Origin of the sequence: Mesorhizobium sp. BR1-1-4 (genome assembly GCF_020165375.1) — a bacterium.
In the GTDB taxonomy this organism is placed as follows: domain Bacteria; phylum Pseudomonadota; class Alphaproteobacteria; order Rhizobiales; family Rhizobiaceae; genus Mesorhizobium; species Mesorhizobium australicum.
The window spans coordinates 111,410-337,020 of record NZ_JAIUIB010000007.1 but is presented as its reverse complement, the minus strand read 5'-3'; the positions used below and the strand labels follow the sequence as shown (position 1 = coordinate 337,020).

Sequence of the window (225,611 nt, the reverse complement as noted above, 5' to 3'; positions counted from 1 at the left end):
CGACATCTTGGCGATCACCGCTTCGGTGCTGGGATCGACATAAAGCCACTGGCCATGGATGCCGATGCCGCAATAGGCGCCATTTTCGAAGCCGGTCTGATACCATTTGTTGCGGTAGCGGCCTTTCGGGAACAGCGGCAGCATGGCACCGCGCCGCCAAGCTTCCGAGCTGCCGCCGGTGCTGGTGGTGTCGCGCACCCAGGCCTCGGGCACGATGCGGCGGCCATTGGCGGTGCCGCCCTGCCGCATCATCTCGCCGAGGCGCGCCAGGTCACGCGGCGTCACCGAAATGCCGCCGGCGGTGCGTGCCGTGCCTTCCATGTCGACGGCGACAGAGGCCTCGCTGAGGGCGCCAAGCGGCAGCCATAGTTTCTCGCGCATGAGGTCGGTCAAGCGCTGGCCCGAGGCGCGCTCGAGCAGCAGGCCGAGCAGGTCGGAATTGGGCGAGCGGTAGCGGAAGGTCTGGCCATGCGGCTCGGCAAGCCGCTGCAGGGTAAGGATGAATTCACGCAGGCTTTCGGTGCCGCCGCCCGGATTCCACAGCGTCGCGCGGCGATAGCGGGCGAAGGCGCTTTCCGGATCGAGATAGGCCTCCTCGAAGTCGAGGCTGACGCTCATGTCGAGCACATGCCGAACGCTTGCATCGCCATAGGCCGAGCCGGCTGCTTCCGGGATATAGTCCGTCACCGGCGCTTCCGGATCGAACGCCCCCTCGCCTTCCAGTATGCCGGCGATGATCGCGGTCACCGATTTGCTGATCGAGAAGATGATGTGGCGCGCGCCAAACTCCATATGCGGCGCGAACCAGTCGCCAATGATCTTGCCGCCCTTCATCACCGTCAGGGCGTCGGTGCTGGAGCGCAGGAGGAATTCAGCCACCGTCTCCGGTGCAGTCGCGACCGTGACCTTTTCCCCGAGCAAGCCGTCCATGTCTCGCCGAGGGGCTTCTGCGGCGCCGGGCGCTGCCGCCACCCGGGCGGTCGGCACCAGTTCGCCGAGATTCTGGAACGACCACCGATTGAACGGGCTCACACGCCAGTTGCCGAGCAGCACCTCGTTGCGGCGGAATCCGTATCGAGTCTCGAACGCGGTCTTGCCGGTCATGGCGTTTCCTCCCAGTCCATTGGTCATGAAGCTCAGGCAAGCGCCGCGGCGATGGCGTGCACGGCCTTCAGCGTTGCCCTGGAATAGGCCATGTTGCTGAAATCCGGCCAGGTCGACAGCTTCACCACGACTATTCCTGTGTTCCAGTCGATATGGATCAACTGTCCGAACACGCCACGGCACATCAGTGCCCGCGAGCTGGGATTCTCGATCCAGAACTGGTTGCGATAGCTGCCCTCGGGCAGGCTGGCCGAGAAATCCGGACCATGCCTGCCGGTACGCGTCGCCTCGATCCAGTCCGCCGGCACGATGCCGCCGCCATTGTCGAGGATCAGCTGGCCAAAGCGGGCGTAGTCGCGCAGCGTCGCGTTGAAGCCGCCATCGGCCAGCGCATAGCCGGCGCTGTCGACGGTGAAGCAGGCGCTTTCGTCAGCCCCGAGCTTTTGCCAAAGTTCTTCCGAGACGAGTTGCGCCAGCCGCTTGCCGGTCACCCGTTCCATGATGAAGGCGAGCACGTCCGTCTCGATCGAGCGATATTCGAACGTGGCTCCATGCGGGCGAACCGTGTCCTTCAAGCCCAGGATCAGCTCGAACATGTGCGATGGCCAGCGGAAATCCGGATCGCTGCCCGGTGGCACCGGCTTCCAGCCGGTGGCGACATCGACCTGGCCGATGTCGGAATAGCGGTCGGTGTATTCCTCCGAAAACCGCACGCCGGTGGTCATATCAAGCACATGCTGGACGCTGGCGCCGGCCCACCCGGTCGCGCTCAGTTCCGGCAGGTAGTCCGTCACTGGCTTCGCCGGATCGATCAGGCCGCGCCCGGCCAATATCCCGAACACCGAGCCGGTGACCGACTTGGCCATCGACTGCGACAGGTGCAGCGTGCGCTCGTCCATGCCGTTGAAATAGCGCTCATAGGCTATCCTGCCGTCCTTGAGCACCAGGAAGCCGTCCGTATAGGTCTCGTCGAGCAGACCGGCGAGTGTCGAAGGCCTGCCCTCGCTGTCCTCGACCGCTAGCCCGTCGAGATCGACCTCGGCGCGTTCGAGACGGTGTCGATGGCCAGCGCCGCGCCAGACTTCCACGGTCGGCAGAATTTCCCGTATGTGCTGGAAAGCCCAGCGGTTCCAGGGCGGCCTGTCCCAGTCGAGCCTCGGCGGCAGCATGGCGGGCGGCGAGCCTTGCATGATAGGCGGCCGCGGATCGCTGTTGCGATAGGAACTCATGAAAGGCCATTCCCGGAAAGAAAAGGCCCGGCGGCAAGTGCCGCCGGGCCCCTTGGGTCTGTGACTACTTCTGCAGTTCGGTCCAGATCTTGGTGTAGAGTTCCTGCGTCTCCGGAGCGCACATCTGCTGCAGTTCGCCAAGCGGCTTGGCGTCGGCCGGAATGACCACCTCCGGCGCGTCCTTCATGTCGGCTGGCATGTACTTGTCCGAGCCGGTGATGGCGTTCGCGTATCGGTGGAAGGCCGAGAGACCCGCGGCGTTTTCCGGATCCATGATGAAGTTCTGGAACAGCTTGGCGTTTTCGACGTTCTTGGCCTCCTTGAGCACAACGACGTTGTCGCTCCACAGCCCATAACCTTCCTTCGGATAGTTGAAGTGGATGGCCGGGTTGGCCAGCCGCTGGCGCAGGGCCGAACCGTTCCAGTCGCTGGTTGCCTTGAAGTCGCCGGCGCCCATCTTCTCGATGGTGTTGTATTCCATGGCGATCCAGTTCGGCTTGGCTGCCACCAGGAGGTCGCGCACCTTCTTCAGCACCGCCTTGTCGTCGGTGCATTGCTGACCGCCGACATACTTGATCGCCGCGAACATCACGTCGCCCATCTCGGGCACGACGTTGACCTTGCCCTTCAACTCCTCGGGCGTGTTGAAGATGATGCCCCAGGTGTTCGCCGGGCCCTTGTAGGCGTCGGTATTGACGACGACGCCGATCGTGCCCCAGGCCCAAGGAACAGTGTATTTGCGGCCTGGGTCGAAGTCGGGGTTGGCCCATTCGGGCGCGATGTTCTTGGCGTTCTCCATCTTGCCGGGATCGGTCTCCTGGACGAGGCCTTCCTTGATCCAGATCGGCACATAGGTCTGCGAAGGCACCGCGATGTCGAAGCCGGTGCCGCCCTGGCGAACCTTGGCCAGAGCGGTGTCGTTCGAGTCATAGTCGGTGATCGTCACCTTGATGTTGTATTTCGCCTCGAACTTCTTGATCACGTCGGGGCTGGTGTAGTTTCCCCAATTGTAGATGTTGAGCACGCCTTCGGCCCGCGCGAGGCCCGTCGAGGCAAGCAACGCCAACCCCATGGCGGTCGCTGTTGTCTTCCAGTTCATGGTTTTAACTCCCATTGTCGGTTTCAGTCTCGTTTCCTGCTGACGAAGAAAAACAACGTGACGATCGCGACCGAAAGCAGCAGGAAGGCGGTCGATATCGCGTTGATCTCGGGTGTGATGCCGCGGCGGATCTGGCCGAGCATGTAAGTGGGCAGCGTGTCCTGACCGCCCGATTTGACGAACTCTGTGATGACCACGTCATCGAGCGAGATGACGAAGGCCAGCATCAGGCCGGCCAGGATACCAGGCCACAAAAGCGGCAGCGTGATGCGGCGGAAGGTCTTCCATGGCGTCGCGTAGAGATCGGCCGCGGCGCGCTCCAGCGTCAGATCCATATTCTCCAGCCGCGCCCGGATCGGCAGGTAGGCGAACGGAATGCAGAACGCCGTATGCGCGGCGACCAGGTAGCCGATGCCGGAATAACCGGTGAAGATCTTGATGCGCGAGAAGAAGATCAGCAGCGCCACGCCGGTGACGATCTCGGGCACCATCAGCGGCTGGTTGATCGCCGCGTATTTGAAGGTAAGGCCGGGATACGACGCCGTGCGCGTGGTGGCGAGTGCCGCCATGGTGGCAAAGACGGTCGACAGCACCGCCGCGATGGAGCCGATCTGGAAGGAACGCAGCGTCGCGTCGATGACCTGAGTGTTCTGGTATGCCGACTGGAACCATTTCAGCGAAAAGCCGCCCCATTCGGATGTCGAGCTCGCCGCGTTGAAGGCGTAGATAACCAGCACGATGATGGGCAGATAGAGGATAACGAAACAAGTCGCCGCGATCGCGGTGAAACCCGGCTGGTGCTTGATGGAAAAGTTGCTAGCCATGCCGCACCCCCGACTTCCCGGCATTGCGCACATAGGCAAGCAGCGCCACCATAACGATGATCATCACCGTGATCGACAGTGCCGAGCCGAGCGGCCAGTTGCGGCCCTGTCCGAACTGCAGTTCGATCAAATTGGACAGCATCATGTTCTTGCCGCCGCCGAGCACGCTCGGCGTCACATAAGCGCCGAGCGCCGGAATGAAGACCAGGATCGAGCCGGCGATGACGCCGGGTTTGACCAGCGGGAAAATGATCTTCCGCAGCACCTTGAAACGCGTCGCGTAAAGATCGTAGCCCGCCTCGACCAGCCGGAAATCGAGCTTCTCCATGCTGGCGTAGATCGGCAGCACCATCAGCGGCAGGTAGACATAGGCCATGCCGATCAGGATCGCCGTGTCGGTGTAGAGGATCTGGACCGGCGCCGAGACGATGCCGAGCTTGAGCAGGATCGTGTTGACGATGCCTTCGTTGCGGATGATCTGCAGCACGGCGAAAGTGCGGATCAACAGGTTGGTCCAGAACGGGATGGTGATCAGGAACAGCCAGAGATCCCTGGTCTTTTCACTGCGCGTCGCCATGAAGTAGGCCGTCGGGAAACCGAGCGCCAACGTGGCGAGTGTCGTCACAACCGCAAGCTTGATCGAGCGCCAGAAGATGGTGACATGCGCCGCCGCCAGCGACAGCGTGTCGTCGAAAATGTCGCGCTCCAGGAACACCGACGTCCAGGCATCGCCCGAGAACTGCCATTTCACGTCGCCATATGCGCCCGGCGTCAGGAGCGAATAGACCAACACGATCAGCAACGGGCCGGTCGCGGCGAACAGAATGACCAGCAGCGCCGGCGCTGACAGAAGCCAGCGGTCACGGACATCGCGCCGTTCCGCTGCCTTGGCGACTTCTTCCGCGGTCGCCATTAGTCCCTCAGCACTTGCGCGGCATCGTTGCCGATCATGATGCCGACCTTGTCGCCACGCTCGAAACCGCAGCCTGCGCTGCGCGTGTTCTGCTGGCGCACGGTGAAGGCCTCGCCGCTGTCGAGATGGACGTGGATATGCGTATCGGTGCCGAAATAGACGATGTTCTCGACCGTGCCCGACACATCGCCCTTGTCCTTCGTCAGCTTGGCGTGCTCGGGCCTTACCACCACGGTGGCGTTGTCCTTCGGCTGAAAACCTTCGGCAACGGTCGCCTCGATGGTCGCGCCGGATTTGAGCGTCGCGCGCGCCTTGCCGCTGCCGATGCCCGATATGGCGGCGGTGAGGAAGTTGGTTTCGCCGATGAAGTCGGCGACAAAGCGATCCGCCGGCTTGTCGTAGATATCCCAGGGCGAACCGACCTGAAGGATCTTGCCCGACGACATCACAGCGACGCGGTCCGACATGGTCAGCGCTTCTTCCTGGTCATGAGTGACGAAGATGAAGGTGATGCCGGTCTCGTGCTGCAGCCGCTTGAGCTCGATCTGCATCTCCTTGCGCAACTTGTAGTCGAGGGCTGAGAGCGGTTCGTCGAGCAACAGCACTTTCGGCTGCGGCGCCAATGCCCGGGCCAATGCCACGCGCTGTTGCTGGCCACCGGAAATCTGGGCTGTGCGGCGGCCGGCCAGCGCTTCCATCTTGACCAGCTTCAGCATCTCGGCGACGCGCGCCTTGATCTCGGCCCTGGGCTTGCCCAGCATCTCCAGGCCGAAGCCGATATTGTCGGCCACCGTCATATGCGGGAACAGCGCGTAGGACTGGAAGACGGTGTTGACCGGGCGCTTGAACGGCGGCAAGGGCGCGATATCCTGGCCGTAGAGCAGGATTTCCCCGGCGGTTGGAAAGTCGAAGCCGGCGATCAGCCGCAGCAAGGTGGTCTTGCCGCAGCCTGAGGGTCCCAGCAGCGTGAAGAACTCGTTTTCGCGAATGGAGACCGAAACCTTGTCGAGAGCAGCGACCTGCCCCTCACCCGATCCGAAAATTTTGCTGACGTTTACTACTTCAATCGCATTCCGATCCGGTTTGTCCGGCACGATTACGCCTCACTGTTGACCCCGCTCTTGCTGGCGGAGTTTGTCCCCTGTTGGATGTGACCACATGGCCGGTAGGTTGGCAAGCCCGGCATTGAATCACAGTTCAGTCAGTCTTTAGCCAGCAAGCCTCATGCCATTATCGGGCCTGATAGGTGACCTTGCCGCCGCAGATCGTCGTCACCGGCCGTACCTTGTGCAGATCGGCCGGCGCCGTCTTCTCGATATCGGCCGACAGCACCACCAGATCCGCCATGTAGCCGGATTTCAGCATGCCCTTGCGATGCTCGGCGAATTCCGCATAGGCGCCCTCGACCGTGTAGGCGGCGATCGATTCATGCAGCGAGAAGCTTTGGTCGGGATCGCTTTCTGCCCATGGCTTGCGCAGCACTGCCGCCTGAATGCCCAGGATCGGGTCGATCGGCGACACTGGCCAATCCGAGGCGAACACGACATGGGCGCCGGCGTCCTTCAAGGTGCGCCAGGCATAGCTCAGCGGCCAGCGGGCCTGCCCGATGCGCGACACGGTCGGCTCCAACGGGAAATCCATGGCGCCGGGCGGATGCGGCGGCTGCATCGAGGCGATGACCCCCAGTTCGGCAAAACGCGGCACATCCGATGGGGTAGTGACCTCGATATGTTCAACGCGATGCCGGCTGTCACGCTTGCCGTTGGCCTTTTGCGCCGCCTCGTAGCCGTCGAGCACGGCACGCACGGCGCCGTCGCCGATCGAGTGTACCGCGATCTGCAGCCCGCGCCTGTCGATGGCGACCGCCAGGTCGATGAACTGCCGTGGCGTGAACAGCGGCTCGCCGACCCAGTCGGGACGATCGGCATAGGGCTCGACCATGACAGCCGTCCACGAGTCCAGCACGCCGTCGTAGAACACCTTGACCATGCCCGAGGACAGCCATTCGCTGTCGTAGCGTTCGGCCATCACGGACGCCTTGTCGAGCATGTCGAGCGTCATGAAGTTCTTGTAGTGGAAGGGGATCTGCACGCGGCAGGGCAGGCCTTCCTCGGCCTCGATCTCGGCCAGCAGTTCGAGCTGGTAGAGATTGCCGTCCATGTTCTGGATCGAGGTGATGCCGTGGCGCGCGCACCAGGCAAGCCCGCGCCGCATGATGTCGCGGTCGGCGGCGCGTTCGGCGGCCGACGGCATCGGGTCCGGCTCACCGCCGGTCGCCAGGCCCAGCCGCACGCGGCCTTCGCCGGCAAGGTCGAGAACCGGGCCGAAGGCCTCGCCCTCGCGCAATTCGCCCGCTGCCAAGCCATCGTCGCCCATGACGATCTCATTGCCCGGACCAAGCATGCGTCCTTTGAGGATGCCGGCCAGTTCAAGCGCCTTTGTGTTGGCCCACATCGTATGGTGGTCGGGGGCGGCCATGACGAATGGCCGGTCCGGCAGGATCGCGTCGAGATGGTGTCGCGTCACCCGCTCGTCGTCGAGCACGGTGTAGTCGACGCTCTGCCCGACCAGCATCCGCGCATCGGGGTGCGCCGCTGCATAGTCGCGGATCGCCTTCCGCAGCGCCTCGAACCCATGCACGCCGGCCAGTTGCAGATGGGCAAGCTCGGCCGCGCCCGAAAACAGATGCATGTGGGCTTCGATGAAGCCGGGCAGGACCGATCCGCCATGCGCGTCGATCACCTCCGTGTCCGGTCCTTTAAGCTCTTCGATGGAGGTGCTGCTGCCAATGGCGATGATGGCGCCGTCCTTGACGGCAACGGCCTCGGCGGCGGGATTGTCACCGTCCATGGTCAGCACACGACCGTTGATGACAATCAGATCCGCACCATCACCCGCATCCGTGACCGACATCGCAACTCCGCGCTTTTGACGACTGAATGAGACGGGCAAAACTCCGCGTCCAACGACCCGCCACACCACGGAGCGGCGCTATCGGACAATGAATGGTGCCAGTACGCTGTCTTCGAAATTTCCCTTGTTATCCCAAGAGACAGTGTGGATAAAGAATGCGACTGATTATTCGCGTTTGTCAACATGCCGGATTTAGAATGTATTGTGGACAGCACGCCCCGCTTGTGTTGGGACCAGGCAGGGAACGAGGGCATCAAGCAGTGAAGCGCAGTCTCGACCGCAAAACCAAGATAACGCTCGAGCCGCGCAAGCAGCCGCGGCAACAACGGTCCAGCAAGGTGGTCGACAGGATCCTCGACGCTGCGCTGATCCTGACGCGGGAGCAAGGAACCAGGACACCGACGACGCTCGCCATCGCGCAGCGCGCGGGCCTGTCGGTCGGTTCGGTCTACCAGTACTTTCCCAACAAGGAAGCCATTCTTCTGGATCTCGCCCGGCGCTGGCTGTCATCCTTTCCCGAGGTGATCGCGAGGCGCATCAAGGTCGCCCCGCCCACCAACCGCGAAGAATTTCGGCGGGAAGTGCGCAAGCTGTTCATCGACACGTCGAAGCTCTACCTCGAAAACGCCACCCTGATGCCGGTGATCGAGGCCATTTCAGGCAATGCCGACCTGCGGCCGATCCAGAACGAATATGATGACCAGATCATCGCCCTCTATGCTGCATGGCTGCAGCATGTGAACCCCGCACTCGAAGGCAAGATCGCCAGCCGGCTCGGCGTGCTGATGATGGAGGTCGGGCACGTCTGCCGGCTCGTTGGGCTGAAGAAGGACCGCAGGACATTCGACCTCATCGAGGACGATGTGGAAACCATGTGGCTCGCCTTGGTGAGCCCCTACCTCAACCTTGACTGACCGGTTTCAAATGCAATTCCAGACGGAAAACCGCTTCACACTTTTCCTGGAATTGCCGTAGCTTCGCACTTCGAGAGGAATTTCATGAAGACTGTCTATTCGCCGCTTCACGCCGGTCATGCCGGGCAGATGGAACTGGTCACCTCGGCCATCGTGCCCGGCTTCGAAAAGCCCTCGCGGGCGGAGTTCATCAAGGCGCGGGTCGAAAGCGAGAAGCTCGGGCCGATCATCGCGCCGGTCGAGCACGACCTTGCCGCCGCCAAGCGCGTCCACCGGGCCGACTACATCGACTTCCTGCCGACCGTCTGGCCACAATGGATCGCCGAGGGCCATGCGGGCACGGCGATGCCCTTCACCTGGCCGACGCGCGGACTGCGCGGCGACGTGCCGCCCAAGCGCATCGACGCCCTGCTCGGCTACTATTCCTTCGACGGCGGCGCCACCTTCGTCGAGGGCACCTGGGCCGCGATCAAATCGTCCTTTGACGTCGCCCTGACCGCCGCCGGCCTGGTCAAGGACGGCGAGAGGTCGGCCTTCGCGCTCTGCCGTCCGCCCGGCCACCATGCCGGGGCCGGCTTCATGGGCGGCTATTGCTACATCAACAACGCGGCCGTCGCCGCGCAATGGTTCCGCGACCAGGGCGCCAAGCGTGTCTCGATCCTCGATGTCGACTATCACCACGGCAACGGCACGCAGGAGATCTTCTATGACCGCGCCGACGTGCAGGTTCTCAACCTGCACGGTGATCCCATGGTCGAGTACCCGTTCTTCCTCGGCCATGCCGATGAGCATGGCGCGGGGGCCGGCGAAGGCTTCAACATCAACTACCCCATGCCCTTCGGCACCGGCTGGGATGCCTGGAACGTGTCGCTGGAGGATGCCTGCGCCAGGCTCGCCGCCTACGCTCCCGACATCGTCGTCGTCTCGCTCGGCGTCGACACTTTCGAAAAGGACCCGATCAGCCAGTTCAAGCTGAAAAGCCTGGATTATCCGAAGATCGGCCAGCGCATCGCCAAGCTCGGCCTGCCGACGCTGTTCGTCCAGGAAGGCGGCTATGCCGTCGAGGAGATCGGCATCAATGCCGTCGGCGTGCTGACCGGGTTCGAGGATCGGTAGAGCGGTCGTCCAGAAAGCGCAGCGCCTGCGGGGAGGACGGACAAAGGAAGGGTGGCGGCAGCCGCCCTTTTTTGCATCCTGAGGCGCCGCGTAAGCCCATCGCAAAAATCATGGCCGGCCTGCGCGGCTCGATTTCCGTGCCCAGGAAATGCAGAGAAATTGGCCGCTGAGTCGCAGGCCGACTCCACCGGATTCGATTTTGTCAAATCGCGTTTGATGTCGGATTCATCTGCGGGTAGATTAGACCCGAATCAGCCGGTCCTCGGGGGGCGCGGCGACCACCCAAAGTCTCACGTTCCGGAATTTTTCCGGCGCCAGACGCGGATGTCTCGCGTTCCCTGAATGGATTCCGTCTGGTTGGGCGCGGCCCCGCGCCTCGTGTGTGTCTCGTAAAAGTAACGCGTTTTCGGGTTCGGCGGCTGGCACTCCAGCAGCCGGGCATCAGAATTGATTCCGACCAAAAAGCAGCAGATGAGCAGTCCCGCCGCGCCTCTTCAATCCGACACATTGGGCTCGCGCCTGACGTCGCGCGGTGATCTCACCTCCTTCTTCATGGAGCTGACCGCCGAGATCGGCGCCGACAGCTATATGCTGGTCGCCATTGTCCATGACCAGGACCGCAACGATGCGCGTATCGTGTCTTCGAACTGGATCTTCGACGCCATCGAGTTGATCGGCAAGCGGCTGATCGCCGGCCTTGCACAGGGCCCGCTCACCGCCGCACCCGGTATCCGTCCGACGCCGCTGGTGGCGGCCCAGGCGCCGGATGCCGGCGGGCTGGTCTCGGGCGAAGAGGCTCGGCTCCTCGACGTGCTCGGCCATGCCGAGGTCTATTCACTGCGGCTGAATGTCGGCCGTCAGCGCCTGTTCGCGTTGTTCTCGGCGGCCGCCGCCGGCCGGATCGACCAGCCGGCGCTGATGAAGGCGCAGCTGAAATGCTGCTACGCGCTTTCGCACATCCCGCAGTTGATCGCCGCCGCGGCGATGCAGGATCCGCTGTCGGACCGCGAGCGCGAATGCTTGTTCTGGGTCTCGGAAGGCAAGACCACCGACGAGGTGGCGGTGATCCTTGGCGTCTCCTCCAACACCGTCAACAGCTACATCACCCACGCCATCCAGAAATTCGCGGCCTCGAACCGTGCGATGGCCATCGCCACGGCGATCAGGAGTGGCATCATTTGAAACACGCCGACATCAAGGAGGCCGCGGAGGCCCTTTTCAACGAGCAGCGCAGCCCGTTCGGTGCCTTCTCGCTGGGATCCGACACACATCACGCCGTCACCATTCCCGATGCGGTGCGCCGCTGCCGCTGGATCTCAGTCGACATCAACGCCTCGGCCTTCGGCCTGTACTTCGTCAGCCCGTCGCCGGAGCGCGCGCGGCTGGTCCCGTGCTTTGATTCAGATTATCCAGGCGTCGCGGTGGCCACCAAGTTCATTTCAGGCGCCAATGGCGAGGACATCGTTCGCCATAGCCGGATTTCGACCGAGCCGCGCTGGTGGACGGATGATGGCGTGGCGGCCATGGCCGACATGTTCGGCAATCTCGCCTGGACCGGACAGATGGCGCCGCTGACACCCGGGTCGAGCGGCATTGCCTTCCCCGTCCATGCCGATCGCGGTCAATGCGGTCTTGTCGTCTTCCTGGGATCGGAGATCGCGCTGGCGCAGGATGCGCTCTACGAAATTCACGCTCGCTGCTTCTCGCTGTTCGCCGCCGTCGCGCGGATGCGTCCGGGAGACGTCGGCAGAATGCGCTCGATCTCCAAGCGCGAGCTTGAATGCCTGAAGCTGACCGCCAACGGCAACACCAGCGAGGAGATCGCGCGGCTCCTGAAACTGTCGGTGCACACCGCCAACCAGTACCTCACCCAGTCGACCCAAAAGCTCAATGCGGTCAACCGCAACCAAGCGGTCGCCAAGGCGTTACGGCTGGGGCTTATCGAGTAGCCGCTCTCGGCTGAAGGAAGCGCTTTAGAACGCCAGCGGTTCGACCTTGCGAATGCGGGCCTGTTCGATCACCGCCTCCAGCAGCGCCGTGTTGTGCCCGGGGTCTTCGCCCGGCTTTTCAAACGACACGTAATTGACCAGGACCGTGCTGCCGGTCTCGCTCAGCGTCAGCTGGAAATAGACGGTCACGCCGGGCGGCCTGAGTTCCAGATCGAGCACGATGCGCGGGCTGCCGCTCCAGTCGACATGTGCCTCGCCGCCATGACCGAGCCTAAGCGTACCCGGCATGAAGAACAGCTCCGCCGCTGAATCGACCAGATCCGACAGGCAGGCGAAATGCTCCAGCCGGATGAAGGCGATATAGTCGGCGACGTCGATCAGCCTGAGTTCCACCACCACCTGTTCGATGGCGCTGGCGACGATGATCTCGCGGGATTTTGCGTGCGGTTGCCGGTTCATGAAATCTGTCTGCGCTCAGCCTTTTTCGAGTAGACGATCCGCACCAGTTCGGCGACGGCCTGGTAGAATTGTGATGGGATCACATTATCGACCGAAACTTGCTTGTACATGGAGCGGGCGAGCGCCACGTCCTCGAAGATCGGGATGTTATGCTCCTTGGCGATTTCGCGGATTTTCAGCGCCACCAGATCCTGCCCTTTCGCTACGACCAGCGGCGCCGAATCTTCGTCGCGCACATATTTCAGCGCAATCGAGAAATGGGTCGGATTGGCGATAACGAGCGTCGCGCGCGGCACCGCGGTCATCATCCGCTTACGCGCCCGGTCGCGCGCCAACGAGCGCAGGCGCGACTTGACGATCGGGTCGCCTTCGGACTGCTTGAACTCGTCCTTGACCTCCTGCTTGCTCATGCGCAGGTCCTGCTTCCAGTGAAAGCGCGACCAGACGATGTCGATCGCCGCGATCAGTCCCATGACGAAGACGATCGCCACCAGTATGTCGACGGCGATGCCACGGATGACGAGGCCGAAAGCGACGGGATTGGTGATCATCCCGGCAAGCAGCTTGCGGTGGTCCTCCGACAGGGTGAAGGTGAGCACGGTGATGGCGAAACCGACCTTTGCGAGCGATTTCAAAAACTCGACCCACCCCTGGGCGCCGAACATCCGGTTCCAGCCCTTGGCGATCGATATGCGCGACATCTGCGGCCTGATCCGCTCGCCGACGAATTGCGGCATGTTCTGCAGCACCGAGGCGCCCATGCCGGCAACCGTCAGCAGCACCAGCAGGCTCACGACGGCGCGACCCACTTCGAACAAGACCTGCTTGTAAAGCGCGATGACATCGGTCTCGGTGTCCATCGGCCAGGCCTCGGGCTTCTCCAGGAACATCGACAGGAACGTGCTGAGATCGACGACGGCGTCCTTGGCATAGAAGACTGTGAACACCAGTATGGCGACGAACGAGGCGAGGAGCGCCGTTTCCCTCGAATGGGGCAGCTTGCCCTGTTCGATGGTATCGCGGATCTTCTTTTCCGTCGCCTCTTCGGTTTTCGAGTCCTTGTCGGTGGCGTCGGACATGCCTTAGGCGGCGTTCTGCGTCGAGGGAAGTTCGAAGGCCCCTTCGCGCGACAGGCGGATGGTGGTCGTCACGATCGTCTTGCGCGCGGCCATGATGTCGGCGGCCGGGACACCCTCCGAGCCTTGCCCGAGTTCGGCCTCGATCATGCGTCGCGAGCGCGCGCCGATCGCCGACAGCACCGCCTCGGCCAGTGCGGCCGACGTGCCGCGCAGCGCCAGCGTGACAAGCTCGGTCGACAGCCCGTCGAACAAAAGCACGCGCGCCTTCTGGGTGAGCAGCGGCAGGTCGTCGAAAGCGAACAGCCGGGCACGGACACCGTCGAGGTCGGGCGTGCCGGCGGCTTCGAGATCCTGCATGACCTCCTCAAGCAGGGGCTTTTCCAGCTCGTTGAGCACGCTGGCGACGCGCGCCTGCCCGGCCGAAGTGTCCTTGGTGGAGGTGTCCGACAGCACGCTGGAGCGCAGCCGGTTCTCGACGATCCTGGTGGCGGCGGCCGGAACGTTGGCCATCGTCACCATGCGCTTGATGATCTCGCCGCGCATCGGCTTCGTCAGTGTCAAAAGCACACTCGCCGCCGCCTGCGGCGCCAGTTTCGACAGCACCATGGCCGCCGTCTGCGGGTGTTCGCCCGCCAGGAAGGCGCCCAGCCGCGAGGGTTCGAGCTTTTCGAGATCGGGCCAGATCGGCGGCGGCCCTTCAGGCGCGACCTCGAATTTCTTGTCACCCATGATGGCACTCATCTCTTCGGGCGAGAGAGACTCGTTGAGAATGGTGTCCATCCTGTCGGCGGAATCGAGCAGGCCGGCGCCCTCGGTGAACTCGGCCTCGAATTCGGCGACGATGCGCTCGAGATCGCTCTGGGGAATGGTCCTGAGCAGCCGCGCGCCCTCGATCAGCGCCTTCAGCTCTTCCTGCTTGAAGAATTTCAACAGGCGGCTGGCGGACGGTTTGCCCATCGCCACCAATATGGCGGCCGCCTTCTGCGCGCGCGTCAGGGTCGTCAGCGGCGTCGTCATGCCTTTCGCCTCCGCTGCCACCGGCGAGCTCCGCGATCCACGTCTAGGCGCCCTTCGTGCCGGCGATGATTTCGGTCAGCCTGATGCCAAAGCGCGAAGGGTCGCTTTCGAGCACGGTGATCTCGCCGCGCGCGATCTTGCGGCCGTTCACCACGACATCGACCGGCTCGCCGATGCGGCGATTGAGCGCGACCGTCGACCCCTTCTGCAGCGCCATCAGATCGGCAACCGCCATCTCGGTGCTGCCGAGGATGATCTGGACATCGACGGGGATGTTCATGATGACGCTTGAATTGGCCCCCGCGGCAGCCCGGAACGCCGCATCGGGGCGCTGCTCTTCTTCGTGCAGGACCCCCCGCAATTCCTCGATGGCGCGATCGAGCTGCTCGTCCGGCTGGTCGAGCTCTGCTTCTACCTTGGTCTTGGCCATGCGTCGTCTCCAAAAGCTCAGGCGCGCCCGGCACCAGCCGGCATGAGCCCATCGATGAAATCCTGCCCGGCATCGAAAGGATGCCTGATTCGGACGGTGTAATTCTGCCCCAGTTTGCCGAACTCGCATACGAACAGCGTCTGGCCGCGCGCGCCGAGGCGAGCCCGCGATTGCGCCGTTTCTTCGAAGTCGATGACCTGGCCCACTTCGAGGTTGGCGAGGTCGCCCAGCGTCAGCCGCGCCAGCGGCATGGTGGCCTCGAGCGCTACGGTCGAGCGCATCACCTCTTCCGAAAAGCGTGCCCGCCAACTGGTGCCATGATCGTCCTCGTTGATGCTGGCCGTGGCATCGCGGCCCGCCAGCACGATGCGCTGCGGCATCGTCACGGTGATCGAGCCGCTGTCGACCGGCGTCGAGATGCCAAGGACGATGCGGATCGCGGCACCGTCGCGCAACACGTGCCGCCTGGCCTCGATCCCCGACATGGCGCGCGGTGCGGGCAGCCGAAGTTCGAGCGAGCGCCGCCCCGATCCGTTCAGCGCCTGCGCTACTTCCTGGAGCACCATGGTCGAGACATCGGCCTCGATCGACGACAGCTCGCGCTCGATCGGCGACACCGGCATATCCGGGTCGCCGCCGAACAGGGTGGAGACCATGATCGCGATTGCGGGAGCATCCATGACGAGTGTCATCGCGTCCGAGGACGCCGGCGAGCCGACGACGGTCATCGCGAAATTGTCGCCGGCGCGCGAGCGCGCCTCCGGGACGCGGCTGACCTCGACGGCCTTGAGGTCGACAATTACGGGAATGCCGAGCTCGCCCGAGAGTCCCTTCTGCAGCAGCGGCACGGCGCGTTCGGCCATGGCACGGCCGGCGTCGACGACCTGATCGGTCTCGCCGCTGTCGCCGACCAGACGCTCGATGATCAACGAACGCGCCTGCGAGGGGCTGCCCGGACTCGTCATGACCGTTTTGGCACCGATCTGTCGCGCATCGCTCAGGCGGCCTTCTTCTCGGCGCTGCCGGTGTTCATGGTGCTCTGCTCGACCGCGTCGATGGTCGGCCGTTCATAGGAGGAGATGGTCTTGCGGCCGAACTCGATCGCCACCTGCGGCAGCGCACCGTTCATGTAGGCGAGCAGCGTCTGCTTGACGATGATGTAGAGGCGGTTCTTCTTCTCGCGCACCGTCTTGATCTTGGTGGCGACAGGTCCGACCACCGCATAGGACAGGAAGATGCCGAGAAAGGTGCCGACCAGCGCCGCGCCGATCAGGCCGCCGAGGATTTCCGGCGACTGGTCAAGCGCCCCCATCGCCTTGACCACGCCGAGCACGGCGGCGACGATGCCGAGCGCCGGCAGGCCGTCGCCGACCGCGACCAGTGCGTGATAGGCCTTCATCTTGTCGGATTTGATGGTCTGGATTTCCTCGTCCATCAGCGCCTCGATCTCGTGTGAGCGGGCATTGCCGATGATGATGATGCGGCAGTAGTCGCAGATGAAATTCATCAAATCGTGGTTCTTGAGCACGGTCGGAAAGGCCTGGAAGATCGCCGACTCCTCCGGATTGTCGATATGCGCCTCGACCTCGCTGCGCGACTTGGAGCGCAACTCGCGCATCAGGCTGTGCAGCACGCCGAGCGTTTCCAGATAGTCCTGCTCCTTCGGCACCGCCTGCTTGAAGGCTTCCAGAATGCCCTTGCCGGTATCCTTGACAGTCTTCATCGGATTGGCGACCAGGAAGGTGCCGAGTGCGGCGCCGCAGATGACCACGGCTTCCCATGGCTGCACCAGCACGTGCAGATGCCCGCCCATGGCCATGAAGCCGCCAAGGACGCAGCCAAGCGTCACCACAAGTCCAATCAGAATGCCCACGACCGGTCCTTCCGCATTTCACGTCGGACAAGGGATAGTCCCCGTGCCTTGTGTGAGGCTTGAATCCGAGCCGCCATGGCACGAAAGTTGGCGATTCAGTTTCGCGCAAGGAAGTGAGCTTATTGTGCTGGCATAGCTTCGGCCGGAGGCGCGTCCTTGCTCAGTACCTATACCAGCTACCAGTTGATCACCAAAGACATCAACAAGTCGATCGACCGCATCGAGCAACAGCCGACAGTCGACCGCGATACCCAATATTATCTCGCCAACATCACCAAGGTGAAATCGATCGACGATTTCGTCAAAAATGACCGGCTGTTCAAATACGCCATGAAGGCCTACGGCCTTGAGAACATGGACTACGCCAAGGCCTTCATGGTGAAGGCGCTCAAGGAAGGCGTCTCCGATCCCAACAGTTTTGCCAACAAACTGACCGACAAGCGCTACGCCGCGTTCGTCAGCGCCTTCAATTTCGCCGCCAACGGCCCCAATGCGACGATCTACAACAAGGCGCAGCAACTGGTGACCAGCAACTATGCGCTGCAAGTCCAGATCGGCGCCTCGCAGGCAGGACTCTCCTACTACCAGAGTGAAACCGCCTACTACGTCACCAACATCTCCAAGGTGAAGTCGATCGACGACCTGATGGGCAACAGCCGCCTGCTGACATACGCGATGGCCGCATTCGGCCTCGACGCCGAGACCGAACCGGCCGCAACCGTCAGGGCCATGCTCGAAGGTGGCGTCAGCGACCCCAACAGCCCCGCCAACAAACTGACCGACAAGAGCTACGCCAATTTTGTCTCGGCCTTCGACTTCGCCCAGTATGGCGATCAGACAACCACGCGCGATGCTGCCCAGCAGGCGGTGCCGAAAGGCTATGTGGCCGGAACCGGACTGAAATTGGTCGAACCGAGCGCCCAGTATATCAAGGGCGAGGCGGACTATTACGCGGCAAACATCTCCAAGGTGAAGTCGATCGACGATCTCATGGCGGACAAGCGCCTGCTCACCTTCGCCATGGCTTCCTACGGACTGGATGCGTCGACCGAAAAGCCGCTGCAGATCAGCACGATGCTGGCGGGCGGCGTCAGCGATCCCAACAGCCCGGCAAACAAGCTGACGGACAAACGCTACGCCAACTTCGTCACGGCGTTCAACTTTGCCCAATATGGCGATCAGACAACGTCGCGCGACGAGGTGCTGAAAGACACGCCGAAGATCTACACCACGGGGTCGGCGCTTGGCCTGATCCCGCCGAACGCGGACTCCATAAAATCGGAGACCGCATACTACCTTGCCAACGTCACGACCGTGAAATCCATCGACGACCTGATGGCCAACAGCCGGTTGTACAACTATGCGCTCTCGGCTTACGGACTCGATCCGGCGACGGAAAGCAAGGATCTCATCCGCAGCGTGCTGACCGGGGGCATTCGCGACGCCGACAGCGTCGCCAACAAGATGACGAACAAGGCTTATGCCGGGCTCGCCGCCGCTTTCAACTTCGAGCAGTACGGCGAAGCAGCCACCACCATCAATCCGGCGCAGCAGCCGACCGTCGACAACTACATGCGCCAGACTCTCGAGGAGGACGCCGGCAAGACCAATGAGGGCGTGCGGCTGGCGCTCTATTTCGACCGCAAAGCATCAACCATCACCAGCTGGTACGACGTGCTGGCCGACACGGCGCTTGCCAGCGTGGTGCGCACCGCGCTGGGGCTGCCCGATTCTTTCGCCACCGCCGACATCGACAAGCAGGCGCAATTGTTCGGGCAGAAGCTCGACATCTCGGATTTCACGGACCCCGTGAAACTGAACAAGTTCCTGACCCGCTTCACCAGCATGTACGAGATCAACAATCCGACCTCGACGGCGGTGACGTCGGTCAGCGTGCTCTTTGCCAAACCGGTCACATCGGGCATCTCCACCGACCTGATGATGGCCATGCAGAAACTGAAGTTCTGATCATGCGAGACAGTCTCTACGTTGCCCTCTCCGCGCAGATAGCCCTCGAGCGCCGGCTCGACACGATCGCCGACAACGTCGCCAACGCCAGCACCGTCGGCTTTCGCGCCACCGGCGTGAAGTTCGAGGACGTGGTGTCTGGCGCAGGGCAGAAGTCGGTTTCGTTCGCCTCCTCCGGCAAGACCTTTCTGTCGGGGGCACACGGCGCCATGACGGAGACCGGCAACCCGTTCGATTTCGCCATCCAGGGCGACGCCTGGTTCGCCATCGACACGCCAGTTGGCACCGTCATGACCCGCGACGGCCGTTTCTCGATGAACGAGAATGGCGAGCTGATGTCGGTCGAGGGCCATCCGGTGCTCGACGCCGGCGGGGCGCCGATCCAGCTCGATCCCCGCAACGGTCCGCCCAAGGCCGGCGCCGACGGCTCGCTGCGCCAGAACGAACAGCTCGTCGGCTCCATCGGCCTCTACAATTTCGACCCGGGCGAGAATTTCGTGCGCTACGGCAATTCCGGCATTGTGCCGGCACGCACGCCCGAACCGGTCACCGACCGCTCCGACATCGGCGTCGCCCAGGGTTTCCTCGAGGAATCCAACGTCAATCCCGTGCTGGAAATGACCCGGCTGATCATGGTCCAGCGCGCCTTCGAGAACACTGCCGCGCTGATGCGGCAGACCGATTCCTCCGCCGAGGAGGCGATAAAGACGCTCGGCTCGAAGTCGTAGCATGTCGTCAGAGCAGCCAGCCCTCCGTGCACCCGAAAGACAGCTCCAGCCGGCGCCGCTGGATCGGCTTGCCGCTTTGGAGCGGATTATCAGGCGCTTTGGCGACAGCGACGGGCTGGTCAAGCGCGGCGGGCTCGTCACCGAAGTCACATCAACGCACTACAAGGTGCGCGGCCTTTCCGATTTCACCAGGCTGGGTGACATTGTCGAGCAGCACGGTCAGTCCGGCTCGCGCCGCGGCGAGATCGTCAAGATCAGCCGCGACGAGGTTGTGATCGCCCCCTTCGAACGCAGCGCCGACGCCGGCATCGGCGATGCCGTGTTCCGCAGGGGTCCGCTCGCGGTGGCGCCGCATGCCTCGTGGCGCGGCCGCGCCATCGACGCGCTCACCCGGACAATCGACGGTGGTCCGCCCTTGGTCAGGGGCGACGACATGTCGGCGGCCGCCGCGACACCCGGCGCCATGGCGCGGCAGCGCGTCGGTACCGCCTTCATGACCGGCGTCAAGGTCATCGACATCTTCACGCCGCTCTGCTTCGGCCAGCGCATGGGCGTCTTCGCCGGATCGGGCGTCGGCAAGTCGACGCTGCTTGCCATGCTCGCCGGCGCCGACGCGTTCGACACCGTCGTCGTGGCGCTCATCGGCGAACGCGGCCGCGAGGTCCGCGAATTCCTCGAGGATACGATCGGCGACAGCATGGCCAAGACCGTGGCCGTCGTCGCCACCAGCGACGAGAGCGCCATGATGCGCCGGCGCGCGCCAGACACCGCCATGCGCGTCGCCGAGCATTTTCGCGACCAGGGCCACCGTGTGCTGCTGGTGCTGGATTCGATCACCCGCTTCGCTCACGCCCTGCGCGAGGTGGCGACGGGAACCGGCGAGCCGCCGGTTGCCCGCGGCTATCCCGCCTCGGTCTTCACCGAACTGCCCAAGCTGCTCGAGCGCGCCGGGCCTGGAACCGAAGGCCCAGGATTGGAAGGCAAGGGATCGATCACGGCCATCATTTCCGTGCTGGTCGACGGCGATGATCACAACGATCCGGTCGCCGATTCGGTGCGCGGCATCCTCGACGGCCATGTCGTGCTCGACCGCGCGATCGCCGAACAGGGCCGCTATCCGCCCGTCAATCCGCTGTCGTCCATCTCGCGACTGGCCGGCAAGGCCTGGAGTGTCGAACAGCGAGCCCTGGTGACGCGGCTGAAGTCGATGATCTCCCGCTTCGAGGACACGCGCGACATCCGGCTGCTCGGCGCCTATCAGGGCGGCGTCGACGCTGAACTCGATATGGCCGTACGCCAGGTGCCCGTCATCTATGAGGCGCTGACGCAATCGCCCAGGGACCGTCCGTCCGCCGATCCGTTCTTCGATCTTGCCCGCCATCTCAAGGGAAAGCAGAATGCCGAACCAGGAGACTGAACGCCAGTACACCGAGCGACTCCTGAACGAGATGATCGCCGAAGCGAACGCCGCGGAGCAGGCTCGAGCGGAGGAGGCCAGGGTCGCCAGGGCAAACGCCGCCGCCGCCATGGCTGCCCGGACCGCGGTTGTTCTGGCCAAGGCCGTCAAATCGGCTCTCCCCAGATCCGAGCCTTTGCCGGCCCGGACTGCCGAGCCCCCTGTGAATTCCCTTCCCCGCGTCGAGGCTGCCGATATGGCTCAAGCCAGTCGCGAATCGCTGATCGATGGTCTGTTTGCCGCCAGCGAATGGCCGCAGCCGCCAAAGCCGCAATTCCCCAGACTGGGCAAGAAGAAGGCGGACCGTCGCAGCGACGTCGTCATCGCCGCGCTCGGCATCACGCTCGGCCTGACCTGCGCCCTGTTTCCCTGGTACATCTTCTTCAACCAGGACCAGTTCGGCGTGCAGGCGATCAAGTTCGGCGGCACCGGTACCAATTCGGGACGTGCGGGAGGTGGCGTGGTCGCCGAGCGCAGCGCGCCGCTGACCGCCAGGGACGTTCCCAACGCCGATGTAGATCTGCTTGCCACCGGCACGGTGCAGGACGATTCCAAAACGCAGCCGCCCGGCGAGCAACCCTTCCCCGCCGACATCGCGAAGTTCCGCATGGTCCATGTCGCCAATGGCCGCGCCATGATCGAGGACGACACCGGCCTGTGGATGGTCCAGCGCGGTTCGACGCTGCCGGATTCCAGCAAGGTATCGGCGATCGAGCAGCGCAACGGCAAATGGGTCATGCTCACCAGCGCCAACCAGGTGATCGAGCTTTCCAGATAAGCCGTCACGGTTTTGTGCCGAGGATGATTTCAGGTCGGATCGTCCTGAAATCATCCGTCTCCATTTCAAGGGATGGAGCATGATGTCGTCCGAAAACCGCTTCACCGTTTTCGCCTTCACGTTCTAGCGACCGATCGCAAGGTCCGCGCAAGACTGGCGTCCTAGTCTTTGGGCACATGCCCGGAGATTCCCATGGAGCCTGTTTCCCTTTTCGATCTCGCCGCCAAGCAAGCGCAGTGGCTGTCGGTACGTCAGTCGGCGGTCGCCGGCAACATCGCCAATGCCAACACGCCGGGCTACACGGCAAACGATGTCGAGCCGTTCGAGAAGGTGCTCGACCGCACCGCGGTGTCGCTCCAGATCACCGAGCCCGGCCATCTCGGCACTGCGGCGACCAATGCCGGCTTCTCCATCAAGCCGCAGGAAGACGACGGCGTGGTCATGCCCTCCAAGAACACGGTCGTGCTTGAAGACCAGCTTCTCAAGGCCGGCGAGGTGCGCCGCTCCTTCGAACTCAACACGGCCATCGTCAAGGCATTCCACTCAATGATGATGATGGCGGTGAAGAGCTGACCATGGACGCACTGACCGCAGCCCTCAAAGTCGCAGCATCAGGCCTCGGCGCCCAGTCCGAGCGCCTGCGCGTGGTTTCGGAGAACCTCGCCAACGCCCAGTCGACAGGAACCACGCCGGGCGCCGACCCGTATCGCCGCAAGACCATCAGCTTCGTCTCCGAACTCGACCGGGCCTCCGGCAGCTCGACGGTGGAGGTGAATTCGATCGACCGCGACCCGAGCAATTTTCCCGTCGAATTCCAGCCCGGCAACGAGGCCGCCGACGACAAGGGCTACGTCAAGATGCCCAATGTGAACGTGCTGATCGAGATGGCCGACATGACCGAGGCCAACCGCTCCTACGAGGCCAACCTGCAAGTCGTGAAGCAGGCGCGTGATCTCATTTCAATGACCATCGACCTGATGAGGAACCAATGATCGTCAACGGCATCGGCGCGCTTAACCTGAAGCCTGGGCTGGGCCATACAGCCACCGATCTGCTGCAGGGTGGCGTTGCGCCAGCGGCATCGGGCAACCTTGGCACCTCCTTCGCCGAAGCGGTGAGCCAGGCTGCCTCCAAGACCGTCAGCACCATGCAGAATGCCGAGCAGGTGTCGATGCAGGCGCTCAAGGGCGACGCCGACACCCGCCAGGTGGTCGATGCCGTGATGAGCGCCCAGCAGGCGCTGCAGACCGCCGTCGCCATCCGCGACAAGGTGGTCTCGGCCTATCTCGAAGTCAGTCGCATGGGCATCTGAGGAGCAGGCCATGAAAGCACTCGCCATCGCCGCCACCGGCATGAATGCCCAGCAGACCAATCTGGAAGTCATCGCCAACAACATCGCCAACATCAACACCACCGGCTACAAGCGCGCGCGCGCCGAATTCTCCGACCTGCTCTACCAGGTCGACCGCACGCAAGGCGTCCCCAACCGCTCCAATGCCTCGCTGGTGCCGGAAGGCGTTTCGATCGGTCTCGGCGTCAAGACGACCGCCGTGCGCAACGTCCACACCCAGGGTGAACTGACCAGCACCGGCAACAGCTTCGACATGGCGCTCACCGGCAGGGGCTGGTTCCAGATCGAAGGCGCCGATGGCGGTACGCTCTATACCCGCGCCGGCGCCTTCAACACCAACGCCACCGGCCAGCTGGTGACGGTGGACGGCGCCAGTGTCATTCCGGCCATCACCGTGCCGACTGATGCGGTCGAAGTCATCGTCAACAAGACCGGCCAGGTCTTCGCCCGCATCGACGGCCAGACCGACCTGCAGAACCTCGGCCAGCTCCAGATCGTCAACTTCGCCAACGAGGCGGGCCTCGCGCCGCTCGGCGACAATCTCTTCCAGGAGACAACGGCTTCCGGCCCGGCCAATGTCGGCGTGCCCGGCGATCCCGGCTTCGCCACCATCCAGCAAGGCTATCTCGAGGCCTCCAATGTCGACCCGGTCAAGGAGATCACGGAACTGATCTCGGCGCAGCGCGCCTATGAAATGAACTCCAAGGTCATCCAGGCCGCCGACGACATGGCCTCCGTCGTCTCCAAGAACATCAGGTAACGGATGATGGCCATGCCGATCTCCTGCTCCGCATTCCGTCGCGCCGCGCTCGCCCTTGCGCTGGTGGCCTGCGGCATGCCGGCTTTCGCCCAGGACTCGGCCAACCAGATCGTCAGCAACCAACCTGCTGGCGAGGTCGTGCTGATCCCCAACCGGGTCATCTATCCCGGCGAGACCATCGAACTCGCCGCCCTGAAGCAGGTCACCCTCATCCCCGGCAAGCACAAGCCCGATGCTGTTGCGACCCGTTCCGAGGAACTGCAGGGCAAGATCGCCAAGCGCACACTGCTGCCCGGCCGCTACATTCCTTCAGCCGCCGTCCGTGAGGCCTGGCTGGTCGAGCAGGGTGCCGCCGTGCAGGTCTTCTTCGTCGCCGGCGGGCTGACGATAACGGCCACCGCCGTGACCTTGCAGGCGGGTTCGGCGGGCGACTTCATCAAGGTACGCAACAGCGACAGCGGCAAGATTCTCTCCGGCACGGTGATGGCCGATGGCACCATCCAGGTCGGCGCTTCATGATGCGCCTGCTTGCCCTTCTGATTGCGGCCACGCTCGGTCTGCAGCCGGCACTAGCCGATGGCCTGACGCCCAAGGCCAAGCGCGAACTCGCCGCCAGGAATGGCGGTGTCTACGACGATCCCGAATATGATCCCGCCACCACCGCGCGCATGTTCCGCGTTTCGCCCGGACCAAGCTCGCTGCCGCCTGGCCAGGTCGCCTCGCGCATCAAGGATATCGCGCAGCTGCAGAGTTCGCGCGACAACCAGCTCGTCGGCTACGGCCTCGTCATCGGGCTCGCCGGATCCGGCGACAGCCTGCGCAACTCGCCGTTCACCGAACAGTCGATCCGCGCCATGCTCGAAAATCTCGGCATCGCCACGGAAGGCGGCAGCGCACGCGCCAAGAACGTCGCCGCCGTCATCGTCACCGCCAACATGCCGCCCTATGTGCAGTCCGGCGCCCGCATCGACATCGACGTCTCCTCGATGGGCGACGCTACCTCGCTTGCCGGCGGCACGCTGATCATGACGCCGCTGAAGGCGGCGGACGGGGAGATCTACGCCGTCGGCCAGGGCGCGGTCATCGTTTCCGGTTTCACCGCTCAAGGCCAGGCCGAGCAGTTGACGCAAGGCGTACCGACCGCCGGCCGCGTGCCGAACGGGGCCATAATCGAGCGGCAGGTGAAGGCCGAGTTCGATGACCAGTCGACGCTGACACTGCAATTGCGCAATCCCGATTTCTCCACCGCCATCCGCATCGCGGACGCGATCAACGACTACACCGCCCAGCGCTTCGGCATGCGCGTGGCGGCGGAGCGCGATTCCCGCACCGTGCAGATCAGGCGGCCGAAGAGCGTTTCGGCGGCCCGCTTCTATGCCGAGATCGAAAACCTGGTGGTCGAGTCCGACACGCCGGCCCGCGTCGTCATCGACGAGCGCACCGGTACCATCGTCATCGGCAACGACGTCAAGATCTCACGTGTCGCCATCAGCCACGGCACGCTGACGGTGCGCATTACGGAAGCGCCGCGCGTGGTGCAGCCCGAACCCTTCTCTAAGGGCGAAACCGCCGTCGAACCGTTCACAGCCATCGATGCCACCCGGCCCAACGCCCGCGTCGCCGTGCTCGACGGGCCCGACCTGCAAACTCTCGTTTCCGGCCTCAACCGTCTCGGCGTCAAGCCGGACGGCATCATTGCCATCCTGCAAGGCATCAAGTCGGCCGGCGCCTTGCAAGCCGATCTGGTTCTCCAATAGCGATGTCGATGATCACCTCCCTCTCATCCCATCAAGGACGCCCTCCCCGCGCAATCTTGTTCGCGGCCACGGTCCTCGCGGCCATGTCCGTTTCGAGCAGCGGCGCACGCGGCGAGGATGTCGTTCGTCAGATTCTGCCCGGAGCGCAGCCCGCGGTCGCACCGCAGCAACTGACACGAGAAAAGGCGCCGGACCAGAGCGAGATCGAGCGCTTCTGCTCCAACATCGCCGACGCCGCGCGCGACCGCCGCTATGCCTTGCAGGCGGAGGAGTTAAAACAGCTGCAGGCAGGCATCGACGAGCGCATGAAGGCGCTGGACGCAAAGAAAGCCGAATACGAAACCTGGTTGAAGCGGCGCGAGGTGTTTCTGGCCCGGGCCGAGGACGGCGTCGTCAAGATCTATGCCGGCATGAAGCCCGATGCGGCGGCCGAACGCCTGGCGATCGTCAATGCGGACCTCGCCGCGGCCATCCTGATGAAGCTCGATTCACGCAAGGCGGGTGTCATCCTCAACGAAATGGACCAGAAGGCGGCGGCGACGCTCACCGGCATCATGGCCAGCGCAGCCCGAAGGGTAGATCCGTCATGATCCGCAGAATGCTCATCCTGTGCGCGGCGGCAGCCTTGTCCGGCTGCGCAACCAATTTCAAGGAGATCGGTAGGGAACCATCGCTGTCGCCGGTCGGTTCGGGCATCGGCGGCGACGGGGCAGCACCCTACAGCTATCCTCAGCCGCCCGCCGCGCCGGTCAAGAAGTTCTCTTTGTGGGACGACCGCCAGAGCCGGCTGTTCACCGATCCCAGGGCGCTGCGCGAAGGCGACATCCTGACCGTCAGGATCAAGCTCAACGACAAGGCCAACTTCAAGAACCAGAACGACCGGAGCCGCACCGCCGCACGCAAGCTGGGTTATGACGTCACGCTCGGATGGGAAGGCAACAGCACCAGCGGCAAGGGCGACGCCGGCTTGAGTTCCAGCACCGAAACCAATGCCGACGGCGAAATCAAGCGCTCCGAAAACCTGGAGCTCAACGTCGCCGCCGTCGTCACCGAGGTCCTGCCCAACGGCAATTTGATGATCAGGGGTTCCCAGGAAGTGCGCGTCAACTACGAGCTCAGGGTGCTCACCATCGCCGGCATGGTGCGCCCGTCGGACATCGGCGCGGAAAACACCATCTCCTATGAACGCATCGCCGAGGCGCGCATCTCCTATGGCGGCCGTGGCCGCGTCAGCGAGGTCCAGCAGCCGGCTTATGGCCAGCAGGTCCTCGACCAGGTTCTTCCGTTCTAGGCATTGGAGAGCGCGGCACCATGGCCAATGTCGATCAGATTCAGCCTCGCAAGGGTCCTTCCCTTGCCGTGCAGGGCGCCATGCTGCTCGTGGTGACGGCCGCCGCCATCGGCATGGGCTGGATGTCGGGCGGTTATCTCAAGGGCGTCGGCGCACCATCGTCGGTGCCAGTCGCGCCTGAAAACGAGGGCAAGGTACCCCAGCCCGAAGCCGCTCAACAAGCTGGCGCGGGGCCGACGCTCGTCGCGCTGGCGCCGATCACCACCAACATCGCCTCGCCCGCGGACACTTGGATCAGGATGGAAGTGTCCGTGGTCTACGACGCCCCGCAGCCGCCGGCGATGGCGGAGGACGTCCAGCAGGATCTTCTGGCCTTCGTGCGTACCCTCAAGATGCACCAGATCGAAGGCGCCAGCGGCTACCAGCATCTGAAGGCCGATCTCGACGAACGCGCCTCGATCCGCAGTCAGGGGCACGTCAAACAGGTTCTCGTCAGGACATTGCTGCTCGAATGAGAAAATTCCTTCTTGCCGCGGCACTGATTGGCGCCGCCACCTCCGTCGCGGCGGCCCAGCAACTGGACCTTGGCGGCATCGGAAAGGCCGATGGCGCCACCGTCGGCTACATCATCCAGATGTTCGGCCTGCTCACCGTGCTGTCGGTGGCGCCGGGGCTGCTGATCATGGTGACCAGCTTCACCCGCTTCGTCATCGCCTTCTCTATCCTGCGTGCCGGCATTGGCCTGCAATCGACGCCGGCGAACCTCATCCTCATTTCGCTGTCGCTGTTCATGACCTTCTATGTCATGGCGCCGACCTTCGATCAGGCGTGGAACACCGGCGTCAAGCCGTTGATGGACAATCAGATCAGCCAGACAGAGGCCTTCGAGAAGATTTCCGATCCGTTCCGCACCTTCATGCTGCACAATGTGCGCGACAAGGATTTCGACCTTTTCGCGGACCTCGCCCGCGAACGTGGCCAGGTCGTTGCGAAGGAGACGGTCGACCTGCGCATCCTGGTGCCTGCCTTCATGATCTCCGAGATCCGGCGCGGCTTCGAGATCGGCTTCCTGATCGTGCTGCCATTCCTGGTCATCGACTTGATCGTGGCCACCATCACCATGGCGATGGGCATGATGATGCTGCCGCCCACGGTCGTGTCGTTGCCGTTCAAGATCCTGTTCTTTGTCCTGATCGACGGCTGGAACCTGCTCGTCGGCAGCCTGGTGCGCTCTTTCACCTGACCGTGCGTGCTCGACATCGGGTATGCCCTGCCTGCGGAATGAGGCAGCGCGCCGCGTCATCGAATTCCTCCGAATTATTTTCGATTAACCGTCCAGTTTAGTCGTTTGGTAGGGACTCGCCGCCATAGTCGCTCGCAGATGGCGGGTGACCCAAACGCAACGGTCATTGGCATGATGCCGCTCCGTCATACCGGACAAACCGGTATGCAAAAAACACCCTGTAAAACAAGGTACGAGTAGCCATGGCCAGTATCATGACCAACGCCTCGGCGTTGACCGCTCTGCAGAGCTTGAACGCCACCCAGAAGAACCTCGACACCACCCAGGCCCGCATCTCGACGGGTTATCGCGTCTCCCAGGCGTCGGACAACGCCGCCTACTGGTCGATCGCCACCACGATGCGCTCGGACAACTCGGCGATGTCCACCGTTTCGGACGCGCTCGGCCTCGGCGCCTCGAAGGTCGACACCGCCTACACCGGCATGGACAGCGCGATCACGACCATCAACCAGATCCAGCAGAAGCTGACCGCATCCTACGGCCAGACGGACGCTTCCAAGGAAAAGACCCAGGTCGAAATCGCCGCTCTTCAGAAGCAGTTGAAGGCCTATGCCGATGGCGCCACCTTCTCCGGCACCAACATGCTCTCGGTCAACAGCGGCGCCACCGCCACGACCGCGGCCGACGTCAAGATCGTTTCCGCCTTCAACCGCAGCGCAACCGGCGCGGTTTCGATCTCGACGATCGACGTCAACGTGGAAAGCATCAAGCTGTATGAAGCCGGCACTGCTGCCGGCGTGACGAAGGGTATCCTCGACGCCGACCGCCTCGGTACCGATGGCAGCGTCGCGGCCGCGGCCTCGAACCCGACCCTGGGCGCTGCCGCGGCGGCCACCGACACTTATTCGGTCGCCAGCCTGAAGATCTTCTCGGGCACCACCGCTGCGAGCGACACCCAGATCCAGGCTATGATGAACGTCGTCGATGCCGCGCTGAAGGGCATGACCAACGCTGCCACCAAGCTCGGCGCCGCCAAGAGCTCCATCGACCTGCAGAAGACCTTCACCTCGAGCCTGATGGACTCCATCGATCGCGGCGTCGGCCAGCTCGTCGATGCCGACATGAACAAGGAATCGACCCGCCTCCAGGCCCTGCAGGTTCAGCAGCAGCTCGGCGTCCAGGCGCTGTCGATCGCCAACGGCTCGTCGCAGTCGATCCTGTCGCTCTTCCGCGGCTGATCCCTCTCGACCGATCAAACCAGGCAAACGGGCCGCGCCAAAAGCGCGGCCCGTTTTGCGTTTGCTCCAGCCCCGCGCAACCCTCGTTTCTTAACCCTCGAAAGCTGGCTTTTAACAGGCCGTTAACCATAACGCGCTAGTCATGGTTAACCAATGACTTACAACGGATTGCCGAATCGGCCCGATCGGGTGACGGTAATCCACGAGCGGGTCGAGCGGCTCGCGAGGGCAACGCCGGTTTGAGAAAGACCGGTCTGGAAAAAGGAGCGAGTTTCTTGGCGAGCATCATGACGAACGCCGCGGCGTTGACCGCACTTCAAAGCCTTAACGCCACCAACAAGTCGCTCGAGCAAACGCAGTCCCGAATCTCGACGGGCTACAGGGTCTCCGAGGCCTCCGACAACGCCGCCTACTGGTCGATCGCCACGACGATGCGCTCCGACAACCAGGCGCTGTCGACAGTCCAGGACGCGCTCGGCCTGGGCGCCTCGAAAGTCGACACTGCCTATACCGGCATGAACAATGCGCTGGATACGATCGGCAAGATCAAGACCAAGTTGCTTTCGACCATTGGCCAGACGGGTGCCGCCAAGGCAAAGACGCAGACTGAAATCACCGCGCTCCAGGCGCAGATGAAGTCCTTTGCCGATGCCGCCACCTTTTCGGGCTCGAATTATCTTTCGGTGACATCGACGCAGGTCGCCGCCGCCAATGATGGCGTCCAGGCCGACGCCAAGATCGTGTCGTCCTTCAATCGCTCATCGTCGGGCGCCATCTCGCTCGGGACGATCGACATCGATGTCGAGAGCACCAAGCTGTTCGATTCCGGTCTCTCCACCGCCGTCAAGAACCAGGGCACGCTTGACCGCCAGACCTCGGTCTATTCCACGGCGGCGGCCCAGGACCTGTATGATACCGCTTATGCGGCCGCAATCGCCGGCGGCGGCACGGATATTGCCGCCAACACCGCCGGCCAGACCGCGGCCGGGGCGGTGGTTCCCAGGATCGACAATGTTTCCGCATACAACCTCGATATCACCGCGGCCGGCGTGACCGACGACATCATCACCCAGATGGTCGGCAAGATCGACAAGGTCATGAGCCAGTTGACCGACTCCGCCACCATTCTCGGTGCGGCCAAGAGCTCCATCGACCTGCAGAAGACCTTCACGCAGAGCCTGATGGACTCGATCGATCGCGGCGTCGGCCAGCTCGTCGATGCCGACATGAACAAGGAATCGACCCGCCTCCAGGCGCTCCAGGTTCAGCAGCAGCTCGGCATCCAGTCGCTGTCGATCGCCAACAGCTCCTCGCAGTCGATCCTGTCGCTGTTCAAGAACGGCTAACCTTGGCCTAGCTGACGGATACTTCGAAATTCACGGGCCGCGCCGCAAGCGCGGCCCGATTTCATTTTCGCACAAGCTTCGGGAGCTAGTGTTCCGGCGGACAGTCATGCTGGGAGTCGCTCAATCGTGCCGGAACAGATCCAGAGCATCATCTCGAATCTCCGCGGCTTTGGCGTCAGGCGCCTGGCCATGCTGGCGGGCATCGCCGTCCTGGTGATGGGCGTCATCGGCATTGCCTCGGTCTACCTCAACCGCCCGGCCTACGACACGCTCTATGTCGGGCTCGACCGCTCCGACGTGAACCAGATCGGCCTGGTGCTGGGCGAGGCCGGCATCGGCTTCGACGTCGGCGCCGACGGAACCTCCGTGCTGGTTCCGGCCGGCACCACGGCGCAGGCGCGCATGCTGCTTGCCGAAAAGGGCCTGCCGACCAGCGCCAATGCCGGCTACGAATTGTTCGACAATGTCGGCGCGATGGGCCTCACCTCCTTCATGCAGCAGATCACCCGGGTGCGCGCGCTTGAAGGCGAGATCGCCCGCACCATCCAGTCGATATCGGGTATCAAGGCGGCGCGCGTCCACATCGTCATGTCCGAGCGTGCCAATTTTCGTCGCGACGAACAGCAACCCTCCGCGTCGGTCGTCATCCGCTACGCCGGCATCGACGCGGAGAAGAGCGCCATGTCGATCCGCCATCTCGTCGCCGCCGCCGTCCCTGGCCTGTCGGCCGACAAGGTGACGGTGCTCGATTCCAACGGCAATCTGCTGGCCGCGGGCGATGATCCATCCAACACCAGTGCCGCTCGCACGCTCGGCGTCGAGCAAACCGTGGAGGCGCAGATCGGCGACAACATTCGCCGCGCGCTCACGCCCTATCTCGGGCCCGACAATTTCCGCGCCAGCGTCAAAGCTGATGTCAACACCGACACCCGCCAGACCGAAGAGACGATCTTCGATCCGGAGTCCCGTGTCGAGCGCTCGGTGCAATCGGTGCGCGCCAACGAGAACAGCAACCAGAAACAGGCCTCGACCCCGGCCAGCGTCGAGCAGAACCTGCCGGAGACCCAGGCGACCAGCACCGAGGGTCCGCAGACCTCCTCGGCCAACGACCGCAAGGAGGAGATCACCAACTACGAGATCAACTCCAAGAAGATCGCCACCGTCTCCAATGGCTACAGCGTCACCAAGATGTCGATCGCCGTCGTCGTCAACCAGGACCGGCTGAAGACGATCCTGGGCAAGGACGCCACACCGGACCAGATCGCCAAGCGCGTCGCCGAAATCCAGAAGATGGTAAGCTCCGCCACCGGCTTCGATGACAAGCGCGGCGACGTCATCGACGTCTCGGCCGTCGAGTTCATCGACGGGCTGGACGGCGAGGCGGTGCCACAGGCGGGAATGCTCGATTCCATCGGCCAGCATGCCGGCACGCTGATCAATGCCGGCGCCTTCATCGTGGTGGTGTTCCTGGTCGCCTTCTTCGGCCTGCGGCCGATGGCGGCCGCGCTGACGGCAAAGGCGACGCCCGCTATAGCAGGCCCCAATTTCGATGAGGTCCAGCGCTCCCTGCCCACCCCCGAGGCAGCCGCTTCCGCCGATGCGGGTGCCGCCATTGGCGCTCTGCCCGGCACGCGTGCCGGCGCCACCCCGCTCGACGATCTGCGCCAGAAGATCAGGCCGGCCCCGCAGGAGCGGCTTGCCCGCATGGTCGACATCAACGAGGAACGCACCGCGCAGATCCTGCGCAAATGGGCGGCCCAGGAAGTCGCGGCGTAGACCATGCCCTCCGCAGCCCTCTTTGATCTTCTCCCGGATTTCGGCACGCGCGTGCAACGCGCCAGCCAGCCGCAGGCCACCGCCGAGAATAAGCCCGAGGCGGCAGCACCGACGGCCGATATCGGCACGCTGATCGCCGAAGCCGTTGCCCAGGCGGAGGCGGCGCTCGGCGAACGGCTTGCCGCCGCCCATGAAGCAACGCTGCAAGCGGAACGCCAGGCAAATGCCGAGGAAGCAAAGGCCTTTCTCGACAGCTTCGGCGGCGATGTCGGCAAGGCGGTCTCGTCGCGCATCGACGCCATGGAAGCGCGCGTGACGGATCTTGTCGCCGCCACGGTCGCCCGCATCATCGGCGGCGTTGTCAGCGACGATCTGCGGAAGCGCTCGCTCGAAGCGCTCGCCGGCGCGATCCGCGAAGCCGTTGGCGATGGCGAAGCGGTGCGCATCGCCGTTCGCGGGCCGCTCTCGCTGTTCGAAACACTGAAGGCGTCGCTTGGGTCACGCGCCGCAAACCTCGACTTCATCGAGGCGCCCGGCTTCGACCTGATGGTCACCATCGAAGAGGCCGTGTTCGAGACGCGCATGGCCGAATGGTCGGTAACCCTGTCCGAGGTCCTGTCATGAGCGTCGCCGAAGCCGATCATGGCAGGCACGAGATCATAATCGTGCGGCGCGGCCATGACGACCACGACGAAGGTCATCATGGCGGCGTCTGGAAGATCGCCTTCGCCGACTTCATGACCGCGATGATGTGCTTCTTCCTGGTCATGTGGCTGATCAATGCCGCCAACGAACAGACCAAGACGGCCGTCGCCAGCTATTTCAACCCCGTCAAGCTGGTCGACCGCGAATCGAGCCGCAAGGGCCTTAAGGATCTCGGCAATGGACCGCGCACGGCCGGGCCGACGGCCGAAGACCCGCAGGAAGCGACCACCAAGGCTGGACAGGACGGCACCGGCGCCGCGGGCTCGTCCAATCGCAAACAGGACAAGCAGGAGCCGCAGCAGTCGCAACAGTCCGACGAGCATCTTTTCGCCGACCCCTATGCGGTGCTTTCGGAGATCGCCACGGATACCGGCGTCATGCAGAATGTCAGCCAGAAGGGCGATGGCGGCGCGCAGAATTCCGGCCCGGCGACGGGCGCCTCGGGTGGCGCGTCCTACCGCGATCCTTTCGAGCCGGACTTCTGGTCGCAGCAGGTCGCCGCGCCCGGCGCCGAGGCGAGTGCCCAGCGCCCCAGGGTCGAGGGCGATCCGCTCAAGCCCGGCGACAAGGCTGCCGAGACACAGATCGCTAAGGTCAAGGCCGTGCCGCCGGCGCCGCCGATCAAGGATGCGCCACTGGAGCCCCTGGCCGGGGACGGCAAGGACGCCGCGGCGACAATGGCCAAGACTGCTGATGCCAAGGCCAGGGATACCAAGGCCGAGGCTGGAGACAGCAAGGCCGCGGATGTGGCCAAGGCGGACACGGCCGCAGCGAAGCAGGAGGCCGCAAAATCCGAGACGGACAAGGCTCCGACCGCCGCCGCGCTGAAGGCCGCCGCCGACGTCAAGCAGCAGCTGGCCGATGCCTTCAAGCCCGGCGACAAGCTGCATGACGGCGTCTCGGTGGAAGCCACCGACAAGGGTGTCGTCATCTCCATCACCGATCAGCTCGACTTCGGCATGTTCGAGGTCGGCTCGGCGGTGCCGAGCCGCGAACTGGTGCTGGCGATGGAAAAGATCGGCCGCATCGTCAACGGCCAGAAAGGCACCATCAGCATCAACGGTCACACCGATGCGCGTCCCTTCCGCGGTGCCAGCTACGACAATTGGCGGCTGTCGACGGCGCGCGCGCACTCGGCCTATTACATGCTCGTGCGTGGCGGCGTCGATGAACGCCGCATCACCGAGGTTGCCGGCTTCGCCGATCGCCAGCCCAAGGATGCCGCTGATCCGCTGTCGGCGGCCAACCGCCGCATCGAGATCCTGATGGCGACCGGCGGATGAAACGGGCGGCGCTCACCAGCCGTATGACAGGCCTGTTGCTGCTGGCCACGGCTTGTCCCTCTGCGGGCCTCGCCCAGGACACGCTGCAGCCTTATCAGCTGGTCCGCTCGTTGCAGCTCGTTCAGGACCGCATCGCGGCCGGCGATCATGCCGCGATGCCGATGCAGGCCAAGCTGCTCGAGATGACCGATGCGCGGTTGCGTGCGGCGGACGCCGAGGATTTCAAGGATCCCAAGAATTTTCGGGCGTTGCTGGTCTACGGCATGAGCGGCGGCAATCCGGTGACCGTCGAGGCGGCCGTGTCGCGCGCCGCCTCCGATCCGCGGAACCTTGCCATGGCCAAAGGGGTGATCGACTATCTGAACGGCCGGCCAGGCGAGGCGATCGAAGCCCTGAGGCCGATCGACCCGATGACCCTGCCAGGCGACCTCGGCGCGTTCCTCGCTTTGGTCAAAGGCTCATTGCTTGCCACGGATCAGCCGGCGGCCGCACTCACGCTGCTCGATGAAGCCAAGCTGCTCAGCCCCGGCACTCTGGTCGAGGAAGCGGCCTTGCGGCGCTCGGTCGGCATTGCCGTGACGCAGGGCGACGCGGCGCGGTTCGCGCTTGCCTCCACCCAATATGTCGAGCGCTACCTCTATTCGCCTTACGCCAGCCAGTTCGCCGACTCCTTCGTCTCCGGCGTCATTGCACTGCATATGTCGATCAGCCAGGACAAGCTGGCCGACATCACCTCGATGATGGACCCCGAGCGCGAGAAGGTGATCTATCTGCGTATCGCACGCCGCGCCGCGATTGACGGCATGAGTGACTTGTCGGCCTTCGCCTCGGCGCGGGCCGAACAGGGTCGCGACGGCAACACCAATCAGGGCGATCCGCGCGCCCTGCTCTATTCCAGCCTGTCCACGGTGACCTCCGATACCATCGAGGACGTGCGCACCAAACTTGGCAAGATCGACCGCAGCAAATTATCGGACGGCGACCGGGCCTTGCTCGACGCGGCCCAGGCCATCGCCGGCGAAGTGGTGGCGCCGCCTGCTTCCCTTCCGGTCGCAAATCCGGCGCCCGCGCCGGTCGTACCATCGCCCGAACCCGAAATTGCGGCCGCATCGACCACGGATGCCGCCGGATTGCCACCCGTCGAGGGTGCCGTGTCCGAGAAGCCGGCCTTGGCGCCCCTGGCCGCTGCGCCCGCTGCGCCGAACACATCCGCGCCGGCAACCGACGCGGCAACCGTCCTGCCGGCATCGGCCCCGGCGGTCGCGGCCAGCGCCGACACGACAGACCCGACCGACGCCGCCATGACGAAAACCCGTCGACAGCTAGACCTGATCGACCAGATGCTTGGAGCCGCCCCGAAATGACCCCCAGCCTCGGCCCGGCCCTGCCCGGATTTACCGCCGCGCGCACGGCCGAGCAGCCGGCCGCGTCCGGAAAGAAGGACGACACCGGGTTCGGAGAGATGGTGCACGGCGGCGCAAGCCCTGCCCATTCGGAGAAGCAGCCACCGGCCGGGCCAGGCTCCCGCGATCCGCGGTGGAGCAAGCTTGCCGCGGAGCTTGCGGCAAAGGCAGGCGAGGACGAGCCTAGGCCGGCCGGCAAGGCAAGGACCACGCCGAGCGGATCGTCTGCCGCGAAATCCATGAAGGACGGCAAGGACGCCGGGACGGACAAGGATGCCGATGCCGACGCGCCGGCCGCCGAATCGGGCGCGACGCCGCTCGACGAGCATCTAGCGCTGCTGATGGCGTTTCATGACCTACGCCATTTCTCGACATCGGCCAAAACGGCCGACCAGAGCGCGGCCGGAACGGAACAGGACGCCGCGGTCTTTGGACAGCTTCCGCCGAAGGCCTATCGGCAGAAATCCGCCGCCGGACGTGACGGTCTCGAACCCATGGCCAAGCCCGAGCGGGTATCGCTGGTCGACGGACCGTTGACGAAACTCGACGGCCGGCTCATTCGCGATGCCGCCGGCACGCCGAAACATGACAGTACGATCGCGGCCGGCCCCTTGCCCGAGGCGCCTGCGGAGGTGCCGGGCGTGGAGACGAAGCAGGCAGCGCCGCAGCTGAAATCGATCGCCGATCTCCAGTCCTCGTTGCGGTCCGAGCCGGGAAAACAGCAGTCGGCGGCGGCGCGCATCGACGTCGTTTCCGAGCGCAGCTTCCCCGCCCCACCGCAAGCACCGATAAGCCAGGCAGCCCTCAACGTTATCGGCGCCATTTCAGCCGATGGCGGTCCGAACCAGGCGCTTTCCACGGCTTCCGCGACCGCTCAGCTGACAGGCTCTGTTGCCGTTCCGACACATGTGTTGAAGATCGAACTTCACCCGGCCGAACTGGGCATGGTCACGGCCCATCTTCGGCTCTCCGGAGAACAACTGTCGATTGAATTGAAGCCCGAAACACACGATGCCTATCGCCGGCTTTCCAGCGACAGCGAGGCGATCGTCAAGTCGCTGCGCGGGCTGGGCTTCGAGGTTGACAAGGTCACCATTCTGCAACCTTCGGTAGCAATTCCCTCTACAACCCGCACGGATGCAACCGCCTCGATGAGCGCTGCACCCGGCCGCGATCCGTCATCCTTCCAGCCCGGAAATTCCGGCGGCGGCAACAGTGGAACCGGCGGCCAGCAGTCAGGTCAGCAATCCGCAAGGGGTAATCATGATGAAGCGCAAGCACATGGCCGCGCCGCTTCGCCTTCTCGCGAGCGCGCTGGCGGCGGTGTTTTTATCTAGCCTCGCGAGCAGCGCAGGCGCCGCCACCAATCCTTGCGAACCCGAGATCCTGCGTGCCGCCGACCGCTATGGCGTGCCTGCCGGCATCCTCTATGCCGTCGGGTTGACGGAAACCGGAAACAAGGGCAGCCTTCAACCCAACGCCTTGAATATAGAAGGAAAAGCAGTCTTCCCGAGAAACCGGGACGAAGCGCTTGCCGCCTTCGCCAACGCCCAGCGCGAGGGCAAGACGCTGATCGATCTCGGCTGCATGCAGATCAACCATCACTACCATGCCTCGCATTTCCGCAGCGTCGAGGACATGCTCGACCCGCGCCAGAACGTCGACTACGCGGCACGGTTCCTGGCCAGCCTCCATGCCCGCCATGAGACCTGGTCCATGGCCGTCGCCCGCTATCATGCCGGACCCGACAACGACCCGGCGCAGAAGGTCTATGTCTGCAGGGTGATCGCCAACATGGTGGCCACCGGCTTCGGCAAATGGACCACGAACGCACGCGCCTTCTGCAACCCGTAAGCGCATTTTCCACTTCTAATACATCAGTCCCGTGGCTGCGAAGCGATCGATTCGACTTGGCCGAGACTTGGGCCCCCAAGCATATCTGGCTGCACGCTAATGCAACCGATACGATTCCGGACTCCCAAGAAACTAGTTACAAGAAATGACGGTTGTTCAGGATTCCCGCCAGCGGATACGCCTTTCCCCACGGGGCAAATGTGCTGATTCGGAGGCGGGGCCGATGATCGTTATCGTTGACGAGCGAGAGCTCGTGACAGAGGGCTACAATTCACTTTTCGACCGCGAGGGGATCGCCTGCGCCGGTTTCGCGCCGGGCGAGTTCGGCGAGTGGGTCAACTCGGCCGCCGACACCGATCTGCGATCGGTGCGGGCCTTCCTGATCGGCGACTGTCGCGACGGCGCGATCTCGCCGCGCCAGATCCGCGACCGCACCGGAGCTCCGGTCATTGCGCTCAGCGAGCAGCATTCGCTGGAAAACACGCTGCGGTTGTTCGAGAGCGGCGTCGATGACGTCATCCGCAAGCCGGTGCACATCCGCGAAATCCTGGCCCGCATCACCGCCATCCGCCGCCGCGCCAGCGAGGATGTCGCCTATACCGAGATCGGCGCCATGCGCATCTTCATGGACGGCCGCGATCCCGAGATCGACGGGCAGCCGCTGCCCTTACCGCGCCGCGAGCGCCGTATCCTGGAATATCTGGCGAGCAACCGTGGCCGCCGCGTCACCAAGACCCAGGTGTTCAATGCCATTTACGGCATCTTCGACGAAGAGGTCGAAGAGAACGTGGTTGAAAGCCACATCAGCAAGTTGCGCAAGAAACTGCGCGAGAAGCTGGGCACCGACCCGATCGATTCCAAGCGCTTCCTCGGCTACCGGCTCGTGTTCTGATGCGGCACCGCGCCAGCCTCGCGCAAGACAGGACGCGTAGCCTCGAAGCCAGTGGCATGGATATTGCGGAGACATCTCGATGAGCCTCTACGGAATGATGCGGACCGGCGTTTCGGGCATGAACGCCCAGGCGAACCGCCTGTCGACGACAGCCGACAACATCGCCAACTCCGATACCACCGGCTACAAGCGGTCCTCGGCCGAATTTTCGACATTGATCATGCCGTCGACCGGTGGCGCCTATAATTCCGGCGGCGTCACCACCACGATCCGCCAGGCGGTCAGCGATCCGGGCGTACTTCAATACACGACCTCGGTCTCCGACCTTGCCGTCAGCGGCGATGGTTTCTTCGTCGTCCAGGATCCAAGCGGCACGCCTTTCCTGACCCGCGCCGGCGCCTTCGTTCCCGACGCACAGGGCCGGCTGGTCAATGCCGCCGGTTTCCAGCTGATGGCCTACAGCTACGCCAATGGCACGCCGGCGGCCACGGTGAACGGCTTCGAAGGTCTCGAGCCGGTTGTCATCTCCGACCAGGGACTGACCGCGACGCCGAGCACCCAAGGCAATTTCAGCGGCAATCTGCCGGCAGGTGCGACACCGGTCGCTGCCATCAACCTGCCCAGCACGAACTCGGCGGGAGCGCAGTATACTTCGAAGTCGTCGATGGTCGCCTATGACAATCTCGGCAACAAGAAGTTGCTCGACGTCTATTTCACCAACACCGGCGCAGGCACCTGGGAGGTGGCGGTCTTCGACCAGTCGAAGGCGACAGCCGGAACTGGCTTCCCCTACGCTGCCGGCGGCGCCCTGGGCACGGCCAACCTGACCTTCGATACCACCACCGGCAAGCTCACCGGCACCCCGACCGGCATTTCATTCACCGTACCGGGCGGCGCCAGCCTTGCCCTCGACCTGTCAAAGCTGACCCAGCTCGGCACCGGCTTCACCGTCACCGACGCCCAGGTGAACGGCAACGCGCCGAGCACCATCGACAAGGTGCAGATCAGCAAGGACGGCACCATCTACGCCCAGTACAAGGATGGCACCTCCAAGCCGCTCTACAAAATTCCGCTGGCCGACGTGCAGAGCCCTGACCAGCTCAAGGCGCTGCCTGGCAATGTCTACGCGCAAGGCACCGACTCCGGTGCGATCCGTGTCGGCTTTGCCAACGAAGGCAAGGCCGGTTCGATCATCTCGGGCGCGCTCGAAAATTCCAACGTCGATATCGCGGAGGAATTGACCGACATGATCGCGGCCCAGCGCAGCTACACCGCCAATTCCAAAGTCTTCCAGACCGGTTCCGACCTGATGGACGTCCTTGTCAACCTGAAGAGATAAACCGGGCTTCGCCCGTGAAAGACCAGCATGTCGCTTTCCTCCGCACTGAGCATCGCCCAATCGGCGCTTCTGGCCACCTCGCGGCAGACAAGCGTCGTCACGCGCAACGTGGCAGACGCCGACAATCCGAACTATTCGCGCCGCATCGCGCTGGTCACCAGCACGACGCCCGGCGCGCGTTCGGTTGATGTCCAGCGTGCGGCCAACGACCTGCTGTTTCGCCAGAACCTCGGCGCTCTGTCCGCCTATGCCGGCCAGAGCGCGCTCTACAACGGCATGGATCAGCTCGACGTCTCGGTGAATGGCGTCGACAACGCCTCCTCGCCTTCGACAGCGATCGGCAATCTGCAGCAGGCGTTGCAGCTGTACGCCACCTCACCGTCCAACCAGAATCTTGGCTCGAGCGTCATCGACGCGGCCAAACAGGTCGTGCGGTCCCTGAATGAAGGCTCCAAGGCCATTCAGGATTTTCGTACCCAAACCGACGGCCAGATCGATACCGCCGTCAAGGATCTCAACTCGCTGCTCAACCAGTTCCAGGATGCCAACACCGCGGTCATGTCCGGAACCCGTTCAGGCACCGACGTTTCCGATGCGCTCGACCAACGCGACGCATTGTTGAAGAAGATCGCCAATTACATTCCGGTGTCGACCTTCACGCGTGGCGACAACGACATGGTCATCACCACGGGTGACGGCACGACATTGTTCGAGACGATCCCACGCACCGTCAGCTTCGCCCCGTCTTCGGGGTACGCCGCGGGTGCGGCCGGCAACACGGTCTATATCGACAACGTACCGGTCTCGGCGGGCAGCGGCGGCAACACCACCGCCAGCGGCACCATTGCCGGCCTGCTGCAATTGCGCGACGGCGTCGCCTCGACCATGCAGAGCCAGCTCGACGAAACCGCGCGCGGCCTGATCACCGCCTTTGCCGAAACGGCACCGTCGATGCCCAATGCGGCGGGCCTGTTCACCTGGTCGGGCGCACCGGCGGTGCCAGCCGCGGGCACGCTCGTCGACGGCCTTGCTGGAACGATCAAGATCAATGCCGCGATGGATCCCAGCACCGGCGGCAACCCGACATTGCTGCGCGATGGGGGGGCCAATGGCGTCGCCTACGTCGCCAACACCACTGGCGGGGCTTCATACTCCAACCTTCTGGTCGCCTATGGCGACCAGCTCGACAAGCCGATGACGTTCGATCCCTTGGCCGGGATTTCGGCAACCTCCAGCGTTGCCGACTACGCCGCCAATTCGATCGGCTGGTTGCAGGGCGTTCGTCAGCAGGCTTCGACCGCCGCCGACGCCAAGGAAGCCCTGGCACAGCGCAGTGCCGATGCCTTGTCCAACGCAACGGGCGTCAATGTCGATCAGGAAATGTCGCTGATGCTCGATCTCGAGCACACCTATCAGGCATCCGCCCGGATGATGAAGACCATCGACGACATGATGACGGCGCTGTTGAGCGCGGTGGGATAAGCCATGACCTTTGTCTCCTCTGCTGCCCTTACGAATGCCATGCGCTATCAGCAGATGCGCATGCAGGCCGATCTCGTCAAAGCCACGAAAGAGTCCTCGACCGGCAAGGTCGCCGATGTCGGTCTGGCACTTGGTGGACGTACCGCCCAGTCCGTCACCTTTTCGCGCGACCTCGACCGGCTCAACGTCGTTGTCGATTCCAACGGACTGGTGGCCGCCCGGCTCTCATCCACCCAGACCTCGCTCGGCCAGCTCTCCAGCGTCGCGCAGACTTTCCTGTCCAGCCTGACCACCGCGTCGTCGGGCGACAACTCCGACAGCCTGACCCAATCGACCGGCCAGACAACGATCCAGCAGCTTACGTCGATCCTCAACACCAGCGTCAACGGCGAATATCTGTTCGCTGGCACCAACACCGACGTCAAGCCGATCAACGATTTCACGGCCGCCGGCTCTCCCGCCAAGGCTGCCTTTGACGCCTCCTTCGTCGCCAAGTTCGGCTTCCCGCCCAGTGATCCGGCCGCGGCCAACATCACCGCGGCCCAGATGGACGATTTCATCACCAACGATGTCACGCCGCAGTTCCTCGGCGCGGGCTGGCAGACCAACATGTCGAACGCGACCGACCAGCAGATCGTCAGCCGCATCGCGCTCAACGAAACCACCGAGACCTCGACCGGGGCCAACAGCGACGGCATCAGGAAGCTCGCCATGGCGGCGGCCTTGGTCTCCAGCCTGATGTCCACCAACATCAGCCAGGCGGCGAAGGACACCATCATCGACCACTCGCAGAAATTGGTCGGCGAGGCGCTGAGCGGCATCGCCCAGGTCCAATCCCAGACCGGCATCGTGCAGAAGCGCGTCTCCGATGCCAGCGACCGCATGAAGACGCAGATCGACCTGTTCGAACGGCACATTCTGGATCTCGAGGCAGTCGATCCGGCGGAAGCGGCGACCCGCGTCGCCAATCTGACGCAGCATATCGAGACGTCTTTCGCCCTGACGGCGCGCCTGCAGCAGCTCAGCCTGTTGAATTACCTGACCTGACACCTCCAGCGGAACGGTAGAGCCACCGATGTACCAATTCTCCTACGCCGACGTTCAGAGCACCTCCGTCGCGGACGCCAAGGACCGCGAGCGGGACCTCCTGACCCGCTCGATCGACATGCTGTCGGCCGCCGCCGCGGCAGGCCAGCATTCGATGGAGGCGGTCGAGGCGCTGCATTTCACCAATCGCGTCTGGACCACCTTCGTCGAGGATCTCGGTTCCAGCGACAATGCGCTCCCCAAGGAGTTGCGCGCCAACCTGATCTCCATCGGCCTGTGGCTGCTGCGCGAGGCCGAGGACATCCGCCAGGGCCGCACCGACAATTTCGAGGGGCTGATCGAAGTATCCCAGATCATCCGCGACGGCATTCAATGACCAACACGTTGAAGTTATCGCTGAAGCCCAATGAGAAGATCTACATCAACGGCGCGGTCATCCGCGTCGACCGCAAGGTCACCATCGAGCTGATGAACGACGTGCAGTTCCTGCTCGAGAGCCATGTGATCCAAGCAGACGACGCGTCGACGCCATTGCGGCAGCTCTATTTCATCGTGCAGGTCATGCTGATAAACCCCGCTGGCGCCGACGAAGCGCGCGAGATGTTCCGCCGCTCGCTGCCACTGCTCATTGCAAGTTTCGAAGACGCCGAGATCGGCAGCGCGCTGAAACAGGTCGACCGCATGGTCGGCGAGGATCACATCTACGAGGCCTTGAAGGCGATCCGTTCGCTTTATCCTCTCGAACGCCGCGCGCTTGGCGGCAATGACGATGTTCCGGGCGCCGCGCGCCCGCTGGCCGTGGGAGCACGATACTGATGACCGTGGACATGACGACGACGGTGCCGGTTGGCGCCAACCAGGCCACCACGTCGACCTCGAAGACGGCGGTAGACTATCAGTCCTTCCTGAAGCTTCTGATCGCTGAGATGAAGAACCAGGATCCGACCAAACCGATGGATTCGACGGCGTATGTCGCCCAGCTCGCCACCTTCTCCCAGGTCGAGCAATCGGTGCAGACCAACACCAAGCTCGACCAGATCATGCAGTCCTCGGCGCTGTCGCAGGCCGACGCTCTCATAGGCCGCAACATCACCTCGGCCGATGGCAAGACAACGGGCACGGTGGCGTCGGTGACGCTTGGCAGCAACGGACTGATCGCGGTGTTGCAGGATGGCACCACGGTCCCTGTCGGCGCGGGCGTGTCGATCAAGCCGGCGAGCTAGGCCAACCGCCGACATGAATGAGGCCGACGCACTCGACATCGTCCAGTATGCGGTGTGGACGGTGCTGACCGCATCCGCTCCGGTGGTCCTGGTCGCCATGGCGGTCGGCATTGGCATCGCCTTGATCCAGGCGTTGACACAGGTCCAGGAAATCACCTTGACCTTCGTGCCCAAGATCGTCGCCATCATGCTGGTGGTGGCGCTTACGGGTCCCTTCATCGGCGGCCAGATATCGGCCTTCACCAATGTCATCTTCGAGCGCATCCAGAACGGTTTCTGAGCGATTTCCAGCAAGGGTGCTCGACGCTTCCGCCCAGATTTGCGCCGGGATGGAACGCAGCTAGCAGGCGTCCGGGTTGCGGCTAATGCATGTCGCCCGGAAGTGGTTCCCGGTTCCGGAACAACGACGTGCATAGAATCAGAAGCTTACAGCAGGTCGGGCGAATCCGGTTCGCCGCGACATGCTGTGGAGTGCCATTCAGGGCGCGACGGTTTGCGGTGGCGGCGCCAGCGTGTGGCCCTTCGCTATCCCCTTGTTGGACCATGATCTTCCCTGCAAGGCATTCGCCCTTTGCGCCGCGATGCCATAGTTTCGGCAAATCATGCGGGGAAACGGATTCCCGCAAGGATCAGCGCGCCGTGGCAGGAACCCATCCATGATTGACGAGAAGCCGGATAGCGAAAGCGTCTCGGCGCTGGCGCCGTTCCGGCATGGCATCTTCCGGGCCGTATGGGGCGCGAGCCTCGTCTCCAATTTCGGCGGCTTGATCCAGGGCGTCGGCGCCGCCTGGATGATGACCACCATCGCCACCTCGCCCTATCAGGTCGCCCTGGTCCAGGCCTCGACCACCTTGCCGATCATGCTGTTCGCGCTTGTCGCCGGCGCCATCGCCGATAGCTTCGACCGCCGCAAGGTGATGCTGGTCGCCCAGACCTTCATGCTGGTCGTTTCGGTGCTTTTGACCGCGTTCACCTATTTGGACCTGATCACGCCGTGGACGCTGCTGGCCTTTACCTTCCTGATCGACAGCGGCACGGCACTCAACAGCCCGTCATGGCAGGCCTCCGTCGGCGACATCGTTCCGCGCAACAAGGTGCCTGCCGCCGTGGCGCTGAATTCCATGGGCTTCAACCTGACACGCAGCGTCGGCCCGGCAATCGGTGGCATCATCGTCGCGGCCGCCGGCGCGGCCGCGGCCTTCGCGGCGAACGCGGTGAGCTATGTCGGGCTTATCGTCGTGCTGGCACGCTGGAAGCCGGATCTACCGGCCTCGACCTTGCCGCGCGAGTCATTGGGGGCCGCCATGGGCGCCGGCCTGCGCTACGTCGCCATGTCGCCGAATATCGGCAAGGTGCTGGTCAGGGGCGCCGCCTTTGGCTTCAGCGCCGGCGCGGTGCTGGCGCTGCTGCCGCTGGTGGCGCGCGATGTGGTCAAGGGCGATGCGCTGACCTACGGCATCATGCTGGGCGCCTTCGGCATCGGCGCCGTCGGCGGGGCGCTGATCAGCGTGCGGCTGCGGCAGCTGCTCTCCAGCGAGACGATGGTGCGCTGTGCCTTCGCCGGCTTTGCGGCCTGCGCCTTCAACGCCGCCGTCAGCCAGCATGCCTGGCAGACCTCGCTCGGCCTGCTGGTCGGCGGTGCCTGCTGGGTGATCGCGCTCTCGCATTTCAACGTCACCGTGCAGATGGCGACACCGCGCTGGGTGGTCGGCCGGGTTCTGTCGGTCTACCAGACCGCAACCTTCGGCGGCATAGCACTGGGCAGCTGGATCTGGGGTGTCGTCGCCGACGCGCATGGCGCCGAGACGGCGCTGATCGCCGCGGCCATCGCCATGCTGGCCGGGGGCGCCATCGGCCTCGTGCTGCCGCTGCCGCAACAGCAGGTGCTCAACCTCGACCCGCTCAACCGCTTCAAGGAGCCGCACCTGGCACTTGACCTGAAGCCGCGCAGCGGTCCGATCGCCATTATGATCGAATACATCATCCGGCACGAGGACGAGGCGGAATTCCTCGCCACCATGGCCGAGCGCGGCCGCATCCGCCGTCGCGACGGCGCCCGCAACTGGACACTGGCGCGCGATCTCGAAAATCCGTCGATCTGGATCGAGCACTACCACACGCCGACCTGGCTCGAATATGTCAGGCATAACGGTCGCATCACCCAAGCCGACGCCATGGTCGGCGAGCGCTTGCGGGCGCTGCACTCGGGCAACGAGCCGCCGCGCGTGCGCCGCGTCATCGAGCGCCCGACGACCGCCGGCACCGCGTTGGTGATGGCCAAGGGGCCGATCGAGCACTGACGAATTCAAAGGTTCGCGGCGCCTACCCCTCTCCCGACAGGTCCCGGCGGGCCTTTTCGAGTTCCTCGGCATAGCGCCGCATCAAATGGCCCTCGGTCAGCAGCCCGAGCACGATGTGGTCGGCGAAGTCCTCGACCACGGCCAGTTCCTCGGCGCCGGCGCGCTGGAAGGTCTCGGCGGCGGCCTGCACGTTCATGCTGGGCACCAGGACGGCATCCTTGTACTGGGCAAGGTCGCGCACCGGCACCTCGCCCCCGGAGGGATCGCTATGCAGTTCGGCCACGATCAGCACGCCGACATACTCATCCCCCGGGTCGACGGCGATCACGCGCTGGGCCGAACCCAGCGGGAATTCCTTGCGGAAGGCGGCCAGCGTCGTCGACGCATCGACGGTCTTGATGTCCTCGCGCATCATCGAGCCGACGGTCAGGCTGCGCATCCAGCCGACATCGTGGGCGCTGCGGATCGTCTCGCCGCGCAGGTGGAAGCGCCAGGTCGAGAACGAATAACCGAAGGTCTCGCGCACCAGGATCGCCGCCATGATCGAGGCGGCCAGCACCACGCCGGTGAGCGTCAGGTCGCGGGTCGATTCCAGCGCCAGGAAGGTCATGGTCAGAGGCCCGCCGACGACGCCGACGGCAAGCGACGTCATGCCGACAACGGCGGCGACGGAGGGGTCGATACCGGTCGCCGGCGACACGAGCGCCATGACACCGGCGAACGACTTGCCTAGTAGCGCACCAAGGAACAGCGAGGCGAAGAACAATCCGCCGCGAAAGCCCGAACCCAGTGAGATCGCCGACGCCGCCAGCTTCAGCACGAAGACGCTGGCCACCACCGCCAGCCCGTAATTCATGGCGAACTCGCGATGCAGCGCGCCGTGGCCGCTGGACAGGACCTGCGGCGTGATCAGGCCGAGGAGGCCGACCAGCACACCACCGATGACGGGGCGCAGCGAGGCGTCGACCGACAGGCGGTTGAACCCACGCTCGATCAACGTCACGAGTTGCATGATGGCGATCGAGGCAGCACCGCCAAGCAGGCCGAGCAACAGGAAAGGCACATATTGGCTGGCGGTGAGTTGCGGCAACCCTGAAAGCTCGAGCGGAAAGGGCACGCCGCCGAACACTTCCGCCGTCAGCGACGCCGAGATCGCGGCCGTCATGACAGGGGCGACATTGGCGACCGAGTAGATGCCGATGACCAGTTCGAAACCGTAGAAGGCGCCCGTCAGCGGCGCGTCGAAGGCGGCCGATATGGCGCCGGCGGCACCACAGCCAACCAGGATGCGGACGTCGTTGCGGCGCAACCGGAAAGCGCGCGCCAGCCGTGAGGCGACGCCTGAGCCGACCTGCGTGTAGCCCGCCTCCAGACCGACCGAAGCGCCGAAGCCGCTGGAAATCATCGTCTGCACGACGATGATGAAGGTATCGGTCAGAGACATGCGCCCGCCATAGAGCGCGTTGGCCTCGATCGGATCGACCGGCGTGCGGAATTTCCGGAGCCTCAGCCAGACCACCGATATCCCGAGCAGGATACCGCCGATCGCCGGGATCAGCGCCTGTATCGGATTGGCGAGCGAGAACATGCCAGACAGGCGCCCGCCGGGCTGGACGCCGAACAGCAGCCCGTGCAGGTCCTGTACGATCTGGCTCATCGCGGTGACCAGTATGCCAGCCATGACGCCGATAACGCCCGCCAGCATGACGACGGCGATACCGCGCGCCTCCAGCAGAGGGACTGACCTCAAAAGAACCGCGCGCAGCCGGCGGGCGTAGACTTGGGGTTGGTTTCTGGAAAGCACCGGGGCGGCTCGCCGATATCAAGGCAAAGGAAGACCCGCCTGATACGCCGGGCGGCACGTCGTGACAACCACAATGCCGACATCAAAGGCGCCATTATGGCCGCGAAACCGCCCGATCCGGCCTTTCCCGCTTTGGGCCGACGGGGCCGCCCGCCAGTTGCGAACTAACCGTGCCCTTTCAGCACAATGCGTCCACCGAGCCGGAGCGCGGCAAGGATCCGGGCGCCGGACCGCTCAGGTCGGCATGGCTTCGCCGGCCTCGTAGAGCACGAGATTGCGCTCGCCGATGCCGAGCCCCGGCCAGCTCGCGCGCCAGTCGGCAAGATGCGGCGAGCGGAAATGCGCATCCAGGGCCGGTCTGGCGCGCCACACCTCGGTGATCCGGATCAAACCGGGATCAAGCACATCCTGCGCATAGGAATATTCAAGGCAGCCGTCCTCGGCGCGGCTGGCGCGAACCATGCGCTCCATCACCGGCCTTGCCTCGTCGAGCCTGTCGGGCGGCAGGCGGATCGTACCGATGATCAGCAGCATGAGGTGTCCTTCGCGAGAGAGTCGATTCCGTCACTCTCCCACCCTCGCGCAAGCTTGGCCAGCTACCCTCGCCGGGCTGTCGCATGCTCGGCAGCCCAGGGTTTCGAGGACGAGAATGGCGATCAGCGAAAGCATCCAGCCCGGCGCGGTGGCCAAGAACGGCCGCGACGTCTTCTTCGCGCTCGGCATCGTCGTCATCCTGGCCGTGCTGTTCCTGCCGATCCCGGCCTTTCTCATCGACATCGGGCTTGCCTTCTCGATCGCGCTTTCGGTGCTGATCCTGATGGTGGCGCTGTGGATCCAGCGGCCGCTCGATTTCTCGTCCTTCCCGACCGTGCTGCTCATTGCCACCATGCTGCGCCTGTCGCTCAACATCGCCACCACGCGCATGATCCTGTCGCACGGCAATGAGGGCACGCACGCCGCCGGCTATGTCATCGCCGGCTTCTCCAAGCTGGTGATGGCCAGCGATTTCGTCATCGGCCTGATCGTCTTCATGATCCTGATCGTGGTGAACTTCATCGTCATCACCAAGGGCGCCACCCGTATCGCCGAGGTCGGTGCGCGCTTCACCCTCGACGCCATCCCCGGCAAGCAGATGTCGATCGACGCCGACCTCTCCGCCGGCATGATCGACGACAAGACCGCGCAACTGCGCCGCCGCGAACTGGAAGAGGAATCCTCCTTCTTCGGTTCGATGGACGGCGCCTCGAAATTCGTCCGCGGCGACGCCATCGCTGGCCTCATCATCACCGCCATCAACATCGTCGGCGGCATCGCCATCGGCTACATCAGGCACGGCATGGGCATGGGCGAGGCCGCCGACGTGTTCATCAAGCTGTCGGTCGGCGACGGTCTCGTCACTCAGATCCCGGCGCTCATCGTCTCGCTCGCCGCCGGCCTGCTGGTCTCCAAGGGCGGCACGCGCGGCTCGACCAACCAGGCCGTGTTCGGCCAGCTCGGCGCCCATCCGCGCGCGCTCTACGTTGCGGCCGCACTGCTGGTGCTGCTCGGCCTGATGCCCGGCCTGCCACTGTTCCCGTTCTTCGCGCTCGCCGCCGGCATGGCCGGCCTCGGCTATGTCATTCCAATGCGCCACAACCGGGCCGTCGCCGAGGCCGAGGCGCTGAAGAGCCAGGAAAAAGCGAGCAAGGCCGAGGAAGAAAAGAACTCGGTCAAGGCCTCGCTCGCCACCGCCGAGATCGAACTGCTGATCGGCAAGCAGCTTTCCACCCGGCTCCTGGTCTCGCATCAGGAACTGGTCTTCCGCATGTCCAAGATGCGCAAGAAATTCGCCCAGCAGTATGGCTTCGTCGTGCCGGAAGTGCGCGTCGCCGATGACTTCGCCATCCCACCGAAAAGCTATCAGATCAAGGTGCACGGCACCGTGGTCGCCGAATATTCGATGCGCGTCGGCGAGATCATGGTGCTGCTCGGCAACCGCGACATACCCGAAATCCCCGGCGAGGAGATTCGCGAGCCCGCCTTCGGCATGCGCGCCTACTCCGTCATGGAGACCTTCGCCGAGGATCTGAAGCGCGAGAACTTCACCTTCGCCGACAACATGTCGGTGCTGCTCACCCATCTCTCGGAAGTCATCCGCAACAACCTGCCGCAGCTCCTGTCCTACAAGGACATGAAGGCGCTGCTCGAACGCCAGGACCAGGAATACCGTAAGCTCGCCGACGAGATCTGCACCACCCACATCTCCTATCCCGGCCTGCAGGCGGTGCTCAAGCTGCTGCTTGCCGAACGCGTCTCGATCCGCAACCTGCATCTCATCATCGAAGCCATCGCCGAGATCGCGCCGCATGTGCGCCGCACCGAGCAGATCGTCGAACATGTGCGCATCCGCATGGCCCAGCAGATCTGCGGCGACCTCTCCGAAGGCGGCGTGCTCAAGGTGCTGCGCCTCGGCAACCGCTGGGACCTTGCCTTCCACCAGAGCCTCAAGCGCGACGCCAAGGGCGAGGTGCGCGAATTCGACATCGATCCGCGCCAGTTGGAGGAATTCGGCCAGGACGCCACCAAGGCGATCAAGAAACACCTCGAAGCCGGCGAGCGTTTTGTCCTCGTCACCGCGCCCGACGCCCGCCCCTATGTGCGCATGATCATCGAGCGCCTGTTCACCACGCTGCCGGTGCTCTCCCATGTCGAAATCGCCAAGGGCGTCGAGATCAGGGTGCTCGGGACCATATCGTGAGCGTTCTCTCGCAGGCCGTCGTCATCGCGGCGTTCCTCGCCTTCTGCCGCATCGGCGCCTGTTTCATGCTGATGCCTGGCCTGTCCAGCGCCCGCGTCCCGGTCCAGGTCAGGCTGTTCGTCGCGATCGCCGCCACCGGCGGCCTGCTTGCCTTCCTGTGGGACAAGATCTTTCCCTTCGTTGATCCGCGTCCGCAGATCCTGGTGCCGATGATCATCTCGGAGTTGCTGGTCGGCGGGCTGATCGGCGCCATGACCAGGCTCTACATGGAGGCGCTTCGCTTCATGGGCTCGGCCATCGCCATGCTGATCGGCTATGGCGGTTCCGGCGGACCGGCGATCGAGGAACCGGAGCCGCAGGCAGCCCTTGCCGCCATCATTTCGTTCTCGGCGCTGCTGATGCTGTTCGTCTTCGACTTCGATCACGAGATCGTCCGCGCCCTCGTGGCGTCCTACACGGTCGCGCCGGTCAACGTCTTCTTCAACCCGCAGGCGGCGCTGGTCGACATCACCGACACCGTGTCGGACACTTTCTTCCTGGTCATCCGCCTCGGCAGCCCGTTCGTCGCCTATGCCATTCTCGTCAATCTGACGATCGGCTTCGTCAACAAGCTGACGCCGCAGATCCCGATTTATTTCATCTCGCAGCCCTTCGTCATGGCCGGCGGCATGCTGATCTTCTATTTCGCCGCCGGCACCATGCTGTCGCTGTTCGTCGACGGCTTCGTCGACCTCACGCTGGCGAGGTGACATGAGCACGCGCAAGGATCGTCTGAGGAAACTGGTCAAGGTGCAGGGACAGCTGAAAGCCCTGCACGAAACCCGCCACGCCACCTTCGTCGCCGCGGCAAGCGCCGCCGAGACCGAGGCCCGCGAATTGATCGGCCATTTCGACCAGGACAATTCCCTCTCTAGCCTGTTCCCCGATCTCTATCATCGCCGCATCGCCCAGGCCGTCGTGCGCCAGGAGGAGAGCCTGGAAGGCGCGAGACAAGAAGCCGCCCTCATCGCCGCGGCAACCGCCCGCACGAACATGGTCGAGCGCGCCTACAGGGACCTGCGCAACCGCGACGAGCGCGAGAGATCAGACCGCGAGCGGCTGGACCTGATCGCGCAGAAGCGGAGACAGGAGTAATTGGCGGAGCCGGAACGTTGCCCGAACTCATCAATGTTGCGTAGAGAGTCCATCCGCCTGCCGGCTAACGTCCATGCTTACTTCCGTAACCAGCTTGCGGCGAAGGGCCATCACATAGTCACTCGGTCCCTTCGGCGTTATAACGAAGGCTTGGGAGCCGCCAATGACCGATTTGGCAAAATAGGATGCCAACGGTTGATCGGGATCCTCATCCTGCGTTGGAATGGCAATCGCGTTGATTGTATACCCCTTGGCAACGGCGTTCAGCCTGCTCGGCTGAACAGGAAGCCCATCATTATTCTCGCCGTTGGCTGAGATGTCGATTACTTTCTTTGCTGCCGTTCCCGGAAACTGGTCGAGCAGAAGGGCACCGACATCAATAGCCGACGATACGGACGTTCCGCTCCGCCCCCGACGGGCGAAGCCGGTATCTCCTTTCTTGCTGATCACCGATGCGGCCGCTCTGGCTTCTTCCAGCCCGCAGATGTTTGTCCACGGCAGCACGACGCGTGAGTGTCCGGGACTTGACCACTCAAAGTAGGCAACGCTGATGCAGCCGACGTAATTGCGCGCGATGGCGGCGATGATCTCTGGAGAAGTAAGTGCCGCAGCATGACCTTCGCGCTGTAGATCGGCGACCTTTGGATCGACCGAGGATGAGAAATCGACAGCGAATACTACGGCAACATCGACGTTGGCCGCCCAGGCCTGCGGCGCCCAAACCACCGAAGCTCCAAGTGTCCCTACCAGCGCCAAAAATAGGCCGGCACGCTTTGCTGGCCCTTCGGCTGACCGCTCTGTCCCCGATATCAGGGTACCCCTGCATATCGCGCACGCCTGCTCGCGAAAAGAGGCCGCTACGGACAGGGCACCTACGCCCCGATGCATACTACCCAACATGTCATTCTCCACCTCAAGACGGGCATTCTCAAACAGTTACTTTTCAACATGTGGAAATCTCGCGAAGAACCTTGCTCCGCGCGCCGAGCAGCAGCAGATCCGCCTTGGTCCATAGAAGGTAACAGCCCAGCAAACTCAGTTGCATGGCGAGCGCCGCGAAGGACTCGCCCAACCAGACCCGCGGGAAGGTCCCCCCGAGGGCTACGGTTGTCGCTAGCATTGCCGGCAACCGGCTGGCGAGCACTGCACTACGGAAGGGTTCGGGCCAGGCGAGGCCCCATATAGCGGCCGCCAACAGCAGCAGCAAATTGGCTCTGGTCTCAGACACCCGGCACCCCTCAAGCCAAGTTCTTGATGACTCGGCCCCCTAACTCGCCGGACCTAGACAATCCTGCATCACGGCAGCGCTTGAGGGTGGGCCGCTACTGTTTGCGAAGCGTTAGTTTTGAGTTAGAATTTCGTCAGGCGGGGAGAGCAAATGCAAAATGAAGATAAGGACGAGACAAATAGAATCTCACTCTTCGGTGGTTTCAGGATCGAAAATGCCATGGCGGATTCGCTCCGGCTGACAGGAAAACGAGGGCCTGCGATCATCGCTTATCTGTCCCGGTCTCCAGGCATGGCAGCGACACGGGAGAGGCTGGCTGATCTATTCTGGAGTGACAGCGATAGCGAACACTCCCGCAACAGTCTGAGGCAAACCCTCAGTATTCTGCGCCGGGATTTATCGCGGGCAGGCGTGAATCTTATCCATTCCCGCGGGGAATCGATTGGCCTCACGCCAGACGCGGTTCGGGTTGACGTGGACGAGTTCGAAGCAGGCCTCACGGCCCGTTCTGTGCCGGAACTCGAAAAGGCTCTGGCGAACTACAACGGGCCGTTCCTCGACGGGTTTTATCTGGGAAGCGATGGGTTCGATGGCTGGGTCACATCCGAACGCGACAGATTGCTGAGCCGCGCACTTGAAGCTTTCGAAAAATTGGCCCGTCTCGTTGACACGGAAACCGGAATCATACTGGTCGATCGCGTTCTCGTCATGGAACCGACGCGGGAAGAGTCCTATCGGCTCAAGATGGAATTACTGCTCGCGTCGGGTCAACGCGACAGGGCGATCAGGACATACGAAGTTTGCAGAAGCATGTTGAAGAAAGAGTTCGGGGTCGAGGTCGGCCCGGAAACGCGAGCGCTTTGGCAATCCATGCTGTCTACCGATACGGCGTCGAATACACAGTCGGCAAATACTGTTCCAGCCAACCAGCGCCACGGGCGCCCATCGATCAGCGTTGCCGACTTCATCAATCTGACCGGAAAGCAAGGCGACGACTTTTTCTCCAAGGGGCTCATGCAGGACATCACCACGGCTCTTTCCGAGGTGGCCGATTATGTCGTGCTCTCCGCACAGCCGCCTGCGGAGAAAAGTGGTGCCGAAGGAACCAAGATCCCGGGAACGCTCCGTGCGCGATACGTGCTTAGCGGCAGCGTCCAAAGATCGGGCAATGGGCTGAGGGTGAACATCCAGCTTGTCGATGCCGCTGGCGGCCACAACGTGTGGGCCCAGAAGTTCGACGGGCAGTCCGAGAATGCGCTCGAATTCCAGGACAGGATCGCACAGTCTGTTGTCTTGGCCGTGATCCTCGACCTTCAACTGACCAACTGGAAAGTCCGCGACAAGAGCCCGCCTGGTCCCCCCGAAGTGCGCAGGTTGGTGAACGAAGCTTTGATGAAGTATTTTGAGATGACCCGGGACTCGCTTTTGATCGGGCTAGAACTTGCCGAGAAAGCTGTCTCCATAGGCGCCGACAACGCGCGTGCGAAGCGGACGCTCTCGATCATAATTTCAATGGGCGTGGCGTTCGGCTCGTTACCCAGGGAGCCGGGCCAGATCGAGCGGGCGGTCGAGCTTGCGGCGGCGTCGGTACGGGCGGTGCCTGACGACGAAATTGCCCGCTGCATCCTGTCATTCGCGCTCGAAAGCTGTGGCCGCATCGACGAAGCGATCGCCGAATGCCAGCACGCGATCAGTCTCAATCCAAGCTATCCGACCGGCCACGGCGACATTTCGATGCTGTTGGCATTGCGCGGAGAGGTAAACGAAGCAGTGCGTGAGGCGAACGAGGCAATCCGGCTCGGAACGCATGACGTCATCGATTTCTGGCGTCATCATGGCTTGGTTGTCGCACTGTTTGCGGGCGGCGACGATCGGCGGGCGCTCGAAGTCGCCCGCAGGGTGGTCAGGACAAAGCCGGGATTTGTTCGCGGCGCCCTTTACTGGGCCGCGTCGGCGTCGGCGACCGGAAACAACGAAGAAGCCTCTAGGGCCATACACCATTGCCTGTCACAACTTCCTCATCTCAACCTGGGCAATGTCTGCCCCGGCTTTGTGCCTCGCTATGTGAAGGATCATCATCACGCGAGATTCCTCGAAATGCTGTCGAGAGCTGGCCTTCCTGCTTCCTGACGGAAGGTGGCTAGGCGGCTTGGACCCGGAGAAACCAGATCAAGCCCGCCTCCCCGCAAGCCTGCCACAAGCTTGTTGAGGCATGGTCCTGGCTAAGGAAACCCGGCAAAAGGCGGACCTTCTTGGCGATTTCTCCACCCAGCGACATCGTGATGGATGTCGTCCGAGCTGCCGATCCGATGGATATCGAGGCTGCCCGCGCCGCGCTGACCAAGCGCGCCGGCAGCGTCGCCGGCACGTTTTCGGTCGACACCGCGGCTTCGCTCGATGCCGGCTCGATCCTGTCGCGCGCGACGGCGGACAAGGCCGCCGCAACAGCCGACCCGACCAAGAAGTTCAAGAAGTTCGAGGCGATGGTCCTGCAGACCTTCATCCAGAACATGCTGCCCAAGGACACCGAGGGCGTCTATGGCACGGGTCTCGCAGGCGACATGTGGAAATCGCAGCTCGCCGAGCGTGTCGCCGACGTCATGGCTGACCGCGGCGGCATCGGCATCGCCAAGTCGCTGCTCGCCGACCACTACATGGACGGCAAGCGCAAGATTCCGATCGGCCCGGTCTCGAATGGGCCGGAAAAAACCGAGATCGATCAGCAGACCCGTCTGTCCACGTCGCTCGTCCAGGAGCTGCAGCGCAAAGCCGCCAAGTCGATGACCGGCGACGAGACAACCAAAAAAACAGACATCAAGATCTAGGACTGGGAAACACATGGCCGACTCTTCGGAATTCACCGCCAAGCTGCCCGCGCGCACCACCGCGTCGGACGCACCGACTCCTTTCGCGCGGCCTGGAAACCTTGCCGCCATCATCGGCCGCATCGAGGAGGTGGTCGAGGAAGAGACCGCCGGCATCCGCAGCGATACAAGCTATGACCTCAAGGCGTCGAACGCCCGCAAGAGCCGCTATCTCTACGAGCTGACCCGGGCCATGAAGGGCGGCAGCGAAGCCGAATTCCTCGAGCAGCACCGCGAGGGCCTGACCCGGCTGCGCCAGAAGCTGGCGAAGAACGAAGCCGCTATCCTGGCGCATCTGAGCGCCGTCAACGAGGTCGCCAGCCTGCTGCGCAGTGCCATCCAGCGCGCCGAGACCGACGGCACCTACTCCGCCGGCGAGTTCGGCAGGATGAAAGGTTAGAGCGCGGCAATGCCGAGCTCGCGTTCAAAATGATCAAGGTCATCGCCATAGCGGTCTGGATCTGCGCCGCCACGCTCGGCGCGGTGTTCTATTCGTTCCAGGCCGCCGGTGAACAGGGCGTCGGTGAGAAACCCAAGCCGATGCTGGGCGGGCTGGACTACGTCAAGACCGACATCATTTCGGTGCCGCTGATCCACGACTCCAAGATCGACGGCTATTTTCTGGCCAAGCTCGTCTACACCGTCGAGCCGGAGCAGATAAAGAAGCTGTCGATCCCGGCCGAGGCGCTCATCACCGACCAGGTCTACACCTACCTCTACGCCAACCCCCAGATCGACTTCACCAAGAAGGCGACGCTCGACCTCGATGCCTTTCGCGCCGCGATCCGCGACACGATCAACACCCGGGTCGGCGCAACCCTGGTCCATGAGGTCCTGATCGACCAGGTCAATTTCCTGAGCAAGGATGAGATCCGCGACAACTGGCTGCGTCGGCGGCAGGATGCCAGCACCCAGGCGACCGAGACTCCCAAGCCGGTCAGCGCGCACTAAGCCATCGGCCCGGTGCCGGTGGCCCTAGAGCAGCCGGCGTTGGGGCCAATCCCTGCAATTCGCGTTGACGTAAACGTCAATCCGAAGCTATATGCGGCAGCGATCATGATCGCCAGTGATGCCGCATGAACTTCGGCTGGACCGAAGTGCGTAGCGTGACAGATGCAACCAGACAGGGAGAACAGCGTGAGCGTTCAGGATATAGCCGAGAAGATCAAGTCGCGCGTGGCCAGCAGCGGCTTCGACCGTTCCGTGAAGTTCGACACCGGCAGCGACGGCGTCATCGTCATCGACGGCGCGGCCGTCTCGACCACGGACGCTCCCGCCGACTGCACCATCAAGCTGTCGCTCGACGATCTGGATTCGCTGATCGCGGGCGACCTGAACCCGACCATGGCGTTCATGACCGGCAAGATAAAGGTCGAAGGCGACATGACCGTCGCCATGGCGCTGAGCCAGTTGATCGGTTGACAGGCGCGGCCGCCAGAAGCGATTTCGAGGTAAACGAAACGCCGCCTTTTCAGGCGGCGTTTCGTTTGAAGGGCAGTCGCGCTTAAGGCCTCATGCGGCCAAGGTCGGCGCCTGTGCCTTGAGCTTGCGGCCGGACGCCTTCAGCGTGCCCCTGGCGCCGTCAAGCACGCCCTCCACCAGTTCCAAGGCCAGCAGACGGTGCCGTTCGTAAGGCCCCGGCATGGCGAGCGCCCCGGTCCTGGCGGCCGAAAAGCCGAAGCGGCCATAGTAAGGCTCGTCTCCAACCAGCAGGATCGCAGCGTGGCCGAGGCGCGCGGCTTCCGCGATGGCATGCCGCATCAGCGCCGAGCCGATGCCGGCACTCTCGAGCGACGGGTCGACGGCGAGCGGGCCAAGCAGCAGCGCTGGCGGACCGCCCTCGCCCAGCGTGACATCCCATAGCCGCACGGTGCCGGCCACGCCGCCCGAGGCATCGCGTGCGACGAAGGCAAGCCCCTCCGAGGGCCGGCGGCCGCGGCGCAGCTTCTCCGATGATTTGGTCTTGCGCTTCGGCCCCATGGCGCGATCGAGCAAGGCTTCGCGCGCCGCCACGTCGGCAGCGGTTTCGGCGACCATGGCGAAGGCCGGCGCATGAGCTACGAATTCGACTGACATTTCCATTTCCGCGATCCCTTCACGAGCGGAGATATGTTCCACAGGCGAGCCCAAGTGGGCGACGGGCGCCCACCTGGGATGATCTGAACAGCTCTAATGAGCCGTCAGATCACGTAGGATCGGAGAGGCTCGAAGCCGTTGAAGGCGACCGCCGAGTAGGTGGTCGTGTAGGCGCCGGTGCCTTCAATCAGCACCTCGTCGCCGATGGTCAGCGACAAGGGCAGCGGATAGGGCGTCTTCTCGTACATCACGTCGGCCGAATCGCAGGTCGGGCCGGCGAGCACGCAAGGCGCGGTCTCGCTGCCGTCATGGCGGGTGACGAGGGGATAGCGGATCGCCTCGTCCATCGTCTCGGCCAGACCACCGAACTTGCCGATGTCGAGGAACACCCAGCGCACATTGTCGTTGTCGGCCTTCTTCGAGATCAGCACGACTTCCGACTTGATGACGCCGGCATTGCCGACCATGCCGCGACCCGGCTCGATGATCGTCTCGGGAATGGCGTTGCCGAAGTGCTTGCGCAGCGCCGAGAAGATCGCCTGGCCATAGGCCTGGGCCGCCGGCACGTCACGCAAATAGCGCGTCGGGAAGCCGCCGCCCATATTGACCATCTTGAGCACGATGCCTTCTTCCGCGAGCGTCGCGAACACCTTCTTGGCGTCGGCCAGAGCACGGTCCCACGCGGTCAGGTCGGTCTGCTGCGAGCCGACATGGAACGACACGCCATGGGCGTCGAGGCCGAGGCCCCTGGCATGGCGCAGCACGTCGACGGCCATGTCGGGCACGCAGCCGAACTTGCGCGACAGCGGCCACTCGGCGCCCTCGCCATCGGTCAGCACGCGGCAGAACACGCGGGAGCCTGGAGCAGCGCGCGCGATCTTCTCGACTTCCTCGACGCAATCGACCGCGAACAGCCGGATGCCGAGCTGGTAGGCGCGTGCAATGTCACGCTCCTTCTTGATGGTGTTGCCGAAGGAGATGCGGTCCGCCGGCGCACCGGCGTCCATCGCCATCTCGACTTCGGCAACGGAAGCGGTGTCGAAGGACGAGCCCATCGCAGCAAGCAGGCGCAGGATTTCCGGCGCCGGGTTTGCTTTCACCGCATAGTAGATCCTGGAATCGGGCAGAGCCTTCTCGAAGGCGCGGAAATTGTCGCGCACGACGTCGAGGTCGACGACGAGGCAGGGGCCGGACGGACGTCGGGTGGCGAGGAAGTCGAGGATGCGCTGTGTGGCCATCGGGTTTCTCCATCGCGCCTTTCGGCGCGCACAAGGGTGCGGGCGCGGGCTGTCGGCCTCGCGAACACGCGGTCAAACAAAGGCGGGACGGAAAATCCATGGAACCAGCCGGTGGAGACCCCGGAACCATGAAACGCCGTCTCGCGGCGATGAACCTTAGCCTTGCCCGGCTTCGGTTCGCTTTGTCTGCCTTGGCTTGGATTGGGAGAACCCCGTTCCGCACTGCCGGCAATGAAGGTGTGCCTCTTCAGTAACCCCGGTCTTTGGACAACCGGCAGAGAACCAGAAAGGCCCGCACCGTCGTTGCTTCAAGGTGTCCTCGGTCTGGCGGTTGGCCGCTAAACCGACTGGAGGGGTTAGCTCCAGTTACCTTACCGATTTCCCTCACCATTCGAGGATCGGCGGACACCCACAGGCACGTGCGACTTTGGGCAAGCGCGATATAAGAGCGAAGCATTTCACAATCAATAAAAATCTTATCGCAGGTTGTAAAATTTCTGCCATCGAACAATGTTGGCCAACCGTATACGGATATCGAACGATGACAGGCACGCACGGCCCTTTCAACGCCTTTCTCGACCTTCGCCAGATGCCGGTGGCGCATGCCGAACTTGGACCCCTGGCCGGCCTGCGGCTGGCGGTCAAGGATATTTACGACGTTGCCGGCTACCGCACCGGTTGCGGCAATTTGCAGAAATTCGCCAATGGCCACGCCGCTTCGCGCACGGCGCCGGCCGTGCAGGCAATTCTCGACGCCGGTGCGCGCTTCATCGGCAAGACGCAGACCGACGAACTCGCCTTCGCTCTGTTCGGCCAGAACGCGCATTTTCCGTTTCCGGTGAACCCCGCGGCTCCCGACCGTGTCACCGGAGGCTCGTCGTCGGGGTCGGCGGCGGCGGTGGCGGGCAGATTGGCCGACATCGCCACGGGGTCAGACACCGGGGGTTCGATCCGCGCGCCGGCGAGTTTCTGCGGGCTGATCGGGCTGCGCACCACGCATGGCCGCATTTCCCTCGACGGCACCATGCAACTGGCGCCGAGTTTCGACACGTTCGGCTGGTTCGCCGACGACATCGAAACCTATGAGACTGTCGGCAAGCTGTTGCTTGGCCACGATCCGCACCAGCATTCCCTGGACCGCCCGCTGGCGCTCGGCTGGCTGGACGAGATGGTCGCCCGGCCGGCGGCCGCCGAATATGCCGGAATGAAGGCGCTGGTGGGCACGGTGTTCGGCACGCCGGCGACGCCAGCGACGCGCTTCAGCTCGTCCCCGGACGAACTCTACTGGTGCTTTCGCCGCCTGCAGGCCAAGGAGGCCTGGACAGTGCATGGCGAATGGATCACCAGCGGCGAGCGCGAGCTCGGGCCCGGCGTCGAGGAACGGTTCGGCTTTGGCCGTGCGGTCGACGACCGGACAGCACAGGCCGAGAAGGTGCGCCGGCTGACCTTTCGCGGCGAACTCAGCGCCTTGCTTGGCAAGGACGGCTTCCTTGTCCTGCCGACGGTGCCGGGTCCGGCACCCTATGTCGACAGCACACCGGAGCAATTCCAGGCCTACCGCGAACGCGCGCTCCATCTTCTATGCCTGGCCGGGCTCTCCGGCTTTCCGCAGATCACCTTGCCGATCGGCTCGGTCGCCGGCGCTCCGTTCGGCCTGTCGCTGCTTGGCCCTTCCGGCAGCGACATTGCCCTGATACGGCTCGGCCGAAAACTTCTCGACGCAGCACAAAGAGCCTGAACAATGGACACACTGACCCGCATGCGCGCCTTCATCGACGTCGTCGAGGCCGAAGGCTTTTCGGCGGCGGCGCGCAAGATCGGCCGCTCCAAGGCGCTGCTGTCGAAATATGTGCGCGAGCTGGAGGACGAGCTCGGCGCTCTGCTGCTGAACCGCACCACGCGCCAGTTCTCGATGACCGAGGCCGGCCACACCTACTACCGCCGCGCCTCGGAAATCGTGCGCGAGGTCGATAGCCTGGCCGACGCCGTGCGCGAGTCCTCCGGCGACGTGCGCGGCCGCATCAAGCTGTCGGCGCCGCGCACCTTCGCCGACGCGCCGATCGGCCAGTCGCTGATCGACTTCGCTAAGCAGTATCCCGACATCGTGCTCGACATCCAGCTCGACGACCGCTTTGTCGATCTGGTCGAGGAAGGCTTCGACCTTGCCGTGCGCATCTCGCGGCTGGAGAACTCGTCGCTGATCGCCAGGCGGCTGGCGCCGTTTTCGATCAAGCTCTGCGGCTCTCCAGAACTGATCGCCAAGCATGGCATGCCGACGCGACCGCAGGATCTCAGCCACATGCCCTGCATCGTCGACACCAATGGCCGCGGACTGAACAACTGGCCCTTCAAGGGCGACAATGGCGATCCGGTGAGCATCGCCGTCTCCGGCCCGATCGAGGTCAACAGCCCGATGGCGGCGCGCGCCGCGGCCTTGTCGGGGCTTGGATTTTGCATCCTGCCGGATTTCATCGCCGCCCCAGACCTCAAGAGCGGCCAATTGGTGGCGGTGCTCGACGACCGCATCCTGTCGGGCGGAGGCATCTTCGCCGTCTATCCGCATCGCCGTTACCTTCCGGCGAAGGTGCGCGTTTTCGTCGATTTCCTGGTGCAGTGGTTCAGGACGCGCGAGAGCGCCTGACCTGCCCCAGCAGCCCGGATACCGCACGCTTTTGAGCTCTCCTGCATGCGTGGCTCTATCCAAAGCCTCGCGCACTTTTGGGTGACATGCGCCCGCAGTCCCAATTTCGCCCCCTTTCTGGTAACCTTCGACCACGCTCTCGAAAGCCAAGGGAATCGCGACCGCGAATGCATCTGAAACGGCACGCAATCATGCTGGCCTCGGCCTTGGCGGCGATCTTTGCCGCGACAGGACCGGCCGAGGTGCATCCGCACGTCTTCGCCGAGGCGCGCCTCGACGTGGTCCTGTCCCCGGATCACCAAAGTGTGAAAGCGTTGCGTCATCTGTGGCGCTTCGACGATCTGTTTTCGAGCACGGTGATGATGGAGTTCGACAAGAACTCCGACCTGAAGCTTGACGACAAGGAGCTGAAGGAGGTCGCCGACACCGTCCATGCCTCGCTGGCCGAGTTCAATTATTTCCAGCTCGTCACGCAGGACGGCAAGGACGTGGCGATGACGCCGCCGCCGCATCTGATGGCCAATTTCGACAACGACCAGTTGATCATCCTGTTTGAATCCGAACCGAAGGCGCCGATCAAGCTGTCCGGCACGATCGACATCGGCGTCTACGATCCGACCTTCTACACGGCGATCGACTTCACCGAGGATTCCAACATCACCGTCGAGGGCCTGCCGTCGAACTGCACGAGCAAGGTCGTCCGGCCGGACCCGGACGAAGCGATCAAGGAAAACCAGAAGACCCTGACGGATGCCTTCTTCAACGATCCGACAGGCACCGACATGAGCAAGATCTTTGCCACCAAACTCGAACTGACCTGTCAGCCAGAAGGATAGATCCGGTGAACCCGATCGGGAACTGTTCGAAACCGTCCCTGCGTTTGGCAGTCGGCCTGTTGGCCCTTGCCTTTGCCATGATGCATTTCGCCAATGCCGCGCACGCCCAGAGTTCGCTCGGCATCGGCGTCAATGACGGCATGGCACCCACCACCGGTCCGTTCGCCCATATCCTGATGTGGATCAATCTGAGGCAGCAGGAATTCTACCGCGCGCTGGCGACCGCCATGAAGGCAATGCGCCAGGACAACAGCAAGATCTGGATACTCATCGGCCTGTCCTTCGCCTATGGCATTTTCCACGCCGCCGGCCCCGGCCACGGCAAGGCGGTGATCTCGTCTTATATGGTGGCCAACGAAGTGGCGCTGAAGCGCGGCATCCTATTGTCCTTCGTCTCGGCGCTGCTGCAGGGCCTGACGGCGATCCTGGTGATGCTGCTGGCCTATTTCGTCCTGCGCGGCACCACCATCTCGATGACCGATGCGGCCTGGTTCATGGAGATCATGAGCTTTGCCCTGGTCACCCTCTTTGGCGCCTGGCTTTTGTGGCGCAAGCTCGGCCCAGCCGTCCTGCGCCTGTTTGGCAAGGGCCCGGCCTACAGCCTGTCGGCGGCTCACGCCGGTCATTCCCATGCCGGCCATTCGCATGGCGCTCACAACCATGCGGCGCACGCTCATTCCCACGCACTGCACGCGCTTGACGATCACGACCATGGGCATGGCCATTCGCACGATCATCACGACCATGGCGCGCATGATCATGCGCATCACGACCACGCCAGCGGCGAGGTCTGCGACACCTGTGGCCACTCGCATGCACCTGATCCGGCGCTGCTGTCGGGTGACCGCTTCGATTGGCGCACCGCCTGGTCGGCGGTGGCCGCCGTCGGCATCCGCCCTTGCTCCGGTGCGTTGATCGTTCTCAGCTTCGCGCTGCTCAACGGGCTCTGGCTCGGCGGCCTGCTGTCGGTGCTGGCAATGTCGATCGGAACCGCGATCACCGTCTCGGCCCTGGCCACACTCGCGGTGACCGCCAAGAACTGGGCGGTGTATTTCGCCGGCGACGGCCGCATGGGCAACCGCATCCACTCGATCGTCGAGATCGGCGGCGCGGCCTTCGTCTTCCTGTTCGGACTGCTGCTGCTGTCCGCGAGCCTGACGGGCAGCGTTTAGACCCTACCATTCCGTTGGAATGGGATAGGCACCGTGCGCTACTGACCGGGAATCTTGCCGCCCAGCTCATCCTCGATATGCGCGCGGATGATCTCGTCAAAACTCTTTTCGGCACTGAAGCCAAGTTCCCTTGACCGCCGCGCCTCGAAGCGGGTCGGCCAGCCCTTGACGATTGCCCAGATCGTCTCGTCGGGCACCTCGCGGATCAGGCTTGTCGCCTGCGATCCAGCCACCCGTTCCAGCGCTTCGATCTGCTCGCCAACGGTGACGGCGACACCCGGCATCGTCAGGTTGCGGCGCGGTCCCACGGCTGCGCCGTCGATCTCCGCGCCATGGATCAGGAAACTCACCGCCGAGCGCGGGCTGGCATGGGTGTGCACGACCGAGCGCGGCACCGGCAGGATCGCCTCCTGCCCGCTCAAGGGTTCACGAATGATACCGGAGAAGAAGCCGGACGCCGCCTTGTTGGGCTTGCCGGGCCGCACGCAGATCGTCGGCAGCCGGATGCCGATGCCGTCGAAGAAGCCGCGCCTGGAATAGTCTGCCAGCAGCGCTTCGCTCATTTGCTTCTGCGTTCCGTAGGAGGTCAGCGGCGTCGGGTGGAATTCGTCCGGTATGACATCCGGGAACGGCGCGCCGAAAACGGCGATTGACGACGTGAAGACGACGCGCGGCGCAAACCCTGCCAGGCGGATGGCGTCGAACAGCGCACGCGTGCCGTCGAGGTTGACGCGGTAGCCGAGGTCGAAATTCGCTTCCGCCTCACCCGACACGATGCCGGCGAGGTGGAAGACGACATCGGGGCGCGACACAACCAGGCTTTCCGCGGCGCCTGCTACGGCAAGGTCACCCGTGTGCAGCGCGACGCTGACGCCGTCCATGGCTGGCGCCTGCGGCGGCACGATGTCGTGGAGGTCGAGCGCCGTGATCTTCTCGCCGCGCAGCGTGCCGTCCTTGGCCAGCCGGGCGATGAGCTTGCGGCCGACCATGCCCGCGGTGCCAGTGATCAGAATGCGCATGTCCGATATCCCTTACTTCCGATTTTTGCGCTGGGTGCGCGCGCGCAACCAGAACACCAGGAAAAACGCCAGCACGAAGACGGTGCCGAAGATACCCGCCAGCACGGTCGAATAACTGCCGAGTGCCAACATCACGGTCGGCAGGTAGAAAGCGGCAATGCCGAACAGAAGCATGATCCAGACCGCCGCAATGGCCGCATTGCGCGTGTCACGGTCCATCATGCCGCACCGGAACGGCGGTCGTTCATCGAGCTGAGTTGCAAAGCTGGAGGACTCCTGAGGCAGGTCCGATCAATGGTCATCGATCGATCCTAGTGATAGTGGCCGTGATGCGCGGCCGCATCGTGCTCATGCTCGTGATGATGGTCGTCGCCATCGTCGGCGCACCGGCCGAATTCCGGTTCCACGGTGGCATGGCTGATGCCGTGCTCGCTGGCAAGCCGCTTCTTGATGGCGCTGACCGCCTGATGGGCATCGACGCCCTCGTTGAGGCAGGCATGCAGCGTCGCCATGCTGCTCGACCCGTCGAGCGACCAGATGTGCATATGGTGCACCTCGCGCACGCCCTGGACCGTTGCCTGAATGTCCCCGGCGATCAGGTCGCGATCGAGGCTTGGCGGCACGCCTTCGAGCAGGACGTGGGCGGCGGCGCGCATCAGCGACCACGCGGTGGACAGGATCAGCAGCGATACCAGCACGGACAGGATCGGGTCGATCGGCGTCCAGCCGGTCGCCAGGATGACCAGTGCCGCGACGATCGCGGCTGCCGAGCCGAGCAGATCGCCGAGCACATGCAGGATGGCGCCGCGCATGTTGAGGTTGTCTCGATCGCCGCCATGCAGCACCAGGAAGGAGCCGATATTGACCAGCAGGCCGAGGATCGCCACCACCAGCATCGGCCCGCCCAGCACCGGCGCCGGTGTCAGCAGGCGATCCCACGCTTCGTAGACGATCCACAGAGCGATGACGAAAATGGCGATGCCATTGGTGTAGGCCACCAGCGTCTTGACGCGGCCGAAGCCGTAGGTGAGCTGGCCGGTTGCCGGCCGGCCCGCCAGATGGAAGGCATACCAGGCCAGGCCGAGCGCAATGGCGTCGGCGAGCATGTGGCCGGCATCGGCCAGCAGCGCCAGCGACCCGGTGAACAGGCCGCCGAGCGCCTCGGCCACCATGAAGCCGGCGGTCAGGCAGGCCGCGATCAGGACGCGCTTCTGGTCCGTCGACCCATGCACATGGCCGCCGCCGTGATCGTGCCCGCTGTGATCGTGGATATGCGCCAAATGGCAAACTCCCGTTAGGCGCCGAATTCCGCGCGAAAATCCTCGAGCCGGCGGTTCTGCTGGCCATTGGCGTCGAAGTTGGCCGGATCGAGCCAGGCTTCATAAGCCTTGCGCAGAGCCGGCCATTCCTTGTCGATGATCGAATACCACGCGGTGTCGCGGTTTTCACCCTTGACGATGAGATGCTGGCGGAAAATACCCTCGAACTTGAAGCCGAACCGTTCCGCCGCGCGCTTCGACGGCCCGTTGCGGTTGTTGCACTTCCATTCGTAGCGGCGATAGCCGAGTTCGTCGAAGATGTATTTCATGAACAGGAACTGTGCTTCCGTCGCCGCCGGCTTGCGCGAGATGAGGGGTCCCCAGTAGATGTTGCCGATCTCGATGACGCCATGGGTCGGATCGATGCGCATCAGCGTCTGGCGGCCGGCGACCTTGCCGCTTGCCTTGTCGACAATAGCGAAGAACAGCGGATCCTCGCTCGCCTCCACCTTGTCCAGCCAGGGCTGGAAGGCGGCGCGGGTTTCCGGCGGATAGTCGGGCAGCCAGGCGAAGCGGCCGTCGACGTCGGCCACGGAGGACGCCTCGTAGAGGCCGTCGCCATGTGTTGCGGCACTCAATGGCTCGAGCCTGACATAGCGGCCCTCCAGAACCTTGCGCTCCGGGCGCGGGCGCGGCTGCCAGTCTTTGAGATTTTCCGACACCGAAAACTCCAATCCGTTTGACTTTTGCGGGCGGACGCTCACAAAAACGCTCGCCAACAGTAAGAACCACAGGGACGGGAAAAATGCTCCACACGATTTCGGCCTTCGACCGTCTCGGCGAGGAAAACGCTTTTGCCGTGCTGGCCCGGGCAACGGCGCTGGCGAGCCAGGGCCGCGACATCGTCAATCTCGGCATCGGCCAGCCCGACTTCAAGACGCCGCAACACATCGTCGAGGCGGCGATCAAGGCGCTGCGTGACGGCCAACATGGCTACACGCCGGCCAATGGCCTGCTGGCGACCCGCGAGGCGGTGGTGCGGCGCACGCTGACGACCACCGGCGTCGAGGTCTCGCCGGAGGCGGTGATGATCCTGCCCGGCGGCAAGCCAACCATGTTCGCCGCCATCCTGATGTTCGGCGAGCCCGGCGCCGAGATCCTCTATCCCGACCCCGGCTTTCCCATCTACCGCTCGATGATCGAGTTCACCGGTGCAACCCCCATTCCCGTGCCGATGCGCGAGGAGAACGGCTTCGCCTTCTCGGCCGAAGAGACGCTGGGGCTGATCACGCCGAAGACCAGGCTCTTGATCCTCAACTCGCCGGCCAACCCGACCGGCGGCGTCACGCCGCGCGCCGAGATCGAGAAGCTGGTCAAGGGGCTTGAGAAGCATCCAGACGTGGCCGTTCTCTCCGACGAAATCTACGATGTCATGACTTATGACGGCGAGACGCATTGCTCGCTGCTTGGCTTTCCCGAGATCCGCGACCGGCTGATCGTGCTCAACGGCTGGTCCAAGACCTGGGCGATGACCGGCTGGCGCATGGGCTGGTCGATCTGGCCGAACGGCGACAAGGGCGCCCACCTCTACGACAAGGTGCGCAAGCTGGCGGTCAATTGCTGGTCCTGCGTCAACGCACCAAGCCAGTTCGCCGGCATCGCGGCGATCGACGGCCCGCAGGATGACGTCGACACTATGATGCGCGCCTTCGACAACCGCCGGAAAATCGTGGTCGAGGGCCTGAATGCCCTGCCAAACATCTCCTGCATCACGCCCAAGGGCGCGTTCTATGCCTTCCCCAATGTCTCGAAGACCGGCTGGAAGGCCAAGAAACTCGCCTCGGCCCTGCTCGACGAGGCTGGTGTGGCGCTGATCGGCGGCCCCGATTTCGGCATTCTCGGCGAAGGCTATGTCAGGCTCTCCTACGCCAATTCCGAGGAAAACATTTTGCGCGCGCTGGACAGGATCGGAACGTTCCTGGCCAAGTGAGGCTCAGCTCGTGCTGTCCAGGTAGGCTCTTGCGATCGATCGCAACTCGTTCTGGTCGATCGGTTCGCCATGCCCGCAATAGGCGCGGCTGAACTCGATCTGCAAGAGCTGCTGCATCGTCTTCCGGTAGGCCTGCACGTCCGAACCCGGAAGATCGTCGATCAGCCGGCCACGATAGACCGCATCGCCAGCGAAGAACTCCCCATGCCCCTCATCGAGAAGCCCGATCGATCCCGGCGAATGACCCGGAAAATGCAGGACGCGCAGTGACCTGTCGCCGGTCTCGATCTTGTCACCCTCCTCCAGGATCTGGGTGAGCGGCGCCGGCCTGACCTGGAAAGAGCGCGGGGACCATGCCCCATCGGGCGACCTGCGGACGGGCTCCGGTTGGGCGCGGAACAGATGCGCCAAAGTGTGTTCGTCCGCCATGTCCGCGAAGAAGGCAGCCTCTTCGCGGTGGCCGGCCCTGGTCTCGAACTCATTCAAGCCGCCGACATGATCGACATGGATGTGCGTGGCTACGGCCGCGACCGGCTTGGTGCCCGGCAGGTTCAGTATCGGCCTGAGGGGGACCAGGCCCATGCCGGCGTCGATGACGAGGTCGATATCACGCCCGCGAACATGAAAGATGTTGCTCCTGAAATAGGCATGGACGTACGGCTCCCATATCCGCGTGATATCCCGCCCAACGGTTTCGCGTGAAAACCAGTCGGAAGCGTCGTCGGTCGCCGGCATTAGCGATGGCCCCGCGCGAGCATGCGCTCGAGCTTAATCTGGAAGATGGTCAGAACCGAAACCATCGACATGTAGTAGATCAGCGCCGCGCCATACCATTCCAGGAAACGAAAGCTGGTGGCGATGGCGAACTGGGTGACGGTCATGAGCTCCTTCAAGGAGATGACCGTCGCCAGCGAGGTCGCCTTCAGCAGGGAAATGAACTCGTTGACCAGTGCCGGCAGCGCGACACGCAGGGCCTGAGGCAGGATGATCAGGAAGAAGATCTGGCCCCGGTGCAGACCAAGGGCCGCTGCACCCTCGGACTGCCCCTTGCCGATCGATGCGTAGGAACTGCGCAGGATCTCGGTCAGGTAGGCGATCTGGATCAGGGCCAAAGCGAGAAAGGCCGCCACGAACGGGCTGAACCAGTCCGAGCGGAACACCGCCGACATCTGCGGCAGCCCATTCCAGATGAACAACAGTACGAGCAGTGCCGGCGCACCGCGAAACAGCCAGACGAAGGCGGCGATCGACAGGCGGATCCAGCGCCGCTTAGACGTGGCAAGTGCTGCCGTTGCGAGCGATATCGCCAGGGCAACAGTCATCACCAGAACCGAAAGCACCAGGGTCAGCAAAGCCCCCTTGGCAAGGGGCCAGCCGAACAGCGCCGTCAGGAAGAGCTTGCTGTCGAACACGTTCAGCCTGCCCTTCAGTTGGTCGCGTGCTTGACGTCGGTGGCGGTCTCGGGAAGGTTCCACTTCTGCAGCAGCGCCTTCATCTCGCCGCTGGCCTGCAGGGTCTCGATGGCCTTGATCAGGGCCTCGCGGTTGTCGCCGCCCTTTCTCAGATAGATCCCGTAGGTTTCGCCGTCACCATAGTTGTAGGGCACCTGCAACCGGCCCGGCATCTGCTTGATGCGGAATGCAGCCGTCGTGTCCTGAGTGATCGTCGCCGCGGCCCGGCCGACCAGTATCTGCTCGATGACGCCGGAGGCGGACGGATAGGTCTGAATCTGCGCCGGAGCCTTGCCGGCTTTCGCCAGCTCGGCATTCAGGTCCGCTGCCGTCTTTTCGTAGGTGGTGCCTGCCTCAATCGCCAGCACTTTGCCGCTGAGGTCGAGCGGCGATCTGGTCTCGGCATCCGAGGCGGCAGTCACCATCACCACGTTCGAAACGAAGTAGGGAACGGCATCATAGGCCTTGAGGCGCTCCTTGGTCACCATGATGCCGCTCGCGACGAGATCGCAGCGCTCGGCACCGAGCGACGGCAGGAGCCCCTTGAAGTCGCCGACTACATATTTGGTGGTGCCGCCCCATTGCTTTGCGATGGCGTCGACGACGTCGACCTCGAAACCGACGAGCTTCTCGTCGCCCGGATTCTCATAATATTGCATGGGCGGAAAATCGCCGCCGGTGCAGACATTGAGCACGCCGTTGCGCATGAAGCCAACATCGCCGGCCTGCGCCACCGGCGCGGTGGCAGCAAGGGTCATGACAACCATTCCGCCGAAGGCGATTTTCACTGCGAAGGCGATGCGCGGATGAAGCATATCCAGTTCCCCATTTTTGTCTTTGCGGTGCCGATCTTGGGCGGCCAGAGGACCTTATGTTGCAATTATCGCGAGACAAGCTAAATCTTTAGCGGCAATATATGGCAGTTTTTCTAAACTAAGGTGCCGAGTGGGCGTTCCGTCTCTTCATTCCCTGCGAGCCTTCGAAAGCGTTTCGCGGCTGGGCAATGTCGCTGCCGCGGCCGCCGAGTTGCATGTGACACCGGGCGCCATCAGCCAACAACTGCGCGCCTTGCAGCTCTCGCTGGGCATCGAGCTGTTCAGGAAAAGCGGCCGTCGCCTCGCGCTGACGGAACGCGGCGCGACGCTGCAGAAGAGCGTCGGCATGGCGATGCATCAGATCGCCGATTCGATCCGCGACATTTCGGCCAATGCCTACGCCACGACCGCCAGGGCGGAACTGCGCGTATCGTCGCCTTCGGTCTTTGGAACGACCTGGCTGGCGGCGCGGATCTTTCAATTCCTGGATGCCAACCAGGACATTCGGCTGCGGATGCTGACAGCGGTGGCATTCGAGGAGGTGGACTGGCGAAAGGTCGATGTCGCCATCGTCTACGGCAATCCGCCCTGGCCTGGATTTTCGTGGCAGCTACTCCACAACGTGCACGCGGCGCCGGTCTGCAGCCCGCAATTGCTGCGCGGGCCGCACGGCATTCGCGAGCCGCGCGATGTCCTTCACCATCGCCTGCTGCATGAGGATGACGGTAGCCAGTGGCGGCAGTGGCTGATGCGGGCGCGCGTGCCGCATACGGTGCAGTCCGATATCTATTTCGACAATTTTGCCATGGTGCTTCAGGCAGCCCGCGACGGTCACGGCGTTGCCCTGACCAACGATATCATCTCCTTTCGCGATCTCGATGAAGGGCGCCTCGTGCAGCCGCTCACCCTGTTCACGCCGGCCGCCCGAAATTACTATTGCATATGCCACGAAGAGGGCCTTGCGAACCCTGTCATCGGGCGGTTTGTCGACTGGCTTGTCGATCAGGCGGCGAAACCGTCACGCTAGAGCATGATGCCGAAAAGTGGGATCCGGTTTTCGAGGAGGATCCTGATCCAGGATGGATCGGGATATTCCCTTGTTCATGTTCGCCCGACTTTCTACGGTCAGCCTGTTTGAATGACGTTTCGAAAGGGCGATGTCGCATGTTCTATGCAATCCTTGCCTATCACGTGGAAGATGCGATCGAGGCGCTGACGCCGCAGGAAGATGCGGCGCTGATGGCCGAGTTGCTCAAGATCAACACCAGGCTTCATGCGGAAGGCACGCTTGGGCCGTCGGCGCGTTTGGGCGCGACGGCGGATGCCTGCACCTTGCGCGGCCCGGGCGACGGTATGATCATCGATGGGCCCTTTGCCGAGACCAAGGAACAGTTGCTCGGCCTCTATGTCGTCGACTGCGTCACCGGGGATGACGCCATCGCGATCGCCCGCGATCTTCGTCGTGTCAATCCGACCGCCGTTTACGAGATCAGGCCCATTCTAACTCTTCAAGCCCGGCGTGCCGCTGGCGGAAAAATGAGGCCCGGGCGAAAGCGCCGCCAGCGCCCGCTGCTCACCCACGCCCCACGAACGGCATCTTGGTCGCCATCACGGTCATGAACAGCACGTTGGCGTCGAGCGGCAGGCTGGCCATGTGCACGACCGCGTCGGCGACGCGTTGGACATCCATCACCGCTTCGGCTGATATCGAGCCATTGGCCTGCGGCACGCCGACGGTCATCGGCTGCGCCATGTCGGTCAATGCATTGCCGATGTCGATCTGTCCGCAGGCGATGTCATAGGGGCGGCCATCGAGCGCCAGCGTCTTGGTCAGCCCGGTGATGGCGTGCTTGGTCGCCGTATAGGGCACCGAGCCCGGGCGCGGCGCATAGGCCGACACCGAACCATTGTTGATGATGCGGCCGCCCATCGGCTTCTGCTTGCGCATGGCGCCGAAGGCGGCACGCGCGCACAGGAACGAGCCGGTGAGATTGACGCCGACGATATCGTTCCAGACCTCGACCGGGATCTCGTCGATCGGCGTTGACTTGTAGCCCATGCCGGCATTGTTGAAGAGCAGGTCGACACGGCCGAAGGCTTCCGCCACCGTCTCGAACAGATCGTCGACTTCGCCGGCCTTGCTGATGTCGCAGGCAACCGCCAATGCACTGGCCTCGGTCGGCCCGATCTCGGCGATCGCGGCATCCAGCATCGGCTTGCGGCGCCCGCAGAACACCGTATTCCAGCCGGCCTTGAGCAATGCCGTGGCTACGCTCTTGCCGATCCCGGTGCCGGCCCCGGTGACGATGGCGGTCTTTTGCTCGGTCATGGCTGATGTCCTCCGGCAGCGATGTGCGTGCTCGCCTGATCTACAAATTTGGTTCGGGTGGAGAAGGCATCGCAAATGATGGCAGCGATGGCAAGCGCGGCCACTGGGACATGGCCTCGAAAAGTGAACCCATTTATTTGGAGGGCAGCCGGCGAGGACGGACAAAAAGGGCGGTCATTGGCGACCGCCCTGATCTGAACCGGGCTTGGGAGGAGGAAAAGCCGATCCGACTGTGTAGAATCATGCGCTTCCTGAGTTAACGAAAGGTTAACGCCTCCACGGCCTGTGTGCCAATCCGGGTTACCACTGCGGATTGGGTGGCGTACCCTCGGCCGTGGGCACTTTCGCCGCCGAAACCGTCGCCTCGACATGGTCGATCAGCGAGTCCGGCAGGCCGAGCCGCCCGGCAAGCAGGTCGAGGTAACCGCGCTCGGCGCGCGTGTCGGGGTCGATCGTGAGGCGCGACGCCGTGTAGAGTTCGAGCTTCTGCGCATCAGTATGAGCACCCGCCACCAGCGTGTCGAGGTCGAGTGGGCTCTCCAGTTCCGCCATCAGGAATTTTTCCGCATCGGTGCCGATCCCGGCGAGGCTGAGCTTGCCGGCGATCTTCCGCCGTTCTTCGTCGTCGACATGGCCGTCGGCCTTGGCCGCCGAGATCATCGCCCGCACCAAGGTCAGCGTGAACTCATCCTCGCCTTGCGGCGCCTGCGACGGGTGGAAGGCGGTGTCCTTGGGCGGCGGCAGCAATTCCGACTCGCCGGCGGCGGGCACCTGTTCCGGTGCGTTGCCGGCCTTGTAGTTCTGGTAGGCCTTGTAGGCGAGACCACCGATGGCGGCCAGTCCGCCGAGCTTCACCGCGGCACCCGTCACCTGCCGGCCGGCGCCGGTCCCAAGCAGCACGGCGGCCAGCGCACCGGCGGCCAGCGGATTGTCCTTGGCCATCTGCACCGCCTGGCCGGCCTTGTCGCGGACCGTGCCGCTAGCACCGGGAACTTGCGAGCCGAGCAGATCGTCGAGAAGCTTCTTGGGATCGAACATCGATGCCTCCAGGATTTGCCCAGCCGAACGGGCAGGTTTCGAACGCCGAAGACGTAGGTCCCGAAGTTTGACATTGCAATGACAGTGCCCAGGTTTGCCCGGCCCAGCGCCCTCGATCAGGACCCGATGTGCGGTCCCCTGCCCCGCGCTTGCGCGAGCTCGACCTGTCGCTGCCGCTCCGCGTAGCGCTTCCGGTCTTCGTCCGAGCGGGCGTCAAAACAATGCGGGCAAGAAACGCCGGCGGCATATCGAGGCGAAGCCAACTCGCTTGCCGTCAGCGGATGGCGGCAGGCACGGCAAAGCTCCGCATCACCCTCGGTGAGGCCGTGCGACACCGAAACCCGCTCGTCGAAGACGAAGCACTCGCCTTGCCACAGGCTCTGCTCCGCTGGAACCTCCTCAAGGTATTTGAGGATGCCCCCCTTGAGGTGGAACACGTCCTCGAAGCCGAGTGACTTCACATAGGCGGTCGCCTTTTCGCAGCGAATGCCGCCGGTGCAGAACATCGCCACCTTGCGTCCTTCGAGATCCGCCCGATGCGCTTCCACCCAGGCCGGGAATTCGCGAAAGCTCGCCGTCGCCGGGTCGACGGCGCCCTTGAAGCTGCCGATCGAGACCTCATAGGCGTTGCGCGTATCGATGACGATCGTGTCGGCTTGCGAGATCAGCGCATTCCAGTCGCCCGCCTCCACATAGGTGCCCGCACTTGCCGCCGGGTCGATGGTCTCGACGCCCATGGTGACGATCTCGCGCTTCAGCCGCACCTTCATGCGGTGGAAAGGCATGGCCGCGGCACTGCTGTACTTGACCTCGAGACCCGACAGGCCGTCGATCGCTTCGATGTGTTCGATCAGCGCGGCGATCGCTTCGTCGCTGCCGGCGACGGTGCCGTTGATGCCCTCATGCGCCAGGAGCAGCGTGCCCTTGATGCCGCGCCCGCAGCAGAAGGCCGCAAGCGGAGCGCGCAACGCTTCGAAAGCATCGAGCCGGGCAAAACGGTAGAGCGCGGCGACGCGGGCTGGCTGGGATGGCGCGGGCAGTGTTGTCATTGCCAGAGCAACTAGACGCTAGTAGAAGCCGATTCAAGTGAAGCGGGTTCGATCCGTCTGTCATGGCCCTGTCGGGAAAGAACCTTTAAGCTGAGCGGCAACGCGTGACATCGCGCCGCGATGGGTTCCGTGGACAGGGCAATACCTGTCTGCTAATCGGTTGAAATTCCCTTCGATGCGCCCCCGACAAGGAGAGACCGAATGTCCAGCAAGACCGAGAACCTCCTGTCGCTCCTCAATGGCCAGCCGGTCATTCCGGTGTTGAAGATCGCCAACGTTGCCGATGCGGTGCCGCTGGCCCGTGCCCTGGCGCGTGGCGGTTTGCCGGCGATCGAGATCACGCTGAGGACCGCGGATGCGCTCGAAGCGATCCGTCGCGTGGCGGGCGAAGTCAAGGAAGCCATCGTCGGCGCCGGCACCATTCTGGATGCCAGCCAGTTCGACGAAGCGGCCGCGGCCGGTTCGCGCTTCATCGTCAGCCCCGGCATCACCCGCGAGCTTCTGGCTGCCGCCTCCGACAGCGAGGTTCCGCTGCTGCCGGGCGCCATCACGCCCGGCGAGATCATGGCCGCGCGCGAAGCCGGCCTGCGCTTCCTGAAATTCTTCCCGGCCGAACAGTCCGGCGGCATCGCTTCGCTCAAGGCTTTTGCCTCGCCGCTGGCGGACGTCAAGTTCTGCCCGACCGGCGGCATCACCGGCAAGAACGCGGCCGATTATCTCAGCCTGTCCAATGTCATCTGCGTCGGCGGCTCATGGGTGGCGCCCGACGACATGGTCAAGGCCGGCAAGTGGGACCAGATCGAAGCGCTCGCACGCGCTGCCAGCGAACTCGGGAAATAGCGTCTTTCCGCACGGCATGAACCCGGCCGACGAGCGTCGACCGGGCCTTTTTGACTGGCTAGTCCAGACTGCGATCAGTTGCAGACCTTGACCGTCTCCGTCACCTTGTGATGGTGCCGCCAGTGCGTCACCACCCTGGTGCGGCAGTGCTTCTTCATCATGTGCATATGATTGTCGGTCTTGACGACAACGGTCTCCGCCTGTGATGGCGCGATCGCGGCCGATGCTGCCGCCAGCGCCATAACTGATGCCAGTAGAATCCTTTTCATAAATATCCTCGGGTTGGAGCGTACCCACACTAAACCGGAAATGAGTGAGCCGTTCCCGCTTCACGAGAAGTTCAGCCGCGCGTGATCCTCAGGGGGTCGGAGGCCGCATGCATCACACGCTGGGACAGCAAGAAGCCGCGCGGGTCCCCCGGCGCGGCCTCGGCATACTGCGGCCTGTTCGTTACTTCGTCTGGAAGCGGGCGACAGACAGGAACTTGACGGCGTTGCCGGTAAAGCGATTGGCGTCGGCCACCTGATTGTCCTGCTGGAAGCCGGCCGTATAGACCTCGCTCGGCGGCGTATGCACGATGTTGTAGGCGTAACCCGGCGCGGTCGTCGCACTCGAAACGGTGGCGACGTTCTCGCCGCTGGTCAGTGCCCAGCGGGCGGCCTGCGGCGCTGCGGCAACCACTACGGCCCTGGGGCCAGGCTTCTGATCGCGGGCGGTGGCCCTGGCTTCCTTGCGGGTCGTCTTCACACCGGCGCCGATCGCGGCGGCCGGATCCGAACCGGCCGGCCGGCCGGCAACAGCCTGGCGCGGCGACGCCGCATCGACACCGGACGGATCGTTGAAGGCCGAACGCGGTTCTACGGACAGCGAGGCCAGCTGATATTCGTCGGCGGCGCCGGCCTTGGCATTGGCCTCGTCGAGCACGGCCTTGACGGCATCCGGCTTGGCCGGCTCGGGACGCGCCGTCGGCAGCACGGAGAACGCATCCGTCGCGGTCTTGCCTTGGTCAGCCGTTTCGGCCAGCGCCATCAGCACATCCTTGCTGGGCGGCGGCGCGAGATCCGCCGGCAGCGTGCGTTCGGGACGCCATGTCGGCAAGGGGATATTGTTGACGGCGACCTGCGCCGGATCGGCCGCCGCTGCCAGCGCCGCCGGATCGGCCTTGCCGAAAGGCATGTTCGCCGGCGCCTGCGCGGTCGCCACGGCCTGTTCCGTGGTGGTCGTCGCATCCGCCGTGGCGAAGGGAACGTTTTCAGGCGTCTGTGCGCCGACATCGGCCTTCGGCCGAGGCGCGAAATCGGGCAGCGGGATTTCCTTGGCCGGCAGCGCCGCGATGATTGTCTCCGGCGTGTCCTTCTCCGGTTCCGGAGCCTGCTCGTCGGCAATCTGCGGAATGTCGGCGCGCTGGGCATTCTCGGGGGCCACGATGGCAATGCCAGGCAGGTTGCCGCTCTTGGCTGTCGCGGCCGGCTTCAGATTTCTAGCCTTGGGCGCGGGTGCGGCCGAAGCGGTCTCGACGTCTGCGCTGTCGTCGGCCTCGTCATCGCCACCGCCGCCGAAGAAGGCAGCGAGGAACCCGCCGGATTTCTTGCCGCTGCCGCCGGCGCTGGCCACTTCGATATTCGGTGTGCCCGAACCCTTGCGCGACTTGTAGGAGGCCAGCGCCTGTTCATAGCCGGGCAGCGGCCGGCCATCGCTCGGCACATGCAGCGTCTTGCCATTGGGGAACAGGCTGACCAGTTCCTGGCGGCTGATGCCGGGCCAGTGGCGCACATTGCCGACATCCATGTGGACGAATGGCGAACCGGAGGTCGGGTAATAGCCGACGCCACCGCCCTGCATCTTGAGGCCGATGTTGCGCAGCTTCTTCAGCGGTACGCCGGGAATGTAGAAATCCATCGCCTTGCCAAGCATATGCTGGCTCTTCTCGGCGACACCGCGGCTGCGGCTGCGCAGCATCGAATTGGTGGACGGCGAACGGTAGCCGCAGACGACCTGGATATAATCGGTGGCGCCACTTTCCCGATACGCCTCCCAGACCAGATCCAGCAGACGCGGGTCCATTTTGGTCGGCTCGTTGCGACGCCAGTCGCGCAAAATGATGTTGATCTTCCTCAGGCCTTCGGGAACGTAGCGGCCATTGCGCTTGTAGACGATCTCCGCCTTCTCATGCGTGTGAAGATGGTAGAGCTTCAGCGAACGAACTTCGGCCTGGGCGCCCGTGGCGGCCGCGGCAACAAAACCAAATGCGACAATCACCGCCGCCAACCATCTCGGCCAGACGCTCAAATGATAGTGCCGCCCGTTTGTGAGTCGTTCGATTCTGTTCAAATCAAAAGGCCTTGCAGGCTGCCGTTTGTCCCCGGATTTGCCCAAACGGACGTGTCGTTTTCACATCCGAATATCGATCCTAATGGTTAATCATCGCTTATTGAAGCCAAAATGCGGTAAGACCATGGCGATATCCCGTCAAAAATTGTCCGCAAGGTTTCTTGGTAAACCGCTGGTTTAGATCAGGATTCCGGCTTGGGCCGAACACGATCTGTTACCGTCGGCCTCAATGCGTGAACAATACCCCATCGAGCGCCGCCATTATCCGGCGACGGCGCTCTGTCGAACCATATAATGACGAGGGAAACTGGTGCCTGCCTTGCGGCTCAGGAAGCAAGCCTGTCGACGCGGCCGGTTTCCGGGTCGATGCCATATTCCTTGAGCTTGCGGTAAAGCGTCGAGCGACCGATGCCGAGCCGGCGGGCGACCTCGCTCATCTGGCCATTGTAGTGATCGATGGCGAGCTTGATCATTTCGAGCTCGACATCGGCCAGCGCACGCACATTGCCGCGCTCGTCGAGCGCCCGCAGCGTGCCGAAGCGGGCCTGGACCCCGGCCGGCAGCACAGCCGCCGGAGCGGTCTCGTCGGGCACAACGTCCTCGTCGCGCGGCTCCAGCGACGGCGGCGGCGCAACGCTGCTTGCCTCCAACGTGTCGTCCGCGTCGAGATTGAGGGTGCCTTCCACCTGCGCGCGGATCTGCGGGAAGTCATCGGCGGTCAACACATCGCCTTCGCACAGCACCGAGGCGCGGAAGACGGCGTTTTCGAGCTGCCGGATGTTGCCGGGCCAGTCATAAGCCTGCAGCACCGCAAGTGCTGCCGCCGAAATGCCTTTTAGCCGATGGCGCGGGTCGGCCGGCGCCACCTTCTCCATGAAATGCGCGACCAGATGGGGAATGTCGTCGCGGCGGTCGCGCAGCGGCGGCACGAAGATCGGGTAGACGTTCAGCCGGTAGAACAGATCCTCGCGGAATTTGCCGTCCTTGACCTGTTGCAGGAGGTTGCGGTGCGTCGCCGAAATCAGCCGGATGTCGACCTTGACGGTCGAGCGGCCGCCGACCGGATCGACCTCGCCTTCCTGGACGGCGCGCAGCAGCTTGACCTGGACGTCGAGCGGCAGGTCGCCGATCTCGTCGAGGAACAGCGTGCCGGAATGCGCCTCGACGAATTTGCCGGTGTGCTTGTCGGTGGCGCCGGTGAACGAGCCTTTCTCATGGCCGAACAGGATGGATTCCACCAGATTGTCGGGAATGGCGCCGCAATTGACGGTGACGAAGGGTTTCGAGCGGCGGTCGCCGCTGCCCTGGATGGCACGCGCCACCAGTTCCTTGCCGACGCCCGACTCGCCCTCGATCAGGATCGGGATGTGAGAGGCCGCCGCTTTCTGGCCGAGTTGTATCACCCGGTCCATGGCCGGACTATGGGTGATCATGTCCCTGAAGGTCAGCAGCCCGCCGCGTTTGCGCGACGTGCGCTTGACCTCGCCCTCTACCGCCTCGACCTTGAGCGCATTGGAGATCGAGGCCTGCAGCCTGTCGGGCGAAGCCGGCTTGACGACGAAATCGAAAGCGCCGTGGCGCATCGCCGAAACCACGGTTTCGATGCCGCCCTGCGCGGTCTGCACGATGACCGGCACGCTGATGTCGCGCTCGCGCATCGCCTTCAGCACGCCGATGCCGTCGAGACCGGGCATGACAAGGTCGAGGATCACGACCGAGACATCGCGGGCGCCAGGCCCGTCGAGAACTTCGAGGCCGGCGGTACCGCCATCCACAACGATGGCGGTATGGCCGAACCGCGTCACCGCGGCCTCGAGCAGCCGGCGCTGCACGGGATCGTCATCGACTATGAGTATGGAACCTGTCATGACTGTCTTGCTTCGCCCGCGCCCGAAAACCCCATGGATCATCTTGGCACAGGGTTCTAAATAAGGTTTCAAAAAACCCGGTGAACGAATTCCTTAGGATTTGACCGGCTTCTCCATTCCCGTTGAGTCCGGCTCCGTGATTGCGGCCACGTGATTCAACCCAGACCATTTGATTCAAAGAAGGTATCTCGATGCGCATGATGTTTGATCGGCGGATTGCAGCGCCAGCGTCCGGTCAGGGCGCTGCCGGGCTTGGCGATCTGCCGGAATGGAACCTCGCCGACCTTTATGCCGGCATGGACGCGCCGGAACTGAAGCGTGACATTGCCAAGGCGGCGGCCGACACCGTCGCATTCGAGGCCCGCTGGAAAGGCACGCTCGCCGCCGAGGCCGGGCGCGGAACTACCGGCAGGCTGGGCGAGGCACTGGCCGCGTACGAGGCGCTCGAGGAACTGATCGGCCGCATCGTCTCCTATGCCGGCCTCGTCTATGCCGGCAATACCGCCGATCCGCAGCGCGCCAAGCTCTATGGCGACATCCAGGAGAAGATGACCGACGCCAGCGCGCATCTGTTGTTCTTCGCGCTCGAGCTGAACCTGATCGACGATGCGGCGATCGAGGGCGCGCTGGCCGCCGATCCCGCCTTCGGGCATTACCGCCCGTGGGTGCTCGATCTCAGAATGGACAAGCCCTATCAGCTCGAGGACCGCGTCGAGCAGCTTTTCCACGAGAAATCGATAACCGGGCGCGGCGCCTGGAACCGCCTGTTCGACGAGACGATGACCGATCTTCGCTTCGATATCGACGGCGAGGAACTGACCCTGGAGCCGGCCCTCAATCGCTTGCAGGATGCCGACGGCGAGGTCCGCCGCCGCGCCTCGGAGGCGTTGGCCACGACCTTCCGCAAGAACCTGCGCACCTTCACGCTGATCACCAACACGCTTGCCAAGGACAAGGAAATTTCGGACCGCTGGCGCGGCTTCGAGGACATTGCCGATTCACGCCACCTCGCCAACCGCGTCGAACGCGGCGTGGTCGATGCGCTCGCCACCGCCGTGCGCGAGGCCTATCCGCGCCTGTCGCACCGCTATTATGCGATGAAGGCGCGCTGGCTCGGCATGGAGGTGATGAACCACTGGGACCGCAACGCGCCCTTGCCGGAGACGCCGCAGGCGGTGATCGGCTGGGATGAGGCCAGGAACACGGTCCTGTCGGCCTATCACCGCTTCTCGCCCGAGATGGCCGAGATCGCGCGCACCTTCTTCGACCGCAACTGGATCGACGCGCCGGTGCGTCCGGGCAAGTCGCCGGGTGCCTTCGCACATCCGACCGTACCCTCGGCTCACCCCTATGTGCTGCTCAACTACATGGGCAAGCCGCGCGACGTGATGACGCTGGCGCATGAACTTGGGCACGGCGTGCATCAGGTGCTGGCCGCCGGCCAGGGCGCGCTGATGGCCTCGACGCCGCTGACGCTGGCCGAGACGGCATCCGTCTTCGGCGAGATGCTGACCTTCCGCTCGCTGCTCGAGCGGACCACCGACCGGCGCGAGCGCAAGGCCATGCTCGCCCAGAAGGTCGAGGACATGATCAACACCGTGGTGCGCCAGGTCGCCTTCTATGAATTCGAGCGCAAGGTGCATGCCGAGCGTCGCAACGGCGAATTGACATCCGACAGGCTGGGCGAGTTCTGGCTGGAGGTGCAGGCCGAAAGCCTCGGACCGGCGATCAAGTTGCGCGAGGGCTACGAGGTGTTCTGGACCTACATTCCGCACTTCATCCACTCGCCCTTCTACGTCTATGCCTATGCGTTCGGCGACTGCCTGGTGAACTCGCTCTATGCCGTCTACCAGAATGCCGAACGCGGCTTTCAGGACAAATATTTCGAGATGCTGCGTGCCGGCGGCACCAAGCATCATTCGCAGCTTCTGGCGCCCTTCGGCCTCGACGCCACCGATCCGGCCTTCTGGCAGATCGGGCTCGGCGTCATCGGCGGTCTGATTGACGAACTGGAAACGCTCGACGATTGAGACGCCTCTCGCCCGGCAAGAACAGTTTAGCCGGAATGCATGTTCGGGCCGCACTTTTCTTGCCCTAAATATTTGTTCTTGAAGAACTCTACATCGACGTTTTCCCATAGCTTTCCGCAAGCTCTATGGTAGCTTTCCGTTTAAGCTCAGCCGGAGCGCATGCGGATCGGCGAGGGAAATCTCAGCCGGCCGTGGCGATCAGGCGAACGCGACAACGGCCGTTGGCCATGGGCAGGCAAAGCCGATCGCCGACAGCTTGACCGAAGCCGGCTGTTCCGCGAACCGCGGAACCATCACCGAGTAGTCCTGCGCCGAAGGCCATGACCCACGGCAGACGGATCTGACTGGAGAGAGACAATGGGCACTTTTTTCTACGTGGTCCTGGCGTTGTTGGTAGGCGTGTTGGTCGGCTGGTTCATCTGGGGGCGCCTGCGCGGTGAGCTCGACAGTCTTCGCGGCGACCTCGATCGCACCCGCAGCGAGCGCGACAAGCTGCGCGCCGACAGCGACCGCCTGACCGGCGAACTCAGTGCATGCGGCAAGAGCCGCTCCGACCTCGAGCGTCAGCTGCGCGAGGCCCAGGCCTCGTCGGGCACCGGCGGAGCAAAGGCGTCAAGTCAGCCACCGGCAGCCCTGATGTCGACGCCAGCCGTTGCAAAATCCGGTGCGGCGGCAGCCAAGCCAGCCGCCGCGAAGGCGGCCCCGGCAAAGGCAGCACCGAAGCCCGCGGCCGCCAAACTCGCAACTGCTTCGGCACCGGCAGCCATGGCTTCGCAGAGCAAGGCTCCGGCGACCAAGGCTCCGGCGAAGACTTCGACCGTGCCCAAGGCAGCACCCGCTGCAAAGAAGACCGCACCGGCAGCGGCCAAGCCGGCGTCGGGCAAGCCCGACAATCTGCGCCGGTTGATCGGCATCGGCCCAGTCAACGAAAAGCTGCTCAAGGCGCAAGGCGTCACCACATACGCCCAGATCGCCGGCTGGACACCAGCCGACATCAAGCGGATCGAGGAGGTGATGAACTTCGACGGCCGCATCGCGCGCGAACGCTGGATCGAGCAGGCCAAGCTGCTCGCCGCTGGCAACGAGGCCGAATTCGCCAAGCAGTTTCCGACGGCCGGAACCGCCAGCAATACCTGAACGACGGATACAGAGGCCATGCGACCGGCGGCGCCAAGGGCGCCGCCGCTTTCTTTTGTCGGCAAGGTTCGATCCGGCAAAGGTCGGCTTTGAGGGACAGGGGGCCGTTCCCTCGATTGCGCGCGCCCGGCCCCCTATATAGAGCGATCGTCAGCTCCATCGATCCCGGTTCCCATGTCCCTGCCCGCAGCAATTTTCCGCAACGACGAAAGCGCACGCCAGCTCGTTTTCAAGCGGCCGGCCGATGTCATCGTTGCGCATGAGCCCAAAGACTTCCCGGCGGCGTTGCAAGCGGCGCAGGCCGCGCACGATGCCGGCAAATGGCTGGCCGGCTATTTCTCCTACGAGGCCGGTTACCTGCTCGAACCGAAACTCGTTCCCTTGCTGCCGGGCCGGCGCCGGGCCCCGCTGGTCTGCCTCGGGGTCTTCGATGCTCCTGATCAAGAAGCGGTGCCGCCGCCAGGCACGCCGACCAACGGCCCGATCTTCGACGCAAGGGCAACGTGGTCGTTCGAGGACTACGAGAAGCGGTTCTCGCGGTTGCATCGGCACATCAGGCAAGGCGATTGCTACCAGGGCAACCTGACCTTTCCGGTGCACGCGCAATGGTCCGGCGATCCGCTCGCCGCCTTCGACGCGCTGACCGAACGCCAGCCCGTGAAATATGGCGCCCTGATCGCGCTGGGCGACCCGATCGTCCTGTCGCGCTCGCCCGAACTGTTCTTCGAGATCGATGCGGCGGGGATGATCGAGACGCATCCGATGAAGGGTACCGCACCGCGCGGCGCAACCGGGGACGAGGACGAGCGGCAGAAGAATTTCCTGCGCAATGACGAGAAGAACCAGGCCGAGAACCGGATGATCGTCGACCTCCTGCGCAACGACATATCGCTGATCAGCGAGGTCGGCACGCTGGAGGTGCCGGAACTGTTCCGCATCGAGACCTACCCGACCGTGCACCAGATGGTGAGCGACGTCAGGGCCAAGCTGCTGCCCGGCCTCTCGATACGACAGGTATTCGCGGCGCTGTTTCCCTGCGGCTCGATCACCGGCGCGCCGAAGATCCGCGCCATGGAGATCCTGCACGATCTGGAGGCCACGCCGCGCGATGTCTATTGCGGCGCCATTGGCTGGATCGCGCCCGGCGGCACGATGCGCTTTTCCGTGGCGATCCGCACCATCTCGCTCTTTGCCAGCGGCGAGGCCGTCTACAATGTCGGCGGCGGCATCGTCTTCGATTCGGTCGCGGAAGAGGAGTATCAGGAGTGTCTGCTCAAAGCCCGTTTCGCGACGGGGACACCGCCGGTTTCGAGCTGATCGAGACCATGCGCTGGGAGCCCGCCTCGGGCTTCCTGCGCCTCGATCGCCATCTTGCCCGCCTTTACGGCTCGGCGGCGGAACTGGGCTTCAGCTATGATCCGCAAAGGGTTGGCGAGGCCCTGAGCGACGCGGTCGATCGATCGCCCGTCGCCATGCGCACGCGGCTCGCCCTGTCGCGCAATGGCCAGGCCAACGCCTCGGCGCAGCCCTATGAACCGCTTGCCGCCGACAAGGTGTGGGCACTGCGGCTGGCGCGGACGAGGCTCGATTCGAGCAACATGCTGCTGCGCCACAAGACCAGCCGGCGGCAGCTCTATACCCAGGCCCGCTCCGAATACCTCGTCACCCAGGCCGATGAGGTGCTGCTGGCCAATGAGCGCGGCGAGATCTGCGAAGGCACGATCACCAATGTCTTCGCCGATTTCGGCGACGGCGTGCTGGCAACGCCTCGGCTCGATTGCGGCCTGCTGCCTGGCGTACTGCGCGGCGCGCTTCTGGATGAAGGCCGCGCCGGTGAAGCGATCTACAGCTTGAATGACCTGAAATCCGCCAAGGCGCTGTTCGTCGGCAATTCGCTGCGCGGGCTGATCCCGGCCAAACTAATCTGAAGTCAACTGATCTGAGGCATGACGTCCCTACCCGCCCACACGCCGTATGACGGCTCGTCGAAACTCTTCACCATCGGGCTGAAGCCGCTCGACCCCGCGAACTGGATCGAGGTAGACGGCCATTTGCTGCCCTACCTCGCTAAAAAGCGCCGGCTCTATGCCGAAATCCCTGAACGCGTCTTCGTCGAGCAGGACGGTACGCTTGACGCCCAGCAGGAAGTGCTCGAACTGCTCGGCGCTTACCTGCCGGAAAGATTTCCCGACACCCACCGGCGCAGCGATGCGGGCGTTGCGGTCGTGGGTGCGACGAGCCGTCCCACGATCCCCTCCAGCCTCGCCGGCGCCCCCCTCGTCGCGGCCTCGCTGCTGGTCCAGGAGGACCTGATCCTCATGCGGCGGGGCGAAGACGGCTGGCGGCTCGCCGCGGGTTCGCTGTGCTTTCCCTCGTCCTGGTCGCTTGTCGAAAAATTCGGCAAGCCGCTGCAGCAGATCCACGAGCCGGTGCCGGGCTTCGGCCCAGGCACAAGGCCGGCCGATCTGATCAACCGGATGTTCGATGGCCTGCAGGGCCAGGCCGTCGAACGTTACAATTGGTCAATCCAATCAGGCGATGCACTCTACCATCCGCTGTCCAATATCGAGCGCATCGACCGCGCCACCAGCCGGCCGACGCGTTTCCCCGACGGTGACGTGAAGACGCACGCCTTCATCCGGGTCGAGCGCCAGACGCTGCGCAAACTGCCCGCCTCACGCGACATCCTGTTCACCATCCGCATCCATCTCGACTCGCTCGCCGTGCTGGCGCGGCACCCGGACCGGGCGACGCTGGCAGCGTCCTTTGCCGCGCAGCTCGAAGCACTCGATGTCGCCCAGCTCGACTACAAGGGCCTGACATCGGATCGCGATCGGCTGATCGCTGTCCTTAACCAAATGGCCAAGGACGCGTAGTCGCTGGTTGGCGCTTTTCGCTGGTTTGTGACAATGATCTGTGATGTAGCGCATGGCCGTTGGGCGAAAATGCCGGGCTTTTGCACGCAGTTGCCCAGCTTTTGAACGCAGTTGCCCGCTTTTGGACGTAGTTGAAGGAGTGCTCGATAAAATGGCGAACGAAAACTGGCCCGTTTACGGTGAGATCACCGGCCCCGTGGTGATGATCGGCTTCGGCTCGATCGGACGCGGAACGTTGCCGCTCATCGAGCGCCATTTCAAGTTCGACAAGTCGCGCATGACAGTCCTCGACCCGCGCGATACCGATCGCAAGCTGCTCGACGAGCGCGGCATCGCCTTCGTCCAGGAAGCGGTGACCGAGAAGAACTACAAGAAGCTTTTGACGCCGCTTCTGACCAATGGCGGTGGCCAGGGCTTCTGCGTCAACCTGTCGGTCGATACCGGCTCGGTGGACCTGATGCGGCTCTGCCGCAAGCTCGGCGTGCTCTATATCGACACCGTCGTCGAGCCTTGGCTTGGCTTCTATTTCGACGCCAAGGCCGACAACGCCAGCCGCACCAACTATGCGTTGCGCGAGGCGCTGATCAAGGAAAAGCACGACAAGCCGGGCGGCGCCACTGCGATATCCACCTGCGGTGCCAATCCCGGCATGGTGTCGTGGTTCGTCAAGCAGGCGCTGGTCAACCTCGCCACCGATCTTGGCATGGAATTCTCCGAGCCATCGCAGGACGACCGCGAGGGCTGGGCCAAGCTGATGAAGAAGGCCGGCGTCAAGGGCATCCACATCGCCGAGCGCGACACCCAGCGGACCAAGAAGCCCAAGCCGATGGATGTGTTCTGGAACACCTGGTCGGTCGAGGGCTTCATCTCCGAGGGTTTGCAGCCAGCCGAGCTCGGCTGGGGCACGCATGAGACCTGGATGCCCAAGAACGGCAAGAAGCACAAGCATGGTTCAAAGGCCGCGATCTACCTGGAGCAGCCCGGCGCCAACACCCGCGTACGCTCCTGGTGCCCGACGCCGGGACCGCAATATGGCCTGCTGGTAACCCACAACGAGGCGATCTCGATCGCCGATTTCTTCACAGTGCGCTCCAAGAAGGGCAAGGTTCAATACCGCCCGACCTGCCACTACGCCTACCATCCCTGCAACGATGCGATGCTGTCGCTGGACGAGATGTTCGGTGCCGCCGGCAAGCCGCAGCCGGTGCACCACGTGCTCGACGAGAACGAACTGGTCGACGGTGTCGACGAGCTCGGCGTCCTGCTCTACGGCCATGACAAGAATGCCTACTGGTACGGTTCGCAGCTGTCACTCGCCGAAGCGCGCAAGCTGGCCCCCTACCAGAACGCCACTGGCATGCAGGTCACCTCGGCTGTCCTGGCCGGCATGGTCTGGGCACTGGAGAATCCCGCCGCCGGCATCGTCGAGGCCGACGAGATGGATTACAAACGCTGCCTGGACGTGCAGTCGCCCTATCTCGGACCGGTCAAGGGCTATTATACCGACTGGACGCCGCTCGACAGACGCCCGGGTCTCTTCCCGGAGGACCTCGACCGCAGCGACCCGTGGCAATTCCGCAACATCCTCGTCCGATAGCACCACCCGGACCATGCTCCATTGCCTTGCAATCGCCCGGAAATCGGGCGATTGAAGGGAGGCGGCCTGGGGTGGCGATGTGCGTCCGTTGAACGCTTAAAGCATACCCCGGCACTTTGGACGTTCGCGTCAATTCCCAGAAATCGGCCCGATTTCTGGGACGACGCGTTTGGAGAGGATTTCATATGACGATTGCGCGCAAAGTTCTTTCGACAGGCCTGGCGGGCGCCCTTGCCTCGATGCTTGCTGCCTGTGCCACCAGCGGCCCAGATACGCCGCCCATGGCCGCCGCCCCGAAAGGGGTCGAAGGTTCCTGGATCGATGCCAAGGGCACCGGCCTGTCGACCTTCACCGGCGGCACCTTCACGACCGTCGCCACCGACACGGGACAGAAGCTTGCCGATGGCAGCTACACGATGACCGGCGCCACGTCGGTGCAGATCAACGGCACCTCGCTGATCCGCCAAACCCCGGTAAGCTTCAATTGCCTGATGGTGTCGACCAGCCAGCTCAACTGCACCAGCTCCGCCGGCCAGAATTTCGTGCTGACGCGGCGCACCTGAACTCGGCGAACATTCCAGTCACATAAGACGGCGGCCCCTCGGCCGCCGTTCTTTTTTTGTGCCGGCAAATACCCCGGGTTTCGCGCCTGGAGATACCGCCGCATTTCCCCTTGCGTCGGCCCGGACGCGATGGGAACATGATCGAAACGCTGGCTGTAATACCCAGTCAAGCAAGGGCGCCAGACGCCTCTGATCAGCCTACCGGGAGACGAAGATGAAGAAGCTTGCCGCCATTGCCGCCCTTTCCGCGTCGACGCTTGGCCTGTCGGCCGGCGCAACCTTTGCCGACTACACACTGAACATCCTGCACATCAATGACTGGCACAGCCGCATCGAAGGCAACAACAAATACGAATCGACCTGCTCGGCCGAGGAGGAGACCAAGGGCGAATGCATCGGCGGCGCCGGCCGGCTGATCACCGCCATTGCCCAGGAACGCAAGAAGCTGGAAGGCCAGAACGTGTTGCTGCTCAGTGCCGGCGACAATTTCCAGGGTTCGCTGTTCTACACGACTTACAAGGGCAAGGTCGAAGGCGAGTTCCTCAATGACATGAAGTTCGACGCCATGGCACTCGGCAACCATGAATTCGACGACGGCGAGGCGGCGCTGGCGCCGTTCCTCGACATGATCAAGTTCCCTGTGCTCGGCGCCAACGTCAAGGCCAACGCGCAGTCCAAGCTCGGCGACCGCGTCAAGCCGTCTGTTGTCGTCGAGGTCGGCGGCCAGAAGATCGGCATCATCGGCGCCGTCACCAACGACACGCCCGAACTCGCCTCCCCCGGCCCCAACATCAAAATCGAGGACGATGTCAAGTCGATCACGGCCGAGGTCGAGAAACTCAAGGGAGAAGGCGTCAACAAGATCATCGCCGTGACCCATATCGGCTACAACAGGGAGCGCGACGTCATTGCCAAGATCCCTGGCATCGACATCGTGGTCGGCGGCCACAGCCACACGCTTCTGTCCAATACCGATCCGAAGGCGGCTGGTCCCTACCCGACCATGGTCGACAACCCCGGCGGCTACAAGGTGCCGGTGGTGCAGGCGGCGTCCTATTCGAAATATCTCGGCGAGTTCAAGGTGGTTTTCGACGACAATGGCGTCGTCAAATCGGCAAGCGGCGACCCGATCTATCTCGACAAGTCGATCACACCGGACCCGGCCGTGCTCGTCCGCATCAAGGAGCTTGGCGCGCCGATCGAGGCCTTGAAGAACAAGGAAGTGGCCGAGACCACCGACGTCATCGACGGCAGCCGCGAAAGCTGCCGCGCCAAGGAATGCGCGATGGGCAATCTCGTCTCCGACGCCATCCTCGATCGGGTCAAGGGACAGGGCGTCGAGATCGTCATTTCCAACGGTGGCGGCCTGCGCGCCTCCATCGACAAGGGCACCGTCACCATGGGCGAGGTGCTGACCGTGCTGCCGTTTCAAAACACGCTGGCGACCTTCCAGATTTCCGGCAAGGACCTGGTCGCCGGCCTCGAAGGCGGGCTCAGCCAGATCGAGGACGGCGCCGGCCGCTTCCCGCAGGTGGCGGGCCTCAAATATTCCTTCGACAGATCGGTCGCACCCAATGCCGGCCGCGTCAAGTCGGTGGAGGTGATGGAAAATGGCGCCTGGACGCCGATAAATCCGACCAAGGACTATTTGGTCGCCACCAACAACTATGTCCGCCAGGGCGGCGACGGCTACAAGGTCTTCGCCGAAAAGGCCAAGAACGCTTATGACTACGGCCCTGGCCTCGAACAGGTCGTGGCCGACTATCTCGGCGCGCACCGGCCCTATACGCCGAAGCTCGACGGCCGCATCACCGAGATCGCCGCGACGACAGCGGCAGCTCCCGCCGCCGAACCAGCAAAGCCGGCGGAGACCGCACCGGCAGCGCCGGCACCGGCCGAGGCTGCCAAACCGGCTGCACCGGCAATGCCGGAATTGCCTGCCAACTCAGGCGATATCGCCAACACGCCGCCAGCCATATCGACGGAAAACGCGCCTGCATCACCGGCCCCGCCGGCACCTGCCGAACCGGCGAAGCCTGCCGAGACCACTCCCGCGCCGGCCACTGCGCCGGCGACGCCCGCGCCCGCCGAGCCGGCAAAGCCCGCTGAAGCCACACCAGCCACCGGCAATCATGTCGTCGTGACCGGCGATACCTACTGGGAACTGGCGAAGAAGGCCTATGGCGATGCGACCAAGTGGAAGCTCATCTATGAGGCGAACAAGGGCCAAAGGCCGCATCGGCTTATGCCGGGCGCGACACTGACCATCCCGGCGAAGTAATTTCGTCCAGCTCCGCCACATCGCCCGCCCGGGGAACCGGGCGGGTTTATATCTCCATGGCCTGATACATGTCGCCCGGAGGTGTCCTCGATAATCAGAAGCTTACGGCAGGTCGGGCGAATCCTATCCGCCGCGACATGCTGCAAGGTGCGGCCAGACGCGGCATTGAAAGCTCCTGCAGGATGGTTAGGTTCACGTCTCGGAGACCCATATGCCGCTTTCCACTATTGTCGATCCCAAAGCCGCGAAAGCCCCTGGCCCACGACCGGTCGGGCATCCGCCCGTCAAGACCGGCAAGATAGGGGTCATGCTGGTCAACCTTGGAACACCCGACGGCACCGAGTTCAGGCCGATGTGGCGTTATCTCAGGGAGTTCCTGTCTGATCCACGCGTTATCGAACTCAACAAGGCGATCTGGTATCCCATCCTCTATGGACTGGTGCTGACCACGCGACCGAAGAAGTCGGGCGCCAACTACGCCAGGATCTGGAACCGGGAGAAGAACGAGTCCCCTTTGCGTACCTATACCCGCGCACAAGGTGAAAAATTGGCCGAGGCGCTACGCGATCTGCCCAACGTGGTCGTCGACTGGGCGATGCGCTACGGCAACCCTTCGACGTCGAGCGTCGCCGAAAGGCTGGTCGCACAAGGCTGCGATCGCATCCTGAGCTTTCCACTCTATCCGCAATATTCGGCGACGACGACCGCCACCGCAAACGACCAGCTGTTTCGCGCCTTGATGAAGATGCGGGCGGCACCTGCCGTCCGCAGCGTGCCGCCCTATTATGATGAGCCAGTCTACATCGAGGCGCTGGCCAGTTCGATCGAACGGCACCTGGCGACCCTGGACTTCCAGCCCGAGGTGGTCATCGCCTCCTATCACGGCATTCCAAAACCCTATTTTGAGAAGGGCGACCCCTATCATTGTCATTGCCTGAAGACGACGCGGCTGCTGCGCGACAGGCTCGGCTGGGACGAGAGAAAATTGATCACCACCTTCCAATCACGCTTCGGGGCGCAAGAATGGCTGCAGCCCTACACCGACAAGACTGTGGAGAAACTGGCCAAGGACGGCGTCAAGTCGATCGCCATCGTCAATCCGGGGTTTTCAGTCGACTGCATCGAGACGCTGGATGAGATTGGCCGCGAAGCGGCCGAGACCTTCCACCATGCCGGCGGCAAGAACTTCGCCCACATACCATGCCTGAATGACAGCCCTGAAGGCATGGCGGTGATCGAAGCGATGGTACGGCGCGAGCTGTCAGGCTGGGCTTGATGCCGGAACAACACCAGCTCCGGAGCGTTGAGCAGCGCCTCCGGAGAACTCAATGCTCCGCAAACTTGACCTCAGCACTGGCCGGCCCGTCTGGTCCGCCTATCGGGCGCCCGCGGTACCGACTGGCAGTCTGACCCGGGACGTCAAGACCGATGTGCTTATCGTCGGCATGGGCATCAGCGGCGCCATGATGGCCGAGGCGCTGACAGCCGGCGCTCACGCCGTGATCTGCATCGACCGGCGTGGGCCGCTGAAAGGATCGACGGCGGCAACAACCGCGCTTGTGCAATTCGAGATCGACCAGCCGCTTTCAACGCTCTCGATGATGATCGGCAAGGGCCAGGCACGGCAGGCCTGGCGACGCTCCCGGCTAGCCGTTTCCAACCTTGCCGCCCGCATCGCCGAACTCGGCATCAACTGCGGCATAAGCCGCACCCAATCGCTTTATCTGGCTGGCACCGTGCTCGGCCCATCGGAACTCCGGGACGAAGCCGAGGCGCGGCAGATGGCCGGCATCGGCGCGACCTATCTTACATCGGCGCCATTGGCCGGAGCATTCGGCATCGATCGGGGTGGCGCCATCCTGAGCCATGGCAACATCGCGCTCGACCCTCGCAAGCTGACGGCAGGGCTGCTGCTCAAGGCGCTGGAGCGCAAGGCACGTTTATACGCTCCCGTCGAAGCGACGGCGATCGAGGACAGCGCCGATGAGGTGGTGGTGGCAACCACGGACGGCCCCACCATCACGGCACGGCATGTTGTCCTGGCCACCGGTTACGAGCTGATCGACATCGTGCCGGCGGCCGCTCACCGGGTCATCTCGACATGGGCGATTGCGACATGTCCGCAACCACGGAAGCTCTGGCCGGGCGCGGCGTTCATCTGGGAGGCGTCGGATCCCTACCTCTATGTCAGGGCAACCGCCGATGGCCGGGTCATCTGCGGCGGCGAGGACGAGGAATTCCTTGACGAGACGCGGCGCGATAAGCTGATAGCCGACAAAAGCGCCCGCATTGCCGCAAAACTCGACCTGATGTTTCCGCACCTCGACACCCGGCCCGACTTTGCCTGGACCGGCTCCTTCGGCACCACGACCACTGGCCTCCCCTACATCGACGCCATTCCCAGGCACCCGCGCATCCATGCCGTGATGGGTTATGGCGGCAACGGCATCACCTTCTCGCGCATCGCCGCCGAGATCATCTCTGCTTCCATCGGCGGGCTTGAAGACACGGATGCAAGCCTGTTTGCCTTCAACCGCTGAGTGTATACCCACAAACAATCGCTCATCACCTGATTGTAACGCTCCTGAAACACACTTAAGTCTTTGGTGAAGCCGGTTGCGCGGGAATGGCTCGCACGGCCTGCCCATGAGGGAGGGCCAAATGGATTTCAGTGGTTTCGATATTGCGGTCGTTGTTCTGGTGGCGCTTGTCGTACTGGTGCTGTTCAAGGGCATCAAGACAATCCCACAGGGATACAACTATACCGTCGAACGCTTTGGTCGTTACACCAAGACACTGAGCCCCGGCCTGAACCTCATCTTTCCGTTCGTCGATCGCATCGGCGCCAAGATGAACATGATGGAACAGGTGCTCGACGTTCCGAGCCAGGAGATCATCACCCGCGACAATGCCATCGTTGGTGTCGACGGCATCGCTTTCTACCAGATCCTCAATGCGGCACAGGCCGCCTATCAGGTTGCCGGCCTGCAGAACGCCATCCTCAACCTGACGATGACCAACATCCGTACCGTCATGGGTTCGATGGACCTCGATGAGCTGTTGTCGAACCGCGACGCCATCAACGAGCGCCTGCTGCGCGTCGTCGACGAGGCCGCGCATCCTTGGGGCATCAAGATCACCCGCGTCGAGATCAAGGATATCAACCCGCCCGCCAACCTGATCGAATCGATGGGCCGCCAGATGACCGCCGAGCGCAACAAGCGCGCGCAGATCCTGGCCGCCGAGGGCCTCAAGCAGTCGCAGATCCTCGAAGCGGAGGGCCGCAAGGAAGCCGCCTTCCGCGACGCCGAGGCGCGCGAACGCTCCGCCGAAGCGGAAGCCCGCGCCACCCAGGTGGTGTCGGAAGCGATCTCCAAGGGCGACGTCCAGGCACTGAACTACTTCGTCGCCCAAAAATACACCGAGGCGCTGGGCAAGATCGGCACCGCCACCAACAGCAAGATCGTGCTGATGCCTTTCGAGGCATCGTCGCTGATCGGCTCGCTCGGGGGTATCGGCGAAATCGCCAAGGAAGTCTTTCGCAGCGAAGGCACGACCGGCGCGCAAAGGCAGGCGGCACGTCCGCCCGTCGTCAGGCCCTCCGACAACTGAGATAGGCCACTCTCATGATCGACCGCATCGTTTCTGAACTCGGACCGTGGAACTGGATGGTTCTGGGCTTCGTGCTGCTGGTGGTAGAGGTCATCGCACCGGGTTTCTTCATGCTTTGGATCGGCATCGCCGCTCTGATCGTCGGCGCGGTGTCGCTGCTGATCTGGGATGTCGCCATCTGGACATGGCAGGTCCAGGTGCTGCTATTCCTCGTGCTGTCGCTGGTTTCAGCCTTCGTCGGCAAGAAACTCATGGGCGGACACGACCAGCCAACCGATCAGCCGCTGCTCAATCGCCGTGGCGCCCAGATGGTCGGCAGGATGGCGACGCTCGCCGAACCGATCCGCGACGGTCGTGGCCGCATCAAGCTCGGCGACACGCTGTGGCGTGTCTCCGGCCCCGATCTGCCCGCCGGCACTCAGGTTCGTGTGACAAGCGCCGCGGACACGGATCTGGAACTGACGGTGGAGCGGGTCTGAATTCCAGCGAGTGCCAACGCGCTAAAGTATTGAGATTCAGGTCAGGCCAAGTCGTGAACGATTGGTTTCGGGTCGCTCTTGCGACGAGCAGGGCGGACATTAAGTCCGTGCGCTCCGGCCTACGCCGGAAGCGCAGGAAGCCTTCGCTCGCAGGCCGGCCTCACCTGAAGATCAATATCTTAGGCGGCGCCGATGCGCAGCAGGTCGTGGAAATGCACCACGCCCAGCGGCATGTTGTTCCTGGTCACCACCAGCGCACCGACATTGTGCTCGTTGAGCAGCGCGATCGCAGTGCCTGCAAGCGTCTGCGGGTCGACCGTCTTGGGTGTGCGGGTCATCACCTCGTCGACGATGACGTCGGCCAGGTTGCGGTGCAGGTTGCGCGCGACATCGCCGTCGGTGATGATCCCGGCCAGCTCGCCATTGGCGTCGACGATCAGCACGCAGCCGACCTTCTTCTGCGACAGTGTCATCACCGCTTCCGGCATCTTGGTGCCGAGCGAAGCCAGCGGCATCTGCTCGCCGACCCGCATGATCTCGGAGACCATGGTCAGGTTGGCGCCGAGCTGGCCGCCGGGATGGAAGGTGCGGAAATGGTCCGGCGTGAAGCCGCGCGCCTCGAGCAGCGCGATCGCAAGTGCATCGCCGATGACCAGTTGCAGCAGCGTCGACGTCGTCGGAGCCAGGCCATGCGGGCAGGCTTCCGGGGTGCGCGGCAAAAGCAGCACGACGTCGGCCGCGCGCGCCAGCGCCGAGGTTTCTCCGGAGGTGATGGCGATGAGTGGAATGGAGAAGCGCCTGGAATAGGCGACGATGCCCATCATCTCCTTGCTCTCGCCCGACCACGAGATCGCGATGATGGCGTCGTCCCTGGCGATCATGCCGAGATCGCCATGATTGGCCTCGACGGGATGGACGAAGAAGGCCGGCGTGCCGGTCGAGGCCAGCGTCGCCGCGATCTTCGAACCGATATGGCCGCTTTTGCCGACACCGGTGACGATGAGCCGGCCCTCGATCTTCGAGATCGTCTCGACGGCCTGGGCAAAGGGTGCCGCCAGTCCGTTCTCAAGCGCCTCGGCAAGGGCCGCGATTCCCGCCTGTTCGGTTGTCACCGTTCTCAGCGCCGATTCGATCGACGCTTGCCTGTCCAGAGGCTTCTTATCGAGAGATCTCGCATGCATGGGTGATGCGATTAGCGCTTTGCCGCCCGCCTGTCCAACAGAAATGGCCTCTGCATGACGGCCGGATGTGTGCGGTCGTTGGGGACGACGACAAGGATCAAAATAGAAGGCACGATGCGGACCCGCATTGGCCCGCGGAAATCCGCGTTTGGAGCCAGTCCTGCGCGCGGCCTCAACCCTCCGTTAACCATCCCCATTTACGGTTCGGTAAGTATGGCGCGCGTGCGCCGCGCAGGCAGTGGTGGCGATGTCCGGGGTCCAGCCAGAAAAATTGAGAGGACGACAGGGCAAGGCGATCTGCGCCTTGCTGCTGGCGACCAGCATCCTTGCCTTGCTGCGTTCCACGCCACTCCATGCCCAGGAAACGGAATTGCGCGGAGAAGTGTCGGAATCGGCGATCCTGTCCGACCAGCAGCGCAAGGCGAGAAACCTGGTTCTTGCACAGCAAGCGGCGGCCAACGCGGCCGCGCAGGACAATGCGCCGGCGCGAACCTATCTGCCGGCCAGCGCCGGCGCCGTGCCTGACGACGCGGACGCCGCGAACTCGACCACCAGCGTCTTCGACCCGCCCCAGGCCGGCGACGATGCCTCCGCCGACGCGCCCACGCCGCCCAAGCCACGCCGCGCTTCGACCGCCAGGCAGAATGCGGCCGATAAGGCAAAGGACAAGGTCGCCGACAAAAAGAAGAAGAAAAAGAACACCACGGCGGCTACGGATCCAACCACCACCGCCACGACGGCCGCGACGGACGACACCGCCGATATCGCGGCGGATCAGGAAGCGGCCAATCGCCGTGCACTCACCATCGACAGTGCGGACAGGCAGAAACTCGACCCCGGCGCCGAGCGCACCGCTGCAATCGAGGGTCAGAACAAGAAACCCGAGGACGATCCGTTCGCCGCAACCGGCGTCAAATGGGGCTCCTTCATCATCCGGCCGACCATCGAACAGGGGCTGACGGCGACGACGAACGGCGATTCGAGCAGTGCCGGCACATCGGCGCTGCTGTCCGAGACGGCGCTTCGCTTTACCGCCGCTTCCGACTGGCGTGAAAACGCCGCGACCATCGACGGCTACGGAATTTTCCGTGAAACCGTGTCGGGCTACCCGGTTCACGACGCGCAGGGCCGCATCGAAGGCCAGCTCAATGTCGACCTCGACAATGACTTGCGCGCCATCGCCAAGCTCGGCTACGAAGCCGTGCCGGAATCCGCGTCCTCGCCCGATGCCATCGCCGGCGTCAGCACCCAGCCGCTGCGGCAGACCATCGACGGCAGCATCGGCGTCGAAAAGGCCGTCGGCAAGATGCAGTATACGTTGACCGGGGCGGTCTCGCACGACTTCTATGGTGACGCCAAGCTCTCGGACGGCACCTCGCTGTCGCAGAAAGATCAGGACAATACGCTCTACACTGCAACCTTGCGCACCGGCTACGAGATCTCCCCCGCGCTCACGCCCTTCACCGAGATCGAGGTCGGCCGCCGGGCCTACGACCAGCGCATCGACAATGAAGGCTTCGAGCGCTCCTCGACGCGTCTTGGCGCCCGCGCCGGCTTGCAACTCGACATGGGCGAGAAGCTGTCGGGCGAATTCTCGGCCGGTTGGCTCAGAGAGGCGATCGACGACAACAGCCTGGAAGCGATTTCGGGGGCCACCGTCAATGCCGACCTCAAATGGTCGCCGCAGCGCGACACCATCATCGGCTTGACCGGCAAGACCACCGTCGAGACCACGACCACATCGGGCGAAAGCGGCGATATCCTCTACTCCGGACGCCTGACGGGCGAGCGCGTGATCCGATCCAATCTTACCGCGAATGCGGCCTTGGGCCTGGATTGGCGCGATTATGTCGGCATTGACGGCCATGACAGGATCTTGAGCGCCGAGGCCGGGCTGACCTGGTGGCTGAACCGCTATGCGGGCCTCACCAGCAGGGTAAGGACCGAAAAGCTGACCAGTAACCTGCCCGGCCGCGACTACACCGCCAACAGCATCTTCGTCGGCGTGAAGGTGCAGCGCTGAAGGCGTGTGCGCCAAGGTATGGCGAGAGTCAGGGTCGGGCCGAGTCGAGAACGGCTGATACCGAGAACCGCAGCGGAGCGTACTTTATGTACGTGAGCACAATTCTACTGCGACGCAGTAGAACTGGGAAGCGTAGGAGCGGCCATTCGCAGGTCGGCATCACCTGAATATCAGGCATACCCTAGAAGGCTGCCCCGCGCCGTTCTGATGGCTTCATCTCGTCGAGCAGCGTGCGGATGACGCCGGCCATGCTCTGGTTCATGTCGTTGCGCCACAGCGCGAAAGCGACATTGGCCTCGACGAAACCTTCCGGCGAGCCGCAATCGAAGGTGCGGCCCTTATAATGGTAGCCGTAGAAGGCCTGCTGCTTCTCCAGCTTCAGCATCGCGTCGGTCAGCTGGATCTCGTTCCCGGCGCCCTTTTCCTGGCCTTCCAGAATCCTAAAGATCTCGGGCTGCAGGATGTAGCGGCCGTTGATGTAGAGGTTGGACGGCGCGGTGCCCGACTTCGGCTTCTCGACCATCTCGGTGATGCGGAAGCCGTGATGCGTGTCTTCGCCGCGCCCGACGATGCCGTATTTATGAGCCTCCGCCGGGTCGCATTCCTGCACCGCGATGATGTTGTTGCCGGTCTCCTCGTAGAGCTCGACCATCGCCTTCGTGCAGCTCTTTTCCGACTGCATGATCATGTCGGGCAACAACAGGGCGAACGGCTCGTCGCCGACCAGTTCGCGCGCACACCAGACGGCATGGCCAAGACCCATCGGCACCTGCTGGCGGGTGAAGCTGGTCTGCCCCGGTGCCGGCTGCAGCCGCTGCAGGCGGGCAAGCTGCTCGTCCTTGCCGCGTTGTGCCAGCGTATCATAGAGTTCGAACTGGATATCGAAATGGTCCTCGATGACCGCCTTGTTGCGGCCTGTGACGAAGATGAAATGCTCGATGCCCGCCTCGCGCGCCTCATCGACGACATACTGGATGACTGGCCTGTCGACGACGGTCAGCATCTCCTTGGGAACAGCCTTGGTGGCCGGGAGAAACCGCGTGCCGAGACCGGCGACCGGGAAAACTGCCTTGCGAACTCTCTTCATACTTTCAATTATCCGTTTGCTGGCCAGCTCCGCAATCCCCGTCCCCCGACATTTTCGCGCCGGAATTGAAGATTAGTGGGACGGCTGAGGGAAACTCCCGCCGGTTAAAGCATCGAGGTGTCTTTTCGTTCCAGCCGACGCCTATGGTAAACTAATTCCTAACCCGGTTCGGCGAAGAATGGTCTTTCCTGGGACAGAGAAGGAGGAAAAGATGTCCGTTCGCAATGCCGCAAAACGTTTCGCCAGCGTCATGACGGCGGCCAGCCTCTCGCTCGCTTTGCTTGTCCCCACCGGACCGGCCTTCGCCGACGCCGGTTTCCGGCAATGGGTCGCCGGCTTCCGCGCCACCGCCGTGGCGGGTGGCGTTTCCGGCGCCGTTTACGACCAAGCTTTCCGGGGCATCAACGAGCCCGATCCGGTGGTGCTGGAAAAGGCCCGCACCCAGCCCGAATTCACCGCGCCCGCCTGGGATTATTTCGACAACCGCGTCCATGACCAGTCCGTCGCCGTCGGGCAGCAGATGGCGAAGAAATGGAAGCCTTGGCTGGACAGGATCGAGGCGAGATTCGGCGTCGACCGCTACGTTCTCCTGGCCATCTGGTCGATGGAATCGAACTATGGCGAAATTCTCAAGCGCGACGACATCATGCGCAACGTCATCCGTTCGCTGGCGACTTTGGGTTATGGCGACGCGAAACGGTCGAAATACGCCCGCACCCAGCTGGTAGCGGCGCTGAAGATCCTGCAGACCGGCGATATCGACGAAAGCCACCTGATGGGCTCCTGGGCGGGCGCCATGGGCCAGACCCAGTTCATCCCGACCAGCTACCAGCACTATGCCGTCGACATGGACGGCAATGGCAAGCGCGACATCTGGAATTCCATTCCCGATGCGCTGGCGACATCAGCCAATTTGCTCAAGAAGAATGGCTGGCAGGCCGGCAAGACCTGGGGCTACGAGGTCGCGTTGCCGGCCGGCAAACTTCCCGCCGGGTCGAAGACCCTGGCGCAATGGCAGGCGCTCGGCGTGGGCCGCGCCAGCGGCAAGCCGTTCAAGAACCTCACCGACAAGGCAACGCTGAAAGTGCCGGACGGCCGTGGCGGGCCGGCCTTCCTGATGGTCAGGAATTTTTCGGTCATCAAGGCCTACAACAATGCCGACAAATACGCGCTCGCCGTCGGTCTGCTTGCCGATGAGATCGCGGGTGGCAGCGGCCTGGTCCAGGATTGGAACCGGCCTTTTACCAAGCTCAGCTTCGAGGAACGGCAGGAGTTGCAGAAGCGACTTTCCCAGCACGGCCTTTACGACGGCAAATTCGACGGCAAGATCGGCGACGGCTCGAAGACGGCCATCATGGCTTATCAGGCCAAGGTTGGCTTGACCCAGGATGGCTATCCGAGCTTGGAAGTGCTGAAATGGCTCAGGCAGAAATAGAGCCTGACGAAGTTGAGTAGGGAGGGAGCGATTGGTTTGGCCTACGCGCATCGGGACGTTCGTCCGTCGCATGCCGGTGCTGATCCTGGCCTTCGCCGTGCTCGCCATTGCCGTGGCCGGAGCCGTCCATGCCCCAGCCATGGCGCAGGAACAGCCGCAGCAAAGCCGGGGCTGGTCATTGCGCGACCTTCTGTTTCCGCGCCGCAGCGAGCGGGTCGAGCCGCCACAGGACATCCAGAAGGCGAGACCTAAGCCGAAGAAGAAACCGCGTGCGCCTCGCCCACCAGAGGAGCCGGCAACGCCCGTGGTCGAAAAAGCGCCGGACGCCCGCACCGTCCTGGTGGTCGGCGACTTCATGGCGGCCGGCCTCGCCGAGGGTCTGGACGAAGCCTTCGCCGAGAATACCGGCGTCAGGATCGTTGTCCGCAGCAATGGCTCGTCAGGCTTCGTGCGCGATGATTTCTACAACTGGCCCGAACAGATCAAATCGCTGATCGACACCGAAAAGCCCGCCGCGGTGGTCGTCATGCTTGGGTCGAACGACCGCCAGCAGATGAAGGTCGGCGACGTACGCGAACAGCCCCGCTCCGAAAACTGGACGAAGGAATACGAGCGCCGCACCGATGAGCTCGGCAAGGCAATCGCCACCGCCAAGGTGCCTTTCCTGTGGGTCGGCATGCCAGCCTTCCGGGTGCCGAAGATGACCTCCGACATGCTGGCCTTCAACGACATCTACCACAAGGCCGCCGAAAGCCACGGCGGCGAATTCGTCGATGTCTGGGACGGCTTCGTCGACGAGAACGGCGCCTTCGTCACCTCTGGCCCCGACATGAACGGTCAGCCGGTGCGACTGCGCGCCGATGACGGCATCAACGTGTCCAAAGCCGGCAAGCGCAAGCTCGCCTTCTACACCGAAAAGCCGCTGCTTAAGATCCTTGGACTGGCCGCGCCGGGAAGCGTGGCACCGACGACGGCGCCGGCGGGCGCACCGGTCGAGACCCCCGCTCCAGCGGCCGCGCCTATCGTCATCGATCGCACCCAACCTATGCTGCTCAGCGATCCCGCGCTCGACGGCGGCACAGAATTGCTCGGCGCTGCCCCACCGCCGAAGGCCAATCCGGCTCTCCCTGGCGAAAGGCTGGTGATCGAGGGCAAGGCGCCGGAGGCTTCCCCAGGCCGCGCCGACGACTTTTCCCGGCCGCCGAAGGCAAGTCCGGCGACAGCGGCAGCGTCCGACACCACCACGGCGATCAGCCCTTAACGCGGCAGGACGGTCGTCCCCATCAGCGCCTCGTCGATCGAGCGTGCCGCCTGGCGGCCTTCGCGGATCGCCCAGACGACCAGCGACTGGCCACGGCGTACGTCGCCCGCCGCGTAGAGCCGTTCGACGCTCGTCCTGTAATCGCGGTCATTGGCCTCGACATTCCTGGAACGGCGGCTGTCGGTGGTGATCTTCATCTCCCCCTCGAGTTCCGCCGCAACGCCCGCCATCGCCGGGCCAGCAAAGCCGATGGCGATGAAGGCGAGATCGGCGCGGATGACAAATTCAGTGCCGGCGATCGGCTTGCGCTTGTCGTCGACCTCGCAGCACTTCACGCCTGTAAGCTGGCCTTCCTCGCCGATGAATTCGAGCGTCGCCACCTGGAATTCGCGTTCGGCGCCCTCGGCCTGCGAGGACGAAGTGCGCATCTTGGTCGCCCAGTAGGGCCAGACGGAGAGCTTGTCTTCCTTCTCGGGCGGCTGCGGACGGATGTCGAGCTGGGTCACGCGCACCGCGCCCTGGCGAAAGGCGGTGCCGACGCAGTCCGACGCGGTGTCGCCGCCGCCGACGACGACGACATGCTGGCCACCGGCGATGATTGGATGCGACGGCCATGCCACGGACTGGATCGGTTCGCCTCCGACCCGGCGGTTCTGCTGCACCAGATAGGGCATCGCGTCATGCACGCCGCCGAGATCGTCACCGGGAATGCCGGCAGCGCGCGGCGTTTCCGAACCGCCGCAATAGAGCACGGCGTCATGTTCGGCGAGGAGTTCAGCCACAGGCTTGTCGATGCCGACATTGACGCCGCAATGGAAGGTGACGCCCTCGCCCTGCATCTGTTCGATGCGCCGGTCGATATAATGCTTCTCGATCTTGAAGTCGGGGATGCCGTAGCGCATCAGCCCGCCGGGGCGGCTCTCGCGCTCATAGACATGCACGTCGTGACCGGCGCGGCCAAGCTGCTGGGCGGCCGCCATGCCGGCTGGGCCGGAGCCGATGATGGCGACCCGCTTGCCGGTCTTCTTCTCCGGCGGATAGGGCCTGATGTGGCCGGTCTCGTAAGCCTTGTCCGCGATCGCCTGCTCCACCGTCTTGATGGCGACCGGAATGTCTTCGAGGTTCAGCGTGCAGGCTTCCTCGCAAGGCGCGGGGCAGATGCGGCCGGTGAACTCCGGGAAATTGTTGGTCGAGTGCAGGTTGCGGATCGCGTTGTCCCAGTCTCTGTTGTAGACGAGGTCGTTCCAGTCGGGGATCTGGTTGTGGATCGGACAGCCCGTTGGCCCATGGCAGAACGGAATGCCGCAATCCATGCAGCGCGCGGCCTGTTTCTCGACTTCCTTGTCCGACATCGGCAGCGTGAATTCGCGGAAATGCCGGATGCGGTCGGAGGCCGGCTGGTACTTGTGCACCTGCCGGTCGATTTCGAGAAAGCCTGTTACCTTGCCCATAGTCCAGTTCCTGCTGTCCAGATGGTGCGGTTTTCGCCGCACCCGTTAACCTCTTGAGGCAGCCGTGGCAACCTTGAGCCCGAGGTCAAACTGTCGATGAAGGGGCCGGGAAGCCTGGGCCCCCCGGCAATTCTCAAATCTATTCGGCCGCGACGCCCATGCGCATGCGTTCCATCTCGATCAGCGCGCGGCGGTATTCGACCGGCATGATCTTGCGGAATTTCGGCCGGAAAATAGCCCAGTCGTCGAGTATCTCGCGGCCGCGCACCGAACCCGTATAGTGCACGTGGTTCGAGATCAGCTGGTAAAGCCGTTCTTCGTCATGACTGGTCATGTCGCCAGACACGTCGACGCGGCCCTTGTGGTCGAGGTCGCCGCCATGGTGCAGCAGCTTTTCCATCAGATCGTCTTCTTCTGGGACCGGCTCCAGCTCGACCATGGCCATGTTGCAGCGCTCGGCGAAATCACCTGCTTCGTCCAGCACATAGGCGACACCGCCCGACATGCCGGCGGCAAAGTTGCGGCCGGTTTTGCCGATGACGACGACGACGCCGCCGGTCATGTATTCGCAGCCATGGTCGCCGACGCCCTCGACGACCGCGGCGACGCCCGAATTGCGCACCGCGAAGCGCTCGCCGGCGACGCCGGCGAAATAGGCCTCGCCCTCGGTCGCGCCATAGAGCACCGTATTGCCGACGATGATGGAGTCGGCCGCGACGATCCTTGCCTCTTCCGGTGGCCGGATGACGATGCGCCCGCCCGACAGGCCCTTGCCGACATAGTCATTGGCGGCGCCGACGAGCTCGAACGAGATGCCACGTGCCAGGAAGGCGGCGAAGGACTGGCCGGCCGTGCCGGTGAGTTTTACCTGGATGGTGTCCTCGCGCAGGCCCTTGTGCTTGAAGCGCTTGGCGACCTCGCCCGACAGCATGGCGCCCGTCGAACGGTCGACATTGCGGATGTCGACCTCGATCTTGACCGGTTGCTTGGCCTCCAGCGCGGGTTTGGCCAGTTCGATCAGCTTGCGGTCGAGCACATCGTCGATCGGATGCTTCTGCCGCTCGGTCCAGTGCACCGCTTCATGCGGCGCATCGGGCTTGTAGAACATCTTCGAGAAATCGAGCCCGCGCGCCTTCCAGTGCTGGATCACGTCACGCTTTTCCAGAAGGTCGGCGTCACCGATGATCTGGTCGATATGGGTGAAGCCCATTTCGGCGAGCAGCGCCCGCACCTCCTCCGCCACGTAGAAGAAGAAGTTGATGACATGCTCGGGCGTACCCTTGAAGCGCTTGCGCAGCACCGGATCCTGCGTCGCGACGCCGACCGGGCAGGTGTTGAGATGGCATTTGCGCATCATGATGCAGCCGGCCGCGATCAAAGGCGCGGTCGAGAAGCCGAACTCGTCGGCGCCGAGTAGCGCGCCGATGATGACGTCGCGCCCGGTGCGCAGGCCGCCATCGACCTGCAGCGCCACGCGCGAGCGCAGGCCATTCAGCACCAGCGTCTGGTGCGTTTCGGCAAGACCCATTTCCCACGGGCTGCCGGCATGCTTGAGCGAGGTCAGCGGCGACGCACCGGTGCCGCCATCATAGCCAGAGATGGTGATGTGGTCGGCGCGCGCCTTTGCAACGCCGGCCGCGACCGTGCCTACACCAACCTCCGACACCAGCTTGACCGAGACGTCGGCCGCCGGATTGACGTTCTTCAGATCGTAGATCAGCTGCGCCAGATCCTCGATTGAATAGATGTCGTGGTGCGGCGGCGGCGAGATCAGGCCGACGCCCGGCGTCGAATGCCGAACCTTGGCGATGGTTGCGTCGACCTTGTGGCCGGGCAACTGGCCGCCCTCGCCGGGCTTGGCGCCCTGCGCCACCTTGATCTGCATCATGTCGGAGTTGACGAGATATTCCGCCGTCACGCCGAAACGCCCCGACGCGACCTGCTTGATCGCCGAACGTTCGGGGTTCTTGCCGCCACCTGGCAGCGGCAGATAGCGATCGGCCTCTTCGCCACCCTCGCCGGTGTTCGACTTGCCGCCGATCTGGTTCATGGCACGCGCCAGCGTGGTGTGCGCTTCCCTGGAAATCGAGCCGAACGACATCGCCCCGGTCGAGAAGCGCTTGACGATGTCGGCCGCCGGCATGACATCGTCGAGGGCGACCTTCGTGCGGCCGGTCTCATCCGCCAGCTTGATCTTGAACAAGCCGCGTATGGTCTGGGCGCGGGCCGTCTCGCTGTCGATCTGCGCCGAATAGTCCTTGAACGTCTCCCACGATCCCTGGCGCACGGCGTGCTGCAAGGTGGCGACCGCGTCGGGCGACCACATATGCGCCTCGCCGCGCATGCGGAACAGGTATTCGCCACCGACCTCCAGGCTGTTGCGCAGCACCGGATCGCTGCCGAAACCGTCCGTGTGACGGCTGACGGTTTCACCCGCGACCTCATCCAGTCCGACGCCTTCGATCAGTGTCGCGGTACCGGTGAAGTATTGCTGCACGAAATCGGTCTTCAGCCCGATGGCATCGAAGATCTGCGCGCCGCAATAGGACTGATAGGTCGAGATGCCCATTTTGGACATCACCTTGAGGATGCCCTTGCCGATCGACTTGATGTAGCGCGACACCACTTCGTAGGCGTCGACCTCCTCGGGCAGTTCGCCGCGCTTGTGCATGTCGAGCAACGTGTCGAAGGCGAGATAGGGATTGATCGCTTCCGCGCCGTAGCCTGCAAGGCAGCAGAAATGATGCACCTCGCGCGGCTCGCCCGATTCGACGACCAGGCCGACCGCGGTGCGCAGCCCCTTGCGGATCAGATGGTGGTGCACGGCGGCCGTGGCCAGCAACGCCGGAATGGCGATGCGGTCCGGTCCGAGCTGGCGATCGGACAGGATGATGATGTTGTAGCCGCCGGCGACTGCCGCCTCCGCCCGCTCGCACAGCCGGTCGATGGCCCCCTGCATGCCGGCAGCACCCTCGCTCGACCCATAGGTGATGTCGATCGTCTTGGTGTCGAAACGGTCCTCGGTGTGGCCAATCGAGCGGATCTTCTCGAGATCGCCATTGGTCAGGATCGGCTGGCGCACTTCGAGCCGCTTGCGGCGCGAATTGCCGACTAGGTCGAAGATGTTCGGCCGCGGTCCGATGAACGACACTAGGCTCATCACCAGTTCCTCGCGGATCGGGTCGATCGGCGGGTTGGTGACCTGGGCAAAATTCTGCTTGAAGTAGGTGTAGAGCAGCTTCGACTTGTCCGACATCGCCGAGATCGGCGTGTCGGTGCCCATCGAGCCCACGGCTTCCTGGCCGGTGGTCGCCATCGGCGACATCAATAGCTTGGTGTCTTCCTGGGTGTAGCCGAACGCCTGCTGGCGATCGAGCAGGCTGACATCCTTGCGCAGCGCGCGCGGCTCGACCGGCTTTAAATCTTCCAGGATGAGCTGCGTATTGGCAAGCCAGGTCTTGTAGGGGTGTTTGGTCGCGATCTCCGACTTGATTTCCTCGTCGGGGACGATGCGGCCCTTGGCAAGGTCGATCAAAAGCATGCGGCCGGGCTGCAGCCGCCACTTCTGGACGATCTTCTCCTCCGGCACCGGCAGCACGCCGGCCTCGGAAGCCATGATGACGCGGTCGTCATCGGTGACGATATAGCGTGCCGGGCGCAAGCCGTTGCGGTCCAGCGTGGCGCCGATCTGGCGTCCGTCGGTGAAGGCGACCGCCGCCGGCCCGTCCCAAGGCTCCATCAACGCGGCGTGGTATTCGTAGAAGGCCTTGCGATCGGCATCCATGAGCTTGTTGCCGGCCCAGGCTTCCGGGATCAGCATCATCATGGCGTGGCTGAGGCTGTAGCCGCCCTGGAACAGAAACTCGAGCGCATTGTCGAAACAGGCGGTATCGGACTGGCCGTCATAGGAGATCGGCCAGAGCTTCGAGATGTTGTTGCCGAACAGTTCGGAATCGACCGACGCCTGGCGCGCCGCCATCCAGTTGTTGTTGCCGCGCACCGTGTTGATCTCGCCATTATGCGCGACCATGCGGTAGGGATGCGCCAGCTTCCACGACGGGAAGGTGTTGGTCGAGAAGCGCTGGTGGACGAGGATCAGCGCGGTCTCAAAACGCGGGTCCTTGAGGTCCTTGTAGTAGGCGCCGACCTGATAAGCCAGGAACATGCCCTTGTAGACGATGGTGCGCGCCGACAGCGACACGCAGTAGGCGCCGATGTCCTTGTTGTCGTTCTCGGCGTAGATGCGGCCCGATATGACCTTGCGCAGCAGGTAGAGCCTGGCCTCGTATTCCTCGTCGTCGGTGATGTCGGCCGTGCGGCCGATGAAGACTTGGCGGTGGAACGGCTCGGACGCGACGATGTCGGGCGCCTTCGATAGTGACGAATTGTCGACCGGCACGTCGCGGAACCCGAGCAGCGGCAGCCCTTCGGACTGCGCCGATTCGGCGATGATCTCCTCGATATGTGCACGAAGGGCAGCATCCTGCGGCATGAACCAGTGTCCGACGCCGTACTGGCCTACCGGTGGCAGTTCGATACCTTGAGCCGCCATCTCCTCACGGAAGAAAAGATCCGGAAGCTGCACCAGCACTCCGGCGCCATCGCCGACCAGCGGATCGGCGCCGACGGCACCGCGATGCGTCAGGTTCTCGAGCACGGCAAGCCCGTCCTTGACGATCTGATGCGACTTCACGCCCTTCATGTTGACGATGAAGCCGACGCCGCAGGCGTCATGCTCGTTGCGCGGATCGTAGAGGCCCTGGGCGGTCAGGCCGCCGGCAGACGCGCGATTTTTGGTGGAGGTATTTTTGACGGCGGCCGCTTTCGTCTGCGCGGCCTGGCCGTTCGTCGCAGAGAGCGTCAATTCCGTCATTGTCCTGTCCTCCATTCCAGCCCTTCAGGCGCTGGTTTGCCTCGGCAAGCGCTTGGCTCACCCTGATCCTTGCGGCACGTCTTGCGAAATCCTTTTCGAACCATGCGCCTTTTCGCATGCTTCGCATCTGGTATCGTACAGGCCAGCGTCCGGCCGTCCACCTGTCGCTCGCGGCAACAGCCGGAGAGGCCAATATGTTACGCCAATCCGGCCTGTTTTGTGCGACAAAATAAGACAGCACTACTGTCCTAAATTTTTATGGCAGAATTCCTAAACGCGCACAAGACCGATTCACAAAAAATTTGGAGCTTTGGCGACATAAAATTACGCGGAGTTGAGGAAAAACGTAAGCTTAAGTCGCCCACGCTTGCCGCCACGTTGGCTGGCTTTAACGGTTTTCCGGCGCCTGGCCCTTGCGGTCGGCGCGTTAAACCGGTCAACTCCGGCTGATTTCCCCAACACAGGCAGATACATGTTCTTCGCTTCCGACAATTGGGCAGGCGCCCATCCCAATATCGTTGCCAGCCTGTCTGCCTCGGCCGGTGGCTTTGCCACCGCCTATGGTGACAGCGCCCTCGACGAGGCGGTTTATCAGCGCTTCAGTGAAATATTCGAACGCGAGGTCGCGGTGTTCTTCGTGGCAACCGGCACCGCCGCCAATTCGCTGTCGTTGACCACCTTCAACAAGCCGGGCGGCATTTCCTTCGCTCACCGAGAATCGCATGTCATCGAGGATGAATGTGGCGCGCCGGAGTATTTTTCCGGCGGCTCGCGGCTGCACGCCGTCGACGGTCCCCTGGGCAAGATCGACCCGCCCAATCTGGGCAGGGCGATCGGCCGTTTCGCAAGCGAGGTCGTTCATTGGGGCCGGCCGATGGCGGTCTCGATCACCCAGTCGACCGAGGTCGGCACCGTCTATGGTCTGGACGACATTGACGCGATCTCGGCCATCGCCAAACAGCATTCCGTGCCACTGCACATGGATGGCGCCCGCTTTGCCAATGCGCTGGCCGCGCTCGACACCACGCCGGCCGAAATGACCTGGAAACGCGGGGTCGATGTCCTGTCCTTCGGCGGTACCAAGAACGGTTGCTGGTGCGCGGAGGCGATCGTGCTGTTCGACCTCGACCGTGCCAAGGAACTGGCCTTCCTGCGCAAGCGTGCCGCACAGCTGCTTTCGAAGTCGCGTTTCGTCGCGGCGCAGTTCGAAGCCTATTTCAAGGACGGGCTGTGGCTCGACACCGCCAGGCATGCCAATGCCATGGCCGCGCGCCTGGCGGCGGCGATCGAGGATTCGGCCACGGCAAAGCTCGCTTGGCTGCCGCAGGCTAATGAGGTGTTCGCGGTGATCGAGAAAACCGAAGCAGACAGGCTGCAGGCGGCAGGCGCGGCCTTCTATGACTGGCACAGGCCGCATGGTTTTGACGGCCATATCGGCGAGGACGAACTGCTCTATCGCTTCGTCACCAGCTTTGCCACGACGACTGAGGAAGTCGACCGCTTTGGCCAGCTGATCGCCGGATAACAGTCAATCTTCGGACAAAAAAGCGACGCCTCGCGGCGCCGCTTCCGTCTCGGGAGGAGACTTTAGATTTTATGCGGTCGTCAGGCTGCCGTCTTGGCCTCGATCTGCTTGGCCTTGGCCGGAGCCGAGGTGATCGCGATCTTGCGCGGCTTCAGCTCTTCGGGAATGTTGCGCTTGAGGTCGACGAAGAGCAGGCCGTTCTTCAGCGCGGCGCCGACGACTTCAACATGATCGGCAAGCTGGAAGCGGCGCTCGAAGGCCCTGGAGGCAATGCCGCGATAGAGCAGTTCGGAACCCTCGCCGGTGCCCTCGTCCTTGCGCTCGCCCTTCACGGTCAGCACGTTACGGTGAGCTTCGATCGAGATTTCCTCGTCCGAGAAGCCGGCGACGGCCATCGAAATCCGATAGGAATCCTCGCCGGTGCGCTCGATGTTATAGGGCGGATAGGTCTGCGCGCCGTCGGGCTGCGCAAGCGAATCCAACATGGTGAAGAGACGGTCGAAGCCGACGGTCGAACGGTAAAGCGGGGAAAAATCAACGTGACGCATGAGGTGTTCTCCTGTTGAGCAACATGGTTTGCGTATGGTCGGTGCGAAACCCGCGAGCGGCGTTTCGGGAGGACCAGCGGCCCCGATTGGCGACCGCAACCCACATCTGGGGAGCGCTCGAAAGCATTTCAAGTTTCGTTTGACGGCAAAAAAGAACGAGGCGGCCAACCTTTGATGAACGGCAGATGAACCGGTGCTTCGGCGCCCGTTCAGACAGCCCGCGCTAAAGTGGCTTTCAAGATCAAGGATTGGCGGCGCCGGATCTGCGAAGGTGCCGCAACGAGGCCGAACCGGGTGTTAACGTCCCTTCCTCCCGGATCGACAGGGGCCGGAAGCGCGCTCAAAGCCGCTTCCGGCCTGACCCGTCTCAGTCCTCCATAACCCGGATTTGCTTTGCTTTTGATGTGTTGGCGTCTATCACCGTGACGAGGCCAGCCGCGACCGGCTGGCGCGCAAGGACGCCGAGCACAAAGCGCCGAATGACGGATCTTTTCCACGACACTCCGCTCTTCCACGAAACCGAGGGCAATCCGCGACCGGAAAACGCCACGGGCGGCTTTTTCACCACGCGCGACGGCAAAAAAATACGTTATGGCCTGTTCGCGGGGGTGGCGCGGCCGATGCGGGGCACCGTGGTGCTGCTCGGCGGCCGCAACGAGTGCATCGAGAAATATTTCGAGACCATCCGTGACCTTGCCGCGCGTGGCTTTGGTGTCGCCATCCTGGACTGGCGCGGTCAGGGCGGTTCGGACAGGCTGATCCGCGATCGCCAGCGTGGCTATGTCAGGTCGTTCCGCGACTATACGGCTGACCTGGAGCAGTTCTTCGAAGAGATCGTGCTGCCGGACTGCCGCGGACCGTACTATATCCTCGCCCATTCGGCCGGCGCTGTGATCGCGCTGCTTGCCGCGCCGTCGATGGTAAACCGCGTGCGGCGCATGGTGCTGATCGCGCCGTTCCTGACATTGCCCGACCTGCCGGTCTCGATAGGGACGGTGCGCCGGATCTGTTCGTTTTTCTGCGCCCTGGGGCTCGGCTGGCTCTATGCCGCCTGGGGTCCAAGGCCGAGACACACGCTGCCCTTCGAAGCCAACAAGGTTACATCGGATCCGCAACGCTATCGCCGTAACACGCGCATTTATGAAGAATATCCGCAAATGGCGCTCGGCGGCCCGACGATCCGCTGGCTGCAGGCGGCGGCGAAGGCGTCGGCAGCCATCAGCGACCCCGACTTCATGGCCCGCATTCAGGTGCCGCTGCTGATCATCGCCGCCGGCGCCGACCAGGTCGTCTCGACCAGGGCGGTGGAGGCATATGCGAGAAATCTACGGCTGGGTTCGCTGTTGATGATCGACGGTGCCAAGCACGAAATCCTGCAGGAAGCCGATCTCTACCGCGAACAATTCCTCGCTGCCTTCGACGCCTTCGTCCCCGGCTCAGACGACCCGACAGCCTGACGGGCCGCGGCTCTTCCGCGAGAGGGTGTAGCTGACACTCCCTTTTTCAGGAAGGAGGCGCTGGCGGCGTTCAGGCAGACCCATGGGCGTACGCCGGCGGCATTCCAGCGGTCGAGAAGCCGCCGACCGGAGGTGATGTCAGCCGCGCAGGGCAGCCATGGCGGCGGCATGAAGCTCCGGTGTGGCGGCCGCTAGAACGTCGCCGCCATTCTCCGCCGGCCCTCCGTCGAAAGTGGTGACGACCCCGCCTGCCTTCTCGATGATCGGGATCAGCGCCACGATGTCGTAAGGCTTCAATCCAGGATCGGCGACGATGTCGACGCTCCCCGAGGCGATCATGGCGAAGGCATAGCAATCGGCGCCATAACGGGCGAGCTGGATTTGCCGCTCGAACGCGTCATAGCGATTGCGTGCCTCGCCCTTGAACAGGGCCGGCGTTGTGGTGAACAACGTGGCCTCGGCCAGCTTCGTCGTCTTGCGGGTCGTCAGCTTGCGGGGGCCTCCCGGCCCCTCATAGTGGGAACCGGAAGCGTTGGCGTAGAACAGCTCGCCGGTGAAGGGCTGCGCCATCATGCCGGCGACCGCGTCACCATCGACCGTCAGCCCGACCAGCGTCCCCCACACCGGCAGGCCGGAGATGAAGGCGCGCGTGCCATCGATCGGATCGATCACCCAGACATGCCGGCTGGAGATGTTCTCGCTGCCGTGCTCTTCGCCCAGGATGCCGTGGTCGGGATACTCGGCCGATATCAGCGCCCGGATGGCGCGCTCGGCCTCGCGATCGGCCTCCGTGACCGGATCGAAACTGCCTTTTTCCTTGTTGGCGACCGCGCCCTGGGCGCGAAAGCGCGGCAAGGTCTCCGCCGCCGCCGCTTGCGCGATACGGCGCATGAAATCGATGCTGATGTCCAACTGATTCTCCCGCTTTGCAGCGCGCCCGAGCCGGGCCTGCCGCGACTTCCCCGCCAAGACAAGCTTGTTTATCGATTTATCCGCCGCGACGACTGTTGCCGGAATGTCACTCCAACGCCATCGAAACGCAATTTCCACATCACTCTGAATTAAAAAAGCCTAAACGTCGCTTGACATTTGTGCGCTGCACAATACCCTCAATCTCGGACAGGGTTTCCTGTCCATGCCCTCCTTGGGCGTTTCCTCCCTAGACTTCGACCGTATCGTGCAAACGATGCGGTCTTTTTTTCACGGCCGCTCCTGGAGCGGGCCGTCCAAAGAAGCACACAAAAATCTTGGGCGGTGGCACGCATGAGACAAGGCGTGGTCTTCACTCCGCGGCCAGCGGCAGATCGATGAAATGATGGTCCGGCATCGCCATCAGGTCGGCTGAAAACCGCGTCAGATCGTCGGCCAGCGCGTCGAAGCCGGCGGCTTTCTCGAATGTCCGCTCATTCATGTAGAGCCCGCGATTGACCTCGATCTGCAGCGCATGCAAATGACGCGCCGGACGGCCGTAATGCTCGGTGATGAACCCGCCAGCGTAAGGCTTGTTGTGGGCAACCGTATAGCCCATCGCGGTCAACAGGCCGATCGCGGTTTCGGTCAGGGCCGCGGTGGCCGAGATGCCGAAACGGTCGCCGATGATGAAATCCGGCCGCAGCCCGTTGTCCCCGACACGGATGCTCGCCGGCATCGAATGGCAATCGATCAGCACGGCAAAGCCGAACCGAGCGTGGGTCCTGGTCAAAAGCCGCTTCAGCGTTTCGTGATAGGGCTTGTAGACGGCCTCGATGCGGGCAACCGCCTCGGCGAGCGGCAAGCGGCCCGAATAGATGTCGAGCCCCTCGCCCACCAGCTTCGGCACGGTGCCGAGCCCGCCGGCCACGCGCGCGGAGCGGATGTTGCAGAAGGACGGCACCGGCTCGGCGAACATGCGCGGGTCGAGTTCCCAGGGCTCGCGGTTGACGTCGAGATAGGCGCGCGGGAAATTCGCCGCCAGCAGCGGCGCGCCGAGCGCCACGGCGCCGCCGAACAACTCGTCGACATAGCAATCCTCCGAGCGGCGGATGGCATTGCGATCGAGCCTTGCCATGGCAAGGAAGCGTTCGGGATAGTAGCGGCCGCTATGCGGCGAGTTGAAAAGGAAGGGGACGCGCTGCTCGGCGCCCGACCGGATTTCGAAGGGTGGAAAGACCGAAAAATCCTCGGCTGCCGTCTTCAATTTGAACGAACCCGAAAACACCAGTGCATCATGGCATGAAACTGCCACCTTGCTGGCCGCATGTCCAGCATTTCGGCGGTCGTGCGGCTGGGCAAATGTGGGTCAGGCGCGTCCGCGTTCACTTGATGTTTACTCTCACCTCCTCATATACAGGATGGTTAACGGGCCTGCCCCACGGCAGTCTCCGGCGGGTGATTCGGACGGGATAACATGGCACGCATTCTTCTGGCGGAAGACGACGACGATATGCGTCGGTTCCTCGTCAAGGCGCTGGAGCGCGCCGGCTATCAGGTCAGCGATTTCGACAACGGCGCCAGCGCCTATGAGCGGCTGCGTGAGGAACCGTTCTCGCTGCTTCTGACCGACATCGTCATGCCGGAGATGGACGGCATCGAACTGGCGCGTCGCGCCACCGAGATCGATCCCGATCTCAAGGTCATGTTCATCACCGGTTTTGCCGCCGTCGCGCTGAACCCGGATTCCAAGGCGCCGAAAGACGCCAAGGTGCTGTCCAAGCCCTTCCACCTGCGCGATCTGGTCAACGAGGTCGAGAAGATGCTGCAGGCGGCTTGAACCGCCTTTCGCAAGCCGCCGGCGTCGGTCCACAGCCGCGGCGGGACGACGTGTTTTTCCTCTTTTCCTGCTATTGACGCGCCTGACCAAAAATGGTGTATGCGCGGCTTCGGATGGGCGTGTAGCTCAGCGGGAGAGCACTGCATTGACATTGCAGGGGTCACAGGTTCAATCCCTGTCACGCCCACCATCCAACCCAGATATTCGGACCTTGCATCAATACGCGAGCGTCTTGGCGCTCACCGGAATGGACGACGGGTGATCCGATCGCGAAACGCGTTTTAGGCCCCCGCGACAGCACACAGGCTTTTCATCCGCGAAATGGCAAGGTCGGGGTCGGCCAGCAATCCTGCCTGGTCGGCGAGGCGAAAGACGTCGGCATAATGGCGGATGCCGCGCGCCGACTGCATGCCGCCGACCATCGAGAAATGGTCCTGGTGGCCGTTGAGCCAGGCCATGAAGACAATGCCGGCCTTGTAATATTCAGTCGGCGCCTCGAAGATTTTTCGTGACAGCGGCACGGTCGGCGCCATCAGCGCGTCGTAGCCGGTACGATCGCCGGCAGCCAGCTTCGCCAGCGCGGCATTGGCGGCCGGTGCGATCGCGTCGAAAATGCCGAGCAGCGCATGCGAGTGCCGCTTGCCGTCTCCGGCGATCAGCTCGGGATAATTGAAGTCGTCGCCGGTGAACATCATGACGCCGTCCGGCAGCCGGTTCCTGAGCGCCACTTCCTTGCCGGCGTCGAGCAGCGATATCTTGATGCCTTCGACCTTGCCGGCATTGCGCTCCATGATGGCGATCACCGTATCGAGCGTGGTCTCGAAATCGTCACTGCCCCAATAGCCTTTCAAGATCGGATCGAACATGTCGCCCAGCCAGTGCAGGATGACCTTGCCGGAGGCCTGGCCCAATATGCGGTCGTAAACCAGGGCGTAATCGTCTGGCCCCTTCGCCACGGCCGCCAGCGCGCGGCTGGCCATCATGATCGCCTTGCCGCCCTGGCCTTCGATGAAAGCGAACTGCTCCTCATAGGCGGCGACCACGTCGTCGACCGTCCGGGCCTTCGACGGTGCCAGATGGTCGGTGCCCGCACCCGAGGCGAGATCGGCGCCAGCGACGGTCCGCGCCTCCGCGATTGAACGGCGGATCAATTCCTGCGCATTCGTCCAATCGAAACCCATGCCGCGCTGCGACGTGTCCATTGCCTCGGCGATGCGGAAGCCGAGCCGCCATAGATGATGACGAAACGCCATCGTCCTGTCCCAATCGACAACGGGCCGCGACCATGGATCTGTCATTCCCAGCGGATCGGCGACGACATGCGCGGCGGCATAGGCGATGCGCGAAAACCGCGCGCCGGTCACCGGCTGGACCGGCTGTCCGACAAGCGCGTAGGGTGTGCTGCGGCCACCCTCGCCAGGCAAGGCAATGTCCATGGATCTCTCCCTTTCGTGTCTCCTAAATGGAACGTTCCAATAAATCAAGAACCTTTAAGGTTTGAGATGGACGGCCAGCGATGCTGCGTTGCAACACAACGACCCCCTGGGTAGCATATCGTTTGACCGCATATGACCTGCTGCTCTTGCTAGAGAAAAATCCTGATTGACTCATCCTCGGAGCAAGGATTAGAACGTTCCAATAAATTCGATTGAAAAAACCGGGGAGGATATCTGGATGGCCAGCCGGCCGAAGGCGACGATCTTCGACATCGCCCGCGAAGCAGGCGTGTCCAAATCGACGGTGTCGCTCGTGCTCCAGGGCAGCGGCCTGATCCGCCCCGAAACCGCGGTCAAGGTTCGCAAGGCGATCGAGGATGTCGGCTATGTCTATAACCGCGGCGCCGCCAATCTGCGCAAGGCCCACTCCAACGTCATCGGCATGGTCATCAACGACCTCACCAATCCGTTCTTCGCCGAGATGGCGGTCGGCATGGAGCGGGTCTTCCAGTCGGCCGGCATCGTGCCCTTCATCGCCAACACTGCCGAAAATCCGGTGCGCCAGGAAGAAGTGCTGAAGTCTCTGATGGAACAGGGCGTCGCCGGGCTCATCGTTTCCCCGGCGCGCGGCACGACGCCAGGGGCGTTCCGGCGGCTGGAAATAGCCGGTCTGCCGATTGCCTTCGCCATGCGCCGGCTGCCTGAAAGCCGCATTCCGGTGATTGCTCCCGACAATCATCGGGGCGCCTATCTCGCGACTTCGCATCTCGTCGGCAAGGGGCATCGCCGCCTGGCCTTCTTCGGCGGTTCGTCCGACCTCGTCGTTTATCATGAGCGCCTGGGCGGCTTTCGCGAGGCCTGCGAGACGCTCGGCATCGACGCCCGCGATGCGCTTATCATCGAGGGCGAGACCAACCGCAAGGGCGGCATGGCCTGTCTGGAAACGTCGCTGGCAATGGCCGAGCCGCCGACCGCGGCGCTGTGCTTCAACGATGCCGTTGCCTTTGGCGTCATGCTGGCGCTGCGCAAGCGCGGACTTGAGCCGGGCGCGGATTTCGCTGTCGTCGGCTTCGACGATGTGGTCGAGGCCGAACATTATATGCCGCCGCTGACCAGCGTAGCGGTGGACTCCGCCGGTCTCGGCGAACGCGCGGCCCACGTCATGATCAAGATGATCCAGTCGCGCACCACGCGGGCCGAGGATCATGTCGGCGCCGTCAATCTCGTGGTCAGGGAAAGCTGCGGCCCGGATCGCCGCACGCGAAAAAGGCCCGTGGCAGCGGGAACCGCGACATGAGCGTCAAATGGGGGCTGATCGGCGCCAGCACGATCGCCCGGCAATTCATGATCGATGCCATTCGCGCTCAACCCGATGGCGGGATCGCGGCTGTAATGAGTTCCAGCGCGGAACGCGCCACGGCCTATGCAAGGGAAAATGGCATTCCAGCCGCCGTATCGAATCTCGACGCCTTGCTCGGATCCGACATCGACGCCGTCTACATCTCCACCACCAATGAACTGCATTTCGAACAGGCGCTGGCCGCTGCCAAGGCGGGAAAGCATGTGCTGTGCGAGAAGCCGCTGGCGCTGACCAGCGACGACGCGCGCAAGATGGTCGCCGCGGCCAAGGCGGCTGGCGTCGTGCTCGGTACCAATCATCATCTGCGCAATGCCGGTGCGCACCGCGCCATGCGCGACGCCGTTGCCGCGGGCCGCATCGGCAACCCCATTGCCGCGCGTGTCTTCCATTCCGTCTACCTGCCCGAAAACCTGCAGGGCTGGCGCATCGCCAGGCCCGAGGCGGGCGGCGGGGTGGTGCTCGACATCACCGTGCACGATGCAGACACGCTGCGCTTCGTGCTTGGCGACGATCCGGTCGAGGTTTCCGCTTTCACGCAATCCGCCGGCATGGCCGGGAGCGGGCTGGAAGATGGCGCCATGTGCGTCTGGCGCTTCAAATCGGGCCTTATCGCGCAATCGCATGAGGGGTTCACCACCAGGTTTGCCGACACCGGCTTCGAGGTGCACGGCTCGCGGGGCTCGCTCATCGCCCGCGATGTGATGACGCAGAAGCCGGCCGGCTCGGTCCTCCTGCGCACCGCCAGCGGCGAAGAACAGTTGAGCTTCGACCGCGAGGATCTATACGCCAGGTCGGTACGCGGGTTCCATGCCGCGGTCCGTGGCGAGCGCCAGCCTTCCGCCACCGGAGAAGACGGCATCTGGTCGCTCGCCGCGGCCGAGGCGGCATTGCAATCGGCGGCTTCCGGCAAGACCGTCAAGATCGACCCGAAACTCGGGAGCATGAATTGAGCAAGGTCGTCTCATCGGCGCAGGCCGCCAGCCTGATCAAGGACGGCATGGTCGTCTCGGTGTCCTCGTCGAGCGGCCTCGGCTGTCCAGACGCCGTGCTCGCCGCGATCGGCGAACGCTTCGATGGCGAGGGCCATCCGAAGGATATCACCACGCTGCACCCGATCGCCGCCGGCGACATGTATGGCATCAAGGGCATCGATCATCTGGCGAAGCCCGGCCTCTTGAAGCGTACGCTGTGCGGCTCCTATCCGTCAGGTCCCTCCTCCGCCGAGCCGCCGCAAATCTGGAAGATGATCGGCGACAATGCGGTTGCCGCCTATAACGTGCCGTCCGGCATCCTGTTCGACATGCACCGAGAGGCCGCCGCCAAGCGACCGGGCGTGCTGACCAAGGTCGGCCTCGACACTTTCGCCGACCCGCGCCACCAGGGCTGCGCCATGAACGCCGCCGCCGCCGAGCCGATCGTGTCGGTGCAGCAATTCGACGGCGAAGAATGGCTCTACTTCCGCGCCATCGTGCCGCAGGTCTCGATCATCCGTGCCACCACGGCTGACGAGCGCGGCAACCTTACCTACGAGCATGAGGGGGCCTATCTCGGCGGGCTGGAGCAGGCGCTCGCCGCCCGCAACAATGGCGGCATCGTCATCGCGCAGGTCAAACGCGTCGTCGAGAACGGCACGTTGAAGCCGCATGATGTGCGCGTGCCGGGCGTGCTGGTCGACCATATCGTCATTGCGCCGGATCAGTTGCAGACGACGCTGACGCCCTACGATCCCGCAATCTCCGGCGAGATCTTCCGGCCGCTGTCGAGCTTCCGCAATGCCGAGATGAATGTCCAAAAGGTGATCGCGCGCCGGGTCGCCATGGAGCTTCGCGACGGCATGGCCGTCAACATCGGCTTCGGCATTTCGGCCAACGTGCCGCGTATTCTTCTGGAAGAAGGCCAGCACGGCAAGGTCACCTGGCTGATCGAACAGGGCGCGGTCGGCGGCGTGCCGTTGCTCGACTTCAAGTTCGGCTGCGCCTCCAACGCCGAGGCGATCATGCCCTCGCCGCACCAGTTCATCTATTTCCAGGCCGGTGGCTTCGACGCTTCGCTGCTCTCCTTCCTGCAGATCGATCGCCACGGCTCGGTCAACGTGTCCAGGCTTTCGGCGCGGCCGCATGTCACCGCCGGCGCCGGCGGCTTCGTCGACATCACGTCACGGGCGAAGAAGATCGTTTTTTCCGGCTTCTTCAATGCCGGGGCAAAGCTGTCGCTCGCCAATGGCGGCATCCGCATCGACGCGGAAGGCAAGGTCAAGAAAGTCGTCGAGGAGGTCGAGCACATCTCCTTCTCCGGCAAGCGCGCCGTCGCGCAGGGACAGGACATCACCTATGTCACCGAGCGCTGCGTCATGAAGCTGACGCCCGATGGGCTGATGGTGATGGAACTGGCGCCGGGCATCGACCTCGAGCGCGATGTGCTGGCGCAGGCCGAGATCCCGCTCAACGTAGCCAACGACCTCAAGGTGACGCCGGCGGCACTCTACCAGGATCGGCCGATCGGCCTGTCGCTGAATGGCGGCGCCTCGCTCGGAGGCGCGCATGGCTGAGCGCCTCGTCACCTTCGAGCAGGATGGCGCGATCGGCATTGTCACCTTGCGCCGTCCGGAAAAGTTCAATGCGCTCGATATCCCGATGCTGCGCGCGCTGGAAGCGGCGCTGGACGAGGCGGAAAGCGCTCAGCATGTCCGCGTCGTCCTCATATGCGGCCAAGGCAAGGGATTTTGCGCCGGCGGCGACGTCGAGGCCTGGGGGAGCATGAGTGCCGCCGATTTCCAGGTGCAATGGGTGCGCTACGGCCACCGCGTCTTCGACCGGCTGGCGCGGCTGCGGCAACCGACCATCGCCGTTCTGTCCGGCCACGCGCTTGGCGGCGGGCTGGAACTGGCTGTGGCTTGTGATTTCCGCGTAGCGGAAACGCAGGTGAAGCTCGGCTTCCCCGAGACCTCGATCGGCGTCGTCCCCGGCTGGTCCGGCACGCAGCGCGCGGTGCGTCGCTTCGGCGCCCAGACGGTGCGTCGCATGGCTGTCGGTGGCGAGATTTTTCTGGCGCCGGAAGCGCTTGCGCTAGGCGTCGTCGACCGCGTCGTCGAAACCGGCAAGGCCTCGGATGAAGCCAGGATCTGGGCTGAAAAAATCGCCGCACGCGGACCGCTGGCCACCGAAGCCGCCAAGCTGATGATTGCGGTGGCGGAAGGCGAGGAAAGCGCCGCTGCAACAGAAGCCTTGGCCAGCGGCTTCATCGCGCTCACCGGTGATCTCAAGGCCGGCGTCGGCTCCTTCAAGACCAAGCAGAAGCCCGTGTTTTCGCGTTCGTAGGACAGAGTGGAAATCACATGAATGCACCTCTGAAGATTTCCATGCCTGCCGAGGCCTCCGTGGCCCCCAAGGCATACAAGCTTCTGATCGACGGCAAGCATGTCGATGCCCGCGATGGCCGCATGCTGGAACGCAAGAGCCCCGGCCACGGCTTCATGGTTTCACACTATGCTCAGGCGGGTGCCGCCGAAGTGGAAGCCGCGGTGCAGGCGGCGCACAGGGCCTTCGAGACCGGCCCCTGGCCGCGCATGAAAGCGTCCGAACGCGCCGCGATCTTGCTCAAGGCCGCCGACCTGATCGAGATCCGGCTGGAAGACATCGCCCGGCTCGATGCGCTGGAATCCGGCAAGCCGATCGCCCAGGCGCGCGGCGAGATCGGCGGCGCCGTCGACATCTGGCGCTATGCCGCTTCGCTGGCCCGCACGTTGCACGGCGAAAGCTACGCCAATCTCGGCGATGCCATGCTGGGCGTCGTGCTGCGCGAGCCGATCGGCGTCGTCTCGATCATCACGCCGTGGAATTTCCCCTTCCTCATCGTCAGCCAGAAACTGCCTTTCGCGCTCGCCGCCGGCTGCACGGCCGTGGTCAAGCCAAGCGAAATGACGTCGGCCTCGACCTTCGTGCTTGGTGATATCCTGTTGGAAGCCGGCGTTCCCGCTGGCGTCGTCAACATCCTCGCCGGTCTCGGCGCCGATGTCGGCGCGCCGATGGTCAGCCATCCCCTGGTCGAGATGGTTTCGTTCACCGGTTCCACCCGTGTCGGCAAGATGACCATGGCCGCGGCCTCGAATTCCCTTAAGAAAGTTTCGATGGAACTCGGCGGCAAGAACGGCCAGATCGTCTTCCCCGATGCCGATCTTAAAGCCGCAGCCGATGCCGCGGTATTCGGCGGCTTCTTCAACGCCGGCGAGTGCTGCAATGCCGGCAGCCGGCTGATCGTGCATGAGGCGATCGCCGACGACTTCCTGGGCGCCGTGAAGGCATTGACCGCCAGGGTAACCGTGGGCGATCCGCTCGACGACCTAACCAAGGTCGGCGCGATGATTTCGTCCGACCATCTGGCCAAGGTGACGGGTTACGTCGCGGCTGCCGCGAGTGAAGGCGGCAGCATCTACAGTGGCGGCGGGCAACGCCCTTCCAATGCCGGCCAATATCTCAATCCGACGATCTTACGCAACGTCACCGAAAACATGACGGTCGCGCGCGAGGAAGTGTTCGGGCCGGTGCTCTCGGTGCTGACTTTTGAATCGATTGAAAAGGCGTTGCGCATCGCCAACAACACGCCCTATGGTCTGTCGGCGGGTGTGTGGAGCGCCAGCATCGACACCTGCATGTCGGTGGCGCGGGGCGTGCGTTCGGGGACTGTCTGGGTGAACACGTTCATGGAAGGTTATCCAGAACTGCCGTTCGGCGGCTACAAGCAGTCGGGCCTGGGCCGCGAACTCGGCAAGCGCGCTGTTGAGGACTATACAGAGGAAAAGACAATCCAGTTTCATCGCGGCCAGCGCACCGGTTGGTGGGTCGGCTGAGTTGGGAAGAACCCGGTGGGCTGCCACCGGTCGTGTAATGCAACAAGGGAGGAAGTACATGTTGCGCAAACTGCTTATCGGAACGGCGCTCGCTTCGGGCCTGGCTTTCGCGGCCCATGCCGAGGACGTCAAGGAAGTGCAGATGCTGCATTGGTGGACGTCGGGCGGCGAAGCGGCTGCTCTCAACGTGCTCAAGGGCGATCTGGCCAAGGAAGGCTATGCCTGGAAGGACGTTCCCGTGGCCGGCGGCGGCGGCGATGCCGCCATGACCGCGCTGAAGGCGATGGTCGCGGCCGGCAACTATCCGACCGCCTCGCAGATGCTCGGCTACACCGTGCTCGACTATGCCGCTGCCGGCGTGATGGGCGACCTCACCGAGACGGCGAAGAAGGAAGGCTGGGACAAGTCGGTTCCGGCCGCGCTGCAGAAGTTCTCCGTCTATGACGGCAAGTGGGTTGCCGCTCCGGTCAACGTCCACTCCGTCAACTGGCTGTGGATCAACAAGGCGGTGATGGACAAGATCGGCGGCACCGAGCCGAAGACTTTCGATGATTTCATCGCCCTGCTCGACAAGGCCAAGGCGGCCGGGGTCACCCCGCTCGCGCTTGGTGGCCAGAACTGGCAGGAAGCGACCATGTTCGATTCCGTCGTGCTGTCGACCGGCGGACCTGAGTTCTACAAGAAGGCGATGAACGACCTCGACGACGCGTCGCTCAAGTCCGACACGATGAAGAAGTCGTTCGACAATCTGGCCAAGCTCGTCACCTATGTCGACCCGAACTTCTCGGGCCGCGACTGGAACCTCGCCACCGCCATGGTCATCAAGGGCGATGCGCTGGTGCAGGTCATGGGCGACTGGGCCAAGGGCGAGTTCCACGCCGCTAAAAAGACGCCGGGGACGGACTTCCTCTGCTATCGCTTCCCGGGCACCGACGGCTCGGTGATCTACAACTCCGACATGTTCGGCATGTTCAACGTTCCGGACGACCGCAAGGCTGCCCAGGTCGCTCTGGCCACCGCCACCTTGTCGAAGAGCTTCCAGTCGGCCTTCAACGTCGTCAAGGGTTCGGTTCCGGCCCGCACCGACGTGCCTGACACCGACTTCGACGCTTGCGGCAAGAAGGGTATCGCCGACCTGAAGAAGGCCAATGAAGGCGGCACGCTGTTCGGCTCGCTGGCCCAGGGCTATGGCGCGCCTCCGGCTGTCGCCAATGCCTACAAGGACGTCATCTCGAAGTTTGTCCACGGTCAGATCAAGACCTCGGACGAAGCCGTGACCGAACTGGTCAAGGCGATCGACGACGCCAAGTAAGCGCCGGCCACAACACCTTCCCCGCTCCGGCGGGGAAGGTTTCCGGTCCGTGAGGCCGATCGGCCGGATGCCGACGGGAGGAACCCCATGAGCAGTGTAGCGACAACCCAGATCAAGCTGACACCGGAGCGGTCGCGCACCTCGGTGCGCTCGCGCCTGCAGGATGCCTTGCCCAAGATCGTGCTGGCGCCGAGCTTCGCCATCACCATCGTCTTCGTCTACGGCTTCATCCTGTGGACGATCTATCTGTCCTTCACCAACTCCAAGACCTTCCCGTCCTATGCCATAACAGGCGCGCGTGCCTACCAGCGGTTGTGGGGCTGGACTTTCGACACCGACCCGCCGTCGAGCTGGTACACGTCGATCACCAATATGGGCATTTTCGGCTTTCTCTACATCTTGATCTGCCTGGCGCTCGGCCTGTTCCTGGCCATCCTGCTTGACCAGAAGATTCGCGGCGAAGGCGTTTTGCGTCCCATCTACCTCTATCCGATGGCGCTCTCCTTCATCGTCACCGGCGTTGCCTGGAAATGGTTCCTCGACCCCGGCCTAGGTCTCGAACAGACGCTGCATCAATGGGGCTGGACGAGCTTCCATTTCGACTGGATCAAGAACAAGGATTTCGTCATCTACACCGTCGTCATCGCCGGCGTCTGGCAGGCCTCCGGCTTCATCATGGCGATGTTCCTGGCCGGCCTGCGCGGCATTGACGGCGAGATCATGAAAGCGGCGCAGATCGACGGCGCCACCACCTTCCAGCTTTATCGCCGCATCGTCATTCCGCTCTTGCGGCCGATCTTCCTGTCGGCCTTCATCGTGCTTGCGCACCTAGCCATCAAATCCTACGACCTGGTCGTGGCACTGACCAGCGGCGGCCCCGGCGGCTCGGCCTGGCTGCCGTCCAACTTCATGTATGAATACACCTTCAAGCGCAACGAAATGGCGGTCGGTTCGGCAAGCGCCGTGATCATGCTGATGACCATCGTCGCCATCATCGTGCCCTATCTCTATTCGGAACTCAGGGAGAAGTCGCGATGAGCGCCGCGACCACTCCCGCTCGCCAGGCCAGCGGCATGAACGTCAAGATCGTCAACCGCATCGTCATCTACGGGCTTCTGGCGCTGTTCGCGCTGTTCTACCTGATGCCGCTGTTCGTCATGCTGGTGACCTCGTTCAAGACCATGGACGAGATCCAGAACGGCAACATGCTGGCGCTGCCAAAGGCGCCGACCTTCGACCCCTGGCTGAAGGCCTGGGGTGAGACCTGCGTAGGCCTCACCTGCGCCGGCATCAAGGGCTATTTCTGGAACTCCATAAAGATGGTGGTTCCGGCCGTGCTGATCTCGACCATGCTCGGTGCGCTCAATGGCTACGTGCTGACCAAATGGCGTTTTCGCGGCGCGACCCTGGTATTCGGGCTGATGCTGTTTGCCTGCTTCATCCCGTTCCAGTCGGTACTGCTGCCGATGGCGACGATCCTGGGCAGCCTCGGCCGGTTCGGCGTGACGCTGCAGAACACGGTCGGAACCAGCTTCGGCCTCGGCAACCCGACGGTGAACCTGGTGTTCGTCCACGTCGTCTACGGCATCGGCTTCACCACGCTGTTCTTCCGCAACTATTACGAGGCGTTCCCGACCGAACTGGTCAAGGCCGCGCAGGTCGACGGCGCCTCTTTCTTCCAGATCTTTCGGCGCATCATGCTGCCGAATTCGATGCCGATCTTCGTCGTCACCGTCATCTATCAGTTCACGAACATCTGGAACGACTTCCTGTTCGCCTCCGCCTATGCCGGCACCGGCGACGCCATGCCGATGACGGTGGCGCTCAACAACGTCGTCAACACCTCGACAGGCGTCGTCGAATACAACGTCAACATGGCGGCCGCGATGATCGCGGCACTGCCCACCCTTCTCGTCTACGTGCTCGCCGGCCGCTATTTCGTGCGTGGCCTGATGGCGGGCGCGGTCAAAGGATAACCCAATGGCTTTTCTGGAAATTGATGGTCTGAGGAAGCGTTTCGGCCAGGTCGAGATCCTGAAGGGGATCAATCTCGAACTGGAAAAGGGCGGCTTCCTGGTGCTGGTCGGTCCTTCCGGCTGCGGCAAGTCCACCTTGCTCAACACCATCGCCGGACTGGAGACGATCACCTCCGGCGATATCCGCGTCGATGGCCGCACCATCACAGATCTGCACCCGTCCAAGCGCGACATCGCCATGGTGTTTCAGAGCTACGCGCTCTACCCGAACATGACGGTCGCCGGGAACATCTCCTTCGGCATGGAGATGCGCGGCGTGCCGGCCGACGAACGCCAAAAGGCGATCGACAAGGTGGCCAAGGTGCTGCAGCTCGGCCATCTGCTGAACCGCAAGCCAAGCCAGCTTTCGGGCGGCCAGCGCCAGCGCGTCGCCATGGGCCGGGCGCTGGTGCGCGACCCCAAGCTGTTCCTGTTCGACGAGCCGCTGTCCAACCTCGACGCCAAGCTGCGCGTCGACATGCGCATCGAGATCAAGCGCCTGCATGCCACCACCGGCACAACCATCGTCTATGTCACCCACGACCAGATCGAGGCGATGACGCTGGCGACCAAGATCGCCGTCATGCGCGATGGCGAGGTGCAGCAATTCGGCACGCCGGCCGAGATCTATAACAACCCCAGCAATGTCTTCGTCGCCGACTTCATGGGTTCGCCGGCGATGAACCTGATCCCGGCGACCATCGACGGCAATGGCGGCGACCTGGCCGTCGTGCTCGATCGCGAGGCACGCCAGCCGATCACTCTGCCGATGGCCAATGCCCCCGCCGGATTGTCGGCGTTCAAGGGCAAGCCGGTCATCTTCGGCGTTCGTCCGGAGGCGCTCACCGATCCGGAAGGCGCCGAGCGCAACGCCTCGCAAATCGCCACCGCCGATTGCCATATCGAGGTTGTGGAGCCGGCCGGTTCCGATACCTTCGCCGTCACCAACCTCGGCGGTAAAGGCGTGGTGGCGCGGCTGCGCGCAGATGCCAACATCCAGCCCGGCACCAACACGCCGCTCGCCTTCAACCTGACCAAGGCGGTGTTCTTCGATCCGGCGACCCAGAGCCGTATTCGCTAATGCGCGTCGCCCAAAAGTGGGTCCGGTTTTGGGGCAACGACATGCATCAAGACAATAGACCTAAAGCGCGTCGCATGTGTCCATTCAAAAGCGGCGCGCTTTAGGCCATGACAAACCCGGATATCGTCATCATCGGCTCCGGCATCGGCGGCGCCACGATCGCCTCCGGCTTAGCCGGCAGTGGCGCCTCGATCCTGATACTGGAACGCGGTGAGCCGTTGCCGGCAACGCCGCATGCGCGCGACACGCGCTCGATCTTCGTCGACGGCCATTACCGGCCGAAGGAGATGTGGCGCGAGGCCGGTGGCGCGTCCTTCAATCCGGGCAATTACTACTATGTCGGCGGCAATTCGAAATTCTTCGGCGCGGTGCTGATCCGCTACCGCAAAGAGGATTTCTCCGCCATGGAGCACTTCGGCGGCGTCTCGCCGCCCTGGCCGTTTTCCTATGACGAATTCGAGCCTTGGTATTCCAGGGCAGAGCAGCTTTTTCGCGTCCGCGGCGCGCTTGGCGAAGACCCGACCGAGCCGTTCCACTCGGTCCCCTATGCCTATAAGCCTGTGCCCGACGAGGCGCCGATCGCCCGTGCCCGAGCCGAGCTCAAGCGGCTGGGCCTGCATCCGGCCTCGCTGCCGCTCGGCGTCGACATCGACACCTGGCTCAGAGAAGGCAGGACCGGCTGGGACGCTTTTCCGAACACTGGCCAGGGAAAGATGGACGCCCAGACCGCACCGCTGGCGGCGGCACTGAACGATCCTAACATCAAGCTCGAAACCGGCGCCCATGTCGAATATCTCGAGACTGCTCCGGACGGTAAAACCGTATCAGCGGTTCATTACCGCCAGAGCGGCGAGCTGAAAAAGCTGTCGCCAAAACTGGTCATCCTGTCGGCCGGCGCGGTCAATTCAGCGGTCATCCTGCTGCGCTCGCCCTCACCCAGCAATGGCAAGGGGGGCGGCAAGGGCCTGGCCAACCGCTCCGACCAGGTCGGCCGCAACTTCATGAACCACAATTCGAGCGCCATGCTGGCGATCGATCCGCGCCGCCGGAACGATGCCGTCTACCAGAAGACGCTGATGCTCAACGATTATTACCTCTCCGACGGCAAGGGCGGCAAACCGCTCGGCAATGTCCAGCTTCTCGGCAAGATCGACGGCAACATGCTCAAGGCCAATGTGAAACGAGTGCCGAAATTCGCGCTCGATTTCATGGCCGGCCATGCGGTCGACTGGTACCTGATGTGCGAGGACCTGCCAGATCCCGAAAGCCGCATCATGGCCGACGGCAAGGACATCGTCATGCAATGGCGGCGCTCCAACATGCAGTCGCTCGACGGGCTGACCAAGGTGATGCGCGAGAATTTTCGCGCCTGCGGTTATCCCCTGGTGCTGTCGCGCCCTTTCGACAAACGCACGCCCTCGCACCAGTGCGGCACGGTGAAAATCGGAGAGGATCCGGCGACGTCGCCGCTCGATCCGTTCTGCCGTGCCTTCGATCACCGGAACCTGTTCGTCGTCGACGCCGGTTTTCTGCCGAACTCGGCCGCCGTGAACCCGGCGCTGTCGATCGCCGCCCAGGCGCTGCGCGTCGCCGAGCACATCCGCAAGACGGACCTCGCCGCATGATCGGTCAGCGCCGCCCCTCATCCGCCTGCCGGCACCTTCTCCCCGTAAACGGGGAGAAGCACGCTGGCCGCAATCTCGGCGCTTTTTCTGCAATGCTGGCGCATGGTGAAGCAGGCGATAACAGCGTCCTTCTCCCCGTCACTATACGGGGAGAAGTGCCCGGCAGGGCGATGAGGGGCGGCGCTGACATAAGGATGAGTATCCGATGACCCGCCCCGCAGCCATCGTCACCGGCGGCGCGCGCGGAATTGGTCTTGCCTGCGCTCAGGCACTCGCTGATGCCGGCTTTGACATCCTTGTCGCCGATGTTGCCGCGAAACCCGCTGACGAGCTTGCGCAAGACGTCGCCAAACGCGGCGCCAAATTCGCCTATGTCAGCTGCGACATCGCCGATCTTTCCAGCCACGCCGCCTTGGTCGAAACCGCCATGCGCGCATTCGGCCGCATAGACTGCCTGGTCAACAATGCCGGCGTCGGCGCCGTGGTGCGGGGCGACCTGCTGGACCTCAAACCCGACAATTTCGACCGCGCGATCGGCGTCAACCTGCGGGGCACCGTCTTTCTCAGCCAGGCGGTCGCCAAGGCGATGCTCCGCCAGCCCAGCGATGAAGCGAAATCGATCATCACCATCACCTCGGTCAGCGCCGAGATGGCCTCGCCGGAACGCTCCGAATATTGCATATCGAAGGCAGGGCTTTCGATGTGGGTGAAGAATCTGGCGCTCAGGCTCGCCCCGGAAAACATCGGCGTGTTCGAGCTGCGGCCGGGCATTATCCGCACCGACATGACGGCGGGCGTGACCGCCAAATACGACGCTTTGATAGACAGCGGCCTGGTGCCGGCGAAACGCTGGGGCGAAGTTTCCGACATCGGCGCCATGGTGGCCGCGCTCGCTGCCGGGAGACTGGGCTTTTCGACCGGTTCGATCATCAATGTCGACGGCGCGCTTTCCGTGCCTCGGCTGTGAGTGGATGAGACAATGACCGACTACATCATCGTGGGCGCCGGCCCTGCCGGCTGCGTGCTGGCCAACCGGCTGAGCGAGGATCCCTCCAACTCCGTGCTGCTGCTCGAAGCCGGTGGCAAGGATTGGCATCCCTATATCCACATGCCGGCGGGCTTTGCCAAGATGACCAAGGGCATTGCGTCCTGGGGCTGGTCGACGGTGCCGCAGAGAAACATGAACGACCGCGTCTTCTGGTACACGCAGGCCAAGGTGGTCGGCGGCGGCTCCTCAATCAACGCCCAGATCTACACGCGCGGTAATGCGCGCGACTACGACGCCTGGGAGAAGGAGGAAGGGCTGGCCGGCTGGGGCTACCGCGACGTGCTGCCCTATTTCAAACGGGCCGAAAACAACCAGCGCTACGCCAACGATTTCCACGGCGACCAGGGCCCGCTCGGCGTTTCGAACCCGATTGCGCCGCTGCCGATCTGCGAAGCCTATTTCCGCGCCGGCCAGGAGATGGGCATTCCCTTCAATCCGGATTTCAACGGCGCTGCCCAAGAAGGCGTCGGCTATTACCAGCTGACCCAGAAGGATGCCCGGCGCTCCTCCGCCTCGGTCGCCTATCTCAGGCCGATCCGCGCTCGCAAGAACCTCACCGTCAGGACCGACGTACTGGTCACCCGCATCGTCGTCGAGAACGGTCGCGCCATCGGCGTCGAGGTGGTCGACAGGCCGGGCGGCGAAACAAAAATCCTGCGCGCCGACCGCGAGGTGATCGTCTCGTCCGGCGCCATCGGTTCGCCTAAGCTTTTGATGCAGTCGGGCATCGGCCCGGCCGACCATCTGAAATCGGTCGGCGTCACGCCGGTGCATGACCTGCCCGGCGTCGGCTCCAACATGCAGGACCATCTCGACCTGTTCGTCATCGCCGAATGCACCGGCGACCACACCTATGACAATTATGCCAAGCTGCACCGCACGGCCTGGGCTGGCCTGCAATATCTGCTGTTGAAGAAGGGGCCGGTGGCGTCCAGCCTGTTCGAGACCGGCGGCTTCTGGTACGCCGACCCGACCGCCGCCTCGCCCGATATCCAGTTCCATCTGGGCCTCGGCTCCGGCATCGAGGCTGGCGTCGAGAAGCTGAAAAACCCGGGCGTCACCTTGAACTCGGCCTTCCTGCGCCCGCGCTCGCGCGGCACGGTGCGGCTGAAAAGCGCTGATCCCTCCGACCACCCGCTGATCGACCCCAACTACTGGTCCGATCCCTATGACCGCGACATGTCGCTGAGAGGGCTGCGGCTGGCGCGCGAGATCATGCGGCAGAAGGCGCTTGCCCCTTACGTGCTGCGCGAGGTGCTGCCCGGCCCGTCGCTCGCCAGCGACGATGAGCTGATCGACTATGCCTGCCGCACCTCCAAGACCGATCACCATCCTGTCGGCACCTGCCGCATGGGCCATGATGAGATGGCGGTGGTGACGCCGGACCTGAGACTGCGCGGCATCGAGGGGCTGCGCGTCTGCGATGCGTCTGTGATGCCGCGCGTGCCTTCCTCCAACACCAATGCGCCGACGATCATGGTCGGCGAAAAGGGTGCCGACCTGATCCTCGGCCGCGAGCCGCTGCCGCCGGCAGTGTTTTCCGGCAATCGTGCTGCATAGGGAGTGGTAAAATGATCAGGCACTGCGTTTTCGCCAGATTTCGCAGCGATGTGTCGTCGACCGAGCGCACGGCCATCCACGCCGGCCTCGAGGCGTTGCGACAGGTGATCGAAGGCATGGACACCGTCCAGTTCAGCACCAATGTCAGCCCAGAGCCTTTCGCGCGCGGGTTCACCCATGGCTTCACCATCGATTTCCGCGATGCCGCGGCGCGCGACGCCTATCTCGTCCATGAGGCGCATCAGCGTGCCGGCGCCCGGCTGCTCGCGGCTCTCGAAGGCGGCGCGGACGGATTGATGGTCTTCGATCTCGATCTTACGAAAAAGTGACCGCCGGCCTTTCGAAAGCCGGCTGATCGCTGTTCTCTTTTGCCGACAGGGCGACATATCGTTCCTTTGGGGGATGCAAAGGAGGACGCCTTGAACCTCACTACCGAGCAGAAGAAAACCGTCCTGGCCTCATTCCTGGGCTGGACGCTCGATGCTTTTGATTTCTTCCTTCTGACATTCCTGCTCACCGATATTGCGACTGAATTCCAGACGGATGTCCCGGCAGTGTCAAAGGCACTGTTCCTGACCTTGGCCACGCGCTTCATCGGCGCGTTCTTCTTTGGCATGCTAGCCGACAAATACGGGCGCAAGCCCATTCTCATGCTCAACATCGTCAGCTATTCGGTGATCGGGGCGCTGGCCGCCTTCTCGCCCAATCTCGGCATCTTCCTGGCGCTGCGCGCGCTGTTCGGCATCGCCATGGGCGGCGAATGGGGCCTCGGCAGTTCACTCGCCATGGAATCCGTCCCGCCGAGCGCCCGCGGCATCGTCTCGGGCATCCTGCAATGCGGCTATCCGGCCGGCTACCTGCTGGCGGCGGTGGTCTATGGCCTGCTCTACCAGCAGACGATCGGCGGCTACACGATCGGCTGGCGCGCCATGTTCCTGCTCTCCTTCGTCCCGGCGCTGGTCGTCCTGTTCATCCGCTCGCATGTGCCGGAATCTCCTGCCTTCGTCGAGGCACAGAAAACCGCTCGACCGGGGATGCTGGAGACCTTGCAGAAGCACTGGGGCGTCGCGCTCTATGCCGTCGTGCTGATGATGTTCTTCAACTTCTTCAGCCATGGCACGCAGGATCTCTACCCGACCTTTTTGAAGAAACAGCACGGCTTTGACCCACACACGGTGAGCTGGATCACCATCGTTGCCAACATCGGTGCCATCGTCGGCGGCCTGGCATTCGGTGCGCTGTCGGAGAAGATCGGCCGCGTCAACGCCATTACACTCGCCTGCATCATCGCCCTGCCGGCGATCCCGCTATGGGCCTACAGTTCAACGCCCTTCATGCTGGCCATTGGCGCCTTCGTCATGCAGGTCGCGGTGCAAGGCGCCTGGGGTGTCATCCCGGTCCACCTCAACGAGCTTTCTCCCGGTGCGGTGCGCGCCACCTTGCCCGGCTTCATCTATCAGGCCGGCAATCTCGCCGCTTCCTATGGCGGTCCATATCAGGCCGGGATCGCCGAAGCCCCCGGCGGCAGCTATGGCTATGCGCTGGCGCTTTTTGCCGGTGTGGTCGCCGTCTGCATCATCGTCGTCATCCGCTTCAGTCCGGAGCGGCGCGGCCAGGTAATGACGGTGCTCGGCTGAGAGGTCAACCCATCCTCAACGCGATGACGCCTGCAACAATGCTGAGCGCGGCAGCGCCGCGCCAGCCTGTCATCTTCTCGCCGAGGGCGTAGACCGAGATCATCATGGCAAACAGGATCGAGGTCTCGCGCAGCGACGCCACCGAGGCGATCGGCGCCTTGGTCATCGCCCACATGACAATCCAGTAGGCGGCGCCGGAAAGCACCCCGGTGAACAGTCCCGTCTTCCAGTCGCGCGCCAGAACGGGAAGCGCCTTGGGCCCTCGGAAAACGAGGCACAGCACCAGCGCCCCAAATGCATCGCAGATGAACAGCCAGGCGGCATAGCTCTGCGCCGTTGCCGCCAGCCGCGCGCCGCTGCCGTCGGACAGCGTGTAGCTGGCGATGAAGATCGACGTGCCCAGCGCATAGCCGACCGCGCGCAGATTCAGTTTCTCCAGATGCGCGCCACCGCGAAACGACATCACCAGCGTGCCGGCCGACAACAGCAGGATGCCAAGGATGGCAAGCGGCGCCGGCACTTCGGCGACGACGAACATGCCGCCAATCGCGGCCAGCAGGGGTGCCGTGCCACGCGCCAGCGGGTAGGTCTGGGCGAAATCGCCGGCCTGGTAGGCGCCGATCAGGAAGGTGCGATAGCCCATGTGGAAGATCACCGAAGCGATGATGTAGGGCCAGACCTCCGCCTTCGGCACCTCGACGAAGGGCAGCACGACGAGGGCAGCAGTGCCCATGCCGAGCGTCATCAGCGTGATCGACAGGAAGCGGTCGAGATGCACCTTGACCAGCGCGTTCCAGATCGCGTGCATGGCGGCCGCGGCAAGCACCGCGAAAAAGACGAAAAGCGTCATGGGGAGCTCATCGACCTCCCAGGCCGAAGGGCGTCTCGAGATCGATGTCGACCCGGACCGGGAAGTGGTCGGAAGCCACCTCGCCCATGTCTGATCCAACCGAACGCACACGCCCGGCCAGCATGCCGCCGACGAAGCAATGGTCAAGCCGGCGCTTTGCCAGTCTGCCGTCGATGATCTTCTCATGCGTATGGAAATCCGCCACCGGCTCGCTGGCGACAGAAGCGGCATCGACGAAGCCGTCGAGATAGGCAGCGCCCCGATGATAGGGCGTGCTGCCGACCATGCGGCGATATTCGGCGCTGCCGGGTTCCATGTTGAAATCGCCCATCCAGATCGTCGCCAGCGGATTTTCCGGCTCGACTTGCCCATGTGTCCAGTTACGCGAAGGTTCATCGTCCGCTCCGCTCCACGGTCCGCCTTCCGATGGTGCCCGGCGGTGCTCGGCCATGAGATAATCAATCTGCTCCAGCCGCTCTTCCGCCGCGATGTGCGCGAGATGCAGCGACAGCACCCTGACCGGCCCGGCCGCCGTGCGGATCATGCATTCGAGGGCGGCGTTGCGGGTGTTGAGCGGCCGCAGCGTGCGGCGCATCGGCAGCGCGTGCAGTCGCGACCAGACGATCGGCAGCTTCGACATAACCATGGTGCCGAACTGCCGGCGGCGATTGACCAGGCGGCCGTCGCGCAGCTCGCTGGCATCCATGTCGAAGGCTGGGCCGTAGACCCAGTGATACCCAGGCAGCAATTGGGAAAGCCGCTCCGGCTGGTCGTCGAAATCGCTGCGTTGCCAGTGCCGCTCGACCTCCTGCAAGGCGATGATGTCGGCGCCAGCGACAAGGCGTGCCGCACGCGAAAGATCGTAGCGCCCGTCGCTGCCGAATCCGTACTGGATGTTGTAGCTGACCAGCTTCATTGCTTATCCGGCTCACTTTTCGATGTTGGCAGTAACGGTTCGGCCGATCGCTTGCAATGTGCAGGAGGACGGACGGGGCTTGGGCCAGCAGGGCAGCGGCCGAGACGCGGTATCTGCTAGTCGGTGGTCAGCGGCTGGAACCGGCCTGCCGGCGATGCCGCAAGTTCCGTCCAGTCGATCTCTTCCTCCAGACGGTGATAGGCTTCGTCACCGATGGTGCCGTTGCGGCGCAGCTCCTCCAGGGCATCGCGCTGGCTTTTGATGGCATAGAGACGCAGCCTGTCATATTCGGTCGCGGCCTGGGCATCCTCGGGATTTTTGGCGATCTTGCGCTGGGCGGCATATTGCTCGCGCACCGCGGCTGCGGCGCTCGAGGTCTTGCCGCTCAATACATCAAGCGCGGCCTGCATGACCACGACGCGCGCCTTCGCTACCTCCCGGTCGACCGTTTCGTCGGGATCCAGCTTCAGGACGCGCAGCAGCGGCTTCAGGCTCATTCCTTGCAGCACCAGGGTGCCGAGCACGACCGTGAAGGCGGCGAGCACGATCGGGTCGCGAGCAGGAAATTCGACCGGCAAGGCGAATGCCGCGGCAAGGGTTACCAGTCCGCGCATGCCGCACCAGCCGATGAGCACGCCGCCGCGAAAGGACGGCGTATCCGGCTGATGCTCGGCGCCGCCAAAGCGGGCAAACCACCTGATGACTGCACCGCAGCCCAGCACCCAGATCAGGCGCGAAACGATGACGACCGCCAGCACTGCCGCGGCAAAGACGAACGCGTCGAGCTCTCCCGTACCGGCGAGCCGTCCGACGATCGACCGAGCCTGCAGACCCATCAGCACGAAGGCCAGCACGTTGAGCACGAACACAGCCGTCTCCCAGACCGAATAGGAACTGACACGCTTTCTTGCTGACATTCGGCGCGGCGCGGTCTGTGCGATGGTCATGGCGTAGACGACGATGGTGATGATCGCCGACAGACCCAACCTGTCCGCCAGGATCCAGACACCGAACGTGCCGGCGAACTGCACCACGGTACCGCTGGCCGCGTCCTCGATGCGGCTCAGCGTGGCAAGCGACAGCCGACCGAGTACATAGCCGGCCACCGGGCTACCAACGGTCGACAAGACGACCATGGGCGCGGCGCTGCTCAACAGGAACGGACCGAGGGCGGCGGCGACAGCGATACGGTAGATCAGCAGCGCGGTTGCATCGTTGAGCAGGCTCTCGCCTTGCAGGATGGTGGTGATGCGATGCGGCACCTTGAATTGTCCGAGCACGGCCGACGCCGCGACGGCATCGGGCGGCGCTACGATGGCGCCAAGGGCGACGGCCGCGGCGATCGGCAGGCCTGCCATCTTCCAGCCGAGCAGCGCAACCGCTGCGGTGGTGAAAACGACCGCCCCCAAGGCCAGCAGGGCGAGCGGCAGCCGGTTGCGATTGAGATCGCGCAACGAGGTGTCATAGGCGGCGTCGAGCAGCACGGGGGCGATGAACAAGGCCAGCGCCAGTTCCGGGTCGATGTCGATGGTCGGCATGCCGGGCAGGAAGGCGATGCCCGCGCCCGCCAGCGCCAGCAGCGACGGATAGGGAACTTGCAGCCGCCGCGACAGCGCCGTCAGCGCGACTGCAATCAACAGGAGGATAAGCGTCAGTTCGAAAAGAGCCATGCTCTATCGTAGCCGCCGAACGACGCGATTGGCAGTGCCAAAGTCATGGCCGTGAAACAACAGGGACACCTCTGGCACGGACTGTGTCGTCCGCCGACAGCATGAGAAATCCCGACGGCTGGAGCGCCCGGTTGGGAGCGCCTTCCGACAGCGGGACTACCTAATGCAGCACCAGCATATCGCTCGACGAGAACGAAATCTCGGCCTTCTCCCCGACTGCGGGCGGCGGGGTGGCGGAGTTGTTGAACGTGTCGAGCGACACCGTGTTGCCGCCGATGCCGACACGGACCCGGATAACCGATCCGAGGAAGTGCACTTCGGAAATCTCTCCGGTCAGGCTGGAGTCGCGGCCGGGCTGGCGGCCGAGCGAAATCGCCTCGGGCCGCAGCGCCAGAGACAGCGTGTCGCCAGACTTCGAGCCGTTGAGCTTGCCCTTGAGCGAGACTTCCTGCGTGTTGACCTGCACCTTGCCGGAGGCGGCGTCGGTGACCTTGCCTTCGAGCACGTTCAGCGTGCCGACGAAATTGGCGACGAACTTGGTCGCCGGCCGGTTGTAGATTTCGAACGGCGTCGCGACCTGCTCGGCCTTGCCGCCATACATGACGGCGATGCGGTCGGAGATCGACAGCGCCTCTTCCTGGTCATGGGTCACGAAGATGGTGGTGATGCCGAGCTTCTTCTGGATCGAGCGGATTTCCTCGCGCAGCGACACGCGCACCTTGGCGTCCAGCGCCGACAGCGGCTCGTCGAGCAGCAGGAGCTTCGGCTTCGGCGCGATCGCGCGCGCCAACGCGATGCGCTGCTGCTGGCCGCCGGAGAGCTGGTAGGGATAGCGGTCCGCCATCTGCGGCAGTCTGATCATGTCGAGCATCTCGGCGACGCGCTTGTCGGCGTCGGCCTTCGGCATGCCGGCAACCTTCAACCCGAAAGCGATGTTCTGCGCCACGGTGAGGTTTGGGAACAGCGCATAGGCCTGGAACACCATGCCGACATTGCGCTGGTTGGGCTTCAGCCGCGTGATGTCCTTGCCGGCGACGACGATCTTGCCGGCTGACGGCTCCTCGAAGCCGGCGACCATGCGCAGCACCGTCGTCTTGCCGCATCCGGATGGCCCCAGGAACGAGACGAACTCGCCCGGCTCGACGTCGAGGCTGAAATCCTGCACCACGGTGTTGGACCCGTAGGACTTTCGCACATGCTGGATGGACAGGAATGGCTCGGCCATGGCTTTTTCTCTCAGGTCAGTGCTTTTCGATCAATTCGGGCGGTTCGCCGATTTCGGCGCGAAGCGGGACAGGATCTGGATGAGCGACATGCAGCCCCAGGTAATGGCGAAGGCGATGATGGCTAGGGCTGCCGGCTCATAGGCACGGTTGGCGCCGACGTTTTGCAGATACGGGCCGAAGGCCGGACGGTTGAGGAGGCTCGCCATGGTGAACTCACCGATGACGATGGCGAAGGTCAGGAAGGCGCCCGACAGCACGGCGATCAGGACATTGGGCAGGATCACCCGGCCAATGATCGTGCCCCAGCCGGCGCCCAGGATCTGCGCTGCTTCGGTCAATGTCCGCACATCGATGGTGCGCAGCCCTGTATCGACGGCGCGATACATGTAGGGCAGAGCCAGCGTCGCATAGCCGATCACCAGCAAGGCATTGGCGCCCATATTGCTGCCCAGGAACGGCAGCGGGGAATTCGAGCCGTACATCCTGATATAGCCGAAGACGATGACGATGGCCGGAATGACCAGCGGCAACAGCGTGATGAATTCGACGATCGGCCTGAGCTGCGGCAGGCGCAGCCGGATCCAGTAGGCCGTCGGCACCACGATCAGCACGCCGAGAATGATGGTGAAGACGGCCGCTACCACCGAATACAGGAAGGTCGACTGGAAGCGAGCGTCGCCCAGCACGATCTGGTAGGCGTCGAAGGAATGGACGCCGCGGCGCATGCGCAACGAGAACTCGACAGTCGCCATCAGCGGAATGAAGAAATAGGCCGCGCCGACAATGAAGACGACCCAGGCCCAGAATTTGCCCGACTTCATTTGAGCCACCTTTCGGACCGGGTCCGGAACCAGATGTAGAAGACGTTGGCCAAGCCCGTGATGACGATCATGCCGAAGGCGATGGCATAGCCAAGCCGCGGGTTGTGCAGCACGTCGCCATTGATCTGCGAATAGAGCTTGATGGGAACGATGTTGAGCGCCGGGCCGGCAAACGCATAAGCCGTGGCGATGGCGCCAAACGAATTGGCGAACAACAGGATGACCGTACCGAGGAAACTCGGCCACAAGACCGGGATGACCACCATGCGCCAATACTGCGACTGGGTGGCTCCAAGCGTGGCGGCGGCCTCGCCCCATTCCTTCTTCAAGCCGTCGATGGCCGGCACGATGATGACCACCATCAGCGGAATCTGGAAGAACAGATAGACCGCGATCAGGCCCGATGTCGTGAGGAAATTGAAGCCCATCGCGTAGATGTTGACATTGAGAACGTCACGCAGAAGCGTCGTGACGATGCCGACGCGGCCGAGGGTCGCCAGGAAGGCGAAGGCCAGCGGCAGGCCGGCGAAATTCGAGGCGACGCCCGAAAAAGTCAGGGTCGCCGAGCGGGTCCAGTTGGGAAGCCCGCCGCGCACGATGGCGATGGCGATCGCGAGCCCGGCAAAGGCACCGATGACAGCCGACCAGAAACTGATCTTGATCGAAACCCAGTAGGAAGCGCTGATCGAGGGATCGCTGACCAGCTGCAGGATATTGTCCAGCGTCAGCTGACCGTCGCCATTCTGGAAAGCGCCCAGGACGAGATAGATCGTCGGCAGGATCAGGAACATCAGGACGAAGATGAAGAAAGGCGCCACGCCAATCCACTGCATCGGAAAGCGGAAAGTGGTCGCCTCGTTCGGCGGCGCGGGCTTGGTGGTAACAGACTGATTTGAAAGCGTAAGATCGGTCATGCGCCGGCTACCATCTTCGAGGGGAAGCCGGGCGGCCTCGCGGCCGCCCGGTGGATTTCAAGCCTTACTTGACGTTGGCGCCGACAACGGCGTCCCAGTTCTTGCTGATGGTCTCCTTCGCCTTGCCCTGCTCGTCGAGCGTCGGGAAGGCAGCCGAGGCGTAGGATTCCGCCGGCGGCAGCTTGGCCAGAACGTCCGCGGGGATCTTGCCGTTCTTGGCCAGATCGTTGAAGCGGATCGGGTGGCAATAGCCCTTCAGCCAGCCGATCTGGCCTTCGTCGGAATAGAGATATTCCATCCACAGCTTGGCTGCATTCGGATGCGGCGCGAACGCGCTGATCGCCTGCACATAAACACCGGCGACAACGCCGGTCTTCGGCACGATGACGTCGACGGGCGGGTTGCCCTTCAGCGTGTCGCGACCGGAGAGCGCGTTGTAATCCCAGTTGATCAGGATCGGGGTCTGGCCCTGGGCAAGCGTTGCCGGCTTGCCGACGACCGGCACGAAATTGCCGGCGGCGTTGAGCTTCTTGAAGAAGTCGAGGCCGGCGGTGCCAGCGGGTTCACCTGCAGCCGCGCCACCGGAAAGGCCTGCGGCGTAGACGGCCTGGATGGCCTGGTTTGAAGCGCGCGGATCGCCGGCGACGGCGACCGCGTTGGCGAATTCGGGCTTGAGGAGATCGGCCCAGTCCTTCGGCGACTCCTTGATCAGGTCCTTGTTCACCATGAACGAGAGAACGCCATAATAGTCTCCGTACCAGGCGCCATCGGCATCCTTGGCGCTGTCCGGGATCGAGTCCCAGGTCGACACCTTGTATGGCATCAACAGGCCATCGGCCTTGGCGGTCGGGCCGAAGGACAGGCCGACGTCGATGACATCAGGAGCCTGCGGGCCTTTGTTGTCCTTGTTGGCCTTGATCGCCTCGACTTCGTCGCCGGAGCCGGCGTCGGGGTTGAGTTCGTTGACGGTGATTTCCGGATACTTCGCCTTGAAGCCGGCGATGACGTCGCCGTAACCGCACCAGTCATGCGGCAAGGCGATCGTGGTGAGCTGGCCTTCGGCCTTGGCGGCCTTGATGAGATCGTCCATCGAAGCGGCGGACGAAATCACCGACGACACCATCAGGGTCGCGGCCGAAAGGGAAAGCACTTTCCCCGTGAATTTGAACATGTGTTCTCTCCATTGAACTGACGCCGTTGGACGTCTGCGATGCGGTATCGTTTTCGTGTGACAGCCAGATGAAAGCTTTGTGAAACCGGCGCCTCGCAGCGTGAAAAGTTAACTCTTTTTAACGGACTGTAGCAATTAGCCACCACTTAATTTTCCGGCTAATCATTAATCCGCCCCTATATCGCCCCTTCCCCTCTCCTTTCCCCTCGTTTCCCGATCAACTTCCGCATCCAGGAACCGGCCTCAGACCGTCCCGGCGATGGCGTTTTCGAGCAGTGTCAGCGCCGCCTTCTTGGTCAGCTTGACCGGGTTGCCGCCGGCCGTCGGATCGACCACCGCCATGTCGGCGATCAGGCCCTTGCGCTTCTTGTCCATGTCGAGCCCCTTGATCAGGCCCGGCAGCGCGTGCGGCACCTTCAACTCCTTGCGCAGCTTGATAACAGCCTTGGCGAAGCCGTCGAAACCGCCCTTGATGCCGCAATAGGCGGCGAGCCGGGCGATACGCTCCTCGATGGAGTCGCGATTGAAGGCCAGCACATATGGCATGAACACAGCATTGGTCATGCCATGATGGGTGTCGTAAAGCGCGCCGATCGGATGCGACAGCGAGTGGATGGCACCCAGCCCCTTCTGGAAGGCCGCGGCGCCCATGGCGGCCGCGCTCATCATGTGGGCGCGGGCGACGAGGTCTTTGCCATTGGCATAAGCCTTCGGCAGGTTCTCGAACACCAGGCGTATGCCTTCGACGGCAATGCCGTCGGCCATCGGATGGTAGCCCGGCGCGCAATAGGCTTCGAGGCAATGCGCAAGCGCGTCCATGCCGGTGCCGGCGGTGATGAAGGAAGGCATGCCGACCGACAGCTCCGGATCGGCGATGACGATCGCCGGCAACAACTTCGGATGGAAGATGACCTTCTTGGTATGCGTCTCCTCGTTGGTGATGACGCCGGCGCGGCCGACCTCCGAGCCGGTGCCGGCGGTGGTCGGCACCGCGATGATTGGCGCGATGGCGTCGGAGTTGGCGCGCGTCCACCAGTCGCCGACATCCTCGAAGTCCCAGACCGGCCTGACTTGGCCGGCCTGGAAGGCGATCAGCTTGCCGAGGTCGAGCGCCGAGCCGCCCCCGAAGGCGATGACGCCGTCATGCTTGCCCTTCTTGAACACCGCGATGCCAGCGGTGAGATTGGACTCGACCGGGTTCGGCTTCACCTCGGAGAACACGCCATAGGGCACCTTGGCCTCGTCGAGAATCCTGAGCGTCGAGGCGACGACCGGCAGTTTCGCCAATCCCGGATCGGTGACGAAAAGCGGCCGCTTGATGCCGGTGGCCGCGAGCACCTCCGGCAGTTCCTTGATGCGCCCGGCGCCGAAGCGAACGGTGGTGGGGTAGTTCCATTTGGAGATGAGCTTGGACATTTTTGTCTTTCGAAAATTAGATGGCTTCACGCAGGTGGAAGGATTTCGGCCGGGTCAGATTGTCATAGCCCAGCGCCGACAGGGCAACGCCCTTGCCGGTGTCCTTGACGCCGGTCCAGACCAGCGCGGGATCGAGATAGTCGCAGCGGTTCATGAACACCGTGCCGGTCTCGACGCGGTCGCCGATCGCCACCGCATGCTCGGTGTCGCGCGTCCAGATCGAGGCCGTCAGCCCGTAGGGGCTGTCGTTCATCAAAGCGATCGCCTCCTCATCGTTGCGCACCTTCATGATGCCGACGATCGGGCCAAAGCTTTCCTCACGCATGACGCTCATCTGGTGGTCGACTTGCGTCAGCACTTCCGGCGCCAGGTAAGGCGAGCCGGCCTTGTCGTTAGCCACCTTCATGTCGATGTGCGCCTTGGCACCCTTGCGTAGCGCTTCGGCCTTCTGCTCGCGGATCAGGTCGGCAAAGCGCGCCTGCGCCATCGGTCCCATCGTCGTCGTCTGCTCCAGCGGATTGCCGACGACATAATTCCTGGTCTCGGCGATGAAGCCTTCGACGAACTCGTCATAGACTTTTTCGTGCACATAGACGCGTTCGATGCCGCAGCAGCACTGGCCGGAATTGAAGAAGGCGCCGTCGACCAGATTGGCCACGGCATGGTCCATCTTGGCGTCGGGCAGCACATAGGCCGGATCCTTGCCACCGAGTTCGAGCCCAAGCGTCATGAAGGTGCCTGCCGCCGCCTTTTCGATAGCACGGCCGCCAGCGACCGAGCCGGTGAAATTGACATGGTCGATCTTGCCGGAACCCAGCAGTTTTTCCGTCTGTGCATGGTTGAGCACGACATTCTGGAACACGCCCTTTGGCAGGCCGGCCTTGTCGAAGGCCTGTTGGAAGCGCTCGCCGACCAGCAACGTCTGCGCGGCATGTTTCAGGATGACGGCGTTGCCGGCCATCAGCGCCGGCACGATCGTGTTGACCGCTGTGAGATAGGGATAGTTCCATGGCGCGATCACCATGACCACCCCAAGCGGATCCTTCTTCACATAGCGCCGGAAGCCGTCCTTCGGGTTGGCGGCCGGCACGGACTTGAGCGCCGCTTCCGCGATCTCGACCATATAGTTGGTACGCTCCTTGACGCCGCCGAACTCGCCGCCATAACGAACGGGACGCCCCATCTGCCAGGCGATCTCCGGCACGATCTCGTCGGTCATCGCGACCAGTGCTTCCAGCATCGCCAGCATGTACTTGCCGCGCTCGACGATCGGCGTCTGCGCCCACTTCTGCTGCGCCGCCTTGGCACGCTCGACCGCGGCGTTGATCGCCTGGTCGGTAGCGACCGGCCGCTCCGCATAGATCGAGCCGTCGATGGGGGATTTGAGTTCTACGGTTTCCAAAAGGTGCTCCATTTAGCAGGCTAATGTACGCAGATGGCCGTTGCGGCTGTAGCGAAGGATGGGCTCGTCTCGCGTCACAAGAACCATGTCCAAGGCCCTTGCAGTGGCAATCAGTATTCGATCCATAGAATCGCCATGGGGCGAACCCGGCAAGTTGGAGGACGCGATCAGAATAGCCGGCGAAATCGCGCTGAGTTTTGCGGACATGCGCTCAATGAATCGCTCTACGAAATCGAGCGGCGCTATGGGCAAGTTGAGCCGGCCCTTGGCCACACCGATGCCGATCTCCCATGCTGACATCGGCGAGAGATAGAGGCGGCCATCATAGGCCGCGTCGGAAATCTTCTGACTTGCCTGAGGGTCGATTTTGCTGTCGTTTGCAATGAAGATCATCGCGCACGTGTCCAGCAGCAGGCTCGGCTCTTCACTCATTTGCGCATCACGTGTTTACCATGCTGCGCCTGAGTTTCACCGCCCAGATAACCCCGATCCCAAGGCTCATCATCGAACGGTTTGGTGACATCAAACCCGGCCTCGATTGCTATCAAGCCCTTCATGAAACCAAATCCAGGGTGACGGTGCGTACGCACAGCGGGTGCGGCGTCACCGGTCGGCATCTTGCGAACGCGGCGAAAGACAAGCTTGCCAGCGCCTACGTTGACGGATTCGGTTTCGAACCCGGCCTCGAGCCACTCCCTGGTCATGGGATTGTTGCTCGGATTGTTGCTCCACCACGCGGGGTATCGCTTCGATGCCGGCAACGGCAGACTAAGCACGCTTTCGATCTGATCGAACGACATAGGCACACGGTCGGCATTCTGGGCGACCAGAAATTCCTTCAGCGGCGCATATTTGGACATTGCGAACTCCCCAACAATTGCAGCTTGCAGCCTTCATATGAGCTACATTAACTACATTGTCAACAATAAAGCTGCATAAAGCTTTAGTAACGCTCGAACCCTCTGTGCAGTTCCCAATCCGTGATACGCCGATCGTATTCGAACTGCTCCCACTTCGCTGTGTGGACATAGTGCTCGAGCACATCCTCGCCGAGCGCCTGTTTCAGCATCTTCGATTTCGCCAGCATCTCGGTCGCATCGCGCAGCGTCTTTGGAATTTCCGGCAAACGAGAAGCCTGATAGGCGTCGCCGACGAAAGGCTTCTGCAATTCCAGCTTCTCGTCGATACCGGCGAGGCCGGCCGCGATCAGCGCCGCGAAGGCGAGATAGGGATTGAGGTCGGCGCCGCCGATGCGGCATTCCATGCGGATGCCCTTGGTGCCCTCGCCGCACAGGCGGAAGCCCGCGGTGCGGTTGTCTTCGCTCCACATGATCTTGGTCGGCGCGAAAGTGCCGGCCTGGAAGCGCTTGTAGGAATTGATGTAGGGCGCCAGGAACCAGGTGAATTCCTTGGCGTATTTCAGCTGCCCGGCCGCCCATTGCTGGCCGAGCGTCGACAAGGTCCAGTCGGCTTGTCTGTCGAAGAACAGCGGCGTCTTGCCGTCCGCGCTCCACAGCGAATTGTGGATGTGGCTCGAATTGCCGGCGAGACCGTAATTATACTTGGACATGAAGGAAATCGCCTTGCCTTCGGACTCGGCAATCTCCTTGGCGCCGTTCTTCAGGATGACGTGGCGGTCTGCCATGTCGAGCGCCTCGGCGTAGCGCACATTGATCTCTTCCTGGCCCGGACCCCACTCGCCCTTGGAATTCTCGATCGGAATGCCGGCGGCTTCCATCTCGTTGCGAAGCCGGCGCATGACGCCTTCTTCCTTGGTGGTGATGCCGATCTGGTAGTCGCCAATATAGGGCGAGGCTGTATCGAGCCCCTGCCAATGCTTCTTTCGGGCGGAATCGTAGGTCTCGTTGAACAGATAGAATTCGAGCTCGGAAGCGAAATAGCCGATATAGCCGCGCTCACTCAGCCGCTTGACTTGCTTCTTGAGGATGGCGCGCGGCGAATGCGGCAGGTCGTCATGGGTGTGGTGGTCGAGCACGTCGCAAATGACGAGCGCCGTCTTTTCCAGCCAGGGAATGCGCCGCAGCGTCGCCAGGTCCGGCTTCATGACGAAGTCGCCATAGCCCTTCGACCAGCTTGCCGCCTTGTAGCCCGGCACCGGCTCCATATCGATGTCGGCCGCCAGCAGGTAGTTGCAGCCATGCGTCTCGTCATGCGCGGAATCGACGAAGTATTGCGCCAGGAACCGCTTTCCCGCCAACCGGCCCTGCATGTCGACAATGCATGCCAGCACCGTGTCGATCTCGCCGCTGGAGACCGCTTTCTTCAACTGATCGAACGAGAAACTTCCGGCCATTCCTTTGGCACTCCAGTGCTTGGCGTTTCGGGCTTGTCATATTGAACGAGAACAAAAAACCGTGGCGGGCGAACCCGCCACGGCTTGATTGGTTGTTTAGGCGGATTCGCCGACGGCCTTTTCGGCCGCTGCGATGATCGCCCTGCGCTTGGCGATTGCCGTCTCGCCGATGGGCGGCCCCTGGAAGCGGCGGTTCTCGACGGCAAACCACAAAACGACAAGCAGAACGATCAATCCGATCGCATAGTTGATCAAGATGTCGAAGGGCGGTTGGATGCCGGCATACATCAACACCAGAACACCAAGCACGGTGATGACGGCGAACGGCTTTGACCAGATGCCGAGCCGGAATGGTCCGAACTCGGTCCAGCTCTTTCCTTCCGCAAGAAGTCCGGCCGCGATCGGCATGGCGTAGGAGACATAGAGGAAGAGTGCGCAGCCGGCTGCCAGCGCCGCGAAAGCCGGCGAATAGAGCGTGGCGGCAATCGACAGAACGACGCCGAGCCAGATGGCCGGAACGGGCGTGCGCCAGGTCGGCGAAACCTGCTTCCATAAAGAAGACCCTGGCAGACCTCCGTCACGCGAAAAGGCAAAGATCATGCGCGAGGTCGAAGTGAGCCCTGCTAGCGCGCACAGATAGTTCGACAGCACGATGGCGATGCCGAGCAGAGCCTTGAGCCAGGTTGGCGCCGGCAGATTGTTGAACAGGTTGAACCAGGCATTGCCGCCGTCCTTGGCGGTCGCCACGAGATCGGGGCTGGCAAGGACGAAGGAGACCGCCATGACGAAACCGAAGACGAGAGACCAGAGGACCGCGTGGATCATGCCTCTGGGCACAGCGACGCGGGCATTGTGCGTTTCCTCGGCGGTATGCGCGGAGGCGTCAAAGCCGGTGATCGTGTAAAGCGGGTAGAGAAGGCCAATCAGGAAGGCCACGAGTGCGGTGCGGGCCGTCGGAACATAGCCACCACCGAGATCGCCGGTCGTGTTGACGAAAGTCGTCAGCCGCGCGAGATCGAAGCCATGCGCGCCCCAGATCAGGAATGTCAGCGTCAGCACGACCGCGACAACGAGGATGAGGTAGCCGGAAAAATCGGTCAACATCGTCGTCGTCTTGATGCCGAGATGATTGAACAGACCTTGGGTAACTGTAATCAAGACGACTGCCGCCGTCTGTTGCCAGAAGCCCCAGGCCGATGTGTCCCAGCCGAAGATCGGGCCAGCAACGAGCCCCTGAAACAGCAGGTAGACGCCGACATTCACCGAAGCGACGACGAAGATCAGGCCGAGCAAGTTGATCCAGGCCGTGGCCCAGCCCCAGCCGCGTCCGCCTAGGATCGAGGACCAGTGATAGAGGCCGCCGGCTGTCGGATAGGCCGATCCAATCTGGCCGAGAGACGCCGCGACCACGAGCGCAAAGACGCCGCCGATGACCCAGCCGATGGTCGCCTCGAAACCGCTGCCGGTGGCCATGGCCAGCGGGAAAGACGTAATGCCGCCCGCCAGAATGCAGATGATCGAGAAGGAAATGGCGAAGTTGGAGAAGCCGCTCATGCGGCGCGCTAGTTCCTGGGCGTAGCCCATACTGTGGAGGATTTTTGTGTCCTCCGACTTGTCAGAGTGATCAGGTGTTGTCATGTCAGAGTTCCCCTGTTGGTTCTTAGCTGGCCGATTGAACTGACTTTCCGACTGCGCTTCGTCGAGAGCCCTTGGCCTCCTCTGGCTCCAGATCCGAAAAAATGCCCGTGAGCATATCCGCCCATTTCCGCTGCCCGGTTTCGCCGGAGATTTCATCGTTGCGGATTTCGATCATCGCGCAGGGTAGCCCGCGCGAGCGCGCATGCCGTTCCAGCGTGAAATAGACGCGGTCGGCCGGCGAATAGGGTTCGTTGATGCCGACGGTGATGCCTGAGAGCCGTTGCAGCGCCGATATCAGCGGCGACGCCAGCCGGCGATCATCGTCATGGATGATGCCGATATGCCAGGGCCGATTGCGGCCTTTATAGACCGGCGTGAAGGAATGAACGGAAACCAGGCGGGTCTCCTGGCCGCGCGCCAACCGGTCCTCGACGATGCGCTCGATGGCGCCATGGAACGGTTGCCATGACAGGGCGACCCGCGCCGCGCGCTGTTTTTCCGACAAGCCGGTATTGCCCGGTATGGCAGTGGTTTCGCTGACCGGCGGCACCAGGTCTGGCGCATCGAGCGGCCGGTTGCAGTCGATGACGAGACGCGAAATGCGGGTTTCGACCAGCGTCGCATCAAGCGCCTGCGCCATCCGCAGCGCAACCGGCAGTGCGCCGGGATCCCAGGCGATGTGACGCGACAGGTCGTCGGCGGCGAGGCCGAGCGTGCCGAATTCAGCCGGCAGGAAATTGGAAGCGTGATCGCAGGTCAGCACGAAGGGGCTCGATCCGCCGGGGTTCGTCACCCCTACGGTATCAGACGATGCAAGGCTGGCGGGCCGCGCTGTCTCCATAGTCCTGCCGTCCCCTGGGAGCGCTGTATCGTATGTTACGTATTTTGTTTCATTGCGTCCCGGTGGATGATTTCATACAGTTTGTTTGGCTTTGTCAAATGCGATCTGGGGAAAAGACGGTCGGCGGGCCAAGGGTGGGGAAAAGATGATTTCCAACATTGCCGAATTGATTGCCGACCGTATCGGCGCGATGCCCGCCGGCGAACGGCGCGCAGCGCAGACGCTGATCGCGAGCTATCCGATGATCGGCCTCAAGACAGTCGCCGAATTCTCATCCGCGGCCGGCGTTTCCTCGCCGACGATCCTGCGTTTCGTCGCCCGGCTGGGCTTCCAGAATTACCCCGAGTTCCAGTCGAGCCTGCAGGATGAACTGGCGGCGCAATTGCAATCGCCGGCGATACGAACGCTCAACCCGCCCTCGCCTATTGGCGGCACGGTGTCGCCCATGCTGGAAGCAACGCTCGACAATATGCGCGAGACCTTCAGGCACCTGTCCGACAAGCAGCTTGCCGACATTGCCACCAGGCTGGCCGAGCGGCGTGGCAAGACATTCCTGATCGGCGGCCGCTTTACCGACCCCCTGGCGCGCTACATGGCCGCCCATCTCGCCGTCATCCAGCCCGATGTCTTTCACCTCGCCGGCCAGGAGAGCATGTGGCGTGACCGGCTGATCGACATGGGCAAGCGCGACGTGCTGGTGATCTTCGACATCAGGCGCTACCAGGACAGCCTCGTCCGCTTCGCCGAGAAGGCGCATCAGCGCGGCGTTCAGATCGTACTGTTCACCGACCAGTGGCTGTCGCCGATCGCCCGCTTTGCTCGCCATGTCATCGCCGGACGAACCGCCGTGCCTTCCGCATGGGATTCCTCAGCGGCACTTTTCGTCGTCGCCGAAACGCTGATCGGCGCCGTCACCAGGCAACTCGAGGCCGACGGCGCCCGGCGCATCCGCGAGATGGAAGGCCTGCGATAGGCAGAATCCTCCGGATCATTGCATCGGCTTCGCGGCCGTCTCGGTTTCACGTTACCGAGATTTAATGTGCACGATTGCGTGATAATTGCCATAAACCGCTGATATCGGGGTGTGGCGTGGCCGGATTTTTGCCGCCCGCCCGCATCGTCACTGTGCCGTTCCTTCGGGAATGGCCGACGATTTCTGAAACCGGAGTGTCGATGCGGACCTGGAAGCAAATTGTCGTTGCGCTTGTGATCGTGGTCGCCGCCGCGGCCGCCTGGGCACGCTTCTATCCAGGCGCGCCGGAAGTGCTGGCGCGCTGGGGGATGGATTGGGCGTACGCGGCAACGCCTCCCGCCAGAAGCGGTGCGGACGGCGCGAAACAGGCTGGCAATCGCAATGGAGTCCGGCAGGTCAACGTCGTCGCCTTGCCTGCCGGTACGGCCACCATAAACGACCGCCTGCAAGCGATCGGCACCGGCCGTGCCAACGCCTCGGTGACCGTCAATCCCTACAGTTCCGGCCGTCTTGCCGAGTTGCTGGTCGAATCCGGCACTCATGTCGACAAGGGACAGATCATCGCAACGCTCGATTCCGAGACGGAGATCATCGCACAGGACCGCGCCAAGCTCGCCTTGCAGGATGCTCAGTCCAAGCTCGACCGCGTCAAGTCGCTGCGTGCCTCCAACGCGGCGACACCGGTCGCGGTCGCCGATGCCGAAGTGGTTCTGGCCGGCGCCAAGCTGGCGCTTCAGGATGCCGAGCTTGCACTGCGGCGCCGCTCGATCTTGGCGCCGATCACCGGCACGGTCGGCATCCTGCCGATCTCGGCCGGCAATTACGTCACCAACCAGTCGGCGATCGCCACGCTTGACGACCGGTCCTCTATCCTGGTCGATTTCCAGGTACCCGAGCGCTTCGCCGCCGCCGTCAAGGTCGGCGCGCAATTGACGGCGACGCCGATCGCCAATCCGAGCAACGCGTACACCGGCACGGTTTCGGCGATCGACAATCATATCGACGAAAAGAGCCGCACACTTCTGGTCAAGGCCACCATCGCCAATCCGGCCGATTCGCTGCGCGCCGGCATGTCGTTCTCCATCACCATGAAATTCCCCGGCGAGACCTATCCGGCCGTCAGCCCGCTGGCGATCCTCTGGGGTTCGGACGGCGCCTATGTCTGGCAGGTCGAGGACGGCAAGGCCAGGCGCGTGCCGGTGCGCATCATCCAGCGCAACACCGAGACCGTATTGATCGACGCGGAGATCGACAGCGGCGACATGGTGGTCACCGAAGGCACCCAAAGTGTCAGCGAAGGCGGCGAGGTTCGCATCGCGGGCCAGGAGCAGCGCGCCGCCACCGCCGCGGAAGGCTCATGACCGGCTCCGTCAACGCCGTCAGCGATACCGGCTTCACCGCGCTGTTCATCCGCAGGCCGGTCATGGCGTTCGTGCTGAACACCCTTATAGCCGTTGCCGGCCTCGCTGCCTTCTACGGTGTCGAGATCCGCGAACTGCCCGACGTCGACCGGGCCGTCGTCACGGTCTCCACGACCTTCGAAGGCGCGGCCGCCGAAACCGTCGACCGCGAACTGACCGACACGATCGAGGGCGCCGTCGCCCGCGTCTCCGGCGTCAAGTCGATCTCGTCTTCCTCCTCCTTCGGCTCGAGCCGCGTCACCATCGAGTTCAACGACGGTGTCGACCTCAACGTCGCCGCCTCGGATGTGCGTGATGCCGTCGGCCGGGTCGCCAACCAGATGCCCGATACCGCCGATCCGCCGCGCATCGTCAAGGCCGATGCCAATTCCGACGCGGTGATGCGGCTGGCGGTGACTTCGGACACCATGTCGATCCAGGACATGACGGTGGTGGTCCAGGACCAGATCGAGGACGAACTGGCCGCCGTGCCCGGCGTCGCCGACGTTCAGGTCTATGGCGACCGCGACAAGATCTTTCGCATCGATGTCGACCAGAACAAGCTCGCCAGCCTCGGCTTCACGGTCGCCGACCTCCGGGCGGCGCTTGCCTCCGTCGCCTTCGATTCCCCGGCCGGATCGATCACAACGACCAACCAGGACCTGATCGTCCGCACCACGGCCGACGTGACGACGCCCGCGGAATTCGAAAACATCATCATCGGCGGCACGACGCGCATCCGCGATGTCGCGACCGTCACGCTCGGCCCCGATGTTGGCCAGACGACGCTGCGTTCGGACGGCAAGACCGGAATCGGCCTCGGTATTATCCGCCAGGCGGAATCGAACACGCTGGACATTTCGACGGGCGTCCAGGTCGCCGTCGCCAAGCTGCAGGAGAACCTGCCCAAGGGCATGTCGATCAAGATCACCAGCGACGACGCTGTCTTCGTCAAGGGTGCGGTGCACGAGGTCGAGATCGCGCTTGGCCTGTCGGTCACCATGGTGCTGATCGTCATCTACATCTTCCTGCTCGACTGGCGCGCCACGCTCATCCCCGGCCTGTCGATGCCGGTCGCCATGATCGGCACCATCGCCGCCATCTATCTAGCCGGCTTCTCGGTCAACATCCTGACGCTGCTCGCTTTGGTGCTGGCCACCGGCCTTGTGGTCGACGACGCCATCGTCGTCTTGGAAAACATCGTGCGACGGCGCAATGAAGGCATGGGGCCGCGTGCGGCGGCCGTGCTCGGCGCGCAGGAAGTGTTCTTCGCCGTCGTCGCCACGACACTGACGCTTGTCGCCGTCTTCGTGCCGATCTCGTTCCTGCCCGGCCAGACCGGCGGCCTGTTCCGCGAATTCGGCTTCGTGCTTGCGATGTCGGTGCTTCTGTCCTGCGTGGTCGCGCTGACGCTTTGCCCGATGCTTGCCTCGCGCATGCTGACCAGCGCGCCGCTTCACCACGAAGGCGGCCAAGGCATCGGCGCTCGCATCGGCGGCGTCCTGAATGCCGGCTACAAGCGCGCGCTGCACGCTTGCCTCGACGCGCCCTGGATCGTGGTTCTGGTCGCGGTGCTGTTTGCCGGCGTCGCCTTCGCGCTGTTCGGCACCATCCGCCAGGAACTGACGCCGACCGAGGACCGCGCCGCCGTGCTGTTGCGCATCAACGCCCCGCAAGGCGTCAGTCTCGACTACACGACGCAGCAGATGCAGAAGATCGAGCGGCTGATCCAGCCGATGCGCGATTCCGGCGAGATCCGCTCGACCTTCGAAAACGCCGGCCAGAACGGTTCCTACAATTCGGGCTTCATGGTGATGACGCTGGCGCCGTGGGACGAGCGCAGCCGCAGCCAGCAGGAGATCATGGCCGAGATCAGTCAGTTGACCAGGCAGGTGCCCAGCGTGCGGATCTTCCCGGTCCAACCCAACAGTCTCGGCATCCGCGGCGCCGGCAACGGCCTGCAATTCGCTCTGGTTGGCAACGACCGAAAGGCGCTTGGCGATGCAGCGGTCAAGATCATCGCCGAGATGCAGAAGGATGAGCGCTTTCAGACGCCGCGCCTGTCGATCGACCCGACGCAGCCGCAACTGGCCGTAGCGATAGATCGTGAGCGCGCCTCCGATCTCGGCATCGACATCACGGGGCTCGCCAACACCATGCAAGCCATGCTCGACGGCAACGACGTCGTCGATGTCTACATCGCCGACCGCAGCTACGGGGTGAAACTGGTCTCGACCACCAATCCGATCAACGATCCGACCGATCTGGAAAATGTGTTCCTCAAGACGGCGGATGGCCGCTTCGTGCCGATGTCGACCATCGCCACCCTGACCGAGCGCGCCGTACCACCGTCGCTGTCGCGCGAACAGCAGCAGCCTTCGGTGGCGATCACCTCGAACCTTTCTGGCAATTTCGCGCTTGGCGATGCGCTGACACGCGCCGAGCAGATCGCCACGCCGCTCCTGCCGCCTGGAAGCCGCATCCTGCCCCTGGCCGAGGCTGCGACTTTGGGTGAAACCAACAGCGCCATGGTCACCATCTTCGGCTTCGCCCTGGTCATCATCCTCCTGGTGCTGGCCGCCCAGTTCGAGAGTTTCGTCAGCGCCGTCATCATCATGGCGACGGTGCCGCTCGGCCTTGCCTGCGCCATTTTCGCGCTGCTGCTTTCAGGCACCAGCCTCAACGCCTACAGCCAGATCGGCCTGGTGCTGCTGGTCGGCGTCATGGCCAAGAACGGCATCCTGATCGTCGAATTCGCCAACCAGCTACGAGATCGGGGCCTGGGCGTGCGCGAAGCGATCGAGCAGGCTTCCACCATCCGCCTGCGGCCGGTGATGATGACGATGATCTGCACCATACTTGGCGGTGTGCCGCTCGTGCTGGCCGCCGGCGCGGGCGCCGAGGCACGCGTGGCGCTCGGCTGGGTCATTGTCGGCGGGCTTGGCCTGGCCACCATCTCGACACTGTTCCTGACCCCGGTCGCCTATCTCCTGCTTGGCCGCTTGGTCACGCCGAAGACCCATGAGGAAGCACGGCTGAAGCGCGAACTCGAGGAAGCCGCCTACACCAACGTGGAACCGGCGGAATAGAGATACCTATTTCAGCAGCCGGCCCTCGATCGACCAACGCGCGGCAAGGAAGTTCAGCATGGCCGCCACGATGACCCCGCCGATCTTTGCCGGCCACACACCGCCGATGCCGGCGAAGAGTGCGATCGACAGGCTGGACACGCCGAGCGAAATCAACGCCCCAGCCGAGACGAAGCGCAGGAAGGCATCATGCAGCCGAATGGCGTGATTGCGTTCGAACGACCAGAAGCCATTCGCCACGAAAGAGAAGACGACGGCAATCGACCACGAGATGACATTGGCGGACAGCGGCGGGGCGTGCAGCTTGAGCAGCAGGAAAAAACCGGCAAGGTCGATGGCCGTATTTGCCAGTCCGACCAACGCAAAACGGACGATCTTGCTGCCGGTCGAACGCCGTGGCTGAACGCCATTCATTCCCGGCCGTCCAAGATCTCGACACCGGCTCGGGCCAGGCTCGCGCCGAACGCATCCGAAGCCAGAACGCCGAATTCCACTTCGCGCACGCCTTGCATCGGGTCACGCGCGCACAGCGTTTGGTCGACATGGCCGGGGTGGCACATGAACAGCCCACGGTCCGACAGCGCTTCGACCGCAGCCTCCAGCAAGGGGGCGAACTTTTCGGGTTGCCGCCAGTCATAGATGCCGGCGAGCGGCTTCAAAACGGCAAAGCCGGCACGCTGCATCGATTGGTTGAAGCCGGCGGCCACGGCAGCGATTGCCGCGATTTTCGGTGCGGCGGCGGCATCGCTCAGCGCCGGAGCGCCTCGCAGCACCGGCCTGCCGGCAGTGTCGGGAAAACGTGTCCGCAGCCAGCCGCGCACGACAGGCAGGAAATGCACGTGCTGATGACCGTCGACGAAGTCGGGCTTGTGGCCCAGCGCCTCGACGAAACGGCTATATTGCGCGTCGAGTTCGGCATGGACGTCGCGCTCGTCGACCCGCCCGCGCAGGACCGGCAGGGCCAGCGAACGAAGCGGCGGCAACCGGCCCCCAGGCGCCAGGCTCGATTTGCCTGTGACCGCTGGCTGGTCCGTAAGGGTCAGGTGCAGCCCGATCGCCGCGCGGCCGCGCAGCGGCTTTATGCGCGCCGCCGCCTCGGCCCATTCCGGAAAACCGGTCATGCAGCTGGTGCCGGTCAGGCGTCCGCGGTCGAGCAGGTCGAGAATGCCGGCGCAAACCCCTGGTGCCAGCCCGTAGTCGTCGGCGATCAGGCGAATGCGCCGCGTCATCCGCGGGACGCGCCCGGCGGCTTGTCGGGGGCGGTCTCGCTGAGCACCACATCGCGCACCAGATAGACCGGCCGGTCCTTGCTCTCCGACAGCGTGACCCAGACATATTCGCCGATCAGGCCGAGCAAGGTGAGGTTGAGGCCGCCGAGCAGCACGACGGCGACCATCAGGCTGGGGTAACCAGGCACGGCAACGCCGTACAACATCACCTCGAAGAACACTTTGGCGCCGTAAACGACGCCCGCCAGCGCCGCCAGCATCCCGCTCAAGCTGATGATGCGCAGCGGGATGACGGAAAACGATGTAAATCCTTCCAGTGAAAAGGCGATCAGGTTGAGCCGGCTCCATTTCGACGTGCCGATGGGGCGGTTTTCCGGCGAATAGGGTATGGCTTTCTGGCGGAAACCGGCCCAGGCGAACAGGCCCTTGTTGAAGCGCCGCTTGTCGCGCAGGCTAGTCAGCGCACGCACCACGGGACCGCGCATGACGCGAAAATCACCGGCGTTCTCCGGAATGTCGAAACGCTGGCTGCTGTTGATCAGGCTGTAGAAAAGTCGCGCCAGCTGGCTGCGCCGCCAGCTCGCCTCGCGGCGGTCGTTCTGCGCGTACACGACGTCGATATCGGGGCTTTCCACCAGCTCGGCGATCATCTTCAAGCTGATATCCATGGAATGCTGCAGATCCGAATCCATGATCAGCACCATGTCGCCCCGCGACTGGTCGAGGCCGGCGAGCACCGCGACCTCCTTGCCAAAATTGCGGCTGAGGCGAACGATCTCCCACGATCCCGACAGGGCTTGCGAAAATCGCCTGGCGCCATCGTCGAGGCTGCCGTCGTCGACCAGGATCTTGTGGACGGCCATGCCGAAACGGCTTGATACCGCTTCCTCGAGCCTGTCGAGCAGGGCGGCAAAGGCCGGCGCCGATTGCGCCTCGTTGAAGAAGGGCGCCACGATGTCGAGTTTTTGACGCGGATCAACCATGTGCAACGGGTCCGACGCTCACGATCTTTTCGCGCGCCTTGGCCCAGAACCACCAGATCAGCGAACAGGCGATGAAGGTGACCGCGATCGGCCGGAACCAAGGGTAGAAGAAATCATGCATGTGGCGCTCGACGCTGGTCAAACCTGTGAGGAACAATACCGTCGACAGCACCGAGGCCAGGACGCCGCCACGCTCCTCCCGCCACAGTGTGGCGATAGCGAGGCCGGCGGGCACGGCGATCATGGCATAGGTATTTGGCTCGACACGCGGATTGAAGACGCACATGTAGAAGGCAGCCGCCAGGAAGATCGCCAGTGCGGCTATTCCAGGCTGGAGCTTGCGGTCGAACCAGAGGACGGTCGACAGCGTAAGCAATGCCCCGACGATGCGCACGATCGTGGCGGCGAACTCAGGCATGAGCAGCCCGGCCGAGGTGAAAGGCGCCGTGAAGTCGGTAGGGACAAAGTGGCCGGACTTGTCGACGGCCATGGAGGTCAACATGCGGGCGAAATCACCGTACTGCTGGTTGAGGTAGCCGGCAGGCGCGAACGCGTACGGTATGGCCAGTACCAACAGCACTGCCAGCACGAGCACGGGTATCAGCCGCAGGCGCAGGGCTCCCACCAGCAAAAGCATGATGATCGCGGTCGGTTTGGCGATGATGGCGACCGAAGCCCAGAAGAAGGTCTCGGCGCGCCGCCCTTCGAGCGCCGACAGGGTCAGGAGCCAGCAGGCCGCGGTCAAAAGGATCGTCGCCTGGCCGTTGCGGATGGCACCCAGCGCCATCGGCAGGGCAAGGAAGAGGCCGAAGGAAAGCAGCCATGGCAATTCCTCACCGCCGATTTTGCGCACTTGCCGCATCGCCGCGAAGGTGAGCGCTGCGAAGCCCACCACATGCCACACCACGCCGCCCAGATAGGGTCCGAGCTTCAGCACCGGCAGGTAAAGCGCGGCGAAGGCTGGCGCATACAGGTACCCCATCTCGGATTGAAGATTGTACAGCGGCCGCCCGGTCAGGAATGCTTCGCTGCCATATCCATAGGCTTGCGTCACCGTGCGCGTGCCGGGCGACCATAGCACCAGGCCGAGAACGATCAGGAATGCCCCGATCCACATGCCCAGCCCCAAACGATCGAAAACCGGCTTGGAAATCGTCATCAATTCACCCCGCACGCCATTGGGGAAGACGCCTCAGCCTTGGCGCCGTCCCGGCATTCGATGGCGGCGACATATCACGGACAAAGCGACGAGGCATAGGGGTCGAAAGACGCGGCGATCAATTTCGGGGATCGCCAAGGATGGCCGACCGAACTGGGAAAAGGTCCAGAAAGCCTGCGATCGCCCTTCCCGGGCCGCATAAGACGGCATCAGGGCCGAATGAACACCTTGCCGTTGGGCTTGGCCAGTTCCGCCGGCATTCGCGCCATTGCCTCGGCCAGCGGAATGACCGCCGTCACGTCGGTCGACCAGCGTCCGTCGGAAAAACGCTTCTGTGCCTCGAGGACCGCCGGACCTCGCCGATCCCTGGATTGCCGCATCCACTCGCTCAGCCAGAAGCCTTCGATGTGCTTGTGCTGGAAGATCAGCTGGCCAGGCTCGCGGATGATCGTTGCCTCGGGATCGAGCCGGCCGTAGATGATCCAGCGCGCCCTTTTTGGCATCGCGTTGAAGATGGCTGACGCCAGCGGCCCGGTGACGGCATCGAGGAAGATGCGCGGCTGTTCGGCCTTCATCACCTCGCGCAGCGTGGCCTCGAAATCAGGCACCTTCTCGTTGAGGACATGCGCCGCGCCAAGTTGTTTCAGCAACGCGATCTGCTCGTCACGGCGCACCGTGACAACAGGCCGAAACCCTTCCTCCCTCGCCAGCCCGATGATCAGCTTGCAGAGCTGGCTCGCACCGGCGGTCATGACGAAGGCCTTTTCGCCTTCCTGCTTGACGATGTCGAACATGGCGATCGCGGTCAGCGGATTGACGATCATCGCAGCGCCATCCTCGTCTCGAACCGTATCGAGAAGCGGAATGCAGGCCGCCGCCTCGGCGACGGCATATTCAGCCCACGAGCCCCAATTGCTCAGACCGGTGGCGAAAGCGACGCGCTTGCCGACAAGGCTCTTGGGATAGGGCTCCTCGCTGCCCGCGACGACCGTGCCGACACCCTCGAAGCCGGCCGGACGGCCCATAACGCGCGGCTGGCCGTACTGGCCCTTGATGAAGGCGACATCCGATGGATTGATCGAAGCGAGGCTGACCTTGATCAGCACTTGGCCAGGTCCGGGCGCAGGCACAGGGATGCTGCCCGGCTCGAGATACGGCTCCATCGCCTCGAGCGCACTGCCGCTCGGCGTCCTCGTATAGCCGTCACCGACCAAGAGCAGCGCCTTCATTTCGGAGGGGATCGTCATTGACGGTATTCCTTGTTTGTCGGCGGCAACGCTGCCGGGCAGCGCTCAGACCTTTTCCTGCGTGTATTTCTTCAGCTCCATGCGCGCCACCTGCCGCCGATGCACTGCATCCGGCCCGTCGGCGAGGCGCAGCGTCCTGAGATGCGTCCACGAGCGGGCGAGAGGCGTATCCTGGCTGATGCCTTGCGCGCCGAACATCTGCACCGCCTCGTCGGTGACCTTGAGCGCCACGCGCGGCGCGATGACCTTGATCTGGCTGATCCAGGGGGCCGCGGCCCGCGCGTCGCCCTGATCGATCATCCATGCCGCCTTGAGGCAGAGCAGCCGGGCCATCTCGATCTCCATGCGGCATTCGGCGATGATGTCGAGATTGGCGCCGAGTTTCGCCAGCTTCTGGCCGAAGGCCTCGCGGCGTAGGGAACGCTGGCACAGCATCTCCAGCGCCATCTCGGCCTGGCCGATGGCGCGCATGCAGTGATGGATGCGGCCGGGGCCGAGCCGGCCTTGCGCGATTTCGAAGCCCCTGCCCTCGCCGAGGATCAGGTTCGACGTCGATATCCGCACATTGTCGAAGCGAAGATGCATGTGGCCATGCGGCGCGTCATCGTCGCCATAGACCTGCATCGCCCGGACCTTGGTTACGCCCTTCGCGCCCGAGGGAACCAGGATCATCGAATGGCGGCGGTGCTGTGGCTCTTCATCGCCGGCGGTCCGCACCATGACGATGTAAATGGCGCAGCGCGGGTCACCGGCACCCGACGCCCACCATTTCTCGCCATTGAGCACATAGTCGCCGCCCTGCCGCTCGCAGCGCATGGAAATGTTGGTGGCGTCGGAGGAGGCGACATCCGGCTCCGTCATGAGATAGGCCGAGCGGATCTTTCCGTCCAGCAGCGGCTCGAGCCATTCCCGCTTGTGCTCGGCCGAGCCGTAGCGTTCCAGAACCTCCATGTTGCCGGTGTCGGGTGCCGAGCAGTTGAAGGTTTCGGCGCCCAGATGGGCCTTGCCCATCTCCTCGGCCAAATAGGCGTATTCGACGGTGGACAGGCCGTAGCCGCGCTCCGAGCCGGTCAGCCAGAAGTTCCACAGGCCGCGCTCCCGTGCGGTCTTCTTCAGCCCCTCAAGGATCTCCCCCTGGCGCTTGCTGTAGACCCAACGGTCGCCGGCCTTGCCGACCTCGCTCAGGAATTCCTTGTCGAGCGGCATGATCTCGTCGCGCACCATGGCCGCGACGCGGGCGTGGATCGGCCTCAACCGCTCGGTCATGCCGAGATTCATCTCCGTCATCGGTCGCTAACCCTTCATGCAGGCCGGGCATTTTGTCAGTGGCAAGGATGACCGTACTTCGGATAGCCTTGTCAACGCGAACTGTTTGCCCGCAGGCCGTGCGGAGGATTGTGATGAGCTATCTGGACGATCTGTTTTCGGTCACCGGCAAGACCGCGCTGGTGACGGGAGCCGCGACCGGCATCGGCCGCATGGCGGCGACCGCGCTGGTCAATGCCGGCGCCAGCGTGATGATCGCCTCGCGCAAGGGCGAGGACTGCGTCAAGGTGGCCAGTGAATTGAACGGGCTTGGCGCTCCGGGCCAAGCGGAAGGCTTTGCCGGCGACGTCTCCAGCGAAGCCGGCATTGCCGCCTTGGTCGGCGAGGTCAAGGCGCGCACCGGCAAACTCGATATCCTCATCAACAATGCCGGCGTGTCCTGGGGCGCGCCGCTGGAGAGCTTCCCTTATTCGGCATGGGCCAAGGTGTTCGGCGTCAATGTCACCGCGGTCTTCCATCTGACGCGCGAATTGCTGCCGCTGCTCGATGCCGCCGCCAGCGACGAAGATCCTGCCCGCGTGATCAATCTGGGCTCGGTGATGGGAACGCAGCCGCTGGCCGACGACGCCTATTCCTACACCGCCTCCAAAGCGGCCGTTCATCACCTGACACGCACGCTGGCGCTCGAATTCGCCGGCCGCCGCATCACCGTCAACGCCTTTGCCCCCGGTCCCTTCCAGAGCCGCATGACCGCATTTGCCACCGGCACGGACGAGCAGGCCAGGCATGTCGGCGGCCATGTCCCGATCGGCCGCATCGGCACACCGGATGACATTGCCGGCGCAACGCTCTATTTGTGCAGCCGTGCAGGCAGCTATGTCACCGGCGCCATCCTTCCGATCGACGGCGGGCAGTCGGTGCAGCATGGGTTGACCTTGTTCAAGGAATGACATTTTCCGGCCGCAGAAGCCGGAGGTGAACTGGAGGACATGAGCGTGGAACCAATCAGTCTCGATGTGCTTCTGGCCAGTGTCGGCAAGGAGGTCGGCGTTTCGCCCTGGCGGGTGGTCACGCAACGCATGATCGACCAGTTCGCCGACGCCACCGACGACCACCAGTTCATCCACTGCGATCCGGAGCGGGCCAAGCGCGAAACGCCGTTCGGCGGCACCATCGCGCATGGTTTCCTGTCGCTGTCGCTGCTGTCGGCGATGACGTTCGAAACCATGCCGCCGCTGGAAAACGGCAAGATGGGCGTCAATCACGGTTTCGATTCGCTGCGCTTCCTCGCCCCGGTGAAGACCGGCGCGCGCATCCGCACCCGTTTCGTGCTGGCCGACGTCAAGGTCAGGCCGTCGGGCTGGGTGCAGACGGCGCACGACGTGACCATCGAGATCGAAGGCTCCAAAAAACCGGCGCTCACCGCCCGTTGGCTGACGCTGACCTTGCTTGAACGCCAGCCCGAGACAGCATGAACGACGCCAACGCGCTCGACCAGGCGACGCTCGCGCCTTACCTCGACGCGCATATCCCGGGTTTTTTCGGACTCGCGGCCATCGAAAAATTCAAATCCGGCCAATCCAACCCGACCTATCTCCTGACGGCGGCAAGCGGCCGTTACGTGCTGCGCGCCAAACCGCCAGGCCAACTCCTGAAATCGGCTCACCAGGTAGACCGCGAATTCCGTGTGATGAAGGCGCTTTCCGGCACCGCCGTACCAGTGCCCGAAATGCTGCACCTGTCGACCGAGGATTCGCCCATCGGCCGCATGTTTTACGTCATGGATTTCCTCGACGGCCGCATCTTCTGGGATCCGGCACTGCCGGAGGCGCACGGCAACGAGGAACGCGCCGCGATCTACGACGCCATGAACGCCACGCTCGCCGCCCTGCACGATGTCGATGTCGAGGCCGTTGGCGATTTCGGACGCCCCGGCAATTACTTCGAGCGGCAGCTGGCACGCTGGACCAGCCAGTACCGTGCTTCCGAAACCGGTATCATTGCCGACATGGACCGGCTGATCGCCTGGCTGGAAACCCACCTGCCGGTCGATGACGGCCTGATATCGCTGGTGCATGGCGACTATCGGCTGGACAATCTGATCTTTGCGCCGGACCAGCCGAGGGTACTGGCGGTGCTCGATTGGGAATTGTCGACATCGGGCCACCCCTTCGCCGACATCGCCTATCAATGCATGCAATGGCGCCTGCCGCATGCCTCCGGCTTTCGCGGCCTTGGCGGCATCGATCGCCCGGCCCTCGGCCTGCCCTTGGAAGAAGACTATGTCGCTGCCTATTGCCGGCGGCGCGGCCTCGCCGGCATCGGCAACTGGACGTTCTTCCTCGCCTTCTCCTTCTTCCGCCTGGCGGCAATCTGCCAGGGTGTCTACAAGCGGGCGCTGGACGGCAATGCTTCCAATCCGGAAAAAGCCAGGACCTATGGCGAGGCGGTGAAGCTGCTGTCGCACCTCGCCGCCGAGCTGATCGACAAGGAAGACTAAGCAATGGGCCGCTTTGATGGAACCACGGTGCTGATCACGGGCGCGGCCGGCGGCCTCGGCCGTGGCGCCGCCAAGGGCTTTGCCGCCGAAGGCGCCCGGCTGGTTCTCTCGGACCTGGATGAAACGGCCCTGATGAGTTTCGCCGAGACGCTCGATACCGAGACCGCGATGCTGGCAGGCAACATTGCCGAGGAGGCACTGTCGGAAGCACTGGTGGCGCTGGCGTTGGAAAAATTTGGCCGCCTGGATGTCGCCGTCAACAATGCCGGCATCGTTCAGAGTTTCGTGCGCCTGCCGCAGGTTCCATCGGACGAAGCCCGCCGGGTGCTCGAGATCGACCTGCTCGGCGTCTTCTACGCCATGAAGCACCAGATCCCGCAAATGGAGCGGCAGTTCAAGGCGACCGGCAAGGGCGGCGCCATCGTCAACATTGCCTCGGCCGCCGGCCTTTCGGGCGCGCCGAAGCTTTCGGTCTATGCAGCCGCCAAGCATGGCGTGATCGGCCTGACCCGCTCGGCGGCGGTCGAATATGCCAGCAAGGGTCTGCGCATCAATGCCATCTGCCCCGCCCACACCAGAACGGGCATGATAGACGGTTTCGTGAGCGTCTCCGGCATTCCGGAGGCAGAGGCGTTGGCCGAGCTGACCCGGGGCATACCGATGAAGCGCGTGGCGGAAGTCGACGAGATCACCACGGCCATCCTGTTTGCCGCCGACCCGGCCAATTCCTTCATGACCGGCCATGCGCTGGCCATCGATGGCGGTGTCGGCGCGATCTGACGCCTGCCGCGTGGGAACCCGCGGCGCCCTTGTCCGTTTCCGTACAGCGTATATAATTTAGCCAGGCACCAACCAGACAAGGGCAACGGACTTGCCGCTGAGCGTCCAGAAACGCCGCGAGAAACAAAAGGCCGAACTGCGCTCGGAGCTTGTCGCGGCCGCGCACAAGCTCGTCCAGGAAGAAGGCTATGAAGGCTTGACCATCCGCAAGCTGGCCAAGCGGGTCGGCTATGCGCCGATGTCGGTCTATTCCTACTTCGCCGACAAGCAGGACATCCTGTTCGCCCTGGCCGAGGACGCGTTCGAAACGCTCGCCCGACGCATCGAGGAGCACCCGTCCGACGATCCGATCGAGGCCTTGCAGGCGGTCATGACCGAATATGCCGCCTTCGGGCTCGGCAACCCCAACGAATACCGCACCGTCTTCATGACCGAAAAGACCAAGCTGCCGGAAGGCAGGAGCTACGAGGACATGGAGGAAAGCAACCCCGCAATGAAGGCGCTGATCAGCAGGGTCGAGGCCTGTGTCGCCGCCGGCAAATTGCATGGCGATCCACGCGCCATCGCCACCATACTGTGGGCCGTCGGCCATGGCACGATCTCGCTTTTGATTACCTTCCCCTTCTACCCGTTCGGCGACCCGCAGGCTTTCGTGAAGCGGATGTGCGACTTCACCCTTGCCACGCTCAGCACGCAATATGTGCCGCCACTGACCGAGACACCGGTCAACTGCTGAGCGCTATATCCTTTGTTCTCCCAGATTCCGCACCGCCCCTCCAAACCTTCCGCGGCGACTTTCTTGGTTAACAAAAAACTACCGTACGCGTACGATTTTCTCTTGAACTTCGCGATCGACGGACGTATTTGTACGAAATAACGTACATGTACGGAAAAAATTCACCCGCCGAAACCGGAGACAGACCATGAAAAAGACACTCCTCACCCTCGCCGCCGTGCTGGCACTTTCGGGCTCGGCCTTTGCCGCCAACGCCACCCACGCGGTCAAGCACGTTCCCGCCGCGACCTGCGTCGACACCAAGACCAATATGAAGCTCGATTGCGCTTCGACCGGCTCAGTCGACAAGAAGGCCTCCACGGAAGCCACGACCGACGGGAAGGGTCCCCGGCTCGGCATCACGGTGAACCCGTGGATCATGCCGAGCGCCTACTGAGATTTTTCGAAAGTCGGTTCTGGCCGGCTCAGCCGGCCGGATGGTGATTTCAGCCGATCGAGACCGGCAGTTTGGTCGCTGAACTTTCGAAGGCGGCGTCGATCAGCCTTTGCATGTCGGCGGCCCGCCGGAACGACGGATCGCCGTTCTGTCCCGTGTCCAGCGCATCGACAAAGCGCCGGGCGTTGTGCTTGACGCCAGGTGGCGTCAGCGTCCGCCAACGGTGCTGATCGACGTCGTCACCCAGGCAAGCGGACAGTTTCGAAACCTTGCCGTCGGTCTCGACCTTGATCGCGCCCTTGGTACCGTGCAGGGCCAGCGACAAATCATTGCCGTGGCCTGTCGTGTAGCGGCTGGCCATGATCGTGGCCAGCGCGCCTGAACCGAGCCGCGCCGTTATCGCCAAGCTGTCATTGACGTCGAGCACATAGTCGCCGATGCGGTCGCCCTCCGCCTTCGGAAACGTCACCAGATCGGCATGCAGGCTGACGATATCCTCGGCCGCCCCATAGGTCGCGAAGTCGAGGATATGGATGCCGACGTCGCCCAAAACGCCTGTCGAACCGTGCCGGCCCGACAGGCGCCACAGCCATTTGTCGTCGACCCGCCAATCGCCCCAGAACTTGCTGACCAGCCAGCTTTGCCGGTAGCTCGCCTCGACATGGCGCAACTCGCCGATCTCGCCGGCCTGCACCATGCGCCGCGCCTCCTGGATCACCGGAGTGTTGCGATAGGTCAGGTTGACCATGTTGACGAGCCCGGCCGCCTCGGCGGCATCGCTCATCGCAAGCGCATCGGCGTGGTTCGGCGCCAGCGGCTTTTCGCAGAACACATGTTTCCCGGCGGCCAGCAGGGCCAGCGTCGTCGCCTTGTGAACCTGGTCGGGCGTGGCGTTGATGGCGGCATCGAACTCGCCCCAAGCGATCGCCGCATCGAGGCTTTCAAAGAAAGTGCCTATTTTGTTGGCGGCTGCGAACGCCGCCGCGCGGCCCGGCAGGTGGTCCACGCAAGCGACGATGGCGCAGCCCGGGACCTGACCGAACTCCTCGATATGATGCGCCGCGATCCAACCGGTGCCGAGCAAAAGCAGGCGGTGCATCAGCTCAGCCCCTTGTCGCCGTCCGCATGCAGACGCAGGCCTTTCTGGACGATCTTCTCCTTGGCCTTGTCCGTCGGCACGTTTGGCGCATTGGTGATGCCGGACCAAGCCGGGGCCGGGTTGTGCGCCCAATGCACGGCGTTGCGCAGCACCTGCTGAACGCCTTTATTGTGATAGATCGGATAGGTCTCATGGCCCGGCGAGAAGTAGAAGATTTTTCCCGCCCCGCGCTGATAGGTCAGCCCCGATCGGAACACCTCGCCGCCTTCGTACCAGGAGATAAATACCGTCTCCAGCGGCTCCGGCACGGCGAACGGCTCACCATACATCTCCGTCTCGCCGATCTCCAGGCATTCGCCGATGCCTTGCGCGATCGGGTGGCCGCGGTTGATCGCCCAGACACGCTCGCGCTCGCCCGCTTCGCGCCATCTCAGCGAACAGGGCGTGCCCATCAGCCGCTTGAAGATCTTCGAGTAATGGCCGGAATGGAGCACGATCAACCCCATGCCTTCCCAGACCCGTTTCTGCACGCGCTCGACGATCTCGTCCTTGACCTCGCCGTGGGCGGCATGGCCCCACCATAAAAGCACGTCGGTGGCGGCTAGGCGCGTCTCGCTCAGGCCATGCTCGGGTTCCTGTAAGGTGGCGGTGGTCGCTTCGACGCCCTTGTCCTGGTTGAGTGCGGCGGCAATGGTGCCATGCATACCCAGCGGATAGAGGTCGCGCACGGCGGCATTGGTCTGTTCATGGACGTTTTCACCCCAGACAACGGCTCTAACAGGCATTTTTCCTCTCCAAAGCGCTTTGAATATCGCATCCACGGAGGTCTTGGGAAGAGGCCGTCAGCCAAAAATTCTGGAATCAGGGTTTGCGGGTCTTGCGGCCGGGGACGGTCTTGGCCTTGCCGGGTTTCGCCGGTGCTCCAGGAATGGACGACCCGGTAATCGACACGGGATCGCTGGCCGGGAACGTGTCCTCGAGGCCTTCCTCAAGTTCCGCTTCGGCGTCGGCCTCGTAATGCCGCTCATGTTCGAGCGAACGGACCGCCGCGGTTTTCGGCGATTTCGGCGCGGGCTTCGACGGCATCGGCATCTCTCCCTCGACTGCCGCCGCTCAACGGACGCGGGCGGCAAACGTTCCGGGGTCAGCCGGTGGCGTCGCGGGCTCCCTCGGACAGGAAAGTAAAGACATAGTCCGAGAAGGAACGCCAGCACTCGACCCGGAAGGCCTCGTCGGCCGTGCGCAGCAGCACGATCTCGGCCTTGCCGAGAATGGTGCGCGAAGCGGCGCCCACCGGGAAGGCGTCGAGCGACAGGTCCTGCGGGCAGCCCGAATTGATCGCGGCTTCCGCCGCCGGACCGGCGACTGAAATCGCGATGTTGCGATGCGAGATACCGACCGACGAATGCAAGGCGGAAACTCCTGCGCAATCGGCGAGTGGGTCCTTGCCGGCCTCGTCGATGACAAGCCACTCGTCCGGGCCAAGCCACAGCGCCGTACGCCCGCCCTTCGACGCCGAGGTTTTTGGCTTCTTCGGCAAGGTCAGGCCGAGCGCCTTCGACAAAGCGGCGACTGAAGCCTCCGGGGCGCGCAGCGAGATACGCTCGGCCGGCGGCAGCACCTCGACCTTGACACTCGTTGCGGAGACAGTGCGCCCGGCCAATGCCGGACGCCGCTCTGCTGATGATGAAGCCATCGTGGCCGTCTTTGCAGCAGCCTTAGCCATTGAGGCGCCCTCCCGTCTCGTCGAAGAACACCATGCCGGTAACCTCCACTTCGATCACCCCGTCCGGCATCGGCACATAGAGCGTGTCGCCCATCCGGTCACGCCCGCCGGCCACCAGCCCCAGCGCGATGGAACGGCCGCAATTTTGCGACCAATAGCTCGAGGTGATATGGCCGATCATCTTCATCGGGATCGCCTGCTTGGGATCCTCGACGATCTGCGCGCCTTCTTCCAGCACCACCTTGGGGTCCTTGGTCTTTAGGCCGACCAGTTGCTTGCGGCCCTTGGCGACGAGATCAGGCCGCGTCAGGCCGCGAATGCCGACGAAATCGGCCTTCTTCTTGCCGACCGCCCAGTCCAGACCGGCATCGTTTGGCGTCACCGTACCGTCCGTATCCTGGCCTACGATGATGTAGCCCTTCTCGGCGCGCAGCACGTGCATCGCCTCGGTGCCGTAAGCGGTGGCGCCATGCTTCTGGCCCTCGGCCCACAACGCTTCCCAGACCGCCTGGCCATGGTCGGCCGGCACATTGACCTCGAAACCGCGCTCGCCGGTGAACGACATGCGGAACAGCCTCGTCGGCACGCCGCAGATCTTGCCCTCGCGCACCGACATGTGCGGCAGCGCCTCGTCGGACATGTCGATGCCTTCGACCAGCGGCGCAATGATCTCGCGCGACTTCGGCCCCTGGACGGCAATGACCGCCCACTGCTCGGTGATCGAGGTCAGCCAGACATTAAGATGCGGGAACTCGGTCTGGAGGTAATCCTCCATGTGGTTCATGACGCGCGGCGCGCCGCCCGTCGTCGTCGTTACATGGAAGCGGTCCGGCGCCAGCCTGCCGACGACGCCGTCATCATAGATGAAGCCGTCCTCGCGCAGCATGATGCCATAGCGGCAGCGGCCGGGCTCCAGCTTCTCCCACGGATTGGTGTAGAGCAGTTCCATGAACTTCGCCGCGTCGGGGCCGACCACTTCGATCTTGCCCAGCGTCGACGCATCGAACAGGCCGGCCTGGTTGCGCACGGCGACGCATTCGCGGTCGACCGCCGCATGCATGTCCTCGCCTGCCTTGGGGAAGTACCAGGCGCGCTTCCACTGGCCGACATCCTCGAACACCGCGCCTTTCGCCTCGGCCCAGGGATGGATCGCGGTTCTGCGTGTCGGGTCGAACAGCGGCCCACGCGCGTGGCTGACGATCGCGCCGAAGGTGACAGGCGTGTAGGGGGCGCGGAACGTGGTCAGGCCGACTTCCGGGATCGGCTTGCCCAGCGTTTCGGCGGCAATCGCCAGTCCGTGCATGTTAGAGGTCTTGCCCTGGTCGGTCGCCATGCCGTTGGTGGTGAAGCGCTTGACATGCTCGATCGAGCGCATGCCTTCATGCACCGCCTGGCGGATGTCCTTGGCGGTCACGTCGTTCTGCAAATCGACGAAGGCTTTCACCGTCGTGTCCGGCCCGGCGCCGGGGCCAGCACCCAGCATGCCGCGCGACCAGCTTTCCGAGGCTTCGACCTTCGGCTTGGCGCCCTTGGACGCCTTGCCGCCTGTTTCTTTCGCCGCCTTGGCGCCCGCCGCATAGGCCTCGTCCACGGTCGCCGTCAGGCCGTCGGTGCCGTTGCAGGCGCCGACCGACACGCAGTCCTGCGCGTAGGTGCCAGGCACGAAGCGCTTGGTCTCGTCGTTGAAGGCAACCTTGCCGCGCGATTGCGAGAACAGATGCACCGACGGCGTCCAGCCGGCGGACATCAGGATCGCATCGACGGGAATAGTGCGTTCGCCGCCGCCATTCTTCGGCTGCACCGTCATCGACGACACGCGTAGCTTGCCGCCGGCGCGGATCACTGCACGGCCGAAATTGATCTCGATGCCGAGGGCCCTGGCCTCATCGATCACCGGGCCGGTCGGGTTGTCACGCAAATCAACGATCGCCGCCACGTTGATGCCGGCCTTCTTCAGGTCGATCGCGGCGCCGTAAGCCGAATCGTTGGCGGTGTAGACGCCGACATTCCGGCCAACCGCGACACCATAATGGTTGAGGAAGGTGCGCGCCGCACCCGCCAGCATGATGCCGGGCCTGTCATTGTTGGCAAACACCATGTGACGCTCGATGGCGCCGGAGGCCAGCACCACGCGCTTGGCGCGGACCTGCCAGAGCCGTTCGCGCGGCAGATCGTGGCCGGGGACCTTCAGGTGATCGCTGACGCGCTCGACCAGACCGACGAAATTCTGCGCGTAATAGCCGAACGCCGTGGTGCGCGGCAGCACCCGGACATTGTCCATCGCGCTCAGTCTGGCGATCGCCGCTTGTGCCCAGGCAAAGCCGTCCTGGCCGTCGATCTTCGCACCAGATTCGAAGCGCAGGCTGCCGCCGAACTCGGCCTGCTCGTCGGCCAGGATGACGCGCACGCCGGTCTCCGCCGCGGCAAGTGCCGCCGCGATGCCGGCCGCGCCGCCGCCCAGCACCAGCACGTCGCAATGGGCGTAGCGCGACGAATAATGGTCGGGATCGGGTTTGTCGGGCGAAACACCGAGGCCGGCGGCTTCGCGGATCTTGGGTTCGTAAAGGCTCTTCCAGGCCGCCTTCGGCCACATGAAGGTCTTGTAGTAGAAGCCGGCCGAGAACAGCGGCGAGGCCAGGTCGTTGACCGCGCTGACATCGAAGGACAGCGACGGCCAGCGGTTCTGCGAATTGGCGGCGAGCCCGTCATAGAGCTCCTGCACGGTGGCGCGCACGTTCGGCGTCTTGCGCGCGTCGTCGCGCACGATCTGCACCAGCGCGTTCGGCTCCTCCGCGCCGGCCGACAGGATGCCGCGCGGGCGGTGGTACTTGAACGATCGGCCGACCAGATGCACGCCATTGGCGAGCAGCGCCGATGCCAGAGTGTCCCCCTCGATGCCCGCGTAGGACTGGCCGTCGAAGCTGAACCGCGCGGTCTTGGCCTGGCTGAGGCGTCCGGCGCCGGGAATGCGCAACGCGCCGTTCATTTCGCTACTCCGGGCAGCTTGGAGGGTTTCGGTTCGCCGGCCTTGTAGGTCATGACGAACTTGTCAGTGACGGTGTCACGCACCGCGTTGAAGAAGCGCGCGCAGCCATGCATGTGGCGCCAGCGCTCATAGATAATGCCCTTTGGATTGGAGCGAATGAAGAAGAACTTCTCGAAGTCGTCGTCGCTCTCGCCTGATATGTTGGCCGAGCGTGCGATGTGCGCCTCGCCGGCGTTGCGGAATTCGAGTTCCGGGCGCTCTTCCTCGCAATAGGGGCAGCGGATGAGAAGCATCGTGTTTGTTCCTACAATTCGCCGTGGCCGACGCGCGCGCCAGCCGGTTGATCGCAAAGCTTCTGGCCCATAGTCATGAAGGGAGCGACGAGCCGCAGCCGCTCCTCGACGCTCGTCGCCGCGCTGAACAGATCGCGGTTGGCCATGTTGCCGAGCGTCAGCTGCATCGGATCTGTCGTAACGATGACGCCACGCGGCTGGAAATCCTCGTCTTCATCCAGCCCGTACGGCCTGCCTTCGAAGAACATCACCACTTTCTGGCCGACACTCCAGACGCAGGCGAGCATTCCCTCGTCGACAGAAAACGGCCAGCCGGTCTCGTTTCCCGCACGGCTGATCGGCTGCAGCCGCACTTCCTGCGCCGTCGGAACATGGAACATGCCCTGTTCCCCCGCCAGCATCAGCGGCACCGCGACTGCCATCACGGCCATCATCAATGCGCCACCGCCGCCGCCGCCGCCTCGTCGATGAGACGGCCGGTGCGGAAGCGCTCGATGGTGAAGGGCGCGTTGATCGGGTGCGGGTCGTCCTTGGCGATTGTGTGGGCAAAGACATGGCCCGAGCCTGGCGTCGCCTTGAAGCCGCCCGTGCCCCAGCCGCAATTGACGTAGAGGCCCGGCACCGGCGTCTTGGCCAGGATCGGCGAGCGGTCGGGCGTGACGTCGACGATGCCGCCCCACGAACGCAGCATCTTCATGCGCGTGAAGATCGGGAACATTTCGCAGATGGCGTCGAGCGTGTGCTGCAATATGTGCAGGCCGCCGGTTTGCGAATAGGAGACATACTGGTCGGTGCCGGCGCCGATCACCAGCTCGCCCTTGTCGGATTGTGAGATATAGGCGTGCACCGTGTTCGACATCACCACGCAGGGAACGACAGGCTTGACCGGTTCCGATACCAGCGCCTGCAGTGGATAGCTTTCCAGCGGCATGCGCACCCCGGCCATGTTCATGATGACCGACGAGTGGCCGGCGGCGACGACACCGACCTTTTTCGCTCCGATGAAGCCGCGCGTCGTGTCGACCCCGGTGACCGCGCCATTGGCGGCGCGCTTGACCCCGGTGACCTCGCAATTCTGGATGATGTGCACGCCGCGCGCGGAAGCGCCGCGCGCATAGCCCCAGGCGACCGCGTCGTGCCGCGCCGTACCGCCACGACGCTGCAGCGCCGCACCGACGACCGGGTAGCGGGCGTCTTTGGACGTGTTGAGCGGCGGGCAGAATTCCTTTGCCTGTTCGGGCGTCAGCCACTCATTGTCGATGCCGTTCAGCCTGTTGGCGTGGACGTGGCGCTTCAGCACCTGGATGTCGTGCACATTGTGCGCCAGCATCATGACGCCGCGCGCCGAATACATGACGTTGTAATTGAGCTCCTGGCTCAGCCCGTCCCACAATTTCAGCGCATGGTCGTAGATGCCCGCGCTCTCGTCATAGAGGTAGTTGGAGCGGATAATGGTGGTGTTGCGGCCGGTATTGCCGCCGCCGAGCCAGCCCTTTTCCAGCACCGCGACATTGGTGATGCCGTGCACGGTGGCGAGGTAATAGGCCGTGGCCAAACCATGACCGCCGGCGCCGACGATGATGACATCGTATTCTTTTTTCGGCTCGGGCGAGGACCACTGCTCCTCCCAGCCCTTGTGGCCGCGCATGGCCTCACGCGCGATGGCGAATACAGAGTATTTCTTCACGTTCCAGCCTCGCGCCAAAAGTCTCGCGGATTTGCGGCCGGCTAGCAATTTCCCCGGCGCGCGAGGTGTATCACTAGCGAAACAGCGCTGCCACCCTTGCGCTGTTTGCGACGGCGCTTGCCGTTTTGCGCCACGGAGGAAAAGGCGCATGCTCTCTGGCCGCCATGAGGGCCTTCAGTCACATTCTCCATCGCAAACTCCTCAACGGAGTCGCTTTTGGGAACCTCGTTCCAGGCGCCGGGCAACAATCTCTTCGGAACTGGAACCATCTGTAGGCGTTTGGACCACTCCGGTTCGAGAGGTCTTGTCGTGCAACAGCACTTCACAGTTCATCGCTACGCCGAGATCGCCGGGCACAACTTGTTCCTGCGCGAGGCGGGTCCACAGAATGCTCCGGTCCTGCTCCTGCCACACGGCTATCCATGCTCGTCCTTCCAATTTCGGCGACTGATGCCGGCTTTGGCCGATCGCTGGCGCACAATCGCGTTCGACTGGCCGGGCTTCGGTTACAGCAACACGCCTGACCCGGTTGAGTTCGACTACGACTTCGACGCCTATGCCGGGCTGCTCGCCAATGTGGCCGATGCGCTCGGTTTGGAACGCTATGGACTTTGGCTCCATGACTACGGTTCCCAAATCGGGCTAAGGCACGCCATCGCGCGGCCCGACAAGATCGCGGCGCTCATCATCCAGAACGGCGACATCTACGAGGATGTGCTCGGCCCGAAGTATAAGGCGATCAAGGCATGGTGGGCCGAAAAGACCGACGATAATCACCGTCCGCTCGAGGAGGCCGTGAGTGAAGAGGGGTTCCGCAAGGAGTTCGTCGGCGAGGTTTCGGATGACGTAGCCAGTCGGGTTCCGCCCGATCTCTGGAAGCTTCATTGGCCTTTGATGGACACGCCGGTGCGTCGGGCCGTGTCGGTCGGGCTGATGGAAAAGCTCGAACAGAACCTCGAATGGTTCCCTCGCTATCAGTCCTTTCTGCGCGAACATCAACCGCCGTCGCTGATCGTTTGGGGACCCCAGGACGGCTACATGCCTGAGGAATCGGCGCGCGCCTATCAACGGGACCTGCCGAATGGGGAACTGCATCTCATCGAGGGTGCCGGGCATTGGCTGCTGGAAACCCACTTCGAGCAGGCGCTGCCGCTCATCCGCGATTTCCTTCAGCGCACGCTGATCACCAACGCATCGAGCTGACGCCTTATCGCTAGGAGATCCTCATGGCTACGAAGCCGACCATCGCGCGCATCTGGCGCGGCCGCACCCGTCGAGACATAGCGGATACCTACGAATCCTATATACGGGCCGAGGGGATTCCTCCGCTTCAGAAAGTCGCGCTCGGCGTCCAGCTATTCCGCGAGGACCGGGACAAGGAAACCTGGTTCACGACCATTTCCTACTGGCCGGACATCGAGTCGATGACCGCGTTCACCAAGGGCGAGCCGACCAAGGTGCATCATCTCGACCGCGACGCCGAACTGCTGATCGAGTTGCCCGAGCGCATCGAAATTCACCACATCCTGATCGACGATCAAAACCTGCGTTGACGGTTGCGCGACGGACGGCTTGGCATGGTTGCTGAAACAATAGGCCCTTTGCCGGTTTCGGGTGGCTGATCTCCCGCCCATTTGCGACCAGACATCCGACCGCCGGCGAAGCTGGCGCGAACGAAAAGGATGCCAGACATGCTCGCACTTACCAACAAGGTCGCCATCGTCACCGGTGCCAGTTCCGGCATCGGCCGCGCCACGGCGAAGCTCTTTGCCCAAGAAGGCGCCAGGGTCGTCGTCGCAGCGCGCCGCCAGGCCGAGCTCGACATGCTTGTCGAGGAGATCGTGGAGACCGACGGCACGGCCGTCGCCCTTGCCGGCGATGTCAGGGACGAAGCCTATGCCAAAGCTCTTGTCGATCTCGCCACCAGAAGATTCGGCGGCCTCGATATCGCCTTCAACAATGCCGGCTCCGTCGGCCAGATGGGACCGATTCCGGACTTGTCGCTGGAGGGGTGGCACGCGACCCTCGATACGAACCTGACCAGCGCGTTTCTCGGCGCAAAATATCAGGTGCCCGCGATGATCGAGCGCGGCGGCGGCTCGTTGATCTTCACGTCCACCTTCGTCGGTCACACGGTCGGCATGCCCGGGATGACCAGCTATGCCGCCAGCAAGGCCGGCTTGATTGGATTGACGCAGGTGCTTGCCGCCGAATACGGCCCGAAAGGCATAAGGGTCAACGCGCTGCTGCCCGGCGGCACCGACACGCCGGCGGCAACCTTCAAGACCCCTGAATCACGGGCATTCGTGGAAGGCCTGCATGCGCTGAAGCGTGTCGCGGAGCCCGAAGAGATCGCCCGCTCGGCGCTCTATCTCGCCTCCGATGCCTCGAGCTTCACCACGGGAACCGCGCTCTTTGCCGATGGCGGGGTGTCGATCAACCGGACGTGACAGCTTCCGGCGCCAGCATACGGATCAGCAGGGCCGCGATGTCGCAATCGGGGCTTGCATTTCGGCTCGAATTGACGATTCCGTTCTCTCCTTGGAAACGGGCCGGAACCATGCTGCTGATCAGGACCTATGTCGCCCAAAGCACAATCGAAGGCGTCGGTGTATTCGCCGCCGAGCCGATAAGGAAAGGCGCCTCGATCTGGCGGCTCGACCCGGATTTCGACCGGCTGATTCCGATGGAAAGATACCAGGCGGCACCCTTGCATCTCAGGGAACTGCTCGACCGCTACGCTTATCCAAGCCCCGACCGGCCAGGCTTCATGGTCTATGAGGTCGACAACGGCCGCTTCATGAATCATTCGGCGACGCCGAACACCGACTTTTCGCAGTATGGCGGAGCAACCACGACCCGCGACATAGCGGCGGGCGAAGAGATAACCTGCGACTATGGCGAATTCTTCGAGGATTTCGAGCGGCTGCATCTGGCCACGGCGTAGTTGGCTGCCTATGTTACGAGCGACCGCTGGCGATTTGGCCGCTGTCCTTCATTTCAACTGTGGACAGCGCGGCCTGATTCTGCTATCAGCCGCCACAATTCGTGGTGTAAACCGCCGCGGAGGCTAGTGGCTATGGCCGCTTGCCTGTTGATATCAAACCCGAAAGACAGGATTGCCCGTGCAGGTACTCGTCCGCGACAACAATGTTGATCAGGCGCTTCGCGCTCTCAAGAAGAAGATGCAGCGCGAAGGCATCTTCCGCGAAATGAAGATGCGCGGTCACTACGAGAAGCCTTCCGAGAAGCGCGCCCGTGAAAAGGCCGAAGCCGTGCGCCGCGCCCGCAAGCTGGCCCGCAAGCGCGCCCAGCGCGAAGGACTGCTGCCGATGACGCCGCGTCCCGTGGCTGCCGGCGGTGCCGCCGGTGCAGCGCGTCCGCCGCGCTGATTGACGCCAATATTTCGTCCTTTTCGAAGGATATCCAAGGTGGCGCGATGCGGAATCGCCGCCACCTTTTTGTTTTGATGTGACCCGGCCCGGAGGGGGGATCCGGACCTGAATGACGCGGCAAGTGAGGACAGGGCAGACATGAACGCAATCAGCGTGGAGAGCAAAACCACATTTCGTGGCTTTGCCCTGGCGACAGCCCTGCTTTCCGGATTGATGCTTGCCGGCTGCCAGACCTCAGGCCCGACCGGCGAGTTCAACAACATCGACAAGGCGCAAGGGTCGAGCGAGAATATCTCCTCGCTGTCGGCCGTAATTCAGCGCAATCCGCAGGATCCTGAAGGCTACAATGTGCGCGGCTCGGCCTATGGCCGCGGCGGCCAGTACCAGGCGGCGCTCAAGGATTTCAACCAAGCCATCCAGCTTAACCCGAATTTCTATCAGGCCTACTCGAACCGTGCGCTCATCCAGCGCTTCCTCGGCAATCAGCAAGCAGCGCTGGCGGACTACAACCGCTCGATCCAGATCAATGGCAACTACGATGCCGCCTATATCGGCCGCGGCAATCTCTACCGCAAGGCCGGCCGCACCCAGGAAGCCTTCAACGACTTCCAGAAGGCGATCCAGCTCGACACGACCGATGCCCGCGCCTATCACAATCGCGGCCTGATCTATCAGAGCCAGGGTCAGCACAAATTCGCCATCGAGGATTTCTCGACCGCCATCTCGCTAGCGCCGGACGCCGCCGAGCCATACAACGGCCGCGGCCTTTCCTACCTCGCCACCAATGACGAGGACAATGCCTTCGCCGATTTCAACATGGCTATCAAACTCGACGGCAAGAACGCCGAGGCCTGGTCCAACCAGGCGCTGATCTATGAGCGGCGCGGCGACAAGGCCAAGGCGGCCAAGTCCTACCGCGAAGCTGTTCGGCTCGATCCCACCTACCAGCCTGCCAAGGATGGCCTCGCCCGCGTCAGCTGATATCGGTCAGCCAATGCCGGCCCAAGCCCACGCCTCGGATGCGTGTCCAAAAGGACACGCATCGCTGCAGATCGCCATCAATCCGGCAACCGCGCGTTAACCCCCGCGGCAGACCGTGATCGCCTGCCTTGTTCGCGCCAAGGTTTCAGCGGAACGGTCTAGCCACCCAGCCGTTACTTTGAAGCGATTTGCGAAAGGACCTCCCATGATCAAGAAACTCGTCTGCGCCGCTGCGCTCGCCACGACCATGTTCGCTGTTGCACCGGCAAGCGCTGGCAGGCTGCAGCTCGGCACGCTCGACTGCACCATCGATGGCGGCACCGGCTATATCGTGACGTCCAACAAGGGCGTGTCCTGCGTCTTCCGTCCCCATCATCACGGTCCGGCCGAGATTTACACTGGCGTCATCTCCAAGCTCGGCGTCGATGTTGGCAAGACGCACCAGGGCCAGCTCGTCTGGGCCGTGTTTGCCGCGACCCGTGACCGCGACGCGGGCGACCTGGCCGGCAGCTATTACGGCGTTAATGCCGAGGCGAGCGTCGTGACCGGCGGCGGCGCCAATCTGCTGGTCGGCGGCTTCGACAGCGCCTTCATGTTGGAGCCGCTCAGCGTCCAGGCGCAGACCGGCGTCAACCTGGCGGTCGCCGTCACCTCGCTGGAGCTGATCCACTCGCTCAAGTGATTGCACGGAGCCACGCGCTCCACGACCCCTCACCCTGCGGCGCGGAACCAGATAGTATGGTTCCGCGCCGTTTGATTTTGAGGGGACCGCCATGTTCAGGACAGCCATCGCCGCTGCCGCGACCACGATCATGCTTGCGGGCGCCGCACGAGCGCAGGACCAGGGTATCGAACTCGGTGCGCTTGAATGCGCCATTTCAGGCGGCACCGGCTTCATCTTCGGCTCGAGCAAGGATTTGAGCTGCACCTTCACCCCGGCCGACAGGAGCTTCGCGCCGGAAGCCTATTTCGGCGCCGTCAACAAATACGGACTCGATATTGGCACGACCAAGCAGGCGGTGATGCGCTGGCTGGTGCTGACGCCGCTGAAGAACATTTACGCGCCGGGTGCATTGGCCGGTGACTATACCGGCGCCAGCGCCGAAGTGACCGTCGCCGTCGGCGCCGGCGCCAATCTCCTGGTCGGCGGCTCCTCGCAGGCCTTTACCCTGCAGCCGCTCAGCCTGCAGACGCAGACCGGCATCAATCTCGCCATCGGCGTCAGCCAATTCCAGTTGCGCAGCACCGAGAATTGACTGGGCCATGAGGGCGGCTTCCGCGGCGATTCGTCATCCACGGGCGGAGCTAGGAGCGTAGCGACGCAGACCCGAGGATCCACTCGGTCTCCTTCCCACTTCAAACCATACACCGGAACCGACACACAGGAACCGACACACAGGATCCTCGGGTCTTCGCGACGCCGCTACGCGGCTGCTTCGCCCGTAGGTGACGAAATTGAGAGACTTCGCGAACGTCTGCAAAAAAGCCGCTTGAACTCAACCATGCTTGAGGTTTTAGAGGCCTGCCCTGGGTAGACAGCGCCTGGATACGGCGCTGTCGATCCTTATGGTCCTGCCGGAAGCCCGCACTGGCCTCTGGCAGCATGCGCTACAAGCGAGATAGGCAAAGGCAGGGGTGAACATGACTGAAATCACCAGCAACAAGGTAGACTGGCGCGCATTGTGGGCAAGCGGCGACCTCGCCCGCTTCTGCTTCATCAGCCTCGGCATCCTGCTGCACGCCACCAATGAGACGATGGTGGCGACGGTCATGCCGGCCATGGTCGGCGAACTGGCCGGCGTACAGCTCGTCGGCTGGTCCCTGGCGATCTACGAACTCGGCGCCATCGTCGCCGGTGCCGCCGCCGGACGCCTGGTGAGTTATGTTCCGCTGCGCACCAACATGGTGGTCGCGGCCCTGCTTTATGCCGCCGGCGCGCTGATCTGCGCCACCTCGCCCTCGATGCAATTGTTCCTTGCCGGCCGCTTGATCGAGGGCCTCGGCGGCGGCGCGCTGGTGTCGCTGGCCTTCGTATCGGTCGAGCGGCTGTTTTCGCGTGCCATCTGGCCGCAGCTTTTCGGTATCATGTCGGCTATCTGGGGCGTTGCTGCTTTCAGCGGCCCGTTGCTTGGCGCTGTTATGACCGAATTGCTGTCCTGGCGCTGGGCCTTCGGCGTCTTCACACTCGGCGGCACCGCCATGGCGCTGGCAAGCTTCCTCGTACTCAACACGCCGGAGGCGAAGAAACCCAGCACGAGTGCCGGCAAGGCGCCGCCCTTCCCTTTCGTGGCGCTTGGTTGTCTTGCCGTCGCCGTGGTGCTGATCGCCTCGGCCGGCGTCGACATCGCCCTGTTACGTTCCTCGCTGCTGATCGTGTTGGGCCTGACGGGCCTCGCGCTGTTTTTCTACGTCGACGCGCTGAAGCCGCGCTCCAGGCTGTTCCCGGCGCGGCTGTTCTCCTGGCGCACGCCGGTCGGCGCCGGCATGACGATGGTCGCCGCCTTTTCCATCGCGACCTGCTCCTTCGGCGTCTACGGGCCGCTGCTCTTGACCAGCCTGCACGACATTCCGCTGCTGACCACCGGCTACATCATCGCCGCCGAATCGATCGCCTGGTCGATCCTGTCGATTCTCGTCGCCAACGCGCCGCCGCGGCGCGAAAGGCTGATCATTGTCTGCGGCGCGCTGATGATCGCGGCGGGCATCGCCGGCTTCGCCTACACGATACCGCTGGGCTCGATCCCGCTGATCCTGGTCTGCGCCCTGCTGCAGGGCGGAGGCTTCGGCATTGCCTGGCCGTTCCTGACCCGCGTCATCGTCGCCTCCGCACCGGACGACGAGCAGACCATCGCCTCGGCGGCGGTGCCGACCATGCAGCGCATCGGCTATGCCGTGGGCGCCGCCATTGCCGGCATCGTCGCCAATGCCAGCGGCTTTTCGCAAGGCCTGAATCACGACGCGGCGGCCAATGTCGCGAGCTGGCTGTTCCTTGCCTTCGTGCCACTCGGCATTCTGGGCTGTCTCGCCGCCTTGCGGATATCGGCGGCGGCAAATCGGCCTCTGGAGGCCATCGGCTGACGCAGGTTATCGGACAGGCTATTTCACTCGACACGCAGGCGATAGCCGACACCGGTCTCGGTGGCGATGTAGCGCGGCTGGTCGGGGGTTTTTTCGATCTTCTGCCTGAGCTGACGGACATAGACCCTGAGGTACTGCACGTCTGTCGAATCGTCCCAGATCTGCTTCAGGATGAAGTGGTGGGTCAGCACCTTGCCGGCATGCTGCACCAGGATGCGCAGTATGTCGTACTCTTTCGGCGAGAGCTTTACCTCCCTGTCCTCGACCTTGACGACGCGCTTGACAAGATCGACGCTGAGGTCACCGCTCTGGAATATCGGCTTCTCACCCTGTTGCTGGAACTTGTGGCGCAGCGCCACCCGGATGCGTGCCACCAGTTCGTTCATGCCGAACGGCTTGGTGACATAGTCGTCGGCGCCGAGTTCGAGCGCGCTGACGATGCCGGCCTCGTCGGTACGGCTGGAGAGGATGACGACGGGAACGTCGACGCCCTCCTCCCGCCATTTGCGCAGGAGTTCATGGCCCCCCATGCCGGGCAGGCCGAGATCGAGCAGCACGAGATCCGGCGTCTCCTGTTCCATCAGCTCGATCGCCGCCTTGGCGTTCGGCGCCTCGCTGACCGCGTAACCCTGGCTGCCAAGGCCGACCCGCAGCAGCTTGCGGATCGGCGGCTCGTCGTCGACGACCAGTATCCTGACATTCGAATTGGTCATCGAGGCCGATCCATGCCGGGCTCGTCGCCGCGGTTGCCGATATCGCGCGCCTGCGCCGGCACTTGCATCCTGATGGTGAAGGCGCCACCGGGGCGGTCGGTCCGGTTGGCGGCCGCGATCGTACCGCCCATCGCCTCGACGAAGCCACGGCAGATCGACAGGCCGAGCCCGGTGCCGGCGCGCACCTGATCGCCCTTGCGCACCCGATAGAAGGTATCGAAGACACGTTCCAGGTCCTGCGCCGGAATGCCCGGTCCCTCGTCCATGATCCGCACGATGACGGAGCCATTATCCGCCCAGGCCTGGATGCGGATCGTCGAGCCGGGCGGCGAATATTTCGAGGCATTGTCGAGAAGGTTGAACAGGACCTGTTCGAACAGCACGGGATCGAGCCGCAGCATCGGCAAGTTGGGCGGAATATCGACCTCGATCTTGTGCTCGCTGGTGATCTTGCGGGCACGGTCGAGCGCCGTGCCGACGATATCACCGACATAATGGAGGGCGTAGTTCGGCTCCATCGCCCCGGATTCGATCTTGGTCATGTCGAGCAGGTTGGCGATGAAGCGGTTCAGCCGCTCCGATTCGTCGATCACGGTCGACAGGAGCTCGGCCCTGTCCTGCTCGGGGAGGTCGGGCGCGAATTCCTTGAGCGTGCCGGCCGCGCCCATGATGGCGGCGAGCGGCGTTTTCAGGTCATGCGAAATCGAGGTCAGCAGCGCCGAGCGCAGCCGGTCGGCTTCGGCCGCGAGCTTGGCGCGATCGACATCGGCGACGAGCTGGATGCGTTCGATCGCCACCGCCGCCTGATCGGCCAGCGCGTCGAGCAGCCGCTGCTGCTCGGGCGTCAGAAGCGGGCCCTGCTTGTCATTGTCGAGGCCGACGACGCCGATTGCGGTGCGTCCCGTGCGCAAGGGAAGATAGAGGCGCTTGGCGCCAGGAAGCGTATCGGCGCCGCGTCCGGCGGCACGGTTGTGCTCCCAGGCCCAGCGTGCGGCGGCAATGTCGGCCTCGGCCAGCGTGTCGTCGGGCGGATAGCCTGCCTTGACGGTGATCGTGCCGCCTTCCGGCAGCAGCAGCACCACGCGCAGCTTCAGCATCGAGGCGATCTGGAAGGCGGTGGCCCAGAGCACGTCGTCGAGCGTGCCGGCGCCTGCGAGCTTCTTGGAAAACAGATAGATGTCCTCGGTTGCCCGCGCCCGCGAGCGGGCGGCGGCAGCCTGACGCTGCACGCGCGCCGTCAGGTTGCTGGCGATGACGGCAACGGCGACGAAGACGGCAATCGCGACGATGCTTTCGGGATCGCGGATGGTCAGCGTGTAGCGTGGCTCGAGGAAAAAATAGTTGAAGGCAAGGACACTGAGGAAACAGGCGTAAAGCGCCGGCCAGAGACCACCAGCCACCGCCGACGTCAGCACGGAGAGCAGGAAGACGATCGCCAGATTGCGAACGTCGAGGAACTGGTCGAGAACGGTGCTGACGGCCAATGATCCGGCAACGTAAGCCGTGGCGAGCAAATACGGCTTGGCCTGGAAATGCCTTTCCTCGGCTGCCGCGTTCACTCTCCTGGAAGACGTTTCGGTGTCCCGCTCCGTTCCCGAGATGACATGGACACTGATGTCGCCGGCGTTGCGGATCAGATCATAGGTGAGCGACCCTTCGATCAGTTCGCGCCAGCGCGACCGGGTCGGCCTGCCGACCACGATGTGGGTGAAATTGTTGGCCGTCGCATGGCGAACGATGTCCTGCGCGACGCTCTGGCCCGGGATGGTCGTCACCTCGGCACCGAGTTGCTCGGCGAGGCGCAGCAGTGTGGCGAGCCTGTCCTTGTCATCCTCGGACATGCCGGCGGAGCGGGGCGTGTCGACATGAAGCGCCGTCCATGGCGCACGAAGCCTGTCGGCCAGCCTGCGTGCGTAGCGAATGCGGGCTGCCCCACCCGGACGGGCATCGACGCAGACAAGAACTCGCTCCCCCGCCGCCCACGGACCCTGGATGGCGTGGGACTGCATGTGGTTGAGCAGTTGCTCGTCGACGCGCTGGGCGGTTCGGCGCAGCGCCAGTTCCCGCAACGCCGTCAGATTGCCAGGCGAAAAATAGTTCTCCACGGCGCGCTGCGCGGTGTTGGGGAAATAGACCTTGCCCTCCTCCAGCCGCTTGATCAGGTCGTCGGGCGTCAGATCGATGATCTCGACATCATCCGCCTGGTCGATGATGGAGTCTGGAACCGTCTCGCGCACCCTGACCCGGGTAATCTGGGCGACGACGTCGTTCAGGCTTTCGACATGTTGGATGTTCAGCGTCGTATAGACGTCTATGCCCCGCGCCAGGATTTCCTGGACATCGAGATAGCGCTTGGGGTGGCGGCTGCCGGGCGCGTTGGTGTGGGCGAGTTCGTCGACCAGGACCAGCGCCGGACGCCGGGCAAGGATGGCATCGATATCCATCTCGTCGAGGAAGCGCCCCTTGTAGTCGACCCTGCGGCGGGCAATGACTTCATACCCCTCGACCAGGGCCTGTGTTTCCTTGCGGCCATGCGTCTCGACCACGCCGATCACCACGTCGGCACCGTCGGCCACCCTGGCACAACCCGACATCAGCATCTCGTAGGTCTTGCCGACACCGGGTGCCGCGCCCAGGAATATGCGCAGACGGCCGCGCCCTTCCCGCTCGGCATGCTCTAGCAGCGCGTCGGGAGATGGTCTGTTTTCGACGTAGCTTCTGTCGTCCGGCATCGGGTCCGATCATGAATGGCGCCGGGGACCGTGTCGATCCCCGGCGCCGGACATCACCTACTTCGCGGCATCCAGCGCCAGGTTGAGGGCCAGCACATTAACCGCCGGCTCGCCGAGCACGCCCAAGTCCCGGTCCTCGACCTGGCTGTCGACGAGCGCCTTGACCTTGGCCTCGTCGATGCGCCTTGCCTTGGCCACGCGCGGAACCTGGAAATAAGCGGCCTCGGGACTGATCTGCGGATCAAGGCCGCTGCCGGACGTCGTCACCAGGTCCATCGGCACCGGCTGGTCCGGGTTCTCAGACTTCAGCTTTTCCGCGTCGCCCTTGATGCGCTCGATCAGCTTCGGGTTGGTCGGACCGAGGTTGGAGCCGCCGGAGGCGCTGGCATCGTAGCCGTTGCCGGCAGCCGACGGCCGTCCGTGGAAATACGTGTCGCTGGCGAAAGCCTGGCCGATCAGTTCGGAGCCGATCACCTTGCCGCCCCTCTCGATCAGGCTGCCATTGGCCTGGCGCGGGAACAGCGCCTGGGCGATGCCGGTCATGCCGATGGGATAGACGAGCCCGGTCAGCACGGTGAAGAAAACGATCATGATGATCGCGGGTCTGATCTGCTTGAGCATCGGAATGATCCTTATGCAAGGCCAAGGGCGGTGACGGCCATGTCGATTGTCTTGATGCCGACGAACGGCACGACGATGCCGCCGAGACCGTAGACGAGAAGGTTGCGGCTGAGCAGCGCACCCGCGCCGATCGCCCGGTACTTCACACCGCGCAGCGACAGCGGGATCAGCGCGATGATGATCAGCGCGTTGAAGATGATGGCCGACAGGATGGCGCTCTGCGGTGTCGCCAGATGCATGATGTTGAGCGCTTGCAGCGGACCTGTGGTCTGGCCGGGCGCGACGTAGAAGACGGCGAACATGGCCGGGATAATGGCAAAATACTTGGCCACGTCATTGGCGATCGAGAAGGTAGTCAGCGAGCCGCGGGTCATCAACAGCGCCTTGCCGATTTCGACGATCTCGATAAGCTTGGTCGGATCGCTGTCGAGGTCGACCATATTGCCGGCCTCGCGAGCAGCGACCGTGCCGGTGTTCATGGCGACGCCGACATCGGCTTGCGCAAGGGCTGGCGCATCGTTGGTGCCGTCGCCGCACATGGCGACCAGTTTGCCCTTGGCCTGCTCGTCGCGGATCAGCTTCAGCTTGTCCTCCGGTGTCGCCTGGGCAAGGAAGTCGTCGACGCCGGCTTCGGCCGCGATGGCGGCTGCCGTCATCGGGTTGTCGCCGGTGATCATGACCGTGCGGATGCCCATCTTGCGCAGCTCGGCGAAACGCTCGCGGATGCCGCCTTTGACGATGTCCTTGAGGTGCACGATACCCAGCAGGCGCCCGTCCCGCTCGACCGCCAGCGGCGTGCCGCCGGATTTCGCGACCTCGTCGGCGATCGCCTGCAAATCCCTGATCGTGTCGCTGTTCGGGCGCGTCGCGCGGCTGGCCGATGTCGCCTGGCTGACATGGGCGAGCACGGAATCGACTGCGCCCTTGCGTACCGACGAACCGTCGATGTCGACGCCGCTCATGCGGGTCTGCGCGGTGAAGGGCACGAAAGTAGCATGCAATGTCGCCATGTCGCGGGCACGGATGGCATACTTCTCCTTGGCCAGCACCACGATCGAGCGGCCTTCCGGCGTCTCGTCGGCGAGCGAGGCAAGCTGTGCCGCGTCCGCCAGTTCCTGCTCGCTGACGCCCTTGACCGGGCGGAATTCCGTCGCCTGGCGGTTGCCGAGCGTGATGGTGCCGGTCTTGTCGAGGAGCAGCGTGTCGACGTCGCCGGCGGCTTCGACGGCGCGACCCGACATGGCCAGCACATTGAAGCGCACCAGCCGGTCCATGCCGGCAATGCCGATGGCCGACAGCAGCGCGCCGATCGTGGTCGGGATGAGCGTCACGAACAGCGCGACGAGCACGGTCACCGAAATATAGCCACCCGAGTAATGGGCAAAGCTCGGGATGGTCGCTGTGGCCAGCACGAAGATCAGCGTCATGCCGACGAGCAGGATGTTGAGCGCGATCTCGTTGGGCGTCTTCTGGCGCTCGGCGCCTTCGACCAGCGAGATCATGCGGTCGAGGAATGTGTGGCCCGCGGCGGCGGTGATGCGCACGCGGATCCAGTCCGACAGCACCTGCGTGCCGCCGGTGACGGCCGATCGGTCGCCGCCGGATTCGCGGATCACCGGCGCGGATTCGCCCGTTATCGCCGCCTCGTTGACCGAGGCGACGCCTTCCACCACCTCGCCATCGGACGGGATGATGTCGCCGGCTTCGACGAGAACGATATCGCCGACCTTCAGGCTGGTGCCGGGTACCAGCTTGAACCTGGTGCGGTCCACGCCCGTCAAAAGCTTGGCCTGGGTTTCGGTGCGAGCCTTGCGCAGCGAATCCGCCTGCGCCTTGCCGCGCCCTTCGGCGACGGCTTCGGCGAAATTGGCGAACAGCACCGTGAACCACAGCCAGATGATGATCTGCAGCGTGAACAGCAAATCACCGCCGCCGGTGACGAGGTCCTTGACGAACAGCACCGATGTCAGCGCCGAGACGACGGCGACGACGAACATCACCGGGTTGCGGGCCAGCGTGCGCGGATCGAGTTTGCGGACGGCGCCGCCGATGGCGGGCCACAGGATGCCGCCATCCATGATGCTGGCTGACTTTGACTGACTCATTTTGAAGCTCCGGCTTCAGTGTTGGTGTGCGGCGGCGACTGGTCGGATGCCGAAAAAAGATGAGGAAGCCCGTAGGCCAGCAGCCAAAGCGCGATCATGGCGGCGGCAAGCCCAAGAAACGTCGACATGGTCGGGAAGGGAGGCGGCAGCCCCTCCTTCCCCGGATCGGCCCGATGCCTGATATTGCGGCGCTTGTTGCTGAACCAGGACATGTCTGCCTCAGAATGTCTGTCCATGGATCATCGCCAGGTGCTCGACGACAGGTCCGACGGCGAGCGCCGGGAAGAAGGTCAGGCCGCCGACGATGACGATGACGCCGACCAGCAGCCCGACGAACAGCGGACCGTCGGTCGGGAAGGTGCCGGCCGAGCCGGGGACGGTCTTCTTCGCCGCCAGCGCGCCGGCGATGGCGAGCGCCGGGATGATGACCAGGAAGCGGCCCATCAGCATGCCGATGCCGAGCGTGATGTTGTACCAGGGCGTGTTGCCGCTGAGGCCGCCGAAGGCCGAACCGTTGTTGGCCGCCGCCGAGGTGTAGGCGTAGAGGATCTCGGAGAAGCCGTGCGGCCCACCATTGGCGATCGACGCCACCGCGCTCGGCAGCACCACCGCGATCGCCGTGAAGATCAGCATCGCCAGTGGCAGGCACAGGATGGCCAGCATCGCCATCTTGACCTCCTTCGCCTCGATCTTCTTGCCGAGATATTCCGGCGTGCGGCCGACCATCAGGCCGGCGACGAAGACTGAGATCAGGATGAACATCAGCATGCCGTAGAAGCCGGCGCCGACGCCGCCGACGACGACCTCGCCGAGTTGCATGTTGATGAGCGGGATCATGCCACCGAGCGCGGTGAAGCTATCGTGCATGGCGTTGACCGCGCCGCAGGAAGCGGCCGTGGTGATGACGGCGAACAAAGCCGAGAGCGCGATGCCGAAGCGGGTCTCTTTCCCTTCCATATTGCCGCCGTCGATGCCCAGCGCATGCACCAGCGGATTGCCCGCGGCTTCCGCCCAGTAGCAGACGGCGACGCCAACGATGAACAGCACGCCCATTGAGGCGAGGATCGCCCAGCCCTGGCGCTGATTGCCGACCATGCGGCCGAAGACGTTGGTCAATGCGGCGCCGACGACGAAGATCGACAGCATCTGGATCAGGTTGGAGACGGCGTCGGGATTCTCGAATGGATGTGCCGCGTTGGCATTGAAGAAACCGCCGCCATTGGTGCCGAGCATCTTGATGGCGACCTGCGAGGCGACCGGCCCCAGCGCGATGGTCTGCCTGGCGCCCTCAAGCGTCGTGGCGTCGACGTAAGGCCCCAGCGTCTGCGGCATGCCGAGCCAGACATAGACCAGGGTGAGCACGACGCAGAGCGGCAAGAGCACATAGAGCGTGGCGCGCATTATATCGACCCAGAAATTGCCGATCGATCTTCCGGAAGCGCGGGCGAAGCCGCGGATCAGCGCGATTGCAATGGCGATGCCTGTGGCGGCCGAAACGAAATTCTGGACCGTCAGCCCGGCCATCTGCACGAGGTAGGACATCGTGCTTTCACCACCGTAGTTCTGCCAGTTGGTGTTGGTCATGAAGCTGGCGGCGGTGTTGAAGGCGAGCGCTGGGTCGACCGCGCTCATGCCGGCCGGATTGTAGGGCAGACTGCCTTGCAGGCGTTGCAGGACATAGAGCACCAGGAAGCCCGCCAGGTTGAACAGCAGGAGAGCCACCGCATAGGTGGTCCAGTGCTGCTCCTCGCGCTCGCTGGTTCCGCAAATACGGTAGAGCCCGCGCTCAAGCGGGCCGAGGATCGGTGAAAGCGGCGTGCGATCACCATTGAAGACGCGGTGCATGTAGAAGCCAAGCGGCTTCACCAGCAAAACAAGGATCCCGCAATAGAGGAGGATCTGTATCCATCCGTTCAGTGTCATGGCTGTGGCTTTCCGTGCCTTCAGAAGCGTTCTGGACGAATGAGCGCGTAGGTGAGGTAGGCGAGCAGGAACAGGGTCACGCCACCGCCGAGGATGTAATCGACAAGCATGGTTCGATCCTTCAGATTAAATTCTGTCGCAAGCTTTGACGTAGACGATGGACAAGCCGAAGAACAAAGCCCCGACCCCAAGAACAATGATGTCCATTCTGTTTTCCTTGCTTCCAATTTTTTACTGGTCTCCTGCCAAAGACAGGGCGGCAATACTGTGAGACGGCGCGCCGCACTAGGCGGCGTCGACGGCTTTGCTCGACGTGAATATGGACCCGATCGCCATAAAGGTTCGAGACGGGGCGGATGGGAAAGAAATAGGAATTCTATAAAGGTTTCCGGCGCGGCTCGCCGTCGAAGAGCAGCTTGTCGACGCGGATTGCCGGGAAGGATATGCCGCCGCGCTTTGCGGCCTTGCTGGGAACGCTCTACCGCGGCTCCCGCGTCAGGCTGAGATAGGTCGGATCGAACTCGGCGATTTCCTGGAGCCTGTGCCAATCCAGGATTGTCACCGTGTGATTTGCCCAATTGACGACGCCGACTTTGCGCAAGGCGCCGATGACGCGGTTCATGTGTACGACGGAAAGACCGAGCACATCGGCCAGCTCGGCCTGTGAGAGCGGCAGGTGAAAGCTCATGCCGTTGGTGCGCTGCACCACCTGCAGCCGTACGAAAAGCTCACAGAGGAGATGGGCCAGGTGTGAGGTCTTGGAGCGGCGGCCCATCGCCACGATCCACTCGCGATGGATGGCGCCGTCGACCAGCGTGTCCAGCCACAGCAGCCGCGTCAGATGCGGCGCTTCCTCGGTGATGGCGCGAAGCCGGCTGTGATCGGCGAACATGACATGACAGGGCGACATGGCAACGATGCCGTGATCCATCGTCTTCAGGAGGAAGGCGTGGAGATCGACGAAATCGCCAGGCACCTGCAGCGAGGTGAACTGCCGGCCGCCGTTCTCGAGCACCTTGTAGCGCGCTGCCAAACCGTCGAGGACCAGGGTCGAATAGGTGGGCCGCGCGCCCGATGCGACGATATCCTGGCCGACCGCGAAATGCCGCTCGAAAGTCATGGCCTCTGCCAGCAGCGCCTTTTCGGCATCGGAAAGCGCGTCGTGCTGGGCGAGATTCAGATACAGGGATTCCAGCACCGCTATCTCCAGCGAAAGGGCTCAGAGCCGATCGCCAACTGTCGAAAGCAAGGGGCGGCTACCGAAGCACTAGGTCGTCGGGCGCCGGCGGGCATTAACATTTGTTAGAAGGCGCTTATTCGCCAACGAAGATCATCTCTGATGGAACAACGGCTTAGCCCGCGAATTGTCGCTCAAGTCTCTTTTGGAAATTTCATCAGCTCGGGATCCGGCCGCATCATGCCCAGATACTTTCTCGACCTTTACAATGGCGATGGCCTGACGGTGGATGACCATGGTCAGGTGTTCGATACGCGCGAGCGTCTGCGGCGCGAGGCAATCCTTATCCTGCCCGACATCATTCGCGACGAGATGATCGAAAACGACCGAACGGCCATCACCGTGAAGGTGCGCGACGAGAGCGGGCGCCATGTCTTCGAAGCATCGCTCGTCATCTCATCGAGTTGGTGCGATTGACCGCGGCCTGGTCTGCGGACCCTCCGCAAGATGGAACGGAAAAGCCGGGCTCGGAGGGCCAAGCCGGGCTTTCGGGGGAGCGGCCGTACGAACCGGCCATCGCAATGACAGCTCGAACGATCAGGCGGCGTAGCCGCCATGGCCGCGTGCGACGGCCCTCGCCACGATGACCGGCTCGATCTCGGGCCAGAGAATACCGGTGGCTTCCGCGAATTCAACAAGCGCATGGCGCGCCTCGTCCCTCGTGATGCAGCCTTCCAAGGCCAGGCTGCACGCCTCGACGGCATTGCGATAAAGCGGACCACGTCGGGAGGTCGTCCAGTTGGTCAGGAAATCGTGCATTTCGGCCAGCGAGGCGATTTCGCGCTTGAAGCCGAGACCGACGGTCAGTGCGACGGGCGAATGAAACAGCTTGTCATACATGAAGCGGGCTCCTGATTGGACGCGGTTCTCGGAGAAAATCCTGGCGGGGATCTATGATGAGACGCCGGGTAACGCATCGCGAGCTGGGAGGTTCCGGAGCAAACAGGACCGTTTGCGAAACGCACGCCTGAGTGCGCCGGAAATCTTGCATCCTGATCCACCGGCCATGGCTGCTACTCCGTCGGACCGGCGAGAAGACGGATTAAGGTTCGATAGTCGAGATGCTAGTATGCTAGACTGCACCCAGAAGCGCCCGGCGAAAAGGGAAGCTGGCGGAGAGAGCGGGATTCGAACCCGCGTTACGGTCTCCCGTAAACACACTTTCCAGGCGTGCGCCTTCAACCACTCGGCCACCTCTCCGTCCTTGCATTTTTCGCGACGGCCGGTTTCGCCGCGCGGGTTGGGGACAATGCAGTCCCTTCAGGGAGGAGTAGCGATTTCCGCGCTATGGGTGCCGCCAACCAGCGGACACCTCTCCCGGCACCTGAGCCGTCAAAGCAACAGGCGCGGGGCTCATCTAGTCGATCCCGCGCCGAATGCCAAGCCATAACGACAGTCTATTCGCTTTGCCGGCCACACAGCGCTTCGCGAGGGCGCGGCGTCATCCGTTTCAAGGTGCCGACGCCCCAAATGATGTGCACAGGCGGGCCGCCAAGGCCGGCCGCGCTTGACTTCGTCGCGGGCCACCTGTCGAGTGAAACGGAGGCTTTGCGGGGGGCATCGTCCGGGCATGACATCAGGCAGTGAACAACCGGGCGGCGGGATGCCGGGGCAGGCGCCAATCGGGCGCCCGGACAGCGGGCTGTCCTACGTGCCGGTGGGCTGGCTCATCTTCGTCATGGCGTGGTCGGTCTACGGCCTGGCCTCCGCCTGGTGGCTGACCGGCAATTCCGGCCTGCCGGACAGGATTTTCTATTTCCTCCTTGGCGGGCTTGCCGTCGACATCATCACCATCCTGTGGGGGCTTTATTTGCTCGGCCTTGCCTTTGGCCGCTCGGCGCGCTTCCCGCGCCAGTTCATCATCTGGCAGGTGGCGACCATAGCCTGGGTGCTGGCGAGGCAAGCCTATGTGCTCGCCGTGCCCGATTTCGTCTTTTCCGCCAGGAGCCTGCTTATCGGCGGCGCCGAAATCGCCATCGGCCTGCTCTGCATCTATCTGCTGCGCCGTGGGTCCGGCGCCGAGGGCGTCTATGCCAGGTCGCGGATCGAAGCGCCGTCGGTCTTCGCTTCCATCGTGGCTGCCTTGCTCGGCATCGTCCTGGGCGCGATCATTGGCGCGGTTGGCGGCTTCCTGGCTGGCTCGGTGATCGCCGATGTCGCCGAGGTCAGTTGCTTCGAGGGCGGCTGCGGCTACTTTGCCGCCTTCATCGGATTGGCCGGGCTGGTGGTCGGCGCCATTGCCGGAGGCATTCTTGCCGTCTGGCTCGTTCACCGCCCCAGGCGCGAGCCGGTCGCATAGGGCCCAGAAAAGCGCGGGCCTTAAATTCGCGTATCGCGATTGCAGCTGAACCGCACGCATTCTATTTCTGTTTCGGACATGTACCGGCGGTCTTCTGGTCAGCGTCCAGGGGGAACCGGGGGAGAGCCTTGATGTTTCGCTTCGTCTTTCGTCTTGCGGCCATGGTCGCGCTATCGGTTTCCGTCATTATGGCGGTGCTCGACACGACGCGCACGGTGGCGGCTTCGGCCCTTGTGCTGACCCCGCTCAACGCCAGTTGGCTGGCCGTCTCGCCGGACACGCGGGCCGCCTTCGAAACCTTCGTCCGCGCCAAGGCCAGTCCGCTGCTGTGGGACACAGTCATCGCCTGGGTGCTCAACCAGCCGGGCTTTGCCGTCTTCGCGGTGCTGGCCTTGCTGCTGTACGCCATCGGCTATCGGCGGCAGCGGCGCACGGGACAGTTCGCCGCGAACTGAACCCATCTCCCGCACCGTTCCGGCCGGCTGCTGAAAGCTGCGCGCAAGATCGGGTTGCGGCGTGGCTTGCCCGTGGCACGCTTTTCCAAAAGGTCAAAATTCCACGTGAATTTTGTTTCGGGCCGTGCCAGATTGCCCGGGAGCGGGAGGGCAATACACTCCTGGCTAACGTCGTTTGCTTGCCGGAGAACCGGGCAGCAGGCGGTGTGCAACGGAAAAAATAACCGACAGGGTGTGGATCACATGAAACGTATCGTTCTCGGCCTTCTGGCCGCAACCGCAATGGTTCTTCCGGCTTTCGCCGCGGATGTCCAGCCGGCCATCCTCTATGATCTGGGCGGCAAGTTCGACAAATCCTTCAATGAGGCTGCCTACCATGGCGCCGAAAAATTCAAGACCGAGACCGGCGTCGCCTATGTCGAGTTCGAAGTGTCCAACGCCTCGCAGCGCGAGCAGGCGCTGCGCCGCTTCGCCGAGGACGGCCACAACCCGATCGTCATGGCCGGCTTTGCCTGGGAGGATGCGCTGAAGAAGGTCGCGGCCGAATACCCGGACCTCAACTTCGCCATCATCGACGATGCGGTCGACCTGCCCAATGTCCGCTCGCTGGTGTTCAAGGAGAATGAAGGCTCCTATCTCGTCGGCATCATGGCCGCGATGGCGTCGAAGTCGAAGAAGGTTGCCTTCGTCGGCGGCATGGACATCCCGCTGATCCGCAAGTTCGAATGCGGCTATGTCGGCGGCGCCAAGTCCGCTGGCGCGACCGACGTCATCCAGAACATGACTGGCGATACGCCGGCGGCGTGGAACGATCCGGCCAAGGGTGGCGAGATCGCCAAGACGCAGATCGACCAGGGCGCCGACGTGGTTTACGCGGCCGCCGGCGGCACCGGCGTCGGTGTGCTGCAGGCGGCGGCCGATGCCGGCAAGCTCGGCATCGGCGTCGATTCCAACCAGAACGGCCTGCAGCCCGGCAAGGTGCTGACCTCGATGCTGAAGCGCGTCGACGTTGCCGTCTACACCGCCTTCATGGATGGCAAGAACGGCACCTTCAAGGGTGGCGTCGAGAATCTCGGCCTCAAGGAAGGCGGCGTCGACTACGCCATGGACGACAACAACAAGGCACTGGTGACCGACGAAATGAAGGCGGCCGTCGAAAAAGCCAAGGCCGACATCATCGCCGGCACGGTCAAGGTGCACGACTACACAGCCGACAACGCCTGCCCCTATTGATCGGCGGCAGCGTACGGCCATGATCTGCAACCGCTGGGCGAAAGCCCGGCGGTTTTGCTTTTGCCGATCGAACGAAGCTCGCAGATGGCATGGAGCGAGGAATGCAGCCAACGATCGAACCCATGCGCGGGCATGACATCGAAGTCGTCGCGCGACTGCGGATTGCCGCCTTCTTCGAGGGCACGGGAAGGACGCTGGAAGAGGATGCGGCAGGGCTCCGCAACCTGCTGACCAGCGACGGCCTCGAAAAGGCTCTGGTTGCCCGTGTGAACGATGTGCCGATAGGCACCTGCCTGCTGGTCCGCCACGAACTGGAACCGGCGCATGATCTGACACCGTGGCTGGCCGGGCTTGTCGTCGACGCCGGCCATCGAGGCAAGGGAACCGGCACCGCGCTGGTCGAGGCGATCGAAGCGCATGCGGCGTCAGCCGGCGTCGAGACGCTCTACCTCTACACTTGGCAAGCGCGCGAGTTCTACGCGGCGCTCGGCTGGGACACGATCGAGCTGTGCGAGCAGGACGGCGACACGATGATGCTGATGTCGCGCCGGCTCCATCACAATGTGCCCAGGAGATAGCCGAGCGCGAAGGCCGCAATCAGCCCGGCCATGACGACAAGTCCACGCCTACCGCCGAGCGAATGCACACCAACGCCGTACGGCTGACGGGACAAGCTTCGGATCACTGTCGGCGACTTGGCATCATTGCCGCCCAGGCCAACGCCTTGCATCTGCGGCAATTCGGCGAGTCGCTGCGTAACCAGTTCCCAATGATTGACGCCGGCTGGTTTTTCGGCGCGATCGAAGACATGCATGCGCTCGGCCAGCTGCACCACCGCGTCGCGGAACGCAGGGTCGATCTCGAGATCGCGCTCGGCCCGCTCGCGCTCGGCATCGTTCATCAGGCCCAGCACATAGTCGCCGGCCCTGGCGATACGATCGCTCTCACCGGCCATGATCGGTGCCCTCCCCCTCTCCTCACCAGTGTGGCGGCTTGGTCACCGGCACATCCGGTGCCGCCTGCTCTTCAAGCGCCAGGAAGCGGTCTGTCAGCGCATCAAGCTTGCGCTGCATGCGTTCGATCACCTTCCACTGCTCGGCGATCTGGCCCGACAGTTCCTCGATGGTCTTCTCCTGCTCCGCTGCGCGGATTTCCAGCGTCGTCAGCCGGTCGGCGGGCATGATCATGCAAAGTCCCCAGTTTGTACCGCGACACCTTGCGCCGCAACGTCAAATCGACCTCGCCATAGTAGCGAATGTGAGAGCTTCGGCCACGTTCGAAATTGACAAGCGCGCGGGGATTTGTCGAGAGTGGATGCTGCTCCGGACAATTGGCATGGGCGGAGCGCCATGCTAGGCGTTTTGACCAAGCGATAAAAAAATAAGAGTGGGACAGGCTGCATGGCGCAAGCCGCAATCGAACTGATCGGCATCAACAAGAGTTTCGGCGCGGTGCGCGCCAACCGCGACATCAATCTTGAGATCGCGCGCGGCACCATCCACGGCATCGTCGGCGAGAACGGCGCCGGCAAGTCGACGCTGATGTCGATCCTCTACGGTTTCTACCAGGCCGACAGCGGCGAGATCCGCGTCGGCGGCAAGCTGGCATCGATCAAGACACCCAACGACGCGATCGCGCTCGGCATCGGCATGGTGCACCAGCATTTCATGCTGGTCGACAATTTCTCGGTGCTGGAGAACATCATCCTCGGCGCCGAAACCGATGCGCTTCTGAAGAGCAGCATCGCCAAGGCGCGCTCCGAGCTTGACCGGCTGGAGCGCGAATACGGGCTGGACGTCGATCCCGATGCGATCATCGAAGAACTGCCGGTCGGCCTGCAGCAGCGTGTGGAAATCCTGAAGGCGCTTTATCGCGGCGCCGAAATCCTGATCCTCGACGAGCCGACGGGCGTTTTGACGCCGGCCGAGGCCGACCACCTGTTCCGCATCCTCAGGCAGTTGAAGGAACAGGGAAAGACGGTGGTGCTGATCACCCACAAGCTGCGCGAGATCATGGCCATCACCGACACCGTGTCGGTGATGCGTCAGGGCACGATGGTGGCGACCCGGGAGACCAGGAAAACCACCGTCGAGGAACTGGCCGAACTGATGGTCGGGCGGCGTGTCCTCTTGAGGGTCGAAAAGGGCGAAGCCGAGGCCGGTGCCGTCAAGCTCGCGGTCAAGAACCTGACGGTCAGGGATTCCCGTGGCGTCACCATGGTCGACGACGTCTCCTTCGATATCAGAGCCGGCGAGATCGTCGGCATCGCCGGCGTCGCCGGCAACGGGCAATCCGAGTTGCTTGAGGCGATTTCCGGCATCAGGCACGCCGTTTCCGGTTCCGTGACGCTCGACGGCAAGCCGATCGATCTCACCGGCAAGGCCGATCCCGGCGAATTGCGCGACCGTGGCCTCGCGCACGTACCGGAAGACCGCCACCATGTCGGGCTGGTGCTGGCCTTCGAGGAGAATGAGAATTCCATCCTCGGCTACCACGACGATCCCCGTTACCTCAGAGGACCGTTTCTCAACATCGATGCCATCATGGCCGATGCCAGGGACAAGATCGAGAAATACGACATTCGTCCCGGCAATCCGCGCCTGAAGACGGCCAATTTTTCCGGCGGCAACCAGCAGAAGATCGTGCTCGCGCGTGAAATCGAGCAGGACCCCGGCGTGCTGATCGTCGGCCAGCCGACGCGGGGCGTCGACGTCGGCGCCATCGAGTTCATCCACAAGCGCCTGATCGCCATGCGCGACCAGGGCAAGGCGGTGCTGGTGGTCTCGGTCGAGCTAGACGAGATCCGCTCGCTCTCCGACCGCATCCTGGTGATGTTTGCCGGCCGGGTCGTTGGCGAGCGCGGCCCCGACGCGACCGAAGGCGAGCTTGGCCTGCTGATGGCCGGTGTCGAGCATCGGGAGGCGGCGCAATGAGCACGCCTTACGCCAAATTGCCGGCCTGGGCCGACTACGGGCTGATCCCGCTGATCAATCTGTCGGTCGCCTTCATCGTCGCTGGCTTCGTCGTCATGCTCGTCGGCGAAAACCCCTTCCGTGCCGCCGTCATCCTGGTCGAAGGCGCCTTCGGCAAGGGCACCGGCATCGCCTTCACCCTCTTCTACGCTACGACCTTCATATTCACCGGGCTTTCGGTGGCGGTGGCGGCGCATTGCGGCCTGTTCAACATCGGTACCGAGGGACAGGCCTACATCGCTGGCCTCGGCATCGCCATCGTCTGCCTTTCCTTCGACAGCACACTGCCCTGGTGGCTGACATTTCCGCTGGCAATCGTCGCTTCGGCGCTCGTGGGCGCATTGTGGGCGTTGATCCCCGCCTACCTGCAGGCCAAGCGCGGCTCGCACATCGTCATCACGACAATCATGTTCAACTTCATCGCCGCCTCGATCATGGTCTACCTGCTGGTCGGTCCGCTGAAGCCGGCAGGGTCGCAGGCGCCGCAGACGCGCAACTTCCTCGCCGGTGCGGAGCTGCCGAAACTGAACTGGATCATCGAATTGTTCGGCGCCAAGATCCGCTCGGCCCCGCTCAACATCTGCTTCCTGCTGGCGCTGGTGATGGCTTTCCTGGTCTGGCTGCTGATCTGGCGCACCAAGCTCGGCTATGAGATGCGCACCTATGGCCACAGCCCGAAAGCGGCCCGCTATGCCGGCATTTCGGAAACCCGCATCATCATCACTGCGATGATGATCTCGGGCGCGCTGGCCGGCATGATGGCGCTCAACCCGGTGATGGGCGACCAGCACAATGTCGCGATCGACTTCGTTTCTGGCGCCGGTTTCGTCGGTATCGCAGTGGCGCTGATGGGCCGCCTGCATCCGGTCGGCATCGTGCTGGCGGCGATCCTGTTCGGCATGCTTTACCAGGGCGGCGCCGAACTCGCCTTCGAGATGCCGGCAATCAGCCGCGACATGATCGTCATCATTCAAGGATTGGTCATCCTCTTCGCCGGCGCGCTGGAGCATATGTTCAGGCCCTATATCCAGGCTCTGTTCGCCTCGTTCAGCCCGAAATCGGTGGGCATGCAGGCTGTCAACGGGAAGGGCGCCTGAGATGGATATCTTCAACGCGATCATCCAGGTGCTGGACTCTACCATCCGGCTGTCAGTGCCGCTGCTGCTTGCCTGCCTCGCCGGCCTCTATTCGGAGCGGGCCGGCATTTTCGACATCGGCCTCGAAGGCAAGATGCTGGTCGGCGCCTTCGCGGGTGCTGCCGCGGCTTCCGTGTTCCATTCGGCGCTTATCGGTCTCGGCATGGCGATCCTGATCTCTGTCGCCTTCGCTTTGGTGCACGGCTTTGCCTCGATCACCCATCGCGGCAACCAGATCGTTTCGGGCGTTGCGATCAACTTCGTCGCCGCCGGATCGACCATCATTCTCGGCCAGGCATGGTTCCAGCAGGGTGGCCGCACGCCGGCGCTGCAACCGGGCGAACGATTCGAGGCGATCATCTGGCCCGGCGCCGATGCAATCAGGGGCGTGCCGATCATCGGTCCGATCTATGCCGAACTGATCTCCGGCCATTCAATCCTCGTCTATTTCGCCTTTGCGATGGTGCCGTTCACCTGGTGGGTGCTGTTTCGCACGCGTTTTGGCCTCAGGCTGCGCGCGGTCGGCGAGAATCCGGCCGCGGTCGACACCGCCGGCATCTCGGTCGCCTGGCTGCGCTATCGCGCGCTGATCTGCACGGGCATCCTGACCGGATTTGCAGGCGCCTATCTTTCGATGGTGCAGAATGGCGGCTTCGTGAAGGACATGACCGCGGGCAAGGGCTACATCGCGCTGGCCGCGCTGATCTTCGCCAAATGGAAGCCGGTCAACGCCATGTTCGCCTGTCTGCTGTTCGGCTTCCTCGACGCGGCGTCGATCCGCCTGCAGGGAACGCCGCTGCCCATTGTCGGCAAGGTGTCGGTGCAGTTCATGCAGGCCCTGCCCTATATCCTCACCGTCATCCTGCTTGCCGGCTTCATCGGCAAGGCCATCCCGCCGCGCGCCGGCGGCGTGCCCTATGTCAAGGAACGCTAAAGGTCGACAGTTCGGCGCAGACGAGCGCCGGGTTTTGCACACGATCATCGGAGAGAACACCTGAATGTCGCATGATCTGTTCGAAGCGGCCAAGGCTGCCATGGCCAAGGCTTATGCGCCTTATTCCAAGTTCCCGGTGGGTGCCGCCATACGCACCGAGGACGGACGCGTCTTCACCGGCGCCAACATCGAGGTCGCCTCCTATCCGGAAGGCTGGTGCGCCGAGACCACCGCGCTTGGCCATTATATCATGGGCGGCGGCGGCAAGATCGTTGAAATCGCCGTCCTTGCCGAACGCATGGCCAAATGCTCGCCTTGCGGCGGCTGCCGCCAGCGACTGGCCGAATTCTGCCGCCCGGAAACGAAGCTCTATCTCTGCGACAACACCGGCGTGGCCGAAACCGTGACCATGGGCGACATGCTGCCCTACGGCTTCCGCGGCGACATTCTGAAATGAAGAGCTGGCTGATATGACGCAAAAAACGGTCGACCACCTTATCGAAAGGCTGGACGGCCTGGCGCCGTCGACCGCGCTTGTGCTGGGTTCGGGCCTGGGCGGCTTGGTCGACCGGATCGAGAATCCGATCCGCGTCTCCTATGCCGACCTGCCCGGCTTTCCCAGGAGCGGTGTCAGCGGCCACGCCGGCCAAGTGGTCGCCGGGCTGTTTGCCGGCGTTCCGGTGCTCATGCTGTCCGGCCGCGCCCACTACTATGAGCATGGGAATGCCGCGGCGATGCGTCCGGTGCTGGAAGTGCTCGCCGGCATCGGCATCACGAAACTGATCCTCACCAACGCGGCCGGCTCGGTCGATCCGGATATGCCGCCGGGTTCGGTGATGCTGCTCACTGATCATATCAACTTCTCCGGCACCAACCCGCTGATCGGCGAGCCCAGCGACCGCCGTTTCGTCGGCCTCACCGAAGCTTATGATGCCGGTATCCGCGACGCGATCGAAGGCGCGGCGAAGGCGACCGGCACTGCGCTTCACAAGGGCGTCTACATGTGGTTCTCGGGCCCCTGCTTCGAGACGCCGGCCGAAATCCGCATGGCGCGCATCATGGGCGCCAACGCCGTCGGCATGTCGACCGTGCCGGAAGTGATTCTCGCGCGTTTCCTCGGCCTTCGCGTCGCTGCCTGTTCGGTCATCACCAATTTGGCCGCCGGCATGACCGGAGCCGAGCTTTCGCACCAGGAAACCAAGGACATGGCGCCGGTTGGCGGATCGCGGCTGGCAACGGTGCTGCAGCGCGTGTTCCGTGACGGGCTGCTGGAGAGCTGATGCTTCCACAGGAAATCATCCGTCACAAGCGCGACGGCCACAGGCTGGCGCCTCACGAGATCGCCGCCTTCATCGACGGCGTGACGTCGGGTACCGTCACCGACGGCCAGGTCGCGGCCTTCGCCATGGCGGTGTTCTTCAACGGCATGAACCGCGACGAGGCGGTGGCGATGACGCTGGCCATGCGCGATTCCGGCGACGTGCTCGACTGGTCGGATTTGCCAGGCCCTGTCACCGACAAGCATTCCACGGGCGGTGTCGGCGACAATGTCTCGCTGATGCTGGCGCCGATCGTTGCCGCCTGCGGTGCCTATGTGCCGATGATCTCGGGCCGTGGCCTCGGCCATACCGGCGGCACGCTGGACAAGATGGATGCCATTCCCGGCTATATCAGCCAACCCGACATCACGCTGTTCCGCAAAGCCGTGCTTGAAACCGGCTGCGCCATCATCGGCCAAACCGCCGACCTGGCACCTGCCGATCGCCGGCTCTACGCCATCCGCGACGTGACCGGAACCGTGGAGTCCGTGCCGCTGATCACCGCATCGATCCTGTCGAAGAAGCTCGCGGCGGGCCTGCAATCGCTGGTGCTCGACGTCAAGGTCGGCAATGGCGCCTTCATGGAGAAATCCCGAGATGCGACCGCGCTTGCCAATAGCCTCGTCGAGGTCGCCAGCGGCACCGGACTGAAAGTCTCGGCGCTGATCACCGGCATGAACGAACCGCTTGCCTCCGCCGCCGGCAATGCCGTCGAGGTGCGCAATGCCGTCGATTTCCTGACCGGCCGCCTGCGCGACCGGCGGCTGGAGGACGTGACGCTGGCGCTGGCAGCCGAAATGCTGCAGTCGGCGGGACTGGTGTCGTCGAACCAGGACGGCATGCGACGCGCCACCGAGACACTCGCCAGCGGCCGCGCAGCCGCCACCTTCGCGCGCATGGTGACGGTGCTTGGCGGCCCCGCCGATTTCATCGAGAAGCCAGAGAAATATCTGTCGGAAGCAGCAACGGAAATCGCGGTGAAGGCGACGTCGGAGGGTTTCGTCACTGGCATCGCCACCCGCGACATCGGTCTCGCGGTCGTCGGCCTGGGCGGCGGGCGCACCCGGCCCGACGACAGGATCGACCCCTCGGTCGGCATCACAAGGCTGCTGCCCATAGGCGCGGAAGTACACGCCGGAGATGCGCTGGCTCTGATCCACGCCCGCTCACCGTCCGATGCCGAGACGGCGGCCGCGACCGTGCTTTCAGCCTATGCGATCGGCGCTTCGAAGCCGGCCGCCGACAAGTCGGTCATCCGGCGGATTCTGCCGCGTGGCTGAGTGGACCTACTGAACCAGCAGCAATGTGCCGTTTTCGGCCTGGTATTTGCCGAGTCTGTTGAGAAAGCTCATGCCGATCAGGTTGGTGCGCAGTGCCCTGTCGTCGAGTACGATCGCCTGCACACCCTCGACGCTGATGCTGCCGATCTGCAAGCGATCAATCGTCACCACGGCTGCCTTGATGGTGCCGTTGGCGGTGTTGACCTCGTGGCTGAAATCGGAGGGATTGAGCGACAGTCCGATCCGGCGTGCCGTCGACATGTTGACCGCGACCAGCGTCGCACCGGTGTCGATCATGCCGTCGACTTGACGGCCGTTGAGCTTGAAGGTCGACGAGAAGTGTCCGCGCCCGTCCGCCGCGACCACGACCTTCCGGCCGGTCGGCAGCGGCGCTACCGGCTTGTCGGGAACGGAGGCCAGGCTGACATCCGGTTGCGTCTCGGCCGCTGGCTTGGCCGTCACCGCCGATTTCAGCAGGTTTTCGAATATTCGCGGATTCGACTGGTAGACGACCGGGATCGATGCCGACGCACCGGCAAAGACGCTGAGAATGAGAAGCTTGCGCAGCATGGATCGGCCTTTGTGAAGAGCTGATCATTAGCGCCGGATGGTGTTTGCCGCTTTAACGCGCGCCGGAACCACGTCTTTGCGTAAAGGCCTGGTAAAAAATACCAAGCACATTGCTCGGGTATTACTTCGTCCCGTACATGCGGTCGCCGGCATCGCCAAGGCCGGGCATGATGTAGCCCTTCTCGTTGAGCTGGCGGTCGATGGACGCGGTGAAGACCGGAACATCCGGATGCGCCGTGGTAAAGCGCTCGATGCCTTCGGGCGCCGCCAGCAGGCACAGGAAGCGGATGTTGGTGGCGCCGCGATCTTTCAACTTGTCGATCGCCGCGATCGCCGAATTGGCTGTCGCCAGCATCGGGTCGACGACGATGACCAGTCGGTCGGCGAGGTCGCTCGGCGCCTTGAAGAAATACTCGACGGCCTCCAGCGTTTCATGATCGCGGTAGAGGCCGACATGGGCGACGCGGGCCGCCGGCACCAGGTCGAGCAAACCTTCGAGCAAGCCGTTGCCGGCGCGCAGCACCGAGGCGAAGACCAGCTTCTTGCCCTCCAGCGTCGGAGCCTCCATCGTCTCCATAGGCGTTTCGATCGTTGTCGTCGTCAGTTCGAGATTGCGGGTGACCTCATAGCCGAGCAGCAGCGATATCTCACGCAGCAACCGCCGGAAGCCGGCCGTCGAGGTCTCCTTCTTGCGCATGATGGTCAGCTTGTGCTGGACAAGCGGATGATCGACGACGGTGACGCCCTTCATGATGTGCTCCGACGGAATAGTGAGTGGTGAACAGTGAGTAGTGAATAGTGAGCCGATTTGCGAGTCCCTGCGTCAGTGAAAGCGCCGCCCTTCAACCGCTCGATGCGTGCACCGCCACTACCGACTACCGACTACTCACTGTTCACCGAACTTTCGCGTCCAACCGACCAAGAAGCGCTGTCTTGGTCTTCCTGTCGACGAAGGCGGCTTCGATGGCGGTTCTGGTGACGGCGGCAAGCGCCTTTTCGCTCATCGAGAAATGTTCGGCGGCGATATCGTATTCGCGCTTCAGCGAGGTCCAGAAATAGGGCGGGTCGTCGGAGTTGAGCGTCACCTTGCAGCCGGCCGCCTGCAGGGCGGGAAAGGGATGGTCGGCGAAACTGTCGAACACCTTGAGCGCGACATTGGAGCCGGGGCAGCATTCCAGCACGACGCCCTGGTCGGCGATACGCCGGACAAGGTCGGGGTTTTCGATGGCGCGCACGCCATGGCCGATGCGCGACGGGCGGATATGGTCGAGTGCCGCCTGGACGGTTTCCCAGCCCGTCAGTTCGCCGGCATGGACGGTGATGCCGAGCCCGGCCTCGCGCGCGATCTCGAAAGCCCTGACATAGTCCTCCATCTCGCCCATGCGCTCATCGCCGGCGACGCCGAACCCGGTGACCAGCGGATGGCCACAGCGCGCCGCGAAGCGTGCCGCACGCTCTATCGACTCGACACCGACATGGCGCACGCCGGTGACGATCATACGCCCCTCGATGCCGGTTTTTGCCTTGGCGCGCAGCATGCCTTCGCCGAGCGCATCGGTGTAGGCCTTGGGTGACAGCCCGGCTTTCGTCGCGTGGTCGGGCGAGGTGAACACCTCGGAGTAGATGGCGCCATCGCGGGCCAGGCTGGTCAGATAGTGGTCGGCCAGCCGCGCATAATCCTCCTCGGTCCGGAACAGGTCGGCGGAGAAGTCATAGGCCGCGAGAAAGGAGGTGAAATCGTGCCAGACGAAAGAACCGTTCTGGATATAAGGCGAAGTGTCCTTGCCGTATTTCTGCGCCTGGCGGATGACGAGATCGGGCGCCGCTGCCCCTTCGATGTGGCAGTGCAGTTCCGCTTTCAGAGGCATTCAAACATCCCGTCGGTCAGTCCAGGTCTTGAAACCCACCACCTGGAAGCGCGGCTGAACACCGCGCCTTAAACAATAGCGCCCGCATCATCGATCGGCTATGGTCCCGCCGGTTTTATGACGGATCAAAAAAATGTCAGTTGAGAGAACCACGGCCGCCAGCGGCATGGAAACCTCCTATGGTTTCAAGCGTGTAGGGGAAGGCGAGAAGCAATCCCTGGTCAACGATGTTTTCCACAAGGTCGCCAACCGCTACGACCTGATGAACGATTTGATGTCTGCTGGCCTGCACCGGCTGTGGAAGGATGCCATGGTCGCCTGGCTCAATCCGCCCAAGCGCGCGGGCTGGCGCGTGCTCGACGTTGCCGGTGGTACCGGCGACATCGCCTTTCGCATCGTCGATGCCAGCCATGGCCATGCCCATGCCACCGTGCTCGACATCAATGGCTCGATGCTCGCCGTCGGGCGCGACAGGGCCGATAAGAAGGGATTGTCCGGCAACACCGATTTCGTCGAGGCCAACGCCGAGGAACTGCCCTTCCCTGACGCCAGCTTCGACGCCTACACCATCGCGTTCGGCATTCGAAATGTCCCGCATATCGACGTGGCCCTGGGCGAGGCATTGCGCGTGCTGAAGCCCGGCGGCCGTCTCCTGTGCCTGGAGTTCTCCGAGGTCGAGATGCCGCTGCTCGACAAGGTCTACGAAGCCTGGTCGTTCAATGCCATCCCCAGGATCGGCAAGTTGGTCACCGGGGACGGCGAGCCCTATTCCTATCTGGTCGAATCGATCGCAAAATTCCCCAATCAACAAAACTTCGCGGCGATGATTTCTCGGGCCGGCTTCGACCGCGTCTCCTTCCGCAACTATTCCGGCGGCATAGCGGCCCTGCATTCGGGCTGGAAGCTTTGAAGCCGTCGCCGATCTTCCTCACGCGACGAGCCTTGCGCCAGTTCGATGAACCGGTAGGGCGGACGCGGCCATGAGCACCGTCAGCGCGGCGTTCCGGCTCGTACGGGCCGGTTGGGTGCTGGTGCGCGAGGGCGTCGTTGCCGCCTTGCCCGGCGAGGAACTATCCGGCCTGCCGAAATTCGGCTGGCGGCTGGCGCGGCTGTTCACCCGCCGCCGCGCGCTCGCCTATGAGCGCAGCGATCGGCTGGCCAAGGCGGTGGTCCGGCTCGGCCCATCCTACGTCAAGCTTGGCCAGTTCCTGGCGACGCGGCCCGATGTCGTCGGCAACGACATGGCGCTCGATCTCGCCATGCTGCAGGACAAGATGCACACCTTCCCGACGGCCGAAGCGGTCGCCGCCATCGAAGCCTCGCTCGGGCGCAAACTCGGCGATCTTTACAAGCAGTTCGGCGACCCGGTCGCCGCGGCTTCCATCGCTCAGGTCCATGCCGCTGAAACCGTCGATGGTGGCGTCGCCAGGAAGGTAGCGGTCAAGGTCATCCGGCCGGGCGTGCGCCGCCGCTTCTTCCAGGACCTCGAAAGCTATTTCCTCGCCGCCCGCCTGCAGGAGAAATACATACCGTCGTCGCGCCGATTGAGGCCGGTCGAGGTGACCGAGACGCTGGCGCAGACCACCAGGATCGAGATGGACCTGCGCCTCGAGGCGGCCGCGCTCTCGGAACTTGGCCAAAGCACCAGGGAAGACCCTGGCTTTCGCGTCCCTTCGGTGGACTGGGAACGCACCGGCCGCGACGTGCTGACCATGGAATGGGTCGACGGCGTCAAGATGAACGACATCGCCGGCCTGCAAAGCGCCGGCCATGACCTTAAGGCAATCGCCACCAACCTCATCCAGTCCTTCCTGCGCCATACGCTGCGCGACGGCTTCTTCCACGCCGACATGCATCCGGGCAATCTGTTCGTCGAGGCGAACGGCACCATCGTCGCCGTCGATCTCGGCATTGCCGGGCGCCTCGGCAAGAAGGAGCGCCGCTTCCTCGCGGAAATCCTCTACGGCTTCATCACACGCGACTATCTGCGCGTCGCCGAAGTCCATTTCGAGGCCGGCTATGTGCCGCGCCAGCACAATGTCTCTGCCTTCGCGCAGGCGATCCGCGCCATCGGCGAGCCGATCCACGGCCAACCCGCCGAAACCATTTCGATGGCCAAGCTTCTGACGCTGCTGTTCGAGGTGACCGAACTCTTCGACATGGCGACACGGCCGGAATTGATCCTGCTGCAGAAGACCATGGTGGTTGTCGAGGGCGTGGCGCGCACGCTCGATCCGGCTTTCAACATGTGGAAGACCGCCGAACCGGTGGTCGGCGGCTGGATAGCCGGGAACCTCGGGCCGCGCGGCCTGCTGGCCGACGCGCGCGACGGCGGCAAGGCGATGCTGGCGCTGATCCGCCAGGCGCCGGAACTCGCGGCCCGTACGGAACGGCTGTCGCGAGAGATCGACCTGATGGCCGAGCACGGCCTGCGCTTCGATGAGGCGACCGCCCGCGCCATAGGCAAGGCCGAAGCGCGCTACAGCCGTTCCGGCCGTGTTGCATTATGGGTGATCGCGCTGACGCTGGTCTACATTGCCTGGAAGCTTCATTAGGCCTGTGTTCGCGGCAAGCCAGCTGCTTGCGGCAATTTGATTGCATTGCTATCATCGCCATCAAGTAAGATGAGTAGAGTGCAATCACATGGCCAGCATCACGATCCGCAACCTAGACGATGAGGTCAAGGAGTTGCTGCGCCGTCTGGCGGCGGAAAACGATCGCTCCATGGAAGAACAGGCGCGGGTGATGATCCGGGCCGCCGTCGAGGGCCAGGTCGGCCCTGTTGGCCGTCTCGACCAGATCGAGAAAGCCCTTCACGAACTGGCCACTTCGCAAGCCACCCTGACCCCGGCGTCGGCACTAGCAGGCAAGAGCTTGCCGCGAGGCACGCTTTCCAACAAGCGCATCCTGCTTATCATCGGCGGCGGCATCGCCGCTTACAAGGCGCTCGACCTCATCCGTCGGCTGCGCGAGCGCGGCGCGGCGGTGCGCGTCGTCATGACATCGGCGGCGCAGGAGTTCGTCACCACGCTGTCGGTCGGTGCGCTCTCCGCCGACCATGTCTTCACCGACCTGTTCGACCGCAATGACGAGCACGACGTCGGCCACATCAGGCTGTCGCGCGAGGCGGACCTCCTGGTGGTGGCGCCCGCCACCGCCGACCTGATGGCCAAGCTCGCCAATGGCCATGCCAGCGATCTGGCCTCGACCGTGCTCATCGCCACCGACAAGCCGGTGCTGATGGCCCCGGCGATGAACCCCAGGATGTGGTCGCATCCCGCCACCCGCCGCAACCGCGCGAGCTTGGGCAAGGACGGCATCACCTTCGTCGGCCCTGCCAAGGGTGAGATGGCAGAGAGCAACGAGGCCGGCGAAGGCCGCATGGCCGAACCGCTTGAGATCGTCGCCGCGGTCGAGGCGCTGCTCGATGCCGGCCCCAGGCCACTGGCCGGGCGCAAGATCATCGTCACGTCAGGCCCGACGCACGAGCCGATCGACCCGGTTCGCTATATCGCGAACCGCTCGTCCGGCAAGCAGGGCCACGCCATCGCCGCGGCATTGGCAAGGCTCGGCGCCGATGTGCGCCTCGTCTCCGGTCCCGTCACCATCGCCGATCCGGCCGGAGTGAAGACCCTCCATGTCGAACGGGCGCAGGAGATGCGCGACGCTGTGGAACAGCTTCTGCCCGCCGACGCCGCGGTGTTCGTCGCCGCCGTTGCCGACTGGCGCACCGAGAATTCAGCCGGTGAGAAGATCAAGAAGGTCGTGGGCGAAGGCCCGCCGGTGCTGCGCATGGTCGAAAACCCCGACATCCTGGCGGGTGTCGGCCATCACAAGCAACGACCAGGCCTGGTCGTCGGCTTTGCCGCCGAGACGCAGGATCTCTTGCGCAACGCCGAGGCCAAGCTCACGAAGAAAGGGGCCGATCTCATCGTCGCCAACGATGTGTCGCACCAAAGCGGCATCGGTCCTTCAGGCGTGATGGGGGGTGATCGCAACCGGGTGCGGATCGTGTCGAAGGCCGGCGTCGAGGAATGGCCTGAAATGACCAAGGACGAGGTAGCGGCACGGCTTGCCGCGCTCATCGCCGATAGATTGAAAACCATCGTCGTCTGACAAGTGTCGGCGGAAGCGTTTGCCGCCAACACCCTGTCGCTTGCGGTGAGCCAAGCCGTCAGTTGGCCAAAAGCTCCGCCGTGCGGGCAAGCGCACCGCCGAAGCCATTGAGCGGGATGGAAAAGCTTACGACTTGCCCCGTATCGGCCGCGAACGCATCGATCTTGAGCGTGGTGCCGTTCTTGAGCAGCGGCGTGACATTGGCATCGAACGCCACCGGCACCAGGCAGCCGACCACCTGGCAGGTGCTGAACGGCAGGCTGCCGTCGAGCTTCTGATCGTCGATGGTCAGCGCGACACCCTTGGCAAGCGCCAGACCGAAAGGCAGGGCAAGCGTTCCGGTCGCATCCTCGCCGGTCTTGCTCGACAGCTCGATCGCCAAAAGCCGTTGGTTGCTTTGCTTGTTGAACTGCTGGTGCGACAGGCTGCAGACCTTGTTCGTGCCCGATATCTGGCAATTGACCGTCCAGTCGCCATGGGTTTCGGACAAGGCCGAAGCACCACCCGGCAGTTGCGGCACGTCAGCTGCGGCGGGCGGCGTTGCCGCCACCTTGTCGCCCTTGGTTTGCGCCGCCATGGCCGGCAGGCCTGCGATGCAGGCAGCACCCAGCACTGCTGCGAAATACGCGTATTTCCTCATCAAGATCTCTCCCGCCCGGCTCCGCCTCGAGCCAGCCTAGAACTGACCTTGAAAGACGCGCTGACTGCATTCTGTTTGACCGTTTCCCCGAAGGCGCCATTATACCTGACGGACATGCCGACGCCATCGACGCAATTCAGCTCGAGGCCGGCGCCGACCCGATAGAGCGGCGAATCGATCGCCTCCGTCAAGTGCAATGCGGGGGGTGCCAGCAGATTCTCCGCCGCGCCGAAGCGGCCTTCGATCTCCCACCCCTTGGTGGAAAAAAGTTGAAACCGGCAACCGACCCTTCTTCCTTGCCGGAACACGCAGCCAGCGCGGGTGGCAGCCCTTGAGCGGGCGCGGTTGGTGTGAGGGTGATCGGCATTCACGCATGGCATCGTCGGGCAAAAGCCCTATATATCTGGTGTGATGAGATTTTTTTGCAGGAATAGATGGATGTGTGCGCGTCGTTCATCGATGATATCAAGATTGGTGGTGCTGGCTGGAGCGGTTTGCGCCGGCTTTGCGATGCCCGCTTCCGCGCAGGTGCTCAATCCCACGGTCAGAAACAACACAGTCATCCAGCAGAACGATCTGCAGGCCTTGCAAAACCGGGTTCAGCGGCAGCAGTTTCAGCAGCAGCAACAGCAGTATCGTGCCCAGGATCGCATCATCGTCCAGCAACCGCCGCCGGTCGTGCCGCAGGTTAGGCCGAGCTGCCAGACGCAGATAATCGGCAACACCGCCGTGAGCACCTGCCGCTGACGAACGGCAGCTTCTTTTATTTAGCCGACTTACATGATAGGGCACTTCAGGTGCCCCTGCGGCAGTTTGGATTTTGCAAAGGCGTCGCAGCACGTTAAAGGGCATTGCAGCGACTGGATTATTGAGATGGCAGCCACCAAGAAGAAGGCCGTACGCCTGGCCAGTAAAGGCGAAAGGATCCGCCAGGTGGCGGCGATCCCCTTCCGGCTGAATGCGCATGGCGGCATCGAGGTGATGCTGGTCACATCGAGAACCACGAGACGCTTCATCGTGCCCAAGGGATGGCCGATGAAAGGCAAGAGCGGGCGCAAGGCAGCCACCATCGAGGCACTGGAGGAAGCCGGCGTGCTCGGCAAGACGCTGAAGCAGCCGGCGGGCACCTATTCCTACTGGAAACGTTTGGCCAACCGCTTTGTCCGCGTCGACGTCGTCGTGTTTCTGCTGGAAGTGACGGAAGAGCTTGCCGATTGGCAGGAAGCCAAGCGGCGGCAGCGGGCCTGGCTGGCGCCGGCCGACGCCGCGATGCTCATCGACGAGCCCGATCTCTCGACGCTGGTGAACACCTTGAAGTTTCCCGGACCCGCGCCGCTCGAGCAGGCATAAGCCTCAATTGTCCGCGCCCTCATCTTCAGGAAGCGGCCGTGCCGGCGGGCCGCTATAGGCCCACAGCCATTCGCGCGGCAGCGGCCCCTTGTTGCGCTCGGACTGCTGAGATTGCTCCCAGGCATGCGCCAGGATGCCGACGGAACGCGACAGCACGAAGAGTCCGCGCGTCAGCGGCGGCGGAAAGCCGAGTTCGCCATAGATGACGGCGGTGGCGCCATCGATGTTGAGCGGGATTTTTTTGCCCTTGCGCCGCGCGACGTCGGCCTCGATCGCCTCGGCAATGTCGGCAAAGCGGCCGTTGACCACGCCACGCGCGGCAAAATCTCTGACCAGTTCCAGCAGGCGCGGCGCGCGCGGATCGACAGGATGGAAGCGATGGCCAAGCCCCGGCACATAGCCCTTCTCCTGCCCGAAGAGCCGGTCGAGACGTGTCGAAACCGCTTCGTTGAGGCCCATGCCGCCATCGAGCGCCACGGCAATATCGCCATAGAAGGAAAGCGCCTGCTCGCCGGCGCCACCATGCACGTCGCCCAGCACGTTGATGGCCGAGGCCATGGCGCTGTTGATGCCGACGCCGCAGGTCGCCGCCATGCGGGCGATGGCGATCGACGGCGCCTGCGGCCCGTGGTCGACGGCCGCCCCCAAGGCAATGCCGAGCAGTGCCGCCTCGTCCTCGCTGGGCAATTCGCCACGCAGCATCAGCCAGATGACAGCCGGGAAGCTGACGCGGCCGATCAGGTCCTGGATCTCGTAGCCGCGCAGCCGGATCACACCGGGGCTCATCTCGATGATGCCGGTCTGCCACCATTCCTCGCCGCGCGCGCGGCCTGTTTTCTTCTCCACGCCGCTCATGTCAGGGCCTTTGCCTTGGCGCGCGGCGGCAGGCTGGCGAACACCTCGTCCATGTGCTCGCCCAGCACAGGCGGCGGCCGCGTCGGCAACGGTGCCGTACCGTCTACCATGAACCCGCCGCGCAGGACGGTCAGCGGCCCATCCATGCCAGCCACATCCTCGAAACGAGCCGTCACCTGGCGTTCGAGCACTTGTGGTTCGGTCAGCACTTGCGGGATCGTCAGTACCCGGCCCGCCGGCACGCCGGCTCGGTTGAGCGTCTCTTCCCAAATTGCCGCCGGATCGCTTGCCAGAGCATCCTCGATCTCGACCTTGAGCGCGGCACGGTTCTGCTTGCGGGTCTCGCGCTCGGCAAAGCGCGGGTCCGACGCCAGTTCCGGCCGTCCGATCAGCCGGCACAGCGTCACGAACTGCTCCTGCTTGTTGGCGGCGATGTTGATGAGCCCGTCGCCGGTGCGGAAGGCGCCGGAGGGAGCCGCCGTCATGTTCTCATTGCCCATCGGCTTGGGATCGACCCCTGCCGTCAGGTAATTGGAAACAGGCCAGCCAAGCGCGGAAAGCGTGCATTCGAGCATCGACACGTCGAGGAACGCGCCCTCGCCCGATGTCTTCTGCCTGACCAGCGCCGCGGCGATCGAGAACGCGCCGACCAAGCCTCCCAGCGTGTCGGCGACGGGATAGCCGACGCGCAGCGGCGCGGTTTCCGGCGTGCCGGTTATGCTCATGATCCCGGAAAGACCCTGGATGATCTGGTCATAGGCCGGGTTGTCGCGCATCGGCCCGCTCTGCCCGAAACCCGATATCGCGCAATAGACGAGGCCCGGGCGGACCGCCCTCAGCATCTCGTAGGCAAGCCCGAGGCGTTTCATCACGCCGGGCCGAAAATTCTCCACCAGCGCATCGGCGCTGGCGACCAGGTCGAGGAAGCGCCCGCGATCCGTGTCCTTCTTGAGGTCGAGCATGACCGATCGTTTGCCGGCGTTCTGAGCCAGGAAGGATGCGCCCATGCCGGCATTGTTGAGCTTTGGAGAGCCGCCGAGCTGGCGCGCCAGATCGCCGCCTTGCGGCCCCTCGACCTTGATCACGTCGGCTCCCAGCAAGGCCAGCTGATAGGCACAGTAAGGCCCGGCGAGCACATTGGTCAGGTCGAGGACGCGGATACCGGAAAGCAAGTCTGTCATATCTTTTCAGATCGCTCAGGCATCGCCCGGCACATGTTCGGGACCGCGCCGCCGCCGGTTTTCGATGAAGGCCCAGACATGCGGCCCGACCAGGCCGATGAAGGCGAGCGTCAGCAGGGTCAGCGACAACGGATGCTTGTAAAACACCGACCAGTCGCCGTTCGAGATGGTCATCGCCCGGCGGAACTGGGTTTCGGCGAGCGGTCCCAGGATCATGCCGATGATGACGGGCGCGGTCGGAAAATCGAACCGCCGCATCAGGAAGCCTGCGGCGCCCAGGAGATAGAGGATGACGAGATCGATCGGCGACTGCGAGATGCCATAGGTACCGACAGTGGCGAACACCAGGATCCCGGCATAAAGCTGCGGCGCGGGAATTTTCAGCAGCCGCACCCACAGGCCGATCAGCGGCAGGTTGAGGATAACCAGGATGACATTGGCGATGAACAGGCTGGCGATCAGGCCCCAGACAAGGTCGGCCTGTGTCGTCAGGAGCAGCGGTCCCGGATTGATGCCGTAGCTCTGGAAGGCCGAGAGCATGATCGCCGCCGTCGCCGAGGTCGGCAGTCCAAGCGTCAGCATCGGCACCAGCACGCCGGCGGCGGACGCGTTGTTGGCGGCTTCCGGCCCTGCAACGCCTTCGATGGCGCCGACCGTACCGAACTCCTGCTTGTGCTTCGACAGTTTCTTTTCGATGGCATAGGACAGAAAGGTCGGGATCTCGGCGCCGCCGGCCGGCATGGCGCCGATCGGGAAGCCGATCGCCGCTCCCCGCAGCCAGGCCTTCCACGAACGCCCCCATTCGGCCGCCGTCATGTAGAGCGAGCCTTTCAGCGGCACGATCTCGTCTTTGCCGGCATAGCGGCGCGAGGCCATGTAGAGCGTCTCGCCAACCGCGAACAGGCCGACGGCGGCGATGATGACGTCGACGCCGTCGAGCAACTCGGTCATGCCGAAGGTGAAGCGCGGCTGGCCCGTCTGCAGATCGACGCCGATCATCCCGATTACAAAGCCGGCAAACAGGCTGGTCAAGCCTCGCACCGACGACGACCCAAGCACCGCCGAAACAGTGATGAATGCCAGCACCATCAGCGAGAAATACTCCGCCGGGCCGAAGGCCAGCGCGAACTTGACCACTATAGGCGCCAGAAAGGCGACGCCCAGCGTGCCGAGTGTGCCGGCGACGAACGAGCCGATCGCCGAGGTGGCGAGTGCTGCGCCGCCGCGGCCGGAGCGGGCCATCTTGTTGCCTTCCAGCGCCGTCACGATGGTCGCGCTCTCGCCGGGCGTGTTGAGAAGGATCGACGTCGTCGAGCCGCCATACATGGCGCCGTAATAGATACCGGCGAACAGGATGAAGGACGCCTCCGGCGCCACCTGATAGGTGATCGGCAAGAGCAGCGCGATGGTCAGTGCTGGCCCAAGGCCAGGCAGCACGCCGATGGCGGTGCCAAGCGTCGTCCCGAGCAGGCACCACAAAAGATTGGTCGGGCTGAAAGCGACCGCGAAACCGTGTGCGAGATGGCCGAGCGTATCCATGGCGTCAGCCTCCCAGCGTGCTGGTGAACGCGTCGATCACCATGTTCAGCTGGTTCTCGACGACACCAGCGCCGATGTTGACGCCGAGCGCCTTGGCAAAGCCGAAATAAGCAGCCAGCGCCAGCACCAGGCCGGTGAGCACATCGCGCAGCGTATGCCTGCTGCCGAAGCCGTAGCAGACGAGAACGAACATGATGACCGACGCGGCGGTGAAACCGAGCGGCTGGATGAGCACAAGATTGGCCAGCAGACCGATGACGACGAAGCCCATCGCCTTCCAGTCGGTCGGCGTTTCCTTTTCCTCCTCCGGCTGCCAGCCGCCGCGAAGCGCGGCGAGGATGAGCAGCAGGGAAAGCACAATCAGGCCGACCATGGTCAGATAGGGAAAGACGGTCGGACCAACCTTGGAATAGAGCGGCGAGACCGGGATCGCCAGCGTCTGCCAGGCGACGGCCCCGGCGCAGGCCAGGAGGCCGACGCCGATCAACAATTCCGGTACGGCAAGTCGCGGCGGCACTGCCTGCTGGTCGGTGGTGCTCATGAATGTCCTCCCCGCTATGGATGGCCACGATCTGGTGGCCAAAACAGCCGCCTCCAGCAGCCGGCTTCGTCGTACCTTCACGCTGCATGGCCGCATGCGATCGATGCGTCGAGAAAAGGAGGCGGCGGCACGAGCCGCCCCCTTGGGGAAATCAGGCGAGACCGAGATCCTTGAGGATGGCCTCGATGCGAGCCGAATCCTCAGTGACGAATTTGGCATAGTCGTCGCCGGTGAGCAGGATGGACGTCCAGTTGCGGTTCTTGCATTCGGTCGCCCATGCATCGCTCTTGGCCATGGCTTCGACCAGCGTGATCATGGCCGCCTTGTCGGCGTCGGAAATGCCGGGCGGCGCGAAGACGCCGCGCCAGTTGAACAGTTCCACATCGATACCGGCTTCCTTGAGCGTCGGCGCGTCGATGCCGTCCTGGCGCTTGTCGGCCGAAATGGCGAGCAGCCTGAGCGCGCCCGCCTTGACTTGCTCGGAGAACTCGCCGAAGCCGGAAATGCCGGCCGCCACCTGGTTGCCGAGCAATGCCGACAGAGCTTCGCCGCCGCCCGCGAACGGTACATAGGAGAGGCTGGGAGCCGGAACGCCGACCGTCTTGGCGATCAGGCCGAACAGGATGTGGTCGGAGCCACCGGCCGAGCCGCCCGCGACAGGAACCTTCGTCGGATCGGCCTTCAGTGCCGCGACGAAATCGGCGGCCGTCTTGAACGGCGAGTCCGCCGGCACCACCAGCGCCTCGAACTCTCCGGTGAGACGGGCGATGGGCGTGACTTGGGTCAGGTTGTTGGCCGCCTTGTTGGCGATGATGGCGCCCACCATGACCATGCCCGCGACCATGAGCGCATTGCCTTTGCCGCTCCACTGATTGATGAACTGCGGCAACCCTACCGTTCCGCCGGCACCACCGACATTGGTGATCTGCGAGCCGGAGATGAGCTTCTCGCCGCGCAGCACCTGATCCATCGTGCGCGCCGTCTGGTCCCAGCCGCCGCCGGGCGCCGCCGGCACGAAGATCTGGACTTGAGGCGCACCTTCGGCGAAGGCGGGTGAGAAATGCGATGCCACCAGCCCGGCCGCGCCAGCCGCCGCCGTACTCATCAAAAATCTGCGTCTGTTCAGCATGGGATTCCTCCAGATCACGACACCTCCTCCGGTGCCTGCCAAAACGCGCCTGTTCACAGACCCGTGATCAAGTTCAAGCAGATTTTACCTTGTTCCGTCAACAGGAACGACATTCTACTGGACAGAACGGTCCGGTGGCGCGACAGAGTGGTTCCGCTCGGGCTTCACCGAATTGGGAACCGCAATGGACTTACCAGGCAACTCGGCTGATGCGGAAATCCGGCGTACCTCCGTCGAAGGTGTTGCGGCACTCGACCGGGCGATCGCCATCCTGGATGCCTTCAGCACGGCCGACCGCTCGCTAAGTCTTGCTGAAATCGCGATGCGCACCGGTCTTTACAAAAGCACGATCCTGCGGCTCGCCAATTCGCTGTTGCGCGGGCAACTGCTCGAGCGCCTGGACGATGGGCGCTATCGCGTCGGACCCGCCGCCTTTCGGCTGGGCGCGCTTTACCAGTGTTCGGTGGTGGCGGTGGACATCCTGTTGCCGATCATGCGCGATCTCTCCGAACGAAGTTGGGAGAGTGTTGCCTTCTACGTCCGCTCGGGAGACGTGCGCACCTGTCTTTACCGGGTCGAATCCAAGCATCCGATCCGCTACACGATACGCGAAGGCGACGTATTGCCTCTGCTGGCTGGTTCGGGCGGGCGCGTGCTGGCGGCGTTTTCGGGACAGCAGGGCGAACCCTACGAAACCATCCGCAAAACGTGCAATTGTCTCGCTGTGGGTGACCGCGACCCCGAAACGGCAGGCGTCTCGGCGCCGGTTTTCGGGCCGGGACACGCGCTGCTTGGCGCCTTGACGCTGGCTGGTCCAAGCACGCGCGTCGACGCTGCCTTCCTTGAGCGCATGAAGCGCCCGCTGCTCGAGGCGGCGGCCCGCGCCACTCGCGCCTTCGGCGAGGATGCCTCCATGCTGGAGCAGGCGAGCCTCGCGACGGCGGCTTTGCCCTAGCTCCCGCGGTGATGGCGTCGGAAAGGCCTCCAACCTCCGTTCGCCGCCCATGTAGGGAAGCTGCCCCCAAGGCCGGCTGCGGCAGGTCAAGGTGTGCAGCGGTTTTCCGTCCGGATTGCGCGTTTGTAGCGCCTGGCCGGGTGATTGTCGGCGCCCTCGCCTCGCCTGACACCCCTCAGGGCAGCCGCTCCAGCAGCATGGTCGGCGCATCATGATAGAGGGTCTGCGTCAGCTCGATATAGCCGCACTTCCTGGCGACGTTCAGCGAAGCCGAATTTTCGGGATCGATGATGCAGACGGTTCTGGCACCTCCGAACGTCTCGTCGCCCCAGCCATGCACGCGCCTGACGATCTCCGTGGCAAGACCGGCGCCGTGCGCGGCCGGTGCGAGCGCCCACCCCGCCTCGGGAATGCCTTCGATCGACGGCTCCATGTCGCGCTTCAGATCGTGGAACCCGGCCTCACCGATGAAACGGCCGGTCGCTTTCTCCTCGATGGCCCAGAAGCCGTAGCCAAGCAGCGACCACAGGCCGGCATGGCGCAGGAAGCGCATCCAGCTTTCCTCACGCGTGCGCGGCTTGCCGCCGATGAAACGGGTGACGACGGGGTCGGCCCACATGGCGGTATAGGCGTCGAAATCCTTCAGTTGGTGCGCCCTTAGAATGGTTCGCTGGGTCTCGATGACCGGAACACCGTGCGGATTTTTCATGACGATATGCCTCGCTGATCCTCAGCGCTTAGCAAATCGCTGGTGCGGGGCAAGGGCCAGGGGGATACGCGCCATCATCCAGGGAAGGCCTAGTAATCGAAGCAGAACTTCAGCCGTGCCAAACCATATTCATGTAGACACCGCCACACTGCAATTCATCCAGCATCTGGTCGAGCCGCTTTCGCCTGGTGTCCGGACGCTTGGCGCGGCCGATCCAGCCGAGATAGTCGTTCTTCTGATAGTCCGGCCGAGCCTGATCCCGGTGTTCGCGGCGGCGATGGCGCGCGGCTACGGCGCCTGATCTTCGGCGGCGACAGTTTCAAGCGGGGCGATCGGCACCAGGGGCGCCGGAATGCTGGTCGTCTTCACCTCTGCCTTGCAAATATCGGCAATGACGCAGGCCGGGCAATCCGGCTTGCGCGCCTTGCAGACATAGCGTCCGTGCAGGATCAGCCAGTGATGCGCATGGCGCATATATTCGTCCGGGATGATCTTCAACAACCCCTGCTCTACCTGTTCCGGCGTCTTGCCGGGCGCCAGGCCAAGCCGGTTGCCGATGCGCAAGATATGCGTGTCGACCGCCATCGTATGCTGGCCGAAGGCCATGTTGAGCACGACATTGGCGGTCTTGCGCCCGACACCGGGCAAATTGACCAGTTCATCGCGGTCATCCGGCACCTCGCCGCCATGGTCGCGGATCAGCGCCTGCGATAGGGCGATGACGTTCTTGGCCTTGTTGCGCCAGAGACCGATGGTCCTGATATGGTCGCCGACCTTGGTTTCACCGAGCGCCAGCATCTTTTGCGGCGTGTCCGCAACCTTGAACAGAGCCCGCGTTGCCTTGTTGACACCGGCATCGGTCGCTTGCGCCGAAAGCACCACCGCCACCAGCAGCGTGAAGGCATTGACGTGTTCGAGTTCGCCCCTCGGCTCCGGCCGCTGCACCGAAAAACGCCGGAAAATCTCATGCACTTCAGCCGGGCTGTAGCGGGACGAGCGCCGCGCCGGCCGAGGGCGCGGCTTGGCATTGGAGCCATCACGGCGTCCGGCCGGCAGCTCTTTTTCGGGCATGGAAGACTCATTGGACTTGGGACGCGCCATTTCCCTCCTATAATAGTCTGTCATGAGTGACACAAACGCCTCGTTTCAGGCTGACGAGCCCTTCTTTCATGCGTTGCTGACCCCGCACCGGTCGCTGGGCAGGACGGGCTTCCTGATCCTGATGGGCGCACTGATGTTCGGCTGGTTGGTGACGGGTGCGTTTTTCCTGTCGCGCGGTGCCTGGCCGGTGTTCGGCTTCTTCGGCCTCGACGTGGTGGCCGTCTACATCGCCTTCCGCGTCAATTACCGGGCTGCACGCGCCCGCGAGGAAGTGTCGGTCTCGCGCACCAGCCTCGACATTCGCAAGACGGCCCCCTCGGGAAAGTCGGAAGCGCATCGCTTTAATCCGTTCTGGGTACGGTTTTCGATCGCCCGGCACGCCGAGATCGGCATCATCAGAATGACCGTGGAGGCACAAGGCCAGAACGTGCCGATCGGCGGCTTCCTCGACCCCGATTCGCGCGAGAGCTTCGCCACCGCCTTCTCGCGCGCGCTGGCGACCGCCAAGGCGCGCTAAAAGCAATTCCAGGGAATTTCCGGGAAAGCCTTGCCGTAGAGTGTCATGAGCAAGGTCTCTTTTGCCCCTGTCAGATGGACTTTTTCGCCAGCCATCAGCGGCTCCCTGGCTCGAATCCCGAGTCTATCTGGGCAAGTGCTGCAAGAAGGCAGGTTTCGGGTGGCGATCGGCGCCCCGAGGGGCGATATTCCAGCCCAAGGAGACAGTCCATGAGCACACACACGGCAGTCCTCAAGAAGGACATCACGCCTGAGGGCAGCGACTACGAAATCGTACGCCGCGCCATCGAAAAGATCAGTCTCGACTATCGCGACCAGCCATCGCTGGAAGAACTGGCCGAGGAGGTCGGCGAGACGCCGACCGGCTTGCAAAAACTCTTCACCCGCTGGGCCGGCCTGTCGCCCAAGGCCTTCCTGCAGGCGGTGACGCTGGACCATGCGCGCAGGCTGCTCGATTCCGGCATGCCTCTGCTCGAAACCTCCTTCGAACTGGGCATGTCCGGCCCCGGCCGGCTGCACGACCTGTTCGTCACCCATGAGGCTATGTCACCGGGCGACTACAAGACGCGCGGCGCTGGCCTCACCATCCGCTACGGCTATCACACCTCCCCGTTCGGCACTGCCTTGATCATGGCCACCGACCGCGGGCTTGCCGGCCTCGCCTTCTGCGACGGGGGCGAGGAACGCACCGCTTTTGCCGACATGTCCGGCCGCTGGCCGAACGCGCTCTATATCGAGGACAGGGAAGCGACAGGGCCCTATGCCGCGCGCATCTTCGAGCCGACGCTGTGGCGCGCCGATCAGCCGCTTCATGTCGTCATGATCGGGACCGACTTCCAGGTCCGCGTCTGGGAGGCGCTGCTCCAGATTCCGATGGGCAAGGCCCGTACCTATTCCTCGATCGCGGCCAGCATCGGTGCGCCGAGCGCCAGCCGCGCGGTCGGCGCCGCCAACGGCGCCAACCCGCTCTCCTTCGTGGTGCCTTGCCACCGCGCCATCGGCAAATCAGGCGATCTCACCGGCTATCACTGGGGCCTGACCCGCAAGCGCGCCATCCTCGGCTGGGAGGCGGGGCAGATTTCGTCGTGAAATGTCGATTTTTGCTTTCTGCCACAGAAAATATATTAGTATTTGGAAATACGCAGTATTATTGCGCTTGATTTTGGAACTTCTGGATACAACCGTGGACAACCGCCGGTTTCTTCACGAGCGTTATTGCGATATCTTATTTAAGTTTACGCTAAATTAACCACGATAAAGCGATGATGACCCATATTAATTCGGGCGATCCGACTTAATAGGAGAATCTCGATGAAGTTGTTCCGCACCGTGTTTGGTGCAGCCTTGCTGGTCACGTGCCTGAACCACGCGGCGATGGCCACAACGCAGAATGTCATCTTCAATGGCACGGTCACCGCGACCTGTACGCTTGTCGTCGGCACCAACGGCACCATGACGGTGAGCGCCGACCTTCAGTCGCTGAGCTCCCACAACAGCGGCGGTTCGGCTGGAACAGTCACGCTCACCACCACCGGAGGTGTTTCACTTAGCGTCGATCCGGTGACCCTCACCACCGTGCCCGCCGCCGACAGCACCGCCACCACCTGGACACCGACCTATTCGGCCAGCGGCGCCCACACGACGGCTGAAACGGGGGCCACCACCGCCCTCGCTGTCCCCGGCGCCGACCTTGTCTCGGTCCATCTCGCTGGCACCAAGGGCGGCAGCAACCGCTTCGCCACCGGAAACTATCAGGCAACGGTAACACTGCGCTGCGAATAGCCGTCGCGAAGGAGGGATCCTTGAAACATGCACGAATCCTGGCGACGGCGCTGGCCGTCGGCCTGCCGGCCATTGCCGCCAACGCCCAGTCGATGTCGCCGATGCGGGGTGAGGTCAACAGTTTCACCGACGCCTTCGCGGTCCGCGTGTTTCCCGCCAATCCCTACGGCCAGAAGATCAAGGTCGAAATCCACGTCTACGATCAGAATTTTCAGCCAGTGGATGCCAAGATCTCTCCGAGCGTTTTCCAACTGGGCTCGCAGGCTTCCCGTCCTGTCCTTGTGGTCGTGCCCTTCGGCGGCGCTGCCGAGCGTAAAGTGCGTATCTGTACCGAGAGCATCCCCTTTCCCAATCAACAGACGCAGATAAGGGCACAGATATGCGGAAAGTTTTTTGGGCACCGCAAGTCCTGACAGTCGCGTTTGCGGCAACCTGGGCAGGGATCTCGCCGGTTCTGGCCGAGGATGTCTACAACCTCAATCAGAATGAGAGCGGCTTCAACCTGCCCGGCGTGACCTTGCCGCAAGGGCAGGATGAGGTCCACGCTTCCGACGGAACCACCTGCCGCTCCGCCGTATCGGGCACCGGTGCCTATCTCGATCTTGGCGTTATCAGAGGCAACAATCAGGCGAACAACGACATCGCCACCTACGGCCGCGTGGTGATTCCGATCGGGCGTACGCCGAAGCGCGTCGACTGCAGCCGCCTCTACGAGCTTGAGGTCGAGCGCCTGCAGCTGGAGCTGAAGCTCCTCAAGATGGGCCTGGGCGGTGACGGGCCGACCGCGAGCGTGGCCGCCAGCTCACCTACGCCCGTGGCCGCGTCACCCGGATGGGCCAACGAAGGCTGGAGCATCAGGACCGGAAGCGGCGATGGCAAGAAAAAGAAGAAGAAATAGCCGCGCGCTGCTCGCGATGGCCGCGCTCGCCGGCTGCTGCCTTCCGGCGCAGGCCGCGATCATCGGCACCTGCACCATCATGGTCGGGGCATCGGGCACGATGACCGCCAATCCGGCCATCGGCATACTGGGCTCCAAGCAGGCAGGCGGATCAAGCGCCAGCGCCACCGTGGTGGCAAGTTCCCTGCTGTGCTCGCTGCTCAACTTGCTGGACTGCTATTCGGTTTCAGCGCCGGCGCCTGCCGCATTCTCTTCCGCGCCGAGCGGCGGCGGCACCAACGTGACCTTCGCCTCGGTCTTCCGCCTCGATGGCTCGGGAGTCGACAATAATGGGGGCGTGCCGCAAAGGGTCGCCAATGGCACCCACGCCATGCAGATCGACCTCACCGCCACCAAGTCGAGCGGTATCTTTCCCGCCGGCAACTATCAGGGCATCGTCACCGTGCGATGCGAGTGAGGCGGCAAATCACGCTGGACCATTCGCGTGGTCTGGCATCGAACGGCTTGGCAGGATAGCTTCCGCGCATCGGCAGGAGGCATTTCTTGATTATCGTAGTCGGTTCGATCAACCTCGACCTTATCGCCAATGTCGACCGCTTGCCGAGCCCCGGTGAGACGGTGAGCGGTTCCAGCTTCACGACGGCCCCCGGCGGCAAGGGCGCCAACCAGGCACTCGCCGCCGCGCGTGCCGGCGCTCAGGTGCGCATGGTCGGCGCCGTTGGCAAGGACAATTTCGCCCCCGAGGCACTGGCTTTGCTGCGCGAGGCCAAGGTCGACCTGTCGGGCGTGGGAGAGACCTTTGCCTCGACCGGCACGGCGCTGATCATGGTCGGCGATGACGGCGAAAACATTATCGCCGTGGTGCCCGGCGCCAACGCTTCCGTGGTGCCCGGCGACCTCTCCAAGGCTTTTCTGACAAAGGGCGACGTCGTGCTGCTGCAGCATGAAATTCCGCTCGCGACGGTCGATGCGGCCCTCGACCAGGCAAGGGCGGCCGGCGCGATCACTGTCCTCAACACGGCCCCTTTCCATGGCGGGGCAGCCGCCTTCCTCGGCAAGGCCGACTATGCGGTCGCGAACGAAACCGAATTCGACCTCTATGGCGAAGCCCTGGCCCTGAAAGGCCGCGATCGTGCGGCGCGCATGCGCGACTATGCCAGCAAGACTGGACGCATCATCGTCGTCACGCTCGGCGGCGACGGCGTGATGGCGGCAACGCCAAGCGAATTCCTGACCGTCCCTGCTTTGCAGATCACGCCGGTCGACACGGTCGGGGCCGGCGACACTTTCTGCGGCTATTTCGCCGCCGGCCTGTCGTCGGGCCTCACGCTCGAACAGGCATTGGCGCGTGCCGGCGCCGCCGGCTCGCTGGCTTGCCTCAAGCCCGGCGCCCAGCCGGCGATCCCACTGGCCAAGGATGTCGACCAGGCGCTGCAAGAGGCCGGTTGAAATGATGCGTCCCCGCACGAAGCATGCCGTACCGGCGGCCAGCGACATCTGCCGCCTTTCGGCTGTCGAACTTGCCGGTGCGATCCGCCGGAAGAAACTCTCCGTGCGCGAGGTGGTGACGGCGTTCCTAGACCGCATCGACGCGGTCAATCCACTGGTCAACGCCATCGTCTCGCTGCGCGACCGTGCCGACATACTGCGCGAGGCCGATGCCGCCGATATCAGCCGGACGGATGGCACCGGCGCGCTCTTTGGCCTCCCGATCGCCATCAAGGACCTTGCCTCGACCTCCGGCCTCAGGACCTCGTTCGGCTCGCCGATCTTCGCCGATTTCGTGCCGCGGGAAGACGATTTCTTCGTCGAACGCATCCGCGACGCCGGCGCCATCATCATCGGCAAGACCAACGTTCCCGAATTCGGGCTCGGCTCCAACACCTACAACAATGTTTTCGGGCCGACGCTGAACGCTTTCGATCCGGCGCTGACCGCCGGCGGCTCGAGCGGCGGAGCGGCGGTGGCGCTGGCGCTGGACATGGTGCCCATCGCCGATGGCAGCGATTTCGGCGGCTCGCTGCGCAACCCGGCGGCCTGGAACAATGTCTACGGTTTCCGGCCGTCACAGGGGCTCGTGCCCAGCGGTCCCGACTTCGAGGTCTTCCACGCGCAGATGGGCGTCGAGGGGCCGATGGGCCGCAACGTCGCCGACATGGCGCTGTTGCTCGACGTGCAGGCTGGCTACCATCCGCAGGCGCCCCTCTCCTACGAGAAGCAAGGCTCCTTCCTCGAAGGCCTGGCGACGGCGGCGACCGGTGGCCGTATCGCCTGGCTCGGCGATCTCGGCGGCCATCTGCCGATCGAGCCCGGCATCCTCGACTTATGCGAGGCAGCACTCGCACGGTTCACGGATGTATCTTTCCTGACCGGGCCCTTGCGACCGGATTTCGATTTCGAGGCACTCTGGCAGGCCTTCGTGACGCTGCGCCAGGCCAGCAGCGGCTGCGCTCTGAAAGTACACTATGACGACCCCGCCAGGCGTGGCCTGCTGAAGCCGGAAGCCGTATGGGAAGTGGAAAACGCGATGCGGCTGACGGCGCCGCAGATACGCGCGGCCTCGGTCGTCCGAACCTCCTGGTACCGCACGCTGCTGTCGATCTTCGACCGCTTCGACCTCATCGCGCTGCCGACTGCGCAGGTCTTTCCGTTCGATGTCGGCACCCATTGGCCGCGCGAGGTCGGGGGGCGGGCAATGGACAGCTATCATCGCTGGATGCAGGTTTCGGCCTTCGCCACCCTGGGCGGTTGCCCGGCGGTCAATGTTCCCGTCGGCTTCGACGACAGGGGCCGGCCGATGGGCATGCAGCTGGTCGGCAAGCCACGCGGCGACCTCGCCGTGCTGAAGGCCGCGGCTGCCTTTGAGACGACGCTGCCTTGGCCCGCCGGAGCCTGAGCCAGACCGGCGCGCCAGCTTGCGTTGTCTTTGCCGCCATGCATTGATTGTCGCCTGACAGGCCGCGATAGCGGCATTGCGAGGAAAAATCATGTCGCTGGAACGCTACGCCGCCTATGTTCTTGCCTGCATCGTGATCATCCTGGTGCCTGGGCCGACGGTGACCCTGATCATCGCCAACAGCATCCGCCACGGCTCCCGCGCCGGCCTCGCCAACGTCGTCGGCACGCAAGCCGGCCTTGCAGTCATGATCGCCATCGTCGGCATCGGCCTCAACACGCTGATTTCGGGCATGGGCCACTGGTTCGAGTGGGTCAGGCTGATCGGCGCGGCCTACCTGATCTGGATGGGCGTGCAGATGTTCCGCTCGAAGGGCACGCTGAACGCCGACGGAACCGCTCGCAAACCACGCGGCGGCTTCTTCCTGCAGGGCTTGGCCGTGGCGCTGAGCAATCCAAAGACGCTGATCTTCTTCGGCGCCTTCTTTCCGCAGTTCATCTCTCCCGCCGGCAACTACCCACTGCAGATCGTCATCATGGGCCTGACCGCCATGATCTTCGCCGCCATGTCGGACTCGACCTATGCGCTCGCCGCCGGCCGCGCCGGGCGCATGCTGTCAGCCAGCCGCATCAAGCTCCTGTCGCGGATCAGCGGCAGCTTCATGGTCGGCGGCGGCCTGTGGCTGGCGTTTTCGAAGGCAAAGTAACGGCGAAAGCGCCTTCTCCATAAATTTTTGCGGAGACATATTGAAGAATTGTACGCTGCTGCACAACTCTTCACTATGCGCAAATCAAACGTTTCCTTTCGGGATCGCTTGCTTATTTGGCAATACGAGTACAGCGACGCAGTGATCGGCACCGCTTTCTTTTGCGCCTTTGCGCTGATGAAATCCATTGCGGTTGTAGGGCTCCAGGCCAATCCGGTCGTCACCACTCAACGCGTGATGGCCGTGGTAGAATACATCAGAGTGAAACCTGTCAGCCCGTATGCCATGGTAGGTCACAATCTATACTACACCTACGACGTGCGCCTTGATGACGGCAACACGCGGATTTCGATCGACGACGACGTCGAGCGACCGCATCTTGTTGGCTCACTCGTTCCTATTGAACGTCAACACCACAAGCGCGGCGTCGACACCTATCGATTGCTCAATGGGTGACAACGCGCGCCGGTGACACCGCGCGCTTGTCGGCGATTCCAAACGTCAGTTAAGCCGCCCCAGCCTTTCCACCAGCAGCGCGAAAAACCCATCATGGTCGATGTCGCGCATCACCATGGCGTTCTTTTCCCTGGAGGTGACCCCCCACCAGTCGACCACGGTCATGCCCATGGTCAGTTCGGAGGCGGTTTCCACGGTGACGTTGCAATGGCGGCCTTTGAACAGGTCGGGCTTCAGGAGATAGGCGATGACGCAGGGGTCGTGCAGCGGCCCTCCATCCGTGCCGTATTTGCCTTCGTCATAGCGCTCGAAGAATTCCAACATCTCGGCGGCGGCGATGCCGACCTTGGTGCCGAGCTTGCGGAACGCCTCGATGCGCTTGGACGTGGTCAGCGCCTTGTGGGTGACATCGAGCGGCATCATCACGATCGGGATGCCGGACCGGAAGACGACGTCGGCGGCATGCGGATCGACATAGATGTTGAATTCGGCCGTGGGCGTGACGTTGCCGCCCTCGAAGAAGCCACCGCCCATCAGCACGATTTCCTTGATGCGCGGCGCAATCCGGGGCTCTCGGATCAGCGCCAGCGCAACATTGGTGAGCGGTCCGAGCGGGCAGAGCGTGATGGTGCCGCTCTCTTCCTTCATCAGCGTCTCGACGATGAAATCGACGGCATACTGGTCCTGCAGCTTCATTGTCGGTTCGGGCAAATCCGGTCCGTTCAAGCCGGTCTTGCCATGGACCTCCTCGGCCGTGACCAGTTCGCGCGCCAACGGACGGATGGCGCCGGCGTAGACCTTGATTTCGGGCCGGCCGGCCAGTTCGCAGATCTTGCGGGCGTTCTTTTCGGTGAGCTTCAGCGGCACGTTGCCGGCGACGGCCGATATGCCGGCGATCTCCAGTTCAGGACTGCCAAGCGCCAGCAGAATGGCGATGGCGTCGTCCTGGCCGGGATCGGTGTCGATGATGATCTTGCGTGGTTGGGGCATTTCAATTCCTTGTTTGGCTGGCCATCAGCTCACCGGGCCGGTCCTGCGCCCGAAAGACGCCAACCGGCTGCAAAGCTGCTGAACCGCTTGACGGGGGACGGTTCCGGCCTGCGCGCTTCTCCTTGCATCCGCGCGTCGATTCAAGCGCCATGTCGATTATTCCTGTGAGTCCACGATGATCCTGGGCTATTTCCGTGGGTCCGCGACATGGTCTCCTTGGGCGGGTCTTTTGGTGGCTTGAACTTGGTCGCGGGGCGGACCATATCAAGACCATCGGGAAAAATGCCATTTGGGTTTTTCCAGTTTATGTCGCTCTTGAGAGGACAGTGTAACATGAGCCGAATGACGCCTTTCTCCAGCCCGCTTCTCCTGGGTTTCGACGCCATGGAAAAGACCCTGGAGCGTCTGGCGAAGTCCGGTGACAGCTACCCTCCCTACAACATCGAGCGCCTGAGCGGTGCCGACGGCAAGGCCGAAAGGCTGCGCATTACACTCGCCGTCGCCGGGTTCGCCGAAAGCGATCTCGATGTGACAACGGAGGAAAACCAGTTGGTCGTGCGCGGTCGCCAGACCGACGATACCGAGCGCGAATTCCTTCATCGCGGCATTGCCGCACGCCAGTTCCAGCGCTGCTTCGTGCTGGCCGACGGCATGCGTGTGATCGCGGCGGAGCTGAAGAACGGCCTTTTGTCGATCGACCTTGATCGGCCGGAGTCGGAACGGCTGGTACGGAAAATAAACATATCGGTGAAAGACTGATCTTCACCGATGGCTCTCATGCGGGATGGCCTTGAGCGGCGTCCTCGCGCCAAGGAGGCTTGAAATGACCAGAACTGACGAAACCATCACCATGACCAGCGGCGAATTCGCCCATCTCGGCGAAGGCTCTGTCGCCTATCTGCGCAAGGTCTCGAGCGACGAACTGCTCGGCCGCTTCCCCAACATCGGTGAAATCGCGCCCGGCATGGAGCTGTGGGCCCTGTTTGGGGCCAATGGCCAGCCGATCCTGCTTTCCGACGCGCGTGACCGCGCGCTGGCCGGCGCCATGGAAAACGACCTGACCACCGTCGCCATTCATTAAAGACAATTGGTTGGCTGAACTGAAAAGGGCCGCTCATGGCGGCCCTTGGAGCAATATTTAAAAAGATGGCTTCAGGCCGCGTGCGAGGCCTGCGTATCCGACAAAAGCGCATGGATCGCCGCGGCGTCGCGCGTGCCCCTGACCTTTGCCACGGTGTCGGCGTCGCGCAGCACGCGCGCAATGCGGGACAGTGCCTTGAGATGATCGGCACCCGCCCCTTCGGGCGCCAGCAGCAGGAACACCAGATCGACCGGCTGGTCATCCAGTGATTCGAAATCGACCGGCGTCTCCAGCCGGGCGAAAACGCCGGCGATGCGCTTCACGCCCGCGAGCTTGCCGTGCGGGATGGCGATGCCGTTGCCGACGCCGGTCGAGCCCAGGCGCTCGCGCTGCAGGATGGTGTCGAACACCTCCCGTTCCGGAATGCCCGAAATCGTTGCTGCCCGCTCGGACAGCAATTGCAGTAGCTGCTTCTTGGAGTTCGCCTTCAACGCCGGCAAAATCGCCGGAACGCTGATAAGATCGCTCAGATCCATGCTTGAAAATCCTTGTTCGCCTGCCGCGCCAGTCCCCACCCCTCGTGCGGCTGGCTTTTATCCCTGTGCGAC

Annotated in this window: 225 protein-coding genes and 2 tRNA genes (2 of these 227 running past the window's edge); 132 read left to right on the top strand and 95 right to left on the bottom strand. The window is 63.5% G+C overall.

Translation table 11 applies throughout. The annotated features are described in order from the left end of the window. The 7 genes from LB571_RS18020 to LB571_RS17990 form a co-directional block, all read right to left on the bottom strand. Positions 1-1,104, bottom strand: partial view of a serine hydrolase domain-containing protein gene (locus LB571_RS18020; RefSeq protein ID WP_224596466.1) — the 5' portion only. Its footprint begins 78 nt before the window's first position; the window shows 1,104 of its 1,182 coding nt (coding positions 1-1,104); the start codon lies at positions 1,102-1,104; its stop codon lies beyond the left edge, outside the window. Positions 1,105-1,136: 32 nt separating this feature from the next. Next, a complete protein-coding gene (locus LB571_RS18015) occupies positions 1,137-2,333 on the bottom strand; it encodes a serine hydrolase domain-containing protein (RefSeq protein WP_224596463.1) in 1,197 nt (398 codons plus the stop codon). A 64-nt stretch (positions 2,334-2,397) separates the two neighbouring features. After that, a complete protein-coding gene (locus LB571_RS18010; protein ID WP_224596459.1) occupies positions 2,398-3,432 on the bottom strand; it encodes an extracellular solute-binding protein in 1,035 nt (344 codons plus the stop codon). A gap of 23 nt (positions 3,433-3,455) precedes the next feature. Further along, positions 3,456-4,256, bottom strand: a complete 801-nt coding sequence (locus tag LB571_RS18005; protein ID WP_015315933.1) for an ABC transporter permease — start codon at positions 4,254-4,256, stop codon at positions 3,456-3,458. Next, positions 4,249-5,169 (bottom strand): ABC transporter permease, encoded by a 921-nt coding sequence (locus tag LB571_RS18000; RefSeq protein ID WP_015315932.1) that lies wholly within the window; start codon positions 5,167-5,169, stop codon positions 4,249-4,251. Before LB571_RS18000 ends, LB571_RS18005 begins: the two co-directional genes overlap by 8 nt. After that, positions 5,169-6,263: an ABC transporter ATP-binding protein gene (locus LB571_RS17995; protein ID WP_015315931.1), complete on the bottom strand. Its 1,095-nt coding sequence runs from the start codon at positions 6,261-6,263 to the stop codon at positions 5,169-5,171. The genes LB571_RS18000 and LB571_RS17995 overlap by 1 nt, the downstream gene beginning before the upstream one ends. A gap of 136 nt (positions 6,264-6,399) precedes the next feature. After that, complete coding sequence (locus tag LB571_RS17990; protein WP_224596456.1) at positions 6,400-8,082, bottom strand: amidohydrolase; 1,683 nt, start codon at positions 8,080-8,082, stop codon at positions 6,400-6,402. A 260-nt stretch (positions 8,083-8,342) separates the two neighbouring features. Between LB571_RS17990 and LB571_RS17985 the strand changes: the two genes are divergently transcribed. From LB571_RS17985 to LB571_RS17970, 4 genes are all read left to right on the top strand, one after another. Beyond that, on the top strand, positions 8,343-8,996 hold the full coding sequence (locus LB571_RS17985) for a TetR/AcrR family transcriptional regulator (RefSeq protein WP_140713482.1): 654 nt from the start codon (positions 8,343-8,345) through the stop codon (positions 8,994-8,996). A gap of 84 nt (positions 8,997-9,080) precedes the next feature. After that, complete coding sequence (locus tag LB571_RS17980) at positions 9,081-10,112, top strand: histone deacetylase family protein (protein WP_140721473.1); 1,032 nt, start codon at positions 9,081-9,083, stop codon at positions 10,110-10,112. Positions 10,113-10,583: 471 nt separating this feature from the next. Beyond that, entirely contained in the window at positions 10,584-11,294 is a 711-nt protein-coding gene (locus tag LB571_RS17975) for a helix-turn-helix transcriptional regulator (protein WP_041163672.1), read from the top strand. Further along, a complete protein-coding gene (locus tag LB571_RS17970; protein WP_140661822.1) occupies positions 11,291-12,061 on the top strand; it encodes a helix-turn-helix transcriptional regulator in 771 nt (256 codons plus the stop codon). Before LB571_RS17975 ends, LB571_RS17970 begins: the two co-directional genes overlap by 4 nt. A gap of 24 nt (positions 12,062-12,085) precedes the next feature. Here LB571_RS17970 and LB571_RS17965 read toward each other — a convergent pair whose 3' ends face one another. Genes LB571_RS17965 through motA form a run of 6 tightly spaced genes read right to left on the bottom strand, consistent with a single transcriptional unit; the run spans position 12,086 to position 16,919 of the window. After that, the gene (locus LB571_RS17965) at positions 12,086-12,520 is read right to left on the bottom strand and encodes a hypothetical protein (RefSeq protein ID WP_015315925.1); all 435 of its coding nucleotides are present in this window, start codon (positions 12,518-12,520) and stop codon (positions 12,086-12,088) included. Further along, positions 12,517-13,599 (bottom strand): flagellar biosynthesis protein FlhB, encoded by a 1,083-nt coding sequence (gene flhB / locus LB571_RS17960; RefSeq protein WP_224596453.1) that lies wholly within the window; start codon positions 13,597-13,599, stop codon positions 12,517-12,519. The genes LB571_RS17965 and flhB overlap by 4 nt, the downstream gene beginning before the upstream one ends. Before the next feature lie 3 nt (positions 13,600-13,602). Continuing rightward, positions 13,603-14,616 carry a flagellar motor switch protein FliG gene (locus LB571_RS17955; protein ID WP_015315923.1) on the bottom strand — a complete coding sequence of 338 codons (1,014 nt, stop codon included), beginning with the start codon at positions 14,614-14,616 and terminating at the stop codon, positions 13,603-13,605. Positions 14,617-14,659: 43 nt separating this feature from the next. After that, positions 14,660-15,046, bottom strand: a complete 387-nt coding sequence (gene fliN / locus LB571_RS17950) for a flagellar motor switch protein FliN (RefSeq protein ID WP_015315922.1) — start codon at positions 15,044-15,046, stop codon at positions 14,660-14,662. Positions 15,047-15,063: 17 nt separating this feature from the next. After that, positions 15,064-16,011: a FliM/FliN family flagellar motor switch protein gene (locus tag LB571_RS17945; RefSeq protein WP_224596450.1), complete on the bottom strand. Its 948-nt coding sequence runs from the start codon at positions 16,009-16,011 to the stop codon at positions 15,064-15,066. A 32-nt stretch (positions 16,012-16,043) separates the two neighbouring features. Further along, positions 16,044-16,919 carry a flagellar motor stator protein MotA gene (gene motA, locus LB571_RS17940; RefSeq protein WP_015315920.1) on the bottom strand — a complete coding sequence of 292 codons (876 nt, stop codon included), beginning with the start codon at positions 16,917-16,919 and terminating at the stop codon, positions 16,044-16,046. A gap of 156 nt (positions 16,920-17,075) precedes the next feature. Here motA and LB571_RS17935 point away from each other — a divergent pair, with 156 nt between their 5' ends. The 31 genes from LB571_RS17935 to LB571_RS17785 all read left to right on the top strand — a co-directional run bounded on the left by LB571_RS17935 (position 17,076) and on the right by LB571_RS17785 (position 46,139). Then, complete coding sequence (locus LB571_RS17935) at positions 17,076-18,887, top strand: DUF1217 domain-containing protein (RefSeq protein ID WP_224596447.1); 1,812 nt, start codon at positions 17,076-17,078, stop codon at positions 18,885-18,887. A 2-nt stretch (positions 18,888-18,889) separates the two neighbouring features. Further along, entirely contained in the window at positions 18,890-19,615 is a 726-nt protein-coding gene (gene flgF / locus LB571_RS17930) for a flagellar basal-body rod protein FlgF (RefSeq protein ID WP_015315918.1), read from the top strand. Position 19,616: 1 nt separating this feature from the next. Then, on the top strand, positions 19,617-21,032 hold the full coding sequence (gene fliI, locus LB571_RS17925; RefSeq protein WP_224596444.1) for a flagellar protein export ATPase FliI: 1,416 nt from the start codon (positions 19,617-19,619) through the stop codon (positions 21,030-21,032). Between the two features lie 235 nt (positions 21,033-21,267). Next, positions 21,268-21,849 carry a hypothetical protein gene (locus LB571_RS17920; protein ID WP_224583355.1) on the top strand — a complete coding sequence of 194 codons (582 nt, stop codon included), beginning with the start codon at positions 21,268-21,270 and terminating at the stop codon, positions 21,847-21,849. A gap of 192 nt (positions 21,850-22,041) precedes the next feature. Beyond that, the gene (flgB, locus tag LB571_RS17915) at positions 22,042-22,422 is read left to right on the top strand and encodes a flagellar basal body rod protein FlgB (RefSeq protein ID WP_015315915.1); all 381 of its coding nucleotides are present in this window, start codon (positions 22,042-22,044) and stop codon (positions 22,420-22,422) included. Positions 22,423-22,424: 2 nt separating this feature from the next. Beyond that, positions 22,425-22,841, top strand: a complete 417-nt coding sequence (gene flgC / locus LB571_RS17910) for a flagellar basal body rod protein FlgC (RefSeq protein ID WP_015315914.1) — start codon at positions 22,425-22,427, stop codon at positions 22,839-22,841. Beyond that, positions 22,838-23,161 (top strand): flagellar hook-basal body complex protein FliE, encoded by a 324-nt coding sequence (locus LB571_RS17905; protein WP_015315913.1) that lies wholly within the window; start codon positions 22,838-22,840, stop codon positions 23,159-23,161. Before flgC ends, LB571_RS17905 begins: the two co-directional genes overlap by 4 nt. Positions 23,162-23,171: 10 nt before the next feature. After that, positions 23,172-23,960: a flagellar basal-body rod protein FlgG gene (gene flgG / locus LB571_RS17900; protein WP_015315912.1), complete on the top strand. Its 789-nt coding sequence runs from the start codon at positions 23,172-23,174 to the stop codon at positions 23,958-23,960. 6 nt (positions 23,961-23,966) lie between these two features. Then, complete coding sequence (gene flgA / locus LB571_RS17895; RefSeq protein ID WP_224596440.1) at positions 23,967-24,479, top strand: flagellar basal body P-ring formation chaperone FlgA; 513 nt, start codon at positions 23,967-23,969, stop codon at positions 24,477-24,479. Beyond that, positions 24,476-25,717, top strand: coding sequence for a flagellar basal body P-ring protein FlgI (locus LB571_RS17890; RefSeq protein WP_140721464.1), 1,242 nt, complete (start codon positions 24,476-24,478; stop codon positions 25,715-25,717). Before flgA ends, LB571_RS17890 begins: the two co-directional genes overlap by 4 nt. A 2-nt stretch (positions 25,718-25,719) precedes the next feature. Continuing rightward, a complete protein-coding gene (locus tag LB571_RS17885) occupies positions 25,720-26,307 on the top strand; it encodes a MotE family protein (protein WP_411961378.1) in 588 nt (195 codons plus the stop codon). Next, on the top strand, positions 26,304-27,008 hold the full coding sequence (flgH, locus tag LB571_RS17880; protein ID WP_015315908.1) for a flagellar basal body L-ring protein FlgH: 705 nt from the start codon (positions 26,304-26,306) through the stop codon (positions 27,006-27,008). The genes LB571_RS17885 and flgH overlap by 4 nt, the downstream gene beginning before the upstream one ends. 20 nt (positions 27,009-27,028) lie before the next feature. Continuing rightward, positions 27,029-27,523 (top strand): flagellar basal body-associated FliL family protein, encoded by a 495-nt coding sequence (locus tag LB571_RS17875; RefSeq protein ID WP_015315907.1) that lies wholly within the window; start codon positions 27,029-27,031, stop codon positions 27,521-27,523. After that, the gene (fliP, locus tag LB571_RS17870; RefSeq protein WP_015315906.1) at positions 27,520-28,251 is read left to right on the top strand and encodes a flagellar type III secretion system pore protein FliP; all 732 of its coding nucleotides are present in this window, start codon (positions 27,520-27,522) and stop codon (positions 28,249-28,251) included. The genes LB571_RS17875 and fliP overlap by 4 nt, the downstream gene beginning before the upstream one ends. A gap of 242 nt (positions 28,252-28,493) precedes the next feature. Further along, positions 28,494-29,489 carry a flagellin gene (locus LB571_RS17865; RefSeq protein ID WP_015315905.1) on the top strand — a complete coding sequence of 332 codons (996 nt, stop codon included), beginning with the start codon at positions 28,494-28,496 and terminating at the stop codon, positions 29,487-29,489. A gap of 275 nt (positions 29,490-29,764) precedes the next feature. Further along, a complete protein-coding gene (locus LB571_RS17860; protein WP_015315904.1) occupies positions 29,765-30,835 on the top strand; it encodes a flagellin in 1,071 nt (356 codons plus the stop codon). A gap of 126 nt (positions 30,836-30,961) precedes the next feature. Beyond that, positions 30,962-32,611 carry a flagellar basal-body MS-ring/collar protein FliF gene (fliF, locus tag LB571_RS17855; protein ID WP_023781317.1) on the top strand — a complete coding sequence of 550 codons (1,650 nt, stop codon included), beginning with the start codon at positions 30,962-30,964 and terminating at the stop codon, positions 32,609-32,611. A 3-nt stretch (positions 32,612-32,614) separates the two neighbouring features. Continuing rightward, positions 32,615-33,235, top strand: a complete 621-nt coding sequence (locus LB571_RS17850; protein ID WP_224596437.1) for a hypothetical protein — start codon at positions 32,615-32,617, stop codon at positions 33,233-33,235. Further along, positions 33,232-34,599: a MotB family protein gene (locus LB571_RS17845; RefSeq protein ID WP_224596434.1), complete on the top strand. Its 1,368-nt coding sequence runs from the start codon at positions 33,232-33,234 to the stop codon at positions 34,597-34,599. Before LB571_RS17850 ends, LB571_RS17845 begins: the two co-directional genes overlap by 4 nt. Continuing rightward, on the top strand, positions 34,596-35,963 hold the full coding sequence (locus LB571_RS17840; RefSeq protein ID WP_224596431.1) for a chemotaxis protein MotC: 1,368 nt from the start codon (positions 34,596-34,598) through the stop codon (positions 35,961-35,963). Before LB571_RS17845 ends, LB571_RS17840 begins: the two co-directional genes overlap by 4 nt. Further along, positions 35,960-37,339: a flagellar hook-length control protein FliK gene (locus tag LB571_RS17835; protein ID WP_224596426.1), complete on the top strand. Its 1,380-nt coding sequence runs from the start codon at positions 35,960-35,962 to the stop codon at positions 37,337-37,339. Before LB571_RS17840 ends, LB571_RS17835 begins: the two co-directional genes overlap by 4 nt. After that, positions 37,269-37,856: a transglycosylase SLT domain-containing protein gene (locus LB571_RS17830; protein ID WP_224596506.1), complete on the top strand. Its 588-nt coding sequence runs from the start codon at positions 37,269-37,271 to the stop codon at positions 37,854-37,856. Before LB571_RS17835 ends, LB571_RS17830 begins: the two co-directional genes overlap by 71 nt. 223 nt (positions 37,857-38,079) lie before the next feature. Further along, complete coding sequence (locus LB571_RS17825) at positions 38,080-38,748, top strand: response regulator transcription factor (RefSeq protein WP_015315897.1); 669 nt, start codon at positions 38,080-38,082, stop codon at positions 38,746-38,748. Positions 38,749-38,827: 79 nt separating this feature from the next. Further along, a complete protein-coding gene (locus LB571_RS17820; protein ID WP_140661810.1) occupies positions 38,828-40,087 on the top strand; it encodes a flagellar hook protein FlgE in 1,260 nt (419 codons plus the stop codon). A gap of 27 nt (positions 40,088-40,114) precedes the next feature. Further along, positions 40,115-41,569, top strand: a complete 1,455-nt coding sequence (flgK, locus tag LB571_RS17815) for a flagellar hook-associated protein FlgK (protein ID WP_015315895.1) — start codon at positions 40,115-40,117, stop codon at positions 41,567-41,569. 3 nt (positions 41,570-41,572) lie between these two features. Further along, positions 41,573-42,616 carry a flagellar hook-associated family protein gene (locus tag LB571_RS17810; protein WP_015315894.1) on the top strand — a complete coding sequence of 348 codons (1,044 nt, stop codon included), beginning with the start codon at positions 41,573-41,575 and terminating at the stop codon, positions 42,614-42,616. Between the two features lie 28 nt (positions 42,617-42,644). Further along, the gene (flaF, locus tag LB571_RS17805; protein ID WP_015315893.1) at positions 42,645-42,992 is read left to right on the top strand and encodes a flagellar biosynthesis regulator FlaF; all 348 of its coding nucleotides are present in this window, start codon (positions 42,645-42,647) and stop codon (positions 42,990-42,992) included. Next, a complete protein-coding gene (gene flbT / locus LB571_RS17800) occupies positions 42,989-43,432 on the top strand; it encodes a flagellar biosynthesis repressor FlbT (RefSeq protein ID WP_015315892.1) in 444 nt (147 codons plus the stop codon). Before flaF ends, flbT begins: the two co-directional genes overlap by 4 nt. Then, positions 43,432-43,839, top strand: a complete 408-nt coding sequence (gene flgD, locus LB571_RS17795) for a flagellar hook assembly protein FlgD (protein ID WP_140619436.1) — start codon at positions 43,432-43,434, stop codon at positions 43,837-43,839. Before flbT ends, flgD begins: the two co-directional genes overlap by 1 nt. Positions 43,840-43,852: 13 nt before the next feature. Beyond that, on the top strand, positions 43,853-44,119 hold the full coding sequence (fliQ, locus tag LB571_RS17790) for a flagellar biosynthesis protein FliQ (RefSeq protein WP_013893193.1): 267 nt from the start codon (positions 43,853-43,855) through the stop codon (positions 44,117-44,119). A gap of 376 nt (positions 44,120-44,495) precedes the next feature. After that, positions 44,496-46,139, top strand: coding sequence for an MFS transporter (locus LB571_RS17785; protein ID WP_015315890.1), 1,644 nt, complete (start codon positions 44,496-44,498; stop codon positions 46,137-46,139). A gap of 22 nt (positions 46,140-46,161) precedes the next feature. On the opposite strand, the gene LB571_RS17780 is transcribed toward LB571_RS17785, so the two are convergent. Then, positions 46,162-47,943: a chloride channel protein gene (locus LB571_RS17780; RefSeq protein WP_140661808.1), complete on the bottom strand. Its 1,782-nt coding sequence runs from the start codon at positions 47,941-47,943 to the stop codon at positions 46,162-46,164. A gap of 234 nt (positions 47,944-48,177) precedes the next feature. Then, entirely contained in the window at positions 48,178-48,477 is a 300-nt protein-coding gene (locus LB571_RS17775) for a putative quinol monooxygenase (protein ID WP_015315888.1), read from the bottom strand. Between the two features lie 115 nt (positions 48,478-48,592). On the opposite strand from LB571_RS17775, the gene flhA reads away from it, so the two are divergent. Genes flhA through LB571_RS17760 form a run of 3 tightly spaced genes read left to right on the top strand, consistent with a single transcriptional unit; the run spans position 48,593 to position 51,814 of the window. Continuing rightward, positions 48,593-50,680, top strand: coding sequence for a flagellar biosynthesis protein FlhA (gene flhA / locus LB571_RS17770; RefSeq protein ID WP_015315887.1), 2,088 nt, complete (start codon positions 48,593-48,595; stop codon positions 50,678-50,680). Further along, positions 50,677-51,429, top strand: a complete 753-nt coding sequence (fliR, locus tag LB571_RS17765) for a flagellar biosynthetic protein FliR (protein WP_140619428.1) — start codon at positions 50,677-50,679, stop codon at positions 51,427-51,429. The genes flhA and fliR overlap by 4 nt, the downstream gene beginning before the upstream one ends. Position 51,430: 1 nt before the next feature. Beyond that, complete coding sequence (locus tag LB571_RS17760) at positions 51,431-51,814, top strand: hypothetical protein (protein ID WP_224596423.1); 384 nt, start codon at positions 51,431-51,433, stop codon at positions 51,812-51,814. Between the two features lie 30 nt (positions 51,815-51,844). Here the strand turns inward: LB571_RS17760 and LB571_RS17755 are convergent, their stop codons facing one another. Continuing rightward, positions 51,845-52,714 (bottom strand): DUF1194 domain-containing protein, encoded by an 870-nt coding sequence (locus LB571_RS17755; RefSeq protein ID WP_224596421.1) that lies wholly within the window; start codon positions 52,712-52,714, stop codon positions 51,845-51,847. 43 nt (positions 52,715-52,757) lie between these two features. Continuing rightward, a complete protein-coding gene (locus tag LB571_RS17750; protein ID WP_224596419.1) occupies positions 52,758-53,042 on the bottom strand; it encodes a hypothetical protein in 285 nt (94 codons plus the stop codon). A 150-nt stretch (positions 53,043-53,192) separates the two neighbouring features. Here LB571_RS17750 and LB571_RS17745 point away from each other — a divergent pair, with 150 nt between their 5' ends. From LB571_RS17745 to LB571_RS17725, 5 genes are all read left to right on the top strand, one after another. Then, entirely contained in the window at positions 53,193-55,172 is a 1,980-nt protein-coding gene (locus tag LB571_RS17745) for a BTAD domain-containing putative transcriptional regulator (protein ID WP_224596417.1), read from the top strand. 122 nt (positions 55,173-55,294) lie between these two features. Continuing rightward, the gene (locus LB571_RS17740; protein ID WP_224596415.1) at positions 55,295-55,867 is read left to right on the top strand and encodes a rod-binding protein; all 573 of its coding nucleotides are present in this window, start codon (positions 55,295-55,297) and stop codon (positions 55,865-55,867) included. A 13-nt stretch (positions 55,868-55,880) separates the two neighbouring features. Then, positions 55,881-56,306, top strand: coding sequence for a hypothetical protein (locus tag LB571_RS17735; RefSeq protein ID WP_015315880.1), 426 nt, complete (start codon positions 55,881-55,883; stop codon positions 56,304-56,306). 29 nt (positions 56,307-56,335) lie between these two features. Beyond that, positions 56,336-56,857: a hypothetical protein gene (locus tag LB571_RS17730; protein WP_015315879.1), complete on the top strand. Its 522-nt coding sequence runs from the start codon at positions 56,336-56,338 to the stop codon at positions 56,855-56,857. Positions 56,858-57,043: 186 nt separating this feature from the next. Then, complete coding sequence (locus LB571_RS17725; RefSeq protein WP_140661803.1) at positions 57,044-57,328, top strand: SCP2 sterol-binding domain-containing protein; 285 nt, start codon at positions 57,044-57,046, stop codon at positions 57,326-57,328. Positions 57,329-57,418: 90 nt separating this feature from the next. On the opposite strand, the gene LB571_RS17720 is transcribed toward LB571_RS17725, so the two are convergent. Together LB571_RS17720 and odc2 are read right to left on the bottom strand one after the other, a co-directional pair. Then, positions 57,419-57,988, bottom strand: coding sequence for a GNAT family N-acetyltransferase (locus LB571_RS17720; protein WP_140789065.1), 570 nt, complete (start codon positions 57,986-57,988; stop codon positions 57,419-57,421). A 98-nt stretch (positions 57,989-58,086) separates the two neighbouring features. Then, positions 58,087-59,220: an ornithine/lysine decarboxylase gene (gene odc2 / locus LB571_RS17715; RefSeq protein ID WP_224596414.1), complete on the bottom strand. Its 1,134-nt coding sequence runs from the start codon at positions 59,218-59,220 to the stop codon at positions 58,087-58,089. 541 nt (positions 59,221-59,761) lie between these two features. Between odc2 and LB571_RS17710 the strand changes: the two genes are divergently transcribed. The 4 genes from LB571_RS17710 (at position 59,762) to LB571_RS17695 (ending at position 63,869) form a co-directional block, all read left to right on the top strand. Continuing rightward, a complete protein-coding gene (locus tag LB571_RS17710; RefSeq protein WP_224596410.1) occupies positions 59,762-60,958 on the top strand; it encodes an amidase in 1,197 nt (398 codons plus the stop codon). Between the two features lie 3 nt (positions 60,959-60,961). Continuing rightward, a complete protein-coding gene (locus LB571_RS17705; RefSeq protein ID WP_127275856.1) occupies positions 60,962-61,861 on the top strand; it encodes a LysR family transcriptional regulator in 900 nt (299 codons plus the stop codon). A 167-nt stretch (positions 61,862-62,028) separates the two neighbouring features. Beyond that, a complete protein-coding gene (locus LB571_RS17700) occupies positions 62,029-62,697 on the top strand; it encodes a DUF1007 family protein (protein ID WP_140619413.1) in 669 nt (222 codons plus the stop codon). A gap of 77 nt (positions 62,698-62,774) precedes the next feature. Next, complete coding sequence (locus LB571_RS17695) at positions 62,775-63,869, top strand: nickel/cobalt transporter (protein WP_224596504.1); 1,095 nt, start codon at positions 62,775-62,777, stop codon at positions 63,867-63,869. A gap of 38 nt (positions 63,870-63,907) precedes the next feature. Here LB571_RS17695 and denD read toward each other — a convergent pair whose 3' ends face one another. The 4 genes from denD to LB571_RS17675 all read right to left on the bottom strand — a co-directional run bounded on the left by denD (position 63,908) and on the right by LB571_RS17675 (position 66,869). Next, the gene (denD, locus tag LB571_RS17690; RefSeq protein ID WP_224596406.1) at positions 63,908-64,888 is read right to left on the bottom strand and encodes a D-erythronate dehydrogenase; all 981 of its coding nucleotides are present in this window, start codon (positions 64,886-64,888) and stop codon (positions 63,908-63,910) included. A gap of 12 nt (positions 64,889-64,900) precedes the next feature. After that, positions 64,901-65,110 carry a hypothetical protein gene (locus LB571_RS17685; RefSeq protein ID WP_015315870.1) on the bottom strand — a complete coding sequence of 70 codons (210 nt, stop codon included), beginning with the start codon at positions 65,108-65,110 and terminating at the stop codon, positions 64,901-64,903. A gap of 89 nt (positions 65,111-65,199) precedes the next feature. Beyond that, complete coding sequence (locus LB571_RS17680) at positions 65,200-66,168, bottom strand: cation diffusion facilitator family transporter (RefSeq protein WP_015315869.1); 969 nt, start codon at positions 66,166-66,168, stop codon at positions 65,200-65,202. Positions 66,169-66,182: 14 nt separating this feature from the next. After that, positions 66,183-66,869 carry a GNAT family N-acetyltransferase gene (locus tag LB571_RS17675; RefSeq protein WP_140789059.1) on the bottom strand — a complete coding sequence of 229 codons (687 nt, stop codon included), beginning with the start codon at positions 66,867-66,869 and terminating at the stop codon, positions 66,183-66,185. 83 nt (positions 66,870-66,952) lie between these two features. Between LB571_RS17675 and LB571_RS17670 the strand changes: the two genes are divergently transcribed. Next, positions 66,953-68,137, top strand: coding sequence for a pyridoxal phosphate-dependent aminotransferase (locus LB571_RS17670; protein ID WP_224596404.1), 1,185 nt, complete (start codon positions 66,953-66,955; stop codon positions 68,135-68,137). Positions 68,138-68,140: 3 nt separating this feature from the next. On the opposite strand, the gene LB571_RS17665 is transcribed toward LB571_RS17670, so the two are convergent. The 3 genes from LB571_RS17665 to LB571_RS17655 are packed head-to-tail and all read right to left on the bottom strand — an operon-like array spanning position 68,141 to position 70,346. After that, positions 68,141-68,872 (bottom strand): MBL fold metallo-hydrolase, encoded by a 732-nt coding sequence (locus LB571_RS17665; protein ID WP_224596401.1) that lies wholly within the window; start codon positions 68,870-68,872, stop codon positions 68,141-68,143. Then, complete coding sequence (locus LB571_RS17660; RefSeq protein WP_015315865.1) at positions 68,872-69,549, bottom strand: amino acid ABC transporter permease; 678 nt, start codon at positions 69,547-69,549, stop codon at positions 68,872-68,874. Before LB571_RS17660 ends, LB571_RS17665 begins: the two co-directional genes overlap by 1 nt. A 14-nt stretch (positions 69,550-69,563) precedes the next feature. Beyond that, positions 69,564-70,346 (bottom strand): transporter substrate-binding domain-containing protein, encoded by a 783-nt coding sequence (locus LB571_RS17655; RefSeq protein WP_224596398.1) that lies wholly within the window; start codon positions 70,344-70,346, stop codon positions 69,564-69,566. Between the two features lie 187 nt (positions 70,347-70,533). Between LB571_RS17655 and LB571_RS17650 the strand changes: the two genes are divergently transcribed. Continuing rightward, positions 70,534-71,430 carry a LysR substrate-binding domain-containing protein gene (locus LB571_RS17650; RefSeq protein WP_224596395.1) on the top strand — a complete coding sequence of 299 codons (897 nt, stop codon included), beginning with the start codon at positions 70,534-70,536 and terminating at the stop codon, positions 71,428-71,430. Between the two features lie 137 nt (positions 71,431-71,567). Further along, positions 71,568-72,023, top strand: coding sequence for a YciI family protein (locus LB571_RS17645; RefSeq protein ID WP_224596392.1), 456 nt, complete (start codon positions 71,568-71,570; stop codon positions 72,021-72,023). On the opposite strand, the gene LB571_RS17640 is transcribed toward LB571_RS17645, so the two are convergent. Continuing rightward, a complete protein-coding gene (locus LB571_RS17640; protein ID WP_224596390.1) occupies positions 71,977-72,732 on the bottom strand; it encodes an SDR family oxidoreductase in 756 nt (251 codons plus the stop codon). The two genes, LB571_RS17645 and LB571_RS17640, sit on opposite strands and share 47 nt — an antisense overlap. 5 nt (positions 72,733-72,737) lie before the next feature. Between LB571_RS17640 and LB571_RS17635 the strand changes: the two genes are divergently transcribed. Further along, the gene (locus tag LB571_RS17635) at positions 72,738-72,992 is read left to right on the top strand and encodes a hypothetical protein (protein WP_140619405.1); all 255 of its coding nucleotides are present in this window, start codon (positions 72,738-72,740) and stop codon (positions 72,990-72,992) included. A gap of 40 nt (positions 72,993-73,032) precedes the next feature. On the opposite strand, the gene LB571_RS17630 is transcribed toward LB571_RS17635, so the two are convergent. Continuing rightward, a complete protein-coding gene (locus LB571_RS17630) occupies positions 73,033-73,770 on the bottom strand; it encodes a tellurite resistance TerB family protein (protein WP_224596388.1) in 738 nt (245 codons plus the stop codon). Positions 73,771-73,886: 116 nt separating this feature from the next. Then, positions 73,887-74,819 (bottom strand): rhodanese-related sulfurtransferase, encoded by a 933-nt coding sequence (locus LB571_RS17625; protein ID WP_015315859.1) that lies wholly within the window; start codon positions 74,817-74,819, stop codon positions 73,887-73,889. Positions 74,820-75,020: 201 nt separating this feature from the next. Here LB571_RS17625 and LB571_RS17620 point away from each other — a divergent pair, with 201 nt between their 5' ends. Continuing rightward, positions 75,021-75,659, top strand: a complete 639-nt coding sequence (locus LB571_RS17620; RefSeq protein ID WP_224596386.1) for a 2-dehydro-3-deoxy-phosphogluconate aldolase — start codon at positions 75,021-75,023, stop codon at positions 75,657-75,659. 74 nt (positions 75,660-75,733) lie between these two features. Here LB571_RS17620 and LB571_RS17615 read toward each other — a convergent pair whose 3' ends face one another. From LB571_RS17615 to LB571_RS17605, 3 genes are all read right to left on the bottom strand, one after another. After that, positions 75,734-75,928 carry a hypothetical protein gene (locus LB571_RS17615; protein WP_015315857.1) on the bottom strand — a complete coding sequence of 65 codons (195 nt, stop codon included), beginning with the start codon at positions 75,926-75,928 and terminating at the stop codon, positions 75,734-75,736. Positions 75,929-76,109: 181 nt separating this feature from the next. Further along, complete coding sequence (locus LB571_RS17610) at positions 76,110-77,948, bottom strand: DUF882 domain-containing protein (protein WP_140619397.1); 1,839 nt, start codon at positions 77,946-77,948, stop codon at positions 76,110-76,112. Between the two features lie 368 nt (positions 77,949-78,316). Beyond that, the gene (locus tag LB571_RS17605; protein WP_224596382.1) at positions 78,317-79,858 is read right to left on the bottom strand and encodes a sigma-54-dependent transcriptional regulator; all 1,542 of its coding nucleotides are present in this window, start codon (positions 79,856-79,858) and stop codon (positions 78,317-78,319) included. Between the two features lie 191 nt (positions 79,859-80,049). Between LB571_RS17605 and LB571_RS17600 the strand changes: the two genes are divergently transcribed. From LB571_RS17600 to LB571_RS17545, 12 genes are all read left to right on the top strand, one after another. Then, positions 80,050-81,888 (top strand): M3 family oligoendopeptidase, encoded by a 1,839-nt coding sequence (locus tag LB571_RS17600; protein ID WP_224596380.1) that lies wholly within the window; start codon positions 80,050-80,052, stop codon positions 81,886-81,888. A 357-nt stretch (positions 81,889-82,245) separates the two neighbouring features. Continuing rightward, a complete protein-coding gene (locus LB571_RS17595; RefSeq protein ID WP_140789040.1) occupies positions 82,246-83,025 on the top strand; it encodes a proton-conducting membrane transporter in 780 nt (259 codons plus the stop codon). A 162-nt stretch (positions 83,026-83,187) separates the two neighbouring features. Then, positions 83,188-84,342, top strand: coding sequence for an aminodeoxychorismate synthase component I (locus LB571_RS17590; RefSeq protein WP_411961379.1), 1,155 nt, complete (start codon positions 83,188-83,190; stop codon positions 84,340-84,342). Further along, positions 84,291-84,953, top strand: a complete 663-nt coding sequence (locus tag LB571_RS17585) for an aminotransferase class IV family protein (RefSeq protein WP_224596376.1) — start codon at positions 84,291-84,293, stop codon at positions 84,951-84,953. The genes LB571_RS17590 and LB571_RS17585 overlap by 52 nt, the downstream gene beginning before the upstream one ends. Before the next feature lie 18 nt (positions 84,954-84,971). Then, entirely contained in the window at positions 84,972-85,901 is a 930-nt protein-coding gene (locus LB571_RS17580; protein WP_224596373.1) for a heme-dependent oxidative N-demethylase family protein, read from the top strand. Positions 85,902-86,052: 151 nt separating this feature from the next. Further along, positions 86,053-87,498 carry a homospermidine synthase gene (locus tag LB571_RS17575; RefSeq protein WP_140661790.1) on the top strand — a complete coding sequence of 482 codons (1,446 nt, stop codon included), beginning with the start codon at positions 86,053-86,055 and terminating at the stop codon, positions 87,496-87,498. 185 nt (positions 87,499-87,683) lie between these two features. After that, on the top strand, positions 87,684-88,061 hold the full coding sequence (locus tag LB571_RS17570) for a hypothetical protein (protein ID WP_023770500.1): 378 nt from the start codon (positions 87,684-87,686) through the stop codon (positions 88,059-88,061). A gap of 214 nt (positions 88,062-88,275) precedes the next feature. After that, complete coding sequence (locus tag LB571_RS17565; protein ID WP_224596370.1) at positions 88,276-90,342, top strand: 5'-nucleotidase C-terminal domain-containing protein; 2,067 nt, start codon at positions 88,276-88,278, stop codon at positions 90,340-90,342. Between the two features lie 211 nt (positions 90,343-90,553). Next, on the top strand, positions 90,554-91,618 hold the full coding sequence (hemH, locus tag LB571_RS17560) for a ferrochelatase (protein WP_140661787.1): 1,065 nt from the start codon (positions 90,554-90,556) through the stop codon (positions 91,616-91,618). Between the two features lie 52 nt (positions 91,619-91,670). After that, a complete protein-coding gene (locus LB571_RS17555) occupies positions 91,671-92,882 on the top strand; it encodes an NAD(P)/FAD-dependent oxidoreductase (RefSeq protein ID WP_224596368.1) in 1,212 nt (403 codons plus the stop codon). A gap of 121 nt (positions 92,883-93,003) precedes the next feature. Further along, on the top strand, positions 93,004-93,954 hold the full coding sequence (locus LB571_RS17550) for an SPFH domain-containing protein (protein ID WP_015315843.1): 951 nt from the start codon (positions 93,004-93,006) through the stop codon (positions 93,952-93,954). 14 nt (positions 93,955-93,968) lie between these two features. Beyond that, on the top strand, positions 93,969-94,433 hold the full coding sequence (locus tag LB571_RS17545; protein WP_015315842.1) for an NfeD family protein: 465 nt from the start codon (positions 93,969-93,971) through the stop codon (positions 94,431-94,433). Between the two features lie 179 nt (positions 94,434-94,612). Here LB571_RS17545 and LB571_RS17540 read toward each other — a convergent pair whose 3' ends face one another. Then, positions 94,613-95,614: an SIS domain-containing protein gene (locus tag LB571_RS17540; RefSeq protein ID WP_140619376.1), complete on the bottom strand. Its 1,002-nt coding sequence runs from the start codon at positions 95,612-95,614 to the stop codon at positions 94,613-94,615. Positions 95,615-95,861: 247 nt separating this feature from the next. Here LB571_RS17540 and LB571_RS17535 point away from each other — a divergent pair, with 247 nt between their 5' ends. Continuing rightward, positions 95,862-97,637 carry an outer membrane beta-barrel protein gene (locus LB571_RS17535; protein WP_181173960.1) on the top strand — a complete coding sequence of 592 codons (1,776 nt, stop codon included), beginning with the start codon at positions 95,862-95,864 and terminating at the stop codon, positions 97,635-97,637. Between the two features lie 181 nt (positions 97,638-97,818). Here the strand turns inward: LB571_RS17535 and galU are convergent, their stop codons facing one another. Beyond that, positions 97,819-98,724: a UTP--glucose-1-phosphate uridylyltransferase GalU gene (galU, locus tag LB571_RS17530; protein ID WP_015315839.1), complete on the bottom strand. Its 906-nt coding sequence runs from the start codon at positions 98,722-98,724 to the stop codon at positions 97,819-97,821. A gap of 211 nt (positions 98,725-98,935) precedes the next feature. Between galU and LB571_RS17525 the strand changes: the two genes are divergently transcribed. Both LB571_RS17525 and LB571_RS17520 read left to right on the top strand, forming a co-directional pair. Continuing rightward, positions 98,936-100,159 carry a lytic murein transglycosylase gene (locus tag LB571_RS17525; RefSeq protein ID WP_015315838.1) on the top strand — a complete coding sequence of 408 codons (1,224 nt, stop codon included), beginning with the start codon at positions 98,936-98,938 and terminating at the stop codon, positions 100,157-100,159. A gap of 70 nt (positions 100,160-100,229) precedes the next feature. Continuing rightward, the gene (locus LB571_RS17520; protein WP_083882972.1) at positions 100,230-101,420 is read left to right on the top strand and encodes a DUF459 domain-containing protein; all 1,191 of its coding nucleotides are present in this window, start codon (positions 100,230-100,232) and stop codon (positions 101,418-101,420) included. Here the strand turns inward: LB571_RS17520 and LB571_RS17515 are convergent. Both LB571_RS17515 and gltB read right to left on the bottom strand, forming a co-directional pair. Further along, positions 101,417-102,871 (bottom strand): glutamate synthase subunit beta, encoded by a 1,455-nt coding sequence (locus LB571_RS17515; RefSeq protein WP_224596365.1) that lies wholly within the window; start codon positions 102,869-102,871, stop codon positions 101,417-101,419. The two genes, LB571_RS17520 and LB571_RS17515, sit on opposite strands and share 4 nt — an antisense overlap. Before the next feature lie 139 nt (positions 102,872-103,010). Next, a complete protein-coding gene (gene gltB / locus LB571_RS17510; protein ID WP_015315835.1) occupies positions 103,011-107,744 on the bottom strand; it encodes a glutamate synthase large subunit in 4,734 nt (1,577 codons plus the stop codon). 472 nt (positions 107,745-108,216) lie between these two features. Between gltB and LB571_RS17505 the strand changes: the two genes are divergently transcribed. After that, complete coding sequence (locus LB571_RS17505; protein WP_224596362.1) at positions 108,217-109,269, top strand: threonine aldolase family protein; 1,053 nt, start codon at positions 108,217-108,219, stop codon at positions 109,267-109,269. A gap of 80 nt (positions 109,270-109,349) precedes the next feature. Here the strand turns inward: LB571_RS17505 and LB571_RS17500 are convergent, their stop codons facing one another. Next, on the bottom strand, positions 109,350-109,817 hold the full coding sequence (locus LB571_RS17500) for an Hsp20 family protein (RefSeq protein WP_013893124.1): 468 nt from the start codon (positions 109,815-109,817) through the stop codon (positions 109,350-109,352). Positions 109,818-110,296: 479 nt separating this feature from the next. Between LB571_RS17500 and LB571_RS17495 the strand changes: the two genes are divergently transcribed. Beyond that, a complete protein-coding gene (locus LB571_RS17495; protein WP_224596359.1) occupies positions 110,297-111,274 on the top strand; it encodes an alpha/beta fold hydrolase in 978 nt (325 codons plus the stop codon). A gap of 138 nt (positions 111,275-111,412) precedes the next feature. On the opposite strand, the gene hisN is transcribed toward LB571_RS17495, so the two are convergent. Then, on the bottom strand, positions 111,413-112,186 hold the full coding sequence (gene hisN / locus LB571_RS17490; protein ID WP_140619367.1) for a histidinol-phosphatase: 774 nt from the start codon (positions 112,184-112,186) through the stop codon (positions 111,413-111,415). A 370-nt stretch (positions 112,187-112,556) separates the two neighbouring features. Continuing rightward, entirely contained in the window at positions 112,557-113,498 is a 942-nt protein-coding gene (locus LB571_RS17485; protein ID WP_140721345.1) for an N-formylglutamate amidohydrolase, read from the bottom strand. 162 nt (positions 113,499-113,660) lie between these two features. On the opposite strand from LB571_RS17485, the gene cpdR reads away from it, so the two are divergent. Both cpdR and LB571_RS17475 read left to right on the top strand, forming a co-directional pair. Beyond that, positions 113,661-114,023, top strand: coding sequence for a cell cycle two-component system response regulator CpdR (gene cpdR / locus LB571_RS17480; RefSeq protein ID WP_006199474.1), 363 nt, complete (start codon positions 113,661-113,663; stop codon positions 114,021-114,023). Positions 114,024-114,138: 115 nt separating this feature from the next. Next, positions 114,139-114,213, top strand: a tRNA-Val gene (locus tag LB571_RS17475). Positions 114,214-114,304: 91 nt separating this feature from the next. Here the strand turns inward: LB571_RS17475 and LB571_RS17470 are convergent. Next, positions 114,305-115,459, bottom strand: coding sequence for a dihydrodipicolinate synthase family protein (locus LB571_RS17470; RefSeq protein ID WP_140823112.1), 1,155 nt, complete (start codon positions 115,457-115,459; stop codon positions 114,305-114,307). Between the two features lie 238 nt (positions 115,460-115,697). Here LB571_RS17470 and LB571_RS17465 point away from each other — a divergent pair, with 238 nt between their 5' ends. The 14 genes from LB571_RS17465 to LB571_RS17400 all read left to right on the top strand — a co-directional run bounded on the left by LB571_RS17465 (position 115,698) and on the right by LB571_RS17400 (position 131,943). Continuing rightward, positions 115,698-116,756 (top strand): LacI family DNA-binding transcriptional regulator, encoded by a 1,059-nt coding sequence (locus LB571_RS17465; protein WP_140875197.1) that lies wholly within the window; start codon positions 115,698-115,700, stop codon positions 116,754-116,756. Beyond that, a complete protein-coding gene (locus tag LB571_RS17460; protein ID WP_224596354.1) occupies positions 116,753-117,769 on the top strand; it encodes a Gfo/Idh/MocA family protein in 1,017 nt (338 codons plus the stop codon). Before LB571_RS17465 ends, LB571_RS17460 begins: the two co-directional genes overlap by 4 nt. After that, positions 117,766-119,367 carry an acyl CoA:acetate/3-ketoacid CoA transferase gene (locus tag LB571_RS17455; protein WP_140619356.1) on the top strand — a complete coding sequence of 534 codons (1,602 nt, stop codon included), beginning with the start codon at positions 117,766-117,768 and terminating at the stop codon, positions 119,365-119,367. The genes LB571_RS17460 and LB571_RS17455 overlap by 4 nt, the downstream gene beginning before the upstream one ends. Further along, positions 119,360-120,136, top strand: coding sequence for an enoyl-CoA hydratase/isomerase family protein (locus tag LB571_RS17450; RefSeq protein WP_224596352.1), 777 nt, complete (start codon positions 119,360-119,362; stop codon positions 120,134-120,136). Before LB571_RS17455 ends, LB571_RS17450 begins: the two co-directional genes overlap by 8 nt. Positions 120,137-120,153: 17 nt before the next feature. Then, complete coding sequence (locus tag LB571_RS17445) at positions 120,154-121,665, top strand: aldehyde dehydrogenase family protein (RefSeq protein WP_224596348.1); 1,512 nt, start codon at positions 120,154-120,156, stop codon at positions 121,663-121,665. Between the two features lie 58 nt (positions 121,666-121,723). Then, positions 121,724-122,977: an ABC transporter substrate-binding protein gene (locus tag LB571_RS17440; RefSeq protein ID WP_140619348.1), complete on the top strand. Its 1,254-nt coding sequence runs from the start codon at positions 121,724-121,726 to the stop codon at positions 122,975-122,977. Positions 122,978-123,064: 87 nt separating this feature from the next. After that, entirely contained in the window at positions 123,065-124,015 is a 951-nt protein-coding gene (locus LB571_RS17435; protein ID WP_015315823.1) for a carbohydrate ABC transporter permease, read from the top strand. Further along, complete coding sequence (locus LB571_RS17430; RefSeq protein WP_015315822.1) at positions 124,012-124,953, top strand: carbohydrate ABC transporter permease; 942 nt, start codon at positions 124,012-124,014, stop codon at positions 124,951-124,953. The genes LB571_RS17435 and LB571_RS17430 overlap by 4 nt, the downstream gene beginning before the upstream one ends. A gap of 4 nt (positions 124,954-124,957) precedes the next feature. After that, complete coding sequence (locus LB571_RS17425; RefSeq protein WP_224596345.1) at positions 124,958-126,073, top strand: ABC transporter ATP-binding protein; 1,116 nt, start codon at positions 124,958-124,960, stop codon at positions 126,071-126,073. 107 nt (positions 126,074-126,180) lie between these two features. Then, the gene (locus LB571_RS17420; protein ID WP_140661772.1) at positions 126,181-127,698 is read left to right on the top strand and encodes an FAD-dependent oxidoreductase; all 1,518 of its coding nucleotides are present in this window, start codon (positions 126,181-126,183) and stop codon (positions 127,696-127,698) included. Between the two features lie 205 nt (positions 127,699-127,903). Then, on the top strand, positions 127,904-128,665 hold the full coding sequence (locus LB571_RS17415; RefSeq protein ID WP_015315819.1) for a 3-ketoacyl-ACP reductase: 762 nt from the start codon (positions 127,904-127,906) through the stop codon (positions 128,663-128,665). A 12-nt stretch (positions 128,666-128,677) separates the two neighbouring features. Beyond that, a complete protein-coding gene (locus LB571_RS17410; protein WP_015315818.1) occupies positions 128,678-130,306 on the top strand; it encodes a GMC family oxidoreductase in 1,629 nt (542 codons plus the stop codon). 11 nt (positions 130,307-130,317) lie between these two features. Further along, complete coding sequence (locus LB571_RS17405; protein WP_224596341.1) at positions 130,318-130,635, top strand: Dabb family protein; 318 nt, start codon at positions 130,318-130,320, stop codon at positions 130,633-130,635. Between the two features lie 90 nt (positions 130,636-130,725). Beyond that, positions 130,726-131,943, top strand: a complete 1,218-nt coding sequence (locus LB571_RS17400; RefSeq protein ID WP_015315816.1) for an MFS transporter — start codon at positions 130,726-130,728, stop codon at positions 131,941-131,943. 4 nt (positions 131,944-131,947) lie between these two features. Here the strand turns inward: LB571_RS17400 and LB571_RS17395 are convergent, their stop codons facing one another. The 14 genes from LB571_RS17395 to LB571_RS17330 form a co-directional block, all read right to left on the bottom strand. Beyond that, entirely contained in the window at positions 131,948-132,793 is an 846-nt protein-coding gene (locus LB571_RS17395) for an EamA family transporter (protein WP_023770528.1), read from the bottom strand. A gap of 7 nt (positions 132,794-132,800) precedes the next feature. Then, on the bottom strand, positions 132,801-133,709 hold the full coding sequence (locus LB571_RS17390) for an endonuclease/exonuclease/phosphatase family protein (RefSeq protein WP_224596338.1): 909 nt from the start codon (positions 133,707-133,709) through the stop codon (positions 132,801-132,803). A gap of 116 nt (positions 133,710-133,825) precedes the next feature. Continuing rightward, on the bottom strand, positions 133,826-135,379 hold the full coding sequence (locus LB571_RS17385) for a cation:proton antiporter (RefSeq protein WP_224596336.1): 1,554 nt from the start codon (positions 135,377-135,379) through the stop codon (positions 133,826-133,828). Positions 135,380-135,539: 160 nt separating this feature from the next. Continuing rightward, positions 135,540-136,604, bottom strand: a complete 1,065-nt coding sequence (locus tag LB571_RS17380; RefSeq protein ID WP_015315812.1) for an ABC transporter ATP-binding protein — start codon at positions 136,602-136,604, stop codon at positions 135,540-135,542. A 30-nt stretch (positions 136,605-136,634) separates the two neighbouring features. Next, positions 136,635-137,426, bottom strand: a complete 792-nt coding sequence (locus LB571_RS17375) for an ABC transporter permease (protein WP_224596332.1) — start codon at positions 137,424-137,426, stop codon at positions 136,635-136,637. Beyond that, positions 137,423-138,340 carry an ABC transporter permease gene (locus tag LB571_RS17370; protein WP_411961377.1) on the bottom strand — a complete coding sequence of 306 codons (918 nt, stop codon included), beginning with the start codon at positions 138,338-138,340 and terminating at the stop codon, positions 137,423-137,425. The genes LB571_RS17375 and LB571_RS17370 overlap by 4 nt, the downstream gene beginning before the upstream one ends. A gap of 64 nt (positions 138,341-138,404) precedes the next feature. Continuing rightward, positions 138,405-139,511, bottom strand: coding sequence for an ABC transporter substrate-binding protein (locus LB571_RS17365; RefSeq protein WP_224596328.1), 1,107 nt, complete (start codon positions 139,509-139,511; stop codon positions 138,405-138,407). 243 nt (positions 139,512-139,754) lie between these two features. After that, entirely contained in the window at positions 139,755-140,927 is a 1,173-nt protein-coding gene (locus tag LB571_RS17360; RefSeq protein WP_023770536.1) for an iron-containing alcohol dehydrogenase, read from the bottom strand. Positions 140,928-140,943: 16 nt separating this feature from the next. Next, complete coding sequence (locus LB571_RS17355) at positions 140,944-142,341, bottom strand: aldehyde dehydrogenase family protein (RefSeq protein WP_224596326.1); 1,398 nt, start codon at positions 142,339-142,341, stop codon at positions 140,944-140,946. Then, positions 142,342-142,761: a type II toxin-antitoxin system VapC family toxin gene (locus tag LB571_RS17350; RefSeq protein WP_224596315.1), complete on the bottom strand. Its 420-nt coding sequence runs from the start codon at positions 142,759-142,761 to the stop codon at positions 142,342-142,344. Beyond that, a complete protein-coding gene (locus LB571_RS17345) occupies positions 142,758-143,189 on the bottom strand; it encodes a hypothetical protein (protein WP_140618744.1) in 432 nt (143 codons plus the stop codon). Before LB571_RS17345 ends, LB571_RS17350 begins: the two co-directional genes overlap by 4 nt. A gap of 83 nt (positions 143,190-143,272) precedes the next feature. Beyond that, positions 143,273-144,643: a glutamine synthetase family protein gene (locus LB571_RS17340; RefSeq protein ID WP_224596313.1), complete on the bottom strand. Its 1,371-nt coding sequence runs from the start codon at positions 144,641-144,643 to the stop codon at positions 143,273-143,275. A 96-nt stretch (positions 144,644-144,739) separates the two neighbouring features. Next, positions 144,740-146,281: an amino acid permease gene (locus LB571_RS17335; protein ID WP_015315803.1), complete on the bottom strand. Its 1,542-nt coding sequence runs from the start codon at positions 146,279-146,281 to the stop codon at positions 144,740-144,742. A 22-nt stretch (positions 146,282-146,303) separates the two neighbouring features. Continuing rightward, positions 146,304-147,122 carry an N-formylglutamate amidohydrolase gene (locus tag LB571_RS17330; protein WP_140618748.1) on the bottom strand — a complete coding sequence of 273 codons (819 nt, stop codon included), beginning with the start codon at positions 147,120-147,122 and terminating at the stop codon, positions 146,304-146,306. Between the two features lie 145 nt (positions 147,123-147,267). On the opposite strand from LB571_RS17330, the gene LB571_RS17325 reads away from it, so the two are divergent. From LB571_RS17325 to LB571_RS17315, 3 genes are all read left to right on the top strand, one after another. Then, positions 147,268-148,095, top strand: coding sequence for a MurR/RpiR family transcriptional regulator (locus LB571_RS17325; protein WP_140661758.1), 828 nt, complete (start codon positions 147,268-147,270; stop codon positions 148,093-148,095). Positions 148,096-148,295: 200 nt separating this feature from the next. Then, positions 148,296-149,456 carry an efflux RND transporter periplasmic adaptor subunit gene (locus tag LB571_RS17320; RefSeq protein WP_224596311.1) on the top strand — a complete coding sequence of 387 codons (1,161 nt, stop codon included), beginning with the start codon at positions 148,296-148,298 and terminating at the stop codon, positions 149,454-149,456. Further along, positions 149,453-152,584, top strand: a complete 3,132-nt coding sequence (locus LB571_RS17315) for an efflux RND transporter permease subunit (RefSeq protein WP_224596309.1) — start codon at positions 149,453-149,455, stop codon at positions 152,582-152,584. Before LB571_RS17320 ends, LB571_RS17315 begins: the two co-directional genes overlap by 4 nt. Before the next feature lie 6 nt (positions 152,585-152,590). On the opposite strand, the gene LB571_RS17310 is transcribed toward LB571_RS17315, so the two are convergent. The 6 genes from LB571_RS17310 to LB571_RS17285 all read right to left on the bottom strand — a co-directional run bounded on the left by LB571_RS17310 (position 152,591) and on the right by LB571_RS17285 (position 158,489). Next, positions 152,591-152,998, bottom strand: coding sequence for a GtrA family protein (locus LB571_RS17310; RefSeq protein ID WP_224596307.1), 408 nt, complete (start codon positions 152,996-152,998; stop codon positions 152,591-152,593). Continuing rightward, positions 152,995-153,813: a ChbG/HpnK family deacetylase gene (locus LB571_RS17305; RefSeq protein WP_224596305.1), complete on the bottom strand. Its 819-nt coding sequence runs from the start codon at positions 153,811-153,813 to the stop codon at positions 152,995-152,997. The genes LB571_RS17310 and LB571_RS17305 overlap by 4 nt, the downstream gene beginning before the upstream one ends. Further along, a complete protein-coding gene (locus tag LB571_RS17300) occupies positions 153,810-154,796 on the bottom strand; it encodes a glycosyltransferase family 2 protein (RefSeq protein WP_224596303.1) in 987 nt (328 codons plus the stop codon). The genes LB571_RS17305 and LB571_RS17300 overlap by 4 nt, the downstream gene beginning before the upstream one ends. Beyond that, the gene (locus LB571_RS17295; RefSeq protein WP_224596301.1) at positions 154,789-155,955 is read right to left on the bottom strand and encodes a glycosyltransferase family 87 protein; all 1,167 of its coding nucleotides are present in this window, start codon (positions 155,953-155,955) and stop codon (positions 154,789-154,791) included. Before LB571_RS17295 ends, LB571_RS17300 begins: the two co-directional genes overlap by 8 nt. 209 nt (positions 155,956-156,164) lie before the next feature. Next, positions 156,165-157,202: a zinc-binding dehydrogenase gene (locus LB571_RS17290; protein WP_015315794.1), complete on the bottom strand. Its 1,038-nt coding sequence runs from the start codon at positions 157,200-157,202 to the stop codon at positions 156,165-156,167. A 45-nt stretch (positions 157,203-157,247) separates the two neighbouring features. Further along, entirely contained in the window at positions 157,248-158,489 is a 1,242-nt protein-coding gene (locus LB571_RS17285; protein ID WP_224596299.1) for an acyl-CoA dehydrogenase family protein, read from the bottom strand. 113 nt (positions 158,490-158,602) lie between these two features. Here LB571_RS17285 and LB571_RS17280 point away from each other — a divergent pair, with 113 nt between their 5' ends. The 6 genes from LB571_RS17280 (at position 158,603) to LB571_RS17255 (ending at position 162,920) form a co-directional block, all read left to right on the top strand. Next, positions 158,603-159,418, top strand: coding sequence for an SDR family oxidoreductase (locus tag LB571_RS17280; RefSeq protein WP_224596296.1), 816 nt, complete (start codon positions 158,603-158,605; stop codon positions 159,416-159,418). Between the two features lie 39 nt (positions 159,419-159,457). Beyond that, complete coding sequence (locus LB571_RS17275) at positions 159,458-159,943, top strand: MaoC family dehydratase (RefSeq protein ID WP_023770549.1); 486 nt, start codon at positions 159,458-159,460, stop codon at positions 159,941-159,943. Next, complete coding sequence (locus LB571_RS17270) at positions 159,940-160,968, top strand: phosphotransferase (protein WP_224596277.1); 1,029 nt, start codon at positions 159,940-159,942, stop codon at positions 160,966-160,968. The genes LB571_RS17275 and LB571_RS17270 overlap by 4 nt, the downstream gene beginning before the upstream one ends. A gap of 3 nt (positions 160,969-160,971) precedes the next feature. Continuing rightward, positions 160,972-161,748, top strand: a complete 777-nt coding sequence (locus tag LB571_RS17265) for an SDR family NAD(P)-dependent oxidoreductase (protein ID WP_015315789.1) — start codon at positions 160,972-160,974, stop codon at positions 161,746-161,748. A 91-nt stretch (positions 161,749-161,839) separates the two neighbouring features. Then, a complete protein-coding gene (locus LB571_RS17260) occupies positions 161,840-162,484 on the top strand; it encodes a TetR/AcrR family transcriptional regulator (RefSeq protein ID WP_140618770.1) in 645 nt (214 codons plus the stop codon). A 187-nt stretch (positions 162,485-162,671) separates the two neighbouring features. After that, a complete protein-coding gene (locus tag LB571_RS17255; RefSeq protein WP_140618772.1) occupies positions 162,672-162,920 on the top strand; it encodes a DUF680 domain-containing protein in 249 nt (82 codons plus the stop codon). A gap of 49 nt (positions 162,921-162,969) precedes the next feature. Here LB571_RS17255 and LB571_RS17250 read toward each other — a convergent pair whose 3' ends face one another. From LB571_RS17250 to LB571_RS17215, 8 genes are all read right to left on the bottom strand, one after another. Beyond that, positions 162,970-164,019, bottom strand: coding sequence for a Gfo/Idh/MocA family protein (locus tag LB571_RS17250; protein ID WP_015315786.1), 1,050 nt, complete (start codon positions 164,017-164,019; stop codon positions 162,970-162,972). Continuing rightward, complete coding sequence (locus LB571_RS17245; RefSeq protein WP_224596274.1) at positions 164,019-164,804, bottom strand: ThuA domain-containing protein; 786 nt, start codon at positions 164,802-164,804, stop codon at positions 164,019-164,021. Before LB571_RS17245 ends, LB571_RS17250 begins: the two co-directional genes overlap by 1 nt. A 76-nt stretch (positions 164,805-164,880) precedes the next feature. Next, positions 164,881-165,105 carry a hypothetical protein gene (locus tag LB571_RS17240; RefSeq protein WP_224596270.1) on the bottom strand — a complete coding sequence of 75 codons (225 nt, stop codon included), beginning with the start codon at positions 165,103-165,105 and terminating at the stop codon, positions 164,881-164,883. A gap of 58 nt (positions 165,106-165,163) precedes the next feature. Continuing rightward, the gene (locus LB571_RS17235) at positions 165,164-165,745 is read right to left on the bottom strand and encodes a sarcosine oxidase subunit gamma (RefSeq protein ID WP_224596267.1); all 582 of its coding nucleotides are present in this window, start codon (positions 165,743-165,745) and stop codon (positions 165,164-165,166) included. After that, complete coding sequence (locus LB571_RS17230; protein ID WP_224596264.1) at positions 165,738-168,731, bottom strand: sarcosine oxidase subunit alpha; 2,994 nt, start codon at positions 168,729-168,731, stop codon at positions 165,738-165,740. Before LB571_RS17230 ends, LB571_RS17235 begins: the two co-directional genes overlap by 8 nt. Then, entirely contained in the window at positions 168,728-169,024 is a 297-nt protein-coding gene (locus LB571_RS17225) for a sarcosine oxidase subunit delta (protein WP_015315781.1), read from the bottom strand. The genes LB571_RS17230 and LB571_RS17225 overlap by 4 nt, the downstream gene beginning before the upstream one ends. A gap of 11 nt (positions 169,025-169,035) precedes the next feature. Then, the gene (locus LB571_RS17220) at positions 169,036-169,458 is read right to left on the bottom strand and encodes a hypothetical protein (protein ID WP_224596261.1); all 423 of its coding nucleotides are present in this window, start codon (positions 169,456-169,458) and stop codon (positions 169,036-169,038) included. Continuing rightward, positions 169,458-170,711, bottom strand: a complete 1,254-nt coding sequence (locus tag LB571_RS17215) for a sarcosine oxidase subunit beta (protein ID WP_224596257.1) — start codon at positions 170,709-170,711, stop codon at positions 169,458-169,460. Before LB571_RS17215 ends, LB571_RS17220 begins: the two co-directional genes overlap by 1 nt. A gap of 309 nt (positions 170,712-171,020) precedes the next feature. Here LB571_RS17215 and LB571_RS17210 point away from each other — a divergent pair, with 309 nt between their 5' ends. The 9 genes from LB571_RS17210 to LB571_RS17170 all read left to right on the top strand — a co-directional run bounded on the left by LB571_RS17210 (position 171,021) and on the right by LB571_RS17170 (position 178,165). Continuing rightward, the gene (locus LB571_RS17210; protein WP_224596253.1) at positions 171,021-171,914 is read left to right on the top strand and encodes an alpha/beta fold hydrolase; all 894 of its coding nucleotides are present in this window, start codon (positions 171,021-171,023) and stop codon (positions 171,912-171,914) included. Positions 171,915-171,937: 23 nt separating this feature from the next. After that, complete coding sequence (locus LB571_RS17205; protein ID WP_224596250.1) at positions 171,938-172,264, top strand: hypothetical protein; 327 nt, start codon at positions 171,938-171,940, stop codon at positions 172,262-172,264. A gap of 138 nt (positions 172,265-172,402) precedes the next feature. Then, a complete protein-coding gene (locus LB571_RS17200) occupies positions 172,403-173,161 on the top strand; it encodes an SDR family oxidoreductase (RefSeq protein WP_224596247.1) in 759 nt (252 codons plus the stop codon). 110 nt (positions 173,162-173,271) lie between these two features. Then, positions 173,272-173,658 (top strand): SET domain-containing protein, encoded by a 387-nt coding sequence (locus LB571_RS17195; protein ID WP_224596244.1) that lies wholly within the window; start codon positions 173,272-173,274, stop codon positions 173,656-173,658. Positions 173,659-173,836: 178 nt separating this feature from the next. Next, on the top strand, positions 173,837-174,103 hold the full coding sequence (rpsU, locus tag LB571_RS17190; RefSeq protein WP_010911429.1) for a 30S ribosomal protein S21: 267 nt from the start codon (positions 173,837-173,839) through the stop codon (positions 174,101-174,103). Between the two features lie 141 nt (positions 174,104-174,244). After that, positions 174,245-175,087 carry a tetratricopeptide repeat protein gene (locus LB571_RS17185; protein ID WP_224596241.1) on the top strand — a complete coding sequence of 281 codons (843 nt, stop codon included), beginning with the start codon at positions 174,245-174,247 and terminating at the stop codon, positions 175,085-175,087. Positions 175,088-175,292: 205 nt separating this feature from the next. Then, positions 175,293-175,769, top strand: coding sequence for a DUF992 domain-containing protein (locus tag LB571_RS17180; protein ID WP_224596239.1), 477 nt, complete (start codon positions 175,293-175,295; stop codon positions 175,767-175,769). A gap of 91 nt (positions 175,770-175,860) precedes the next feature. Beyond that, the gene (locus LB571_RS17175) at positions 175,861-176,343 is read left to right on the top strand and encodes a DUF992 domain-containing protein (RefSeq protein WP_224596237.1); all 483 of its coding nucleotides are present in this window, start codon (positions 175,861-175,863) and stop codon (positions 176,341-176,343) included. A 385-nt stretch (positions 176,344-176,728) separates the two neighbouring features. Further along, a complete protein-coding gene (locus LB571_RS17170) occupies positions 176,729-178,165 on the top strand; it encodes an MFS transporter (RefSeq protein WP_224596235.1) in 1,437 nt (478 codons plus the stop codon). Positions 178,166-178,188: 23 nt separating this feature from the next. Here the strand turns inward: LB571_RS17170 and LB571_RS17165 are convergent, their stop codons facing one another. The 8 genes from LB571_RS17165 to LB571_RS17130 form a co-directional block, all read right to left on the bottom strand. Then, positions 178,189-178,878 (bottom strand): response regulator transcription factor, encoded by a 690-nt coding sequence (locus LB571_RS17165; RefSeq protein WP_224596231.1) that lies wholly within the window; start codon positions 178,876-178,878, stop codon positions 178,189-178,191. Next, positions 178,875-181,610, bottom strand: a complete 2,736-nt coding sequence (locus tag LB571_RS17160) for a sensor histidine kinase (RefSeq protein ID WP_224596227.1) — start codon at positions 181,608-181,610, stop codon at positions 178,875-178,877. The genes LB571_RS17165 and LB571_RS17160 overlap by 4 nt, the downstream gene beginning before the upstream one ends. 57 nt (positions 181,611-181,667) lie before the next feature. Then, positions 181,668-182,231: a potassium-transporting ATPase subunit KdpC gene (gene kdpC, locus LB571_RS17155; RefSeq protein WP_224596224.1), complete on the bottom strand. Its 564-nt coding sequence runs from the start codon at positions 182,229-182,231 to the stop codon at positions 181,668-181,670. 11 nt (positions 182,232-182,242) lie between these two features. After that, on the bottom strand, positions 182,243-184,336 hold the full coding sequence (gene kdpB, locus LB571_RS17150) for a potassium-transporting ATPase subunit KdpB (RefSeq protein ID WP_224596221.1): 2,094 nt from the start codon (positions 184,334-184,336) through the stop codon (positions 182,243-182,245). Beyond that, positions 184,333-184,548, bottom strand: coding sequence for a hypothetical protein (locus tag LB571_RS17145; RefSeq protein WP_015315767.1), 216 nt, complete (start codon positions 184,546-184,548; stop codon positions 184,333-184,335). The genes kdpB and LB571_RS17145 overlap by 4 nt, the downstream gene beginning before the upstream one ends. 7 nt (positions 184,549-184,555) lie before the next feature. Next, positions 184,556-186,259: a potassium-transporting ATPase subunit KdpA gene (gene kdpA, locus LB571_RS17140; protein ID WP_224596218.1), complete on the bottom strand. Its 1,704-nt coding sequence runs from the start codon at positions 186,257-186,259 to the stop codon at positions 184,556-184,558. A 20-nt stretch (positions 186,260-186,279) separates the two neighbouring features. After that, positions 186,280-186,369 carry a K(+)-transporting ATPase subunit F gene (gene kdpF / locus LB571_RS17135; RefSeq protein ID WP_015315765.1) on the bottom strand — a complete coding sequence of 30 codons (90 nt, stop codon included), beginning with the start codon at positions 186,367-186,369 and terminating at the stop codon, positions 186,280-186,282. 368 nt (positions 186,370-186,737) lie between these two features. Continuing rightward, positions 186,738-187,457 (bottom strand): Crp/Fnr family transcriptional regulator, encoded by a 720-nt coding sequence (locus tag LB571_RS17130; RefSeq protein ID WP_140618800.1) that lies wholly within the window; start codon positions 187,455-187,457, stop codon positions 186,738-186,740. 219 nt (positions 187,458-187,676) lie between these two features. Between LB571_RS17130 and LB571_RS17125 the strand changes: the two genes are divergently transcribed. Beyond that, complete coding sequence (locus tag LB571_RS17125; RefSeq protein WP_015315763.1) at positions 187,677-187,913, top strand: DUF6894 family protein; 237 nt, start codon at positions 187,677-187,679, stop codon at positions 187,911-187,913. A 120-nt stretch (positions 187,914-188,033) separates the two neighbouring features. Here LB571_RS17125 and LB571_RS17120 read toward each other — a convergent pair whose 3' ends face one another. Together LB571_RS17120 and LB571_RS17115 are read right to left on the bottom strand one after the other, a co-directional pair. Continuing rightward, a complete protein-coding gene (locus tag LB571_RS17120) occupies positions 188,034-188,336 on the bottom strand; it encodes a DUF982 domain-containing protein (protein WP_140661736.1) in 303 nt (100 codons plus the stop codon). A gap of 270 nt (positions 188,337-188,606) precedes the next feature. Further along, positions 188,607-188,696, bottom strand: a tRNA-Ser gene (locus tag LB571_RS17115). Positions 188,697-189,066: 370 nt separating this feature from the next. Between LB571_RS17115 and LB571_RS17110 the strand changes: the two genes are divergently transcribed. The 4 genes from LB571_RS17110 (at position 189,067) to LB571_RS17095 (ending at position 192,061) form a co-directional block, all read left to right on the top strand. Next, positions 189,067-189,795, top strand: coding sequence for a DUF2569 domain-containing protein (locus LB571_RS17110; protein ID WP_224596213.1), 729 nt, complete (start codon positions 189,067-189,069; stop codon positions 189,793-189,795). A 131-nt stretch (positions 189,796-189,926) separates the two neighbouring features. After that, a complete protein-coding gene (locus LB571_RS17105; RefSeq protein WP_140661735.1) occupies positions 189,927-190,250 on the top strand; it encodes a hypothetical protein in 324 nt (107 codons plus the stop codon). A gap of 243 nt (positions 190,251-190,493) precedes the next feature. After that, the gene (locus LB571_RS17100) at positions 190,494-191,483 is read left to right on the top strand and encodes a BMP family protein (protein WP_015315759.1); all 990 of its coding nucleotides are present in this window, start codon (positions 190,494-190,496) and stop codon (positions 191,481-191,483) included. Positions 191,484-191,584: 101 nt separating this feature from the next. After that, entirely contained in the window at positions 191,585-192,061 is a 477-nt protein-coding gene (locus LB571_RS17095; protein WP_140618819.1) for a GNAT family N-acetyltransferase, read from the top strand. On the opposite strand, the gene LB571_RS17090 is transcribed toward LB571_RS17095, so the two are convergent. Next, the gene (locus tag LB571_RS17090; RefSeq protein ID WP_140618821.1) at positions 192,040-192,438 is read right to left on the bottom strand and encodes a hypothetical protein; all 399 of its coding nucleotides are present in this window, start codon (positions 192,436-192,438) and stop codon (positions 192,040-192,042) included. The two genes, LB571_RS17095 and LB571_RS17090, sit on opposite strands and share 22 nt — an antisense overlap. A gap of 22 nt (positions 192,439-192,460) precedes the next feature. Further along, on the bottom strand, positions 192,461-192,667 hold the full coding sequence (locus tag LB571_RS17085; RefSeq protein WP_123151274.1) for a SlyX family protein: 207 nt from the start codon (positions 192,665-192,667) through the stop codon (positions 192,461-192,463). Between the two features lie 216 nt (positions 192,668-192,883). Here LB571_RS17085 and LB571_RS17080 point away from each other — a divergent pair, with 216 nt between their 5' ends. From LB571_RS17080 to deoA, 6 genes are all read left to right on the top strand, one after another. Then, positions 192,884-194,416: an ABC transporter ATP-binding protein gene (locus LB571_RS17080; protein ID WP_224596211.1), complete on the top strand. Its 1,533-nt coding sequence runs from the start codon at positions 192,884-192,886 to the stop codon at positions 194,414-194,416. Continuing rightward, positions 194,413-195,552 (top strand): ABC transporter permease, encoded by a 1,140-nt coding sequence (locus LB571_RS17075; RefSeq protein ID WP_015315755.1) that lies wholly within the window; start codon positions 194,413-194,415, stop codon positions 195,550-195,552. Before LB571_RS17080 ends, LB571_RS17075 begins: the two co-directional genes overlap by 4 nt. 1 nt (position 195,553) lies before the next feature. Beyond that, positions 195,554-196,525, top strand: a complete 972-nt coding sequence (locus LB571_RS17070; RefSeq protein ID WP_015315754.1) for an ABC transporter permease — start codon at positions 195,554-195,556, stop codon at positions 196,523-196,525. Positions 196,526-196,589: 64 nt separating this feature from the next. Next, entirely contained in the window at positions 196,590-196,982 is a 393-nt protein-coding gene (cdd, locus tag LB571_RS17065; RefSeq protein WP_015315753.1) for a cytidine deaminase, read from the top strand. A 13-nt stretch (positions 196,983-196,995) separates the two neighbouring features. Then, complete coding sequence (locus tag LB571_RS17060; RefSeq protein ID WP_140713251.1) at positions 196,996-197,805, top strand: purine-nucleoside phosphorylase; 810 nt, start codon at positions 196,996-196,998, stop codon at positions 197,803-197,805. Further along, positions 197,805-199,124, top strand: coding sequence for a thymidine phosphorylase (deoA, locus tag LB571_RS17055; RefSeq protein WP_224596208.1), 1,320 nt, complete (start codon positions 197,805-197,807; stop codon positions 199,122-199,124). Before LB571_RS17060 ends, deoA begins: the two co-directional genes overlap by 1 nt. 6 nt (positions 199,125-199,130) lie before the next feature. On the opposite strand, the gene LB571_RS17050 is transcribed toward deoA, so the two are convergent. From LB571_RS17050 to LB571_RS17040, 3 genes are all read right to left on the bottom strand, one after another. Further along, entirely contained in the window at positions 199,131-199,694 is a 564-nt protein-coding gene (locus tag LB571_RS17050; RefSeq protein WP_023793785.1) for a TIGR02281 family clan AA aspartic protease, read from the bottom strand. A gap of 121 nt (positions 199,695-199,815) precedes the next feature. Next, the gene (upp, locus tag LB571_RS17045; protein WP_224596204.1) at positions 199,816-200,445 is read right to left on the bottom strand and encodes a uracil phosphoribosyltransferase; all 630 of its coding nucleotides are present in this window, start codon (positions 200,443-200,445) and stop codon (positions 199,816-199,818) included. 142 nt (positions 200,446-200,587) lie between these two features. Further along, on the bottom strand, positions 200,588-201,562 hold the full coding sequence (locus LB571_RS17040; RefSeq protein ID WP_224596200.1) for an adenosine deaminase: 975 nt from the start codon (positions 201,560-201,562) through the stop codon (positions 200,588-200,590). A gap of 133 nt (positions 201,563-201,695) precedes the next feature. On the opposite strand from LB571_RS17040, the gene ubiE reads away from it, so the two are divergent. The 3 genes from ubiE to coaBC all read left to right on the top strand — a co-directional run bounded on the left by ubiE (position 201,696) and on the right by coaBC (position 205,678). Further along, the gene (gene ubiE / locus LB571_RS17035; RefSeq protein ID WP_224596197.1) at positions 201,696-202,472 is read left to right on the top strand and encodes a bifunctional demethylmenaquinone methyltransferase/2-methoxy-6-polyprenyl-1,4-benzoquinol methylase UbiE; all 777 of its coding nucleotides are present in this window, start codon (positions 201,696-201,698) and stop codon (positions 202,470-202,472) included. Positions 202,473-202,542: 70 nt separating this feature from the next. Further along, entirely contained in the window at positions 202,543-204,117 is a 1,575-nt protein-coding gene (ubiB, locus tag LB571_RS17030; protein WP_224596194.1) for a 2-polyprenylphenol 6-hydroxylase, read from the top strand. 88 nt (positions 204,118-204,205) lie between these two features. Beyond that, on the top strand, positions 204,206-205,678 hold the full coding sequence (coaBC, locus tag LB571_RS17025) for a bifunctional phosphopantothenoylcysteine decarboxylase/phosphopantothenate--cysteine ligase CoaBC (protein WP_224596192.1): 1,473 nt from the start codon (positions 204,206-204,208) through the stop codon (positions 205,676-205,678). Between the two features lie 58 nt (positions 205,679-205,736). On the opposite strand, the gene LB571_RS17020 is transcribed toward coaBC, so the two are convergent. Next, complete coding sequence (locus LB571_RS17020; protein WP_224596189.1) at positions 205,737-206,318, bottom strand: invasion associated locus B family protein; 582 nt, start codon at positions 206,316-206,318, stop codon at positions 205,737-205,739. A 438-nt stretch (positions 206,319-206,756) separates the two neighbouring features. Here LB571_RS17020 and LB571_RS17015 point away from each other — a divergent pair, with 438 nt between their 5' ends. Continuing rightward, positions 206,757-207,065 (top strand): hypothetical protein, encoded by a 309-nt coding sequence (locus LB571_RS17015; RefSeq protein ID WP_015315742.1) that lies wholly within the window; start codon positions 206,757-206,759, stop codon positions 207,063-207,065. Between the two features lie 126 nt (positions 207,066-207,191). Then, positions 207,192-207,668, top strand: a complete 477-nt coding sequence (locus LB571_RS17010; RefSeq protein ID WP_015315741.1) for an NUDIX hydrolase — start codon at positions 207,192-207,194, stop codon at positions 207,666-207,668. Positions 207,669-207,671: 3 nt separating this feature from the next. On the opposite strand, the gene LB571_RS17005 is transcribed toward LB571_RS17010, so the two are convergent. From LB571_RS17005 to LB571_RS16985, 5 genes are all read right to left on the bottom strand, one after another. Further along, complete coding sequence (locus LB571_RS17005) at positions 207,672-208,523, bottom strand: citryl-CoA lyase (protein ID WP_140661724.1); 852 nt, start codon at positions 208,521-208,523, stop codon at positions 207,672-207,674. Then, a complete protein-coding gene (locus LB571_RS17000) occupies positions 208,520-209,704 on the bottom strand; it encodes a CaiB/BaiF CoA transferase family protein (RefSeq protein WP_224596173.1) in 1,185 nt (394 codons plus the stop codon). The genes LB571_RS17005 and LB571_RS17000 overlap by 4 nt, the downstream gene beginning before the upstream one ends. 15 nt (positions 209,705-209,719) lie before the next feature. Then, a complete protein-coding gene (locus LB571_RS16995; RefSeq protein WP_140618847.1) occupies positions 209,720-211,243 on the bottom strand; it encodes a tripartite tricarboxylate transporter permease in 1,524 nt (507 codons plus the stop codon). Between the two features lie 4 nt (positions 211,244-211,247). Next, positions 211,248-211,784 carry a tripartite tricarboxylate transporter TctB family protein gene (locus tag LB571_RS16990; RefSeq protein WP_015315737.1) on the bottom strand — a complete coding sequence of 179 codons (537 nt, stop codon included), beginning with the start codon at positions 211,782-211,784 and terminating at the stop codon, positions 211,248-211,250. A gap of 151 nt (positions 211,785-211,935) precedes the next feature. Further along, the gene (locus tag LB571_RS16985) at positions 211,936-212,913 is read right to left on the bottom strand and encodes a Bug family tripartite tricarboxylate transporter substrate binding protein (protein ID WP_015315736.1); all 978 of its coding nucleotides are present in this window, start codon (positions 212,911-212,913) and stop codon (positions 211,936-211,938) included. Positions 212,914-213,097: 184 nt separating this feature from the next. Here LB571_RS16985 and LB571_RS16980 point away from each other — a divergent pair, with 184 nt between their 5' ends. Further along, entirely contained in the window at positions 213,098-213,868 is a 771-nt protein-coding gene (locus LB571_RS16980; protein ID WP_224596169.1) for an IclR family transcriptional regulator, read from the top strand. Between the two features lie 175 nt (positions 213,869-214,043). Here the strand turns inward: LB571_RS16980 and LB571_RS16975 are convergent, their stop codons facing one another. From LB571_RS16975 to nth, 3 genes are all read right to left on the bottom strand, one after another. Next, the gene (locus LB571_RS16975) at positions 214,044-214,577 is read right to left on the bottom strand and encodes a GNAT family N-acetyltransferase (RefSeq protein ID WP_140713231.1); all 534 of its coding nucleotides are present in this window, start codon (positions 214,575-214,577) and stop codon (positions 214,044-214,046) included. Positions 214,578-214,686: 109 nt separating this feature from the next. Next, positions 214,687-214,791, bottom strand: coding sequence for a YdeI/OmpD-associated family protein (locus LB571_RS16970; protein ID WP_140619009.1), 105 nt, complete (start codon positions 214,789-214,791; stop codon positions 214,687-214,689). A 74-nt stretch (positions 214,792-214,865) separates the two neighbouring features. After that, positions 214,866-215,678 (bottom strand): endonuclease III, encoded by an 813-nt coding sequence (nth, locus tag LB571_RS16965; protein WP_224596167.1) that lies wholly within the window; start codon positions 215,676-215,678, stop codon positions 214,866-214,868. A 22-nt stretch (positions 215,679-215,700) separates the two neighbouring features. Between nth and LB571_RS16960 the strand changes: the two genes are divergently transcribed. The 10 genes from LB571_RS16960 (at position 215,701) to LB571_RS16915 (ending at position 222,932) form a co-directional block, all read left to right on the top strand. After that, entirely contained in the window at positions 215,701-216,195 is a 495-nt protein-coding gene (locus LB571_RS16960; RefSeq protein WP_140713227.1) for a DUF2244 domain-containing protein, read from the top strand. 209 nt (positions 216,196-216,404) lie between these two features. Continuing rightward, entirely contained in the window at positions 216,405-217,283 is an 879-nt protein-coding gene (locus LB571_RS16955; protein ID WP_015315730.1) for a methylated-DNA--[protein]-cysteine S-methyltransferase, read from the top strand. A gap of 222 nt (positions 217,284-217,505) precedes the next feature. Then, entirely contained in the window at positions 217,506-217,976 is a 471-nt protein-coding gene (locus LB571_RS16950; RefSeq protein WP_224596164.1) for a hypothetical protein, read from the top strand. A gap of 20 nt (positions 217,977-217,996) precedes the next feature. Further along, complete coding sequence (locus LB571_RS16945; RefSeq protein WP_140661715.1) at positions 217,997-218,389, top strand: hypothetical protein; 393 nt, start codon at positions 217,997-217,999, stop codon at positions 218,387-218,389. After that, positions 218,356-218,874: a hypothetical protein gene (locus LB571_RS16940; protein WP_224596161.1), complete on the top strand. Its 519-nt coding sequence runs from the start codon at positions 218,356-218,358 to the stop codon at positions 218,872-218,874. Before LB571_RS16945 ends, LB571_RS16940 begins: the two co-directional genes overlap by 34 nt. Further along, positions 218,849-219,331, top strand: coding sequence for a hypothetical protein (locus tag LB571_RS16935; RefSeq protein ID WP_224596158.1), 483 nt, complete (start codon positions 218,849-218,851; stop codon positions 219,329-219,331). Before LB571_RS16940 ends, LB571_RS16935 begins: the two co-directional genes overlap by 26 nt. Before the next feature lie 86 nt (positions 219,332-219,417). Beyond that, positions 219,418-220,323: a ribokinase gene (locus tag LB571_RS16930; protein ID WP_140787913.1), complete on the top strand. Its 906-nt coding sequence runs from the start codon at positions 219,418-219,420 to the stop codon at positions 220,321-220,323. Position 220,324: 1 nt separating this feature from the next. Then, complete coding sequence (locus LB571_RS16925) at positions 220,325-221,770, top strand: amidase (protein WP_224596154.1); 1,446 nt, start codon at positions 220,325-220,327, stop codon at positions 221,768-221,770. Between the two features lie 91 nt (positions 221,771-221,861). Continuing rightward, the gene (locus LB571_RS16920) at positions 221,862-222,476 is read left to right on the top strand and encodes a LysE family translocator (protein ID WP_224596151.1); all 615 of its coding nucleotides are present in this window, start codon (positions 221,862-221,864) and stop codon (positions 222,474-222,476) included. 48 nt (positions 222,477-222,524) lie between these two features. Then, positions 222,525-222,932, top strand: coding sequence for a hypothetical protein (locus LB571_RS16915; protein ID WP_181173958.1), 408 nt, complete (start codon positions 222,525-222,527; stop codon positions 222,930-222,932). Between the two features lie 45 nt (positions 222,933-222,977). On the opposite strand, the gene LB571_RS16910 is transcribed toward LB571_RS16915, so the two are convergent. Beyond that, positions 222,978-223,922, bottom strand: a complete 945-nt coding sequence (locus LB571_RS16910) for a nucleoside hydrolase (RefSeq protein WP_015315722.1) — start codon at positions 223,920-223,922, stop codon at positions 222,978-222,980. A gap of 333 nt (positions 223,923-224,255) precedes the next feature. Between LB571_RS16910 and LB571_RS16905 the strand changes: the two genes are divergently transcribed. Together LB571_RS16905 and LB571_RS16900 are read left to right on the top strand one after the other, a co-directional pair. After that, positions 224,256-224,681 carry an Hsp20 family protein gene (locus LB571_RS16905; RefSeq protein ID WP_013893014.1) on the top strand — a complete coding sequence of 142 codons (426 nt, stop codon included), beginning with the start codon at positions 224,256-224,258 and terminating at the stop codon, positions 224,679-224,681. Between the two features lie 64 nt (positions 224,682-224,745). After that, on the top strand, positions 224,746-225,003 hold the full coding sequence (locus tag LB571_RS16900) for a DUF1150 family protein (protein WP_015315721.1): 258 nt from the start codon (positions 224,746-224,748) through the stop codon (positions 225,001-225,003). A 71-nt stretch (positions 225,004-225,074) separates the two neighbouring features. On the opposite strand, the gene ptsN is transcribed toward LB571_RS16900, so the two are convergent. Beyond that, on the bottom strand, positions 225,075-225,539 hold the full coding sequence (gene ptsN / locus LB571_RS16895) for a PTS IIA-like nitrogen regulatory protein PtsN (protein ID WP_015315720.1): 465 nt from the start codon (positions 225,537-225,539) through the stop codon (positions 225,075-225,077). Positions 225,540-225,596: 57 nt separating this feature from the next. Next, positions 225,597-225,611, bottom strand: partial view of a ribosome hibernation-promoting factor, HPF/YfiA family gene (gene hpf / locus LB571_RS16890; protein WP_015315719.1) — the 3' portion only. The gene runs 570 nt beyond the window's last position; the window shows 15 of its 585 coding nt (coding positions 571-585); its start codon lies off the right edge, out of view; its stop codon occupies positions 225,597-225,599.

What these genes read in the sequence shown, in the direction of transcription:
- LB571_RS18015 (WP_224596463.1), bottom strand. Translation starts at nt 2,333, where the DNA reads ATGAGTTCCTATCGCAACAGCGATCCGCGGCCGCCTATCATGCAAGGC.
- LB571_RS18010 (WP_224596459.1), bottom strand. Translation starts at nt 3,432, where the DNA reads ATGAACTGGAAGACAACAGCGACCGCCATGGGGTTGGCGTTGCTTGCC.
- LB571_RS18005 (WP_015315933.1), bottom strand. Translation starts at nt 4,256, where the DNA reads ATGGCTAGCAACTTTTCCATCAAGCACCAGCCGGGTTTCACCGCGATC.
- LB571_RS18000 (WP_015315932.1), bottom strand. Translation starts at nt 5,169, where the DNA reads ATGGCGACCGCGGAAGAAGTCGCCAAGGCAGCGGAACGGCGCGATGTC.
- LB571_RS17990 (WP_224596456.1), bottom strand. Translation starts at nt 8,082, where the DNA reads ATGTCGGTCACGGATGCGGGTGATGGTGCGGATCTGATTGTCATCAAC.
- LB571_RS17980 (WP_140721473.1), top strand. Translation starts at nt 9,081, where the DNA reads ATGAAGACTGTCTATTCGCCGCTTCACGCCGGTCATGCCGGGCAGATG.
- LB571_RS17975 (WP_041163672.1), top strand. Translation starts at nt 10,584, where the DNA reads ATGAGCAGTCCCGCCGCGCCTCTTCAATCCGACACATTGGGCTCGCGC.
- LB571_RS17965 (WP_015315925.1), bottom strand. Translation starts at nt 12,520, where the DNA reads ATGAACCGGCAACCGCACGCAAAATCCCGCGAGATCATCGTCGCCAGC.
- flhB (WP_224596453.1), bottom strand. Translation starts at nt 13,599, where the DNA reads ATGTCCGACGCCACCGACAAGGACTCGAAAACCGAAGAGGCGACGGAA.
- LB571_RS17955 (WP_015315923.1), bottom strand. Translation starts at nt 14,616, where the DNA reads ATGACGACGCCGCTGACGACCCTGACGCGCGCGCAGAAGGCGGCCGCC.
- fliN (WP_015315922.1), bottom strand. Translation starts at nt 15,046, where the DNA reads ATGGCCAAGACCAAGGTAGAAGCAGAGCTCGACCAGCCGGACGAGCAG.
- LB571_RS17945 (WP_224596450.1), bottom strand. Translation starts at nt 16,011, where the DNA reads ATGACGAGTCCGGGCAGCCCCTCGCAGGCGCGTTCGTTGATCATCGAG.
- flgF (WP_015315918.1), top strand. Translation starts at nt 18,890, where the DNA reads ATGCGAGACAGTCTCTACGTTGCCCTCTCCGCGCAGATAGCCCTCGAG.
- fliI (WP_224596444.1), top strand. Translation starts at nt 19,617, where the DNA reads ATGTCGTCAGAGCAGCCAGCCCTCCGTGCACCCGAAAGACAGCTCCAG.
- LB571_RS17920 (WP_224583355.1), top strand. Translation starts at nt 21,268, where the DNA reads ATGGCTCAAGCCAGTCGCGAATCGCTGATCGATGGTCTGTTTGCCGCC.
- flgB (WP_015315915.1), top strand. Translation starts at nt 22,042, where the DNA reads ATGGAGCCTGTTTCCCTTTTCGATCTCGCCGCCAAGCAAGCGCAGTGG.
- flgC (WP_015315914.1), top strand. Translation starts at nt 22,425, where the DNA reads ATGGACGCACTGACCGCAGCCCTCAAAGTCGCAGCATCAGGCCTCGGC.
- LB571_RS17905 (WP_015315913.1), top strand. Translation starts at nt 22,838, where the DNA reads ATGATCGTCAACGGCATCGGCGCGCTTAACCTGAAGCCTGGGCTGGGC.
- flgG (WP_015315912.1), top strand. Translation starts at nt 23,172, where the DNA reads ATGAAAGCACTCGCCATCGCCGCCACCGGCATGAATGCCCAGCAGACC.
- flgA (WP_224596440.1), top strand. Translation starts at nt 23,967, where the DNA reads ATGGCCATGCCGATCTCCTGCTCCGCATTCCGTCGCGCCGCGCTCGCC.
- LB571_RS17890 (WP_140721464.1), top strand. Translation starts at nt 24,476, where the DNA reads ATGATGCGCCTGCTTGCCCTTCTGATTGCGGCCACGCTCGGTCTGCAG.
- LB571_RS17885 (WP_411961378.1), top strand. Translation starts at nt 25,720, where the DNA reads ATGTCGATGATCACCTCCCTCTCATCCCATCAAGGACGCCCTCCCCGC.
- flgH (WP_015315908.1), top strand. Translation starts at nt 26,304, where the DNA reads ATGATCCGCAGAATGCTCATCCTGTGCGCGGCGGCAGCCTTGTCCGGC.
- LB571_RS17875 (WP_015315907.1), top strand. Translation starts at nt 27,029, where the DNA reads ATGGCCAATGTCGATCAGATTCAGCCTCGCAAGGGTCCTTCCCTTGCC.
- fliP (WP_015315906.1), top strand. Translation starts at nt 27,520, where the DNA reads ATGAGAAAATTCCTTCTTGCCGCGGCACTGATTGGCGCCGCCACCTCC.
- LB571_RS17865 (WP_015315905.1), top strand. Translation starts at nt 28,494, where the DNA reads ATGGCCAGTATCATGACCAACGCCTCGGCGTTGACCGCTCTGCAGAGC.
- LB571_RS17850 (WP_224596437.1), top strand. Translation starts at nt 32,615, where the DNA reads ATGCCCTCCGCAGCCCTCTTTGATCTTCTCCCGGATTTCGGCACGCGC.
- LB571_RS17845 (WP_224596434.1), top strand. Translation starts at nt 33,232, where the DNA reads ATGAGCGTCGCCGAAGCCGATCATGGCAGGCACGAGATCATAATCGTG.
- LB571_RS17840 (WP_224596431.1), top strand. Translation starts at nt 34,596, where the DNA reads ATGAAACGGGCGGCGCTCACCAGCCGTATGACAGGCCTGTTGCTGCTG.
- LB571_RS17835 (WP_224596426.1), top strand. Translation starts at nt 35,960, where the DNA reads ATGACCCCCAGCCTCGGCCCGGCCCTGCCCGGATTTACCGCCGCGCGC.
- LB571_RS17830 (WP_224596506.1), top strand. Translation starts at nt 37,269, where the DNA reads ATGAAGCGCAAGCACATGGCCGCGCCGCTTCGCCTTCTCGCGAGCGCG.
- LB571_RS17825 (WP_015315897.1), top strand. Translation starts at nt 38,080, where the DNA reads ATGATCGTTATCGTTGACGAGCGAGAGCTCGTGACAGAGGGCTACAAT.
- LB571_RS17820 (WP_140661810.1), top strand. Translation starts at nt 38,828, where the DNA reads ATGAGCCTCTACGGAATGATGCGGACCGGCGTTTCGGGCATGAACGCC.
- flgK (WP_015315895.1), top strand. Translation starts at nt 40,115, where the DNA reads ATGTCGCTTTCCTCCGCACTGAGCATCGCCCAATCGGCGCTTCTGGCC.
- LB571_RS17810 (WP_015315894.1), top strand. Translation starts at nt 41,573, where the DNA reads ATGACCTTTGTCTCCTCTGCTGCCCTTACGAATGCCATGCGCTATCAG.
- flaF (WP_015315893.1), top strand. Translation starts at nt 42,645, where the DNA reads ATGTACCAATTCTCCTACGCCGACGTTCAGAGCACCTCCGTCGCGGAC.
- flbT (WP_015315892.1), top strand. Translation starts at nt 42,989, where the DNA reads ATGACCAACACGTTGAAGTTATCGCTGAAGCCCAATGAGAAGATCTAC.
- flgD (WP_140619436.1), top strand. Translation starts at nt 43,432, where the DNA reads ATGACCGTGGACATGACGACGACGGTGCCGGTTGGCGCCAACCAGGCC.
- fliQ (WP_013893193.1), top strand. Translation starts at nt 43,853, where the DNA reads ATGAATGAGGCCGACGCACTCGACATCGTCCAGTATGCGGTGTGGACG.
- LB571_RS17785 (WP_015315890.1), top strand. Translation starts at nt 44,496, where the DNA reads ATGATTGACGAGAAGCCGGATAGCGAAAGCGTCTCGGCGCTGGCGCCG.
- LB571_RS17775 (WP_015315888.1), bottom strand. Translation starts at nt 48,477, where the DNA reads ATGCTGCTGATCATCGGTACGATCCGCCTGCCGCCCGACAGGCTCGAC.
- flhA (WP_015315887.1), top strand. Translation starts at nt 48,593, where the DNA reads ATGGCGATCAGCGAAAGCATCCAGCCCGGCGCGGTGGCCAAGAACGGC.
- LB571_RS17760 (WP_224596423.1), top strand. Translation starts at nt 51,431, where the DNA reads ATGAGCACGCGCAAGGATCGTCTGAGGAAACTGGTCAAGGTGCAGGGA.
- LB571_RS17755 (WP_224596421.1), bottom strand. Translation starts at nt 52,714, where the DNA reads ATGTTGGGTAGTATGCATCGGGGCGTAGGTGCCCTGTCCGTAGCGGCC.
- LB571_RS17745 (WP_224596417.1), top strand. Translation starts at nt 53,193, where the DNA reads ATGCAAAATGAAGATAAGGACGAGACAAATAGAATCTCACTCTTCGGT.
- LB571_RS17735 (WP_015315880.1), top strand. Translation starts at nt 55,881, where the DNA reads ATGGCCGACTCTTCGGAATTCACCGCCAAGCTGCCCGCGCGCACCACC.
- LB571_RS17730 (WP_015315879.1), top strand. Translation starts at nt 56,336, where the DNA reads ATGATCAAGGTCATCGCCATAGCGGTCTGGATCTGCGCCGCCACGCTC.
- LB571_RS17720 (WP_140789065.1), bottom strand. Translation starts at nt 57,988, where the DNA reads ATGGAAATGTCAGTCGAATTCGTAGCTCATGCGCCGGCCTTCGCCATG.
- odc2 (WP_224596414.1), bottom strand. Translation starts at nt 59,220, where the DNA reads ATGGCCACACAGCGCATCCTCGACTTCCTCGCCACCCGACGTCCGTCC.
- LB571_RS17710 (WP_224596410.1), top strand. Translation starts at nt 59,762, where the DNA reads ATGACAGGCACGCACGGCCCTTTCAACGCCTTTCTCGACCTTCGCCAG.
- LB571_RS17705 (WP_127275856.1), top strand. Translation starts at nt 60,962, where the DNA reads ATGGACACACTGACCCGCATGCGCGCCTTCATCGACGTCGTCGAGGCC.
- LB571_RS17700 (WP_140619413.1), top strand. Translation starts at nt 62,029, where the DNA reads ATGCATCTGAAACGGCACGCAATCATGCTGGCCTCGGCCTTGGCGGCG.
- LB571_RS17695 (WP_224596504.1), top strand. Translation starts at nt 62,775, where the DNA reads ATGATGCATTTCGCCAATGCCGCGCACGCCCAGAGTTCGCTCGGCATC.
- denD (WP_224596406.1), bottom strand. Translation starts at nt 64,888, where the DNA reads ATGCGCATTCTGATCACTGGCACCGCGGGCATGGTCGGCCGCAAGCTC.
- LB571_RS17685 (WP_015315870.1), bottom strand. Translation starts at nt 65,110, where the DNA reads ATGATGGACCGTGACACGCGCAATGCGGCCATTGCGGCGGTCTGGATC.
- LB571_RS17670 (WP_224596404.1), top strand. Translation starts at nt 66,953, where the DNA reads ATGCTCCACACGATTTCGGCCTTCGACCGTCTCGGCGAGGAAAACGCT.
- LB571_RS17665 (WP_224596401.1), bottom strand. Translation starts at nt 68,872, where the DNA reads ATGCCGGCGACCGACGACGCTTCCGACTGGTTTTCACGCGAAACCGTT.
- LB571_RS17655 (WP_224596398.1), bottom strand. Translation starts at nt 70,346, where the DNA reads ATGACCCTTGCTGCCACCGCGCCGGTGGCGCAGGCCGGCGATGTTGGC.
- LB571_RS17645 (WP_224596392.1), top strand. Translation starts at nt 71,568, where the DNA reads ATGTTCTATGCAATCCTTGCCTATCACGTGGAAGATGCGATCGAGGCG.
- LB571_RS17640 (WP_224596390.1), bottom strand. Translation starts at nt 72,732, where the DNA reads ATGACCGAGCAAAAGACCGCCATCGTCACCGGGGCCGGCACCGGGATC.
- LB571_RS17635 (WP_140619405.1), top strand. Translation starts at nt 72,738, where the DNA reads ATGTCCTCCGGCAGCGATGTGCGTGCTCGCCTGATCTACAAATTTGGT.
- LB571_RS17630 (WP_224596388.1), bottom strand. Translation starts at nt 73,770, where the DNA reads ATGTTCGATCCCAAGAAGCTTCTCGACGATCTGCTCGGCTCGCAAGTT.
- LB571_RS17625 (WP_015315859.1), bottom strand. Translation starts at nt 74,819, where the DNA reads ATGACAACACTGCCCGCGCCATCCCAGCCAGCCCGCGTCGCCGCGCTC.
- LB571_RS17620 (WP_224596386.1), top strand. Translation starts at nt 75,021, where the DNA reads ATGTCCAGCAAGACCGAGAACCTCCTGTCGCTCCTCAATGGCCAGCCG.
- LB571_RS17615 (WP_015315857.1), bottom strand. Translation starts at nt 75,928, where the DNA reads ATGAAAAGGATTCTACTGGCATCAGTTATGGCGCTGGCGGCAGCATCG.
- LB571_RS17605 (WP_224596382.1), bottom strand. Translation starts at nt 79,858, where the DNA reads ATGACAGGTTCCATACTCATAGTCGATGACGATCCCGTGCAGCGCCGG.
- LB571_RS17600 (WP_224596380.1), top strand. Translation starts at nt 80,050, where the DNA reads ATGCGCATGATGTTTGATCGGCGGATTGCAGCGCCAGCGTCCGGTCAG.
- LB571_RS17595 (WP_140789040.1), top strand. Translation starts at nt 82,246, where the DNA reads ATGGGCACTTTTTTCTACGTGGTCCTGGCGTTGTTGGTAGGCGTGTTG.
- LB571_RS17580 (WP_224596373.1), top strand. Translation starts at nt 84,972, where the DNA reads ATGACGTCCCTACCCGCCCACACGCCGTATGACGGCTCGTCGAAACTC.
- LB571_RS17575 (WP_140661790.1), top strand. Translation starts at nt 86,053, where the DNA reads ATGGCGAACGAAAACTGGCCCGTTTACGGTGAGATCACCGGCCCCGTG.
- LB571_RS17570 (WP_023770500.1), top strand. Translation starts at nt 87,684, where the DNA reads ATGACGATTGCGCGCAAAGTTCTTTCGACAGGCCTGGCGGGCGCCCTT.
- LB571_RS17565 (WP_224596370.1), top strand. Translation starts at nt 88,276, where the DNA reads ATGAAGAAGCTTGCCGCCATTGCCGCCCTTTCCGCGTCGACGCTTGGC.
- hemH (WP_140661787.1), top strand. Translation starts at nt 90,554, where the DNA reads ATGCCGCTTTCCACTATTGTCGATCCCAAAGCCGCGAAAGCCCCTGGC.
- LB571_RS17555 (WP_224596368.1), top strand. Translation starts at nt 91,671, where the DNA reads ATGCTCCGCAAACTTGACCTCAGCACTGGCCGGCCCGTCTGGTCCGCC.
- LB571_RS17550 (WP_015315843.1), top strand. Translation starts at nt 93,004, where the DNA reads ATGGATTTCAGTGGTTTCGATATTGCGGTCGTTGTTCTGGTGGCGCTT.
- LB571_RS17545 (WP_015315842.1), top strand. Translation starts at nt 93,969, where the DNA reads ATGATCGACCGCATCGTTTCTGAACTCGGACCGTGGAACTGGATGGTT.
- LB571_RS17540 (WP_140619376.1), bottom strand. Translation starts at nt 95,614, where the DNA reads ATGCATGCGAGATCTCTCGATAAGAAGCCTCTGGACAGGCAAGCGTCG.
- LB571_RS17535 (WP_181173960.1), top strand. Translation starts at nt 95,862, where the DNA reads ATGTCCGGGGTCCAGCCAGAAAAATTGAGAGGACGACAGGGCAAGGCG.
- galU (WP_015315839.1), bottom strand. Translation starts at nt 98,724, where the DNA reads ATGAAGAGAGTTCGCAAGGCAGTTTTCCCGGTCGCCGGTCTCGGCACG.
- LB571_RS17525 (WP_015315838.1), top strand. Translation starts at nt 98,936, where the DNA reads ATGTCCGTTCGCAATGCCGCAAAACGTTTCGCCAGCGTCATGACGGCG.
- LB571_RS17520 (WP_083882972.1), top strand. Translation starts at nt 100,230, where the DNA reads ATGCCGGTGCTGATCCTGGCCTTCGCCGTGCTCGCCATTGCCGTGGCC.
- LB571_RS17515 (WP_224596365.1), bottom strand. Translation starts at nt 102,871, where the DNA reads ATGGGCAAGGTAACAGGCTTTCTCGAAATCGACCGGCAGGTGCACAAG.
- gltB (WP_015315835.1), bottom strand. Translation starts at nt 107,744, where the DNA reads ATGACGGAATTGACGCTCTCTGCGACGAACGGCCAGGCCGCGCAGACG.
- LB571_RS17505 (WP_224596362.1), top strand. Translation starts at nt 108,217, where the DNA reads ATGTTCTTCGCTTCCGACAATTGGGCAGGCGCCCATCCCAATATCGTT.
- LB571_RS17500 (WP_013893124.1), bottom strand. Translation starts at nt 109,817, where the DNA reads ATGCGTCACGTTGATTTTTCCCCGCTTTACCGTTCGACCGTCGGCTTC.
- LB571_RS17495 (WP_224596359.1), top strand. Translation starts at nt 110,297, where the DNA reads ATGACGGATCTTTTCCACGACACTCCGCTCTTCCACGAAACCGAGGGC.
- cpdR (WP_006199474.1), top strand. Translation starts at nt 113,661, where the DNA reads ATGGCACGCATTCTTCTGGCGGAAGACGACGACGATATGCGTCGGTTC.
- LB571_RS17470 (WP_140823112.1), bottom strand. Translation starts at nt 115,459, where the DNA reads ATGGACATTGCCTTGCCTGGCGAGGGTGGCCGCAGCACACCCTACGCG.
- LB571_RS17465 (WP_140875197.1), top strand. Translation starts at nt 115,698, where the DNA reads ATGGCCAGCCGGCCGAAGGCGACGATCTTCGACATCGCCCGCGAAGCA.
- LB571_RS17460 (WP_224596354.1), top strand. Translation starts at nt 116,753, where the DNA reads ATGAGCGTCAAATGGGGGCTGATCGGCGCCAGCACGATCGCCCGGCAA.
- LB571_RS17450 (WP_224596352.1), top strand. Translation starts at nt 119,360, where the DNA reads ATGGCTGAGCGCCTCGTCACCTTCGAGCAGGATGGCGCGATCGGCATT.
- LB571_RS17445 (WP_224596348.1), top strand. Translation starts at nt 120,154, where the DNA reads ATGAATGCACCTCTGAAGATTTCCATGCCTGCCGAGGCCTCCGTGGCC.
- LB571_RS17440 (WP_140619348.1), top strand. Translation starts at nt 121,724, where the DNA reads ATGTTGCGCAAACTGCTTATCGGAACGGCGCTCGCTTCGGGCCTGGCT.
- LB571_RS17435 (WP_015315823.1), top strand. Translation starts at nt 123,065, where the DNA reads ATGAGCAGTGTAGCGACAACCCAGATCAAGCTGACACCGGAGCGGTCG.
- LB571_RS17430 (WP_015315822.1), top strand. Translation starts at nt 124,012, where the DNA reads ATGAGCGCCGCGACCACTCCCGCTCGCCAGGCCAGCGGCATGAACGTC.
- LB571_RS17425 (WP_224596345.1), top strand. Translation starts at nt 124,958, where the DNA reads ATGGCTTTTCTGGAAATTGATGGTCTGAGGAAGCGTTTCGGCCAGGTC.
- LB571_RS17420 (WP_140661772.1), top strand. Translation starts at nt 126,181, where the DNA reads ATGACAAACCCGGATATCGTCATCATCGGCTCCGGCATCGGCGGCGCC.
- LB571_RS17415 (WP_015315819.1), top strand. Translation starts at nt 127,904, where the DNA reads ATGACCCGCCCCGCAGCCATCGTCACCGGCGGCGCGCGCGGAATTGGT.
- LB571_RS17410 (WP_015315818.1), top strand. Translation starts at nt 128,678, where the DNA reads ATGACCGACTACATCATCGTGGGCGCCGGCCCTGCCGGCTGCGTGCTG.
- LB571_RS17405 (WP_224596341.1), top strand. Translation starts at nt 130,318, where the DNA reads ATGATCAGGCACTGCGTTTTCGCCAGATTTCGCAGCGATGTGTCGTCG.
- LB571_RS17395 (WP_023770528.1), bottom strand. Translation starts at nt 132,793, where the DNA reads ATGACGCTTTTCGTCTTTTTCGCGGTGCTTGCCGCGGCCGCCATGCAC.
- LB571_RS17390 (WP_224596338.1), bottom strand. Translation starts at nt 133,709, where the DNA reads ATGAAGCTGGTCAGCTACAACATCCAGTACGGATTCGGCAGCGACGGG.
- LB571_RS17385 (WP_224596336.1), bottom strand. Translation starts at nt 135,379, where the DNA reads ATGGCTCTTTTCGAACTGACGCTTATCCTCCTGTTGATTGCAGTCGCG.
- LB571_RS17380 (WP_015315812.1), bottom strand. Translation starts at nt 136,604, where the DNA reads ATGGCCGAGCCATTCCTGTCCATCCAGCATGTGCGAAAGTCCTACGGG.
- LB571_RS17375 (WP_224596332.1), bottom strand. Translation starts at nt 137,426, where the DNA reads ATGAAGTCGGGCAAATTCTGGGCCTGGGTCGTCTTCATTGTCGGCGCG.
- LB571_RS17370 (WP_411961377.1), bottom strand. Translation starts at nt 138,340, where the DNA reads ATGACCGATCTTACGCTTTCAAATCAGTCTGTTACCACCAAGCCCGCG.
- LB571_RS17365 (WP_224596328.1), bottom strand. Translation starts at nt 139,511, where the DNA reads ATGTTCAAATTCACGGGGAAAGTGCTTTCCCTTTCGGCCGCGACCCTG.
- LB571_RS17360 (WP_023770536.1), bottom strand. Translation starts at nt 140,927, where the DNA reads ATGTCCAAGCTCATCTCCAAATGGAACTACCCCACCACCGTTCGCTTC.
- LB571_RS17355 (WP_224596326.1), bottom strand. Translation starts at nt 142,341, where the DNA reads ATGGAGCACCTTTTGGAAACCGTAGAACTCAAATCCCCCATCGACGGC.
- LB571_RS17350 (WP_224596315.1), bottom strand. Translation starts at nt 142,761, where the DNA reads ATGAGTGAAGAGCCGAGCCTGCTGCTGGACACGTGCGCGATGATCTTC.
- LB571_RS17345 (WP_140618744.1), bottom strand. Translation starts at nt 143,189, where the DNA reads ATGTCCAAATATGCGCCGCTGAAGGAATTTCTGGTCGCCCAGAATGCC.
- LB571_RS17340 (WP_224596313.1), bottom strand. Translation starts at nt 144,643, where the DNA reads ATGGCCGGAAGTTTCTCGTTCGATCAGTTGAAGAAAGCGGTCTCCAGC.
- LB571_RS17335 (WP_015315803.1), bottom strand. Translation starts at nt 146,281, where the DNA reads ATGACAACACCTGATCACTCTGACAAGTCGGAGGACACAAAAATCCTC.
- LB571_RS17330 (WP_140618748.1), bottom strand. Translation starts at nt 147,122, where the DNA reads ATGGAGACAGCGCGGCCCGCCAGCCTTGCATCGTCTGATACCGTAGGG.
- LB571_RS17325 (WP_140661758.1), top strand. Translation starts at nt 147,268, where the DNA reads ATGATTTCCAACATTGCCGAATTGATTGCCGACCGTATCGGCGCGATG.
- LB571_RS17320 (WP_224596311.1), top strand. Translation starts at nt 148,296, where the DNA reads ATGCGGACCTGGAAGCAAATTGTCGTTGCGCTTGTGATCGTGGTCGCC.
- LB571_RS17315 (WP_224596309.1), top strand. Translation starts at nt 149,453, where the DNA reads ATGACCGGCTCCGTCAACGCCGTCAGCGATACCGGCTTCACCGCGCTG.
- LB571_RS17310 (WP_224596307.1), bottom strand. Translation starts at nt 152,998, where the DNA reads ATGAATGGCGTTCAGCCACGGCGTTCGACCGGCAGCAAGATCGTCCGT.
- LB571_RS17305 (WP_224596305.1), bottom strand. Translation starts at nt 153,813, where the DNA reads ATGACGCGGCGCATTCGCCTGATCGCCGACGACTACGGGCTGGCACCA.
- LB571_RS17300 (WP_224596303.1), bottom strand. Translation starts at nt 154,796, where the DNA reads ATGGTTGATCCGCGTCAAAAACTCGACATCGTGGCGCCCTTCTTCAAC.
- LB571_RS17295 (WP_224596301.1), bottom strand. Translation starts at nt 155,955, where the DNA reads ATGACGATTTCCAAGCCGGTTTTCGATCGTTTGGGGCTGGGCATGTGG.
- LB571_RS17290 (WP_015315794.1), bottom strand. Translation starts at nt 157,202, where the DNA reads ATGACGATCCCCTCCGAAATGAAGGCGCTGCTCTTGGTCGGTGACGGC.
- LB571_RS17285 (WP_224596299.1), bottom strand. Translation starts at nt 158,489, where the DNA reads ATGACGGAGATGAATCTCGGCATGACCGAGCGGTTGAGGCCGATCCAC.
- LB571_RS17280 (WP_224596296.1), top strand. Translation starts at nt 158,603, where the DNA reads ATGAGCTATCTGGACGATCTGTTTTCGGTCACCGGCAAGACCGCGCTG.
- LB571_RS17275 (WP_023770549.1), top strand. Translation starts at nt 159,458, where the DNA reads ATGAGCGTGGAACCAATCAGTCTCGATGTGCTTCTGGCCAGTGTCGGC.
- LB571_RS17270 (WP_224596277.1), top strand. Translation starts at nt 159,940, where the DNA reads ATGAACGACGCCAACGCGCTCGACCAGGCGACGCTCGCGCCTTACCTC.
- LB571_RS17265 (WP_015315789.1), top strand. Translation starts at nt 160,972, where the DNA reads ATGGGCCGCTTTGATGGAACCACGGTGCTGATCACGGGCGCGGCCGGC.
- LB571_RS17255 (WP_140618772.1), top strand. Translation starts at nt 162,672, where the DNA reads ATGAAAAAGACACTCCTCACCCTCGCCGCCGTGCTGGCACTTTCGGGC.
- LB571_RS17250 (WP_015315786.1), bottom strand. Translation starts at nt 164,019, where the DNA reads ATGCACCGCCTGCTTTTGCTCGGCACCGGTTGGATCGCGGCGCATCAT.
- LB571_RS17245 (WP_224596274.1), bottom strand. Translation starts at nt 164,804, where the DNA reads ATGCCTGTTAGAGCCGTTGTCTGGGGTGAAAACGTCCATGAACAGACC.
- LB571_RS17240 (WP_224596270.1), bottom strand. Translation starts at nt 165,105, where the DNA reads ATGCCGTCGAAGCCCGCGCCGAAATCGCCGAAAACCGCGGCGGTCCGT.
- LB571_RS17235 (WP_224596267.1), bottom strand. Translation starts at nt 165,745, where the DNA reads ATGGCTAAGGCTGCTGCAAAGACGGCCACGATGGCTTCATCATCAGCA.
- LB571_RS17230 (WP_224596264.1), bottom strand. Translation starts at nt 168,731, where the DNA reads ATGAACGGCGCGTTGCGCATTCCCGGCGCCGGACGCCTCAGCCAGGCC.
- LB571_RS17225 (WP_015315781.1), bottom strand. Translation starts at nt 169,024, where the DNA reads ATGCTTCTCATCCGCTGCCCCTATTGCGAGGAAGAGCGCCCGGAACTC.
- LB571_RS17220 (WP_224596261.1), bottom strand. Translation starts at nt 169,458, where the DNA reads ATGATGGCCGTGATGGCAGTCGCGGTGCCGCTGATGCTGGCGGGGGAA.
- LB571_RS17205 (WP_224596250.1), top strand. Translation starts at nt 171,938, where the DNA reads ATGGCTACGAAGCCGACCATCGCGCGCATCTGGCGCGGCCGCACCCGT.
- LB571_RS17200 (WP_224596247.1), top strand. Translation starts at nt 172,403, where the DNA reads ATGCTCGCACTTACCAACAAGGTCGCCATCGTCACCGGTGCCAGTTCC.
- LB571_RS17195 (WP_224596244.1), top strand. Translation starts at nt 173,272, where the DNA reads ATGCTGCTGATCAGGACCTATGTCGCCCAAAGCACAATCGAAGGCGTC.
- LB571_RS17185 (WP_224596241.1), top strand. Translation starts at nt 174,245, where the DNA reads ATGAACGCAATCAGCGTGGAGAGCAAAACCACATTTCGTGGCTTTGCC.
- LB571_RS17180 (WP_224596239.1), top strand. Translation starts at nt 175,293, where the DNA reads ATGATCAAGAAACTCGTCTGCGCCGCTGCGCTCGCCACGACCATGTTC.
- LB571_RS17175 (WP_224596237.1), top strand. Translation starts at nt 175,861, where the DNA reads ATGTTCAGGACAGCCATCGCCGCTGCCGCGACCACGATCATGCTTGCG.
- LB571_RS17170 (WP_224596235.1), top strand. Translation starts at nt 176,729, where the DNA reads ATGACTGAAATCACCAGCAACAAGGTAGACTGGCGCGCATTGTGGGCA.
- LB571_RS17165 (WP_224596231.1), bottom strand. Translation starts at nt 178,878, where the DNA reads ATGACCAATTCGAATGTCAGGATACTGGTCGTCGACGACGAGCCGCCG.
- LB571_RS17160 (WP_224596227.1), bottom strand. Translation starts at nt 181,610, where the DNA reads ATGCCGGACGACAGAAGCTACGTCGAAAACAGACCATCTCCCGACGCG.
- kdpC (WP_224596224.1), bottom strand. Translation starts at nt 182,231, where the DNA reads ATGCTCAAGCAGATCAGACCCGCGATCATCATGATCGTTTTCTTCACC.
- kdpB (WP_224596221.1), bottom strand. Translation starts at nt 184,336, where the DNA reads ATGAGTCAGTCAAAGTCAGCCAGCATCATGGATGGCGGCATCCTGTGG.
- LB571_RS17145 (WP_015315767.1), bottom strand. Translation starts at nt 184,548, where the DNA reads ATGTCCTGGTTCAGCAACAAGCGCCGCAATATCAGGCATCGGGCCGAT.
- kdpA (WP_224596218.1), bottom strand. Translation starts at nt 186,259, where the DNA reads ATGACACTGAACGGATGGATACAGATCCTCCTCTATTGCGGGATCCTT.
- kdpF (WP_015315765.1), bottom strand. Translation starts at nt 186,369, where the DNA reads ATGCTTGTCGATTACATCCTCGGCGGTGGCGTGACCCTGTTCCTGCTC.
- LB571_RS17125 (WP_015315763.1), top strand. Translation starts at nt 187,677, where the DNA reads ATGCCCAGATACTTTCTCGACCTTTACAATGGCGATGGCCTGACGGTG.
- LB571_RS17120 (WP_140661736.1), bottom strand. Translation starts at nt 188,336, where the DNA reads ATGTATGACAAGCTGTTTCATTCGCCCGTCGCACTGACCGTCGGTCTC.
- LB571_RS17110 (WP_224596213.1), top strand. Translation starts at nt 189,067, where the DNA reads ATGACATCAGGCAGTGAACAACCGGGCGGCGGGATGCCGGGGCAGGCG.
- LB571_RS17105 (WP_140661735.1), top strand. Translation starts at nt 189,927, where the DNA reads ATGTTTCGCTTCGTCTTTCGTCTTGCGGCCATGGTCGCGCTATCGGTT.
- LB571_RS17100 (WP_015315759.1), top strand. Translation starts at nt 190,494, where the DNA reads ATGAAACGTATCGTTCTCGGCCTTCTGGCCGCAACCGCAATGGTTCTT.
- LB571_RS17095 (WP_140618819.1), top strand. Translation starts at nt 191,585, where the DNA reads ATGCAGCCAACGATCGAACCCATGCGCGGGCATGACATCGAAGTCGTC.
- LB571_RS17090 (WP_140618821.1), bottom strand. Translation starts at nt 192,438, where the DNA reads ATGGCCGGTGAGAGCGATCGTATCGCCAGGGCCGGCGACTATGTGCTG.
- LB571_RS17080 (WP_224596211.1), top strand. Translation starts at nt 192,884, where the DNA reads ATGGCGCAAGCCGCAATCGAACTGATCGGCATCAACAAGAGTTTCGGC.
- LB571_RS17075 (WP_015315755.1), top strand. Translation starts at nt 194,413, where the DNA reads ATGAGCACGCCTTACGCCAAATTGCCGGCCTGGGCCGACTACGGGCTG.
- LB571_RS17070 (WP_015315754.1), top strand. Translation starts at nt 195,554, where the DNA reads ATGGATATCTTCAACGCGATCATCCAGGTGCTGGACTCTACCATCCGG.
- cdd (WP_015315753.1), top strand. Translation starts at nt 196,590, where the DNA reads ATGTCGCATGATCTGTTCGAAGCGGCCAAGGCTGCCATGGCCAAGGCT.
- LB571_RS17060 (WP_140713251.1), top strand. Translation starts at nt 196,996, where the DNA reads ATGACGCAAAAAACGGTCGACCACCTTATCGAAAGGCTGGACGGCCTG.
- deoA (WP_224596208.1), top strand. Translation starts at nt 197,805, where the DNA reads ATGCTTCCACAGGAAATCATCCGTCACAAGCGCGACGGCCACAGGCTG.
- LB571_RS17050 (WP_023793785.1), bottom strand. Translation starts at nt 199,694, where the DNA reads ATGCTGCGCAAGCTTCTCATTCTCAGCGTCTTTGCCGGTGCGTCGGCA.
- upp (WP_224596204.1), bottom strand. Translation starts at nt 200,445, where the DNA reads ATGAAGGGCGTCACCGTCGTCGATCATCCGCTTGTCCAGCACAAGCTG.
- LB571_RS17040 (WP_224596200.1), bottom strand. Translation starts at nt 201,562, where the DNA reads ATGCCTCTGAAAGCGGAACTGCACTGCCACATCGAAGGGGCAGCGGCG.
- ubiE (WP_224596197.1), top strand. Translation starts at nt 201,696, where the DNA reads ATGTCAGTTGAGAGAACCACGGCCGCCAGCGGCATGGAAACCTCCTAT.
- ubiB (WP_224596194.1), top strand. Translation starts at nt 202,543, where the DNA reads ATGAGCACCGTCAGCGCGGCGTTCCGGCTCGTACGGGCCGGTTGGGTG.
- coaBC (WP_224596192.1), top strand. Translation starts at nt 204,206, where the DNA reads ATGGCCAGCATCACGATCCGCAACCTAGACGATGAGGTCAAGGAGTTG.
- LB571_RS17020 (WP_224596189.1), bottom strand. Translation starts at nt 206,318, where the DNA reads ATGAGGAAATACGCGTATTTCGCAGCAGTGCTGGGTGCTGCCTGCATC.
- LB571_RS17015 (WP_015315742.1), top strand. Translation starts at nt 206,757, where the DNA reads ATGTGTGCGCGTCGTTCATCGATGATATCAAGATTGGTGGTGCTGGCT.
- LB571_RS17010 (WP_015315741.1), top strand. Translation starts at nt 207,192, where the DNA reads ATGGCAGCCACCAAGAAGAAGGCCGTACGCCTGGCCAGTAAAGGCGAA.
- LB571_RS17005 (WP_140661724.1), bottom strand. Translation starts at nt 208,523, where the DNA reads ATGAGCGGCGTGGAGAAGAAAACAGGCCGCGCGCGCGGCGAGGAATGG.
- LB571_RS17000 (WP_224596173.1), bottom strand. Translation starts at nt 209,704, where the DNA reads ATGACAGACTTGCTTTCCGGTATCCGCGTCCTCGACCTGACCAATGTG.
- LB571_RS16995 (WP_140618847.1), bottom strand. Translation starts at nt 211,243, where the DNA reads ATGGATACGCTCGGCCATCTCGCACACGGTTTCGCGGTCGCTTTCAGC.
- LB571_RS16990 (WP_015315737.1), bottom strand. Translation starts at nt 211,784, where the DNA reads ATGAGCACCACCGACCAGCAGGCAGTGCCGCCGCGACTTGCCGTACCG.
- LB571_RS16985 (WP_015315736.1), bottom strand. Translation starts at nt 212,913, where the DNA reads ATGCTGAACAGACGCAGATTTTTGATGAGTACGGCGGCGGCTGGCGCG.
- LB571_RS16980 (WP_224596169.1), top strand. Translation starts at nt 213,098, where the DNA reads ATGGACTTACCAGGCAACTCGGCTGATGCGGAAATCCGGCGTACCTCC.
- LB571_RS16975 (WP_140713231.1), bottom strand. Translation starts at nt 214,577, where the DNA reads ATGAAAAATCCGCACGGTGTTCCGGTCATCGAGACCCAGCGAACCATT.
- nth (WP_224596167.1), bottom strand. Translation starts at nt 215,678, where the DNA reads ATGGCGCGTCCCAAGTCCAATGAGTCTTCCATGCCCGAAAAAGAGCTG.
- LB571_RS16960 (WP_140713227.1), top strand. Translation starts at nt 215,701, where the DNA reads ATGAGTGACACAAACGCCTCGTTTCAGGCTGACGAGCCCTTCTTTCAT.
- LB571_RS16955 (WP_015315730.1), top strand. Translation starts at nt 216,405, where the DNA reads ATGAGCACACACACGGCAGTCCTCAAGAAGGACATCACGCCTGAGGGC.
- LB571_RS16950 (WP_224596164.1), top strand. Translation starts at nt 217,506, where the DNA reads ATGAAGTTGTTCCGCACCGTGTTTGGTGCAGCCTTGCTGGTCACGTGC.
- LB571_RS16940 (WP_224596161.1), top strand. Translation starts at nt 218,356, where the DNA reads ATGCGGAAAGTTTTTTGGGCACCGCAAGTCCTGACAGTCGCGTTTGCG.
- LB571_RS16935 (WP_224596158.1), top strand. Translation starts at nt 218,849, where the DNA reads ATGGCAAGAAAAAGAAGAAGAAATAGCCGCGCGCTGCTCGCGATGGCC.
- LB571_RS16925 (WP_224596154.1), top strand. Translation starts at nt 220,325, where the DNA reads ATGATGCGTCCCCGCACGAAGCATGCCGTACCGGCGGCCAGCGACATC.
- LB571_RS16920 (WP_224596151.1), top strand. Translation starts at nt 221,862, where the DNA reads ATGTCGCTGGAACGCTACGCCGCCTATGTTCTTGCCTGCATCGTGATC.
- LB571_RS16910 (WP_015315722.1), bottom strand. Translation starts at nt 223,922, where the DNA reads ATGCCCCAACCACGCAAGATCATCATCGACACCGATCCCGGCCAGGAC.
- LB571_RS16905 (WP_013893014.1), top strand. Translation starts at nt 224,256, where the DNA reads ATGAGCCGAATGACGCCTTTCTCCAGCCCGCTTCTCCTGGGTTTCGAC.
- LB571_RS16900 (WP_015315721.1), top strand. Translation starts at nt 224,746, where the DNA reads ATGACCAGAACTGACGAAACCATCACCATGACCAGCGGCGAATTCGCC.
- ptsN (WP_015315720.1), bottom strand. Translation starts at nt 225,539, where the DNA reads ATGGATCTGAGCGATCTTATCAGCGTTCCGGCGATTTTGCCGGCGTTG.